This is a genomic window from Xanthomonas sp. SI, from assembly GCF_014236855.1.
Classification (GTDB): domain Bacteria; phylum Pseudomonadota; class Gammaproteobacteria; order Xanthomonadales; family Xanthomonadaceae; genus Xanthomonas_A.
Genome location: NZ_CP051261.1, coordinates 111,979 through 341,011, shown reverse-complemented (window position 1 = coordinate 341,011; position 229,033 = coordinate 111,979). Strand labels below are relative to the sequence as shown.

Below are 229,033 nucleotides of genomic sequence, written 5' to 3'. Positions count from 1 at the left end.
AGCGCTGCTGCAGTTCCAGCACCAGGTGATCGTGCAGCTTGAACAGTTCGGCGGCCTTGGCGTCGCCCAGCCGCTCCACCAGCGCCATCGAATCGCACAGGTCGGTCAGCAGCAGCGTTCGCAGTTGCGGGGCGTCGGGCTGCGGCTGGTGGGCGTCGTTCATGGGCAGCTCGAGGGTTGTTGATGGGCTCAGCGCGAGCCGGAGGCGAGGTCGTGCCAATACAAGCGGTTGCCGCCGAGGCGCTTGGCCTCGTACAGCGCGGCGTCGGCGTTGGCGTACCAGTCGTTCCAATCGGATTGCGGATCGACCCGGCTGATGCCGATGCTGACCGGGCAGATGTGCGGCAGCGGGTGCGGCACGCCGAGCAGGTTCTGCACGGTGGCGATCACGAACTCGCCGATGCGGCGCAGGTCGTCCGCGTTGCCGGTGGACACCAGCAGGCAGAATTCGTCGCCGCCGAGGCGGCAGGCGATGTCGTCCTGGCCGGCGACGGAGCGCAGGATGTTGGCGACGTTCTGCAGCACGCGGTCGCCGACCAGATGGCCGTGCTCGTCGTTGATGCGCTTGAAGCGGTCGCAGTCGATCAGCAGCAGGCCGGGGCCGGGCGAGCGGCCGTCGCGGCGGCATTCCTGCAGGCGCAGGATCAGGCCGCGGCGGTTGTGCAGGCCGGTCAGTTCGTCGGTGCGCACCAGCTCTTCGGTCTGGGTGAGCTGGTGGGTGGTGGCGTACAGATTGTCCAGCGCCGCTTCCAGGTCGTGGTTGCGGCGGCGCAGCTGGCGGATCAAGGTCTGCTCGTTCATCACCACGCGCATGATGGTGCGGCGCAGGAAGTAGGCGACCAGGCCCGGATCGCGCTCCACCAGGCGCTGGAAGTCGTCGTGGTCCAGTTCCACCAGCACGCCGTCGCTGGCGGCGATGGCGTCGGCGCTGCGCATGTGGCTGCCGATCAACAGGCCGAGCTCGCCGAAGAATTCGCCGTGTCCGAGATGCTTGACGACCAGGTCCTCGCCGAAATCCAGGTCGATCACGCCGCTGTTGATCACGAACATGGCGCTGCCGCCGTCGCCGCGCCGGAACAGCACGTCGCCGGCGCGCACCGTGCGCGAACGGCCGAACTCGGAGAACAGGCGCAGCTCCGCGGCAGTCAGCACCGTCAGCTCATTGGGCTTGGGAGCGACCACAGCAACCGTCGGAATTGTCTCGCGTGCATTGGACGCGGCGCTGTCGCAGCTCATCCAGCCCCCCTACTGCTCTTGGCGTCGCCCGCCATCTTGCGCAAAGCATAGCACCTGAACGAATCTCCGCTGATGCGATCACATTCAATCTCGCAAGGGCGGAGACCGAGAAAGGGCCAGGAATCAGGCCTTGTCGGTCCAGCGGTACGGCGTCGCCGCACCCAGTCCTGTCGCAACTCGTAGACACCGCACCGTCGCCTGCTCAGACACCACAGCGCACGCAAAAAAAAGCCCGGGCGAACCCGGGCTCTCCCCTCCCATGGGGATCGGCAAGCAATGGACGCCTGGCTGCAGGTCAGGCGGCCTTTTCGCCGTGGAACTGCTCTTCTTCCGTCGAGCCCTTCAGTGCGGTGGTGGAAGACTGGCCCTGCTGGATCGCCTGGGTCACCGCGTCGAAGTAGCCGGTACCGACCTCGCGCTGGTGCTTGACCGCGGTGAAGCCGCGATCGGCGGCGGCGAACTCGGCTTCCTGCAACTCGACGAAGGCGCTCATCTGTCGGCGCGCATAGCCGTGCGCCAGATTGAACATCGAGTAGTTCAGCGCATGGAAGCCGGCCAGGGTGATGAACTGGAACTTGTAGCCATAGCGGGCGATCTCTTTTTGGAACGTGGCGATGGTCGCGTCGTCCAGGTTCTTCTTCCAGTTGAAGCTCGGCGAGCAGTTGTAGGCCAGCAGCTTGCCCGGGAACTTCGCGTGGATCGCCTCGGCGAACCGGCGCGCGAATTCCAGGTCCGGCTTGCCGGTCTCGCACCAGATCAGGTCGGCGTAGGGCGCGTAGGCCAGACCGCGGCTGATCGCCTGGTCCAGGCCCTTGTTGGTCTTGAAGAAGCCTTCGACGGTGCGCTCGCCGGTGGTGAACGGGCGGTCGTTGGGGTCGATGTCGCTGGTCACCAGGTCGGCGGCCTCGGCGTCGGTGCGCGCGACCAGCAGCGTCGGCACGCCCAGCACATCGGCGGCCAGGCGCGCGGCATTGAGCTTCTCGATCGCCTCGCGGGTCGGCACCAGCACCTTGCCGCCCATGTGCCCGCACTTCTTCACCGAAGCCAGCTGGTCCTCGAAGTGCACGCCGGCCGCGCCGGCCTCGATCATCGCCTTCATCAGTTCGAAGGCATTGAGCACGCCGCCGAAACCGGCCTCGGCATCGGCCACGATCGGCTGCAGGAAGTCGATCTCGTCCTTGCCCTCGGCATGGTGCAGCTGGTCGGCGCGCAGCAGCGTGTTGTTGATGCGCTTGACCACCGCCGGCACCGAATCGGCCGGGTACAGCGACTGGTCCGGGTACATCTGCCCGGCCAGGTTGGCGTCGGCGGCGACCTGCCAGCCGGACAGGTAGATCGCGTTGAGCCCGGCCTTGACCTGCTGCATCGCCTGGTTGCCGGTCAGCGCGCCCAGCGCGTTGACGAAGTCCTTTTCGTGCAGGTATTTCCACAGCTTCTCGGCACCGAGCCGGGCCAGCGAATGCTCCACGTGCACGGTGCCGCGCAGGCGCACCACGTCGGCGGCGGTGTAGTTGCGGGCGATCCCGGCCCAGCGCGGATCGGTGTCCCAGGCGTGCTGGATCTGTTCGGCGGTCTGCAACGTGGTGCTCATCTTGCGTTCTCCTCGGAATGGATACGGCGATGAAACGGTGGAGCGGTGTTTCGGACGAAAAGCATGGAAGGCACGGAAGAGGTCAGGCGCAGGAATGTCGCTTTCACGATTCCCCATTCCCGATTCCCCACTCCCAGCTCCAATCACTCGATCATCTGGTAAGCCGGCAAGGTCAGGAACTCGGCCAAGTCCTCGCTGCGGGTCAGCGTGTCCAACAGCGCGATGGCGTCGTCCAGGCGGTTGCCGCCGGGCAGCAGCGCGCGTTCGCCCAGGCGCGCCGGCAGCTGGCGCATGCAGCCGTCGAACAGCGCGAAGTCGATCGCGGTGCCGTCGTCCAGGTGCAGGCCGCCCACGTGCAGCCACTGCCATAGCTGGCTGCGGCTGATCTCGGCAGTGGCCGCGTCTTCCATCAGGTGGTGGATCGGCACGCAGCCGTTGCCGTCCAGCCATGCGGCCAGGTAGCGCACGCACACTTCGATGTTGCCCTCGAAGCCGGCGCGGGTGATGGTGCCGGTGGATGGCGCGATCAGCGTGTCGCGGTCGGCCTGCACGTCCTCGCGGCGCACGTCGTGCTGGTTCGGCGCGCGCATGTGCTCGTCGAAGATGGCGCGGGCGATCGGGATCAGCGCCGGATGCGCGACCCAGGTGCCGTCGTGGCCGGCGGTGACTTCGCGCAGCTTGTCCGCGCGCACCCGCGCCATCGCCTGCTCGTTGGCCGCCTCGTCGTGGCCGATCGGGATCTGCGCGGCCATGCCGCCCATCGCATGCGCGCCGCGGCGATGGCAGGTGCGGATCAGCAGTTCCGAATACGCCTTCAGGAACGGCTGGGTCATGGTCACCTGGCCGCGCTCGGGCAGCACCCGGTCGGGGTGGCGGCGGAAGGTCTTCAGGTAGGAAAAGATGTAGTCCCAGCGGCCGCAGTTCAGGCCGACGATGCGCTCGCGCAGCGCATGCAGGATCTCGTCCATCTCGAACACCGCCGGCAGCGTCTCGATCAGCACGGTGACCTTGATCTGGCCCTGCGGCAGGCCCAGCATCGCCTCGATGTGCGACAGCGCGGCTTCCCACAGCGCGGCCTCTTCCATCGATTGCAGCTTGGGCAGGTACAGGTACGGGCCGCGGTCCTTGGCCAGCAGCGCGCGGCCGTTGTGGAAGGCGAACAGCGCCGCGTCGAACAGGCCGCCGGCCAGTGGCTGGCCGTCGACCAGCACATGCTTTTCGTCCAGGTGCCAGCCGCGCGGGCGCACGATCAGCACCGCCTGCTCCTCAAAGGGCTTGAGCGCGTAGCGCTTGCCCGCGCTGCCGTCGCGCGCCTGCGGCGCGCTGAAGGTCAGCGTGCCGGCCACCGCCTCGACCAGCGCGCGCTGCCCGGCGACCAGGTTGCGCCAGGTCGGCGCGGTCGAGTCCTCGAAGTCGGCCATGTACACCTTGGCGCCGGAGTTCAGCGCGTTGATGACCATCTTCGGATCGGTCGGACCGGTGATCTCGACGCGGCGGTCCTGCAGGGCGGCCGGCAGCGGCGCCACGCGCCAGTCGCCGGCGCGGATCGCCTGGGTGTCGGCACGGAAGTCCGGCAGGCCGCCACCATCGAAATAGGCCTGGCGCTCGCGGCGCGCCGCCAACCGCGCCTGGCGCTCGGGTTCGATCGCCCGGTGCAGCGACACCAGCAAGGCCAGCGCCGCCGGCGGCAACAGGGCGTCCTGGCCGGCCAGCGAGGCGGTCAGGGTGATGCCGGGGGTGGAGCGGTCGGCGGACGGGGATGTAGCGGCGAAGGCGGCGGCGGACATGGTGGGGTTCCTCGATGTTTCCGGGATGTCACCGTGCTTCCGCAGCAAGTATTTGACAATACAGTTTTATCAATGCATTAAATAAGCACACCTTATAGTTGTCACATCATGGCCACGCGCGGCACCGCAACCCCGCGTTTTCCTTACAAATCCGACCGGCTGAAGCCGCTGCGCGCGTTCTGCCAGACGGTGCGCCTGGGCTCGGTCTCACGGGCGGCCGAGGCGCTGTTCGTCAGCCAGCCGGCGGTGACCCTGCAATTGCAGGCGCTGGAGCGCGAACTGGGCGTGGTGCTGCTGGAGCGCAGCGGACGACGCCTGATCCCCAGCCGCGAGGGCCAGTTGCTGTACGAAATGGCGCAGCCGCTGGTGGAAAGCCTGGACCGGCTGGAGGCCGATTTCCGCGAGAAGGCGCGCGGGCTGGATGCCGGCGAACTGAACATCGCCGCCAACAGCTCCACCATCCTGTACCTGCTGCCGAAGATCGTGGAGAACTTCCGCGCGCGCCACCCGGACGTGCGCCTGACCCTGCACAACGCGATCAGCGCCGACGGCACCGAGTTGCTGCGCGAGGACGCAGTGGACCTGGCGGTCGGCTCGATGCTCGACGTGCCGGCCGACCTCAGCTATGCGCCGGTGTACCGTTTCGAACAACTGCTGATCGCCCCGCGCGACCACCCGCTGGCGAACACGCCCAAGCTGACCCTGCACGACCTGTCGCCGTATCCGCTGATCCTGCCGCCCAAGCGCCAGGTGACCTACCGCCTGGTCGACCTGGTGTTCCAGCAGGCGCGGGTGCCGTACACCGTGGCGCTGGAAGTGGGCGGCTGGGAGGTGATCAAGCAGTACGTGGCGATGGGCATGGGCATCTCCATCGTCAGCTCGATCTGCGTCACCGAGGCCGACCGTGGAAAGCTGGCCACGCGCTCGCTGAGCGACTATTTCCCGTCGCGCAGCTACGGCGTGGTGGTGCGCAAGGGCAAGTTCCTGTCGCCGCAGACACGCGCCTTCATCGAACTGATCCAGCCGGACCTGTTCACCCCGCGCGGCTACGACGAGAGCGGGCCGTCGGAGCGCTGAGGCGCCGTGGCCCGGCGAACCGGCCGCTTCGCGCGCCGCGCCGGGTGGCCGCAGGCCGTCCGGTTGCGCTGGCAGGCTCGCGGCGGCGCCGGACCCAGGACATGCCGGCTGCCTGCTAAGGTGAAGCCGCACATCGCCCACCCACCGCCACAGCCTTGAATCCCTCCTCCCGCTACGCCGAAATCGCCCCGCCGCCAGCCTTGCGCGATCGCCTGCGCTGCAGCTGGCGCTTTCGCCAGGGCGATGCCGATCCGCTGCCGACGCAGGTCCTGCCGGATGGCTGCGTGGACCTGATCTGGGACGGACGCGCTCTGTTCGTGGCCGGACCGGACCACGAAGCCAACGTCGCGACGCTGGCGCCGGGCAGCTTACTGAGCGGGGTGCGCCTGGCGGCAGGCGCGGGCGCGAGCCTGCTCGGCGTGCCGCTGCATGCCATCGCCGACCAACGCGTCGCGCTGGAGGCGTTGTGGGACGGCCGCGGTCGCGACTGGCAAACACGGCTCGAAGACAGCACCGAACCGCTGACGTTGCTGCATGCGCTATGCGCCAGCCGTCCACTCGTGGCGGACCGGCCGATGGCCTGGGTGTTCGCGCAATTGGCCGGCGACGATGCGCCGCGCATGGCCGAACTCACGCGCAGCCTCGGCATCAGCGAACGCACGCTGCGGCGCCGCTGCCAGGATGCATTCGGCTACGGCGCCAAGACCCTGGAACGCATCCTGCGCCTGCAGCGCTTCCTGCGTATCGCCTCCGGTCACGCCACGCTGACCGCGGCCGCGCTGCAAGCCGGTTACGGCGATGCCCCGCACCTGGTCCGCGACAGCCGCCAGCTGACCGGCCTCAGCCCGCGCGACCTGGTGCAACGACACGCGCGCTGAGCTGGCCGTTTTCGCCAAGCCGGCAGCGGCGCGGCGATGGATACTGGCCGCCCTTTCCACGGAGCCCGCCATGAGCCGCGCCGACCAGCAGCACCGCATCGACTACCTGGAACTCGCCGTCGCCTCGATCGCCGCGGCCAAGGCCTTCTACGGCCAGGCTTTCGACTGGACCTTCCAGGACTACGGCCCGGACTACTGCGAATTCCGCGACGGCCGCCTCAGCGGCGGCTTCTTCCACGGCACCGCGCAGCCCGGCGGCGCGCTGGTGGTGCTGTACTCCAACGACCTGGCCGACACCCAGGCGCGCATCGAAGCCGCCAGCGGCCGCATCGTCCGCCCGGTCTTCGAATTCCCCGGCGGCCGCCGCTTCCATTTCGCCGATCGCGACGGCTATGAGTTGGCGGTGTGGTCGGAGGGGTGAGGGCTGGGGACGACTGCGGCGCAGAGGCCGCTGTACGTCTGCGGCACTGCCGCCTATAGGCAACCGCGTACTGGCGCAATGGCGCGCCGCACGCACTCAGCCGCGCGCGTAATGCCGCAAGAACATATCCGCCGCCGACTCCGCCACCTGCGCCTGCTGCGCGGCGTTCAACGCGGGCTGGCCCATGGCGATCTGCGGCCAGAACGCGAAGCCCTTGACCAGGCCTTGCAGCTGCTGCGAGGCGAACTCCGGATCCAGCGGCTGCAGGCGGCCGTCGGCCAGGGCCGCGCGGATCCAGACCGTGGTGCCCTCTTCCTTGCTGCCCAGTTGCGCGATCAGTTCGCGGGCGCGCTCGGGCGAGTGCACGCCCTGGGCGATGGCCACGCGCGACAGGTCGATGAAGGCCGGGTCGTCGAGCAGCCGCAGCTTCTGCTGCAGCAGTTGCAGCAGTTGCTCGCGCAACGGCCGGTCGGCGCGATACGGCACGTCGAGCGTGTCCGCGCTGCGCTGCCACAGCCGGCGCAGGATCTCGGCGAACAGCGCGTCCTTGCTCGGGAAGTGGTTGTAGACGGTGCGCTTGGATACGCCGGCGCTGGCGGCGACGCGGTCCATGCTGGTGGCGTCGAAACCCTGGCTGCGGAACTCGGCGATTGCCGCCTCCAGGATGGCCTGGCGCTTGCGCTCGGTCAGGCGCACCGGGGCCGGTGCGGGGTCGGATGAACTGGACATGTGGACATTTTACACCGGGCGGTTTACTTTCCTCTCAAGGAAACTACACTGTGTAGTGTAATTTTCATGCCACACCCCCTCCCTCCACATCCTTCTGGAATACCGCCGTGCTCGCCTCCGCCCGCCAGATGCCCCGCTGTTCGCCGTCCCCGCATGCGGCCTCGCCGCAGTTCCGCGATGGTCGTTTCCGCAATGCGGCGCCCACCGCGACCAGTGCGCTGGGCTTTTTCCCGACCCTGCGCCTGATGTGGGACTTCCTGTTCAACAAGCCGGCGCACACGGTGCCGTCGCTGCCGCTGCCGGTGCTGCCGCTGACCCGCGCGCAGCTGCTGGCCGCGCCGGACCACAGCCTGTTCCGGCTCGGCCACTCCACGGTGCTGATGAAGCTGCACGGCGGTTTCTGGCTGACCGATCCGGTGTTCTCCGAGCGCGCCTCGCCGTTCGCGTTCGCCGGCCCCAAGCGCTTCCATGCGCCGCCGATCGCGCTGGACGACCTGCCGCCGATCGCCGGGGTGATCCTGTCGCACAACCACTACGACCATCTGGACCGCGCCACCATCCGCCGCCTGGCCGACCGGGTCGGCGTGTTCGTGACGCCGCTGGGCGTGGGCGACCTGCTGCTGCGCTGGGGCGTGGACCCGGCCAAGGTGCGGCAGCTGGACTGGTGGCAATCGACCACGGTGGACGGAGTGACGCTGACCGCGACGCCGTCGCAGCATTTCTCCGGCCGCGGGCTGTTCGATAGCGGCCGCGCGCTGTGGTGCTCGTGGGCGATCCAGGACCACGCGCTGAAGATCTTCTTCAGCGGCGACAGCGGCTACTTCGACGGCTTCAAGGCGATCGGCCAGCGGCTGGGTCCGTTCGACCTGACCTTGATGGAAACCGGTGCCTACGACGCGCAATGGCCGCACGTGCACATGCAGCCCGAGCAGAGCCTGCAGGCGCACCTGGACGTGCGCGGACGCACCATGCTGCCGATCCATAACGGCACCTTCGATCTGGCCCTGCATGCCTGGCACGAACCGTTCGAGCGCATCGTCGCGTTGGCGGTCGCGGCCGGCGTGACGCTGGCGACGCCGCGCATGGGCGAGCGCGTGGACCTGACCGCGCCGGTTGCCGGCGACCGCTGGTGGCGCACGTTGGGCGCGGTTCCTGCGGCCGCGCGTTGAAGCGCTGAAGCAGCAACGTTGCCAATGCCGGCGCGGTCCGCGACCTGCGCCGGCACATCCTTCGGAGACTGCACGCGCTGGCCGCATGACGCGACCGACACGCGCATGGCATTACAGGCGCAGCCACTCCAGGCCTTCGCCACGGCGGTAGTACACCGCCAGCGCCTTGCCGTAGACGCTGTCGGCATCGACGAAACCGAAGTAACGGCCGTCCAGGCTGTTGCCGCGATGGTCGCCGACCGCCAGCAGCTTGCCCGGCGGCACGCGCACGTCGTACAGGTCAGGGCCGCCGCCGGCGTCCAGATCCAGGTGCGCGATGCGTTCGCCGAACCGTTCCTCGTCGCCGGCGCTGCCGATCCGCAGCGGCTGGCCGTTGATCGACAGGTGGCCGTCGCGCAGGTCGACGCGGTCGCCGGCCACCGCTACCACGCGCTTGATCAGGCGGGTGCCGTCGCGCGGCGAATCGAACACCGCCACGTCGCCGCGCTGCGGATGGCCGCGTTCGAGCAGGCGCCATTCGGTGAACGGCGCACGCAGCCCGTAGGCGCTCATGTCCACGGCAACGCGGTCTCCGGGTTGCAGGGTCGGCTGCATCGAGCCGCTCGGGACCACGTAGTGGTTGGCGAACGAGGAACGCGCGGCAGTCAGCAACAGCAGCATCACCGCGATCGGCAGCAGTTCCTTGCGCGTCCAGCGCGCGGCGCGGTGCAGGCGGGAGTCTTGCGGGTCGGTCGAGGTCATGGAACACCTGTGGGATTCGGGTGGGAGGACATCGCGGGGTTGCCATTGCGACAGTGCGCGCGTCGCCGCACGGGTACCAGTGACGGAAGACATGGGGCGGCGCTTGTGCCGTCGGGAGGCCGGCTCGGATGGGTTCACGGATACGGAGGCGGTCGGGGCTGAAGCCCCTCCTGCAGTGCACCCAAGCAGGCAGTGCATGCTCTTCATGTGGGAGCGGCGTTAGGTCGCGTCGGCTAGCGGTGCGGCACGGAACACGGTCGGCAGTCGGCTTCGGAAGCCATGGCGCTCGAAACGAGTGTGCGCACGGTTTAGGAGACTGTCGGGGCTGAAGCCCCTCCTACAGGGTTACCGCGGCCATTTCGCGGCTTCCACAACGAAGAACGGGATGGCCGTTGGGCCATCCCGTTCTCGATCACCGCTGGCGGCGAGGTGCGACTCAGTTCTTCAGACCGCGGTTTTCCAGCAGCGGTTCGACGCTGGGATCCTTGCCGCGGAAATCGCGGTACAGGGTGGCCAGGTCGACGGTGTTGCCGCGCGAGAGGATCTTGGCGCGGAAGACGTCGCCGTTCTTGCGCGACAGGCCGCCGTTCTCCTTGAACCATTCGAACGCGTCGTCGTCGAGCACTTCCGACCAGAAGTAGGCGTAGTAGCCGGCCGAGTAGCCGCCGCCCCAGATGTGGTCGAAATAGGTGGTGCGGTAACGCGGCGGCACTTCGGCCACGTCCACCTTGAACTTCTTCAGCGCGTCGGCCTCGAACTTGTCCACGTCCTGCAGCGGGGCGTCGGCCGGCTGGGTGTGCCAGGCCAGGTCGAGCAGCGCCGCCGACAGGTATTCGGTGGTCGCGTAGCCCTGGTTGAAGGTGCGCGCCTTCTTGATCTTCTCCACCAGCTCGGCCGGCATCGCCGCGCCGGTCTGGTAGTGCTTGGCGTAGTGCGCGAACACCTTCGGATCCGAGGCCCAATGCTCGTTGAACTGCGACGGGAACTCGACGAAGTCGCGCGAGGTCGCGGTGCCGGCGATCGACGGGTACTTCACCTTGGAGAACATGCCGTGCAGCGCGTGGCCGAACTCGTGGAACATGGTGGTGACGTCGTCGAAGCTGAGCAGCGCCGGCTGGCCGGGCGCGGGCTTGGTGAAGTTGCAGACGTTGTACACCACCGGCTTGGCGCCGGTGAGGCCGTCCTGCTCGACGAACACGTCCATCCACGCGCCGCCGGACTTGCTGTCGCGCTTGTAGTAGTCGGTGTAGAACAGCGCCATCGAGGTGCCGTCCTGGTCGAACACTTCGTACACCTTCATGTCCGGGTTGTAGGTCGGAATGTCGGTGCGTTCCTTGAAGGTGATGCCGTACAGCTCGGTGGCGGCGTAGAACACGCCGTTCTTGAGCACGTTGTCCAGCTCGAAATACGGCTTGATCTGCGACTCGTCCAGGTCGTACTTGGCCTTGCGCACCTGCTCGGCGTAGAAGTCCCAATCGGACGCGGCGAGCTTGAAGCCGCCCTTCTGCGCATCGATCACCTTCTGCATCTCGGCGACTTCGCTGCGTGCCTTGGCGGTGGCCGCCGGCACGGTGTCGGTGAGCAGCTTCAGCGCCGCGGCCGGGGTCTTGGCCATCTGGTCGCCCAGGCTGTAGGCCGCGTAGCTCTCGAAGCCGAGCAGCTTGGCCTTCTGCGCGCGCAGCTGGGCCAGGCGCTGGATGGTCTGGCGGGTGTCGTTGGCGTCGCCCTTCTCGGCGCGCGACTGCGAGGCGGCCATCACCTGGGTACGCAGCTCACGGTCCTTCAGCGAGGCCAGCACCGGCTGCTGGGTGGTGTTCTGCAGGGCCAGCAGGTACTTGCCGTCGAGCTTGCGCGCGGTGGCGTCCTGCGCGGCCGAGGCGATGTCGCCCTCGGACAGGCCGTCGAGCTTGGCCTTGTCGTCCACTACCACCGCACCGGCGGCGGTGGCCGCGACCAGCTTGGTGTGGAACTGCGTGGCCAGCGTGGTTTCCTCGACGTTGAGCTTGCGCAGCGTCGCCTTGTCGGCATCGGACAGCTGCGCGCCGGAGCGCACGAATTCCTCGTAGTCGCGCTCGACCAGGCGCTTCTGCTCCGGCTCCAGGTTCAGCGTGTCGCGCTGGTCGTAGATCGCCTTGATCCGCGCGAACAGCTTCGGGTCCAGGCTGATCTCGTCCTGGTGCTCGGCCATCTTCGGCGCCACCGCTTCCTGGATCTTCTGGCGTTCGTCGTTGGTGTCGGCCTGGACCAGGCCGAAGAAGATCCGCTGGACCCGGTTCAGGGTCTCGCCGCTGCGTTCCATCGCCTCGATGGTGTTGGCGAAGGTGGCCGGCTCGGCGTTGTCGGCGATCTTGCGGATCTCGGCCAGGTGCTGCTTCATGCCCTCTTCGAACGCGGGCTGGTAGTCGGCGTCCTTGATCTTGTCGAACGGCGGCGCCTGGAACGGCAGCGTGCTGGCGCTCAACAGCGGATTGGCGGCGGCGGGCGCGGGGGACTGCGAAGCGGCGGGGGCGGCGGGCACGGGGGTGGACTCCTTACCGGAACAGGCGGCCAGCGCCAAGCTGATGGCGGCGGCCAGAACGACAGTACGCGACATGGGGTGGAACTCCTGACAGGGACATGGTGGCGGGGCAGCCGCGCACGCTACGCGGTTTGCGCTGGGGCGGCATGTGCCATTGGATCTGGGGATGGCGGGCGCGGCGTGGGCATGGCGCCGAACGCCTTGGCGCAGCGGCCTGGGCAGGCGCTTTGCGGACAGATTCTGTCGCGGCTGAAGCCGCTCCTACCGTGCGCAGCCGGCCTTGTAGGAGCGGCTTCAGCCGCGACAGGAACTTGCTCAAGCCGGTTACGGCGCCCCAGGCAGCGGCAGCGCCTCGTCCTTGAAGATGGCCACGTGCGGCACGCCGTCGGCGCCGATCCAGCCGCGGTACATGCCTTCGGTGTTGAACGGGAAGGCGACGCTGCCGTCGGCGCCCAGCGCGATCGCGCCGCCGTCGCCGCCGGCCTTGGGGATCTGCTGGTCGATCACCGCCTCGGCCGCCTGCGCCAGGCTCTGCCCGGCGTATTTGACCCGCGCGCAGATGTCGTAGGCCGCCACCGCGCGGATGTAGAACTCGCCCCAGCCGGTGCCGGACACCGCGCAGCGGCTGTCGGCATAGGTGCCGGCGCCGATGATCGGCGAGTCGCCGATGCGGCCGTAGCGCTTGTTGGTCATGCCGCCGGTGGAGGTGCCCGCGGCCAGCCGGCCCTGCGTGTCCAGCGCCAGCGCACCGACCGTGCCGAAGTGCTTGGCGGTCTCCAGGTCGGCGTGCGCCTGCTTGTTCGCCTCTTCCTTCAGCGCCTGCTGCAGTTGCTTCCAGCGCTTGTCGGTGCGGAAGTAGGACGGATCGACCAGGGTCACGCCGTGCTGGCGCGCGAACACCTCGGCGCCGTCGCCGACCAGCATCACGTGCTCGGACTGGTCCATCACCGCGCGTGCCAGCTGGATCGGGTTCCTCACCCGGTGCACCCCGGCCACCGCGCCGGCCTTGCCGCTGGCGCCGTCCATGATCGCCGCGTCCAGTTCGTTGCGGCCGTCGTGGGTGAACACCGCGCCCTTGCCGGCGTTGAACTGCGGCGAGTCCTCCAGCACCGCGATCGCCGCGGCGACCGCGTCTACTGCCGGCTTGCCCTGCGCCAGCAGCGCCTGCCCGGTGCGCAGGGCGGTTTCCATCGCCGCGCGCGCCTGCGCCAGGTCGGCGGCACTGCTGCTGGCGCGCTCGACCCCGGCGCCGCCGTGGATCACCAGGGTGGTGGCGGGAATCTCGCGCATCTGCCCATCGCGCACCGCGTAGTAGCGGTGGAACACCGGCGCATCGACCCGGCCTTCGGGCAGATGCAGGGTGGAACCGGGGCCGACGCCGACGGTCTCGATGCGCGCTGCCTGCAGCGGCTTCCCGGCCGGCGTGGGCGGCTGCAACGGGCCGGCGACCACGGTGGCACCGGCCTGCGGATCGGTGGCATAGACCCGCGCGCTGCCGTCGCCCTCCACCGCCAGCGCCGCGCGCTCGTCCACGCCCAGGCCGATCAGCGGCTGCCCGGCCGGGGCCAGCGTCGCCGCCTTGGCGCGGAACGCGAACAGCCGGCCGAGCCGGTCGCGTTCCTTGAAGTGGGTGTCGGTGATGACCCGCTTGAGCAGGTCCAGGTGCAGGAAGCCGGTCTCGATGGTGGTGGCCGGCCCCAGCGGATCGGCCAGCGCCGGCGCGCTGGTCAGGCTGCCGCCGTCCATCGCCCCGTACAGGTACTCGCCGAGCATGGCCAGGCCGGCGCTGGTGCCGCCGAGTGGCTTGCCGGCGCGCACGTGCGCGTCCAGCGCGGCCGCCACCGGCGTGCCCTTCCAGTAGCGCACGTAGCGCGACTGGTCGCCGCCGGCGATGAAGATGCCGTCGGCGCGGGCCAGGCTGCGCAGCAGCGCCGGATCGCTGGAGGCGCCGCGGCCGCTGAACACGAACGTCTCCACCGAGGCCACGCCGCCGACGTCGCGGTAGAACTCCTCGGCCACTTCGTTGCCCTGCGAGGCGCGCAGCACCACCACGTGGCCGTGCCCGGCCTTGGCCATGAACCAGCGCAGCGCGTCGTAGTTGCGGTCGCCGCCGCCCATCAGCAGCAGCCCCGGCGCGACCGGGCCGGGCGTGGGCAGGGCCGGGTCGCCGACCAGGTACTGGCGGTAATCGCGCGCGGCGGCGGGCGCGGCCAGGCACAGGCCCAGCAACGCCACCATCCAGGGCCGGAACGTGCCGACGAAACGGGTCATGCGGATCTCCTCGAGGGGCGGACGGGAACCGCACGGGCGGTTCGTTGCAGACAGGGGACGAACGGCGGCGCGGTTTCCCCCCTCGCCGTTGTACCGGTTCGCGGCGCCGTGCGGGCGCTGCCACGCGGACGGACGATCGGCTAATGTGGGATGCATGCCCGCCTCCCTCGACGATTGGTTCGTCCACGAGATCCTCGTCCACGAGCAGGCGCTGAGCGGCTACCTGCGGCGCTGCTGGCCGCAGCCCGACGAATGGCACGACCTGCGCCAGGAAATCTACGTGCGCGTCTACGAGGCCGCCGGCAAGGCGCGGCCGAGCCTGCCCAAGTCGTTCCTGTTCGCCACCGCGCGGCACCTGATGAGCGACCGGCGGCGGCGCAGCCGAGTGGTGTCGATCGAGGCAGTGGGTGATTTGGAGTCGCTGCACGTCCTGGTAGACGAGCTGTCGCCGGAACGCTGGTGCGGCGGGCGGCAGGTACTGGGACGGCTGGCGGCCGCCTTCGACCGCCTGCCCGACCGCTGCCGCAGCGTGATCTGGCTGCGGCGGGTCGAGGAACTGTCGCAAAGGGAGGTGGCCGTGCGTCTGGGCATCAGCGAGAAGACCGTGGAAAAGCACGTGGCCAAGGGCATGCGCCTGCTGGCCGATCATTTTCATGGCGACGACGGCGCGCGAGCGCCCGCGGCGCCGCGGCGGGCACGGGCGCAGGATGGACAGCAGGCGGATTGAGCTGCGCGCGGCGGCGTGGCTGGCGCGCTGCGACCGCGGCGACTGGACGCCGCAGCAGCAGGCGCGACTGGAGGCGTGGTTGGCGGCGGCCACGGCGCACCGGGTGGCGTTCCTGCGCCTGCGCGCGGCGTGGCAGGAGAGCGGGCGGCTGCAGGCGCTGGGCGCCGGCCAGCGCGACGGCGGCATTCCGCCGCGCGGCAGCTGGCGCGGGCTGGCGGCTGGCGACGGCGCGGCGGCCGCCACCGCGTCCGGCGCACCGACCGACCTGGGCCAGTTGCGCTTCGCACCGCGCCCGCCGCCACGCACGCGCCGGCGCTGGCCGCTGGCGCTGGCCGCGACGCTACTGCTCGGCGCGGTGCTGGGCCTGGCCTGGCGCCAGTCCGCGACGCCGCCGGCGGTCGCCTACGCCAGCGCCACCGGCAGCCTGCGCCCGCTGGCCTTGGCCGACGGCTCGCACGCCACGTTGAGCAGCGACAGCCGCATCGACGTGGCCCTGTCGCGCGCGCAGCGGCATATCGACCTGCAGCGCGGCGAGGCGTTCTTCGAAGTGAGCAAGGATCCGGCGCGGCCGTTCGTGGTCGCCAGCGGCGCGCGCCGGGTGATCGCGGTGGGCACCCGCTTCGCGGTGCGCCGCGACGCCGACGCGCTGCGCGTGGTGGTCACCGAAGGCACGGTGCGACTGGAATCGGCGGCGACCCCGCAGGCGCCGCCGACCCTGCTGCCGGCCGGTAGCATCGCCCTGGCCGGTCCGCACGGGGTGCTGGTGCGGCGGGTCGCGCTGGCCGAGGCCGAACGCGCGCTGGACTGGCGCAACGGCTACCTGACCTTCGACGACACCCCGCTGCAGGCGGCGGTGGCCGAGTTCAACCGCTACAACACGGTCAAGCTGCAGGTGGCCGACGCCGCTGCCGGCGCGCTGCGCGTCGGCGGCAATTTCCGCTGGTCCAACACCGAGGCGTTCGTGCGCCTGCTCGAGCAGGGTTTCCCGATCCGCGCCGAGCGCCACGGCGACCAGGTGCTGTTGCACAGCCGCTGAGCGCGAACGCGGTCGGTATGGGGGGATTTGCGCAGCTCGTTCGTCCTGTCTAGCGGGGGCGTGGCCTTGCGCCTGGTTTAGGGGAGAAGACTCGATGCGATATCCGATGCGTGTCCTGCTGCTGAGCATGGCCTGCGCGACCGCCTGCGCGGCGCAGGCGCAATCCGCTGCCGACGGCCAAGCCGCCGGCACCCAGCTGAACATTCCCGCCGGCCCGCTGCGCGCGGCGCTGGAGGCGCTGGCGCGGCAATCCGGCGCGCAGCTGATCTACCGCGCCGACCAGCTCGACGGCGCGCGCAGCGCCGGCGCGCACGGCCAGTTGGACACCGCGCAGGCGCTGCAACGCGTGCTGCACGGCAGCGGCTTCGTCGCCCAGCGCGATGCCTCCGGCGCCTGGCTGGTGCGGCGCCAGGAGCCGGCCCCGGCGCCGCGCGCGCAACCGGTGCGCGCCGCGCTGCCAGCCGCCGCGCCCGCCGAACCGGTGGCCGAGCTGCAGACGCTACAGGTCACCGGCTCGCGCATTCCGCGCGCGCAGTTGGAAGGGCCGGCGCCGATCAGCGTGATCAGTGCCGAACAGATCAAGGCCAACGGCTTCACCTCGGTGCCGGACGTGCTGCGCGCGATGACCCAGAACGGCGGCGAGACGCAGAGCCCGCAGTCGGCCAGCGGCGCCGACTTCTCGCCCGGCGCGCAGCAGGTGGACCTGCGCGGGCTCGGCCCCAACCACACCCTGGTGCTGGTCAACGGCCGCCGCATCGCCGACTTCCCGATGCCGTTCAAGGGCCGCAGCAACTTCACCGACATCTCCAACATCCCGCTGGGCATGATCGACCGCATCGAGATCCTGACCGGCAGCGCCTCGGCGATCTACGGCTCGGACGCGATCTCCGGCGTGGTCAACTTCATCCTCAAGAAGCATGCCGACGGCACCACCCTGGACTACCGCTTCGGCGACACCAGCGGCGGCGGCGGCGACAGCTTCAACCTGAGCGTCAGCAGCGGTTTCTCGCGCGGCGCATTCGATGCGGTGTTCGGCGCCGAAGCGGTGACCCAGAATCCGCTGTGGGCCTACCAGCGCAGCCGCCAGGACAGCACCCTGGACGGCCCGACCGAGCGTTCGCAGGTGCCGCGCCGCACCTTCCTGCGCACCGACTACGACGACAACTACCTGGATCCGGGCGCGGCCACCTGCGAGGCGCTGTCCGGCCTCAACCGCGGCAGCACCGGCTACGCCTCGCGCCCGGGCTACGGCGAGTTCTGCGGCAGCAGCGCGGCGATCGGCTACGGCACCATCGGCAACAAGCGCCGCGGCATCAACGCCTACGCCTCGCTGAGCTATGCCTTCGATGGCGGCACCGAGTGGTTCGCCGACCTGCAGCTCGGCTACCACGAGCTGTCGCTGTTCCGCGACGTGACCCAGTGGGGCTACATGGCCCCGGACGGCAACGAGGAAGGCTATTTCTACAACCAGGCCAGCGACCAGATCGAGGCCTGGGGCCGCCAGTTCAGTCCCGAGGAAATGGGCGGACTCAACGCCGGCACCATCCGCACCCGGCAGAAGACCTTCAGCCTGACCACCGGCTTCAAGGGCAAGCTGGCCAGCGACTGGGACTACGAGGCCAGCCTCAGCCATTCGCAGTACCAGGCCACGATCAGCTGGCCGCAGATCGTCGCCGAGCGCGCCAACGCGCTGTTCCTCGGCCCGCAGCTGGGCGTGGACGAAGATTCCGGCCTGCCGATCTTCAATGCCGACCCGCAGCGCCTGTACACGCCGCTGACCCGCGACGAATACGACAGCATCGCCCAGCGCAGCGTCTACCAGCCGCGCTCGCGCACCGACACCGCCGCCTTCACCGTGACCAATCCCAGCCTGTTCGCGCTGCCCGGCGGCGACGCCGGGCTGTCGGCCACCGCCGAGTTCGGCAACCAGGGCTACGACCTGCGCCCGGATCCGCTGGCCACCCAGTACTACTACTACAGCTGGAAGGACTCCGACGGCCACGGCAGCCGCAACCGCTGGGCACTGGCCAGCGAGCTGCGCCTGCCGGTGCTGTCGACGCTGGCGCTGAGCCTGGCCGGACGCTACGACCAGTACCGCTTCTCCGGCCGTACCCTGGGCAAGTTCACCTACAGCGGCGGGCTGGAATGGCGGCCGCTGGACACGCTGCTGCTGCGCAGCTCCTACGGCACCGCGTTCCGCGCGCCGGACCTGCACTACATCTACGCCGGCGCCGGCAACGACGAGACCTCCGGAGTGGACTACTACCGCTGCGCCAGCGAAGAACCCGGGGTGGCGATCGAGGACTGCAGTTACAACGACGAGGCGATCATCCGCGGCCGCAGCGGCAACCGCAAACTGGATCCGGAGACCAGCACCTCGTGGACCGCCGGCGTCGTCTGGTCGCCGCGTCCGGAGCTGGACGTGTCGGTGGACTACTTCGACATCGACATGCGCAACCAGGTGCAGGACCTGCGCGTGGACCAGGTGCTGCGCGACGAATCCGAATGCCGGCTCGGCAACCTGGATGCGGCCTCGACCACCTGCCAGCAGGCGCTGGCGCGGGTCACCCGCAGCGCCGACGGCGACCTGTACGGGGTCTACGTCAACCCGATCAACATCGCCCGCGAAAGCACCAGCGGCATCGACCTGAGCACCCATTACCGGCTGGACAGCGGGATCGGCACCTTCCGCTTCAGCGGCAGCTACACCTGGGTGCGCCGCCACGACATCCAGGTCTACGCCGGCGAAGCGATGGTGGACGAATTCGCGGTCAACAGCGGCTACGACATCCCGCGCAGCAAGGCCAGCGCCAGCGTGTCGTGGGAACGCAAGGCGTGGTCGGCGACGCTGCACGGCGAGCGCCTGGGGCGCCTGCCCAGTTCCGATTCCTACGATCAGGTCTACGACCCGGACAGCGGCGACAGCCCATGGATCGGCGCCACCTACCGCTACAACGCCTCGGTGCAGTACCGCATCGGCGACCATGCGCAGCTGTCGCTGGCGGTGACCAACCTGTTCGACAAGATGCCGCCGCGCGACCGCACCTACACGGCGTATCCGTACTACGACGTGTCCTGGTTCGACACCGTGGGCCGCAGCCTGTACCTGCAGTACACGCACAAGTTCGGCGGCAGCGCGTTGTAAGGCCACCGCTACTGGCGCGTTCTTCGACTGTTCGCAGGTCGGCGCGATCCTGTAGGAGCGGCTTCAGCCGCGACAGGATGCTACCGGTAACGCCCGGTCGCGGCTGAAGCCGCTCCTACAGGAATCGCATTCGCATCGAGGTGCCGGCCAGCCTCACAACGTATCGCGATGCTTCCCGCGCCACGGCCGGTACCAGGTGCGGATCGCGGCAATGTCGGCCTGCATGTCGGCGCTGGTGTGGAACAGCGGGCCGAGGCCGACGGTGCGGCTGGGGTAGTCGAAGTACACCGGGAAGATCGGGATCTCGGCGCCATGCGCGATCTTCCAGAAACCGACCTTCCACTTCTCCACCCGCTTGCGCGTGCCTTCCGGGGTAATCACGTACCACATGCGCGGCGCCTGCCGGATCAGCGCCACCGCCTGCTCGACCACGCCGCGCGGCGACTTGCGGTCCAGCGGGATGCCGCCGAGCTTGCGCAGCAATGGCCCCAGCGGCCACCAGAACAGCTGGCTCTTGCCCATCACCCGCACCTCGAAGCCGACCGCGAACTTGACCGCGAAGCCGAGGAAACCGTCCCAGTTGGACGAATGCGGGGCGACGATCATCACCAGCTTCGGCACGTCCGGGAACTCACCCACCACCCGCCAACCGGTCAGGCGCAGCGCGGTGCGGCCGAGCCAGCGGCCGAAGCGGCTGGGCTTGACCATCGGCATGTTGGGGGTGGCGGGGGGCAACGAAAAATCGCGTTCGCTCAAAAGTCACTCCCAGCGGCCGGGCGAACGGCCACGTTTGATCTGGCTGCGCTCGCGCTTGTCATCCAGGCGCCGCAGCTTTGCGCCCTTCGAAGGTTTGGTGGCGATGCGCCGCTTCGGCACCGACAGCCCGGCGGCGATGAACTCGGCCAGGCGCTGCCGCGCATCGTCGCGGTTGCGGTCCTGGGTGCGAAAGCGTTGCGCATCGATCACCAGCACGCCCTCGGCGGTGATGCGCCGGTCGCGACGCGCCAGCAGCCGCGCACGCAGCGGCTCCGGCAGCGACGGCGAGCCGGCCAGATCGAAACGCAGCTCCACCGCGGTGGAGACCTTGTTGACGTTCTGCCCGCCGGCGCCGCTGGCGCGCACGAAGCGCTCGACGATTTCGCTTTCCGGAATCGCCAGGCTGTTCGAGATGTGGATGGCCCCATTACCCATCCGCGAATTGTAGGGCATCCGCCAGACGGCTTGATTTTCCAAGGCCCGCGGCCGCGACGTGAAGACCCGGGCAGCGCCGGCGACTGCGGCGCGACGCCGGACCTGGGCCGGCCACGCGGGCCGGCGCAGACGGCGAGGCCGCGGCGATTCCCGTATCCTGGCCGCCGGTCATAGCCTTGCAGGACGCTCGATGAACCCGACCCCGCTCCTTTCCCGTCGCTGGCCGCAGCGCCTGCTGCTGGCCGCGCTGCTGGCCCTGGCCGCGGGCCCCGCGCTGGCCGAGCCGCCCAGCGACGGCGACGTCAACCGCCTGCTGTCGGCCTCGCGCGCGCAGAACATGCTCGACAGCATGCTGCCGCAGATCGAGGCGATGCAGCGCCAGCAATTCGCGCAACTGACCGCGCAGCGCCCGCTCGACGCGGCACAGCAGCAGAAGGTGCAGCAGATCCAGGAGCGCACCCAGGCCACCGTGCGCAAGGCGCTATCGTGGCAGGAAATGCGCCCGCTCTACGTGAACCTGTACAAGCAGTCGTTCTCCAAGCAGGACGTGCTGGCGATGGCCGAGTTCTACGAGAGCCCGGCCGGCCAGAGCATGCTCGACAAGACCCCGCAGCTGATGCAAAACCTGATGGGTGCGATCCAGCAGAAGATCACCCCGCTGTTCACCGACCTGCAGAAGGACCTGGAGCAGACCGTCAACACGCCGCCTCCGGCGCCGGCGAAGAAGTAGTCCTGGCGCGGCCAACGCGCCGCGCCCCTGGGTGCGACGCGCTGCACTGCGCTTCCTGTAGCAGCGGTTTCAACCGCGACGAGCGAAGCGGCTGGCGTTGCGCTTGCGGCAGAGGTCTGGATCGACATGTCCCGGCCGCAGCTGGAAGCTCAGGCCGCGCAGAAGGCATCGTCGGAACGACTTTGGGTGGCGTTATTAGGTCATGCGTCGTCGCGATCGGGCATTACCGGTAGCTCCGGTCGCGGCTGAAGCCGCTCCTACACAAAGCGCTCACCACGAACCATCTGGAAAAGCGCTAGCCAGCGACCTCGTCTGGCGCATCTGCCAATCGTTCCGCCTCGCTCCGCATCCACGGCGTAGGCGACCAGCCGAACAACCCGAACGCGCGCACGAACTCCGCATCCAGCGGTGCGTTCACCTCGATCCGGCGCCCGTCCGGATGCGGGAACGCCAGGCGCTCGGCGTGCAGCAGCATGCGGTGCACGCCCTGCATGCGGAAGATGCGGTTGTGGCGGCCATCACCGTGGCTGGTATCGCCGATCAGGTGATGCGACAGATGCTTGAGGTGGCGACGGATCTGGCGGAAACGCCCGGTCACCGGGCTGCAGCGCAACAGCGCGTAGCGCGAGGTGCCGAACTCGCCCGACGGCACCTGCAACTCGCCGCAGGCCAGGCGCTGGAAACGGGTCTGCGCCGGTTTCTTCAACGGCTTGCCGGGGCCGCCGTCGAGGTCGTGGTCGACGTCGAAGCGCTCCTCGGCCGGCCAGCCGCGACAGATCGCCAGGTAATCCTTGTCCACCTCCCCCGCCATCAGCGCCTTGCCCAGCGCGCCGGCGGTGTCGCGGTCGAAGGCCAGCAGCAGGCAACCGCTGGTGGCGCGGTCGAGCCGGTGCACCAGGAAGATCGGACGTCCCAGTTGCGCGCGTAGGCGATCGGCGAGGAAGTCGTCCTCGCCGCGGGCCAGCTTGCTGTCGTGGACCATCAGCCCGGCCGGCTTGTCGACCACGGCCAGGAACGGGTCCAGATAGAGGATCTGCAGGGAATCGGAAGAAATGCTCACCGCCGGATTATCCGCGCCCGGCGCCCCCGGCCACAATGCGCGCGTCACGCAGCGTCCGGTTCCAGGCCGCCGACGTCGCCGCGCGATGGTTCGACGATGGCCTCCCCACAGCTGCGGAGTCCCGATGAAATGCTGGAACTGCCCAACGCTCGGCCCGTGGCGACCGGCAGCCGTATCGGTGCCATGGCGTGTCGCTTCCGCGTAAGTCGCGCCGCGTTTGCGCGCGCACGCTGCCATGGCATCGCGTGGGCTCACGTCTTTCCGTTTCCTGCCCAGGCACGCGCAAGCATGGCGCGATCTGCTCAGGGGTGGATGACACGCCCTACAGCAACTGGATCCCGAAGCGGCGCACGCCCAGCGCCAACGCGCCGAAGCAGGCGATGGTCAGCAGCTCGCACGCGGCCAGCGTCCACCAGAAGCCCAGCCGCGGCAACAGCAGCGGAAACGCCAGGAACATCGGCAGCGTCGGCAGCACGTACCAGAACGTATACCAGGCATGGTTGGCGATCTTGGCCTGCGGCTGCCGCTCCAGTTGCAGCCAGATCAGCGTCAGCACCGTCACCAGCGGCAAGGCGGCGATCAGCCCACCGAGCCGGTCGCTGCGCCGCGCCACTTCGGAAATCGCCACCACCAGCGCGGCGGTGATCAGATACTTGCCGACGATCCAGGGCATACGCAGCTCCCGACAGGTGAAAAACGCAGGACGCGGACAGCGCGGGCGTTCGATCGCGGCGGCGAAGCGCCTAGCGCCGCCACCACGCCGAGAGCAGGCTGACCGCGCCGATGCCGCCGGCGCCCCATGCCCAGATCGACACGCCGCCGAGCTGCGGCCCGCCGGCGTCGAGCGCGTACAGCAGTGCCGCGACGGTGAGCAGGCCCACGCCGGTGATCGCGGTGACCACGCGGCGCTGCATGCGCAGCAGGATCACGTTGAGGTCGGACAGATCGCGCGAGCGCATCGACAGCTCGTGGCCGCCTTCCACCTGCTGGCGCAGCCAGCTGTGCACCAGGCGCGGCATGTCCGGCGCATGGGTCATGATTTCCGGCAGCCGCTTGCGCAACTCCTGCAGCGCGCGCTGCGGGCTGTAGCGCTCGACCAGGATGCGCTCGAGCACCGGCCGCGCCACCGCCCAGATGTCCAGCTCCGGGTCCAGCTGGCGGCCCACGCCTTCGATGTTGAGCAGGGTCTTCTGCAGCAGGATCAGCTGCGGCTGCAGGGTCAGCTCATAGCGCTGGGCGACGCGGAACAGCTTGATCAGCACCTCGGCCAGCGAGATCTGCGACAGCGGCCGTGTGAAGTACGGTTCGCACACCGAGCGCGCCGCCGCTTCCAGTTCGTCGATGCGCACGTTGGCCGGCATCCAGCCCGCCTCCACGTGCAGCTCGGCCATGCGCCGGTAGTCCTTGTTGAAGATGGCCATGAAATTCTCGGCCAGGTAGTACTGATCTTCCTGCGACAGCTGGCCCATGATGCCGAAGTCCAGCGCGATGAAGCGCGGGTTGATCCGCCGCGCCGGATCGCTGTCGACCCAGATGTTGCCGGCGTGCGCATCGGCATGGAAGAAGTTGTCGCGGAACACCTGCGTGTAGAACACGCGCACGCCCTTGGCGGCCAGCGCCTTGCGGTCGATGCCGGCGGCGTCGAGCGAGGCGATGTCGTCGGAAGGGATGCCGCGCACCCGTTCCAGGGTCAGCGCGCGCTCGGCAGTGTGGCTCCAGATCACCTCCGGCACGTACATGTCGTCCGAATGCAGCCAGAAGCGGCGCAGCACGCTGGCATTGGCGCCTTCGCGCTGCAGGTCCAGCTCCGCGGCCAGGGTGGTCTCGATCTCGGCCACCACTTCGCGCGGGCGGATCTTGTCGGCGCGCGGGTGCGCGCGATCGACCAGCGCGGCGGCGGACTTCAACAGCGCGATGTCGGCGTCGATCTGCCGCTCGATGTCCGGGCGCAGCACCTTGACCACCACTTCGCGGCCGTCGTGCAGCGTCGCCGCATGCACTTGCGCGATCGAGGCGGAGGCCAGCGGCGTGGTGTCGAAACTGGCGAAGGCCACGCCGATCGGCTGCCCCAGCGCCTGCTCGACGATACGCCGCGCGGCCTCGCCATCGAACGGGCGCACCCGGTCCTGCAGCAGGGTCAGTTCCTCGGCCACGTCCGGCGGCATCAGGTCGCGGCGGGTGGACAGGATCTGCCCGAACTTGACGAAGATCGGGCCCAGGTCCTGCAGCGCCAAACGCAACCGCGCGCCGCGCGACTGCGCGGCGATGTCCGGGCTGGCGCGCGGCACGAACGGCTTGGCCAGGCGCAGCCAGCGCTCGGCCGGGGTGCCGTCGAGCAGATCGTCCAGGCGGTAGCGCAGGATAACCCGGCCGATGCGGCTGGCGCGGAACATCGCCTTCATGCGCCGTGTCCCGGCTGCAACCTGGCCACGCGCGCGGCCAGACGTTCGACATCGTCGCGCACCGCATCCACATCGTCGTAGAACGCGTCCAGCTCGGCGCGCGGGACCACGTCGCGCGACTCCTCGGTGACGAATTCGGCCGCGCTCTGCGCCAGGTCCTGCGCGCTGCGCTGGGCCTGATGCAGCGCCGCGCGCGCGGCATTGGCGAACTGCACGCCGAGCACGTCGCCGAACACCTGGGTGAACGGGCGCTGCCAGTCGGGATCGAAGCGCCCCGCCAACTGCTGCAGGCGCCGCGCCAGTTCGGCATCGCCGGACACCCGCACCCGTCCGCCGGGACTGGCGCCGCGTCGCGCCTGGGCCAGGAACGGCAGTTGCGCGAACAGCCCGCCGAGGGTGCTGCGCACCGCCAGATCCGGTTCCTGCGCCGCGTCCACCGGACCGACCTGCAGGCGCGTGCCGTCCACCCGGATCTGCAGCGCCAGCGCCGGCGCCTCCAGGGTCAGCGCCACGCGCTGGCCGTCGAGGCCGCGCAGCGCCTCGCGGGTATCCGGGTCCAGCGCCAGCGCGCGGTTGAGCGCCGCTTCCAGCGCGCGGCCGGCCAGGGGCTTGAGGGCATCGAAGGGAGATCCAGGCATGCCGCGCATTCTAGCGGCAGACACGTCGCCGCACCGTGCGCGCGGCAGACTGTGAAGCGCACCGCGCTACTGCGCCTGCGCGCCCCCCAGGTGTTTGCTCAGGAACGCCAGCAACTGTGTGTAATAGGCGCGCCGGTGCGGCTCGGTGTAGAAGCCATGGCCCTCGTTGGGGAAATACAGCGACTCCACCGGCGCACCGGCTTTCTTCAGCGCCTTTTCCATGCGTTCGGTGTGCTGGATCGGCGCACGCTCGTCCTTGCCGCCCGCGGCTAGGAACACCGGGATGCGGATGCGATCGGCCAGATTGACCGGCGAGCGCGCGGCCAGGGTGCTGCGTTCGCCGAGCCAGTCGCCGGCCCAGTTCTTGGCCCAGCGCGCACGCCTGGCCTGGTCGCGGTACATCGTCTCCAGGTCGTAGACGCCGACATAGCCGGCGGCGCAGCGGTACAAGGCCGGTTCCCTGGCCGCGCCCATCAACGCCGCGTAGGCGCCGTAGCTGGCGCCGTAGAGGCAGATGCGCGAGGCATCGGCGATACCCTGCGCAGCCGCCCAGCGCGTGGCATCGGTCAGGTCGTCCTGCATGTGGCCGCCCCACTCCTTCGCCCCGGCCTGGGTGAAGGCACGGCCATAGTTGCCCGAACCGCGGTAATTGACCCGCAGCACCGCGTAGCCCGCCGCGGCCAGCAGCTGCGCGTCGTCGTCGAAATCCCACGCATCGAACACGCCGAACGGCCCGCCGTGCGGCAACAGCACCATCGGCAAGGGCTTGCCTGCCTCGGCATGCAGCGGCAGAGTGAGATAGCCGTGCAGCGGCAGGCCATCCCTGGCCTTGAAGCTGATCTCGCGGCTGGGCGGCACCTGGTCGGGCCGGAACCATTCGCGCCGGCTGAACACGCGCTTGGCCTGCTTGTCCACGGTGTCGTACAGGAAATAATCGCCGTTGTTGCGATCGCTCCAGACGTATAGCAACACCAGCCGGCGATCGGCCGTTGCCGAGGTGATGAACACCGCATCGCCGTTGAACGCCTTTTCCAGCGATCGATACAGGCGCGAGGTCGGCGCGTTGTCGTCGAAGAAGCGGTTGCGCACCCCGTCGCTCATGAATGACACGCCGATCGGCGTCTTGCCGTCCAGGTCGCGCAATACCCGGTACGGGTCGACCTGCTCATCGCGCAGCAAGGGCGAGTAGCGGTCGGTCGCCGGATCCCAGGCCACTACCGCATCCGGGCCGCTGGCCTGTTCCACCTGCAGGTAGGCGAGCTTGTCGTCGCTGGAGAACCCCAGCGGATAGGCGCGATGGAAGCTGGCGGCTTCGTCGTTGATCAGCCGCCACGGCGTGTCGTTGTCGTCGCGGTAGTAGAGCTTGCTGGAATTGCCGCTATCGGCGCCGTTGGCGAAACGCACGCGCCCGCTATGGTCGGCGACGAAATCCGCCCGCGACACCGGCGCGGTCGCCACTGGCGTACGCCGGTGATTGTAGATATCGAGCTTGTCGATGCGGATCGTGGGATCGCTGCTGGGCGCCACTACCGACACCAGCACGTTGCGCGGATCCTGCGCCAGGGTATCGAGCATGTACACCGACGGATCCAGGCCCGCCTTGAGCGTGGTGGCATTGACCGCATCGTTCATTCCATACGGGCTGGCGAGCAGGCGCGGATTCTTGCCGTCGGCATCGATGGCGTGCAGTTGGCCGATCGCCACCGGTTCGTCGCGCGTGCCGAAGCGCTCGGCCATCGATACCACGATGCGCTCGTCGTTGGCCCACCAGAAATCGTCGATCACCGAGTCGGCACCGCCGATGATCCTGGCCGAAAGCTGCTTGTCGCTGCGGCGAACGACCACCAGCCCGGTGCGGTCCTCCATCGGCTGGGTAACGGCATAGTAGGCGCCGGTCGGCGAGATCTTGACCCGCTCGAACTGGTCGCGCTTCAGATACGGGGTCAGATCCAGCGGCGGCGGCTCGGCCTGCGCGCATGCCATGCAAGAAGCCAGCGCAAGGCCGGCCACGAACGTCCAACGTCGCATCGATTCCCCAACCACATCCCCTGATAGGCCTATGGTGGCAAGCCCCGAGCTTGGCGTCCATCCCTTGCAGGCATTGCCGCATAGCTTACCCAGCGCACCTCGATGAGCCCATGCTATCGCCCCTGTATGGGCATGGCGGAAGCAACGACACGGCAAGACATAGCGCTGCTTAGCGCGGTGGCGTTGCTGGAATCCGGCGAATAGCGCAGCGCCAAGCACTGGCGCGCATCAGGCGCCAGCGGCGCGCGCAAAAAACGAACGGCCCGCCGCGCCGGACGTTCTCCGGTGCGACGGGCCGTTCGGGATGCTACGCGGGCGACTACACCTTGCCGCGACGGAACATCGAGATCACGGCCAGGATCAGGAACACCACGAACAGGATCCAGGCGATGTTGGTCGCGGCGCCGGCGATGCCGCTGAAACCCAGCACGGCCGCGATGATGGCGATGACGAAAAAGATGATGGCGTAATGCAGCATGGCAAGGTCCAGAAGTTGTCGTGCCGAATCGGCGCGCAGTTATCTTCGGAAACCGCCGGTCGTCAGGAAGTGACGGAAGTGTCGCGGCGCCATGATGACGCCAGGCGCTGCAGGCCCTGCTCGATCGAAACCTGCGGTACATAGCCGAAATCGCGTCGCGCCGGTTCCATGCTGTACCAATGCGGCGTGCACAGCTGCTCGGCCAGGAAGCGGGTCAGCGGCGGCTCGCCGCGCAGGCGCAGCAGCGGCCACAGCGTTTCGCAGGCCGCGCCGATGCGATAGGCCGCCTTGAACGACAGGGTCTTGGTCACCGGCGGCGCGCCGACCGCGGCCAGCAGCTTGTTCAGCAACTCGCGCATCGGCAGCGGCTCGCCATTGGAAATGAAGTACGCCTTGCCGGCGCAGGCCGCGCCGACGCGCAGATGCTCGAACGCGTCGAAATGCGCCTGCGCGGCATTGTCGATGAAGGTTGAATCGACCCGGTTGTCGCCGCCGCCGACCAGGCGCACGCGCCCGGCCTGCGCGCGCGCGACCAGCTTGGGCAGGATCTGGTTGTCGCCCGGCCCCCAGATCAGCCGCGGCCGTAGCGCCACCACCGCCAGTTGCGCGTCGTTGGCAGCGAGCACCGCGCGCTCGGCGATCGCCTTGGTCGCCGCGTACGGCGCCTGAAAGTTCTCGCCATACGGCACCTGGTCCGCGCCCAAGCCCTCCACCGGATGCGTGGCGCGATGGGTCACGCTTGGCGTGGAGGTGTAGATCAGGCGGCCCACGCCGTGCGCGCGGCAGGCGGCCAGCACGTTCTCGGTGCCGACCACGTTGGGCTGGTAGTAGCTGTCGTAGCTGCCCCAGGCACCGGCCTTGGCCGCGTTGTGGAACACCGCCTCGGCGCCGGCGACCGCGTGGTGCAGCGCCTGCGCATCCGCCAGGTCGCCGCGCACCTGGGCCACGCCCAGCGCCTGCAGTTCCGGATAGTGGCCGCGGTTGTAGCTGATCACCTCGTGCCCGCGCGCGACCAGGCCGCGGCACAGCGCCTGGCCCAGGAATCCACCACCGCCCGTCACCACTATCTTCATTGCGCCGCACCGATCGCATCAGGGCGCACACGATAGCCGGGGACGCCGGGGAAGGCGATCCGCGCGGCTGCAGGCGACGCCACGGAACATCCCAAGTCGTTGATCCTGTGGAACTTCATAATTCTTCACCGTGGCATCAGGCACTTCATCCACGGTGCTGGCGCAGTGCGCGGACTGCATCCTTCCGGAGTTTCACCATGTCGCGCCTTCCGTTCCTGCTGTGCACCGTGTTCGTTCTCGCCGCGCCTGTCGTTCATGCCGCGCCCACCACCACCAGCAGCACCACCGCCACCGCGCCGCCGGCGCTCGAAGACGGCTGGAAGGTCGCCGACGCCCGGGCCACGGGCTGGAACATGGCCACGCTCGCGGCACTGGAGCAGGCCATCGCCGACGGCAAGGCGCCGAACACCAGCAGCGTGCTGATCGTGCGCGACGGCGCGCTGGTCTACGAACGCTACTTCGGCGATGCCGATCGGCAGACCCTGCAAGACACCCGCTCGGCGACCAAGAGCATCACCGCGATGCTGGTCGGCGCGGCGATCGAGCGCGGCCGCCTAGCCGGCGCGCAGGCCAAGGTCTACGACTACTTCGGTGACCGTCATTGGCAGCAGCCGGATCCGCGCAAGCGCGCGCTCACCGTCGAGGACCTGCTGACGATGAGTTCGCAACTGGAATGCGACGACGAGAACGCGTTCTCCAGCGGCAACGAGGAACGCATGTACGTCAGCGCCGACTGGACCCAGTTCGCGCTGGACCTGCCGATCAAGGGCTACGCACCATGGATGAGCCGCCCCGAGAACAGCCCGCACGGCCGCGCCTTCGCCTACTGCACCGCCGGCAGCTTCCTGCTCGGCGCGCTGGTGGAGAAAGCCACCGGCCAGCACCTGGAAAACTTCGCCGCGCAGGCGCTGGAACGGCCACTGGGCATCACCGACGTCCACTGGGGCCGCTCCGCCGAAGGCGTGGGCATGGGCGGCGGCGGCACGCGCTACCGCAGCCGCGACCTGGCCAAGTTCGGCCAGTTGCTGCTCGACCAGGGCCGCTGGCACGGCCAGCAGGTGCTGCCTGCGGACTGGGTGCGGGCGATGACCACGGTGCACGCGCAGGCGCGCGAGGACGCCGACTACGGCTATCTGCTGTGGCGTTTCCGCTTCCCGGTGCGCGGGGTGGAACGCGGGGTGTGGGCGATGTCCGGCAACGGCGGCAACTACGTGTTCGTGCTGCCCGAAGAACGCCTGGTGGTGGTGATCACCCGCAGCGCCTACAACACGCCGAAGATGCATCCGCAATCGCAGGCGCTGCTCGCCGACTACGTGCTCAAGGCGTTGCCGTAGCCGCGCCGGTTTCCTGCGGGAGCAGGCCGGCTTGGCGCACCTGTGCGCGCTGGGCGGCGATGTCGGCCTGGTTGCGCGCCAGCAACGCGGCGAAGCCGGCCTGTGCGCGCAGCGGCGCCAGCAACGGCGACACCCGCAGGTAGGCCGCATCGCGATAGCCGGCGGCCTGCGCGCGGCGCAGCGCATCCAGCGCCGCGTCCGGGTCGCCGGCCAGTTGCAGCAGCAGCGCCGCATCCAGCCCATTCAGTGGGTCGGCACCACGCGCAAGGCTGTGCAACAGGTCTTGCGCCCGCGCGCGCAGCGCCGGCGCGGCAGGCCGTGGCTGCGCGTCCAGCATCCATGACACGGTCTGCCCCAGGCTACCCTGGGGACGTAACCGCAGCGCATGCAGGCTGGCCTGGCGCGCACGCGCCGCATCGCCCTGCGCCAATGCCAGCTCCGCCTGCAGCAGGTACAGCCCGGCGTAGTCGGTGCCGCGCCCCAGCGCTTCGTCCAATGCCGCCTGCGCTTCGGCGGTGCGGCCATGCGCGAACAGGAAGCTCGGCCAGGCCACGTTGGAAAACGCGCTGTCCGGATACAACTGGAAGCTGTCGCGATAGCGCGCTTCGGCGGCGCTGACATAGCCGAGCAGGTTGAGATTGCTGGCGATCTGGATCGGCAGGAAGCGCACCCGCGCCGGATCGCGCACCTGCAGGTTGGCGGCCAATGCCTGCGCCAACTGGCCCTTGCGTTCGTACAGATACGCAGCCGAGCCGCGTACCGCATCGGCGCCCGGATCCAGCTGCAGCGCGCGCTCGTAGGCGGCCAGCGCCGCCGCGTACTCGCCGCTGCAATCGTGCGCATAGCCGAGCGCGGCATGCGCGGCGGCCAGCTGCGGCTGCGCCGCGATCACCTGCGCCGCCAGGCGCCGTGCGAGTGCAACGTACTGCGCATCGCCGCCGTACTGGCACACGCGTGCGCTGTAGGCGCGACTGAGCCCGAGCAACGCACGCGGCTCGTCGGGCACTTGCTGCAGGCGCTGCCGGTACAGCGCGATCGCGCGTTCGTTGTCGTCGCGCTGGCCGATGCCGGCGTAATACTCGGCGCGTTGCAGCAGCGGTGCCGCCGCCGCTTCCTGCGGCGGCGCGGACCACGACCACGCCAGCGCCGCCAGCGTTCCGACACCGAGCACCACGACTGCCGCGATCGCGATGCCACGCCAACGCGGGCGTCGCGGTGCCGGTGCGTCTTCCCTGTCGCCGTCGTCTTCGTCGCTGCGCACCGGCGCACACAGCTGGTAGCCCTGGCCGCGCACCGAGCGCAGGTAGCGCGGCTGCCGCGAGGCGTCGCCCAACGCCTGCCGCAACAGGCGCACGCGCTGGGTCACGGTCTCCTCGTTGACCAGCGCCGGCGCCCACACCTGCGCGATCAGTTCGTCGAAGCCGACCACGCGCTGGCCCTGCTGCAGCAGGTAATGCAGCAGGCGGAAACTCAGCCCGCCCAGTTCCAGCGCCACGCCGTCGCGCTCGACCCGTTGCCGCGCCACGTCGATGCGTAGGTCGTCCAGCCGGTAGCGCTCGCCCATCGCCGCGGCCTCAGCGCACGCGGTCCTTGGCCCACAGCGCCAGCTTCTCGCGGCCGATCTTGGCGTTGTGGCGGATATCCACCGGGAAGCCTGGATGGCGCAGGAAGTCGGCGATGCCGGCGGTGTGCGCATGCGTCTGCGCCAGCGCGCGCAGCACGGCTTCCGGCTGCGTCGGCGGCGCCACGCCCGCCTGCAGTTCGTAGCACAGCACCGGCCGCTGCGCGCCCGCCGCGCCGATCCCGACCAGCGCGCTGCGGCGCAGCCACGGCAAGGTGTTGAAGATCGGCTCGACCTGCTCGGTGTACAGCGGCCCCTGCGCGGTCTCCACGCGCTGGGTCTTGCGCCCGCAGAACCACAGCCGGCCCTGCGCGTCGAAGTAGCCGATGTCGCCCATGCGGTGCACGATGCGCTCGCTGCCGTCGTCCAGGCGCTCGCGGATCTTGGCGATGCGCGTGGCCGCATCGCGGTTGAAATAGGTATCGGTGGTGGTCGGCCCGGCCACGGTGATTTCGCCGACCGTGCCCGCCGGCAGCTCGCGCACGCCGGGCCATTCGGGGATCGCCGCATCGTCGATGGCGATGATGCGCACCACGTTCGGCGCCACCACCGCGCCGACGCAGGTGCCGGCGCCGGTTTCGGTGGCCGCGCGCGTGTCCTGCAGTTCGCGGCCTTCGATCGCCGCCACCGGCAGGCACTCGGTGGCGCCGTACGGCGTCCACAGCTTGCCGTCCTCCGGCAGCAGGCTGCAGATCTTGGCCACGATTTCCGGCGGCACCGGCGCGCCGGCCGAGGTCGCACAGCGCACGTTCGGCAACGGCCGGCCGTAGTCGGCCAGCACCCGCATCAGCGCCGGCGAACCGAACAGCTGGGTCACCCCGAAGCGGTCGATCGCATCGTGCAGCTTGCGCGGATCGGCGCTGGCCGGACGCGTCGGGTCCATGTCCGGGATCACCGAGGTCAGCCCCAGCGCCGGATCGAACAGGGCGAACGGCGGGAAGGTCGGCAGGTCGATGCCGCCGGGCTGCATGCCGAACGCGTTGCGCATCAGCTCGATCTGGCCGACGAAATGGCGATGCCGGTAGACCACGCCCTTGGGCACGCCGGTGGAGCCGCTGGTGAACAGGATCGCGGCCACGTCGTCGGCCGCGGTGTCGGCCAGTTGGCTACCGGCGCCACTGCCGGCACGCTCGATCTGCGCCAGCGTGGTGCCGCCCCAGGCCCAGCGCCGGCCCACGGTGACGATGCGCCGCGCCGAGCGCGCCCAGCCCAGCAAGCGCCGCGCCAGCTGCGCCAGCGGGATGCCGATGAACGCCTCCGGCTGCGCCTCGTCCAGGCACTGCTTGAGCGCGCGCTTGTCGATGCCCGGATCCACCAGCACCGGCACCGCACCGGCCTTGAACAGCGCGAACATCAGCAGGAAGAATTCCGGCGACGGTCGCACCATCACCACCGTGCGGGTGCCGCGGCCGATGCCGTAGCCGCCCAGCCCGGCGGCGATCGCGTCGCTGCGCGCATCCAGCTGCGCATAGCTCAGGGTCACGTCGTAGGCGGCCAGGCCGTCGGCGCCGCGGCGGCCGGGGCAGCGGATGGCGATCTGGTCGGGGCGCTCGCGCGCCAACGGCGGCAGCGTCGCGGCGATGTTGCAGATGGGGGTCGTAGTCATCGGTCGATTATCGCCGATGGCGCCGGCCATGCCTTTACCGGCATGCGTTTGTCCAACGTGCCGCGACCCGAGGAGTGGGTTCGGCAGCTGGCACCCCGGTTCGCCAGCGGCGCGGCGGCGCCATGCACCTGAACGCCGCAGCGCTTGCAGCGCGCGTCGGTTCGGTCAGAATGCCGCGCCCCCCAACGTTGTTTGCCGCGCAAGGCCCGGCTGCCATGGCACATCCCTGCCTCACCTGCGGCGCCTGCTGCGCCTACTTCCGCGTCAGCTTCCACTGGAGCGAAGCCGATCCCGAGCTGGGCGGCAGGGTCCCGTTCGCGCTCACCGAGCCGTTGCGCACCCACGAACGGGTGATGCGCGGCACCTCGCAGGCGCAGCCGCGCTGCGTGGCGCTGGATGCCGAGATCGGCCGCTACAGCCGCTGCACGATCCACGACCGGCGTCCCTCGGTGTGCGCCGCGGTACCCGCCTCGCTGGAGTTCGGCGAGCGCAGCGCGCAGTGCGACAAGTCGCGGCTGGCGCATGGTTTGCCATTGTTGACCGCGGACGACTGGGATGGCGTGACCGAGCGCAATCTTCCGGACGCCTGATTGCGCGGTGCCGCCGCGCTCGGCGCAACGCCGTCCGCGCGCATTACATCCCGTCGTCCGATGACCACCCTCTCATCGGTGCCGGGCGCCCATAACGCTGGCGACGTCCGCCTGCCAACGCCACGGCCGAGCACGAACCCGCTTCAGCGATCCTTCCACTTGGTCGACACCGGATTGGTCACGGTGTTCTTTTCCATGGTGTAGGTGCCGTTCTGCTGGGCGATGGCTTCGCCGGTGTCGACGATCGCGTTCTGGATGAAGATGTTCTTGTCCTCGCCGCGGACGAAGGTCAACTGGTGGAAGGCGGTCTTGTTGCCCCAATCCTCGGAAGGCAGGGAAATGAAGCGGATGGTATAGCTCTCGTCGTCGAAACTGCCTTGCAGCACATACACGCCGTAGTGGTTCTCGCCTTGCGAGATGAGCTTGTACATGCCGTTGCTGTAGTAATAGAGCTCGGCATCCGGAAACGGCTTCTTGTCGTACATCTTCCGGTAGTGCAGCACCTGCTTGTAGGTGGGCTGGCCGAAACCGACCGCCAGGCGCTTGCCGTCGGGGGAGGTCGTCAGGTCTTCCGCGTGCGCGCCAGTGGCGCTCATCGACATCAACAACATCGACATTGCGATCGCTCTCACTTCGTCTGTCTCCGGTGCGGTTGCGTGAATCGCCCGCACTGTACAGGGACCGGTTTATTACAGAGCGGCAATCGTTTGCAGTTTCCGCGAACATGCCGGCGACGGCTCCCGCTGCGACGCGCGCCACGGCCAACGGCGCGCCTCAGCGCGATGCGCGCCGCTGCCGGGCCGATGCGCACAGACAATCGCCCGTCAGCCCAGCGGATGCGTGTCCAGAAAGGTGCGGATCGCCGGCACCAACACCTCGTGCTTGTCTTCGAGCACGTAGTGGTTGGCGTCCTCGAACGTCATCACCTCAGCCTGCGGCAGCGCCTGGCGGAAACCGGCCAGGAAGTGATGGTCGAAGCAGATGTCGCGCAGGCCCCAGGCGATGAACGCCGGGCGGTCGGCGAACGACGGCAACGCCTGCGCCGAACGTTCCAGCAGCGACCAGGCCTTGTCGGCCGGCGACAGCGGGATGTCCTGCATGAAGCGGATCGTGGAAATGCGGTTGGCCCAACTGTCGTACGGCGCCACGTAGGCGCGGCGCACGTCGGCCGGCATGCGCCGCGACACGCCCAGCCACGATGCGCCGGAGGAGAACGCGTTGAAGGTGCGGATGAACCACTCGCCCGGACGCCAGTGCCGGCCCATCGCGATCTGCCACGGCATCGGCTTGGCCGCCGGCAACGGGAACGCAGCGGTGTTGGTGATCACCAGCCGCTTGACCTGCGCGTGGTGCGACAGCGCCCAGCCGAAGCCGATCATGCCGCCCCAGTCGTGCACCGCCAGCGTCACCGGCCCGTCGATGCCCAGGTGCCGCAGCAGCGCGTCGAGATCGTCCACGCGCGACTGCAAGGTGTAGTCGTAGCCCGGCTGCGCGCCCGGCGCATCGTCCGGCTTGTCCGACAGGCCCATGCCGATATGGTCGGGCACGATGCAGCGGTAGCGGTCCGACAGTCCGCTCACCAGATGCCGCCATAGATAGCTCCACGACGGATTGCCGTGCAGCATCACGATCACCTCGCCGTCGCGCGGGCCTTCGTCGAGGTAGGACATCGCCAGCCCCGGACGGACCTGGAAACGCTGCGGGGTGAAGGGGTAGCCGGGGTAGTTCATATGGGTCGACCAATTGAAAGTGGGAAATGAAGCGAAGCATGTGCATCTGCATCGCGGGCAAGGCATGCAGATGGCATGTCTGCACAGGTGGGCGCGGGCACATTCATAGCGGCTGCGCGCCTTCGCTGAGGATGTCCAGGTACGCCTGATAGGCGAAGACGCGATGCCGCTGCTGGCCGGTGAGTTCGTTGACGATCGCCAGTTCCTGCAGGGTACGGATGGCCGCGCGGATCGTCGGTGCGCTCAGCGCCAGATGCGGCTGCACCTGCGGCACGCCCAGCAGCACCCTGCGCGCGAACTGCTCGAACACCAGTCCGACATTGCCGGCACGCGTGCCCAGGCCGGCAATCCGCGCACGATCTTGCGCCAACAGCGCCAGCAAACGCTGCGCCGTGCTGACCGCTTGCTGCGCCGTATCCGCGACGCCGTCGAGGAAGAATCCCAGCCATCCTTCCCAGTCACCCTCGGTGCGCACGCCGTTGAGGCGCTCGTAGTACTGCGCGCGATGCCGCTTGAAGAACAGGCTCAGATACAGACTTGGTTCGCGCAAGACGCCTTCATTGCACAGGATCAACGCGATCAGCAGCCGCCCCAGCCGGCCGTTGCCGTCGCTGAAAGGATGGATCGTCTCGAACTGCACATGCGCCAACGCGGCCTTGACCAGCGGCGACACGTCGCTGGCCGGCGCATGCAGGAAGCGTTCGAATGCGCCCAGCACCGTCTCCAGGGCTTCGGGCGGCGGCGGCACGAAGTGCGCCAACGCCGGCGAGGCGCCGCCGATCCATACCTGTCCCGCGCGGAATTCGCCGGGCCGCTTGCCGGCACCGCGCCCACCCCGCAACAGCAAGGCGTGCATTTCCCGGATCAAGCGCAAGGACAGCGGGAAGTCGTCCTGGCGCAAACGCTTGAGCCCGTGGTTCAGCGCGGCGACGTAGTTGGACACCTCCTCCACGTCGTCCAGCGGCACGCCCGGCGCCTCGTCCAACTCGAACAGCAACAAGTCCGACAACGACGACTGCGTCCCCTCGATCTGCGAGGACAGCAGCGCTTCCTTGCGCACGTATTGATAGAGGAACAGTTCCGGATCCGGCAGCATCAAGGTGATGCCATCCAGGCGTCCCAGGGCCTGGTCCGCCCGCTCCTTGCGAGCGATCAATTCCGGCGCGGCCAGATCCAGCGGCGGCACAGGCGGCAGCGGATCAGGGACGAACGCCTGGTAACGACTCCCGGCCAGCGAACCGGAAACATAATGGCCGGTGGAACGGCGGGGAGGCATCGGGCTTTCCTTACAGCCACCGAATGCGGCCATTAAGAAAGAAAACTACCAATAATTTTCCCAAAGCGCCAGATTGGGCCGGACAAGGAAAATTATTGGCCTATTCGGCGCAATGGAGCCCCACAACAAACGCCTTCCGCCTACCAGACCACCTCGGCCATCGAACAGTTCAGGCCCGAGCCGATGCCCATCAGCGCGATCCGGTCGCCCTTCTTCAGCCGCCCCAGTTCGCGCAGCTTGCTCAGCACGATCGGCACGCTGGCCGGGCCGATGTTGCCGTGCTCGCCGAAGATGGTCATCACCTTCTTCGGGTCGATGCCGAAGTTCTTGATGAAGGCCTGGGTGTGCGGCAGGCTGACCTGGTGGATCACGAACTGGTCCAGCTCGTCCACCGCCCAGCCCAGCGCCTGCATGGCGGCGATGAAGGTCTTCTGCGCCAGCTTGAGGCCTTCGATCAGCAGCATGCGGGTATCGGTGACCATGCGGTCCAGGTTGCCCCGGCACAGGGTGTTCCACTCGGTGGCCGAACGGGTCACGCCGCCGCGGTAGCGCGGGGCGTCGGGAACCAGCTCGGCGCGCGCCATCACCATCGCCGCGGCGCCGCAGCCCAGGGTCAGCGCGGCCAGCTCGTCGCGGAATTCCTGTGCGGTCACGTCCGGGGAGGTCATCCGCTCCAGGGTCTTCTCGTACACCAGGTTGGCGGTCTCGCCATCCACCACCAGCGCATAGTCGACTTCGCCGCGCTCGATCATCCGCGCCGCGATGTCCATGCCGTTGATGAAGGCCAGGCAGGCATTGGCGACGTCGAAGGTCACGCATTCCTCGCCCACGCCCAGGTTGCCGGAGACGATGCTGGCGGTGGACGGTTCCAGGTAGTCGCGGCTGACCGAGGTATTGACCAACAGCCCGACCTGGCCGGCGGTGATGCCGGCGTCGGTCATCGCCTTGCGGGCCGCCAGGGTGGCCGCATCGGATGCCTGCATGTCCGCATCCCACATGCGCCGCGCGTGGATGCCGGCGACGTCGCCGAGCACGTCGGTGCGGATGCCGAGGCGATCGTAGGTCGGCTGCAGGCGTTCGTTGATCTGCTTGGAAGTCAGCGTGTGCGGCGCATCGATATGCGCCAGTCCCGCGATGGAGACATTGTTGAAGAGCATCGAGATGTACGCCGGGATAAGGCGAAGGGGCGCCAATTCTAGCGGCTGCCCGGTTTTACCGCATCTTTAACAAACTGGAACAGAGCGTATGGCTTAACCTGTTCAGCGAACGCTGCACTGATAGGCGGCGTAGCGTTGGTCGCCGTCGACCGGTTCGCCCATCGCCTGCACGGTATTCGCGCCGACGCCGGGGGCCTCGTTGCGCGCCAGGGTCTCCAGTTCCTCGCGCACCCGCAGCGGGTTGCGCTGGTAGAAGCCCACGTTGCTCTTCACCGACACCACCACCTCGCCCCGCTTCTCGCAGCCGGCCGGCGCCTGCCCTGGCGGCAGCACGCGCACGGTCTTGCCTTCCGGCGCCATCGGCACCCAGGTGCAGGCAGCGAGACTGGCGAGCAGGAGCAACGCGATCAGTAGGCGCATGGAGAGGGACCGCAGGTTGAGAGAACCCGGATTGTGCCGCAGATTGCTGAATTGGCAATGACGCTGGAGGATTTGGTGGCTGGCAGGCATGGAAGCCGATTCGTGCGGGGCTTCGCCCGGACCCTCATCCGCCCCTTCGGGGCACCTTCTCCCGATGGGAGAAGGGAACAGCCTAAGCCCCTCTCCCATCGGGAGAGGGGTTGGGGTGAGGGTACGGCGCGAAGCGTCGCGCTGAATTGGGCGCACAGGCGCCGCCCATATCCTCATCCGCCCCCCGCGCCGCAGGCCGCCTCAGCGCTTGGGCGCGACCGGCGCGGCCGCGCCCTGCGGCTTGCCGTCGGCGTCGATCACCGTCACTTCGCCCAGCTTCAGCGCGCGTACCGGGCGCTCGATCTGCTTCAGGTCGCCCACCACCACCCAGGTCAGCGCGTTCGCGTCCAGAGTCGCGGCGGCCTGCGCCACCTGCGCCGGGGTCATCGCCTCGATCTCGGCCTTGCGCTTGAACACGTAGTCGTCGGGGCGCCCGTAGCGGACGATGCCGCCGATCGCACCGAGCACCGAACTGGCGGTCTCGTAGGCGCCAGGCAGGCTCAGGGTCTGGATGTTGCGGATCCGCGCCACTTCCTCCGCCGTCGGCGGCAGCTTGCCGCTGGCGAAGACGCTGATCTCCTTCTGCATCTCCTGCAGCGCCGGCGCGGTCTTGTCGATCTGCACCGGCGCGGCGGCCGACCACGGGCGCTGGCCAAGGGTGTTGGAGGCCGAACTGCGCGCGCCGTACGACCAGTGCTTGTTCTCGCGCAGGTTCATGTTCAGCCGCGAGGTGAAGTCGCCGCCGAGCACGCCGTTGGCGGTGTCGAACCGGATCGAGGACGCATCGGTGGTCGGCGGCACCAGTTCGGCGGCGAACAGGTTGGCCTGCACCGCGCCGGGCTGGTCGATCAGGTACACCCGCGACTTGCTCGGACGCGGCACCGCCGCCGGCGCCTGCAGCGACGGCGCCGCGCCCTCGCCCTTCCAGTCGCCGAACTGCGCGTCCAGCAGCGGCACCACCTCGGCCAGGGTGGTGTCGCCGACCACGATCAGGGTGGCTTGTTCGGGACGGATCCAGTCGCGCTGGAAGTCCACCAGGTCGGTGCGCTCCAGCGCCTCGATCGCCGGCTCGGTGCCGCTGCCGCTGAACGGGATCGCATACGGATGGCCGGCGCCGTACAGCAGCGGCGGCAGCACCCGCATCGCCACCGCGTTGGGCTGCGCCTTCTCCTGGCGGATGCCGGCGATCCAGCTCGCCTTGATCCGCTCGATCTCCTTCTGCTCGAAGCGCGGGCGCCGCAGCATGTCGGCGTACAGCGCCAGCGACGGCGCCAGGTTCTCTTTCAATGCGGACAAGTAGGCGCTGCTGCCGTCCAGCGAGGCGCCGGCGCTGAGCGTGGCGCCCAGGGTGTCGGCGGCATCGGCGAAGCCCAGCGAGTCGTAGGTGCCGGCGCCTTCGTCGAGCATGCCCATGGTGAAGTTGGCGGTGCCCGACTTGCGCCCCTGGTCGGCACTGAAGCCGCCCGGGAATTCGTAGCTGAACTGCACCACCGGCACGTCGTGGCGCTCGGCCAGGATCAACCGGGTGCCGTTCTTCAGCGTGGCGCGCTGCAGCGCCGGGAACTTCAGCTGCGGGAACTGGGTGGTCTTGGGCGGGCCGGCGCTGCGATCGACGACGCTGGGCAGCGCGCGGTACTTCGGATCGACCGGCGGCGGATTCAGCGGCGCCGGCTGCACGGCCGGCTCTTCGGCCAGCGCCACGCGCTCGCCCGGCTCCACCACCAGGGTGTGGTCGCCCTTGCCCAGCCACTTGCGGCCCACCGCCTTCAGATCGCGCGCGCGGGTGGACTCGATCGTGGCCAACGAGGTGCGGAAGCAGCCCGGATCGCCGGTGAACACCGTGCACTCGGCCAGCGCATCGGCCTTGCCGCCGAACCCGCCGATGCGCTCGATGCCGCGCACGAAGCCGGCGCGGAACGCGGTCTTGGCGCGCAGCAGCTCGTCCTTGTCCGGCCCCTTGTCGAGCAGCTTGCGCAGTTCCTCGTCGATCACCGCCTCGACCTTGGCCGGATCCACGCCCTGCTTCACCGTGGCGATGATGCCGAAGCTGGAGCCCAGCTGCGACGGCCAGGCGCCGGCGCTGATCTGGTCGACCAGCTTGTCCTCGTGCACCAGGCGCCGGTCCAGCCGCGACGACTTGGCGCCGCCCAGCACCTGCGCCAGCAGCTGCAGGCGGTCGATGTCCTCGGTGCCGGTCTGGGCCACGTTCCAGACGCGGTAGATGCGCGCCTGCGGCACCTTGTCGGTCATCGTCTCGCGGGTGGACTGGGTGTGCTGGGCCACGTCGACCTGCGGCTGCGCCATGCTCGGCCCGGCCGGAATATCGCCGAAGTAACGGGCGACCTTCTCTTTGGCGGTGGCCACGTCGATGTCGCCGGCCAGCACCAGTACCGCGTTGTTCGGCCCGTACCAGGTGCGGAACCACTGCTTCACGTCGGCCAGCGAGGCGGCGTTGAGGTCGTTCATCGAGCCGATCACGCTGTGGTGGTACGGGTGGCCCTTCGGGTACAGCGCGCGGCTCAGCTTGTCCCAGGCCTGGCCGTAGGGCTGGTTCTCGCCCTGCCGCTTCTCGTTCTGGACCACGCCGCGCTGCTCGTCGAGCGCGGCCTGATCGATGGCGCCGACGAGGTGGCCCATGCGGTCGGACTCCATCCACAGCGCCATGTCCAGCGCGGTGGTCGGCACGTTCTCGAAATAGTTGGTGCGGTCGCTGTTGGTGGTGCCGTTCTGGTCGGTGGCGCCGACCTGCTTGAACGGTTCAAAGAATTCGCCGCTGTGGTTCTCGCTGCCCTGGAACATCAGGTGTTCGAACAGGTGCGCGAAACCGGTGCGCCCGGCCGGCTCGTCCTTGGCGCCGACGTGGTACCAGAGATTGACCGCCACGATCGGCGCCTTGCGATCGGTATGCACCACCACGCGCAGGCCATTGGGCAGGGTGAACTGCTCGAACGCGATGTCCACTTTCGCCGCAGCCGGCTGCCTGGCCGCACTGGACGGAGGCGCGTAGCTCAGCGCGCCGAGCGCGGTGGACAGGGCGATGGCCAGCAGCGCCCCACGGGGGCGGATCGACACGGTCATGCAAGTTCCTTTTGAGTAATGAATGGAAGGACAGCCAGGCCTCGATCGTAACGGGCCGATGCCGCGCCCGCGTATGCCTTTCGGCCCGTTCCTGAGCATCGCTGGCGCCTTCGATCCTGAACGCGATGGGCGGACGACGCTGCCGGAGGGGTGACCGGCAGGCCGAAGACGGACGTACGCAAGCGACCGTGTGTCCGCCTGCGGACACACGGCTCCGCAAAAAAACCTTGAATAACAATGCTTTGAAGTTGGCACAGGATCTGCTTTGTATCTGGGGCGCAACAAACACCGTCAAATCAAATAATGAATGAAAGCTTAATAAGTAGAAAAAACAGAAGAAAGTTCTTGCACACCCTGATTAGGTGTTCTACCTTACTACCACACCACTGCTCAACAACACCAACGAGGCCCGCCATGAAAACCGCTTCCTTCGCCCTGACCTTCGCCATCGCCGCCCTGCTCGCCGCGCCGGCCATCGCCGCACCGACCGCCACCCTGGACAGCGTGCAGGTCCGCCCCTCCGCCGAGCAGATCGCCCAGCGCACCTTCGAGCGCAACAGCGGCATCGCCACCCTGACCGCGGTGCAGGTGCGTCCCTCCGCCGAGCAGCTGGCGCAGCGCGACGCCGAGCTGTCCAGCCGCATCGCCACGCTGGCGTCGGTGCAGGTGCGTCCGTCCGCCGAGCAGATCGCCCAGCGCGCTACCGAGCAGGCCACGAGCCCGCGCGTTGTTACCCTGACCGCAGTGCAGGTGCGTCCGAGCGCCGACACCCAGAGCGTCTTCGCGATCGGCAGCGTGGTCAGCGGCGCCCTGGACAGCGCGATGCTGCAGCTGCAGCCGAGCCTGCAGAACCTGGGCCAGGACCTGACCACCAGCCTGGCGCGCTGAGCCGGCGACGCTTCGCCGGCGCAGGCCGGAGCCGGCGCGTAAACTGCGCCAATGACCGCCACGCCCACGCTGCATGTCCTGCTGTTCCAACCCGAAATACCGCCCAACACGGGCAACGCCATCCGCCTTTGCGCGAATACCGGCGCGCAGCTGCACCTGATCGAGCCGCTCGGCTTCGACCTCGAGGACAAGCAGCTCAAACGCGCCGGCCTGGATTACCACGAGTACGCACGCCTGCAGGTCCACGCTTCGCTGGACGCCGCGTTGCAAAGCATCGCCCCGCGCCGCCTGTTCGCCCTGAGTACCCGCAGCGACACCCGCTACGATGCGCCCGCCTTCGCCGACGGCGATGCGTTCCTGTTCGGCCCGGAGACCCGCGGCCTGCCGGCCGAGGTGCTGGAACAGGTTCCGCCCGCGCAACGCCTGCGCCTGCCGATGCGCCCGCACAACCGCAGCCTCAACCTGTCCAACGCGGTGGCGGTGGTAGTGTTCGAAGCATGGCGGCAACTGGGCTTCCCCGGCGCGGATTGAACGCGCGGCAGGACACTGGTTGATGGCGACACGTCCTTTGGGCCGAACGGCGCAACAACATAGACCACGACTGCCGCGCGATTCGACACACGGCGGCGGCGGCGCAGGCATGACGCCTTCTCCACGACAACGCCACGAAAGCTGCACGCCGAGGTTTCCGCCGGAACACCGCTACCTCTCGCGAACGTGCATTACGGGCGTCCCTGCTTGCAGTTGAAGTCGGCAACGCTTCGTTCTTACACTCGGCCGTCAGGAACATCGCCTGAGTCGATCCGAGCGAGCTGCCCGCCGCGCTCTTGCAGGGTAGCGCCATGACATCCAGCTCCCGAAAAACGATCACCACCGACGATTGGGTCAGGATTCGCCGCGACCGGGAAACCGGGATCGAGAGCGTGCACGCGCATTTCCGCGGACACGCCTACGATCCCCACGATCATGACGAAGTGCTGGTCGGCGTCACCTTGCAGGGAGTGCAGCGGTTCCACTGCCATCGATCGCTGCATACCAGTACGCCCGGGCGCGCCATCCTCATCGAGCCCGGGGCGGTCCACGACGGGCATGCGCCCGAGGAGGACGGCTTCACCTACGCGATGCTCTACCTCCCCCAGTCCTGGGTGGCGGAGATGCTGCAACGGCTCGGCCAGTGGGACATCTCCGCGATTCAACCGGCTTTTCGGAGCACCTTGACCGGCGACGCCGTGCTGAGTGCGGCAATACGCCAGGCCTTCCTCGCCGTGCATCACGGCGAAGGCCGCCTGGCGCGGGATCAGAGCCTGGATCGCATGATGCGGCTGCTGTCCTCGCATCTGTCTGCGGATGCGCAGCCCGCGCGCGATTCGGCGGCAAGGATGGTGCGGGCCAGGGATTTCCTGCACGCGCAGATGGAACGCGACGTCGGCCTGGATGAACTTGCCGGCTACGCCGACATGGACCGGTTCCGTCTCACCCGGCAATTCCAGCGCACGTTCGGCCTGTCGCCGCACGCTTACCTGATCCGCTTGCGGTTGCGCGTCGCGCGCGCCCTGCTGGCCACGGGCCAGGAACCGGCGGACGTGGCGCTCAAGGTCGGCTTTGCCGATCAAAGCCATCTGGGCCGCTGGTTCAAGCGCGCCTACCGGCTCACCCCGGCCGCGTACCAGCGGCAGTGCACAGGCGTTCTAGATTGAATCCTGGGCGGCTCCGATCATGGCCACAGTCCAGCGAGAACGGAGTTCCCCCATGTTCGACACCAAAGTGGCTCTCATCGTCCGCAACGACCTGGCGACCTGGCAGCGGTTGAATGTCGTTGCCTTCCTCGCGACCGGCATCGCAGCGGCCGCCCCCGACGCCATGGGCGAACCCTACGTCGATGCGAACGGCCACCGCTACGGCAACATGCTCGGCCAGCCGATGCTGGTGTTCGAGGCCGACCTCGCCGGACTCCAGGCCGCGCACCGGGTGGGACTGGAACGCGAGATCACCGTGCTGCCCTATGTGTTCGCCATGTTCGCGACCGGGCACGACGACGCCAATCGCCAGGCCTTCGCCGCGGAAGACCCGGGCGATCTGAACCTCGTGGGGATCGGGTTGCGCGGGCCGAAGAAGGCCGTGGAAAAAGCCACCAAGCGCCTGTCGCTGCATCCGTGAAGCGGTACGCAGCGATGCGGCCATGCCGAGTCCCCCGAGCTATCTCGCAAGCCGCATCGTCTCCTCGCACGGTCGGTCGGTAGCGGACGCTCCAGACGATGCGTGGCGCTGCCTGGCAGCCAGGGGCAGGTGCGCAATCCGCGCATCCGTATGGCGTGCGCCGACTGGCTCAGGTCAGGCGTCGACGACAAACACGCCACTCGGGTAGCAGCCGCAGATGAACTCGACGAAGGCCCGGACCTTAGGGCTCTGCAGGCGCCGCGAGGTGTGCAGCACCCACAGTTCGACCTCGTCGCCGGCCGCGCCCCACGCGACCAGTTCGCCCTTGTCGAGAAGATGCCCGATCAGCGATTGCGGCAGCATGGCCGCGCCCGCGCCGGCGGTGACCGCGTCGCGGACCGTCAGCAGCGAGGACAGCCGCAGCACGGGCTGTGGTTCGACGACGAGCTGGCCGCCCTGCACGGACCACAGCTCGCCGTCGCGATAGGACGGCGTCACCACGGCCGGGACCCGCGGCGTCTCGCCTTTCCGCCCTTTTGGCCTCTCGATGGCAGGAGCCGCCGCAAGCAGCAACCGGTCCTTGGCGAAACACCTGCCGACCAGCACGCTGTCCTTGCGCGGATTGATGCGGATGGCGACGTCGAACTGCTCCTCGACGAGGTTGGCGACACGGTCCTCGGAGACGGCCTCTATCTGCACTTGCGGATAGAGCGCCTGGAACGCGGCGGCAAGCCGTCCCAGCGCCACTTGCGAGAACAGCAGCGGCGCGGCGACACGCAGCCGGCCTCGCGGGGCCGCCAGCCCGTCCCGCGCCGCCGCGATCGCGTCGGCCACCTCGCGCATCGGCCCCTCAAGTCTGGCCAGCAGGATCTGGCCAGCTTCGGTCAGGCCCAGGCTGCGCTCGCCTCGTTCGATGAGCCGTATGCCCAACGAGTCTTCGAGATCGGCGACCCGGCGCGACAAGGTCGCCTTGGACCGGCCACTGGCGCGGCTGGCTCTGCCGAAGCCGCCATGCGCGGCCACTAGTTGGAAATCCTCTAGGGCATTCAGGTCCATTGCGTCTCAGATTTGATACGAGGCGTCCACATTTTAGAGTCTGTGTTTTGAATATGGAACCTCCTATTGTTTGCCCACACCCAGACCAAACCCCAACCAAGGAAATCACCATGACCATTCTCGTAACCGGTGCCACCGGCAATGTCGGCCGTCAGGTCGTCGAACAACTCGTCAAGCGCGGCGCCGATGTCCGCGCGCTGGTCCGCGACCCGGCCAAGGCCAATCTGCCGGCAGGCGTCGAGGTCGTCCAGGGCGATCTGCTCGATGTCGACTCGCTGCGCGGCGCCTTCTCCGGGGTCTCCACGCTGTTTCTGCTCAACGCCGTGGTCGCCGACGAGTACACGCAGGCCCTGATCGCACTGAACGTCGCCCGCCAGGCCGGGATCGAGCGCTTCGTCTATCTGTCGGTGATCCACAGCGACCTGTACGTCAACGTGCCGCACTTCGCCGGCAAGTACGGCGTGGAACGCATGATCGAGCAGATGGGCCTGAACGCCACCATCCTGCGTCCGGCCTACTTCATCGACAACGACCTCACGATCAAGGACGTGGTGAGCGGCTACGGCGTCTATCCGATGCCGATCGGCAGCAAGGGCCTGGCGATGGTCGATACCCGCGACATCGGCGAGGTCGCGGCTATCGAACTGCTGCGCCGCGAGCAGTCGGCAGTGCCGCTGGCGCTGGAGCGCATCAACCTGGTCGGCCCCGAGACGCTGACCGGCGCCTCTATCGCCGCGATCTGGAGCGAGGCGCTGGGCCGCCAGATCTCCTATGCGGGCGAGGACACCGCCGCATTCGAGCAGAACCTGCGCCAGTTCATGCCGAGTTGGATGGCCTACGACATGCGCCTGATGAGCGAGCGTTTCATCAGCGACGGCATGATCCCCGCCGCCGGCGACGTCGAACGCCTGACCATGCTGCTGGGTCGTCCGCTCCACTCCTATCGCGAGTTCGCCACCCGGGTCGCGACCTCCTCCTGACACGCAGCGCTTGCGCACCTACACCACCAGGACGCCACCATGATCTATTCGACCGCCACCGTCGCCGTGAACCCTCCCGGCGAACTCCCGCTGACCCGCGCGCAGGCCTGGCAGGGCCTGCTGCTCAAGGCCCGCGACGCCCGCCTGTTCCTGCCCGAAGGCCTGTGCACCCGCTGCGATGTCGTGGAGGAAAGCGCGACGCACTTCGTGCGCGAAGCTACGATCGCCGGCACCGACCTGCGCGAGATCATCGCCCTCGAACCGGAAAGCAAGATCACCTTCTTCCAGGCCACCGGTCCGCGCGAAGGCGCGATCGTCAACGTGCTGTTCGAAGACGCGGCCGGAGCGCTGCAACTGCGCTTCTACTGCTATCTGGGCCTGCGCGGCAAGGCGCCGGGCGGCCCCGAGGAGCAGGCCGAGCAGGCGCAGTTCGACAGCGACAAGGGCTATAAGGCCGCGCTGCACTCGACGCTGAAACGCACCCGCGAACTGCTCGCGGACGGCCGGCTCTGAACAAGCATCCGCCTCCATTCCCTGTCCGCGCGGAGCTGTTTCATGCGGGCAGCGGTATGGAACGCCACGCCGACGCCCCCCAACGCTCGGCCCCGTTTGACGAACTGGCAACGGTTCGGCCAGCAGCGATACCTGGCCGAAAAGTCACCTCCATCCTGGACGACCTACAGCAGGCGTCCCTATCTTCGAGGAAACCGACATGCAACAGCACGACAGCGGCAATATCGCGCCTGACCGACCGAAGATTCTGGTCCTGGGCGCGACCGGCGGCACCGGCCGGCTCATCGTCGGCCAGGCAGTGGCCAGAGGGTACGACGTCGCGGCGCTGGTACGTTCGCCCGACCGTGCGCGTCATCTCGGCGGGGCCGAACTCATCGTAGGAGACGCCCGCGACGAGACGATCCTGCGCCAGGCGCTGCGCGGCCGCGACGCGGTCATCAGCGCACTGGGCACACCGGCCAGCCCGCGCCGCGAGGTCACACTGCTCTCCACCGCGACGCGGGCGCTGGTGAGTGCGATGCAGGCGGAGCAGGTCGCACGCCTGGTCGGCATTACCGGCATGGGGGCCGGCGACAGCGCGGGACACGGCGGCTTTCTCTTCGACAAGCTGATCTTTCCACTACTCCTGCGCAAGGTGTATGCGGACAAGAATCGGCAGGAAGCGCTGATCCGCGACAGCGGACTCGACTGGGTGCTGGTCCGCCCCTCCGTCCTCAACGACAAGCCTGCCCGCGGCGATGTCCGCGCGCTCACCGATCTCACCGGTTTCCACGGCGGCACCATCGCGCGTTCGGATGTCGCGGCGTTCGTCTTGGACCAGGTGACCTCCAGCGACTGGATACATCGTTCGCCGCTGATCACTTGGTAAGCGCACCGCGCGCGCCGCTGTTGGGAGCGCGCTGAACGAGCAGACGGGGACGCGGCCGCAGCGGTAAGTACGAAGAAGAGCCCGCCACCAATCCCATCGGCAACGAGTCGATTGCGGTTGGCATGCCGGAAATGCCGCGACGTGTGATCCGGTAGCAACGCGGACCGTGCTGCCCATTCGCCCTCGAAACCATGCCTTCGAAAGTTCCTGAACAGGGCGTCTGATTTATATACCGGTCAGTTTGAAATTCAGGGGAAGTTCGGGTGGCTAACGGATAATTTACATATCGGCAGCGAACGGCCCACGCCTCAGCGCCGACTAAACCAATAACAAGGGTATCCCGATCATGAAGACTTCTCTGCTCGCTCTCGGCCTCCTGGCCACTCTGCCGTTCGCTGCCTCTGCGGCTGAAGGCCTGTCCTACAACTACGTCGAAGGCGGTTACATCAAGACCGACGCCGACGGCGGCGACGCGGATGGTTGGGCCGTCAAGGGCTCCTACGCGATCAACCCGAACTTCAGCGTGTTCGGCGACTTCAACCGCCAGAAGACCGATTTCGGCGACGTCGACGTCGACCAGTGGCGCATCGGCGCCGGCTACAACCACGAGATCTCGACCAGCACCGACCTCGTGACCCGTGTGGCCTACAACCGCTTCGACCCGGAATACGGCACCAAGTTCAACGGCTACAGCGCCGAAGTGGGCATCCGTACCGCGTTCAACCCGTACCTCGAGGTGTATGCGCTGGGCGGTTACGAGGACTACACCAAGAAGGACGGCATCAACCCGGACGGCGAGTTCTATGGCCGCCTCGGCGCCCAGGCCAAGCTCAACCAGAACTGGGGCCTGAGCGCGGACCTGAAGATGAACCGCGATGGCGACAAGGAATGGTTCGTCGGCCCGCGTTTCAGCTGGTAAGCGACACCGCGTAGCACTGCGCGCCGCGTCTCTCTCTCCCGCTGCGCGCGGTTCGAAGCCCGGTCCCAGGACCGGGCTTCTTTTTTGCGTGTCGTTCGTGCCGAGTGACCACAGATACGAAAAAGCCCGGCTTCGGCCGGGCTTTTTCGTATCTGTAACGGTAAGCGATCCGATCAGCTGAACAGCGTGGTCGGATACTCGGGTTTCTGCTCGCGGGCCAGCAACTGCTGCAGGCCCACCGCCGGGGTCAGTTCGCCGTGCAGCACCGCGCGCACCGCGTTGGAGATCGGCAGGTCGATGCCATGGCGTTCGGCCTGGCGCATCACCTCGTCGGCGGTCTGCACCGACTCGACCACCTGGCCGATCGCGCGAACCGCATCGTGCAGGGTCTGCCCGCGGCCCAGGGCCAGGCCCAGGCGCCGGTTGCGCGACAGGTCGCCGGTGCAGGTCAGCACCAGATCGCCGAGTCCGGCCAGGCCCATCAGGGTTTCCGGCTTGCCGCCGATCGCCGCGGCCAGCCGCAGCATTTCGTTGAGGCCGCGGGTGATCAGGCCGGCGCGGGCGTTCAGGCCCAGCTCCATGCCGTCGGCCACGCCGGTGGCCACCGCCAGCACGTTCTTCATCGCCCCGCCCAGCTCGGCACCGACCATGTCGTCGCCGGTGTAGGCGCGGAAGGTGGGGCCGTGCATCGCGTCGGCGACCTGCTGCGCGAACGCGGCATCGCCGTGCACGGTCACCGCGGTCGGCAGGTCCAGCGCCACTTCCTTGGCGAACGACGGACCGGTCACCACCGCCAGCGGCACGTCCTCGCCCAGGATCTGCTGCGCTACCTCGTGCAGGAAGCGCCCCGATCCGGGCTCGAAGCCCTTGGTCGCCCAGGCCACGCCGGCCTGCGGCGGGCGCAGCGGCGCCAGCTGGTGCAGGGTTTCGGTGAACGCGTGCGACGGCACCACCACCAGGATCCAGTCGGCGCCGTGCACGGCCGCCGCCAGGTCGGTGGTGGCCTGCAGGGTCGCCGGCAGCGGAATCTGCGGCAGGTAGCGCGGGTTCTCGTGGCGCTGCTGGATCGCCTCGGCGACGACGGCGTCGCGCCCCCACAGCACGGTCGGGAAACCGTGCCGGGCGACGAGCGCGGCCAGGGCGGTGCCCCAGGAGCCGGCGCCGAGAACGGCGATCTTCTTCGCGGGGTTATCGCGCATGTGGAACGGCGGACGCGCTCAGGCGTTGCCGGCCGGCTCCGAGTCGGCGAGCGACTGGGTCTCGCCCTGCTGCGCGCGCTGGCGCAGGGTTTCGGCGTACAGCGCTTCGAAGTTGATCGGCTGCAGGAAGAACGGCGGGAAGCCGCCGGCCTGGATCAGGTCGCTGACCAGCGAACGCACGTACGGAAACAGGATGTTCGGGCACTGCGTGCCGAGCAGCACGTCCACCGCCTGCGGGTCCAGGCCGACCAGGCCGAACACGCCGGCCTGCTGCACTTCGGCCACGTACGCGGTCTTGCCGGCGGCGGTGCAGGTCAGGGTCACCGCGAGCACCACTTCGAAGGCCTGCTCGTTCAGACGCTGCACGCGCTGGTTGAGGTTGAGCTGCAACTCCGGCTGCACGTTGTCGTTGAACACCGCCGGCGCGTTGGGCGACTCGAAGGACACGTCCTTGACGTAGATCTTCTCGATGGTGAAAGCGGGGCCGGTTGCGGCTTCGGCCGGCGCCGTGGCGCCGTTGTTGGTGACGTCGGACATTTCTTGACTCCGGTGGATTCAGGTAACAGAAAGATTCGGGATTATCACATGCCGGCTGCGGCGCTCGGCGCCCGGCCGGGAGGCGCGATCAGCGGCCCTTGACCAGCGGCAGATCGGCCTGCTGCCAGGCGGCGATGCCGCCGTCGAGCACGTAGACCTGCTCGAAGCCGGCCTTCTTCAGCTGCTTGGCGGCGGCATCGGCGGTATTGCCGGTGCGGCACACCAGCACCACCGGCGAGGACTTGGCGTTGGCCACCAGCTTGTGCTCGGGACCGAACTGGCTCGGCGTGGCGTTGCGGCTACCGGCGATATGGCCCTTCTCGAAATCGGCCGCGGCCGACAGGTCGACCAGGACCGCGTTGCCGGCATTGATCAGCAGGGTCAGTTCGGCCGGGCGCAGGGTCTTGAAGCCGCGGAACAGGCGCGCGATTTCAGTGACGATCAGGGCGATGGTCAGGCCGACCAGGGCCAGGGCCAGCATCGGGTTGCGGCCGGCGAAGGCCAGCAGTTCTTCGAAGTTCACAGGAATAGGGGGCTGGAAGCGGGCGCCGATTGTCGCACAGCTGGCCGGCGGCGCTACTGGCCGTTCCACAAGTCCGGCAGCCCGTCCAGCAGCCACCAGGTCTTGGCCTGCGCGTCCCAGCGCCAGCGCTCGCGGTAGCGCACGATGCGCTCGGCCTGGGTATTGCGGTTGATCACGCCCAGTTCGATATCGCGTACCGCGTCGCCGTCCAGCGCGCCGACCCGCCCGACCTTGTAGGAGGACACCTGCACCTGGCGGTAGCGCTCCAGTTGCAGATCGGTCAGCGGGTGCGCCTGCCGGTAGGCCGGGTCCACCGCTTCCCAGGCCGACTCGAACTCGCTCCAGCGGATCGCGGTGCCGTAGGCGGTCTGCAGGTCGTCGAGCTTGTTCTGCTGGCTGCGGCTGCCGGCCAGCGCGGTGCCGGCGAAACCCAGCACCAGCAGCAGCGCCAGGGCGCGGAACGTCGAGTGCATGGCGGGTTTCCGATGGGCGCGAGCGGTGCGCGCATCCTACCCTTTCGCGATGGCGACGAAACGCCCGCTCAGCGTGGCCGCCGCGGCGGCATCGGCCGGCCCGACCTGGGCCTGGATGCCGATCCGGGCACGGCCGCGCTGGCGGAAGGTCTGCACGAAGATGTCCCAGTCGGCCTGCGCATCGGCGCCGGCCTGCGCGTGCAGGTCGGCATACAGCGGCGCCAGGTAGCGCACCTGGGTATCGGCGACGTAGACGTCGGCCTGCAGGCCGGCGCGGTGCAGTTCGCAAGTGACCAGCGCCCAGCCGGCCAGGGTCATCACCGAGCCCAGGCTGCCGCCGAAGGCGTTGCCCTTGTCGTTGAGGTTGGCCGCCAGCGGCGCGATCACCTGCAAGCGCCGTTCGGCATAGCCCTGCAGCGCGACCTGCAGCGCCGCCACCGGCGGCATCGCGTCGAACTGCCGCTGCAGCTGCTGCAGGAACGCATCGAAAGGAAGATCCGCTGCCATGGTGCGATTGTGCTGCCGGTGGGGGCTCGCATAATGCCTGGCATGAGCGCACATGCAACCGCTGCCGCCGCGGCCTGGACCCTGATCTCGCTGCGCCCGCAGGGCGAGCACGCGCCGCTGCGGCGGGCCGCGGCGCGGGTCGGCGCGCGGCTGCTGGCGGTCTCGCCATGGCGCCTGCAGGCCTGCCACGACGCTGCCACGCGCAGCGCGCTGGCCCTGGCGCTGGCCGCGCCGCGGGTGATCTTCAGCAGCCCGGCGGCGGTGCGCGCGGCCGCGGCGCTGCAGCCGCTGGCGGCGGCGCCCGGGCAATGCTGGCTGGCGGTGGGCGCCGGCACCGCGCGCTCGCTGCGGCGCCATGGCATCGCCGAGGTCGCGGTACCGGAACGGATGGACAGCGACGGCCTGCTGGCGCTGCCGCAGCTGGCGGCCAGCGATGGCGCCGTCGGCCTGGTCACCGCGCCCGGCGGACGCGGCCTGATCGCCGCGCACCTGCAGGCGCGCGGCACGCCGCTGCAGCGCGCCGATGTCTACCGCCGGGTGCCGTTGCCGCTGTCCGCGGCGTGCATCGCCCGGCTGCGCGCCGCGGCGCCGGGCGTGCTGGCGCTGAGCAGCGGCGAGGCGCTGCGGCTGGTGCTGGAGCACCTGCCCGACGACCTGGCCGCAGCCTGGCGCGCGCAGCCGCTGGTCGCCGCCAGCGCGCGGCTGGCCGCGCTGGCCGCCGAACTCGGCTTCGCCGACATCGCGCGCGCCGCCGGTCCGCTGCCGCAGCAACTGGCCACAGCCGCCGCCGCGGTCGTAACGCGTTCGCCACCTCGCTGAACGCGCGCCGTCCCCCGGCTTGCGGGCGCGGTGCCGCTCACGCCATGCTCCCGCGTGCCGTGGGTCCGGCCGTCGCCATCGTCGCGACGGGACGCAGGCTAAAAGGATGCCCCCGCCGATGACCGAAATCTCGTCCCCGCCTCGCCGCTCCACGCGCTGGATCTGGCTGCTTCTGGTACTGGCCATGCTGGTTGCGCTCGCGCTGGCCGGTTGGCGCGGCTGGGAGTGGTGGCAGGCGCGCAATGCGCGCGCGCTGGCCGAGCAATCCGAGACCCAACTGCAGGTGCAGGCCCTGCAACAGAATCTGGAAACGCTGCGCCGCGACCAGCGCGCCACCGTGCAGCGGGTCCAGGACGCGGCCAGTACCAACCGCGTGCTGCGCGACGAGATGCTCGGCCTGAGCCAGCGCAGCGCGCTGCTCGAAGACAACGTCGCCAAGCTCGCCGACTCCAATCGCCACGGCGCGCAGGCGCTGCGCCTGGACGAGGTGGAACTGCTGCTGAGCCAGGGCCAGCAGCGCCTGGACGTGGCTGGCGACACCCAGGGCGCCCGCCGCGCCTATGCGGTGGCCAGCGGCGTGCTGGAAGGCGTGGACGATCCGCGCTATCTCAACCTGCGCCAGGTGTTGCTGCAGGAACGCACCGCGCTGGACGCGCTCGGCGAGGGCCCGCAGGCGCGGCTGTCGGCGCAGCTGGACGCCTTCGCCGCCAGCCTGGAGGCCTTGCCCACGCAACTGCCCGAGCGCATGCAAGCGCCGCTGTGGCAACGGCTGCTGTCGCCGCTGGTCAAGATCCGCCCCGCCCAGGGCGGCGTGCTGGTCGCGCGTTCGGAGCGGGTCGCCGCGCGCGACGCGCTGCAGCTGGACCTGAGCCTGGCGCGCGCCGCGCTGGAGCGTGGCGACGCGCGCGGCTACCGCGGCGCGCTGACCCGCGCCGGCACCTGGCTGCAACGCCTGTGGCCCGATTCGGCGCCACTGCGCGAACGCCGTGCCACATTGCAGACCCTGCGCAACGCCGCCCTGCGTCCGGCCGTCCCCGAGCTGGGCACCACCCTGCAGCAGTTGCGCAGCATGCGCGACGCAAGGAGCCAACCATGAAATCCCTCCGTTCCCTGATCGTGTTGCTGGTGGTGATCGCCCTGGGCGTGATCGGCGCGCAGTGGCTGGCGCAGGACAAGCTGGGCGACCTCGGCGAAGTGATCGTGCGCGCCGGTGGCAACGACTACATCTCGCCGCTGCCGCAGGCGGCGCTGCTGCTGGTGATCGCCTTCCTTGTGCTGTTGCTGCTGTGGAACCTGCTCAGCTTCCCGTTCCGCGCCTGGGGCCGGCATCGCCGCAAGCAATCGCGCGCGCGCCTGATCGAAGGCCTGACCGCGCTGCACAACGGTCAGTGGACGCGCGCCGAGAAACAGCTCAATGCCGCTGCGGAAGATCCCGACGTCAGCGCCATCGCCCTGGTCGCGGCGGTCCGCGTGGCCGATGCGCGCGCCGACGCGGAGGCGACCAGCCGCTACCTGCAGCGCCTGAGCGAACGCGACGCCGGCGCGCACGCGCTGCTGCAGGGCGAACGTCTTCTCGCCCAGCAACGGCCGGTCGATGCGATCAATGCGCTGGACGTGGCCGCGGCGCAGCCGTTGCCGCCGCGCGGCTTGCTGCTGCGCACCGAGGCGCTGACCAGCATTGGCCGTGCCGGCGAGGCCTATGGCCAGCTTGGTGCGATCCGCCAGCAGCAGGCCTTGCCGCTGGAAGCGATCGGTCCGTTGGAATCGCGTCTGGCCGCCGCCTCGCTGCAGCAGGCGGACGATGCCAACGCGCTGGCCGAACGCTGGGAAAGCCTGCCCAAGTCGCAGCGCAGCGAACCGGCGGTGGTCGAGGCCTATGCCACCCGCGCCGCCGCACTGCACTGGGACGACGCGGCGCTGCGCGCGGTGGAACAGGCACTGGAAACGCGCTGGGACGAAGGCCTGGCGGCGCTGTACGGACGCCTGCCAGTGGAAAAATACGATTCGCGCCGCGCCAGCGCGCAGCGCTGGCTGCAGAGCCATCCGGACAGCCCGGGGCTGCTGCTGACCCTGGCGCGGCTGGCGCGTCAGCAGCAGCAATGGCCGCAATCGGAGGAGTTCCTGCACCGCGCACTGGCGCTGGGCGCCGGCGCCGAAGCCTGGGAGGCGTTCGGCGATGGCTATGCCGAGGCCGGCGACCCGGTCCTGGCGCAGCACTGCTACGCCAACGCGCTGCGCCTGCAACGCGGCGAACTCGCCCAGCCGCTGCCCGCGGCCAGCGCGCCGGTGGTGATTCCGATCGATCCGGATCCGGACAGCGCCGAGCGCCGCGACGAACACGGTTTCCCGCGCCTGCAGGAATGAACGCGGTAGCAGGGATGACGCACCGTTGACCGGGGCCGGCGTCGGCTGCAGCCGGCGCCGGCTTTCTCGTTCAACGATTGCGAATCCAGCGCTCGGCCGGCCGAACCGATCGGCTCAGCGCCGCAACGCGGCCGGCAGCGCCGGCAGGCGCGCCAGGAATGCGGGCGCCACGCCCTTGTAGCGCGCATAGCGTTCGTCCATGCGCCGCGGCACCAGGATGCGCGCGCCGAGCAGGCCGGCGACCAGCATGGCCAGGAACAGTCCCAGGCCCAGCCAAATCCCGGCCTCATTGCCGACGGCGAACCCCAGCAGCGGCCCGGCCACGAACGCCGCCGCCGTGAGCAGCACGAAGCGGTTGCGTCGGCGCCGATGCTCGGCGCACATGCCGAGCACATGGATGCTGCGCTTGCGCGCGATCATCGCCGCGATCGCGTAGATCACCACGCTCACCAGGATCAGCACGTACCAGCCCGGCGCATGCCAGTAGAACGTGCGCTTCTTCAGTTCGTCGTTGCGCAACGCCACTCCGCACTTGACGCAATGCGCCGGGAACGGCGTATCGCGCAGGCACAGCAAGTCGTCGCCATCGCGCCACAGCGTCTCGCCCGGCAGCGGCGGCATGGTGGTGGCCTGGATGGCGGCGTCGGGCGCCTGATACGGATTGAAGCTGTCCTGCTGGTTCATGGCATGCGCCCCCTGCGCGCCGTTCGGCCTGCGTGGTGCAGGCGGATCGGCGCGCATGGTAGCGCAGCGGCAAGCGCTGCTGGCGGGCGATGGCAGGAAGACGCGTACGACGATGGTGTCGGCGTGGCCGCGTCGAGCCACGCTCCGCCTCTCTGGCGGCGTGCCCGGCGCCATCCCCTGCACGCCTTCGCGGTCCGACGCACACAGGCGCGCGGACCGCACGACGCGGCTCAGCGCTCGACGATCGCCACCACGCCCATGCCGCCGGCGGTGCAGATCGAGATCAGCGCACGCCCGCCGCCGCGTTCGACCAGCTGCTTGGCTACCGTGGCGACGATGCGCGCGCCGGTCGCGGCGAACGGGTGGCCGGTGGCCAGCGAGGACCCCAGCGGATTGATCTTGGCCGGATCGATCTGCCCCAGCGGCGCATCCAGGCCGAGCCGGGTGCGGCAGTAGTCCTCGCTCTCCCAGGCGCGCAGCGTGCACAGCACCTGCGCGGCGAAGGCCTCGTGGATTTCGTAGATATCGAAGTCCTGCAGGCTCAGGTTATGCCGCTTGAGCATGTCCGGCACGGCGATGGTCGGCGCCATCAGCAGGCCTTCGCCGTGCACGAAATCCACCGCCGCGACCTGCGCATCGCGCAGATACGCTATCGGCACATGGCCGTGCGCCTGCGCCCATTCCTCCGAGGCCAGCAGCACCGCGGCGGCGCCGTCGGTCAGCGGGGTGGAGTTGGCCGCGGTCAGAGTGCCGCGACCACTGGTCTTGTCGAACGCCGGCTTCAGCGTGGCGAGCTTCTCCAGCGAGGTGTCGGCGCGCAGGATGTTGTCGCGCTCCACGCCGCGGAACGGTGCGATCAGGTCGGCGAAGAAGCCGCGCTCGTAGGCTGCGGCCAGCTTGTGGTGCGAGGACACTGCCCAGGCGTCCTGCGAGTCTCGCGCGATGTTCCACTGCTTGGCCATGTCCTCGCAGTGGTCGCCCATGCTCTTGCCGGTGCGCGGCTCGGCCACGCCGGGAAACTCCGGCTTGAGTTCGGCGAACTTGAAGCTGCGGGTCAGCGCGCGGATCTTGTCGCCGGTGGTCTTGGCGCGGTTGGCGGCCAGCAGCCGCGCGCGCAGCTTCTTGCCGTACACGATCGGCACTTCCGAGGTGGTGTCCGAACCGCCGCCGATGCCCGACTCGATCTGCCCCAGCGCGATCTTGTTGGCCACGGTGATGATGCTGTCCAGGCTGGTGCCGCAGGCGCGCTGCAGGGTGATGCCCGGCGTCAGCGGCGACAGGCCGGACGACAGCGCGGCCTCGCGGCCCAGGTTCCAGTCGCTGGAGTGCTTGATCACCGCCCCCATCGCCACCTCGCCCAGCTGCTGGCCGTGCAGGCCATAGCGCTCGACCAGGGCGCCCAGCGTCCGCACCGACATGCCGAGGTTCCCGACATCCGCATACGCCGTGTTCTGCCGGCAAAACGGAATACGGACGCCGCCGAGAATGGCGACGGGACGGGCTACTGGCATGGGATTACCTCGCGCGAGGGGTCGGGGACATGACCTGCACGTTAGCGCAGGCATAATGAAGCGAGTGTAGCTTTGCGCCCGCGACGGGCCAACCGCCAAGCCATGAGCCAAGCCATTGCCAGCATGAATGCCCGCGGCGTGATCGCCCTGGAACTGTCCGCCGGACTCGCCCCGGCCCACGCGGCGCTGCCGCACGCCTTGGCCGCGGAGCTGGCCGAGAAGGTCGGCCGCGACCTGGCGCAACTGGTGCCGGCGGTGCGCGAACTGGAATTGAGCCTGGCCGGCGCGCATTTCGACCCCGCCGAGGTGCTGCGCCCGGGCTGGCCGATGCACCGGCGCCTGGACGAGCTGCGCGCACGCGCGCCGGGCCGCGACGCCGGCCCGCGCCTGCTGGCGTTCGGCGCCGATGCCGACGGCGCGGTGCCGCTGCCGTTCCAGGCCGACACCGCGCTGCTCGGCGGCGCGCTGCGGGTGGTGCCGTTCCTGCTCAGCGGTCCGGCCGAGACGCTGCAACCGGTCGCCGAGGCGCTGGAAGACGTGTTGCTGGCGCAGGGCATGGCGCAGCCGGACACCGCGCTGCTGGCGCAGCAGGCGTTCGGCGCGCAGATCGAACACGCGCGCTATCTGACGGTCAACGACCTGGCCGCGATGATGTCGATGCAGTACGACAACCAGGGCCTGGCGCCGCTGTGGCCGCTGATCGAGACCGCGCTACTGGCGCCGGACCAGGAGGAATGGCTGGCCAGCCCGCCCGAACCGCTGCTGCGCTACCGCGGCGGCGAAGTGCGCATGGCCTTGTTCGACCCGGCCAGCTGGTGCGCGCACTACGCCCACGACCGCCAGGACTGCGAGCGCCTGCAGCGGGTCTACGAACACTACCTGGCCCGGCAGCGGCAACTGGCCGCGGTACTGGAAGCGCATGGCATGCCGGTGCTGTACGTGCATTGCGAGGCCGGCGAGGACGCGAGGCAGGCGTTGCTGGCGGCGTGAAGCGCGTTTGATCAGGGGTGTTAGCGGTGACGACGGGGCGCGCAAGCAAACTTGCGGTGATCTGGCCGAATGGTCCTGCGATTAGCGCGTCGTTGCCGAGGCTGTGCAACACCGCCTGTGTCCATTGCTTCGTGCGTCGCGACTGAAGTCGCTCCCACAGGAGTTGCGGCTGAGTGTTGAGCGCTCTGGAGATGGGTTTCAAACCGAACTGTGCCGAAGCCGGCAGCCTCCCGGCAGATTCCGCCTCGCGCCATCGACACAGATAGGCACCTAAGCCGGCCGACTTCCCGGCTTCGCTCATCGCGACTGAAGTCGCTCCCACACAGGAGTTCGTCGCGGCTGGGTGCACTGTGGGAGGGACTTCAGTCCCGACTGCCGCCGAAGCCGGCCAACTTTCCGACTTCGCTCGTCGCGGCTGAAGCCGCTCCTACACAACAAGCGGATGCATCTCCTGCACAGGCAAGAGTCTGGCGGCTTGCAACGGCGCTGCAGGCGCGGTTTCAACCCGACCGGCGCTCCGAAGCCATCGGATTTGCCGACTTCGGTACCCGTCGCCGCCGGTGGCCCGAAGCCACCGGCGGCGCGCTTGCATCGGCCTACGGCGACCTGCCGCTTACTGCGCGGAAGGCGCCGCCGCTGCGCCCGCCGGGGCGGCGGCGGTCGCGTTGCCCTTGATCACGCCGCAGGCCAGGCGGCCGCCGGCATTGCCGGTGGGCTGGGTCTTGTAGTCGTCCGCGTCGGCGTGGACGATCACCGCGTGGTTGAGGATGTCGAAGCCGTCACCCTTGCCGATGTTGACGTTGTTGGACACCGACGCATCGATCATGGCCTTGCCGTCGGCGTCGGCCTTCAGGTTCGGCATGTCGCCGCCGTGGTGCGGGTCGGCGCTGACCTGGCCGTGCTCGGACTTGGCCGGGTTGAAGTGGCCGCCGGCGCTGCTGCCGTCGGGCGCGCTGCAATCGCCGAACTCGTGGATGTGGAAGCCGTGCTCGCTGTTGGGCTTGAGCCCGGTGATGGTGCCGGTGACGTGCACGACGCCATCGACCGTATCGAACTTGACCTCGCCGGCGACCTGGTTGCCCTGGGTCGGGCTCAGCGCGGCGCTGGCGGCGGCCTGGGCGGGCGTGGCGGCGGGCGCCGGTTCTGCGGCCGGTGCCGGGGTGGCGGGCGTCGCGGCCGCAGCGGGAGCGTCGGCAGCGGCCGGCTCTTCGCGCTTGCAGGCGCCGAGCGCGAGGGTCGTGGCCAGGAACAGGACGGTGGGAAGCGTACGCATGGTGGTTCTCCTTGAGGGGCCGCGGAATGCGGACGTTCGCCGCGGAGCAAGCCCCGGGCGGATGATCGGTCAGCGCAGCACGCGGATCACGCCGCAGGCCACGCGCGCGCCGGCATTGCCGGCCGGCTGGCTGCGGTAGTCGTCGGCGTCGGCATGCGCGACCAGCGCGCGGCCGGCGATGTCGTTGGCCGCGCCGCCGCCGAGCACCACGCCGTGCAGCAGCACGTCGACCTGGGCGACGCCGTCGGCGTTGGCGCTGAGGTTGTCCATGTCGCCGGCGTGATGCGGACCGCTGCCGGCGCGGCCGTGCGGACCGCCGAGCGGATTGAAGTGGCCGCCGGCGCTGCTGGCGTCGGCCGCGCTGCAATCGCCGCGCTCGTGCACATGGAACGCGAACGCGCGGCTGGGCTGCAGGCCGCCGAGGGTACCGGTGATGCGCACGCCGCCGGGCGCGGCGACCAACGACAGCTTGCCGCTGACCAGGCTGCCGGAGGCCGGGGCGAGCACCGCCTGCGCCTGCTGCGCGGTGCCGCTGGTGGGCATCGGCGGCGCTTTCGGCGGCGGCGGCGGTGGCGCTACCGGCGGCGCACTGCTGCAGCCGGCCAGTATCAGCAACGCGCTTCCCACGACGGCATACAGGCTGTAACGCATCGGCATTGACTCCTTGTGCAGCGAAAACTAGAGGGATGGCCGTTCACAGCTCATGAAGGCGGCGTCGGCGCGCAAGTCTAAACCGGCGCTGCGCGCCGGTTCGGGATTCGGGATTCGGGATTCGGGATTCGGGATTCGGGAATCGGGAATCGGGAATCGGGAATCGGGAATCGGCAGAGCTTTGCAGGGTTTGCCCTACGAAGTCTGCGGAGCGGTCAGACAAGGCATCGTGCTTTTCCGGGTTCCCAGTCCCGCGTCCCGCGTCCCGGCGCCACTCAAAGGCGGCGCCGGCCCGGGCCGAGCTTGCGGGTGACCGTGTTGCGGCCCACGCCCAGGCGCGCGGCGGCTTCGGCACGGCGGCCCTGGGTGAAGCGCAGCGCCACTTCCAGCAGCGCCTTGTCGAAACGGTCGCGCGCTTCCGCGTGCAGGCCCTCGGCGCCGTCGGTCAGGCGCTGCTGCGCCCAGGCCGACAGCTGCGCATCCCATTCGCCGCCCTCGCCGCTGCGCTCGCGGCGGCTGCCGCGCAGCAGTGCGCCGTCCACGTCGTGCGCGTCGATGACCTCGGCCGGCGCCAGCGCGGCCAGCCGCCAGCACACGTTCTCCAGTTCGCGCACGTTGCCCGGCCAGGCGTAGCCGCGCAACGCGTCCAGCGCCGCCGGCGACAGCCGCTTGGGCGGGGTGTCGAGCTTGCGCGCGGCCATCGCCAGGAAGTTCTCGGCCAACTGCGGCACGTCGGCGCGGCGTTCGCGCAGCGGCGGCAGCTGCAGCCGCACCACGTCCAGCCGGTGCAGCAGGTCGGCGCGGAAGCGGCCCTGTTCGACCAGCGCTTCCAGGTCCTGGTGGGTGGCGGCGATCACCCGCACGTCGACGCGGATCAGTTCGCGGCCGCCGACGCGGAAGAATTCGTTTTCGGCCAGCACGCGCAGCAGCCGCGTCTGCAACGGCAGCGGCATGTCGCCGATCTCGTCCAGGAACAGGGTGCCGCCGTCGGCCTGTTCGAAGCGGCCGATGTGGCGCCGCTGCGCGCCGGTGAAGGCGCCGGCCTCGTGGCCGAACAGTTCGCTTTCCAGCAGTTCGGCCGGGATCGCCGCGGTGTTGAGCGCGACGAACGGCTTGCGCGCGCGCGGCGACTCGGTGTGCAGCGCGTGCGCGACCAGTTCCTTGCCGGTGCCGGTTTCGCCGTTGATCAGCACCGACAGCGGCGCCTGCGCCAGGCGGCCGATGGCGCGGAACAGCGCGCGCATCGCCGGGGTGTCGCCGATCAGTTCGGCGCTGCCCTGGCTGGACACCGGCAGCGCGACCTCGGCGACACCGCCGGCCTCCGGCAGCGCGCGCGCGGCCAGCGCCACCGCGTCGTCCAGGTCGAACGGCTTGGACAGGAATTCGTGCGCGCCGCCGCGGAACGCGCCGGCGGTGCTGGCCACGTCGGTATAGGCGGACATCACGATCACCGGCAGTTGCGGATGCGCGGCCTTGAGCTTGTCCAGCAGCACCAGGCCGTCGTCGCCGGGCATGCGCACGTCGGTGAACAGCAGGTCCGGCAGCGGACGCTGCGCCAGCGCCTGCAGCGCCGAGGCGGCGCTGTCGAAACCGTCCACGCTGTAGCCGGCATCGCGCAAGGCGGTGGACAGCACGAAGCGGACCGAGCGGTCGTCGTCGACCACCCAGATGCGTTGCGATCCTTCCAGGGATTCGGTCATCGGAATGCTCCTATTCGGGGTCCGCTGCGGCCTGCGGCAGCAGCAGGGTGAACACGGTATGCCCAGGGCGGGAGCGGAAGGTCAGCGAACCGGCGTGCTCGCGCGCCACCTGCTGCGCCAGCGCCAGGCCCAGGCCGCTGCCTTCGGCGCGGCCGCTGACCAGCGGCAGGAACAGGTGCTCGGCCAGTTCCTCCGGCACGCCACGGCCGTCGTCGACGATCTCCAGGCGCACGCCGCGCGCGTGCACGCGGTCGCGGATGCGCTGGGCGTGCTCGACGCGGGTGCGCAGGGTCACCTGCGCGGCGCCGGCCTGGATCGCGTTGCGGACCAGGTTCCACACCGCCTGGGTCAGGCGGTCGGCATCGCCGAGGAATTCGGGAATGCTGGGGTCGTAGTCGCGCTGCAGGCGCACCGACCAGCCGCCCTCGTTCTCGGCCAGGCGCAGCACCCGTTCCAGCACCGCGTGGATGTTGAGCATGGCGTGCGGCCGCGCCGGCGCCGGCGACAGCAACTGGTCGAGCAGGCTGTTGAGGCGCTCGATCTCCGCGCCGATCAGCTCGATCAGCTCGCGCTCGTCCTCGTCGCGGTGCTGCGCGCGCCGCGCCAGCAGCTGCGCGGCGCCCTTGAGCCCGGCCAGCGGATTGCGCAGTTCGTGGGCCAGCCCCTTCAGCGCCGCGCCCAGCGCGTTGGGCAGCGCCTGCGCCGGATCCGGGGTAGGGAATTCGTCGACCGGGTGCGCTTCCAGCAGCCAGCCGCCATTGTCCATCCGCGACAGCCAGCCCTCGGCGAAACGCGGGGCCTCGCCGGGAATGGCCAGCGCCATGCGGTGCAGGCGCAGTACGTCGCGCTCGTCGTTGAGCAGGAACCGCGCCAGCGCGTCGCCCTGCACTTCCAGCGAGGCCAGCGGCTGGTCGAGCAGGCGCCGCACGCTCACGCCCAGCCAGCGCGCGAAGGCCGGATTGGCGCCGAGCAGGCGGCCGTCGGCATCGGCCCAGACCACCGGAGTGCCGAGCGCGTCGAGCGGGGGTGGAGGCGAGGTCATCTGCATTGCACCAATGTAGTGCAAAGGCTACCGGAAGGCGCTGAACGCCTGCCCGGGCGGGCCATGTGCCGGAATGGGCCGGCAACGTCGGCTGGCGCCGAGGCGCGGCCTGTCGCAGCCACCGCCACCAGCGGGCACGAGGCGCCGCGGGCAACGGAAAAGAAAAGAATTGGGGGTCGGGCGAGGCTAGCGGCCACGCGGGAATACCTCAGATCGCTAAGAAAACTGCCGTCGTTCCGCCCCATGGAGCGCCGGCGATGGCCACTGACCGCCAGGACCGGTGCATACCGGCCGCAGGCGGGATTGCCGCAGCGGCCCGCGACGCCAGGTCGCGGGCCGCTCTTGCTCAGGACTCGTAGGCGGCTTCGCCGTGCGAGGTGATGTCCAGACCCTCACGCTCGGCTTCTTCCGACACTCGCAGGCCGAACACCAGCTTGGCGACCAGGAAGCCGACCACCGAGACCACGCCGATCCAGACCACGGTCACGCCGACGCCGGTGGCCTGCACCAGCAGCTGGTGGCCCATGGTCACGCCTTCGGCATAGCCGGAACCGCCCAGCGCCTTGTCGGTGAACACGCCGGTCAGGATCGCGCCGACGATGCCGCCGACGCCGTGCACGCCGAACACGTCCAGGGTGTCGTCGGCGTTGAGCAGCTTCTTCAGCCCGGTCACGCCCCACACGCAGATCGCGCCGGCGGCCACGCCGATGACGATCGCGCCGAACGGGCCGACGGTACCGGCGGCCGGGGTGATGCCGACCAGGCCGGCGACCATGCCCGAGGCCACGCCCAGCGCCGAGGACTTGCCCTTGACCAGCTTCTCGACCAGCGACCAGGCCAGCACCGCGGCGGCGGTGGCCAGCAGCGTGTTGAGGAAGGCCAGCGCCGCAGTGGCGTTGGCTTCCAGCGCCGAACCGGCGTTGAAGCCGAACCAACCCACCCACAGCAGCGAGGCGCCGACGAAGGTCAGGGTCACGTTGTGCGGCTTGAGCGCGGTCTGGCCGAAGCCCAGGCGCTTGCCGACGAAGTAGGAACCGACCAGGCCGGCGACACCGGCGTTGATGTGCACCACGGTGCCGCCGGCGAAGTCCAGCGCGCCCTTGGTGAACAGGAAGCCCGGGGCCGCCCACACCATGTGCGCCAGCGGCAGGTAGCCGAAGGTGAACCAGATGACGATGAACAGCAGCACCGCGGCGAACTTCACGCGCTCGGCGAAGGCGCCGACGATCAGCGCGCCGGTGATGCCGGCGAAGGTCAGCTGGAAGGCGACGAACACGTACTCCGGCAGCTTGAAGCCCTTGGAGAAGGTATCGGCCAGCGTGGTGGTATCCACGCCGTGCAGCAGCGCCTTGTTGAGCGTGCCGACGAACGGGCCGCCATCGGCGAAGGCCAGGCTGTAGCCGTACAGCACCCACAGGATCGCGATCAGCGAGAACACCACGCCGACCTGGATCAGCACCGACAGCACGTTCTTGGAGCGCACCATGCCGCCGTAGAACAGCGCCAGGCCCGGCACCACCATCAGCAGCACCAGCAGCGTGGAGGTCAGCATCCAGGCGACGTCGCCCTTGTCCACCACCGGTGCGGCGGCTTCGGGCGCGGCGGCCGCGGCCGGCGGCGCCGGCGGCGTCAGTTGTTCGGTAACCACGTCCGGGGTCGGCGCCGGGGTCACTTCGGCCTGGGCGAAGGCCGTGCCCGGCACGCCCACCGCCATCGCGCTGACCAGCATCAGCATGCATACCGCGTAGAACCGGGCCTTCCACCCGGAGAAAAGACCTGTCTTCATGAGGGGCTCCAGGGTGGGGTTAGAGCGCATCTGCGCCGATCTCGCCGGTGCGGATCCGGATGACCTGTTCGATCGCGGTGACGAAGATCTTGCCGTCGCCGATCTTGCCGGTCCCGGCCGCGGTCTGGATCGCCTCGACCACGGCTTCCAGACGCTCGTCGGTCACCACGGTCTCGATCTTGATCTTGGGCAGGAAGTCGACCACGTACTCGGCGCCGCGATACAGCTCGGTGTGGCCTTTCTGCCGGCCGAAGCCCTTGACCTCGGTGACGGTGATGCCGGACACGCCTGCCTGCGACAAGGCCTCGCGGACCTCGTCGAGCTTGAATGGCCGGATGATGGCGGTGATCAGTTTCATGCGCATACCCCGTTGGTGGAAGGAGCCGGCCGGCGAACGCCGGCCGGCGGTTTGCATGTCATCGGCGCCGCGAACGGCGCCGTCCTGCTGCGCGGTGCGTCCCGCGGATCACGCCGTGGCGCGGCGCACGCGAGTGCGACGGCAACGGCGACGTGGGAGGGAGCGTGGCCCACGGCACGCAAGCGCTGTCTTTCGTGGTGCATCCCCTGGAAAACCGGCTGTTGCGACTGATTCGGGCGCGGACCACCGGCACGGCTCCCCAGCCGAGTAGGTGGCGGCGATGACGAAGGAGGGAGGGGTAACCTTCGCCATCGCCGCGCGTGGAACTCAGTTGGCGTAGTACAGCTGGTACTCCAGCGGGTGCGTTGCGGCGCGGAACTTGGTCACTTCCTGCATCTTCAGCGCGATGTAGCCGTCGATGAAGTCGTCGCTGAACACGCCGCCGGCCTTGAGGAACTCGCGGTCGGCGTCGAGCGCTTCCAGCGCCTGGTCGAGGCTGGAGCACACCTGCGGGATCTTCTTCTCTTCTTCCGGCGGCAGGTCGTACAGATCCTTGTCGCTGGGCGCGCCCGGGTCGATCTGGTTCTTGATGCCGTCCAGGCCGGCCATCATCAGCGCGGCGAAGGTCAGGTAGCCGGACTGCAGCGGATCCGGGAAACGGATCTCGATGCGCCGCGCCTTCGGGTTGGACACCCACGGAATGCGGCACGAGGCCGAGCGGTTGCGCGCCGAGTAGGCCAGCATCACCGGAGCCTCGAAGCCCGGGACCAGGCGCTTGTAGCTGTTGGTGCCGGAGTTGGTGAAGGCGTTGATCGCCTTGGCGTGCTTGAAGATGCCGCCGATGTACCACAGCGCCATCTGCGACAGGCCGCCGTAGCCGTCGCCGGAGAACAGGTTGGTGCCGCCCTTGGCCAGCGACTGGTGCACGTGCATGCCCGAGCCGTTGTCGCCGACGATCGGCTTGGGCATGAAGGTCGCGGTCTTGCCGTTGCGGTAGGCGACGTTCTTGATGATGTACTTCATCATCATCAGCTCGTCGGCCTTCTTCACCAGCGAGTTGAACTTGGTGCCGATCTCGCACTGGCCGGCGGTAGCCACTTCGTGGTGGTGCACCTCGACTTCGATGCCGACCTGCTCAAGGGTCTTGCACATTTCAGCGCGCAGGTCCTGCAGCGAGTCGGTCGGCGGCACCGGGAAGTAGCCGCCCTTGACCGCCGGACGGTAGCCGCTGTTGCCGCCTTCGATCTTGCTGCCGCTGCTCCAGGCCGCTTCTTCCGAATCGATCTTGAAGAAGGTGTGGCCCATCTCGTTGCCGAAGCGCACGCCGTCGAAGATGAAGAATTCCGGCTCCGGGCCGAAGAACGCCTGGTCGGCGATGCCGCTGGACTTCAGGTAGGCCTCGGCGCGCTTGGCCACGCCACGCGGGTCGCGGTCGTAGCTCTGCATGGTGGCCGGATCGAGGATGTCGCAGGTCAGGACCAGGGTCGGATCGGCCATGAACGGGTCGATGAACGCGGTGTCGGCGTCGGGCAGCAGGACCATGTCCGACTCGTTGATGCCCTTCCAACCCGAGATCGAGCTGCCGTCGAACATCTTGCCTTCTTCGAACAGCGCCGGCTCGATGATGCTCACGGGGAAGGTCACGTGCTGCTGCACGCCGCGCATATCGACGAACCGCAGGTCGACGAACTCGACCTTGTTGTCCTTGACCAGCTTCTCAATATTTTCCGCAGACATCGATGAAACCTCGGGTTGGTGAATGGCTTGCCCCGTAACAGCAATCGCCGTGCCAACTGTGACCGGTTCACAAGTCCTTGATTTTGGTGAAGGGAGCACGCCAACGGGGCGAAAGCGGCGCACCAAAATGGTTCGATGGTGGTTGCGAGCACCAGAATGGTGCTCGAGGCAATGTTTTATCCTTGCCCGGCTTTTCCTCCCCCACGAGCCGAACCTCCCCCATGAGCGACATGTTCTCTGCCCTGCTACTGGGCATCCTCGAAGGCCTGACCGAATTCCTGCCGGTCTCCAGCACCGGCCACCTGTTGATCGCCGAGCAATGGCTCGGCCGCCGTTCGGACTTCTTCAACATCGTGATCCAGGCCGGCGCGATCCTGGCCACCACCCTGGTGTTCCGGCAGAAGCTATGGACGCTGGCCACCGGCCTGGGCGACCGCGCCAACCGCGACTACGTGCTCAAGCTGGGCACCGCGTTTCTGGTCACCGCGGTGGTCGGCCTGGCGGTGCGCAAGGCCGGCTGGCAGCTGCCGGAATCGGTGCAGCCGGTGGCCTGGGCGCTGGTGATCGGCGGCGTGTGGATGCTGGTGGCCGAGCATTTCGCCGCGCGCATGCCCGAGCGCGAACTGGTGACCTGGAAGGTGGCCATCGCGGTGGGCCTGGCGCAGGTGGTGGCCGGCGTGTTCCCCGGCACCTCGCGCTCGGCCGCGACGATCTTCCTGGCGATGCTGCTGGGCCTGAGCAAACGCTCGGCCGCGGCCGATTTCGCGTTCCTGGTCGGCATCCCGACCATGTTCGCGGCCAGCGGCTATTCGTTCCTGGAGCTGTACAAGAACGGCGCGGTGGGCAGCGAGGACTGGGGCGACGTGGCCATCGCCTTCGCCGCCGCGGTGGTGACCGGCTTCATCGTGGTGAAGTGGCTGCTGGGCTACATCAAGTCGCACCGCTTCACCGCGTTCGCGGTGTATCGCATCGTGCTGGGTGCGGCGCTGTTGCTGTGGTTGCCGGGGGCTTGAGGGCTGGTTGGCTGGCGGCCGTACCCTCACCCCAACCCCTCTCCCGGTGGGAGAGGGGCTAAGCGGCTGTTCCTTCTCCCCTCGGGAGAAGGTGGCCCGAAGGGCCGGATGAGGGTACGGGCGGAGCCTCGCGCACCCCAACTCCGCGAGTCGCTTTCGCGCCGGACCCTCACCCCAACCCCTCTCCCGATGGGAGAGGAGCTAAGCGGCTGTTCCTTCTCCCATCGGGAGAAGGTGCCCCGCAGGGGCGGATGAGGGTACGGGCGCAGCCTCGTGCACCCAAACTCCGCGAGTCGCTTCGCGCCGGACCCTCACCCCAACCCCTCTCCCGACGGGAGAGGGGCTAGTCGGCTCTTCCCTTCTCCCCTCGGGAGAAGGTGCCCCGCAGGGGCGGATGAGGGTACGGGCGCAGCCTCGTGCACCCAAACTCCGCGAGTCGCTTCGCGCCGTACCCTCACCCCAACCCCTCTCCCGACGGGAGAGGGGCTTTAGGCGAGCTTGGGATTCAGGCTGTACGTGGCGTACAGGCTGGCCTCGGCCAGCACATGACCTTGCATCGCGCGCAGCGCGGCGGCGGCGGTGAAGCGTGCCGGCAGGTCCAGCGTGGCCACGTCCAGCGCGAACAGGCGGAAGAAGTAGCGGTGCACGCGCAGGTCGTTGGCCGGCGGATACGGGCCGTCGTAGCCGTAGTAGTCGCCGCCCATCTGCGCATCGCCGGCGAACCAGTCGGTATAGCTGTTCAGGCCCTGCCGCGCGCCAGGCAAACCGGGCGGTTGCCGCTTGCCCTTGGCCACGACCCCGTCGCTGGCGCTGCCCTCGGCGATCTCGCGCAGGTCGGCCGGAATCTCAACGGCAGCCCAATGCACGAAATTGGTGCGTGGCTGCTCGACCGGGATCTGCACGTCGTCGCGGCCGACCATCTCGGCCACGGTCGGCACGTCCGGATCGAGGCACAGCAGCGCGAACGCCGCAGTGCCGGCCGGCACGTCGTCCCAGGCCAGGTGCGGATTGCGGTTGGCGGCGAAGCCGTCGGCCTGGCCCATCGCGTAGGTCGCGGCGATCGGCTGGCCGGGCTGGATGCTGTCACTGCGAAGGCGCATGCGAAAACTCCTGTGGAGGATCAGGTTTCAGCGTAGCCAAGGCGCACGGCCACCGGCGTGAGCAGCGCGAACGCGGCCGCCAGCGGCGTGGCATAGGCGCGCCAGTGGCCGGACGGCAGGCGCGGCGGGCCGATCGTGGGCACGCTCGGGAACGGAATACCGAAGGCCTGTTCCAGCGCTGCGGCGACGCCGGCCGGATCGGCCTCGATGCCGTCCAGGCGCAGCAGGCGGTGCGGATACAGGTCCTGCTCGTGCAAGTCGGCGACCTGGGCCAGCACCGCCGCCAGCCAGCGCGCGCCGGTCTCCGGGGTGGCCAGGCCGAGCGGTGCCGGGGCGCCGTTGGCCAGCCAGTCCAGCAGCATGTCGCGCGGGTCGCGCAGCGCGATCAGCAGCCGTCCTTCCGGCAGCTGCGGACGCAGCGCGCGCAGCAGCGCGTTGTCCCACCACAGCAGCCAGTCGACGATGTTGCCGTCGTCGATGCCGCGTGCCGGCAGCTGCGCGCGCCACTCGGCGATCAGCGCCGCGCCATCGAGTTCGCCGCTGTCGAGTTCGGGGACGGTGCGGTAGCGCTGGAAGCCGTCGGTCGGCGGCTGCACGCCGAAGCGGTCGCTGCGCAGCACCTGGCTGGTCGCGTCCATCACCGCGATCACCCGCTCCACGCCGCTGCCCGGCGCGCCCCATACGAACAGCGGCCGCGCAGGCTGTTGCGGATCGATCTCGGCCAGCGCCGGCCACGTCGCGGTGGCCTGGCCCAGCGGCGGCAGCGGCAGGCGGTGCGGCAGCTGTTCCTGCTGGAACGCCAGCCACGTCGCCAGCGCCTCGGTCGAATGGCCGGCGCGGTCCTGCACCGCCGCCAGCCACGGCCGCAGCGTGGTCTGCTCGTTCTCGGGCATGCGCTGCATCAGGCCACGCACGTGGGCGATGGCCTCGTCGTGCTCGCCGCGCTCCAGCAGCGCCTCGACCAGGCGCTCCTCGCCGCTGATGCGGCCCGGCTCAAGCGCCACGATGCGCTGCGCCACGGCCTCGCCCTGGTCGCGTTCGCCGGCCATGTCGTGCACCCGCAGCTGCGCTTCCAGCGCCGGCAAATGGCCTGGCATCGCCGCCTGCCAGCGCGCGATCAGCGCGCGCGCCTCGGCGCCGCCGACCGGCTCCAGCGCCAGCCGCGCCAGCCACAGGTCGTGCGCGTCGGTGGTGGTGGCCAGCGCCGCTTCCAGGGTGGCGCGAGCATCCTCGACCGCGCCCAGCCGCTGCCAGGCGATCAGCGCCGCATGCAGGGTGCGGCGGTCGGCCGGGGCAGCGCCCAGCGCGCGCCGCAGGTGCTCCAGCGCATCGGCCGGGCGCCCGGCCTGCAGGGCGTATTCGCCCGCCAGCCGGCGCATGCCGGCGGTATCGCTGACCGGATCGGCCAGCACCGCGTCCAGCGCGGCGATGGCGTCGTCGAGGCGGCCCTGGCGGTGCGCCAGCTGCGCGACCAGCGCCATCAGCGCGCTGGTGCCGCGGGTCAGCGTGGCGACACGGCGGAACGCGGTCTCGGCGAATGCCAGGTGCTGCTTGTCCAGGTAGGCGAACCCGAGCGCGTACAGCAAGCGCGGATCGTCGGGCAGCGCCTTGCTGGCGCGCGACAGCAGCGCCAGCGCGCGATCGGCATCGCCGCGGCGCAGCGCCAGCATGCCGTCCAGGCCCAGCAGTTGCGGATGGTCCGGATCCAGCCGCGCGGCGGTGCGGCTGAGCCGCTCCACTTCGTCCAGATCGCCGCGGCCCAGCGCCAGATGGGCGCGCATCACGTAGGCCAGGAACTGGTTGGGATCCAGCGCGGCGGTGCGTGCCAGCGCGTCCTCGGCCTGGGCCAGGTCGTTGGCGCTGAGCAGCATGCCGGCGCGCAGCATGTGCAGGCCGGCGTCTTCCGGCGCCAGCGCGATGGCCTGGTCGATGCTGACCAGCGCGGCGGCGGTGTCGCCGTTCTGCTGTTGCGCCAGCGCCAGCCAACGGTGCGCCTGCGCGTCGGCGGCGGCGTCGGCCACCCAGGCCTGGGCGATGCGCAGCGCGTCGGCGTTGGCCTGGCGGCGCAGGGCGTCGAGAATTTGCTCTTGCATGAGGGTCCGGCTCTGGGCAAACCGGCATTGTAACGGGAGCGCCCGGCCGGCCTGCGCCTTGGCGCGCCAGGTGTGTCATCAATTCGCGGGCAGGCCGCGTCGGGCTGGCGAGCCGTCGATTGGTGCTGCGTCGCGCGACGGCGGTCGGGTCAAGCTATGCGGTGCGGCCTGGCGGTCTGTCAGGCCCGCGCAGGGCCACGCCCGGCACGGCCTGCACTGGACAGGCGCCATGCCCTGGCTCAGGCGGGCAGGCCGTCGGTCAGGCGTTCGGCCACCCAGCGCTCGGCGAAACCGTCGCCGCGCGCATTCTCGATGAAGCCGCAGTGCCCGCCCCAGCGCGCGATTTCCAGCCGCGCCAGCGCCGGCAGGCGCAGGTTGCGGAAATCGTCCAGCGGGATCACCGGGTCGTCCTCGGCCATCAGGATGTCGGCCGGCACGCTCAGGTTGCGCAGGCGCTCGCCGGCGATCGAATAGCTTTCGAAATAAGCGTCCAGGCTGGCGAAGCCGGCGTGGCGCTGCGCCAGCCAGCCCATCAGCTCGCGCATGTCCAGCGCCAGGGTGGCGTCGTCGTAGCCGTGCCGCTCGGGGAACAGTTCGCGCTTGCGCAGCAGCGACTCGCGCCACTTGCGGCGGAAATACCAGTCGTAGAACTGCGGGCCGTGCTCGATCCGTTGCATGGTCGTGGCCGGATCCAGCAGCGGACACACCGCGGCCACGTGCTGCAGCGGCAGGCCGGCGGCCGGTGCGCGCAGCGCCAGGCGCAACGCGAAGTTGCCGCCCAGCGAATAGCCGGCGGCCAGCAGGGTCGGTGACGGAAAGCGCCGCCACAGGTCGCCGGCGGCGTTGACCACTTCGTCCAGGCGATCGGAGTGGAACAGGTCCACGTTGAGGTGGTGGGTACCGCCGTGGTCGCGGAAGTTGAGCCGGAACACCTGGTAGCCGCGCGCCAGCAGTTGCGCGGCGGTCAGGCGCATGTAGCTGGAGTCGGCGCTGCCTTCCCAGCCGTGCAGCAGCAGCACGGTGCCGCGCGGCGCGGCGCTGCCGGCCGGCACGCTGAGCCAGCCCTGCAGGCGCACGCCGTCGCCGCCGTCGAGGATGTGCGAGGTGGTGGTCGCGCCGCTGGCGGCCAGCAGCTGTTCGCCGCGGCGCACGCGCAGCGCGCTGGAACCCAGCACCGATTGCAGGTGCGGGTTGCGCAGCCAACGCGGGGGGAGGTAGTCGGCGGCATTCATCATCGGCAGCGAGCTTGCGCCGGGCGATTGGAGCAATAGGTCAAATCGTCCGGACCGCAGTGTTCCATGATTCAGCGTTGCGCCATCGCGGCGACGATGCGTGCGCGCGCGATCTCGGCGATGCCCCGGCGCCCTTCCACGTCCTGCAGCCGGATCGGCTCCAGGAAGTGCACCTCGGCCACCCGGCCCGGCTCGCCGAGCAGGCGCAGGAAATTGGCGAAGAAGCTCTCGTGCGGGCCGAACGCGATCACCGTCTGCGCCGAGCCGCCGGCGCCGTAACGCACCGCCACCGGCTGCACCGCCACTTCGGCCTCCACCGCGGCCTGGAAGATGCGCGCGTGGAACGGGCCGACATCGTGGCCGCCGCGGGTGCGCCCTTCCGGGAACACGCCGACCGAGCGCCCCGAGCGCAGCCGTTCCAGCATCGCTTGCAGCACCCCGCCCAGCGATTCGGTGTTGCCGCGCTGGTGGAAGATGGTCTGCCCGCGCGTGGCCAGCCAGCCGACCAGCGGCCAGCCGGCGATCTCGCGCTTGGCGACGAAGCCCATCATGCGCTGGCTGTGCAGCATCACGATGTCGATCCAGCTGACGTGGTTGGCCACGAACAGCACCGGATTGGGCAGCGGCGTGCCGACCCGGCGCACGCGCAGGCCGAAGATGCGCAGCAGCCAGGTCGACCACCAGCACACCACGCGGTCGCCGAACGATTCGACCCCGGCCCGGCCCGGCGACAGCGCCATGCACGCCAGCAGGAACGGCAACGACAGCAACACGTGCAGCGCCAGCAGCGGAATGCGGTAACCGTAACGGACCCAGCGCAGCGCCTCGCCGTGTTGGCGCGTGGCGGGTGAGGAGAACTCGCTCATTCTGGTCAGGGTACCGGAAGCCGGGAGGGAAGCACCCTATTGTGTCAGCATGAAGACGGTTACGGCTGAGTGCACGCTAATCGCGTGCGATCACCGCCAGGGTCAGCCGCGACACGCACACCGGCTTGCCGGCCGTGTCCTCGATGCGGATCTCCCAGACCTGGGTGGCGCGGCCCACGTGCAGCGGCCGCGCGGTGCCGGTGACCAAGCCGGCGCGGGCCGCGCGCAGGTGGTTGGCGTTGATCTCCAGGCCCACGCAGATCCGGTCCGGCCCCACGCACAGATTCCCGGCGCTGCTGCCCAGGGTTTCGGCCAGCACCACCGAGGCGCCGCCGTGCAGCAGCCCGTACGGCTGCAGCGTGCGCGCATCGACCGGCATCGTCGCGCGCAGCCAGTCCGGCCCGGCCTCGGTGAAGACGATGCCCAGATGCGCGATCAGGGTGTCGCGGGCGGCGGCGTTGAGGGCATCGAGATCGACGGGGTCGCGGAAGGCCATTGAGTGTCCGGGATTGGAGATTCGGGATTGGGGATTCGCCAGCGGCGTCTCCCTCAAACAGTACTACCGCTTTTGCCAATCCCGAATCCCCAATCCCGGCACTCAAAGAATCGGCACCAGCCCCGAGCCGAATGCCGTCAGCATCCGCACTAGCAGCCACTTCGGGCCGACGTTGACCTCGGGGAAGTCGCCGACCGCGGTGTAGCAGCGGTGGAAGCCGGGGTCGCGCCGGGTCAGCGGTGCCGGGCATTCGGGGCCGGGCTGGAATTCGTAGTTGGTGGCGTAGCGCCATGGCCAGAAATCCAGCACCGGCAGCGCCTCCGATGCCTTGCCGAGGCTGTAGTTCAGCCCCGACAGCACCGGTGGCTTGGCGCGCGATGCGACCGTCCACGAGTTCGATGGCTCGATGTCGCGCAGGATGCTGGTGGCCAGTGCCTGGGCGAAGGCCGGGTCGTCGATGATCACCGCGCCCTCGGTGTTGTAGTTCTCGCTGCGCGGATCGAAGTTGTGGGTGCCGATCACCGCGATGTGCCGGTCCACCACCAGCGACTTGGCATGCAGGCCCATGCGCGCGCCCTCGCGGGTCACCGGCAGCGGGCGGTTGGCCGCCCGACGGCTGAGGAACGACGGGCGCGTCTCGGTGCGCAGCACGCGGCGGTCGACCTGGCTGCCGTCGGCGCGTCGTCCGCTGCCGCCCGGGCTACCGCTGCCGCCGCCGCTGCCGAGCGCGCTGGAACGGCCGGCGGCGCTGCCGCCGATCAGCGGATTGCGGCCACCACCGTCGGCCACGTCGGCATCGGGCAGCAACGGCGACGGCAGCAGGTTGGCGTAGTTCACCGGCGCGTCCAGCGGGAACGGCTTGTATTCGTAGATGTCGAAGCCGAGTTCGCGCAGGTTGCGCCGCTTGTACTTGTACGACAGCGCGTACACCACCGGGTTGTCGGTGGAGGCCAGGCTGTTGGTGGCGACGATGATCTTGGGCGGCGTGGGCCGCTTGCGCAGGTTGCGGAAGATCTCCTGCGCCGGGTCGGACAGCACCAGGTAGGGCGTCTGCAGGATGATCTCGCGCTGCGCGCCGGTGATCAGGCTGACCCGCTTGGGCACGGCCACCGCCAGCGCCCGCTTGGATGCGGCATCGCGCCGGTGCTTCTGCGGCGGATCGGCGACGTAGCTGACGTTGCTCACCGGCAGCGCCGGCAGCACGAAGGCATCCTCGACGAAGGCCGGATCGGCCGCCTCCTCGCTCACCCGCTGCACCCGCTCCGGACGCAGGAACTGCGCCGGCGGCATCGTCGGCACGCCGTCGCGCAGCAGCAGCTTGCCGACGTCGTTGAGCCGCGCCACCGGCACGCTGCGCCGCGCCGCCCAGTACGCATCGAAGCTGGCCGCCATCTCGCGCGCCACCGGGCCGGCCACCAGCACGTCGCGGTCGCGGAAGTTGTACTCGGCGTCCCAGTCGTAATAGTCGTCCTGGTAGTTGCGCCCGCCGACCACGCCGACCGCGTCGTCCACCACCAGCATCTTGTTGTGCATGCGCTGGTTGAAGCGGCGGAAGCAGCACACCACGCTGGCGGCGTAGTGGAAGTAGTTGGGCTTGGCCAGGCCGAAGGTGGGGTTGTAGATGCGCAACGAGAAATTCTGGTGGGCGCCGGCCAGCGCGCCGAGGATCTGCAGGTCGGAGATCGCCGACAGCTGGTCGATCAGCACCCGCACCTGCACGCCGCGCCGCGCCGCGGCCAGCAGCTCGTCCATCACCAGCCGCGCGCTGTCGTCCTTGTCGAAGATGTAGGTCTGCAGGTCGATGCTGCGGCTGGCGCTGCGGATCAGGTTGACCCGCGCCACCAGCGCTTCCTCGCCGTGGTCCAGGATGGTGGCGTAGTGATGCGGCGCGGCGTCGCCGGATGCGGCGAAGGCCTTGCCGGCCAGCGCGCGCAGCGGCGAGGCCAGCGCGCAGTGGTCGCTTTGCGTGCAGTCGACGCGGCCATCGCGCGCCGCCTCGGCGATTGCCACCGCGCGGCCGTGCTGGGCCTGCGACAGGCTCGCGCAACCGCTGCCGAGCAGCATCGCCGCCAGCACCAGGACCCTCAACCACGCTGTCACCGGGCGTCCGCTCCGGTCAGCCGTGCACGCAGCACGAAGGTGACCCGATCGCTCAAGGCCAGATCCCACTTGTCCATTCCATAACGTCCACGCAGAACCGTACCGCGACTGATCACATCGCAATCATAGCCTGGACGGCTGCAGGCCGACGGCATCATGGTCAGGGTCTCGGTATGGCCGACCCCGCGGATGCTCAGCGTGCCGACCAGCGCGCCGCCGGTGGTCAGCAGCTGCGGGGAAAACGGTTGCGAATCGAAGGACACGGTCGGAAAGCGTTCCGCGTCGAAGAAATCCTCGCCGCGCATCCAGCCTGTGTAGCGCGGCTTGCCGGGAATCTGCACGTAGGCGGTGAACAGGCGCAGGCGGACCTGGTGGCGGCCGTCGGGCAGCATCTCCACGGTGCCTTCGAAGCGCGGGAAGAAGCCCTCGATGCGCTGCCCGAAGCGGGTGCGGATCTCGAAACCGAAGCGCGACTGGGCCGGGTCGAAGGCATGCTCCCCCGGCGACAGCGGCGGCGCCTGCGCGCGGCCCCAGCCCGGCACCAGGCACAGCGACAGCAGCGCGGTGCACAGCGCCGGGCTTAGGCGCCGGCGCGGTGCGTTCAGGGCCACCAGAACGCGGTCAGTCGGGCGACACCCGGCTCGATCGCCGCGTCCTGCGGCACCGTCAGCACCACCACGCTGGCGGTGGGCATGCCGCGGTAGTCGCCGGACTGGCCGCTGTGCATCAGCGCCGCCAGCTGCTCCAGGCCCGGGTTGTGACCGACCAGCAGCAGCCGTTCGACGTCGCGATGCTCGTCCATCAGCGCGGCCAGGGTGCCGGAGGTGGCCTCGTAGATCCGCGGCTCCAGGCGCTGCTCGGCATAGCCGGTCACTTCCAGCACCGCTTCCAGGGTCTCGCGCGCGCGCCGCGCGGGCGAGCACAGCACGCAGTCGGGCACCAGCCGCTGCTCCAGCAGCCAGCGCCCGGCGGCCTCGGCCTCGGCGATGCCGTGCGGCGACAGCGGACGGTCGAAATCGGCCTGGCCGGTGTCGGCCGGTTCGGCATGGGCATGGCGCAGCAGGATCACTTCACGCAGGACGATGGTCATCGGTCAGGCCTTCTTGAGCCACTTGAGCAAGGGTTCCCAGTCCTGCTGGTGATCGCGCACCTGAGCGGAACGGTAGTCGAACAGGCTGCGGCCGAGGCCGACCAGCACCACATAGGCCTGGCTGTCGCGCAGCTGCGCCAGCACCGGATACGGCCAGCCGCCGAGCATCTCCAGCGCCTGTTGCGCGGCGTGGGTCCACGGCTTGCTGCGGTTGATCACCAACCCCACCGGCAGCTTGCGCTGGTGCACCCGCGGCACCTTGGCCAGGGTGTTGAGGAAGCCGACGGTGGCCTCGATGTCCAGCGCCGACGGCATCACCGGCACCACCACCGCGTCGGCCTCGTCCAGGAACTGGGCCAGATCCTCGGCCATGGCGCCGGCCGCGCCGTCGACGATCACCCGCTGGGTGTCGTCCGGCAGCGCCGCGCGCCAGTTGCGTTTGCGGCTGGCGTCGATCGGCAGCACCGCGCTGTCCAGGCCGGCGCGGCGCTCGGCCCAGCGGGTCGAGGAGCCCTGCGGGTCGGCATCGGCCAGCACCGTGCGCTTGCCGGCCAGCGCGTAGTACGCGGCCAGGTGCGTGGCAATCGTGGTCTTGCCCACGCCGCCCTTGGAGCCGGCCACCAGGATCGTCTTCATGCGCGCCTCGCTTCCGGAAGAAGAGGCCGCAGCGTACACCGGCCCCATGTTGGCCGGTAGTCAACGCGTAGCGGGCGGGGCGGCGCGTTGCTATCGTGGCGGCCCCACGGCAACGGATCGCCCATGAGCGAGCTGCAGGACCTGACCGCGCTGATCCGCGCCAACACCCCCCTGATCGTCATCGAGACCCAGGAGGAGGCGCGCATCGTGGCGCTGTTCCGGCAGGCGCTGATGCAGGTCTGGCGCGCGCTGTACCGCTGGTCGATCACCGAAGGCCTCCGCCGCATCGACCTGGACCGTGAGGACGAGCCGAGCGGCCCGCCCGACGCCAGCGCGGTGCTGCAGGCGATCAAGCAGGCCGACCAGCGCGGCATCTACCTGTTGCTGGACGTGGTGCCGTACCTGGGCTACGCCAGCCACCAGCGCCTGCTGCGCGACATCGTCGAGCGCCGCCACTGCCAGCCGCACGTGCTGGTGCTGATCGGCGCCAAGATCGAGCTGCCGGCCGAGCTGGAAGCGCTGGCCACGCGCTTCAACCCGCGCCTGCCCGACGCCAACGCGCTGTTGAAGATGGTGCAGGAAGAGGCCGCCGGCTACGCGCGCGAATTCGGCGGGCGCCGGGTCGAGGTGGACGGCGAGGCGGTCAAGCAGGTCGTGCGCAACCTGCAGGGGCTGAGCCTGATCGACGCGCGCCGCATCGCCCGCCAGCTGATCTACGCCGACGGCGCACTCAACGCCGCCGACCTGCCGCAGTTGGCCAAGCTCAAGTTCGAGCTGCTCAACCGCAGCGGCCACCTGCACTACGAATACGACGCCACCCGCTTCGCCGACGTGGCCGGCGCGCGCCGGCTCAAGCGCTGGATCGAGCAACGCCGCGCGGTATTCGCCGGCGCCGCCCCGCCCGGGCTGGACCCGCCCAAGGGCGTGCTGCTGCTAGGCGTGCAGGGCTGCGGCAAGTCGATGCTGGCCAAGGCCACCGCCGCCGGCTTCGGCGTGCCGCTGCTGCGCCTGGACTTCGGCTCGCTGTACGACAAGTACCACGGCGAGACCGAGAAGAACCTGCGCGGCGCGCTGGCCGCGGCCGAGCAACTGGCGCCGTGCGTGCTGTGGATCGACGAGATCGAGAAGGGCCTGGCCAGCGGCGGCGAGGACGGCGGCGTGTCGCGGCGCGTGCTCGGCTACCTGCTGACCTGGATGGCCGAGCGCGGCGGCACCGCCGCTGACGGCGGCGTGTTCATCGTCGCCACCGCCAACCAGGTGCACGAACTGCCGGCCGAACTGCTGCGCAAGGGCCGCTTCGACGAGATCTTCTTCGTCGACCTGCCCGATGCCGACACGCGGGTGGAATTGCTGCGCCTGCACCTGGCGCGGCGCAAACTGCGCGAGGACGACTTCGCCCTGCCGGCGCTGGCCGCCGCGGCGAACGGCTTTTCCGGCGCCGAGATCGAGCAGGCCATCGTCTCCGGCCTGTACGCGGCGCATGCCGAGAGCCGGCCGCTGGACACCGAGCTGCTGATGCAGGAACTCCGCGGCACGCGGCCGCTGTCGGTGATGATGGCCGAGCAGGTGCAGGCGCTGCGCGAGTGGGCGCGCGAGCGCACGGTGCCGGCGGATTGAGTGGCCGGCTAGGTTCCGTCTCCCTGCGAGGGGTGCTTCACCCTCGAGCCGGGTTTTGCCTGTAGTGCCCTCCTAGCGCCGCCTACGGCGCCCCATGCGCGATCGCGCGAAACGGAAAGCGTCAGCCCAGCGCCCCCAGCAGCCATGCCCATGCCGGCAGCGTGGCCAGCGACAGCAGGATGCCGTAACCGACCAAGGCCGCCGCCAGCCGCGGCGCCAGCCGGTGCGAAATCGCCAGCGCCGCAGCGGTGATCATCGTCGGCATCGCCGATTCGAGCACGTTGGCCTGCAATGCCTGTCCGCGCAGGCCCAGCGCCCACGACAGCGGCCAGGCCAGGGCGGGCAACAGCAGCAACTTCAGCAGCAGGCCGGCGGCGAGCGGCTTGAGCTCCTCGCGCGGCAGCCGCAACTGGATCGAGAAACCCACCGCCAGCATCACCAGCGGCAGCATCGCATCGGCCAGATGCTGAAGGCCCGAGGCGATCCAGGCCGGCGGCTGCGCCGGCATCAGGGTCAGCGCGAACGCCAGCGCCCACAGCGGCGGGAAGCGGGCCATGCGCAGCAGCGTCTGCCGCAGCGACGGCGGGGTCTCGCCGCCGTAGCGGGCCAGCACGTACAGGCCGAAGCTGGACAGCAGCACGAAGGTGCCGAACTGGTCGTAGACCACCGCATACGGCAGCGCCGTCTCGCCAAGCAGCGCGCGCACCATCGGATAGCCGATGAAGCTGGAATTGCTCAGGCCCACGCACAGCAGCAACGCGGCGTGCTCCTCGCGGCGCAGGCGCAGCGGCCGGCGCAGCGCCAGCACCGCCAGCACGGTGACGCCGGCCAGCAGCCATGGGGTCAGCATCAGTCCGAGCAGGGACAGGTTCAACTGCAGGCGCGGCACGTAGATCAGCACCGAGGCAGGCAGGCACAGGTACAGCACCACGCCGTTGAGCACTTCGGTGGTGTTGGCCGGCAACACGCGCAGGCGCGCGAACAGCATGCCGAGCGCCAACATGGCCAGGATCAGGGCGAACGCGTCGAAAGCCATCGGTACAACGGGAATGTGGCGGGTCCGCCGGCATCATCGCATGCGCATGCAGGCAAGCCGGTCGATCACATGCAGCGCAGCGCGCGGCGTGGCGGCGCTGGTGCACGCACGGTTCCCGCGTCGGGGCTGAAGCCCCTCCCACAGTGTGCACCCGGCCGGCTTGACGCAAGCCCCTGTAGGAGCGGCTTCAGCCGCGACAACGGAGCGATGCCCCCTTCGGTTTCGGATATGCACCATGCGGCGGAACGCTGCGCGGTGGCGCGGGTGCTTGCAGCGTTCATACGTCGGGGCTGAAGCCCCTCCCACAGTGCACCCGACCGGCTTGACGCAAGCCCCTGTAGGAGCGGCTTCAGCCGCGACGAACGGAGCGATGCACCTGACGACCGCGTACAGCGTCTGGGCCGAAACCCCTCCTGAAGGGCCCAGCCGCGCCATCGCTAGCTGTTGCGGCGGCGGCGACTCAGGCCACAGCGCGAAGACAAGCGCAGCTCAGGGCCAGGTGGGCGGCTTGGCCTGCCAGGAGGCCTGCACGTCGGCCAGGGTGGCGCGTTCGTCGTCGCGCCAGGCCGGCAGCAGCTTGGCGAAATCGGCGCCGGCGCCCCACTGGTCCGGCCAGGTACGCACCGCAGCGGCGTACCACTTCACCGCCTCGTCCTTGCGGTCCAGCCGCCACAGCACCAGCGCCAGCGTCGGCGGCACCCAGTCCGGCGCCGCCGGACGGCCGTTGACCAGGCCGCTCCACTGCGCCAGTGCGCGCGCCGGGTCGCCGGCGCGCAACAGGTCCCAGCCGTAGTTCCACTCGATCTGGCGGCGCTGCGCACCGGCGCTCAGCGCACGCAGCGCTGTCTGGTACAGCTCTTCGCCCAGTTCGCGGCGCCCGCCGGCCATGGCGATCGCCGCCAGCTGCGCGCGCGCCTCGACCGCGTTCGGATCGCGCTGCACGGTGCTGGCGAGACGATCGACCAGCGCCTCGCCGCTGCCGGCGATCGCCGCCACCGGCCGCGTGGTGCTGCGGTCCTGGTCGAAATAGAACTCCTTCGGCGCCGGCAAGGCCTGCGCGTGCGCATCGACCGCGGCCATGCCCACCCAGGCCAGCATCGCGGCCAGTGCGTATTTATGTGCATTCACTGCTGACAACCCCTTGGAGGTGGTCCCCTCCCCCATCCGCATCCTAACCGCGTCCGCCGCCGGGGGCGAGGGGCGGGCGCACAAAATGCCGCTGATACAATCGGGGGATCGTGCCCGGCCTGCGCCGCGCGCGCGCCAGCCTTCCATCTCCAGGCAAGCCATGAACCGCATCGCCGATCCGCGTCCGCCGTCCTCCCTCGCCGTGCCGGCCGCCGCCGGCGTCGACGCCGGCTACACCCTGGAGCACAAGTACACCCGCACCGACGGCCGCATCTATCTGTCCGGCGTGCAGGCGCTGGTGCGCCTGCCGTTGATGCAGCAGTTGCGCGACCGCGCCGCCGGACTGAACACCGGCGGCTTCGTCAGTGGCTACCGTGGCAGCCCGCTGGGCGGCTTCGACCTGGAGCTGTGGCGCGCGCGCAAGCACCTGGACGCGGCCAACGTGAAATTCCAGCCCGGCCTCAACGAGGACCTGGGCGCGACCATGGTGTGGGGCACGCAGCAGACCAACCTGTTCCCCGGCGCGCGCGTGGATGGCGTGTACGCGATGTGGTACGGCAAAGGCCCGGGCGTGGACCGCTGCGGCGACGTGTTCAAGCATGCCAACGCCGCCGGCACCTCGCGCCACGGGGGCGTGCTGGCGCTGGCCGCCGACGACCACGCCTGCCGCAGTTCGACCCTGCCGCACGGCTCGGAAGAGGAATTCGTCAGCGCGATGATGCCGGTGCTCAATCCGGCCGGGGTGCAGGACATCCTCGACATGGGCCTGCTCGGCTGGGCGATGAGCCGCTACACCGGGCGCTGGATCGGCTTCAAGACCATCGCCGAGACGGTGGAATCCTCGGCCTCGGTGGAGGTGGATCCGTTCGCGCGGCAGATCGTGCTGCCGGAGGATTTCGCATTGCCGCCGGGCGGGCTCAACATCCGCTGGCCGGATCCGCCGCTGGACCAGGAGATGCGCCTGCACCGCTACGCGGTGCGCGCCGCGCAGGCCTTCGCCCGCGCCAACGGCGTGGACCGCACGGTGATGGATTCGCCGCACGCGCGGCTGGGCATCGTCACCACCGGCAAGAGCTACCTGGACGTGCTGCAGGCGCTGGAATACCTGGGCCTGGACGAACGCGCCTGCCGCGACATCGGCATCCGCGTATACAAGGTCGGCATGACCTGGCCGCTGGAGCCGATCGGCATCGCCGCGTTCGCGCAGGGCCTGGACGACATCGTGGTGGTGGAGGAGAAGAAGGCCTTCATCGAGCGGCAGATGAAGGAGCAGTTCTACAACTGGCCGGCCAGCGCAGGGCCGCGCCCGAGCATCGTCGGCAAGTACGACGAGGCCGGCGAGTGGATCCTGCCGTCCACCGGCGAGCTGACCCCGGCGACGATCGCCGCGGTGATCGGCAAGCGCATCCAGCGGTTCTTCAACACCGAGTCGATCGAGCAGCGGCTGCGCTGGATGGAGGCCAAGGAAGCGGAGATGGCCCTACCGCGCGCCAATTTCCCGCGCGTGCCGCACTACTGCTCCGGCTGCCCGCACAACACCTCCACCGTGGTGCCGGAGGGTTCGCGCGCGCTCGGCGGGATCGGCTGCCACTACATGGTGACGTGGATGGACCGCTCCACCGACACCTTCACCCACATGGGCGGCGAAGGCGTCACCTGGGCCGGGCAGGCGCCGTTCACCGACACCCCGCACGTGTTCCAGAACCTGGGCGACGGCACCTATTTCCACAGCGGCTCGCTGGCGATCCGCCAATCGATCGCCGCCGGCGTCAACATCACCTACAAGATCCTCTACAACGACGCGGTGGCGATGACCGGCGGGCAGCCGGTGGACGGCACCTTGAGCGTGCCCGACATCGCCCGGCAGATGCGTTCCGAAGGCGTGCACACCATCGCCCTGGTCAGCGACGACATCGGCAAGTGGACGCGGCGCCGCGAGCAGTTCCCCAGCGACGTCGAGTTCCACGACCGCGGCGAGCTGGACGCGGTGCAAAAGCGCCTGCGCGAGGTCAAGGGCACCAGCATCCTGATCTACGACCAGACCTGCGCCACCGAGAAGCGGCGCCGGCGCAAGCGCAGCAAGCTGCCCGATCCGGCCAAGCGCGTGCTGGTCAATTCGCTGGTCTGCGAAGGCTGCGGCGATTGCGGCGAGAAGAGCTTCTGCGTGTCGGTGCTGCCGAAGGAAACTGAATTCGGGCGCAAGCGCCAGATCGACCAGTCCGGCTGCAACAAGGACTACTCCTGCGTCTCCGGCTTCTGCCCCAGCTTCGTCACCGTGCATGGCGGCGCGCTGCGCAAGGGCCGCAAGGCCGACGCGGCCACGCTGCTGCAGGACCTGCCGCCGCCGGTGTTCCGCAGCGACCTGGCGCAGCCCTGGAACATCCTGATCACCGGCGTCGGCGGCACCGGCGTGGTCACCATCGGCGCGCTGCTGGGCATGGCCGGACACCTGGAAGGCAAGGGCGCCAGCGTGCTCGACCAGACCGGACTGGCGCAGAAGGGCGGCGCGGTCACCACCCATATCCGCCTGGCGCGCCAGCCCGAGGACCTGCACGCGGTGCGCATCGCCGCCGGCGAGGCGGACCTGGTGCTGGGCTGCGACATGGTCGTGGTCAACGACTACTGGGCGCTGTCCAAGGTGCGCGGCGACCGCTCGCAGGTGGTGCTCAACACCTACGAAGCGATGCCCGGCACCTTCACCACGCACCCGGACATGCAGTTCCCCGCCGCCGACATCGTCGCCGGCGTGCGCCTGGCCTTGGGCGGGCGCGAACCCCTGCTGCTCGACGCCACGCAACTGGCCACCGCGCTGCTCGGCGACGCCATCGCCAGCAACCTGTTCATGCTCGGCTACGCGTGGCAACAAGGACTGGTGCCGTTGTCGCACGACGCGCTGATGCGCGCGATCGAACTCAACGGTGCCGCCGTGGCGATGAACCAGCAGGCCTTCGCCTGGGGCCGCCTGGCGGCGCTGGACCTGGCCGCGGTGCAGCAGGCCGCGGGCATGCCCGGCAGCGTCGCCGCCGGGGCCGAACCCGCCGCGCAACGGCTGCAGCAGCTGCCGCCCGGCGAGTGGGAAGGCCACGAGGGCGGCGCCAGCGCCGCGCCGCGCAATCCGCACAACGCACGCCAGGCACGGGAACTGCCCGCCGCCGGCGATGCCGCCGACACCGGTCACGCGCCGCTGGACGACACGCGCCTGTCGCGCTCGCTGCATGAACTGGTCGCGCGCCGTCGCGCGTTCCTGGTCGATTACCAGGACACCGCCTACGCCGCACGCTACGCCGCGCTGGTGGAACGCGTGCGCGAGGCCGAGCAGCGCATCGCCGCCGGTTCCACCGCCTTGACCGAGGCGGTGGCGCGCTACGCGTTCAAGCTGATGGCCTACAAGGACGAATACGAAGTGGCGCGGCTGTACACCAGCGGCGATTTCCAGCGCCAGCTGCAGCAGCAATTCGACGGTGCCTATTCGCTGCGCTTCCACCTGGCGCCGCCGCTGTGGGCCAAGAAGGACGCGCAAGGCCGCGCGCTGAAGCGCGAGTTCGGGCCGTGGATGTTCACCGCGTTCAAGTGGCTGGCCAGGCTGCGCGTGCTGCGCGGCGGCGCGTTCGACGTGTTCGGCTACAGCGCCGAACGCCGCGGCGAACGGCAGCTGATCGCCGACTACGAACGCACCGTGGGCGAGCTGCTGGAACGGCTGGCGGCGGACAATCTGTCGCTGGCGGTGGAGATCGCCAGCGTGCCGGAACACATCCGCGGCTACGGCCACGTCAAGGAAGCGCACCTGCACGAAGCCAAGCAGCGCGAGGCGCGGCTGCTGGCGACCTGGCGCAATCCGAAGGCGCTGCATATCGTGCAGGCGGCTTGAATTCTGGCCTCGCGCGCGATGCAGCAGCGGCGGCCGGGGCCGAAGCTCTTCCTGCACTGTGCCGCACGCTCTTGTAGGAGCGGTTTCAACTGCGACCTTTGATGTGTCGGCTAGTCAACAACGTCGCCGATCGGACAAACGCGGTCGCGGCTGAAGCCGCTCCTACAGTGCAGCAGCCAACCATCCGGTTTGCCATAAAAAACGCTGCCGGCATCATGCCGGCAGCGTTCTAGAGGACAGAGCGAAGCGCGTTGATCGCAGCGGGTGCGATTGCGACTACGCCCGCGCGATTGCAATGCTCACCTCACTGCGCTATCAAACCCGCGGGTCAGTGGGCGTGCCGCGGCCCGAACCGTAGCGATCCGAATGGAAGGCCTCGCGCACCGCCGCCTTGGCCTGCGCCCAGGTCAGCCGCGAACGGTCCTTGGCGCGTTCCCAGCCGCTTTCCAGATCCGATTCCAGGCGGTCGTCCCAGTCGCGGTCCTGGTAGCGGCTGCGCGCCTGGATGCCGTAGCGGTAGGCCGGGCGGTAGTCGTCATAGCCGGCATCGGGATCGCGGTAGTCCACCCTGTCGAAGCGCTCGGCGTAGTAGCGGTCGCTGTCTTCGTAGGTGCGATAGGTGGTGTCGGCGCGCTGCCAGGAATCGCGTGCCGCCAGGCGCGCGTCCTCCCACTCCAGGCGCGATTCACCGCGGCGCGTGCCCCAGTCGCGCGACAACTCGGTTTCGTTCTCTTCCCAGCTGCGGGTCGGATACTGCTCGCGCGCCTGCAGGCCAAGGCCGTAGGCGGCCGCATAATCGCGCTCGTAGTCGTAGTCGGACTTCACGTAGTCGCGGTTGCGGTATTCCTCGCGCCAGTATTCGGCTTCGCCGGTCGGGTCGATGCGCTCGGCCACACCCTTGCCCGCGGCGGCGCCGGCGACCACGCCGACCGCGGCGCCGATCAGCGTGCCGAGCGGTCCGAACACCGTACCGGCCAGCGCACCGGCGGCAACGCCACCCGCGGTGCCACCGATGCCGACGCCGACCGGATGCGAGCCCGGCGTGCCGGAGATGGGATCGCGATTCAGATCGCGTGCTTCGTTGTTGCTGCTCATTGGGAACGCTCCGCAGTTGATGGAATCACCGGCCATCTGCATCGGCCCGTGGTGGTCGCACAGTGGCGAACGTCCGGTTAATCCCCCGTGCCACCGGGGTGAGCGCGCGATGAGGCTGCACGCCCCCTGTCCTCACGTGCCCGCAACGTCGCCTCGGCAGAGCGACGGCGCGGTAACGCCATGCTGCGGTGCATCCATTGCCCGCTGCCGCCCGGCAGGCGCAACCATCGCCGTACCGATGCGCCGAGAAATCAATCCCAGATGCGCCACGTCGCGACGTGTCTATCTGCTGCGTTTCATGGACGGTGATGGACATCGCGTCTTCGCCCAGGCGATCTGGCAGCATCGCGGACGCAGGGGAACATCAGCCAGGACATACATATGAACAAGGCCGTTTCGACACTCGCCGCGTTGCTGTTCGTCGCTGCCGCATCTCTGGGCATCGCGCCATCGGCACGCGCCCAGAGCGTCACCCTCGACTGCACCGGCAGCGATCTCTGCTATGCCGACGTGACGCCAGCCGGCGCCTACGGCTATGCCTGGTCGTTCAACTCCAACGGGCTGAACGTGATCTATCCGGCGAGCTGCGCCAACCAGGCCTATTGCAGCTTCTACTGTCCCAGGACCAGCGGCTACATTACCGCCAATGTGCTGGTTACCGATGTAAACCGACAGACCGTGGGTTCGGCCAGCATGCGTGCGTTGTGCACGGCGCAACCGCTGTAGGCGGCGCTTGCGGCGAGCGCATCGGCACGCTGCACCGTATGCAACGCGTCGTATGCGCGCGCCACACGCTGCGCGTCGCACAAATCATGCCGCTGGGCCGCGGCTGACTTCGCGCAGCACCGCGCCGTAGCCGCGATACAGATTGGCTGCAGGCAACTGCCCGTGCGCGCGCATCCAGCGATGCACGTCCGGCAGTCGGTAGAACGGCACGCGCACGTGCTGGTGGTGTTCGATGTGATAGTGAATGGCGTGCGGCCCGCAGAAGAACGTCTGCCAGCTGCGGCGGACGATGCTGCGGGCGTTGCGGCGCTGATCGGCGCACGCGGGATAGCCGGCATGTTCGGCGATGGCGCGAATGCGCGCGAACAGTTGCAGGAAGGTCAGCGCCGGCAGTAGCCACAGGCCCAAGTACAGCCCTGCGTGGCCGAGCGCGGCGAGCGTCCCCAGCAGCGCGCCGTTGCTGACCAGGATCGAACCCAGCACAAACGGCAGATGGCCGGCCGGCGCCGGCGCGCCGGACTCGGCGGCACGCGCGCGACGCCGCCGCAGCGCATCGCGCACGGCGAGCACGTAGCCGATGCCGGTGACATCGCGCAGCAAGCGCGCCGCCAACTGGCGCCGCGAGACCGGGTAATCGGCGATACCGAACACGATCGCCACCGGATCGTCGTCGGCCATCGGCGCGCGATGGTGTTGCAGATGGCCCTGGCGATAGGCGAACAGCGACAGGAACAACGGCCCGGCCGCGCACAGTTGCGCCAGCAGGTCGTTGTGCGTCTGCCGCCGCGCCAGCAGGCCGTGCGCGCCCTCATGCATCATCACCGCCAGCGCCAACTGGGTGCGCGCCACCAGCAGCGCCGCCAGCAGATACACCAGCGGGTGCGGATAGCGGATCGCCGCGGCGAAGCACAGCGCGATCATTGCCCAGTCCAAAGCCAAGGCCAGCGCGCTGCGCCACGGACTCAGCCGGCGCAATGCCGGAGGCAAGGCTGCGATCATGTGCCCTGCTCCTGCCGCACCGGTACGGGAGCGGGTGCGGGTGCGGGAACGGCAGCATCGGCGCTCGACACGCATTGCCCACGCGCCAGCGCCAGGATCAGTTGCACCCATAGCTGCAGCCGCGCGGGCGCATCGAGCGGAGCCGGTTCCGGCGCGGGCGGCGGCGGATCTGCCTGCAGCGCACGGCAGGCCGCTGCCACAGCCTGCGCGAACGCTTCGCCATCGCCGCGCCACACCACGGTCCGGTGCGGCAGCCCGCAGGCCGCAGCGCGGCGCGCATTGCGCCGCTGTTCGGGCTGCTCGGTGAGCAGCAGCAGGATCGGCCGCCGATACACCTGCGCTACCGACAGCGCAGCCATGCCCGGCGCCGAGACCAGCAGCATGCTGTCGGCGGCGCAGGCGATCCACTGCGGATCCTCGCCCACCCAGCCAGCGCGATCGGCATAGCCTTCGCCAACCCGGTGGCTGTGCAAGCCGGCGCGCTGCAGGCCCTGCTCCAGCGCCTGCGCCAAGGCCGGATCGCGGAAGTGCGGATTCAGATAAACCGCGGCAGTCGGCGTCTGCGGTGCCGCGCCTGGCACCGCGGGCGTGGCCAGCGCGACCGGGGTAGGCAGACGGAACCGGCGGCCGCACGCCTGCAGCCGCGGTTGCGCGAAATCGTGCTCCAGTTGCCCCACCGCCGCGTCGATCTGCCAACCGATCAGCCGCGCGAACAGCGTCGCCACCGGCCGCGGCAGGCGCCCGTCGAAATTCCCCTGCAGCGCCGCGCGCAGGCTGGCGCCATAGACATGCACGATCTTGCGCCGCCAGCCCGGCAACATCCCCATCACCAGCAAGGCCGGATGGAACGAATCGTTGAGGATCAGGTCGACGCCGCGCAGGCGACGTCGCAGCCGCAGGATGTCGCGCAGCATCCGTGCCGGGTGCAGCAGGTAGGCGGCGACATTGGCATCGGTCGCGGCCGCGCGCATGTTCTGCCGCGCATCGAACTGCACGGCATAGCGCGGCGACAGCAACGTGGCCTCGATGCCGAAGCGGCGCAGGAACTGCACGCCCGCTTCGGAGGTGGTCAGCACATCGACATGCGCCCCCTGCGCGCGCAGCGCGTGGGTCAGCAATTGCGCACGCATCAGGTGCCCGCGTGCATCGGCGGTGGCCAGGTACAACAGCCGCGGCGCGCTCAGCGCCACACTGTGCCGCGCACGCGCAACACCAGCCCGGCCAGGTACATGCCCAGGGCGCCGCTGACGCCGAAGGCACGGTCGATCCGCCGCACCTGCGCCAGCAACGCACTCAATGCCGGCTGCTCCTGCGCGCTCACCAACCGCTGCAGGATCTGCCGGCACTGCCGCACGTGCCGCTGTTCGTCGCCCAGCACCCGACTCAGCAAGGGTTGCAGCGGATGCTCGGCGGGCAAGGTCGCGCAATGCCGTTGCAGCACCCGCGACGCCATCTGCTCGGCGCACAGCCCGATCGCGAACGCCGGCACCAGCAGCCCCTGCGCGAAGGCGCCGGCATGGCGTTCGGCCAGGCGATGCCACTGCGCGATCTTGCGCCGGCTCAGGCGATCGGGCCGGCGCGTGGGCTGCAGATCGCCGCGCGCGGCCAGCGCGGCGGCGAACGCCTGCGCATGCCACTGCTCCTCCTGCAGGTGCCGGTCCATCAGCGGCACCAGCCAGGCCGGCCGCTGCACCGGCACTTCGCGCTGCAACGCCAGTTCGGTGGCTTCCTCGCCGATCAGGTACATGCGCAGCAGCAGGCGTTCGCCGGCGACGCTGGCATGCAGTTGCCGCAACGCGGCACGCTTGATCCGATCGACCAGCCAAGCCTGCCAGCGCAGCGGGCCGTGCAGCGGCGGCGGCTCCAGGTCGCGCAGGGTGGCGATGGTGGCTCCCTCGCCCTCGGGCAGCGCCGTCACCGGCTGCCGCTCACGCGCGGTGATAGGACAGTGCCTGCGCGTCGGCCTGGCCGCCACGGCGCCAGCCCAGCCCGCGCGCCAGCGCGCCGGCCATGTCCACCGCGGAGAAGCCGGCGATCAGCAGCAGCGCAGCGCACCAACGCAGGCCGCGCAGCGGCGGCAGGCCCTGCCGGTTCAACGCGGCCACGCTGAACCACAGGCGCGAGGCGAGCACGCACAGCGGGCCGAGCGGGCCACTGCGGCCGAGCCACTGCAGCGCACCGGGCAGGTAGGCGCGCACCAGGTGCGGCGTCAGGCCCAAGGTGTCCTGGCCGCGCCACCAGCGCAGCTGCAGCGCCTCGCGACGGGTATCGGGCAACCGGTGCACGGTGTGCGCCTGCGCCGCGTAGTGCACCGCCACCCCGGCCGCCTGCAGGCGCAGCCCCAGCACCTGGCAGTGCGCGCGGTACACGCCGTCCAGCGGCTGGTAGCCGTGCTGGGCGAATACCTCGCGCCGGAACGCCACGTTGTTGGCATAGAAGTTCCGCGTCGCCTGCGCCTGCAACGGACTGGGGAAGTACATGAAGTCCAGCGTGGTCAGCGCGGTGCCGAGCACGTCGGCACGGTAGCTGGTGCGCCCGGCCACCGCCGCCGGCGCGGGTGCTTGCGCGAACGGCTGCAGCAGTGCGGCCAGCCATTCGCGATCCGGCAAGCAGTCGGCGTCGGCGAACACCACATAATCGCAGCGCTGCGGATCGGTGGCGGCGAAGCCGGCGTTCTTGGCGTCGTAGTAACCGATCGCCGCGTCGATGCGAACGAACCCGATCGGGCGCCCGGCGATCGCCACCAGCGCCGCGCAGGCCGCTTCGCTCAAGCCATCGTGGGTCACGATCAGTTGCGCCAGCGCATGCAGCGGCACGCTCTGCGCGGCCAGCGCGCGCATGACCCGCTGCAGGCTAGCCTCGGCGCGCACCGCCGCCGCGTCCCCGCCACGCAGGTTGTTGGTCTCCAGTACCAGGGCGCTGCGCGCGGCAATGAGCATCGACATCGAACAAGTCCCGGTAGGCGTCCATGGCCCGCGCCGCGCACGACGACCTGGCCTGCGCGCTCGAACGGGAGGGGACGGCAGCGTCCCTGAAATCGCAGCGCGACTATACCGGGGAACCGCCGTGCCCGCTGCGCAGGCGCCGCGCCGCGGCAGGACCCGACGCGCCGCTACGAGATAATGCGGACTCAGCCGCACCGCCACACCAGGCAGCGATTGTTCGCCGGCATCGCCGCATCCTCCTGCAGCACCAGGCCCTGCGCCTGCGCCAGCGCGGCGACCGCCTCGAAGTCGCGGATCCCGCTGGCGGCGTCGCGCGCCTTCAGCCAGGCGTCGAACTCGCGGTTGCTGTCGCTGCTGAAGGTGCCGCCGTAATTGAACGGCCCGTACACCGCCAGCGTGCCGTCATCGCGGTCGGCCAACAGCGTGCCGACGCCGGCGAAGAACGCCTGCACCGCGGGCCAGCCCATGATGTGCAGCGTGTTGGCGGTGAATACCGCGTCGTAGCCGGCGCTCGGCCATGGCCCCTGCTGCACGTCCAGGGCCAAGGCCGGCGGCGTGTTCGGCAATGCCGCCGCATCCAGCCATTGCGCGATGCCGGGCAAGTGCTCGGCGCGCTCGCTGCATTGCCAGGTCAGCTGCGGCAAGGCGGCGGCGAAATGCACCGCATGCTGGCCGGTGCCGCTGCCGATCTCCAGCACATGGCGGCGATCGGCGAAATGCCGCTGCAGCACCTGCAGGATCGGGTCGCCATTGCGGTCGCAGGAGGGGGCGTAGGGTCTATCGTTCATCGCTCATCGCCTGGGTGTGGCCTGCGCGCGTGCCACGGCCGCGCGCAGGCGGGTCGCGGTCAACTGCGCGAACGCACGAAGATGCGCTTGCTGCCGCCTTCGTTGCCGCGCTCCTCGAGTTCGAACTGCGCCGACAGCCTGCGCAGCAGGTCGCTGAGTTTCTTGTGCCCGTACAGGCGCGGATCGAAATCCGGGCGCACCTTGTTGAGATAGCTGCCGACGCTGCCGAGTCCGGCCCAGCCCTGGTCGTCGGAGGCTTCCTCGATCGCCTGGCGCAGCAGTTTCAGCGGTGCCGACAGCGGCGCGGCCTTCGCATCGGCCGGCGCAGCGGGCGCCGCCGTGGTTGCGGCCACGGCCGTCGCCTCGGGCTTGGCCGTCTGCGCAGCCTGCGCACCTTGTGGCGTCTTGCGGCCCTTGCGCGCCGGTTTGGCGACCGCCGCTGCCGGCTTGGACGGTTCGGGGCTGGCCGCCTCGCTGCGCAGCACTTCGGTGTAGATGAACTTGTCGCAGGCCTGCACGAACGCGTCCGGGGTCTTGCGCTCGCCGAAGCCGTACACGGTCGGCCCCTCCTCGCGCAGGCGCTGCGCCAGGCGGGTGAAATCGCTGTCGCTGGAGACCAGGCAGAAGCCGTCGAAACGGCCGGTGTACAGCAGGTCCATCGCGTCGATGATCAGCGAGCTGTCGGTGGCGTTCTTGCCGCTGGTGTAGGCGAACTGCTGCACCGGGCTGATCGAGTGCTTCAGCAGCGCCTGCTTCCACTGGGTCATGCGCGTGCTGGTGAAGTCGCCGTAGATGCGCTTGACGCTGGCCACGCCGTACTTGGCCACTTCGGCCAGCAAGCCTTCGATCACCGACGGTTGCGCGTTGTCGGCATCGATCAGCACCGCCAGGCGCGGCTGGTCGTCGTCGGTCTCGGATCTGGAACGGGTTTTCATGGCAAGGACCTGCGTGGAAACGAAAGCGGCGGCGCCGAGCGCAGCGTGGTGACGCCGGCGTGCTCGGCGCCAGGCGCCACTGTGCCACTCCGGCACAGCGGCGGCCAGTCTCCATGAATGGCGGCGGTCGCCGCGTCGCCAGACGCAATCCCGCTGTCAGGGCGTTGCTGCAGGCGCGGGCGGCAATGCCAGATGCTTGCGGAAGAAGCGAGCGATCACCCGCAGGGCCTGCTGGCTCTCGGGCAGCGCATCATTGAGATGGAACGCATGGCCCATGCCGTCCCAGACGTGCAGATCCGCTTCGCGGCCCAGATCGACCAGCCGCGAATGGGTGTAGGCGACATTGCTCAGCTCGGCCGCACGCGTGCCGGTGATGAACAGCAGCGGCGGAAACTGCGCCAGCACCGCATCGGAAAACACCGGCGACACCAGCGGATCGTGGAAATCCACGTCAGGGCCGTAGTACAGGTCCTCCATGATCGGCAGCGCGCCCTGCGCATCGGGCAGCGGCGCATCGTTCACTGCCGCCACCACATAGCGCGAATCGCCGCGGTAACGCGCATCGCCGCCGGCGCAGAACATGCCCGCCGCGGCCGGCATCGGCAGCTTCTCCTTGGCGAACCAGGCCAGCGACTCGCCGGTCAGCACGCCGCCGGCCGAGCAACCGAACAGGCCGATGTGCTGCGGTGCGTAGCGTTTGAGCGCTTCGCGGTACACCGTGGCCACATCCTCGCTGGCCGCGGGGAACCTGTGTTCCGGCCCCATCCGGTAGTCGACGCTGACCACGGTGACGCCGGTCATCGCCGCCACCGGAATCGCCTCCATCATGCCGAACGAGGCGGCGCTGCCCATCACGAAGGAACCGCCGTGCAGTTCGATCAGCAGCCGCTGGCGCTGCGCCGGCGACGCAGCGCGCGGCTGCACCAGCGTCACCGGCACGCCGTTCCAGGTCGCCGTGGTGATTTTCACGCCATAGCGCTCGCGCAGCGGCTCCACCACGCCTTTCGCCCAGGCCTCGGTCTCGGCGCGGATGCGCGGCAGTTCGCGCGCCAGCGTGGCGTTGTCCATCTTCGCCAACGGATCGCCATGGGCCATGCCGTCGCGCGCCGCCGCCTGCGCTTGCGGGCTGAGGAACGGCGACAGCGGAAGGTCGAATGCGGGCATGTGGCGGATGCCGTCGTGCGCCGCAACCTCGGCGGCGATCGCTACCGGAGCCGCCAGGCTCGCGAGCAGCACAAACAGCGCCGGTGTCGTCTTCCGCAGGTATCGCGTCACGTGCTTGCCCTCCCAGGCGGCGATCGAGCGCAAAGGATACCGGCGGCGAACGCGCGTGGCTTTGCGCGATCCCGCCGAACGCAGGCGACGCTGCGCGCAATGCCAACGCGCGCCCGCCGTCTTCAGGCAGGAAAACGTACAACGCTCAGGTCGTCGTCAATCCATACCAGGAAGCACGTCGCCCTGGCTTATGCCGACGCCGGCAACGCCTCGTAGGCCTGCCGCACCGCGGCCTCGCCGTAGCGCCGCTCCAGCCGACGCACGATGAAGTGGCCACGCGCCATGGCCTGGAAGTGGGCCATGAACACCGTGTTGAGCAGCGCGCCGCTGGCCGCGCCGACCAGCGGCACCGCCTGCGCGGCCAGCTTCTCGCTGACCGTGATCGAGAACTTCGCCGCGATCCGCGACATCAGCGACACCAGCGCCGGCGCGCCCTTGCTGCCGATGCCGTGCGCGGCGATGTACTGCGCGGCGGCGCTGAGTTGCTGCGCCATCGCCGTGCGCACCGCGAAGTAGCCCGATTCGCTGCCGTCGTCGCGCGCGCTGCGGCCGCCGTGCGCCAGCACTTCCAGGCAGGCCAGGGTGGTCGCCGGATCGTCCAACCGCTCGCCCTCGGCGCGGGCGATGTCGGCGATCGAACGCAGCATCAGCGTGGTGGTCAGCGGCAATTCCACCAGCAACCCGGGCAGGCCGAAGAAACCGCCGGCGGCACCGGTGGCGGCCACCGCCACACCATGCAGGCGCGGCCGCGCCGCACCCGGTGCCTGGGTACGCAGGGTCAGCAGCGCCGAGCGCAAGGCGATGCGCAGCGCGCGATGGCTGATCGCGTCGATCCGCGAGGACAGCGCCTTCGGCAGGCGCTTGCTGAGCAGATCCTCGATCGGCGCGCCGACCGTATTGGCGATCTTCGCCGCCAGGCCGGGATGTTCGAGCAGCGCGTGCGCCTGGGCCAGATCGCGGTGGTCGGCGGCATCCATGGCGGGAACGGGGAGATTGGAGGTCATGGCCAGGAGTCGTGGCGTGGGAACGCACAGCATGCACCGGCCGCCGCCGCGATGCTGTCGAGAGCAGATGACGAGACCGGGAACACGGCGCCCTAGGGCGCGTCATCAATCCCCGAGCAGATCGCGCCACTCTTGTGCGTGGTTCCACCCAGGCGATGACGTGCGCCGAGGGCGCACAAGAGCGGCCCTGCGGGTTGGGCCTGTCAGGCCGCCAGCCGGCGCCGCGCGGCTTGACCTGACCGCCAGTCAGGCGCTGCGCCACGCAGCACCGGCTGGCGACCTGACAGACCCAACGCGACCTACTCCGGAATCGGTGACACGCCCTAGCCTGCGATCTGCTCCAGCGTGCGGTTGCGGGTGCGCGGGCCGAAGAAGCCGATGATCCCGGCCACCGCCAGCAGGCTGGCGACGATGAAGGCCAGCACGCCGCGGTTGCCGGCGCGCTCCAGCAACAGCCCGATCAGCAGGCTGCTGCCGGCGGTGGACAGGCGGCTGAAGGAATAGCAGAAGCCCACCGCGCGGGCGCGCAATGCGGTCGGGAACAGTTCGGCCTGGTAACCGTGGTAGGCGAAGCTCATCCAGGCGTTGCAGAACGTGATCGCCGCGCCGCAGGCGATGATCGCCAGCGGTTGGGTCTGCCAGGCGAACAGCGCGCCGAACAGCACCGCGCCGAGCGCCGACCACACCACCTGCCACTTGTTCTCCCAGCGCTGGGCGAAACGCAGCAACAGCAGCGGCGCCAGCGGATAGGCCAGCGAGATCGCGAACGCATAGCCCAGCCCGTGCACGCTGTCCGCGCCTTGCGCCGACAACAGCGCCGGCAACCAGTTGCCGAAGCCGAAGAAGCCGATCGCCTGGAACACATGGAACGCCACCAGCATCGCCACGCGGCGCCGGTAAGGCACTTTCCACAGTGCGGCGAAACGCCCCTGCGTCGCCGCGGTGGTGGCGAGCTGCGGTTCGGGCTGTGGCGCGTCCAGTGCGCGGCCCAGGTCCGCCGTGCAACCTGCCTCGAGCTGGCGCAGCACGGCGTCGGCTTCGGCATGCCGGCCCTGCGCGGCCAGCCAGCGCGCCGATTCGGGCAGGCTCCGGCGCAGCCACCAGATCGCCACCGCGAACGTGCCGCTGAGCAGCACCACCCAGCGCCAGCCGCTGACCCCGAACGGCGCATGCGGCACCAGCGCCCACGCACTCACCGCCACCGCCGGCACCGCCAGGAACTGCACGAAGAACGCGAACGCGAAGGCCGCCCCGCGCATGTGCCTGGGCATCAGCTCGGACAGATAGGTATCGATGGTGACCAGCTCGATGCCCAGGCCGATGCCGACCACGAAGCGCCACCCGATCACCCCCAACGCCGTGCTCTGCAGGCCCATAGCCACGGTCGCGGCGGTGTACCAGAGCAGCGCGAAGGTGAACACCGGACGCCGCCCGAAACGGTCGGCGAACGGACTGAGCAGGCTGGCGCCGAGGAACAGGCCCAGGAAGGTGGCCGACGCGAACGCCGCCTGGTCGGCGATTCCGAACGCGCCGGCCGCGCCGGTGGCGAAGATGCCGTCGCGCAGCAGGCCCGGGCTGATGTAGGCGGTCTGGAACAGGTCGTACAGTTCGAAGAAGCCGCCCAGCGCCAGCAGCGCGACCAGGCGCCACAGCGTCGCCGTGGCCGGCAGGCGATCGATGCGCGCGGCCACCAGCGCGACGGAATCGGAACGAGCAGCGACAGGATCGAGCATGGGCATGCACCGGCGAAAAGGGTCGCCGACGGCCTCGACCGTCGGCGCTGGCGCATGCTGCCCGATTGCCCTGCGTATCCGCTACCGCAAGCGGCGATGGTTGCCGGCGCAGTCCGGCTCGCGTTCAGCGGGACGTCGGCTTCGGCCCGCGCGCAGCGTCAGCCAACTAGTGCAGGAACAGCACGTTCAGATCCTGCTTCGGCACGAACTCCTTCTGCTCGAATTCGAAGGTCAGCGGATCGGTGCGCTTCAGCGCGCCGTCGAAGCACAGGCTGAGCATGTCGCTCGGCGCGCGCTTCTTCAGGGTCAGGTGGAAGTCCTGGATCGGCCCCTTCCAGTTGTTGCCGGTCAACAGGATGTAGCGCAGGTTGCTCCATTGCAGGCCTTGCTCGCCCTCGCGGCGGCGCGCGCTCTGCTGCGCGCCGGCATCCATGCAGGTGTCCTTGGCGTAGTCGCGGATCAACTCGCTGGCCGGCTGCGGTACGCCGCTCGCCAGGCTCGGCGCATAGCTGTGGCGGATCGACACCGCCTTGCCCGCGGCAAAGGGCTGCTCCCAGGTGAAATACTCGCTGAGCGTGAAAAGCGGCTGCCCATCCGGGTCGAACCAGCTCTTGGGCAGCGGCTTGCGGCCCTTCGGCGTCTCGCCGGATTCGGTGTAGCTGGCCAGGTCGTCGCTGCTCCAGCCGCTGGCCGCCCACTGCCGCGACACATCGGTCCCATTCTCCAGCTGCGCCACCAGCTTGCGCTCGGTACGCACCGGCTTGCCGTCCACCCACAGCTTGAACTCGGTCAGTTTGCTGTGGTCGGCCATGCCGAAGTACATCGGCGGCATCGGAAACGCGATCGGCACCACCAGGTCGCGCGCACTGGTGTTGGTGAACACGTAGTCCACCCGCACCAGGTCCTCGCTGATGAACAAGGCCTCCTTGCTCATGCGGATATCCGGCTGCTGGATCAGCTGGATGGTGCCGTTGGCATCGCCGAAGCTGCTGTCGTTGGCATGGGCGGTGACCGCGAACAGCAGCGCGAGGGCGAACAGGGTGCGGACCAGCAGGCGTGTCGGGGTCATGGCGAGGCAAGTGAGAAGAGGGGGCGCGCATCGGCTTGAACGCTAACGAGCGCGCTATCTTAGGTGTTCGCGCGCGGCCAGCACCGAATATTCTGTGGCCGATCAGCTCGGGCGTTACCTTCGCCTGATCGACTGGACCGGGCAAACCCCGTGCGGCGGGCAAGCTGGCGGTCTGCACATCCCTGCGCAGGCAACGCCGGCACCGGTCACATCGGCATGCCGCGCGCTTGATTTTGCGCCGGCTCCTGTGCCTGCAAGCGCTGCACGTCGGCGTTCAACGTTTCCAGCTGGCGCGAACTCTGCTCGACCGACTGGCTCACGGCCTGCGCCTGATCGACATAGACACGGCGATGCGCAGGATCGTGCAATCCGCCTTCCACGGCGATGAAACCACCGTTGTTGCTCGCCACCACGTGGTCCACCTTGTGCAAGCCGCTGACCTTGGCCTCGACCACGATCTGGCCGGCAGCGCGCTCCAGCGCTTCGCGCCCCTGAAACGCGGCACGATCACCGAGCGCCTCCAACTTGCCGACCACGTCGGCGTACATCGGGTGATCCGGATGCCCGGGATCGGCCATGCTGACCGGCGCCACCGCGGTCGCGTCGGTACCGGGCAGTGGCGCCGACGGTTGCGGCGCGGCCACGACTGGTGCGGACGGCGTCGCCGTGGCGGAGGGCGACTGCGGAATCTGCTGCAACAAGGCACCCAGCTCCAGCGCTTGCAGGGTCTCCCGGTCGGCCACACCGGTCGGCGCCAAGCCCGCGCCTTCCTGGTAATGCTTGAGCGCGCGTTGCGTGCCGGATCCGAAATCGCCATCGACTCCGACCTGCTCGCCGTTGTCGCGCAGCGCCTGCTGCAAGGCGCGCACCGCATCGCCTTTCTCGCCGTGCTCCAGCCGGCCGTCGCGCAATGCGCCATCGGGCATCTGCCGGATATGCTGGCCCACGCCGAGCGCCGCCAGCATCGCGGCATCGGCCGTCGCGGTAACCGGCATGCCGTGAGCCTGTTGATACTCGCGCACGCAGCGCTCGGTGTTCGGACCGAACTTGCCGTCCGGCGTCCCCACCGCATAGCCCTGTGCCGCCAGTGCTTCCTGCAGCTGGCGCACGCCCTCGCCCTTTTCGCCGGGCGCCAGTTGCCCATCCTGCAATGCGCCGCGGATCAGCACACTGCGCTCGCGCGCCGGGTCCAGTCCCATGCCGGCATCCAGGCGATCCTGGTTGATGGCGATATCGTTGTAGTAGTCGGCGTTGCTGGTGCCGTTGGAGTCGGCGACCGAACTGCCCTGCACCACCTGCGCCGCGCCGCCGGCGCCGGAGATATGCCGCGCCTTCAAGATGCCGGCGATATGTTCGGGCGTATCGCCCTCGTGCAGCACGCCGGTGCGCATGGCCTGCTGGTAGGCCGCATCGCTGATGGTCTTGAAGGCGCCGTCCTGCACATCGGCCGAGGCCTTGTACTGCTCGAGGCTCAGGCCGTTGTTCCAGTTTTCCGGGTTGTTCAGAAACCGGGTCATGCCGCCGGACACGGCCCAGTCCCACTCGCGCGTATAGCCGGAATCCTTCAGCGCCTGCCGATAGCGGTCCTGATCGACCAGGCCGGCATCGGCCAGCCACCCGGCACCGGCCTGATAGCGGCCCACGTAGCCCTGGTCATTGGTGATCGCCAGATCGCCGCCGTTGCTCTCGGTGTAGACGGTCGATGCCACCAACCGCCGGGTCATGCTGTCGTCGAGGCCGGCGATGTTGCCTTGCGTCCACGCACGTGCGGTCGCGACCGAATTTTCGCTGCGCTTGTCGTCCATCTCGCTGCTCCTTGCAAAGACCGGCCCCAGGCCGCCGTTGGATGAATCCCACAATCCGGGATCAACTGACGCAGAGCGAGCACTTCAGCGATCGCACTGCGCCAGCGTGACATTGGCGCCGCCGCGCCTGAATTCGAAATCGGTATAGCCCGGCCCGTTCTTGCCGCCGTCCACCGTCGAAGCGGTGACCGCCAGCGGCCGCTCGGCATCCTTCAGCGCGACCCAATACTCCATGGCGGCCGGCGCAGGCGAAGGGATGCTGTCGTCGCAGACACCATCGCGGCGCACCACCCGGTCGCCGGCGCGCAATTGCGCGCGCAAGACCTTGGCGTAGTCCGTGCTCGGATAGAACTTGCGCACCACCAATAGCAGCGCCGTCGCCGCATCGCCAGCGAAGGTCACGCTGGCCTCGCCTTCGTTGCCCGTGCGCGTTCCGGCATCCGCTCCCACCTTGCCGTCCGGCAGCGGCGCTTCGCCGAATCCGGCCAGGGTGGTCTTGCCGCGAACAGCCACCGGGTAGATTCGCACCCCATCTGCCGGCACCAGTGCGCCCAGGCCAGAAATCGCCTTCACCTGCGCCCAGGACGGCGGCTGAGTGGCCGCAAGGACCGTCAGCGCCGCGCGCAGCGAGGATGCCCGGTCAGGCGTGGCATCGTCCGACACCGGCGCCACCGCTGCACTTGCCGGCGTTGCGGGCATCGGGTCGGCGATGGCGGGCGCTGCCGCCGCAGATGGCGCCGCGGAGCCTTGTTCGGGCTGGCAAGCGGCCAGCAGCGCGGTGGCCAGCACGAGTGGCAAGAGCTTGGAAGTCATAGCACTCCAGGGACGCGTCCAGTGAGAGCGCGCGAACCGATCCGTGGTCCTAAGCAGATCGAGGTCGCGAGACGAAGAAGCGGCGCGAGTATAGCCCCGGCATGCGGTGCGATCCGTGCTCCCCATCTCTTGGGGGGCCATACCATTTCAGGGTTCCGGGCATCGTATTGTGGGTCGGCATCGCCAGGATCGCTGTACGCACCGTATTCTTTGCGAAACATTAACCGCAGACTTGCAAAGCTGTCCTCGCACATGGAAACGATACAAGGGGAAGGACGCATGGAAACCAGGGAACACAAGCGCCGCTGGCTGTTGTGGGTCGTACTGCTGACCGCGGTCGCCAGCGTCGACGCCGCAGCGCAGGACCAGCAACAGCAACAGCAGCAGGTGCAAATGCAGCAGCAGCAGCAACAGCTGATGCAGCAGCAACTGCAACAGATTCAGCAGCTGCAACAGCAGCAGCAGCCGCAAAACTCGGGTGCACCCAAGGGCTTGTCGGCCACCTACCTGAGTTGCCGCAAGCAAGCGCGTGGCGGGGTCGATCAGGAGCGCTGCATCGAGCGCGAGCAGACCTTGCAGGATGACCGCCTGGCCCGGGTCTATGACCGGCTGCGCTACGAACTCGATGGCAGCGCACGCGCACGGCTGATGGAGGCGCAATACGCCTGGGAGCAATCCAATGCCCAGGCCCGCGATCTGGACAATTCGCTTTACGGCGGCAGCCAGGCCGAGAGCCTGCAGCGCGCCGAAGCGGCGCTGTGGCGGATCTGCGCGCGCGCCGACGAACTGGAGAAATATCTCGGCGCAGCCCGCTGAACTGGCCCACGCGTGGCAAGTGGACCGTCGCGGCGAAGTGACGCCTACAAGGCTCGCGATTTGCCCAATCCTGGAGGGGCTTAAGCCCCGACGGGAATCCGATGCCCGGTGACGTCACCGCGCTTTCTTGTCGCGGCTGAAGCCGCTCCTGCAAGTGCCCTGTCATCCTCCACGCGACGGCGGCGAATCTCATCGCTCCGCGAACCGAAGACGACATATGCACGCGTACGACATCGCCCTGGGCGACTGGCACGACGGCCCACCATCACGCCATAGCGACGGCTGGTGCTTCGGCCTGCCGCCCGGGATTCGCCCGGCGCAGTGGCCGCTGGATCCGCACAGCGGCTATCCGATGCTGCACGGCTTCACTCTGCGGCTGCCGGAGGACTATCGCGTGCATGGTCCCGACGTGGTGGCGCTGTCGTTCTTCGCCACGTCGCTGGATCACAACGACGGCGGCCCGATCGGCGGACCGGATGGCATGGGGGACGTGATCGATGCGCCAAGCCCGCTGCCGCCGGACGACGCGGCACTGCGGCCCTTCTGGGAACGCGCGCGGCAGGCGCATCCGAGGCTGTGGCGGATGCGCGACATCCTGGGTTGCGCCTACGCGGTGATCCTGTTGAGCCAGGACGAAGCCGATGGCCCGCCGTGCCCACCGCCGGCGCTGGTGGATAGTCCGCTGCAGCACGTGTTGGCCGTGCCGCAGTGGCTAGGCGCCGGGGCGGCAGCTGGCTTCGCTGCGTGGGAGCGGCGGGAGATACCGCTGCCGGAAGCGCGCGACCCGCACATCGTCCATCGCCCGTTCGAGCTAAGCGCGCGCGCCAACGATCCCAACGCCGGCAGGCCGCCGCGGGAATACTTCGGCGATACGCCCGGCAATGGCGACTATCAACCCTTCCACTACTGGCTGGACGGCGAGATCGCGACCGAGAACTACCGCGAACACGACTGGTCCGTCGGCCACGCCGCCAACCACCTCGGCGGCACCATGCGCCCGGTGCAGAACGTGCCGGAATTCAGCCCTTACTACATCGGGTTCGAAGAGGACTTCGGCGGCTACAACTTCGGCGGCGGCAACGCGCAACTGGACTTCAAGGACATGCAGTTCGACTGGGCCTGCGGCTGAGGTCGGCAACGCGGGTAAACATCACCCGCGGTCGGCTCAACCGGCGAAATAGCCGGCGCTGTCCATGTCTTGCAGCAGGCCCGGACAGGTAGGCTCGCGTCCATGCGCTGGAGGTGGGGACGTCCTGGCTGGCGAAGCGCGACATCCAGCCGAACTGCGCCGGCGCTGCCTCGGCCGGCACCGAGCCCACCGGCAACTGCAGGTGCCGCCCAATGGCCGCAGCGATGTCGCCGAACGCCACACCGCGAGCTGAACTGCTTGCTGGATTTCGTGTTGACAACAACAGACAGTCGCCAAATAATAGAACCGTACAGTTTGGTTTTTATACAAGCTATTTGGAATAGCCTTCCGAGCAGGCAACGACGGCAGCGCTGACCCGTCGCTACCGCGTAGCAACAATGCTGCATCGTGTCGGCCATTCGTTCCCCCCAGTGCTTTTTGCCACCTCCCGCCAGGCCTCCCCCATGAAGCCGCACCATCCCACTCCTTCCGCTTCTTCGCCCGCATTGCGTCCGGGCGAGCAGGCGCTGTTCGACCTTCCGGAGATCCCTTCGGCGCGTGCGCGCCCGGCAACCGGCTGGATGAGCCGGCGCCTGCACACGATCGCCGCGATGCTGTCGCGCAGTCGCTCGGTCCGCTGCGGTCGGCGCGATTGAACGTGCCGGCGTTGGTAGCGGGCGCATGCGTCCGCGCACGCGAGCGACGCCACCGCAGCATCGGCAGCGCGGGCCAGCGCCGGCAGTGCGGCGCGCACCGGTTCGCTGCAGCACGCAGCGCCATTCGACGCGATGATATGGTCGCTGCGGCCATCCGCTGCGGCGATGTCGGAACGTCCGGCGCCGAGCGCCGGCAACACGCTGCACCCACCCTGGAGCGATATCCATGAACAAGATCACCTTGGCCGGCGCTTTGCTGGCGAGCCTGTCCCTGCCGATGCTGGCCCAGGCCTCCAGCTTCGCCGGCAGCTCTGCCGGCGCGTCCTCGGCCGGCAGCAGCAGTTCCGGCGACGACAAAGTGGTGTTGCAGGCGCGCGACGATGCCGCGAGCTTCGTCGCCAGCGACGGCCGCATCCGCGGCGCGCAACTGGAATCGGCGCTGCGCGCGCTGCGCGAACGCGACCCGGGCGCGCGCCAGGCCAGCGACCTGCAACTGGCCCAGGCCATCCTCGCCCGCTGACACCTGGCCGGCGACTGCCTTTCGGCGGCAACTCCATCCGGCATCCCGGCCGCCATTCGACCCTGGCTACCCGCCAACCACGCTCCATTCGCTGGTCGCCCGGGTTCGCCAGGCGGCCGGCCGCCTGCACGGACGGACGGCATCACGGCGTCACCGTACCGGTGCGCGTAGCGTCAGCGCCGGATCGCACGCAGTGCGTTACCCGCCCATGGAGAATCGAATGAACAAGATGCTTGGAGTTGTGATCGCTTGCGCCCTGGCCGCCGGCCTTCCTGCCGTTGCAGGCGCGGACCAGGTCCCGCCCCAGGACCGTCACGACGACGGCAGGCGCCACGACGACCCGCCGCGGCCGGGCCAACTGGGCACGGATCGCCGCGACGAAGCGCGGCACGACAACCGCCATGACGATCGGCCCGGCGACCACCGCGACGACCACCGCAGGGACGACCGCCCGGACGACAAGCGCTATGGCCGCTGGGATCCCAAGTGGGGCCCGCGTCCAGGCAACCCGCCCGCGCACCGCGCGCGGCACGACGATTGGTATCGCCACGTGCGCACCTGCCAGCAGCGCTACCGCAGCTACGACGCGCGCACCGACACCTTCGTCCATCGCGGCCGCCGCCTGCGCTGCTCGCTGTAAGCGGCAAGCGCCTGCCCGCGTTTTGCGCAAGCGGCGCAGAACGCGGGGCAGGCTTCTCGATGCCAGGTGAGCGCAACGCGCGCGGGCCTGGTCGAATACCGAAGTGCAGCAGCGCATCTTCTACGGGATGAGCGACCCCACCCGGCGAGCGGCTGGGACAGCTGGCTGCATCAGTTGGGACACGCTCACTGCTGCCCAGCGCAGTCCGCGTTCTGCGCGTCGCAGAGCTCCGCGGCGCGGCGGATCTGCGCATCGCTCAACGGCGGCGGGCGGGCGACCGCCGCCTGGACCTGGTCCGGCGCGCCAGTGAGCGTATGCAGTCCCTTGGCGACCTTGCCGGCAACGTAATAGACGCCGAGCGCGATGTAGCCGCCGCCCTGGCTGACCTGCTCCACCGAGGGCGGTGGCCGCCAATCCTTGTCGAAGCGGTTGGGTTGGGCACTGACCGGATTCTTGAAGCGATACAGGTCCAGCGGCTGCTCCACGTCCGGCGGCAGCGCGCGCACTTCGTCGAGGGTCTGGATGTCCTGCTGCGGCGGGCTGGCCGCGGAGGGCGCGGGGTCGACCTGTTGGGCATGCGCCTGCGCGACCGCGCCAAGCAGCGCGGCGGCAACGACGAAACGCGCGGCATTGCACATCGAGATCGATCCTTTTCCATGCATCGCCATGGCAACTGCCGAGCTTACGGTCGGCGGCTGAACGTCGCCATTGCCGCGGCGATGGAAGGACGCATGCCGCAGGCGGCGCACGCCTATGCCCGTCGGCTCAGGCCGTCTGCAACGGCTGCAGGCACAACCAGATGGCGCACCAGTGCGACAGCGCGCCGCCCAGCACGTGCGCGTGCCAGATGGCGCGGTTGTAGACCATCGACTTGCGCACGTAGAAGCCCACGCCCACCGTGTAGAACATGCCGCCGGCGGCGATGAACCACAGCACGGCGCTGTCCAGGCTGGCCATGAGCGGCTTGATCGCGACGATGCCGGCCCAGCCCAGCAGCAGATAGATCGCCACCCAGAAGCCCTTGCTGATGCCGGGCAGGAACAGTTTGGCGAACACGCCGAACAGCGCCACGCCCCACACCGCAAGGGTCATCGACCAGACCCAGGCGCCGGACAGCGCCAGCACGAACAGCGGCGTGTAGGAGCCGGCGATCATCACGAAGATGCCGGCGTGGTCGAGCTTGCGCAGGATCGGCTGGCGCTGCGGCGTGGCGAAGTTGTAGGCCGCCGAGCAAGCGAACATCACCAGCATCCCCAGTGCGTAGACGCAGGTGGCCAGGAGCAGCGCGTGGTTGGCGTGGGGGCGCCAGATCAGCATGGCGCCGCCGACGATGGACAGCAGCAGGCCGGCGGCGTGCACGATCAGGTCGGCGCGGCGGGCACCGGCGGTTTTGTAATGGGCGGCAGGAGCGGGGGCAGGCACGGACAAGGCGAGTCTTCGGCACGTCGGGGGACGGCGCCGCTGCGCGAGGGGGGAGCACAGGATACGCGCTGGCCGCGACGATCAGTCGGCTTTCTCGGCCGGCGGCCGCTACCGCCGTGCGGCGCGGCGGCAACGGCCGCGCGCATGGCTGCGGTTACGCGGCGATGCGCTCGATCTTGCGCGCTTGCGCACCCAGCGCGCGCCGCGCCTGTTCCAGGTCGTAGTCGGCCTGCAGGCCAAGCCAGAAGCGCTCGCTGGTCCCGAGCGCGGCCGCCAACCGGATCGCACTGTCGGCACTGACGCTGCGCTTGCCCAGCACGATCTCGTTGATGCGGCGCGGCGGCACGCCGGCGGCGCGCGCCAGCGCGTTCTGGCTGATGCCCAGCGGAGTCAGGAATTCCTCCAGCAGGACTTCGCCGGGGTGGATGTTGGGCAGGGTCTTCATGGCGGCTCGATGGGTCAGTGGTAGTCGACGATTTCCACGTCCAGCGCATCGCCGTCCTTCCATTGGAAGCACACGCGCCATTGATCGTTGATCCGGATGCTGCACTGACCCTTACGGTTTCCCTTCAACGCCTCCAGACGGTTGGCCGGCGGAACACGCAGATCGTCCAGCGTGGCCGCGCTGTTGAGCATGCGCAGCTTGCGCCGCGCCACGGCCTGGATGTCGGCCGGCAATCGCCGGGAAGGCGTGCCCTGCCAGATCTTTTCGGCTTCCTTGTCGACAAAGTTCCGGATCACGCAGCAACCATAACGCAGCTCGTCATATGACGCAACCCGTCATGGAGATCCTGCGCGTCTTTCGCTGCGCTGGCTGAATCTGCTCAGCCAGCGGCCCTCGCCCGGTTGGCTGCTGTCTCATACCCTGAGACGCCATTCCGCTTCCCTGTCCCGCTTTGAGAGCCGTCCCGATGCCCGCCCATGCCCTAGCCCGCCGCACCGAGGACGCCGAGCGCGCCCTGTCCACCACCGGCGGCGAGCCTTCGCGCGACGGCGCGCTGCTGACCGAGCGGCTGGAGCGGCGCTACCACGACCGCATCACCGGCAGCTTCATGATCCCCGGGCGCGAAGGCCGCTACGCGCCGATCCCGGACGACGTGCCGGCGGCGCTGGTCGCGGCGCTGAAGGCGCGCGGCATCGAGCAGCTGTACAGCCACCAGGCCGAGGCCTGGGACGCGGCGCAGCGCGGCGAACACGTGGCCATCGTCACTCCCACCGCCTCGGGCAAGTCGCTGTGCTACACGCTGCCGGTGGTGGCCGCGGCGATGACCGCGCAGGCCAAGGCGCTGTACCTGTTCCCGACCAAGGCGCTGGCGCAGGACCAGGTGGCCGAGTTGCTGGAACTCAACCGCGCCGGCGAGCTGGGAGTAAAGGCCTTCACCTTCGACGGCGACACCCCGGGCGATGCGCGCCAGGCGATCCGCCTGCACGGCGACATCGTGGTCAGCAATCCGGACATGCTGCACCAGGCGATCCTGCCGCATCACACCAAGTGGGCGCAGTTCTTCGAGAACCTGCGCTACGTGGTGATCGACGAGATCCATACTTACCGCGGCGTGTTCGGCAGCCATGTCACCAACGTGCTGCGCCGGCTCAAGCGCATCTGCGCGTTCTACGGGGTGAACCCGCAGTTCATCCTGTGCTCGGCCACCATCGGCAATCCGCGCGCGCACGCCGAAGCGCTGATCGAGCAGCGCGTGCATGCCATCACCGAGTCCGGCGCGCCATCCGGCGACAAGCACGTGCTGCTGTGGAACCCGCCGGTGGTCAACGCCGACCTGGGCCTGCGCGCGTCGGCGCGCTCGCAGAGCAACCGCATTGCGCGCATCGCGATCAAGAGCGGGCTGAAGACCCTGGTGTTCGCACAGACCCGGCTGATGGTGGAAGTGCTGACCAAGTACCTGAAGGACATCTTCGACCACGACCCGCGCAAGCCGCCGCGCATCCGCGCCTACCGCGGCGGCTACCTGCCCACCGAACGCCGCGAGGCCGAACGCGCGATGCGCGCCGGCAGCATCGACGGCATCGTCTCCACCTCGGCGCTGGAACTGGGCGTGGACATCGGCTCGCTGGACGTGGTGGTGCTCAACGGCTACCCCGGCAGCATGGCCGCGACCTGGCAGCGTTTCGGCCGTGCCGGGCGCCGCCAGCAGCCGTCGCTGGGCGTGCTGGTGGCCAGTTCGCAGCCGCTGGACCAATACGTGGTGCGGCATCCGGACTTCTTCGCCGACGCCTCGCCCGAACATGCGCGCATCGCCCCGGACCAGCCGCTGATCCTGTTCGACCACATCCGCTGCGCCGCGTTCGAGCTGACCTTCGTCGCCGGCGAAGCGTTCGGCCCGGTCGATCCGGCGGTGTTTCTGGAAGCGCTGGCCGAGAGCGAGGTGGTGCACCAGGAAGGCGACCGCTGGGAATGGATCGCCGACAGCTATCCGGCCAACGCGGTGAGCCTGCGTTCGGTGGCCGACGGCAATTTCGTGGTGGTGGACAAGACCGACGGCAAGCAGCAGATCATCGCCGAGGTGGATTATTCCGCCGCCGCGCTCACGCTGTACGAAGGCGCGATCCATATGGTGCAGAGCACCCCGTACCAGGTGGAGAAACTGGACTGGGAAGGGCGCAAGGCCTATGTCACGCGTACCCACGTGGACTACTACACCGACAGCATCGACTTCACCAAGCTCAAGGTGCTGGACCGCTTCGACGGCGGCGCGGCCGGGCGCGGCGACAGCCACCACGGCGAGGTGCACGTGGTGCGGCGCGTGGCCGGCTACAAGAAGATCCGCTACTACACCCACGAGAACATCGGCTACGGCCCGGTCACCCTGCCCGACCAGGAACTGCATACCACCGCGGTGTGGTGGCAGTTGCCGCAGGCCACGCTGCTGAAGGCGTTCGCCGCCAAACAGGACGCGCTGGACGGGTTCCTCGGCGCGGCCTACGCGCTGCACGTGGTGGCCACGGTGGCGGTGATGGCCGACGCGCGCGACCTGCAGAAAGCGGTGGGCGACGGCGACGGCGCCTGGTTCGCGATGGCCGACGCCAAGGGCCGCGGCCAGCTGCGCGGCGGCGACAACGGCGAACCGGTCGGCGTGGAGCTGCAGCAGTTCGTGCCCTCCGTATACCTGTACGACAACTTCCCCGGCGGCGTGGGCCTGAGCGAACCGCTGTGGCAGCGCCAGGCCGAACTGGTGCAGCGCGCGCGCGAACTGGTGCAGCGCTGCGACTGCGTGGCCGGCTGCCCGGCCTGTGTCGGCCCGGTGCTGGCCGCGCAAGAGGACAGCGCGACCACGCCGAAGGCGCTTGCCCTGCACGTGCTGCACCTGTTGTTGGACGGCGCGGCACTGGATGACGAAACCACCACGATCGACAGCGAACTTGATGCACTGCCGGAGTGGAGCGCATGAGCGTCGGCCCAGAGCGTCCGTGGGCGTTGCGCCTGTTGCCGCAAGACGTGGTGCTGGATGGCGCGTCGAGCGCAGCCGACGTCGATCTCCACACGCCGACGGAGCGGAGCGCATGAGCGTCGGCTTCGGACATCCGTGCAGGTTGCGCTTGCTGGCGGAACGATCGGCGCGCGACAACATCGAACCGATCCACCGATGCCATCGCGTTCCCGGGGTCGCGCGTATGAGCGGCAGCCTGGAACGTCGGCGCGGATCGCGTTTTCTGCTGGAACGGGGAGTACTGGACGACGCATCGATCGCGGTCCATGCCGGTCCCGCAGCGTTGCCGGCGTCGCGCGCATGAGCATCAGCCTCGAACGCCTGCGCGCACTGCGCAAGCAGGCCGGCGATGCGAGCGTGGACGCGCCGCGTCCGTCGACGCCGGGCGTGCGGCCAAACAGCCCTGCCGGCGCCGCAGGTACCAAAGCGTCGGCACCCGTGCCTGCAAGGGCAGCCGCGCCCGCCAGCGGATCCACGCTGCTGCGCAAGCCACCGCGCGACACCGATGCGGCGCACGTCCCGCCTGCACCGCGCACGCCGTTGCCTGCGCGCAGCGGCGACACCGCCGTCGCCGTGGCGCCGCCGATCGCGATCGAACCGTTCGACCGGCGTGGCGCCGACGTCGCCTCGCTGCGGCGCCTGCTCGGCATGCGCGAGCGCGCGGTGGCGCCGGCCGCCGCGGCGCGCAAGCCGCAGGCGGCCGACCGCCACCTGCCCGGGGTGGAAATCGCGCCCGGCCTGCACCTGATCGAAGCATTCCTGCCGCAGCCGATCCCCGCCGCCGCGCTGTCGCTGGCCTTCGCCCGCCGCGAGGACGCGGTGCAGCCGTCGGACCTGCTGTTCTTCGACACCGAGACCACCGGCCTGGCCGGCGGCACCGGCACCCGCGCCTTCATGATCGGTGCGGCCGACTGGTACCTGCATCCCGTCGAAGGTCCCGGCCTGCGCATCCGCCAGCTGATGATGGCCACGATGGGCGCGGAAAAGGCCATGCTCGAAGCGTTCCGCGCATGGCTGGCGCCGACCACGGTGCTGTCCAGCTACAACGGCCGCTGCTACGACGCGCCGCTGCTGAAAACCCGCTACCGGCTGGCGCGCTGCGCCGATCCGCTGTCGGCGCTGGACCATGTGGACCTGCTGCATCCCACCCGCCGCCGTTACCGCGGCACCTGGGAGAACTGCAAGCTGTCCACGATCGAACGCCAGCTGCTGCGCATCGTGCGCGAGGACGACCTGCCCGGCTCCGAAGCGCCGGCCGCATGGCTGAGCTATTTGCGTGGCGGCAGCGCGCGCAACCTGCGCCGCGTCGCCGCGCACAACCACCAGGACGTGGTGACGCTGGCGCTGCTGCTGCAGCGCCTGGTCGACGCCGAAGCCGAAGAGCGCGAGGTCGTGCCCTTCGTGGAAGCGCCGTAGCGCAGCGCGTTAGCCCCTCTCCCCCCGGGAGAGGGGTTGGGGTGAGGGTACGGCGCCAGGCGCAGTGCTCGATTGGGAGCACGAGGCTGCGCCCGTACCCTCATCCGGCGCTTCGCGCCACCTTCCCACGAAAAGGGGGCCATGGTCCCGGTGGGAGAAGGGAATAGCCGCAATGTGTTGTGGCCCTACCTCTCAACGCTGATGGATTCCAGACAACAACCCTAACTCTCCCGCACCTCCGTCTCGATCCGCCAGGCCGCGAACTCGCCTTCGAACTCGGCCAGGTTCAGCAGGCCCACGCACGCATGCGCGCCTACCGGCAACGGCGCGCCGCTGGCCAGCTTGCATACCAGCAGGATGGCGGCCAGGCAGGGAATTTCCGGGCCGTGCAGGGTCGGCGCGGTCAGTTCCCAGCACAGCGCGTGCGGGCGGCCATCGCGCAGTCCGCGCAACTGCACCGACATGCCGCCCAGGTCGCTACCGAAGCGATCGAACCAGCGCCCGGCGCGCGCGAACACCGCCGCCAGCGAGCGCATCGGCAGCGGCACGCCGAGTCCGCGCAGGCGCGCGAGCGCGGCCAGGCAGCGCTGCAGGAACGGCAGTTCCAGCGCCGCGCGGAAGCGCACGTTGCGCACGCCGGGATAGCGCGCTACCAGCAGGTCGTGATCGGGCACGTCGCAGGGCGCGGCCAGACGCGGCGCGAGCCGCGCGAACGTCACCGGCTGCGGTGCGGCCCAGCCCAGCGTGCGCTGCCAGCGTCCATCGCACCACCAGTCGAAGGGCAGGCCGCAATACGACAGCACCGCGCGCACCGTGGCCATGCCCAACGGCGTGGCCTGCGCCGGCGCGATGACCAGGTCGATGTCGTGCAACTGCGAGAAGCGCGGGCGCAACGCATCGACCACCGCGCTGGACAGCGCCGGCAAGGTGCTGGCGCCGCTGATCGCGGTGCGCCCGGCCTGCCGCGCCAGCGCATCCAACGCGGCGGGAAAGTCGCGCATGAACGCGCGGCCGTCGGCCAGGTCGATGTAGTGCATGCCCGCCTGCAGGCAGGCATGCGCGACTGCGTAGTCCTGGCCCTGGAACGGCCCAGCGGTGTGCACCACGATGTCCGCGCCGGTAGCGGCCAGCTGCGCCGGAAAATCCGCCGCCGCAGTGTCCAGGCGGCACACCGCGACGCCGCCCAGGTCGGCGCCGGCGAGATTGGTGGCGGCAGCGCCAGGATGGCGTCCGGCCGCGATCACCTGCAGCGTCGGCGTTGCCGCCAGCGCGCGCACGATGCGCGCGCCGAAATGGCCGTAGCCTCCCAGCACCACCACCTTGCAAACGGCCATCGTCCTTGCCCCCTCCTGTTGGCGTCCGCGGCGATTATCCGCGCGGGCGCCGCCTGCGGGGAATCGCTCAGCCGTCGATCGGCGTGACCAGCCCTTGCGCGATGGCCTCGCGGATCAGCTGCTCGGCCTGCTGCCGCGCGCGTGCGCTGGCATCGGCCTGCTGCTTGCCCAGCCGGGACTGTTGCAGGCCGAGTTGCGCCTGTTGCCTGGCCAACTCCTGGATCTTCTTGCCCAGGTCCTGCCGGCGCAGTTGCTCGGTCGCCCGCTGCGCCGCCATGCGCTCGATCTGCGCCTGGCTGGCGGCGCCATGGCTGGCGGCGACCGCCGCCTCGGCTTGGCGCGCGGCGCTCTCTGCCATCTGCGCGCTCAGTTCCGCCATGCGTTCGCCCAGGTCGCCCTGGCGCTCGCCGAGATCGCCTTGCTGGTCGCCCAGTTCGGCCTGCGCATCGGCAAGCTCCAGGGTCTGCGCGTGCAGTTCCTGGAAGCGCGCCAGCGCCGCCGGATCGCGGACCACGTAACGATGGCCGGCATGGCGCAACCACAGGATCTCGCCATCGTTGCCGGCCAGGCGACGCGCTTCGCGCAGGTCGTCCAGCGAGGCGTCCATCAGGTTGTGCCCGTCCTGCACCAGCACGTAGGCGTCCTGCTCGTTGTGCGGAGAGAGCGAAATGCGACCCTGGGTGAGCAGCGGCGCATCGGCTTCCGGCGGCGCGGCGGGTGGGGTCGGTGGCACCGGCGCCGTCGGCGGTTCCGGGGGGCTTGCCGGCGATGCGGGCGCGGGCCGTGCCAGCACGCTGGCCACGATCGAGGTCGCCTGCGCCGCAGGCGCGGCAGCGGCGGGTGTGGCCGGTGCGACCGGCGCGGTGGCCGGCGCAGCCACCGCTGCCGCGTTCGCCGGCGCCGGCTTGGCCACAAGGCGCAACGGCATCACTCCGGCCAGCGCGATCGCGGCGGTGATCAACCCGGCGCCCAGGCGCGAAAAGGAGGCGGTGCTCTGCAGCATCAGCAACCGCCGCTTCAGGCTGACGAAGCTGGGCGAGGCGCTGGCCACGCCGGCGGCCGGCCGCGGCGCCACGCCCAACTGCACCAGCAGCCGCGCGTAGTTGTGCCGGCAGTGCCGGTGCCCGGCGACCACCGCCGCATCGCAGGCCGCTTCGCGGGCCAGTGCGTATTCGCGCACCGCCAGGTGCACCAGCGGGTGGAAGAAGAACAGGTTCTGCGCCAGCGCCGGCAACAGGCCCCACCACAGGTCGCGGCGCTGCAGATGCACCAGTTCGTGGGTCAATGCCATATCCAGATCGTCGGCGTGCATCGCCGGCAGGCGCCGCGCCGGCAGCAGCAGCACCGGCCGCCACGGGCCGATCAGCTGCGGCGAATCGATCTGCGCGGACAGCCGCAGCTGCGGCGGCTGGCGCAGGCCATGCGCTTCGGCGGCCAGGCGCAAGGCGCCGAGCAAGGCGGCATCGGTGCACGGCGTGCTGGCGCGCACCAGGCGCCGGCTGGTGCGGTAGGCATGGCCGCTGCGCAGCGCGCCGAGCAGCACGCCTGCCACCCACAGCGCGACCAGCGCCTGCGCCCAGGACAGCGGCGCGGCAGCAGCGGCCTGCGGCGTGGCAGCACGCGGCGATGCGGCAGTCGCAGCGCCCGCATCCTGCAGCGATGCGGCAGGCAATGCGGTCGCGGCAACGGCGGTCTGTGCCGGCGCAGCGGGCAACACCGGCAGGTGCAGCGCACCGGCCCACAGCAGGCCGAGCACGGTCTGCGCGCCGACCAGCCACCACAGCCGGCAGCGCGTGGCCGCCGGCAATGCCGGCAGCCAGCGGCACAGCGCCCAGATCGCCGCGACCAGGATCGCCGCCTGCACGCTGGTCGCCAGCAGCCGCGACAGCAGGGTCTCGAACAACGTCGTGCCGAAGATCGTGTGCATGCCTCAGTCCTCCCGCCGCTGCGATTGCAGTTTGGCGACCAATGCCTCGAGTTCGGCCAGTTCGTCGTCGCTGACCTCGGCGCGCTGCGACATCCACGCCACGAACGGCGACACCGAGCCTTGCAGTGTCTTCTCGACGAAGCTGCCGACCGCGCTGCGCACCACGTCGTCCTGGCCGCTGGTGGCGGCGTAGCGGTACACGCCCTGCACTTGGCGCCGGCGCAGATAGGCCTTGGCGCGCAGCCGCTCCATCATCGTCAGCACGGTGGAGCGGGCCAGCCCGCGGGTCTCGCCGAAACCGGCGGCGACCTCGCCGACGCTGGCCTCGCCCTGTTCGCCAATGTATTGCAGCAGGGCCAGCTCCTGGTCCCCGATCGATTTGCGTCGCATCCGCCCGCCCTATTGACTACACGTGTCGCCAACGTACCGGTGGCGACACGTGTAGTCAATAGGCCGTCGGTCATTGGCTACGCTGTAAGAGAAGTGCGGCGCCCGCGGCGGAAGCCGTGGCTCCACAGGTGCGCCGCTTACTCAAGATCGAGGCAGAGCCTGCCGTTGCAGTTGGGGCGATGAAGCGGTCAGCGCACCATATCCGGCATGCGGCGCCCAGTCGCGAATCTCCATTGCGACAAGCGTGGCTTCGCCAGCGCCACCGTTCGGAGCGTTTCGCTATCGGCACAGCCGGAACCTACTGCCCCCCCCACTTTCTGTGCAGACCGCGCCTCAGCCCTGCGGCCCGCCCATCACCGGCAGGATCGCGCCGCTGATGTAGCTGGCGGTGATCGGCGAGGCCAGGAACACGTAGGCCGGCGACAGTTCCTCCGGCTGCGCCGGGCGGCCCATCGCGCTGCTCTTGCCGAACTCGGCGACGTCCTCGGCGGATTTGTCGGCCGGGTTCAGTGGGGTCCACACCGGCCCCGGTGCGACCGCGTTGACGCGAATCCCGCGCGGCTGCAGCTGGCTGGCAAGGGCCATGGTGAAGGCGTGGATCGCGCCCTTGGTGGCCGAGTAGTCGAGCAGCGACTTGCTGCCGAACAGGCCGGTCTCCGAGCCGCTGTTGATGATCGCCGCACCGCGCTTGAGATGCGGCAAGGCCGCGCGCGCCATGTGGAAGTAGCCGCCGATGTTGGTCTGCAGGGTTTCCTGCAGGTGTTCCTCGCTGAGGTCTTCCAGGGCATGGCAATGCAACTGGAAGGCGGCGTTGTTGACCAGCACGTCGAGCCCGCCGAAGGCACGCACGGTCTGCGCCACCGCGTCTTCGCAGAACTGGGGATCCTTCACGTCGCCTGCGATGGTCAGGCAGCGCCGGCCTTCCTTCTCCACGTGCGCGCGGGTCAGCTGCGCGTCCTCGTGCTCGTCCAGGTACAGCACCGCCACGTCGGCGCCTTCGCGCGCGAACAGCACCGCCACCGCGCGGCCGATGCCCGAGTCGGCGCCGGTGACGATCGCGCTCATGCCGCGCAGCTTGCCGCTGCCGACGTACTCGGGCGCCTCGAAGCGCGGTTGCAATGCCAGGTCCTGCTCCTTGCCGGGCTTGCGCAAATGCTGCCTGGGCATCTTCTCCGGCTGCTTGCCCACCCCGGCCTGGGTCGGTGCGGCCTTCTTGGCCTTGGCTTTCGACTGCGCCTCGTCGGTATCGGTGGCGCGCTGCAGGACGCGCTGTTGGCGTGCGGTCTTGGCGGCTGCCGCGCCGGATCGGGACGACGCCGGCTTGGAGGAAGCGGTCTTGGTGGACGCGGCAGGACGCTTGTTGCTGGAAGCCATCGGCATTGCTCCGGAATACGGGACGCGGCGCTGCAGGGCGCCACATCGGGTGAATGGACAGACGTGGGCGATCGGGCGCGAGCGCGCTAGGCGCGGTCGGCGACGCCTTCGACGCCGGCATGCTGGGCGCAATGCGCGCAGCAGAAGATGCGGCCGCCGGCTTCCACGCCGTGGCCGACGATGCGGCAGTCGCAGTGGCTGCAGTGCGGGGCGAAGGCGTGGATCGCGCATTCGAACGAATCGAAGGTGCCGCTGCGGGCGCCCTGGGTCAGGGTAAAGGCTTTGTCGTAGTCGTTGCCGCAGACATCGCAGGTGGCCATGGTCAGGCTCCGGTTGGCTGGGAAGCCACAGTCTGGCCAAGCCCGCGGCCACGTCGGGTGAAGCCGGCCGCCGATCTCTTCATGCAGCGCAAACATCCGCCGCGACACGCTCGCGCTATCCGCACAAGGAACCCGTCCATGATCCGCCACCCGCTCGCCCTCGCCGTTCCCCTCGCCGCCAGCCTGCTGCTCGGCGCCTGCAGCACCACCCAGGTCGCCGAGGTGCAGCCGATCGACGGCGTCATCTCCGGCCAGTGCCACATCGACAAGGTCCGCGGCGCGGCGGGCCTGGCCGCCGCGCAGACCACCGTCGAACGCGCCCGCGTCGACAGCGACAGCCTGAAGGTGCAGGTGGTGAACAGCAGCGTCGGCCACAGCGGCGCCACCTCCAGCGGCGTGGACAGCGCGTCGCGCGGTGCCGGCGAAAGCGGAGGCGATCGCCTGACCATCGAGGTCGGCCCGTACAACAACATCACCACGCTGTATTGCGGTTGATGGTGCGCGCCGCAGCTTGAGCGAAGGACGCGACGCGGTCTTGTCGCGACCGCGTCGCGACCTGCGCTGACGGCGCAGCCGCGCCAACGCTGCGATCAGGCGCGGCCGCGTGAACGCGCAGCGTTCCCGGCCGCAACACTGCCGCCGGCGCGACGCGGCACCGTGGACTTCGCCGGCTTGGCACCGGCCGCCTTGGAGCCCGTCTTCTTGGCCCCAGAGGCTTTGGCCGCCTTGCGGGTCGCCGCGCGCGCCCGCGCCAGGTACTTCAGCGTGGCCAGGTCCCACTGCCGCTCGCCGCGCACGCGCTCGCACAGGCCGTGCAATTCGCCGCCGCGCCAACCGTCGAACACGCAAGGGTCGATATAGGCCTTGCGGCATACCGCCGGGGTATTGCCCAGCGCGTCGGCCACCTCGCGGATCACCGCGTTCTGCGCCAGCTTCAGCGCACGCTCGCTGCTGGGGTCGGGCAAGGGCAGCTGCGCCAGCCGCTGCAGCGCGGCGCGGGTGCCGCCCCAGGTGCGGAAATCCTTGGCGGTGAAGCTCTCGCCCATCGCCTCGCGCAGGTAGTCGTTGACCTCGCCCGAATCCACCGGCTGCAGTTGGCCGTCGTCGTCGCGGTACTGGAACAGCGCCTGCCCGGGCAATTGCTGGCAACCGCGGATCAGCTTGACCAGGCGCGCGTCGTCGATCTCGATGTCGTGCTCCTGCCCGCCCTTGCCGCGGAACTTCAGCCGCGCGCGGCCGCCCTTGACGAATTCCAAGTGCCGGTTGCGCAGCGTGGTCAGGCCGTAGGAACGGTTGCTGCGCGCGTATTCGGCGTTGCCGACGCGGACCAGGGTCTCGGACATCAGCGCCACCACCATCGCCAGCACCTTGTCGCGCGGGTAGCCGGGCAGCGCCAGGTCGCGGCGCAGGCGCCGGCGCAGCCGCGGCAGGGCTTGGCCGAAGGCCATGATCCGTTCGAACTTGCCGTCGCCGCGCACCTGCGCCCAGTCCGCGTGGTAGCGGTACTGCTTGCGCCGCCGCGCATCGCGGCCGGTGGCCTGCACATGGCCGTTGGGCTTGGTGCAGATCCACACCTCGGTATAGGCCGGCGGGATCGCCAGTTGGCGGATGCGCTGCAGGGTCTGCGCATCGCGCACCGGGCGGCCGTCCGGCAGCCGATAGCTGAAACCCGTGCCGGCGCGGCGGCGGACGATGCCGGGCTCTTCGTCGCTGACATAGACCAGGCCGGCGCTGCTGGCGGCCTGCCTGGCCTGCAGCGCGCGGGCCGCCTCGGTGGCGGCGGTGGTGCGGGACGCGTTGGACATCGGGACGCCAGCGGTTGGGGAGCCCGGATTGTCGGCAGCGCGGCGCCTAGGCCGCGTCAACGGCGACCGGTTAACGTGCGGCGAACGCGACTTGTCCGATTCTTCTGCACGTATGCTGGACCCGTCTTCCCTCCACCCACCAGGAGCCTCGATGAGCACTTTCCTTTCTTCTCGTGCGTCCGCGCGTGCCGGCCTGCTCGGCACGGCGTGCCTGGCGCTGGCATTGGCCGCATGTAGCGCGCCGCCGCCGGACGAGCAGGAACAGGTGGGGGCCAAGGCCCAGGCCGCCGCGCAGCAGGCCGCCACGCCGGATCCGGCCAGCGCCCCGCAGCCGCCGCCGGTGGGCACCTGCGACGCCTCGCAGGCGCAGGGCCTGGTTGGCCAGGCTGCCGAGCAGGCCTTGCTGGACCAGGCGCGCAGCGACACCGGCGCCAAGAGCGTGCGCGTGCTCAAGCCGAACCAGGCGGTGACCATGGAGTTCGACGGCGAACGGCTCAACATCGAGGTCGATGCCAAGAACCAGATCACCGGCGTGCGCTGCGGCTGAGGCCCGTACGGCGGCGCGCGCAGGCACCGCGCATGGTTGCGACGGCAAGGCGGTTGCCGCCACTACGGTTGCAGCTGCAACCGTGTATTGCGGCACCGCACCAACATGTGCTTTAGTCGATGTTCCGGTGACCTCAAGATGCGCTCCAGGATAGAGCGGGGGCGAGTGTCGCCGCGTTCCTTCGGATCGCTTTTCAGAGGCAGACATGGCCCCCCGCAACCGCCACGGGCTCTACGACCCCCAAGATGAGCGCGATGCCTGTGGTTTCGGCATGGTCGCGCAACTCGATGACCAACCCTCGCGGGCCTTGGTCGATACCGCCATTGCCGCGCTGTCGCGGATGACCCACCGTGGCGGCGTCGCCGCCGATGGCCTCACCGGCGACGGCTGCGGCCTGCTGATCCGCAAACCCGATGCGTTCCTGCGCGCGCTGGCGCGCGACGCCGGCATCGCGGTGGGCGCGCGCTTCGCCGCCGGCCAGGTGTTCATGCCGCGCGACGACGTGGACGGCGCCGCGCGCTGCCGCCAGGTGCTGGAAGAAGAACTGGTCCGCGCCGGCACCCAGCCGCGCGGCTGGCGGGTCACCCCCACCGACGATTCGGTATGCGGGCAGTTGGCCAAGGACACCTTGCCGCACATCGAGCAGGTGTTCGTCGATGCCGGCGCCGAGCACAGCGAGGACGGCTTCGCCCTGGCCCTGTTCCTGGCGCGCCGCCGCGCCGAACAGCGCCTGCGCGACGTCGCCGACTTCTACGTCACCACGCTCTCGCCCAACGGCATCAGCTACAAGGGCATGGTGCTGCCGGACAAGCTCAGCACCTTCTATCCGGATTTGCAGCGCAGCGACCTGGCCTCCAGCGCCATCGTCTTCCACCAGCGCTTCTCGACCAACACGCTGCCGCGCTGGCCGCTGGCGCACCCGTTCCGGCTGCTCGCGCACAACGGCGAGATCAACACCATCGAGGGCAACCGGCACTGGGCGCAGGCGCGCAGCAAGGTGTGGAAGACCCCGCGCTTCGACATCGCCGAGTTCGACCCGGTGATCTCGATGCACGGCTCCGATTCGCAGAGCCTGGACAACATGCTGGAGCTGCTGGTCGCCGGCGGCATGGACCTGCTGCAGGCGCTGCGCATCCTGGTGCCGCCGGCGACCCAGTCGCTGGAGTTCAAGGACGCCGACCTGGCGGCGTTCTACGAGTTCTACGGGCTCAACACCGAGCCGTGGGACGGCCCGGCCGGCATCGTCGCCTGCGACGGCCGCTATGCCGCGTGCATGCTCGACCGCAATGGGCTGCGCCCGGCGCGCTGGATGCTGACCTCCGACCGCCATTTCCTGGTCGCCTCCGAAGCCGGCGTGTGGGAACTGCCGGCCGAGCGCGTGACCCGCAAGGGCAAGCTCGGCCCGGGCGAGATGATGGCCATCGACCTCAAGCGCGGCGACCTGCTCGACTCGGACGCGATCGACCGCATCAACCGCGGCCGCGCCCCGTACAAGCAGTGGCTGCAGCAGGGCGTGACCTACCTGCAGACCGAGCTGATCGACCCCTCGCTGGTCGAGGAGCCGTTCGACGAGAGCACCCTGCGCAGCTACCACAAGCTGTTCCAGCTCAGCACCGAGGAAGTGGAGCAGGTGCTGCGGCCGCTGGCCGAGACCGAGCAGGAAGCCACCGGCTCGATGGGCGACGACACCCCGATGGCGGTGCTCAGCCGCCACACCCGGCCGCTGTACGACTACTTCCGCCAGGCGTTCGCGCAGGTCACCAACCCGCCGATCGACCCGTTGCGGGAAGACTGCGTGATGTCGCTGACCACCCAGCTCGGCAAGGAGACCAACATCTTCCATGCCGGCCCGGAGACGGTGAACCACGTCATCCTCAATTCGCCGGTGCTCAGCCAGCGCAAGCTGCGCCAGCTGCTGAAGATGGAGCAGTACCAGACCCGCAACGCGCAGATCGACCTGTCCTACAGCGTCGAGGAAGGCCTCAAGGCCGGCCTGGAACGGATCTGCGCGCAGGCCGAGCAGGCGGTGCGCGACGGCAAGGTCATGCTGCTGCTGACCGACCGCTACCCGGTGCCGGAACGGCCGATGGCGCATGCGCTGCTGGCCACCGGCGCGGTGCACCACCATCTGTCGCGCGCCGGCCTGCGCTGCGACGCCAACCTGATCATCGAGACCGGCACCGCGCGCGATCCGCACCACATGGCCTGCCTGCTCGGTTTCGGCGCCACCGCGGTGTATCCGTACTTGGCCTACCAGACCCTGTTCGACCTGGGCCGGCGCGGCATCCTGCTGCTGAAGAAGGGCGGCGAACAGGCGCAGATCGGCCGCAAGTACCGCAAGGGCATCTACAAGGGCCTGTCCAAGATCATTTCCAAGATGGGCATCTGCACCATCGCCAGCTACCGCGGCGCGCAGCTGTTCGAGATCGTCGGGCTGGATCCGGACGTGGTGCAGCTGTGCTTCCCCGACACCGCCTCGCGCATCGGCGGGGTGAACCTGGCGCGGCTGGATACCGAGGCGCGGCAGCTGACCGCGCGCGCCTGGAACGACCTGCTCAAGCCGGAAGTGGGCGGGCTGCTGAAGTACGTGCACGGCGGCGAGTACCACATGTACAACCCGGACGTGGTCATGACCCTGCAGCGCGCCACGCGCAGCGGCGAGCAGGCCGACTGGGCCGCATACGCAGACGCGGTGCATTCGCGTCCGCCGTCGGCGCTGCGCGACCTGCTGCAGCTCAAGCGCGCCGAGGTGCCGACCCCGCTGGACGAAGTCGCCCCGGCCGCCGACCTGCTGCGCCGCTTCGACACCGCTGCGATCAGCCTGGGCGCGCTGTCGCCCGAGGCGCACGAGGCGCTGGCGATCGCGATGAACCGCCTCGGCGGACGCAGCAACTCCGGCGAAGGCGGCGAAGACCCGGCGCGCTACGGCACCGAGAAGCGCTCCAAGATCAAGCAGGTGGCCTCCGGCCGCTTCGGCGTCACCCCCGAGTACCTGGTCAACGCCGAAGTGCTGCAGATCAAGGTCGCGCAGGGCGCCAAGCCCGGCGAAGGCGGCCAGCTGCCCGGGCACAAGGTCAACGAACTGATCGCGCGGCTGCGCTACGCCAAGCCGGGCATCGGCCTGATCTCGCCGCCGCCGCACCACGACATCTATTCGATCGAGGACCTGGCGCAGCTGATCTACGACCTCAAGCAGGTCAATCCGACCGCATTGGTGTCGGTGAAACTGGTCAGCCATGCCGGCGTGGGCACCATCGCCGCCGGCGTGGTCAAGGCCGGCGCCGACCTGATCACCGTGTCCGGCCACGACGGCGGCACCGGCGCCAGCCCGGTCAGCTCGATCCGCTATGCCGGCGTGCCGTGGGAACTGGGCCTGGCCGAGTCGCACCAGGCGCTGGTCGCCAACAACCTGCGCGACCGCACCATCCTGCAGACCGACGGCGGGCTGAAGACCGGCCTGGACGTGATCAAGGCCGCGATCCTGGGCGCCGACAGCTTCGGCTTCGGCACCGGCCCGATGATCGTGCTCGGCTGCAAGTACCTGCGCATCTGCCACCTCAACAACTGCGCCACCGGTGTGGCCACCCAGGACGAGCGCCTGCGCGCCAACTACTTCACCGGCCTGCCCGAGCGCGTGGAGAACTTCTTCAAGCTGCTGTCCGAAGAAGTGCGGCAATGGCTGTCGTACCTGGGCGCGCGCTCGCTGGACGAGATCATCGGCCGCACCGAGCTGCTGCAGCAGCTGGACGTGTCGCCACGCGAAGGCGTGCGCGTGGACCTGTCGCGGCTGCTCAAGGACGTGCGCTACGACGGCGGCCACTGTGCGGCGCAGCGCCTGTACGAATCGCCGGACAGCCTGGCCACGCAGATGGACGGCCTGCTCGCCGATGCGATCGCCAACAAGACCGGCGGCGACCATCGCTTCCTGATCCACAACACCGACCGCTCGATCGGCGCGCGCCTGTCCGGCGCCATCGCCCGCGTGCATGGCAACCACGGCATGGACGACGCGCCGCTGACCCTGCGCTTCCGCGGCTCGGCCGGGCAGAGCTTCGGCGCGTTCAACGCCGGCGGCCTGCAGCTGGAACTGGAAGGCGAGGCCAACGACTACGTCGGCAAGGGCATGGCCGGCGGCCGCCTGGTGGTGCGTCCGCCGCGCGGCGCGCGCTTCGAGGCGCGCAGCACCGCGATCATCGGCAACACCTGCCTGTACGGCGCCACCGGCGGCGAGCTGTACGCCGCCGGCCGCGCCGGCGAGCGCTTCGGCGTGCGCAACTCCGGCGCGCTGGCGGTGATCGAAGGTGCCGGCGACCACTGCTGCGAATACATGACCGACGGCATCGTGCTGGTGCTGGGCAAGGTCGGGCTGAACTTCGGCGCCGGCTTCACCGGCGGCCTGGCCTACGTGCTCGACGTGGACCGCGATTTCGTCGACCGCTACAACCACGAGCTGATCGACATCCATCGCATCTCCGCCGAAGGCTTCGAAAGCCACCGCCAGCACCTGCATAAGCTGATCAGCCGCCATCGCGAACTGACCGGCAGCATCTGGGCGCAGCAGATCCTCGACGAGTTCCGCGACTACGTCGGCAAGTTCTGGCTGGTCAAGCCGAAGGCGGCGAGCATCGAGTCGCTGACAGAATCGCTGCGCCGAGCCGCCTGATGGCGGCCCGTCGCAGCGAAGGGATTGGGGATTCGAGATTCGGGATTGGGAACAGCAAGCCCGCATCGGATCCGACGCCAGTCCCTCGCTTTCTCGAATCCCAAATCCCCAATCCCGAATCCCTGCCCCTATGAGCCGCAAACAAGCCTTCCAGTTCCTCGACCTGCCCCGGCAGATGCCGCAGCGCATCCCGGTGGAGCTGCGCACGTCCGGCGACTGGAACGAGCTGTACGGCAAGTTCGACAAGGCCGACGCGCAGTACCAGGCCGGGCGTTGCCTGGATTGCGGCAATCCGTACTGCAGCTGGAAATGCCCGGTGCACAACGCGATCCCGCAGTGGCTGCAGCTGGTGCAGGAGAACCGCATCGAGGAAGCCGCGGCGCTGTGCCACAGCACCAATCCGCTGCCGGAAGTGTGCGGCCGGGTGTGCCCGCAGGACCGCCTGTGCGAAGGCAGCTGCACGCTGGAGGAATTCGGCGCGGTCACCATCGGCGCGGTGGAGAAGTACATCGTCGATACCGCGCTCAGCAACGGCTGGCGCCCGGACCTGAGCCAGGTCCAGGCCACCGGCAAGCGCGTGGCGGTGATCGGCGCCGGCCCGGCCGGGCTCAGCTGCGCCGATCGCCTGGTCCGCGCCGGCATCCATGCCGTGGTCTACGACCGCTACGAACAGATCGGCGGGCTGCTGCAGTTCGGCATCCCCAGCTTCAAGCTCGACAAGAGCGTGATCGGCAAGCGCCGCGAGGTGCTCGAAGGCATGGGCGTGGAGTTCCGCCTGGGCGTGGAGATCGGCCGCGACGTCAGCCTGGAGCAGTTGCTCGGCGAATACGATGCGGTGTTCCTCGGCACCGGTGCCTACCGCTACACCGACGGCGGCCTGACCGGCCAGGACCTGCCCGGCGTGCTGCCGGCGCTGCCGTTCCTGGTGCAGAACAGCCGCATCGTCAGCGGCAACGATCCCTGGGGCCGGCCGATCGCCGGCTGGGAAGACAAGATCGCGCTGCCGGACCTGAGCGGCAAGCGCGTGGTGGTGCTCGGCGGCGGCGACACCGGCATGGACTGCGTGCGCAGCGCGATCCGCCTGGGCGCGGCCAAGGTCACCTGCGCCTATCGCCGCGACGAGGCCAACATGCCCGGCTCGGCACGCGAAGTGGCCAATGCGCGCGAGGAAGGCGTGCGCTTCCTGTTCAACCGCCAGCCGCTGGCGGTGGAAGCCGATGCCAGCGGCAAGCTGGCCGGCGTGCGCGTGGTGCAGACCCGCCTGGGCGAACCCGATGCGCGCGGCCGCCAGGCCGCGGTGCCGGTCGAGGGCAGCGAATCGCTGCTGGACGCGGACGTGGTGATCATCGCCTTCGGCTTCTCGCCGAGCGTACCGGAATGGCTGGCCGCGCAGGGCGTGGAAGGCACCGCAAATGGCCGCATCCTGGCCGGCGGCAGCGACCCCGATGGCAGCGGCCGCCTGCCGTACCAGACCACCAACCCCAAGCTGTTCGCCGGCGGCGACGCGGTGCGCGGCGCGGATCTGGTGGTGACCGCGGTAGCCGAAGGCCGCGACGCGGCCGCCAGCATCGCCGAATGGATCGGCAACCGCCTGCCGGTGACCACCCAGGCCGCGGCCTGAGCGAGCTCTACCGCATCTAAGCAATAGCGTTGCATGCCCGGCGGTGAGCGGCCGGGCAGCGGGTTGCGGGTTGCGGGTTGACCGCAATACAGCGGCATTCGCCCATGGGAACAGCATCCGTCGAACTCAGTCGGGTCGGGGCTGAAGCCCCTCCCACAAGTGCCCCATCAGGCCCCACAGCTCCCTGTAGGAGCGGCTTCAGCCGCGACGAGCGAAGTCGGAAGACCATGCCGCTCGGCAATTGTCAGGGCTGAAATCCCCTTCCACACACAAGCGCACTCACCGGGCGCAGAAGATCCCCTGTGGGAGCGACTTCAGTCGCGACGAGCGGAGTCGGAACCCGTGTGGTTTCGGCTACCTGTCGGGGCTGAAGTCCCTTCTACAAGTGCACTCACCGGGCCCAGAAGATCCCTGTGGGTGTGACTTCAGTCGCGACGAGCAGCGTCGGAACCCGCTTGGTTTCGGCCACCTGTCGGGGCTGAAGCCCCTCCTACAAAAGCGCCAGTGAGTGGGGCTGCGACCGCTCACGCAGGCAACCCGGACCACACCAACCACCCATGCGCCACAGAACGGCGATCGCCCCTGCATCGCCACACGCGCAACGCCGTTTTTCGCGCGAGTGAATGAGGCGCTAACGCACGAGCGCCTAGGCTGGCCGCGCGGGTGCGATCCGCGCACCCTTGCACCGCCGGCTGCTTCCCCCGATGGCAAAACGGCATCCTCCCCTCCCCCAAGGACGCTCCCCCATGTCGCTTTCCTCTCTCTGGTCGTCGCGGTTGCGCCCCGTCGCGCCCGCCGTGTTCCTGCTCGTCGCCGCCTTCAGCGTGTCCGCCCAGGACGGCAAGAGCGTGCTCAAGTACGCCGGCGTCAACCTGTCCGGCGCCGAATTCAATTCCGGCAAGAAGCCGGGCACGCTGTACAAGGACTACACCTATCCGGGTCCGGCGGACTACAGCTACTTCGCCGGCAAGGGTATGAACATCGTGCGCCTGCCGTTCCTGTGGGAACGCCTGCAGCCCACCTCCAAGGGCGAGTTCGATCCGGCGCAGCTGGCGCAGATCAAGAAGGCGGTGGCGCAGGCCAAGGCCAGCCACCTGCATCTGATCCTGGACCCGCACAACTACGCCAAGTACAACGGCGCGCTGATCGGCAGCGACGGTGCGCCGGCCGAGGTGTTCGCCGACCTGTGGCGGCGCCTGGCGACCGAATTCAAGGACGACGACACGGTGATCTTCGGCCTGATGAACGAGCCCAACGCGGTGTCCTCCACCGATTGGGCCGCGGCCGCGCAAGCGGCGATCAACGCCATCCGCAAGGCCGGCGCCAAGAACCTGATACTGGTCCCCGGCACCGCCTACACCGGCGCGCACAGCTGGCGCAGCACCTACTACGGCACCTCCAATGCGGTGGCGCTGCAGCCGCTGACCGATCCGGGCAACCGCATGGCCTTCGAAGCGCACCAGTACTTCGACAAGGACAACAGCGGCACCAAGGGCGAATGCGTCAGCGCCACCGCCGGTGCCGAGAAACTGTCCGGCTTCGTCAGCTGGCTGCGCGAGAATAAAAAGGTCGGTTTCATCGGCGAGTTCGCCACCGCCGATACCCCCGTCTGCAACCAGGCCCTGGAAGGCCTGCTCAGCTACATCGAGCAGAACAACGACGTGATCGTCGGCTGGACCTGGTGGGCGGCCGGCGCGTGGTGGAAGAACGACTACCCGTTCAACGTGCAACCGAACAAGGACGGCAGCGACAAGCCGCAGATGTCGATCCTGTCCAAGCACGCGCACAAAGTGACCGGAAAGTAGGCGCGCAGGCGCCGCCGGGCGATCGTCCGGCGCGCCGTTGCGAAACAAGCGCAGAAGCTACCGGACAGCATCGCGTACGTACGCCGCCGCATGCATTGCGGCGGCGATGGCCGACAGAGAACCAGTGCGTGTTGGCCATGCCAAGCCCTGCACAGATCCGCGCATGCACGCATGCCGGTCGTAGTGGCGGAAGCGGGAATGCATTACGGTGCGAGCAAGCACACCGTTTGTCATCAGCTCGGCCAGCCCGCGATCCGCCCTGGCCGAGTCTCCCCCCGCTGATGCAGAAGGAGGCTCCCCATGGTCCATTCGTCGCCGTGCCTGCGCGCACTGCGCCTGGCGCTGTTGTTGTCCCTGCTCGTCGTGCTGCCGCCATTGCACGCGCAAGGCGTGCTGAAATTCGCCGGCGTCAATCTGTCCGGTGCGGAGATCAGCTCCAGCAAGAAGCCCGGCGTGGTCAACGTCGACTACTTCTATCCGCGCGATGCCGATTACGCCTATTTCGCCGGCAAGGGCATGAACATCGTGCGCCTGCCGGTGTTGTGGGAACGCCTGCAGCCCACGCCGCAGGGCCGGCTGGACCCCGCGCAGCTGGCGTTGATCAAGGCCGCGGCGAAGCAGGCCAAGGCGCAGCGCATGCATCTGATCGTGGACATCCACAACTACGCCAGCTACTACGGCAACAAGATCGGCAGCGCGAACGTGCCGATCAAGACCTTCAGCGATCTGTGGCAACGCCTGGCGCTGGAGTTCAAGGACGACAACGCCGTGGTCTTCGGCCTGATGAACGAGCCGAACAACATCGCGCCCGGGCTGTGGGCGTCTGCCGCGCAGGCGGCGGTCGATGCGATCCGCGTCACCGGTGCGCGCAATCTGATCCTGGTGCCGGGCGCGCTGTGGAGCGGCGCGCACAGCTGGTATTCGACCGTCGGCGGCGAATCCAATGCCACCGCGCTGGCGTCGCTGTACGACCCGCTGCGGCGCACCGCCATCGAGGTGCACCAGTATCTGGACATCGATTCCAGCGGCACCAGCGCCACCTGCGTGAGCGGCAGCATCGGTGCCGAACGCCTGATCGGCTTCACCGACTGGCTGCGCAAGACCGGACACATCGGTTTCCTGGGCGAGTTCGGCGCCGCCGACAATGCCGCTTGCCGGCAGGCGCTGGACGGCATGCTCGGCTACATCGAACAACACCGTGCGGTGTGGCTGGGCTGGAACTATTGGGCCGGGGGCGCATGGTGGAACGCGGACTATCCATTCAACGTGCAACCCGGCGCGGATGGCCGCGACAAACCGCAGATGTCGATCCTGTCGCCCAGGGCGAAGCGCATCGCGCGCTGACACCGCGTTTCCTGCAAGAGAGAACTCCGCAGCGCGGGCCGAGCGAGGCCTGAGCGTCGGCGACGGCATGCCGTCTTGCCGACACGCCGGCGCCACGCACGCGCACCGCTGGCATGCCGATTGCAACGGATGGGGACAGCCCGCGCCACACACCTGGTACGCGGCGGCGCCCATTCGCTCTTCCCCCACGAAGAAGGCAATCCCATGCAACGCCATCCCAACCTCCCCACTCCCTCACGCTGGCTGCTGCGCGCAGCGCTGTGCCTGCTGCTGGCCACCGGTACGTCCACCGCGCTCGCCCAGAACGGCGCGCACTACGCCGGCCTCAACCTGGCCGGCGCAGAATTCAATTCGGCCAAGAAACCAGGCGTAGTCTTCAAGGACTACCTGTATCCGCGCGACAGCGACTACGCCTACGTCGCCGCGCAAGGCATGAACATCGTGCGCCTGCCGTTTCTGTGGGAACGCCTGCAGCCCACCGCCAACGGCGAGCTGGACGCCGCCCAGCTCGGCTATCTGCAGACCGCGGTGAGCCGCGCCAAAAGCCACAACCTGCGCGTGATCCTGGACCTGCACAACTACGCCAAGTACAACGGCGCGCGGATCGGCAGCGACGGCACGCCCGCCAGCGTGCTGGCCGACCTGTGGCGGCGCCTGGCGATCGTGTTCGGCAACGACGACGCGGTGATCTTCGGGCTGATGAACGAGCCCAACGGCATTTCCTCCGGCGACTGGACCGCCGCCGCGCAACTGGCGATCGATGCGATCCGCGGCGCCGGCGCCTATAACCTGATCATGGTGCCGGGCACCGCGTACACCGGGGCGCACAGCTGGAACAGCACCTGGTACGGCGTATCCAACGCGACATCGCTGGTGTCGATCGAGGACCCCGTCGAAAACCTGGTGTTCGAGGTCCACCAGTACCTGGACCAGGACTACAGCGGCACCAGCGCCGACTGCGTCAGCGCCACGATCGGCTCGGAAAAACTGCAGGGCTTTACCCAGTGGCTGCGCGCCAACGGCTACAAGGGCTTCCTCGGCGAATTCGGCGCCAGCGGCAACGCCACCTGCATGGCCGCGCTCGACGACATGCTCGGCTACGTGCACGACAACGCCGACGTGTGGCTGGGCTGGACCGCCTGGGCCGCCGGCGCGTGGTGGAAGACCGATTACGCGTTCAACCTGCAGCCGAACCAGGACGGCAGCGACAAGCCGCAGATGAGCGTGCTGTCGGCGCGGGCGCGGGAGATCGTGCAGTAGCCGGGATTGGGGATTCGGGATGACGGGATTGGTGGAGCGCGGGGCGGCTGGGTTCAGCGGCGTGAACCTTAGGTCTGTGGCGATAGCGGGCGATTGAGTCCGTACCGCGATCCGGCGCAGACTGTCGTTCCTCTTCAGCACGGATCGACGTATGCGCCTGGGCCTGGCCGCCAACCGACTGCACCACCAGGGCAAGGACGCCGCCCTGTTCCGCTGGCTGCGCGCCTGCGAGGCTGGCATCCGCGAACTGCAGCTCGGCCTGCACGCGGTCGGCCGCACCCACGAGGCGATCGCGCGCGCCGGCTGGCTGTCCGGCTACGCGGAACTCAAGCGCTATCCGTTCGGCCGCGAAGGCGGGCTGATGAAGCTGGTCGCCGAAGTGGTAGGCCTGGAAGGCGCCGAACGCACCCTCGACGGTGCGATCTATTTCATCGACCCGGTCGATCCCTCGTCGATCTTTCCCGAAGCCATCGCGCTCAAGCGCCAATGCGTGATCCACGGCAAGCCCTTCATCTCCACCGTGGCCAGCGCCCGCGACTGGATCGAGATGGAGCGCGTGCACGCCGGACTGGCGGCCGACGCCGGTGCCGACGACCTACACGCGCTGGAGCGGCACACCCTGGCGCTGATCGCGCACGATGCGATGAAGCCGCAGATGCTGGCCTTCGCCAGCGAGCATTTCGACCTGCTGTCGCGCTTCGCCGAGCGCGTGGCCACCGGCACCACCGGTCAGCGCCTCAACGAACTGGCCTGGAGCCGCGGCTGGCCGCAGGGCCAGGACTGGGTACATCGCTACCAGAGCGGACCGATGGGCGGCGATGCGCAGATCGCCGACCGCGTGCTGGAACGGCGCTGCCAACGCGCGATCTTCTTCGAGGATCCGCACGTGGCGCGCCAGCACGAGGCCGACATCCAGCTGCTGGAGCGCGCGGTGACCACGGTGACCGACAGCGCGGTCTGCATCACCTCGCCCCTGGTCGCCGCTCGCTGGGCGCAGGCAGCGGCGAAGCGGGCGCTGCCGTCGGCCTGAGCGCTGGTGCAAGCGTTTCTCCAGGCCATTCGCTTCCTGTAGGAGCGACTTCAGTCGCGACGCGCATTACCGAGAAACATGCCCATCGCGATTTTGGCGCGAAGCCATCTGGAGTCGCTCCCAACTAGTGTCGTCTCCAAGGCGAAATGCTCCCAGCGGTATCCGGACGTCGCCAAGCCTGGGCCGGGTGCACGGTTCCAGGAGGGACCAGCTGTGCCGCGCTGGGTTCTGCCATTCGAAGTGACCTTATCCAAGCGCCTTTTCATCGCACTGGCCTGGCAGCCTCTTCGTGCCCCCTCGCTTCGCTCTCGAGCACACGCGATAGCAGCAGGCCTGCGCAGGCTGGATGACACGTCTGCATGCTCCGTTCCTCCGCTAGGCCGCCGCAGCCGGCAACGTCAGCCTTAGCCGCGAAAAGATACGCACTCGCGATCGCCACACTTCATGTGCCCCGCACACATCGCGTGACCGCGCTCACAGTCACTGCCATGTCACGCCTGTCGCCAACACTGCCGCCTGTCCAGATCCTGGGGGGATCCGATGTCGCGTTTCATCTTGCACCTGCTGTTGCTGGGTGCCGCAGTGCTGTGCTCCATTCCGTCCGCCGCCGCGCAGCAGGCCGAACGCCTGCGCGTGCATGGCTCCAACAGTGTCGGCGCGCAGCTGATGCCGGCACTCGTCGAATCCTGGTTGCACAGCATCGGCTATCGGCAGATCCAGCGCCGCCGTGTCGATGCGGCAACGCTGGAAATCTCCGCACTGCGCGACGAGGCACCGCTGGTGGTGGAGATCGGCAGCGCCGGTTCGGCCGCCGGCTTCGCCGATCTGGTTCGCGGCGACGCCGAGCTGGCGATGCTGGCGCGGGTTCCCGATGCGCGCGAACGCGATGCCGCCTGGCAGCTTGGCGACCTGGCCTCGCCGGACCAGAACTTCATCCTCGCCCTGGACGGCGCGCGCGTGCTGGTCGCCGCCGACAATCCGCTGGCCTCGCTCAGCGTCGCGCAATTGCGCGACATCCTCAGCGGGCGGCTGACGCGCTGGTCGCAACTCGGTGGCGCCGATCTGCCGATCGAAGTGCAGCGCAACACGGAGCACAGCGGATTGGGCGATTTCCTGCGCGAACGCCTGCCGCTGCCGGCGGCGGCGCGGGCCGCCTCGCAACACATCCATCCCAATCTGGTCGAAGCGGCACAGGCCGTGGCCGGACAACCTGCAGCGCTGGCGATCGTCGCGCTGACCACGCCGCTACCGGCCGGCACGCGTGCGCTCGCCATCGCCGACGGCGGCATCGCCGTACTGCCCACGCCGGCCAGCATCCGTGGCGAAGACTATCCGTTGGTACAGCGCTACAGCCTGTACGGCGGGCAGATGATGTCGGCCCTCGGCCGCAGCCTGGCGCTGTATTCGGTCGGCGCGCAGGCGCAGCAAGTCGTGCGCCGGATCGGGCCGATCCCGATGGCCATCGCGCCCGATCCAACCCAAACGGCCCAGGCAGGCCCCGACACGCGCCAGACCGATGCTTACCTGCAGGCCGGCGCCGGCGGGCAGCGCCTGACCACGACCCTGCGTTTCAGCCTGCAGTCGTTGAACTCGATGTTCGAGGCGCGCAGCGCGCAGGACCTGGACCGCTTGATCGCCTACATGCAGCAGCCGGCCATGCGCGGCCGCGCCTTGGGCATCATCGGCTTCGCCACGCCGGACACGGCCAATCGCCTGTATCCGACCATCGCCAGCAACGACCGCGCCGACGTGGTCGCGGCCTATCTGTCCCAGCGCGGCATCGTGGTCAAACGCGCACGCGGACTGGGCGCGGCACGCCCCTTGGTCGGCGGCGAGGATGCGGCGGCCAAGGCGCGCAACGAGCGGGTCGAGATCTGGCTGCTGGATGCCGGGCGCTGACCGCTACGACGCAAGCTGAACGCAGCGCCCGCATATTCACTCGCTGCAGAACTCCCGGTTGGGAGCATGACGATTCTGGTCAAACGGAGAACGTCATGAACGACACCAACAAGATCCTGTCGCGGCCGCTGCTGGCGATGTCGCTTTCCTTCGCGCTGGCCGTCGGCAGTGCCCATGCGCAAGCACCGGCGCCGGCCGGCCCCGCACTGACCCAGGCGCAGGTAAAGGCCCTGCTGAGCGAGCAGGGTTACACCAAGCTGGACAAGCTGAAATTCGAAGACGGCCTCTGGAAGACCGAAGCCACCAGCGGCGACGGCAAGCGCGGCGATGTGCGGGTCGGTGCACGCGGCGGTCGCATTTACGCGGAAGGCGTGCCGTCGAAGCTGAGCGAAGCGGAGGTGCGTGCGGCATTGACGACGGCGGGGTACACGCAGGTACACGACGTGAAGTACGACGACGGTTTGTGGCAAGCGCAGGCGCACAGTACGACGGGCCAGCGGGTAGAGGTGTACGCGGACCCGGAGGACGGGCGCGTGGTGAGCGCAGAGCGGGACTGACGTTTTGCTTTTTTGCGCCCAATAAAAAATCCCCGTCCTTGTGAGGACGGGGATTTGGGGTAAAGCCCCTGGCGATGACCTACTCTCGCATGGCTTGAGCCACACTACCATCGGCGCAGCTGCGTTTCACTTCCGAGTTCGGGATGGGATCGGGTGGTTCCACAGCGCTAATTTCACCAGGGAGACGGTTGGAGTGTCGCCGCGATGCGTCGTTCGAACAAGGCACGGATGTGTGCTTAGGTCGAAGGACGGCATTGGGCGCCAGCCTCTCATAGGGTGTGACGTAGCGAGCGATTGGATAGCTATCGACGTGTTGTCGCGCTAAGGGTTACTTCTTGAGGAAGCAACTTGAGGTTATATGGTCAAGCCGCACGGATCATTAGTATCAGTTAGCTCAATGCATTGCTGCACTTACACACCTGACCTATCAACCACGTAGTCTACATGGTTCCTTAAGGGGGCTTGTGCCCCGGGAAGTCTCATCTTGAGGCGCGCTTCCCGCTTAGATGCTTTCAGCGGTTATCGCTTCCGAACATAGCTACCCGGCAATGCCACTGGCGTGACAACCGGAACACCAGAGGTTCGTCCACTCCGGTCCTCTCGTACTAGGAGCAGCCCCTCTCAAACTTCCAACGCCCATGGCAGATAGGGACCGAACTGTCTCACGACGTTCTGAACCCAGCTCGCGTACCACTTTAAATGGCGAACAGCCATACCCTTGGGACCGACTACAGCCCCAGGATGTGATGAGCCGACATCGAGGTGCCAAACACCGCCGTCGATATGAACTCTTGGGCGGTATCAGCCTGTTATCCCCGGAGTACCTTTTATCCGTTGAGCGATGGCCCTTCCATACAGAACCACCGGATCACTAAGACCTACTTTCGTACCTGCTTGATCCGTCGATCTTGCAGTCAAGCACGCTTATGCCTTTGCACACAGTGCGCGATGTCCGACCGCGCTGAGCGTACCTTCGTGCTCCTCCGTTACTCTTTAGGAGGAGACCGCCCCAGTCAAACTACCCACCATACACGGTCCCCGATCCGGATTACGGACCTAGGTTAGAACGTCAAGCACGACAGGGTGGTATTTCAAGGATGGCTCCACTGCAGCTAGCGCCACAGTTTCATAGCCTCCCACCTATCCTACACAGACGAACTCAACGTTCAGTGTAAAGCTATAGTAAAGGTTCACGGGGTCTTTCCGTCTTGCCACGGGAACGCTGCATCTTCACAGCGATTTCAATTTCACTGAGTCTCGGGTGGAGACAGCGCCGCTGTCGTTACGCCATTCGTGCAGGTCGGAACTTACCCGACAAGGAATTTCGCTACCTTAGGACCGTTATAGTTACGGCCGCCGTTTACTGGGGCTTCGATCAAGAGCTTCGCCTTGCGGCTGACCCCATCAATTAACCTTCCAGCACCGGGCAGGCGTCACACCCTATACGTCCACTTTCGTGTTTGCAGAGTGCTGTGTTTTTGATAAACAGTCGCAGCGGCCTGGTTTCTGCGACCCTCTTCAGCTATAGCTCGCATGAGCCACCAAAAAGGGTGCACCTTCTCCCGAAGTTACGGTGCCATGTTGCCTAGTTCCTTCACCCGAGTTCTCTCAAGCGCCTGAGAATTCTCATCCTACCCACCTGTGTCGGTTTACGGTACGGTCTGCGTAAGCTGAAGCTTAGGAGCTTTTCCTGGAAGCGTGGTATCAGTGACTTCGTCTAAAAGACTCGTCTCGGTGCTCGGTCTTAAAGGATCCCGGATTTGCCAAAGATCCAAACCTACCGCCTTTCCCCGGGACAACCAACGCCCGGTACACCTAACCTTCTCCGTCCCTCCATCGCACTTACGCGAGGTGCAGGAATATTAACCTGCTTCCCATCGACTACGGCTTTCGCCCTCGCCTTAGGGGCCGACTCACCCTGCGCCGATTAACGTTGCGCAAGGAAACCTTGGGCTTTCGGCGTGCGGGTTTTTCACCCGCATTATCGTTACTCATGTCAGCATTCGCACTTCCGATACCTCCAGCAGACTTCTCAATCCACCTTCAACGGCTTACGGAACGCTCCTCTACCGCGCATCGCTTATCGCGATGCACCCCAAGCTTCGGTTCACTGCTTAGCCCCGTTAAATCTTCCGCGCAGACCGACTCGACCAGTGAGCTATTACGCTTTCTTTAAAGGGTGGCTGCTTCTAAGCCAACCTCCTGGCTGTCTGTGCCTTTCCACATCGTTTTCCACTTAGCAGTGAATTTGGGACCTTAGCTGTGGGTCTGGGTTGTTTCCCTTTTCACGACGGACGTTAGCACCCGCCGTGTGTCTCCCGGATAGTACGTACTGGTATTCGGAGTTTGCAATGGTTTGGTAAGTCGCGATGACCCCCTAGCCATAACAGTGCTCTACCCCCAGCAGTATTCGTCCGAGGCGCTACCTAAATAGCTTTCGAGGAGAACCAGCTATCTCCGGGTTCGATTAGCTTTTCACTCCTAATCACACCTCATCCCCTACCTTTGCAACGGGAGTGGGTTCGGGCCTCCAGTCAGTGTTACCTGACCTTCACCCTGGGCATGACTAGATCACCCGGTTTCGGGTCTACTGCCCGCGACTATGCGCCCTTATCAGACTCGGTTTCCCTTCGCCTCCCCTATACGGTTAAGCTTGCCACGAACAGTAAGTCGCTGACCCATTATACAAAAGGTACGCAGTCACTCTTGCGAGCTCCTACTGCTTGTACGCACACGGTTTCAGGATCTATTTCACTCCCCTCTCCGGGGTTCTTTTCGCCTTTCCCTCACGGTACTGGTTCACTATCGGTCGGTCAGGAGTATTTAGCCTTGGAGGATGGTCCCCCCATATTCAGACAGGGTTTCACGTGCCCCGCCCTACTCGTCTTCACTGGAATGGCCCTTTTAAATACAGGGCTATCACCTTCTATGGCCAACCTTTCCAGGTTGTTTTTCTAGAACCATACCAGCTTAAGGGCTAGTCCCCGTTCGCTCGTCACTACTTAGGGAATCTCGGTTGATTTCTTTTCCTCCGGTTACTTAGATATTTCAGTTCACCGGGTTCGCTTCCAGCAGCTATGTATTCACTGCAGGATACTGCCGAAGCAGTGGGTTTCCCCATTCGGACATTGCCGGATCAAAGCTTGTTGCCAGCTCCCCGACACTTTTCGCAGGCTGCCACGTCCTTCATCGCCTCTGACCGCCAAGGCATCCACCGTGTGCGCTTATTCGCTTGACCATATAACCTGAAGTTGCCTCCAAGCTATGCTGAGTCCGGGGGTACAAAGCCCGGACGCGAACTATAACGACTCAATTTCTAGGGACTCGAGGTCCCCGCCTTAGCCACAACGACACGTCAAGATAGTTTGATCTCAAACGCTCGCTACGTCACAAATTTTAAAAGAACATACCCCAGCCTCAATGCTGGCGCATCTTAAATTCTTAGTGTGCTTATACATTCAGAGTGGTGGGTCTGGGAGGACTCGAACCACCGACCTCACCCTTATCAGGGGTGCGCTCTAACCACCTGAGCTACAGACCCAAAGTCTTGCGCTCTTGCAGTTCCCTTAGACAGTCCGCACATGGATGTGCGGGCGTTTGCAGAGGGATCTGCAAATCTGGTGGAGCCAGTCGGGATCGAACCGACGACCCCCTGCTTGCAAAGCAGGTGCTCTCCCAGCTGAGCTATGGCCCCGAAATCGGGGTGCCCCGCCCTGTGGCGGAACTCTCTGAATGCAGGTTACTTGTGAGGACGCCTGTAGGCGTAGTTGTCTTGCTCAAAAGGAGGTGATCCAGCCGCACCTTCCGATACGGCTACCTTGTTACGACTTCACCCCAGTCATCGGCCACACCGTGGCAAGCGCCCTCCCGAAGGTTAAGCTACCTGCTTCTGGTGCAACAAACTCCCATGGTGTGACGGGCGGTGTGTACAAGGCCCGGGAACGTATTCACCGCAGCAATGCTGATCTGCGATTACTAGCGATTCCGACTTCATGGAGTCGAGTTGCAGACTCCAATCCGGACTGAGATTAGGTTTCTGGGATTGGCTTACTCTCGCGAGTTTGCAGCCCTCTGTCCTAACCATTGTAGTACGTGTGTAGCCCTGGTCGTAAGGGCCATGATGACTTGACGTCATCCCCACCTTCCTCCGGTTTGTCACCGGCGGTCTCCTTAGAGTTCCCACCATTACGTGCTGGCAACTAAGGACAAGGGTTGCGCTCGTTGCGGGACTTAACCCAACATCTCACGACACGAGCTGACGACAGCCATGCAGCACCTGTCTCACGGTTCCCGAAGGCACCAATCCATCTCTGGAAAGTTCCGTGGATGTCAAGACCAGGTAAGGTTCTTCGCGTTGCATCGAATTAAACCACATACTCCACCGCTTGTGCGGGCCCCCGTCAATTCCTTTGAGTTTCAGTCTTGCGACCGTACTCCCCAGGCGGCGAACTTAACGCGTTAGCTTCGATACTGCGTGCCAAGTTGCACCCAACATCCAGTTCGCATCGTTTAGGGCGTGGACTACCAGGGTATCTAATCCTGTTTGCTCCCCACGCTTTCGTGCCTCAGTGTCAGTGTTGGTCCAGATGGCCGCCTTCGCCACAGATGTTCCTCCCGATCTCTACGCATTTCACTGCTACACCGGGAATTCCGCCATCCTCTACCACACTCTAGTTGCCCAGTATCCACTGCAATTCCCAGGTTGAGCCCAGGGCTTTCACAACGGACTTAAACAACCACCTACGCACGCTTTACGCCCAGTAATTCCGAGTAACGCTTGCACCCTTCGTATTACCGCGGCTGCTGGCACGAAGTTAGCCGGTGCTTATTCTTTGGGTACCGTCAGAACAATCGGGTATTAACCGACTGCTTTTCTTTCCCAACAAAAGGGCTTTACAACCCGAAGGCCTTCTTCACCCACGCGGCATGGCTGGATCAGGCTTGCGCCCATTGTCCAATATTCCCCACTGCTGCCTCCCGTAGGAGTCTGGACCGTGTCTCAGTTCCAGTGTGGCTGATCATCCTCTCAGACCAGCTACGGATCGTCGCCTTGGTGGGCCTTTACCCCGCCAACTAGCTAATCCGACATCGGCTCATCTATCCGCGCGAAGCCCGAAGGTCCTCCGCTTTCACCCTAAGGTCGTATGCGGTATTAGCGTAAGTTTCCCTACGTTATCCCCCACGAAAAGGTAGATTCCGATGTATTCCTCACCCGTCCGCCACTCGCCACCCATGGTATTGCTACCACTGTGCTGCCGTTCGACTTGCATGTGTTAGGCCTGCCGCCAGCGTTCACTCTGAGCCAGGATCAAACTCTTCACTTAAAATTACAGACCCGAAGGTCAATACTTTGAATATGCAGAGTTCAAACCAAGCTTACGTATCGCTTGCTTAGCAATTGATTTGTTGCTCTTGATTCGAACGTCTGCAAGATGGACATACTTCCACCTGCAGGCGCCCTCACAAGTTACCTGCGCACACTGTCAAAGAACTTTGGGGCCGGCCTCAGCGCCTTTCCCGTTTCGCTTGCGACGTTTCCGTCGTAGCGAGCCGCCCATTATAGCGGACTTTTTCTTTCCGTCAACACCTCGTTTCGGAGGTTTCGACGCCGGCTTCGCTTCAAACCCGTAGGCTTTCCGCTGAACCGAGCCGCCCATCATAGCGGCTTTTTTGTTGCCGTCAATACCCTGATTTATCAGGAGGTTGACGCCGCTTCTTGATGAGGACCCGGAGGTCTTTTCGTTGAAGCGAGCCGGCCATATTAGCCGTTTTTTTCACGCCGTCAACACCCGATGTTCGCTAAGTGTTTCCGGCCCCGCGTCGCTTCTGTCGAGCCGAAGATCGGCAGCTGCGTAGCGGGCCGCGCATTCTACCGGGCCAGGAAAAAACGTCAACCGCTTTCTTGCGCTCGGTGTGTCTGCGGCCATCGCAGGCGCTTCCCGGCAGCGATCCCATTAGTAGAACGCGCGCGCGCCGCGTCCGCGCGGCGGCGGCCGCCTCACGCCACTGCTGCCGTTGGCGGCGCGCTTGGCCGAGAATGCGGGTTCACCCCCGCAGGATCTCGCAATGCCCTCCACTGCCGGACGCTCCCTATGGCGCGACGCCTCGCTGCCGGCGCTGGTCGCCGGCTTCGTCACTGTCCTGGTCGGCTTCGCCAGTTCGGCGGTGATCGTGTTCCAGGCGGCGCGCACGCTGGGCGCCTCGCAAGCGGAGATCGCATCGTGGATGTGGGCGCTGGGGCTTGGCATGGGCGTCACCTGCATCGGCCTGTCGCTGCGCTACCGGATGCCGGTGGTGACGGCCTGGTCCACGCCCGGCGCGGCGATGCTGATCAGCAGCGGGGGCGGCTTGCCGCTGTCCGATGCGATCGGCGCGTTCGTGGTGGCGGCGCTGCTCGGCACGGCGGCGGGATTCTCCGGCGTCTTCGAGCGGATGATCCGGCGCATCCCGGTGTCACTGGCCTCGGCGATGCTGGCCGGGGTGCTGCTGCGCTTCGGCCTGGACGTGTTCGTGGCGATGCAGAGCCGGCTGGGCATGGCACTGGCGATGTTCGCGGTCTATCTGCTGGGGCGCCGCGCGTTCCCGCGCTACGCGGTGATCGCGACGCTGGCGGTGGGCATCGCGATCGCCGCCGGCAGCGGCACGCTGCACCTGGAGACCGCGCAGCTGAGCCTGGCGCGGCCGGTGTTCGTGTGGCCGACGCTGTCGTGGCAGGCGCTGTTCGGCATCGCCTTGCCGTTGTTCGTGGTGACGATGGCCTCGCAGAACCTGCCTGGGGTAGCGGTGATCCGCGCCTCCGGCTATGCGGTGCCGATCTCGCCGACGATCGGCTGGATCGGCGTGGTCAATACGCTGCTGGCGCCGTTCGGGGCCTACGGACTGAACCTGGCGGCGATCACCGCGGCGATCTGCATGGGCCCCGAGGCGCAGGAAGATCCGCAGCGGCGCTACATGGCCGCGGTGTTCGCCGGCCTGTTCTACCTGCTGATCGGCCTGTTCGGCGCGACCGTGGCCGCGCTGTTCGCCGCGTTCCCGAAGGAGCTGGTGATGGCGATCGCCGGTATCGCGCTGTTCGGCACCATCGGCAACAGCCTGGCGATGGCGCTGAAGGACGAGGGCGAACGCGAACCGGCGCTGATCACCTTCCTGGTCACCGCATCGGGGCTGTCGCTGTTCGGCATCGGTGCCGCGTTCTGGGGCCTGCTGGCCGGTGCGGCGACGTCGCTGCTGTGGCGGCGCACGCGCTGAGCGTGCGCCGCCACGGATTCGCTCAGCGCGGATCGCGCAACTGCAGCAGCCAGTGCGTGGAGACGCCGGACGGGCTGGGCAAGGGTTCGAAATCGAATTGGCGATGTACTGGCGCGGCGGCTTCGATGCGCAGCGGCAAGGTCACGTAGGCGGCGCGTCCCTGACGCAGCAGGGTGGCGATGCGCTGGGTTTCCATCGGCGCGGCGTCGGTGGCGTACAGCTGGTCCAGCTCGCAGCCGATCAGTTCGGCGACCTCGCGTTGGTACAGCACGGCGAAGGCGTCGTTGACGAACGCCAGCCGGCTGGGCCGGCCGTCGCTGCCGCGCTCGATGATCGCCACCGGTTCGCGCAGCCGCGACAGCGAGGCTTCCAGCAGCGCGAAATCCTGCTGGAAGCGCTTGCGCTCCATCAGCTCGATCAGCACCCGCAGGCTGCGCGCCGACTCCAGGCTCAGCGGCGACCATGGCCGCGCGCGGCCGCGCACGGTTTCCTGCCACAGGTCGAAGCTCTTGCGCGGCGAAAGACGCGAGTTGGGAATGTCCTGCAGCTTGGACAGCTGCGGGTTGCCGGCCCAGTTGACCGTGCGCACCTGCTCGCGCCGCGTCCACAGCAGCGCGCTGCGCGCCTGCGGCATCAGCGGTACGAAGATGAAGCCGGCGGCCAGCGGCGCCAGGTCGGCCAGCTCCGGGAAGGTCGCGCCGATCTGCTCGGTATGCAGCGCGCCGACCGCGTCGTGGCGCAGCGCCTCGTGGTGGCTGGCTTCGATCTGCTCGCGGATCCGCGCAAGCTCGGCGGCGCTCGGCACCATGCCGTGGCGGGTGACGTGGTCGCCGTGGAACACCGCCACGCCGTCGGCATCGACCACGTCGAGCAGGTCCGAGGCCATGTCGTCGAGCATGTCCCCGGTCAGCGTCTCGGCTTCGTTGAAGTTGGTGATCAGCTTCTCGCGCACGGTCAGCAGCACCGTTTCCACGCGCGCGCGCGACACCGCGGTCAGCGCGCCGATGCGCCCGGCCAGGGCGCGGCTGACCGCGTCGGTGACGTCGCGCATCTCGTGGTTGCAGAAGTACGGGCGGTAGTGGTGGCAGGCGATCAGCCCCCACAGCGCATCGTTGACCACGATCGAGGCCACCAGGGTGGCGGTGACGCCCATGTTGGCCAGGTATTCCAGGTGCACCGGGGAGACGCTGCGCAGGCTGACGTCGCTCAGGTCCACCGGCGCGTGCAGCCGCGGATGCAGGGTCGGCTGGATCGGCGAGGGGATGTAGCCGACATTGGCGATCTGGCGCACGCGGTTGCGCAGGTACAAGGTGCGCGCCTGCGCCGGGATGTCGCTGGCCGGATAGTGCAGGCCGAGATAGGACTCCAGCTCGGGCGTGCGCGCTTCGGCCACGACGTCGCCGTTCCACTCGTCGTCGAAGCGGTAGATCATCACCCGGTCGTAGCCGATCAGCGTGCGCAGGCTCTTGGCCGCACGCTGGCAGGCTTCGTCGATGCTGCTGTCGGTCTCGAGCCGGCGCAGCAACGGCAAGGCCTCGCGCAAGGTGGCGTCGGCGAGCGGCGCATCGCGCGGCTCCAGTTCCAGCAGCCATTGCTCCGGGTACAGATGCCAGGCGCCGACCCAGCGCTGGCGCGGCGCGGTGGCGCGGCGCGGGAAAGCGACGTCGACGTAGGCGAGCTGGGTGCGCTCGGAGGCGTCCGCCGACACGCGCGGTTCCTGCAGCGTCAGCAACGCGTCGTAGCGCTGTCCGAGCAGTTCCGCCAACGGCACGCCGAGCAGGTCGGCGGCGCTGGTGCTGGCCTGCACGATGCGGCCGTCGCCGGGTTCGATCACCAGCAGCGCGCCATGCGGCTGGATCGATCCGGGAATATGGATCGGCTCGCGCGCGCAGGCGTCCATGTCCAAGGGCGCGGCGGTCTCGCTCATGCGACGGTCTCCAGGGCGAAGTGGGTGTGGAAGTGCGCAAACATCGCGCGTGCGCCATCAACCGCAGCCTGCCGCGATTGCGGCGTCGGCAGGGCCTGCTCCAGGCGTTGCTGGAAACGCCGCCAGCAGGCCGGATCGGCATGGCCGAGTTCGAAATAGCTCAGCGCCGGGGCGGCGTCGGGCAGGCTCTGCCGCAGCTGCCGGGCGATCAGGCGCCCGCCCAGGCGCGAGCCTTCGACCACGTACAGCATGCCCCAGCGGCTGCCGGCGTCGGGCGCTGGCGGCGCGGGCGCCGGCAGCGGCGGGGTCGCCTGCAGCGCGGCCAGATCCTGTTCCAGCAGCGGACTGCGCGGCTGGTAGCGCCAGGCGGCATCGCCGCTGGCGTGCAGCCAAGCCGACTCGCGCTGCTCCCAGCCGGCCAGCGCGGCGTGATGGCGGCGCAGCACCTGGACATAGTCGGACACGGAAAGGGAGTCGCGCATCAGCGCGCGCATCGCCGGCAATTGTTCGACCGCCAGATGCTGTTGCGCGGTGGCTTCGCGCAACAGGCGCGAGGCGGTAAGGGGCACGGCGGAACCGTCGGGGGGCGACATCATGGGGGGCGTGCGATCTACAGCAGCCGAACCGGCCGCGACGGCGGAGAGGCCGCACAGCGTAGCATCGTGGATGCAGCGCACCCGGCGCTGCGGCGGCCGCGCAGCACGCCGCGACGGCTGAAAGCTGAGCAGTTCATCCGCTTCCAGCGGCACCACGCCGGCCATGCGCGCAACGGTCCACCGCAGCGCGGTTCGGCGTGCTAAGCGGTGGCGGTGGCGCTGGCGGGCACGCGCGCACGGCGCCAGGCCACGACCCAGCCGGCGGCCAGCAACAGCGCGGCCAGCAGCCACGGCGCGCCGGGCAGATGTGCCGGTGCGTGCTTGCCGATGAACAACGCGAACACCCAGGTGTACAGCAGCGGCCCGACGATCCCGGCCAGGCTCACCAGGCTCATCAGCGCGCCCTGCACGCGGCCTTGCGCATCGGCGCCGACGTGGCGGGTGACGATGGCCTGCGCGGACGGCGACGCCACCGCCCACAGCGCGCTGACCGGCACCCCGAGCAGGAACATCGCGCCGCTGCCGGCGACGCTGTAGATGGCGAAGCCGGCCACGCCGCAGCCCAGCCCGAACAGCAGCGCGCCGCGCTCGCCGAGCCGGCGCACCACGCGCGCGACCAGCAAGGCATTGACCACGATGCTGCACACCCCGACCAGCGCCAGCACCCAGCTGACCTGCTTCGGTCCCCACTGGTACTGGTACTCGGCGAACAGCACGAAGATGCTCGGATACACGTAGTGCGCCAGGTTGGCCAGGAAGATCACCGCGGCCAGCGCGAACACCTGCGGATAGCTGCGCAGCAGCCGCAGCGCGCCGAACGGATTGGCGTGCTTCCAGTCCAGGCGCGGGGTGCGCCGCTCCGGCGCCAGCGATTCGGGCAGCACCCACAGGCCGTACAGGAAATTGAGCAGCGCCAGCGCCGCGGCGAACCAGAACGGCGCGCGCAGGTGGTAGCTGCCGAGCCAGCCGCCGAGCAGCGGCCCGATCACGAAGCCGAGTCCGAACGCGGCGCCGATCATGCCGTAGGCCTGGGCGCGCTTGTCCGGCGTGGTGATGTCGGCGATGTAGGCGTTGGCGGTGGTGAAGCTGGCCGAGAACACGCCCGACACCACCCGCGCCAGCAGCAGCAGCGGCAGGCTCTGCGCCAGCGCCATCACCACGAAATCCACGCCCAGTCCCAGGCACGAGGCCAGGATCACCGGGCGCCGGCCGTAGCGGTCGGACAGCGCGCCCTGCAGCGGCGAGCTGACGAACTGCAGCGTGGCGAACAGGAAGCCGAACCAGCCGACCCACTTCGCCGCGGCAGCGAAATCGCCGCCGGTGAAGCCGCGCACCAGCCCCGGCAGCACCGGAATGATGACGCCGAAGGCCAGCACGTCGATCAGCAGGGTGATGAAGATGAAGACCAGGGCAGCGCGGCGCGTGCGCGCGGCAGGGGGCGAGGAATGCACGGCATGGTCTCCCGATGGAGGCGGCAGTGTAAGCGGCAGGCGTGGGGTTTCGGGGTAGGGCTGGATTTGTGGCTGCGCGAATGGCGGCGGTGGCGACTGGGAGATGGACGAGAATGCAATTGCTGCGGGAGGGTTCGCTCCCGACGCCTTGTCCAGTGCCTTGTCGGTCGACCGCGTCGGGACTGAAGTCCCTCCCACAGGTGGGCCGAGGCGGCTTGATGCCTGGTCGATAGAGCGCTTGGAGCCGATGGGCTGAAGCCGCCGAAGCCCCTGCCTAGACGTGCCGCCCGCAGGAGCATCTTTGCGAAGAGTAAGAGCGCGGCGGCGAAGGTGGGTCCCGAAGCGTTGTCGGTACACCGCGTCGGGACTGCAGTCCCTCCCACAGGTGGGTCGGGGAGGCCTGATGCATGGCCGATAAAGCGGCTGGAGTCGATGGCCGAAACCGTCGAGGCCCCTGCCTAGGCGCGCCGCCCGCGGAGCATCTTTGCGAAGGGTGCGAGCGCAGCGGCGTAGGGGTTCCCAAAGCACTGTCGGTACAGCGCGTCGGGACTGAAGTCCCTCCCACAGGGAAGCCGGTCGGCCTCGGGGCCGGCCGATTCCCGTTGGTGCCGGTCCATGATGGGGTGGCGGCTGATGGCCCGAGGCCACCGCCGCCACCGCCTATCCGGCGCGAACGCTCACGGCAGCGCGCGCGGTCACAGCGGGGCGACTGCGATGGTCTGCTGCAGCACGTGCTGCGCGCCCGCGGCCAGTTCGATCACCTCGGGGCCGGCGTTGGCCGCTTCCAGGCACACGAACTGGCGCCAGTGGGCGCCGACGTCGGCCATCTTCTGTGCGCCGGCTTCGCCCGGATTCCAGGCCACCAGGGTGCGGCTGCCGGCGGTGGCGATCTGGATGCGGCGCTGCAGGCCCGGGTCGAGCAGCGTGTAGCGGCCGCCGGCGCCGGTGTAGATGCGGTCGCTGCGGCCCGGATCGCGCGGGTCCTGCAGGCTCCAGTCGCCTTGCTGGCGGTGCGGCGTGGCGTAGTTTTCGAACTTGTCCAGGTAGTCGAGTCCGTCCAGGCCCTGCACCCGCACCTGGGTGGCGTCGGCGACATGGAAGTAGTTGTGCAGCGCCTGGGTGAAGCGTGCCGGTTCGCGGCCGACGTTGTCGGTGATCAGGCGCTGCTCCAGGGTCGCGCCGATGCGCAGCTGCATGCGCAGGCGCAGCGGCAGGTCGTCGAAGTCCGGCGGCGCCAGGGTCAGCAGCATGCTGCCGTCGGCCTCGCGGCGCGCGTCCTGCAGTTGCCATGGCACGGTGCGTACGAAGCCGTGCGCCGGCACGTCGACGCTCTGGTCCTGGCGGCCGAAGTACGGCCAGCACACCGGGGTGCCGCCGCGGATCGGGGTAGGCGTGGGCTGTGCGCTCGGCGACAGCCACATCACTTCGGTGCCGCCCTTGGGTACGAACGACAGCAGCTGGCCGCCGAACAGGCTGATCGCGGCGGTGGAGTGCGGGGTCTCCACCAGCAGCGAGGGGTAGCCGTGGAAATCGCCTGTGCTCAGGCCGGGGATCTCGGACATGGGGGTGATGCTCCGTGGCGCGGGGGATTGGACGAAGGCCGGGTAGCGCGCCGGCACGCGGAAGGCGGTGGCGGGCTTGCCGCCGAACGGCCTGGATGGCGCGGGTGCTGGCGTTGGCGTGGTCGGTGCGGCAGGCGCAGTGGCGGGTGCGCCGTGCGCCTCACGACGCAGCGCGTCGAGGATGCGTTGTCCGGCGCGGCCGTCGGCCGGCTGCAGGCCCAGGCGCAGCTGCTCGGCCTGGATCGCGCGGCGGCTGGCGCTGCCGATCATGCCGTCGGCCTGGCCGATGTCGTGGCCGCGCGCCAGCAGCAAGGTCTGCAGTTCGCGCCGCTCCGGACGGCCCAGGCCGGGATCGTCGGTGGGCCAGGCGGTGGCCAGGCCGGGCTTGCCGCGCAACTGGTCGGACAGCAGCGCGATCGCCAGCGCATAGCTTTCGGCGGCGTTGTAGGCGTAGATCGCGTCGTAGTTGCGGAACACCAGGAACGCCGGGCCCTTCGTGCCGGCCGGAATCAGCACCGCAGCCGGCGTCTGCGGCGCCAGCGTGGGCAACTCGAGCGCGCTGCCGTCGATGGCGGTCACGCCGCGCATGCGCCAGTCGGACAGCGGCCGGCGCTGGGTGCGCCCGGCCAGGGCCGGGTCGAACCCGGCCGGCAATTTGACCTCCATGCCCCACGGCTGTCCGCTCTGCCAGCCGGCCAGCTTCAGGTAGTTGGCGGTGGAGGCCAGCGCATCGGGAATGCTGGCGACCAGGTCGCGGCGGCCGTCGCCATCGCCGTCCACGGCGACGCGGGCATAGGTGCTGGGCATGAACTGGGTGTGCCCGAACGCGCCGGCCCAGGAGCCGCTCAGGCCATCGGGCTGCAGGTCGCCGGCCTGCAGCAGTTTCAGCAGCGCGAACAGTTCGCCGCGGAAGAACGGCTGGCGGCGGCCGTTGCACGACAGGGTCAGCAGCGACACCAGCAGCGGCCGCTTGCCGGAGACGCGGCCGTAGTCGCTCTCCACGCCCCACACCGCGACCACGGTGGCCGCGTCCACGCCGTACTGCTGCGCTACCCGCGCGATCAGGTCGCGGTGGGTGGTCAGCATCGCGCGGCCGTCGGCGACGCGCTGGGTGTCCACCAGCCCGGCCAGGTAATCCCAGATCGGCGTGGTGAATTCGGGCTGCGCGTCGAGCAAGGGCAGCACGCTCATGTCCGGCTGCACGCCGGCGGTGAAGCGGTCGAACGCGGTGGCGGCCACGCCGGTCTTGGCGGCGGCAGTGCGCAGCGTGGACAGGCAACCGACGAAGGCGGGGTCCGGCGCCACGGGCGGCACGGGCAGGGTCTGCGCGGCGGCGCAGGGCGCGGCCAGCAGCAGGGCCCAGGCGAAACGCATCATCGGAATTCCTCGCCACCAGCAGGCCGGACATCATAAACAACCGTGGGGAATGGCTGCTCACGTGCGGTGGAGGGGTCACGGGAATCCGGCGTTTTTGTAGGAGCGGCTTCAGCCCCGATGGGCTTCACCGATAGATCCTGTCGCGGCTGAAGCCGCTCCTACAGGGGGACCGCGCTGGCTCAGTGCACCGCGACCACGCGGTTGCGGCCACCGCTCTTGGCCGCGTACAGCGCCTCGTCGGCGCGCTGCACCAGGCCGTTGGCGTCGTCGCCAGGGCGCAGCTGGACCACGCCGATGCTCACCGTCGGCTGCAGCTCGGGAAAGGCCAGCGCGGCTTGCGCGCAGAAGCGTTCGCGGATGCGTTCGGCGATCGGCGTGGCCTGCGCCGCGTCGATGCCGGGCAGCGCGATCACGAATTCCTCGCCGCCGTAGCGGCCGATCAGGTCGTCGCCGCGCAGTTCCTCGCGCAGCGCCTGGGCCAGCGCGCGCAGGCCATCGTCGCCGGCGCGGTGGCCGTAGCGGTCGTTGAGCCGCTTGAAGTGGTCCACGTCCAGGAACATCAGCGCCAACGGTCGCCGCCGGCGCCGGGCGACCTGCTTCAGCGCGGTCAGGCGCTCGTGCCAGGCGCGGCGGTTGAGCAGCCCGGTCAGCGGATCCAGGTCGGCCAGCTGGCGCGCCTGGTCGCGGTCGCGGCGCAGCGAGGTGCTGCGCTCGGCCAGGCCCAGCGACAGCACCAGCGCCTCGAACGCGCCGGCGGCCAGTGCCGCCTCTTCGCTCCACGTCCAGTGCGCCGCCATGCCGAAGCCCTGCAGGCTGCTGAGCGCGGTGACCAGCAGCAGCGGCGTCCAGCCGAGCAGGAACAGCCCGGCATAGCGCGAGCCGCGCCACGCCGCCGCCACGGCAATGCCGATCAGCAGCGGCCCGCCGAGGATCAGCAGCGGGTTGACCAGCGCCCGGCCAAGCGCGTCCAGCCACGGCAGCGGCAGCAGCGCCGGCAATCCGATCAACGCCACCAGCAGCGCATAGCCGCGCAGCCAGCGCCGCGCGCGCGGCAGGTACTGCGCCAGGTCGGCGAAGCGTTCCAGGAACAGCACCGCGGCGACGATCGACGTGGTGACGCCCAGGCGCCCCCAGAACCGTGCGGCCTGGCCGATCGCCTCCAGCCCCAGCGGATGCACCACGTAGCCGGTTTCCAGCGCCATCACCAGGCCATAGCTCAGCACGTAGACGGCGTAATACAGGAACGTCGCCTCGCGCAGGCGCCAGGCGAACACCAGCGCCATCGCCGCCATGCTCAGCATGATCGCGAAGCTCAGGCTGGCGACCACCAGCCAGCGGCTGTCCTGGCGCAGGTAGTCGGACTCGCTGCGCAAATGGAAGCGCAGCGAAGCGGCCATGACCCCGCGCTGGTCCACCCACAGCCGCAGCGGTTGTCCGGCGGCCGGCGCGGCGTCGATGCGGAAGCCGAGCCGGCCATTGCCGGGCAGCGCCTGCGGGTCGTCGCGCATCAACCCGCGCTGCTGCGGCGCCGCGCCGGCGACCGGTGCAAACAGGGTGACCCGCTGCAACGCAGGACTGGGCACTTCCAGCACCCACGGCGCCGGCGGCCACGGCCCCTGCGCCGGCCACAGCAGCACCCAGGCGCCGGCATCGCCGCCGTGCAGTTGGGTCATCCGGTTCGGATCGAAACGCTGCAGGGCGGAATCGGCGCGCGAGGGCGGCACTCCGCGGTCGGCAGCGGCGACCGGGCGCCAGGCGCCTTCCAGCGCCGGCATGGGCGCGGGCGCCGCCACGGCACCGTGGCAGGCGAGCAACAGGCAGCAGCACAGCAACGCGCGGCCATGGCTGCGCCAGCGGCGCAACCGGGCGAAGAGCGCGGTACACAGGAAAGACATCACGGCTGCAGGAACGGCGGACACTGCAACATCATCGGCCAGCCACGCGCAAACCTGATGCCGCGCCCAGCCATGGGTCAGTCCAGCGCGTCCAGGTAGTACCAACGGCCGTCCTCGCGCACGAAACGGCTGTGCTCGGTCATGCGCACGGCGCTGCCGCCGCCGATGCGGTAACGCGCCAGGAACGCGACTTCGGCGCGGTCGGCGCCGCTGGCGACGACCCGCTGCACGGTCAGGCCGAGCCAGATGGTGTGCGTATCCAGCTCCAGTTCCGCCGGGCGCGTGGACGGGTGCCAGCTGGCGCGCAGATAGTCGGCGTCGCGGCGCACGTAGGCGCTGTAGCGCGAACGCATCAGCGTTTCGGCGTCGGGCGCGGCGGCGCCGGCGTGGTAGAGCCCGCAGCACTGCGCGTACTCGCGCGGGCGGCCGCAGGGACAGGGATCGGCAAGGCGCGGGGCGGACGGAGACATGCGCCGATTGTGCCGGCTGCGGCGCCGCGGCGCACGCCTGCGCTGCCGTGCGCGGCGGCCCCCGGCTATGCTTGCGCCCCCCATCGCACGGAGCGCCGCCTTGCTGGAACTGATCCCGACCGAGCTGCCGTGGCTGCTGTGCATCGCCTTCGTCGCCGGGCTGGTGGATGCGGCAGTGGGCGGCGGCGGCCTGATCCAGTTGCCGGGGCTGTTCGCGACCCTGCCGCAGCAGGCGCCGGCGGTGCTGCTGGGCACCAACAAGTTCAGCGCGATGGCCGGCACCGGCGCATCGGCCTGGCGCTATGCGCGCAACGTGCGCTTCCCGTGGCGGCCGGTGCTGTACGCCACCGCGGCCGCGTTCGCGTTCTCCTTCCTCGGCGCCACCGCGGTCAGCCTGCTGCCGAAACAGGCGGTGCGGCCGCTGATCCTGGCGCTGCTGATCGCGATGCTGATCTATACGCTGATCAAGAAGGACTTCGGCGCCTTGCACCGGCCGCGCCACATCGGCCGCCGCGAGCTGGCCATCGCGCTGGCGATGGGCGCGGCGATCGGTTTCTACGACGGCTTCTTCGGGCCGGGGACCGGCAGCTTCCTGATCTTCCTGTTCATCCGCTTCTTCGGCCTGGACTTCCTGCGCGCTTCGGCCGCCTCCAAGGTGGTGAACCTGGCCACCAACCTGGCCGCGCTGTGCTTCTTCGTACCCAGCGGGCAGGTGCTGCTGGCGGTGGCGGTGCCGATGGCCGTGGCCAACATCGCCGGCGCGGTGGCCGGCACGCGGCTGGCGCTGCGCGGCGGCACGCCGCTGATCCGGCAACTGTTCCTGGTGCTGGTGGTGGTGCTGATCGGCAAGATGGGCTGGGATCTGCTGCGCTGAGGCGCGTCGCGGCCGTATCGGCTCGATCGCAGATGGGTCGTCGCGCTAGCCTGCCATTGCGGCGCGCAGGCGCGGCCATGCGTAGTTCCAGGCGATGCGCTCCTGCTCCAGGCGCGGGGCAGGGCCGAACTCGCCGCCGCGCAGGCGTGCGTAGAAGCCGCGCTCGGCATCCGTCAGCGCAGCGAGCTCCCCAGCCTCGGCGGGATGCGGTGCGGGCTCGTGGCCCCAGAGCTCGCGCGGCGTCGCATGCAGGGTCGGCTCGTCCATCAGCACCGAGACGACATGCCGCGCATGTCGACGTAGCCGGTCCAGGATGGCCAGGCCATGGGTATCGATATCGCCCCAGTAGTACAGGGGGCACTGCTGCAGCCACGGCATCTGCTCGACATAGGACACCGCGTAACCGCGCGCCATCAGCAGCAGCGTGCCGGGCAGGTCCTCGCAGGCCAGGCCGGTTTCGCGGTTCTCCACGATCAGCACCTGCCGCACCGGCAGCTGCAGCGCGGCGACCTGCGCGATCGGCGCCTGGATGTCGTCCAGCCCGCCGAGCCGCGCGCGCAGGTCCGGATCGAGCAGGCGCAGGCGTACCCGGTCGGGCGCGTGGCGCAGTCCGGACAGGCTGTCGAAGCCGCGCGGTTCGGCGATGCCGCGCAGCCCGGCCAGCCAGTCGGCGATGATTCCGCGGCGCGGCTCGATCCATTTGCTGTCGATGCCGGCGATCGGCAACTGGCGCAGGAACAGGCCGCTGTCGCGATGCGCGTGCAGCCACTCGACGACCGCGAGCAGGCGCACGAAGTCCGCTTCCGGCGCATCGGCGAGCAGGTCGAACTGCCGGCGCAGACGCGCGGCAAACCCCAGTGCCTGCGGCCAGCGCGCGACCAGCGCCGCGCAGCGCTGGCGTGCGCGCTGCCAGCGCGCGTGTTCGCCAAGCGCCAGCGCGGCCTCGTCGGCGTTCGGCTGCCAGGCCTGCGGCAGACATTGCGGGCCGAGCCGCGGCCATTTCACATCGCGCCATTCCACGTGCCCCGGCAACGGCGTGGTGCGCCAGGCGCGCAGCCAGGCACCGAACGCCTCGAATCCGGCGCTGGCCTGGGCCTGGGTCGGCATGCGCAGCGCGACCGGTTGCGGTGCGGCCTCGCCCAGCAACCAGGCGCCGCGATGCAGCCGCCATTGCCCGCGCAGCGCGGCCAGCGCGGCGTCGGGCAACAGCATCGCGTTAGCGCGCGCCATCCACGTCAGGCCTTCGGCTTGGATTTGGGTTTGGGTTTGGGTTTGGGTTTGGTCTTGGACGTCGGCTTGGACTTGGGCGGCGTGCGCTGCGACGTGGCTGCCGTGGCAGCGGCAGCATCGGCAAGCGCAGGATCAGCCGCAGTGCCACGCACGACCGCCACGGCGCCCGCACGCAGGCGCTGCGGCGCCGGCTTCGCCTGCTCCGCCTCCGGCGCTTCCTGCTCGTCCGCGGCCGCGGTGGCATCCACCGCGTTCGCACCGCGCGTGCGCTCGGGCAGCTTGAGCCGGCGCGCCTGCTCGTCGTATTCGATCAGCAGTACGCCCGAGTCGTGGCGGCCGCTGATCTCGACGAAACAGGCGCCGCCGATGAACGGCTCCAGGGTCATCACCGATTTCAGCGGCGTGGCCACCACCATCTGGAAACCGAAGTTCTCGAAGATGTTCATCGCCAGCGCGGTGAACTCGTTGTCGGCCTTGTCGAAGGCTTCGTCCAGCACCACCGCGCAGTAACGCGGCAGTTCGCCGTCCTCGCCGCCGAGCTGGTAGCGCAGCGCCGCCGCCAGGCAGGTGGTGGCCAGCTTCTGCCGCTGGCCGCCGGACTTGCCGGCGCCGCTGCGGTAGATCTCCACCTGCTGGCGGGTGGCGGCATCCAGCTCGACGCCGACGAACTCCACATGCAGGCGCACGTCCAGCACCAGCTCGCGCCAGCGCTTGTCCTCGCCGTCCTGCGAGCCGAGCCGGCGCACCAGTTCGCGCAGCACCGCAAACTGTTGTTCGGCCAGTTCGCGCTGCTCGGTCTGGTGGTGGCCGAGCACGTCGCGCAGGCGCTGGTGGAACTCGATCACCTCCGGCAGGCGGCGGTCGCCCAACTCGATGGTCAGCAAGGTGCCGCGGTTGAACGGCACCTGCTCCAGGCTGGCGTTGACCTCGTCCAGCCGCTGGGCGATCGACTTGCGCGCCTCGGCGGTATGCCGCTGCAAGGCCAGCAGGTTGTTCTTGCTCTGGCTCTGCAGCAGGTCGAAGAAGCGCGCCTCGTGCTGCGGCAGGCCGTCGCGTTCCAGGCGCTGCAGGCGCGCAAGGAAATCCTCGGCGCTGCCCAGCCCGACGGTGAAATCGCCGCTGTCTTCGGGCCACTGCTGGCAGTAACGGCGGAAGCAGCCGAGCAGCAGTTGCTCCAGGCGGTTGTGTTCCTTGTCGCTGGCGCTGGTCTGCTCGACGAGGGCATTGCCGATCTGGCGAAAATGCGCCTCGAGATTGTCCAGGCTCAGCACGCCCAGGCCAGCGAGGCGTTCGTCCAGCCCCTGCCGCTGCAACGGCGTGACCACGCGCGCATCCGCGTCAGCGCAGTTCAGCCGCTGCTTTTCCAGCCGCGACCGTTCGACGCCGAGCGCGATCCGCTCCGTCCGCACGCCCTCGAAGGTGCGCTCGGCCTGCTTGATGTCCGCGCGCGCATGGTCGATCGCCTCGCCCAGCGCGCGCAGGTTGGCGTCGCCCTCGCGCAACTGGCGCAGCGCCGTGGCGATGTCGTCCAGGCGCTGCAGCGGCGTGGCCACGTCGATCTCGTCCCAGGCCAGGTTGGCCAGGGTGTGCTGGGCCAGGCGCCGCGCGCCGTCGCGTTCGCGGCGCGCGCGCAGCGCGGCCACGTCGGCGTCGCAGGCGGCGATGCGCTGCGCCAGCGCAAGGCCCTCTTCTTCGAACAAGGCCAGCTTGTCGCGGTTGTCGAAGCCCAGCAGCCAGCGCCGGCGATCGTTCACCGCGTGGCGGTCGTCCTTCTCGTAGCGCTCGCCGGGATGCTTGACCTGGCCCTCGCGGGTGATCGCGCGCTCGGCATGGCGCAACGCCTTGGCGCTGTCCACGCAGTCGTAGTCGAAGCGCTTGCCCAGTTCGCGGCGCAGCCAGCCAGCGAAGGCGTGCTCGCGCAGTTCCAGCTTGTGCAGCAGCGAGCCGGCGGTCGGCGCGCGCCCGGGCAGGGCGTGTTCGTTGTCGCGCACACGGTAATAGACCAGGCGGATGCCCAGATGGGTGCGGTTGACCCAGTCGGCCACGTCCGCGTAATGGCGTTCGTCCACCAGCAGCGATTGCGCGAAACCGTGCAGCACGCGTTCGATGGCGCCGCGCCAGTCGGCGTCCTCGCTGCGCACCTGCAGCAGTTCGCCGACGAACGGCAAGGCCGCCTCGGGCACGCCGGTGTCGGCGCTCAGGCGCGCGCGCAGCGCCTGCATCGGCGCCGGGATATTGGACGGGTTGCGCTTGAGTGCGTCGATCTCGGCGCGCACCTCGGCGAAGCGCCTGGCATCCTCGGCCTTGCCGGCGATGCGCTGGCCGATCGCCTCGTCGAGTTCGGCGGCCGCGCGCGTGCCGTCCTCCAGCGCCGCGCGCGCCTGTGCGGCCTGTTCGGCGAAGCCATGCGCGCTGCCGGCCAGCACCTGCTCCAACTGGCGGCAGGCCTGCTCGGCCTGGCTGCGCTTGGCAGCGCGGCGGTCGCGCTCGGTTTCCTGCTGGCCGCGCTCGCGTTCCAGCGCATCGATGCGCTCGCCGCCCTGCGCGCGGCGCTGCGCTTCCAGGTCGTCCAGGCGCCGCTGGTGATTCTCCAGCGCGGCGCGGCGTTGCCCTTCCTCGCCGGCCAGGCCGCGGTCCTGGGTGTCCAGTTCCTGCAGGCGCGCATCCAGCAACGCCAGGCGGCGCTGCTCGCGGTAGCTGTCGATGCCGAGCTTGAGTTCGTCCAATTCGCTGCGCTGGCGGCGCACCGCCATCAGCTCGGCGTGGTGCCCGCGCGCTGGCAGCAGGGTCTCGACCTGGCGGCGCGCGGTCACCACCGCCTGATGCGCGCCGTCGAGCTCGGCGAAGTCGCCGACCAGGCGCTCGGCGGCGTCGAAGGTCTTCGGCTCCTCGAGCATGAAGCCGCGCAGGAAGGCGTTGAGGTCGCCGAGGTTCTTCGCCGACTGGGTCTTGTGCAGCAGCCGCAGCGCCATCTCGTTGCCGATGCCGAGCTGGTGACGGAAGCGTTCGGCATAGCCGGCGAAGCTGTCGAAATGGTGCACGTCGTGCAGGCGCTGCTTGAGCTTGCGCAGGTCCAGGTCGAAACCGTCCAGGTCGCTGGCGATGTCGAACGCGCGCTCGGCCACCATGTAGTGCTTGCGCACATCGGCGGCGGCGGTGCCATTGCCGGCGATCCAGAACAGCCGCACCAGGCTGACCACGCGGTCCTCGCCGTTGCGATATTCCAGCACCAGCGCGGTCCAGGTCGCACCCTTGCGCAGGTACTGGGTGGCGATCTCGCCCGATTCGCTGTCCTGCTGGTCGGCCCAGGCGCCGCGCACGTAGGACACCAGGTTGCGGTCGCGGCCGCTGCGCTCGGCCTCGCGCGCGGCGGCGTTGAAATCGACGATGCTCGGCGGCGTCAGCAACGCCGACATCGCATCGAGCAGGGTGGACTTGCCCGAGCCGGAGCGGCCGACGAACAGGAAGCCGCGCGCGGCGATCGGGATCTCAGTCAGGCCGGAAAACGTGCCCCAGTTGTGCACCTGCAGGCGGCGCATGCGGAACTGCTGGAGGCGCGGATCGGGCAGATCGCCGGCGAACAGGCCAGGCGTGGAAGCGGAGGATTTCATCCGCACAGTCTAGGGACGGGGACGCGCGGAACCAAGCCGGCGCGGGCGCTTTCGCGGCAGTCCGCGCCGGCGAAAGCGCGCCCTAGGCGTCCTGCGCAGCTTCGGCGTCGTCCTCGCTGCTGCCCGGGCCTTCGCGCAGCTGGCGGTACACCTGCGCCAGCGCGGCGACGTCCTCGGCCGAGAACAGCAGCTTCAGCGCCGGCGAGACTTCGTAACGTTCGTCCTCGCCGCGCAGGCGGGTCAGGATGTGGTTGTCCTTCATCTTCTGCACGGCGTTGCCGACCCGGCGCAGGAAGCCGGCGCGGTCGGTGGACAGGTTCTTCTCGTACACCGCCAGCGCTTCGCCCAGCTGCGCGTCCTCCACCACCGCGCGCAGTCCGCGCGCATCGGCTTCGGCCAGTTGCTGGCGCAGGTACAGCAGCAGCACCGAATCGATGAAGGTCAGCGGCGAGGAGCGCAGCAGCACCGGCGCTTCCAGTTCGCCGGTGTCGGCCTGGCGGGTGAAGGCGATACCGGCCTCGCGGTCCAGCACCAGTTCCAGGAACAGCTCGGCCAGGGCGCTGCGGATCGCCGCCTCGCTGCGCAGCAGCGCCGGCCACAGCTTGCTGTGGCGCTGCGCGTCCACGCTGGGGCCGCTGAGCAGCTGGCACAGCGCGCGCCGCGCCTCCACCGGCAGGCGCCCGCTGTCGCCGGGGAACAGGCCGGTGCCGGCGTCGGGCGCCGCGCTGTCGGCCGCGTCCGGCAGGCGTTCCTGCTCGGCATCCACTTCGTGCTCATGCCAGTTCATGGCGTTTCTCCTGGGTGAACCACACCAACGGAATGCGCGCACGGCGCCACTGGCCGTCGCCGCCGCGCCATTGCGCGATCTCGTGCTGCCCGGCGGCGACCACGCCATGGCGGGTACCCAGCGACAGATAGCCGATCACGCTGCCCAGGCCCTGGCTGGCCTCACGCTGCGTCAGCACCTGGGCGATGGACAGTTGCGGCTGCTCGGCGAGCAGGTCGAACAGGTCGCGGCGCAGGCTGCGGAAGTCGATTTCCGACTGCGCCACCAGGTCGCCGACGCTGTCCAGCGAAATCGCCGCCGCCTCGTTGCGCTGGATGCCGCCCTCGACCTGCTGCTGGCGCGGGTCGTGCAGACGCCATTGCGCCAGCGAACGCATGCGGCTGGTGGTCAGGTTCAGATCGCGGCCGATGCCGCGCTGTGCGGGAATGTGGTCGCGCAAGGCCAGCGCCTCGGCCTGCGCCTGTTTGAGCAGCTGGTTGAGCCGGCGCTGCTCCAGATAGCCGCGGCTCTGCACGAAACCGCGCAGACTGCGCGCGAAATGCTGCATCACGTCGTGCACCTGGCCGCCGCGCTCGAGCATGGTGCCGGTCAGCCCGCGCAGGAAGCCGCGTTCGCGCCGGTCGAGCTTGCGCGCGAAGCCGCGCGCCAGCACCGTCTCCAGCGCCGCATCCAGCTGCGCGCTCTGCTCGGCATCGTTGAGCAAGGCCCAGAACGCCTGGAAACTGCGCCCGGCATCGCTGTCGCCGATCACGTCCACGCCTTCGAACAGCTTGCCCAGGATCTCGCCGCGCTCGCCCTCGTCGTCGATGATGCGCTCGCGGAAATCGCGGTTGAGCTGCTCGAAATCGTCGCGGACGCGGCGGAAATCCTCGGTCAGTTCGTCGGCCAGCGCGATCACCTGGCGCGCGCGTTCCAGCGCGCGCTTGCCGTCCAGCGCCGCCACCTTGCCCTTGGACACCCGCGCGATCTCCGCGTCGATGCGGTCGCGCTCGTCGCGCAAGGCCGACAGCCGCGCATCCGGATTGGTCTCGGTCAGCGCCGCCAACTGCGCCAGCTGCTGCATCACCAAAGCCAGGCGGCTCTCGGTGGCCGCGCCGCGCGCATGCTCCAGACCGTCGGCGAAACGGATCGCCTGCGTGGCCTGGGTGGAGAGTTCGTATTCCTCCTGCTGCGCGCCTTCCGGCAGCCGCCGCTCCAGCCAGCCCTGCGCCAGCCAGTGCGCGACATAGGCTTGCGCGGTGCGCGGCAACTCGCGCGACAGCTGGTCGGCATTGAGTTCGTCGAGCATGCGCTGCAGGCGTTCGTGCAGCACCGCCGCCGGCAGCCGGCGTTCGCTGTCCAGCAACAGCGACTGCAGCAGGCCGATCACTTCCGGCGCCTGGTCGGCGGCGAGCAGCTTCCACAGCGGCTGCTCGCGCATGGCGCGGTAGCGGGCGATGCGGGCGCGGTGCTTCATGCCGATGCTGCCGGGCGCAACGGGTGTGACGAACAGGCGGAAAGGCTAGCGCGGCACCGCATGCGGCACGCTCAGCGCACGCCGCCGTCGATGAAGCGCAGGAACTCGGCGCGGGTGCGCGCGTCCTCGCGGAAGGTGCCGAGCATCTTCGAGGTGACCATGCTGACGCCGCGCTTGTGGATGCCGCGGGTGGTCATGCACTCGTGCGCGCCTTCCACCACCACGCCCACGCCCAGCGGCTGCAGCACGTCCTGGATGCACTGCGCGATCTGCGCGGTCATCTTCTCCTGCACCTGGAAGCGCCGCGCATAGGCCTCGACCACGCGCGCCAGCTTGCTGATGCCCACCACCTTGCCGCGCGGCAGGTAGCCGACATGGACCTTGCCGATGATCGGCGCCATGTGGTGTTCGCAATGGCTTTCGTATTCGATGTCGCGCAGCACGATCAGTTCGTCGTAGCCGGCCACTTCCTCGAAGGTACGCAGCATGTACTCGCGCGGGTCGGCCTTGTAGCCGCTGAACCAGTCGCCATAGGCCTCGGCCACGCGCCGCGGCGTGTCCAGCAGGCCCTCGCGGTCCGGGTCCTCGCCGGCCCAGCGCAACAAGGTGCGCACGGCGGCTTCGGCCTGGTCCTGGGTCACAGGGGTGTCGGGGGTCTTCTTGGAATCGGCCATGAGCGAAAACGCCCGTGAGGGGGGCTGCATGGTACCCGAGTCGCACGCGTGCCGCCGAAACCGGAGGCCAATGGGCCGCCGGGATCGCGGCGCTCGCCGCGGCACGGGCGCGGTGGGCGCGCCCGTGCCGCCGCCGGCCTCAGCCGCGTACGGCCGCCGCCTTCGCCGCCTTGCGCTCGCGCATCGCGCGCTCGTCGTCCAGCCAGTTCGCGCCCTTGTTGGTCAGGAAGAACATGTACACCACCAGCGACACCGCGATCACCGCCGTGGCGTACCAGACGAAGGTGGTCACGTGGCCGGTCTTCAGCGAGGCCTGGTACAGCAGCGGCGCGGTGCCGCCGAAGGCCGAGTTCGCCAGCGCGTAGCCCAGACCCACGCCCAGTGCGCGGATGTGGGTGGGGAACAGCTCGGCCTTGACCACCGCGTTGATCGAGGTATAGCCGGTCAGGATCACGAAGCCGCCGGTCAGGATCGCGAACGCGGTCAGCCAGTCGCTCTGCTTGGGCAGTTCCAGCACCAGGAACCAGGTGTAGAGCACGCCGCCGATGCCGAAGAACACCAGCAGGGTCTTGCGCCCGATGATGTCCGACAGCCAACCGCCGACCGGCTGCATCAGCATCAGCACGGTCAGCGCGACCAGGTTGATGATGGTGCCGGCCATCACGTCGTCGCCGGCGAACGCGGTCTGGATCATCTTCGGCCCAGTGACCGAATAGGTGTAGAAGGCGATGGTGCCGCCCGCAGTGACCAGGAAGCACAGCAGCAGCGGCCGCCACTGGTGCACGAACAGCTCATGCAGCGAACCGGCCGAGCGCGCCCCGCCCTTCTTGGCCTCGGCGATGGAGTCCGAACCCAACGACTCGTCCATCGTGCGGCGCAGCCAGAACACCACCAGCGCACCGATGCCGCCCAGGCCGAACGCCAGGCGCCAGCCCCATTCGGACACCCAGCCCTTGTCGGCGAAATGCAGCATCAGCAGCAGCGTGGTCTGCGCCAGCACATGCCCGCCGACCAGGGTCACGTAGTGGAACGAGGACAGGAAGCCGCGCCGGCCCGGGATCGCCGCCTCGGACATGTAGGTGGCGCTGGTGCCGTACTCGCCGCCGGTGGCGAAGCCCTGCAGCAGCCGCGCCAGCAGCAGCACGATCGGCGCGGCGATGCCGATCGTGGCCACCGTCGGCGTGACCGCGATCGCGAACGAACACAGCGCCATCAGCGACACCGAAATGGTCAGCGCCAGGCGGCGGCCGTAGCGGTCGGCGAAGCGGCCGAAGTACCACGCGCCGATCGGGCGCATCAGGAAGGTCATCGCGAAGATCGCCCACACGAACATCGTGGCGTTCTTGTCTTCCTTGGAGAAGAACTGCGATTCGAAGTAGGTGGCGAACACCGAGTAGACGTAGACGTCGTACCACTCGACCAGGTTGCCGGCCGAGCCCTTGAGCGTGTTGGACACCGAGCGGCGAAGGCTGCCGGGCGCGGCGCCGGACGCGGCGGCGGTCGAAGATGCGGGTGTGCTCATGCGATGAGACCCTTCAGCTGGACATCGCCGGAGTATAGGTGGCGATTTGCGAGGACGCTGTCGCGAACTGCGTCAGCCGGCCCGAGCGGCGCGCGCGGCGCGTTGCCGCCGCGCATCATCCCACCGCCTGCGGCGCACCGAGCGACTTGCTGTACATGCCCGAGCGGTCGAAGCAGCAGGCGCGGCGCTTGCCCGAGGCGAGCATGTCGCAGGCGCTGGCGATGCGCTTGACCCGCGTCTCGGCCTTCTTGCCCGAGACGATCCAGAAGATCCAGTCGCGCCGCGCCAGCGCGGTGAGGTCGTTCCAAGTCGCCCGCGCGGCCGGATCCGCGGCGAGCGCGGCGGCCAGGTCCGGCGGCACCGCCGGTTCCGGCTCCACCGTCACCGGCGCGATCTCCAGCGCCACCGTCTCGCCCACGGCGACGCCGGCCGCTGCCCGCAGCGCCGCTTCGACTTTCAACCAATGGCTGCCCTGCCCGTCCGGCTCCAGCGTGGCCTGGAACGGCTGGCCGGCGAGCGTGCCGTCCACGCTGACCATGCTGCGCGTCGGCAGCCTGGCGCTGGCTTCAGCAGGTAGGACCAGGAAGGTCCAGGCCGCATCCTTCGGCGTGGCCGGCCGCAGCAGCGTCGTCTTGAAGCGAATGGTGGCGTCGCCCTTGGACATGGCGCGGAAGATAGCACTGCGTGCCGTTGGGTGATCCGGGCAGCGGCCGGGCCCCGCATCGCCACGCTGGAGCGCCGCATGGCGCCGGGCGCGGACCTCCGTGCGGTGTGCAGACGCAGCGCGCGCCGACCGCGCACAGGCGCGGCTTGGCCGGAGCGCCCTGTCCCGCCAACAGCAACAGACCCTAAGCGTGCTGCGGCCCGACAAATGAACGGAGCCTCGCACGCGTTACGATGGCGCCCCCACGGCCGCACCCTGCAGACCCCCCATGAAGGCCCGCACTCCCGACGCAGCCGCGGCGGCATGAGCAACGCGTCGCATCGCGCGGACCCCCGGGCCAAATCCTGGGTCGAACGCCTTGACCCCTGGATTGCCGCGATCGTCAGCGTCCTGCTGCACCTGCTGATGTTGCTGCTGTTGCTGCTGGCCGACCCGCCCACCATGAGCACGCCGCAAGGCGCGGCCAGCGGTGGCCGGACCAAGGTGGACTTCATCGGCGCCACGCGCCAGCCGGTGCATCCGGCCAAGACGCCGCCCTCGCCCACCCCCGCGCAGAAGCCGGTCGCGGCCAAGAAACGGCGCGCCACCTCGCCGGTGCAATCCACGCTGGTCGCGCAGTCCGACCACCCGGTGCCGCCGCCCGATCCGGCAGCCACCGCCAGCACGCCTGCACCGCCCGCGCCCACGCCCGCGGAGCAACCGGCGCCGCCGCAGCCGGACCCTGCCGCGCAGCAGCAGGCCCAGGCCGCCGCCAGTGAACCCGAACCGACCCAGCGCCGCGAGACCTGGACCGGGCGGCCGCCGGGCGCCATCGACCAGGACCTGGGCCCCAACGAAGCGGGCCTGGTGCGCGACGGCGGCGGCCGCGGCGGGCGCCGTGGCGATCCCAGCGACGCCGGCCCCAGCATGGAACTGGGCGGCTACCTGGTCTATTACGACCTGCGCAGCGAAACCCTGCTGCGCGCCTGGATGGATCAGGGCATGAAGGAATTCTTCATCCTGCTGCCCGGCACCCAGTACCGCATGGCCTGCCCGCTGGAGATCGCGATGAAGCGCGGCTCCGGCAAATGCCGCGCACTGCCGCCGGACTCCACGGAACTGAAGGCCATCGGCGACGCCCGCGAGGTCATCACCATGCTGCAGGTCTACAAGCAGGGCGAACTGGTCTGGCGCGGGCCGGGGCCGTACAAGTAGCCCATCTCCCCTGGGACGGGTGGGGATAAGAGTCCGCACGATCGGCCAAAAGCCCCTCTCCCTCCGGGAGAGGGGTTGGGGTGAGGGTAAGGCGCGAAAGCGTCTCGCGGAGTTGGTGCACGAGGCTGCGCCCGTACCCTCATCCGCCCCTGCGGGGCACCTTCTCCCGACGGCAGAAGGAACAGCCGTTAGCCCCTCTCCCCTCGGGAGAGGGGTTGGGGTGAGGGTGCGGCGCAAAGCGTCTCGCGGAGTTGGGCGCACGAGGCTTCGCCCGGACCCTCATCCGCCCCTGCGGGGCACCTTCTCCCGACGGGAGAAGGAACAGCCGACTAGCCCCTCTCCCCTCGGGAGAGGGGTTGGGGTGAGGGTACGGCGCGAAGCGGCTCGCGGAGTTGGGCGCACGAGGCTTCGCCCGGACCCTCATCCGCCCCTGCGGGCCACCTTCTCCCGATGGGAGAAGGGAACAGCCAAAGCCCCTCTCCCCCCGGGAGAGGGGTTGGGGTGAGGGTACGGAGCGAAGCGTCTCGCGGAATTGAGTGCGCAAGGCTCCGCCCCTCCCTGCATCCGGCGTTGCTGCACAGACAGCGCTTCCACCCACGATGCATGCGGCGGCGTCTCGAAATGTTCGCTCACCTTCCGCAGCGATGCCCACACGTGAGCGCGCGCCATGCAATGTGCAAGAACAAGCCGCGCTCCCCGCGCGCCTACCGCAACTGCGCAAACACCTCACCACCACCACCATCAACCAACACACCCAACGTGAATAGAAGCGTGAGCAACCTCACGCGCCATCACACTTCATTTGCAATTGCCCATTGGCCTTGTTGATAAAGTCGCCGCGCGTCCCAAGCGGCAGCCCACCTGTGCAACGTGGCCGACCGCGACGCTTGGAGCAATTCATTCAATAGGAGGTGTCACGTGCACTGGAAGTCCACTGTCGCAATGCTCGCCCTGTCCGCCGCCGCCCTGCCGGCCTTCGCCCAGCCCGACCGGCAAGTGGTCGAGGACATGCTGCTCCGCTCGGCCAATGTCTGCCCCGGCCACAGCACCGACCGCACCGCGCCCACCGTGAAAGCCGTGCCCGTCGGCGCGTTGCGCGTGATGCTCGACCGCGGCTTGGTCATGTGCCCCGACCGCCGCCTCGACGCCGAAGCGCCGGCCGTGTTCTACGGCAGGCTCGGCGTGTTCGCCTGGAACCCCGAAGTGAAGGCCGGCTCCACGGTGATCGTCAAGCAGATCGGCGCCATGACCCGCAACGAGGAATACCCCGCCGAGACCCTGGTGTGGGACGCCAACGGCAAGGCGCTCAAGCAGCAGACCGTGCCCATGTTCGAACCGAAGCCCGGTGCTGCGGTGCTGTACAAGGTGCGCTAATCCGCTTCGTCCGGCCTGCGCAGCCGCGCAGGCAGCTACACCCGGCCGGCATGCCCTGATGGGGCAGCCGGCTTTTTTGTCTTCTACGCCGCGCGCACTGCTGGACGCATCCGGGAGCGCGGCATGCGCCATGACCTACGGCGAAGCCAGGCGGCCACCCGACGCCGCTGCCTCGCCGCGTCGCGCCACCCAATCGATGCGATCGCCCATACCCGGCATGCACTGCATGCCGGATTATCTTTCAATGCGCGGCGATCACCTTTATCGCGAGATTATCGAATACTGAAGGATCCATTTTCGAATGAAGCGCGGCGCCATCTGATTTTTTCGCCATTGGCGAAACAGGCAGAAATCCAGCGAAAGCATGCGGATTTCAGGCGAATTTCTGCACCGGCGTGCCACTCCGCACGCTGCCACACAGACGCGCTACAAGATTTAGTTTCGCTGTGTGTCTCGCTATTCGCCCGATTGCCGCGCGAATCCATACTGCAGATAAACATTGCCGCGCATTGTCAGAAGAACAGTCGAAGCGCCGTAGTAGGGTTGCCCCCCACCCCACCGTCCCGTGCCACCGGGATTCACTTGCGAGGACGTTCTTCATGGCCACACTGCGGAATCGGCTGGCGCTGCGCGTCCTGTCCACCATCGGCGTTGCAGGCGCGCTGCTGCCCCTGGCCGCATCGGCCGCACCGGCGCGCGGCACGCTGCTCAAGAGCAATGTGCTGACCAGCTACACCCACCAGGCGATCGGAACCCTGCTGGCTAACGCCCAGTCCACCGACCAGGCCAAGTGCGACGTGCGCGTCGCCGAGTTCACTTACGCCACCATCGGCGTCGACGGCGAGCCCGCCACCGCCTCCGCAGCGCTGCTGGTGCCGGGCGGCAGCCAATGCACCGGGCCGTTCCCGCTGCTGAGCTACAGCCAGGGCACCGAGTCGCTGCGCCGCGCCGAACAGGCCAAGGAAATCCGCGACGCCAAGGGCGACGACACCATGGTCACCCACCTCGCCACCCAGGGCTACGTGGTGGTCAGCAGCGACTACCTCGGCATCGGCCAGTCCAACTATCCGTTCCATCCCTACCTGCACGCCGCGTCCGAGGCCAGCGCCAGCATCGACGCCCTGCGCGCCGCGCGCCAGGTGCTGCAGCGGCTCAACACCCCCCTGTCGGGCAAGGTCATGCTGACCGGCTACTCGCAGGGCGGGCATGCCGCCATGGCCACCCAGCGCGAGATCGAAGCGCACCTGTCCAACGAATTCCACCTGGTCGCCAGCGCGCCGATCTCCGGCCCGTACGCGCTCAGCCAGACCTTCCGCGACGGCTGGAGCGGCCACAGCGCCGTGGGCGAGAACACCTTCGGCATCGTGCTGGCCAGCTACGCCATCGTCGGCATGCAACACACCTACCACAACCTCTACCTCGACCCGGCGCAGGTGTTCCAGGATCCGTGGGCCAAACAGGTCGAAGCGCTGTTCCCCGGCACGCACAGCCTGACCGACCTGGTGCTCGGCGACACCCTGCCCGGCGTCGACAAGATCCGCCAGTACTTCCAGCCCGGCTTCTACAAGGACTTCGCCAGCAACGCCAACGACCCGTTCCTGCGCGACCTGGAGCGCAACGACCTGCTCGACTGGGCGCCGCGCACCCCGACCCTGCTGTGCGGCTCGGACAACGACGCCACCGTGCCGCTGAAGAACGCCACCACCGCCGTCGCCGCGTTCAAGGCCCGCGGCAGCAACCAGGCGTCCGTGCTCGACCTGGGCAGCGGCAAGCCCAGCGACAACAGCGCCTTCGAGCACCTGCTGACCAAGGAAGCCTGCACCGTCGCCGTGCGCCAGCAGCTGTTCGACAAGCGCCGCTGAGTTTCGCCGCAGAGGATCGCAGGGGCAGCCCCCTCCCCCATGCCCTTGCGATCGCCAGCGAGCGAACGCTGCCGCGCCTGACCATCGGCGCGGCAGCGTCCGGGGCAATGGCCGCGCGGAATGCGGCGATCGCGCATCGCGGCTAGCGGGTGTGGCCGAATCAGCGTGTCGCGAAAGCGGACCAACAAGGCGCGGACCTTCCGCGCAAGCGCGACGCAGCACCGCACTCCCAGCACGCGCTCCTCGATCAACCAGCATCGCCCCCGATGCGGGCAGTTCCTGCAACCGGCGCGGCCTGCATGCCACCGCGCAGCGCATGCACCACCGCACGACCAGCCGCATACAACAGCAACGGCACCATCCAACTGGCCCACAGCAACAGCGCGATCAGGCCGGGCGATGGCGCCATGCCCAAGCCGATCGCCGTGGGAAGCGCCAGCCGGAACAGCACAGGGGCCAGCGTCGCCAGATAGGCGCGCACCATCCAGCGCTGGTGGCGCAGCACCTGGCCGCGCAAGATCGCCAGCAACCCCATCGACGCGGTGACCAGCCACACCAGCGCCGTCACGGAAAACGCCAGCCGGATCGACAGCGGCGCCGGCGACGTGGCGATCAAGCCGGCCGCCCCGACCATCGCCACCACCATACCGGCGAAGTAGACCCGCCCCACCCAGCGGTGCAGCCGCGGCCACCGCCGCCAACGCTGCGTCGCGAACTGCAGCGCGCCGAGCAACAGGCCGACCGCGCCACCACCCAGATGGCACCACAGCCAGCCGCGGCGGGTCAGGAACATCGCATAGGCCGGCGACTGCAGCGACGCGTACTTCTCGTACACCGAGTGCACGAACTCCCCGGCGAACACCGCCAAGGCCAGCCACAACAGCCACCAGGCCAGGCGCACGCCTGGCTTGGTGCGCGGCGCCACCACGCGGCGCTCCACCGGCACTGACTCAATGCGCATGCCTGCCCCTTCGCACTGCCGGACCCTCGGCAGCGGCACGCTAGCACGGCGGCGCCCACCCGGCAGCCGCAGCGCCAGGCCCTCATCGGACCGACCCGACGCACAGCGGAGCACACCGCAGCGGCCGGCCGGGTCGGTGTTCAACCGTCCATGCGCACGCCCGCGCGTGGCCGCACCCGCGTCACTCTTCCCCAGCCATGCGCACCACCAACGCGCCATCGCGCACTTCGATCCGCAAGGTGCTGCCGATGGCAAAGCCCAACTGTTCCAGCCAGCGCCCACGTAGGCGCAGCGACGGCACCACTTGGTTGCTGGCCGGGTAGTAGCCGTAGCCCATCTTGCAGCGCTGCGGCGGGCGCCGGCGGCGCGGTGCGCGCGGCGCGCGGGCCTCCTCGGCGGCAAGTTCGGCGGCGATCTGCTCGGGCGTCAGCATCGGCGTGAGCGTCGGCTCCACGATGGTCCAGTCGCGGCATTGCGCTGTCTGGCGCGGCGCACGCTTGCGCGAGGTGGCGGCGGGACGCGAGGGCGGCTTACGCATGGCGCGGCTCCCCGTGCGACCCCGGTGTCGGGCCATCGCCGCCCAGCCGCTGTTCGTGGATCTCGTCCACGATCCCGCGCACCGCGCGGGCGGCAGTGAAAATGCTCTCGCCCAGGATCGACATGCTCTTGTCGTCCAGCGGCGCGCCGCTGCACACCGCCACCATGTCGCTCTGCGCGGTAATGGTGCGCAACAGCGCGTGGAACTGGTCCATCTGCTCTAGGGTGACGCCGAAGGTGAAGCGCTCTTCCTGCGTATCCAAAGTACCCGCGGGCGCGACGCGCGGCCGGGCGAAGGTTGCGTTGGCTTGCGAAGTCGTCATGGCATCCGTCCTCGACGTGGGCGGACGGGTTGTCCGCCGCTCTAAAATATCCCATTTTCGGATATTTGAAAAGGGGATATAGCTTTGCTGCGGGCTTCAGAGCTTGCAGACATGCCGACCAAGTCGATCCACAAGAAGGACTATGCGATTCTGCTGCGACAACTGCGTGAGCTTCGTCTCGCTGCCGGGCTGACCCAGGTCGGCTTGAGCGCCGCATTGGGCCGCCCACAGTCCTATGTGAGTGATGTCGAGCGAGGTGAGCGCCGGATGGATCTCCTCCAGCTGCGGGACTTCTGCAATGCCTGCGGGTCAACGCTCACGATGTTCGTCGCTGAGTTTGAACGGAAACTGCATTAACAGCTGTGCCTCGCGCAGATCGCAGCGATTTCGCTGTTTGTGCATGTGTGCTAGCACATGTCCGCCTATGGCCGACAGCTGACATCTCTAAATGCCCGCCTGGTGGTCAGGAATTTTCATTGTCGTCCGCTTTCCTTGGTGGGGGCCATCGCTCGCCCCTTGCTTTGTGGAACTGTTTCTGCTCATTCCACTCGGCATGCAGGTGTTCCTCAAGGGCCGCGGAAACCGCAATGAGTGCAGAGCGTTGACGATCAAGTTCTGTGGTCAAAAATTCTTCAGCACGCCGAACAGAGTATGCCTTCCCTAGTCGCTCAAAACGCCAAAGCACGACGCCGTGCCAAGATCGGGTGTCCGCCGAATTCCGCTGCTCGAAGGTATAGCCAGTGTAAACTACGGACCGGTGCTTCGAACGGTTAACTATTGCTTCCAAATATTCGAACTCAGAGTTCTCAACCAGACTTCGCAGCGCTTGAGAAACCGTGTCGTCCGTGATCCGCGCGAGTACGGTACGCATGCTAATAAGGCGCTCCTTGATTGGCTTTGGCTCAAGGTTTAAACCGAGACCGAAGTATGCGACGTGCGCGCATATGTCTGCGCAGGCATGGAGACTTTGCAGGCAGCCTAATACATGAGCGGCAGTTTGCGTAATGGCCGTCTTGAAGGGCAGATGGTCATCGCCAGGCTGAGGGCCGTCGCCTAAGGTATAAGGCGACATCAACCTCATCACCTCATCGAGGTGGTACTGAGCGTAGTCAACCCGATCGCACAGGGAGCTTAGGCTGAATCGGAACAGATCTACTTGGTCATCTCCGAGGATATCGCGGAGGTAGCGTTTGAGATGCTGCGGGCGGAGATCCATCTACTTATAGTGCCGGTGACGTGGCCGTCTGTCGATTCACTCCGTAAACATGAGTGACGGCTCTCGATCCGAAAGTCGACCTTGCTCCCGCACCAGCATGCCCCTCGACATTGCCGTATCCCCTTTGGGTCCGTTCTTCGACCTGTTGTTAGCTTGGCTTAGCGGGTCTAAGATCGAGCGGCATGAAGAGGCCAAGCCACCATGCACTGGGCAATGGACCATTAGTACATCAGGCCAATCGGCTGACTGGCGAGGCTTCTTTGATGTAGCTAGTTCGCGAAGCACAGGGAACGCGATAACTACTCGCGTCAGTTACTGGTTGATTTGCACAGTTGCACGCAATTCGGATGACGCGACAGCAAAAGATAGGTGAAGAGATGGCAGTGAAGATCACAGCGGAAGAGTTGGAGCAGTTCGCGAACACACATCTAGCAAGGGACTTGCTTCCAGAGTTGTTGCGGAGGCTGATTCGTGCAACAAGCCCTGAGGTGACCGACGTCTACTTCCCAAGCGGAGAGTCAACTTTCCGCCCGGGCGTCGATGGGATCGTGCAAGCTGCTCCCATGCCACCTTACATTCCTGCCGGTCTCTCACTGTGGGAGGTGGGCACTAACGACCAAGCCGCGCAGAAGATCCGATCAGATTTCGACAAGCGCAGTAGGCCAAGCGATCGCGACGACTATGCAGGCCGGGTGCGCTCTGAGATCGCCTATGTTGCGGTGAGCCTTCGCCGGGTCAACGCAACTAAAGCTGGGAACATCGCCCAGTTGGAATCCTCTTTACGGGATGAGAGGGTGTGGAGGGATGTCAAGATTCTCGATGCCGACTCTCTTGAGGACTGGCTGGATAGCCAGCCGTCTGTTCGAAGTTGGCTAGCTTTAAAGATGCATAAGGCCTCGGTGGACATGAGAGATGTCGAGGGGGCGCTAGCCAGCTTTCTGAACAGCGCATTTCCCGTCATTCCCGTTGATCTACTGCTAGCCAATCGTGACGCTGCGGCCGAGAAGGTTCGGAAGGCCGCGTTGAGCGCTGAGTTGACGCGAGTCAAAGCTGATAGCCCAAGGGAGGCTGTTTCGTTCGTGGCGGCTGCGTTGCTCGGTATGAGTAAGGACGACCCAATGAGAGGTGCGTTGCTTGCAAAGGCTGTCGTGATCTCGGATCCAAACTCAAAGTCGCAGCTCCTAGTAAAAGGGCTCAAGCTTCTTGTTGTGACCGTAAATGCTGCGAATGATGTCGCGCAGGAGCTTTCTAATTATGGCCACGCTGTAATTACCTGCTATGGGACATCGCATGCGAGGTCGGGTAATAGCCAGTTGATCGCGCTTCCGCGCGCATCGAGGCAAAGTTTTGTCGATGTCCTCGTCGCAAATGACATGGATGAGGTTCGTGCCAAGAAGCTGGCAGCTGCGTGCCACTCCAGTGTCTCGATTTTTCGTCGGCAAAATGATGGAGCGCATTCGGAACAGCCTGTTTGGGCAACTCGAACGACGCTGAAGAACCTCTCAGGAATCATTCTTGCGGGAGCATATGCGCACGACAACGCTCATGATCAGAGTGCTTTGAAGGACTTGGCGGGCGCTGCCGACTATGCGAATTTCGATGATGCGATCTTGGACGTGCTTAGGGTCGATGATGCACCTGTTTTAAGAGAAGGTTCGGTGACGGCGCTCAGTGCGCCGGCTGACATCTGGCAGTTGAGCATCGAACATCGAGCCATCGGTATAATTGAGCTGAACCGCCTTAGCGATGTCGCCGTCAGAGTTCTCTCGGAGCTAGATCCCGCGCTTGACATGCCTTTGGATCAGCGGGCTTACGCGAACATTTATGGAAAGTCGCGAGCTTGGTCGCAAAATCTTCGCTCAGGGCTGTCAGAGATACTGCGCCTGATCGCGATTAATGAAGATAACCTGGATTACATTGCTGGCTTCTCGGCGCAGAGATTTGTAAATGATGTCTTGAGTAGAATTCCCGGCCTTGCAGACGATTACAAAATGCTTGCGAGTTTGGACCCGCTTCTGCCCGCTATCGCAGAAGCTGCGCCAGATCCTTTTCTGTCGGCTCTCGAAGGCTTGCTAGCGACTGATCCATCGCTGCTGCTGCCCATCTTCGAGGGCGGAGACGATGATATGTTTGGGCACGTCTATTACTTGGGCACGCTGCGAGCGCTCGAAGTTCTCGCTTGGGATCCAGAGAGGTTGCCGCGTGTGGCTTTGCTGCTGGCACGATTGTCGGCGATCGATCCAGGTGGCAGGCTAGCGAATCGACCCATTGGGTCGCTCGTTCAGATATTCTTGCCTTGGAATTTACACACAAACGCGGCAGCCGCCATTCGTCATCGAGTGCTAGATAGAGTTTGCAAGACGGTTCCAGATGTCGCATGGGCTCTTGTCAGCAAACTCCTACCCGGAGAGGAGGACATTTCGTTTGGCACGTCTGAGCCCGAGTGGAGGGACTTCGGTGCATCGGAACGCGCTGTCACGACTTACGGCTCGATTCGGCGGGACCATGAGTTCATCGTGGATCTGGCATCGCAAGAGGCTGGTGTAGATCCTTCAAAGTGGGTGGCTGTAATTGAAGCGGCCGCGAAGTCCATGCCCCCAGAGGCCGCCAGCAAGTACATCAATCTTGTTGAATCGCGTCGAGAAGCGCTTGTTGAGGTAGGTGCTGACCACAAGCTTTGGCAAGGGCTACGCGGCCTTGTGGACAAGCACAGGTCATATGCGGACGCAGAATGGGCGATACCAAGTGAAGCTCTTGATCCTATAGATCGAGTCGCTGATCTGTTTGCGCCTTCAGATCCGTTAGTTCTACATCAAGCGCTTTTCGAACAGCACATGCCGGAGAGACTACGGCCGGATGAAACATTTGATTCACTTCAAGAGCGTGTACTGGCCGAGCGTGACGCTGCTATTCGTGATGTCGCGGCCTTGGGTGTAGATGAGCTGCTTGAATTCGCTACACAAGTGAAGTTTCCGCAGACCATGCTCCCTTCAATTATGCGAGTGTGCGATGCAGATCAATGGCGTCAGATTGCCTTGAGATCGCTTGATAGAAGTAGTGCTGTTGCTTGGCTGGGTGCTTGTGTTCTAGCAGCTGGGGTTCGCAGCCTGGGTACGCCTTGGGGGCTTGAGGTCCTTCAGATTGCCAAGGATCGTGGATCAAGTTCGGCTCAGGTCGCCTCGTTGATGGTGCCTTGGGAAGACACTCGGGAGCTTTTTGAACTAGTAAACGATATGCCGGAAGGTACCAAAGCCGAATATTGGCGCCATAGAGACGTATATGTACGCACACCTGACGATGATCTAGTGCGCGATTTTGTGTGCGGACTTATGCAGAACGATAGAAGCGTTCCGCTGATCGAATTCGTCGGCAGCCGTCGAAGTAAGTTCGACACTACCGTGCTACTTGATCTACTTGCAGGCGCCCTAGAAAGCATTGCCACGAAACCCGAGAATGCAAGACTGCTAAGCGGCTATTGGCTGCGGGAGGTTTTTAGCGAACTCCGCGATCGCGAAGATGCCGACCGGGATCGCCTCCTGCAACTGGAGTATAGCTGGCTCCCAGCCTTGCATAACCACGGATCGACACAGGAGCTTGCGCTTCATCAATACATGGCACAGTCGCCCACCTTCTTTGTTGAAGTCTTGAGCGACCTGTATCGTTCCGAAGCAGAAAGTGAAGTGGACGATCCCGAGGGTGTTCAGCACGCTAAGAGCCGTGAGGAGCTTGAAGTCGCGCGCGCTAAGGCATCTAGCGCGTATAAGCTGTTGGATTCGTGGCGCTCGCTTCCTTGGAAGGGCAGCGATGGAGAGCTAGATGCGGAAGCCATTCTGAACTGGATCGGCACTGTATTGGAGGCTGCCCAAGTAGTGAACAGAGGCAAGGTTGCGGCCAGCGAGATAGGTAAGCTCTTGGCATATGCGCCTGACGATAGTAATGATGGTATCTGGCCATGTCGACAGGTGCGCTCGGTCATTGAGGCGCTGGAGAACGAAGAAATGGAGGCGGGCATCGTTCTCGAGCTGTTCAATAAGCGGGGCGCGCATTGGCGCCCCTCGGATGGAAGTGGAAGCCCAGAGCGAGAGTTAGCAGCGGCGTCTAACGAGACTGCGAGGCAACTAGCTTCAATCTGGCCTCGCACAGCCGGCTTACTTCGAGCTAATGCGAAGCAGTGGACTCGCCACGCGGAGTGGTACGACCAGCGAGCTGCGGAAGACCGAATTTCTTTGTAGCGAGGGCGAAAATTGGGTGAGGAAAACTGGGGGCACAGTGCACTTATCCCCCGGCATCATCGCCTGGCGGCGTGGATTTCACCTCCAGTCCGCCAGCCGAGTTGTCCGATTGACGGGTAGCCGGGGGGCGCCACAGAATCCGTTCCCGCCCCACAGTGGGTTCTCTTCGCCGTTGCGCCTCATGCAGCACGCTCCCCCCGGATACGACTGTCCGTTCTGCGGGATTGCGGCCACGCTGCCCTCGCCTGCGCCGGAATCGGCCATTGTCCTGGTGGATACCAACGTGTACGCGTTGGTACCGACGCACCACTACGCCGGCATCCAAGGCAACTGCCTGGTGATCCCGCGTGGCCACTACGAGAACGTGTTGGACATGCCGGACGACCTGGGCCGCGAGGTCTTCCGCGCCACGCGGCGCCTGGCGCACGCGATGCTGGCGGCCTTCGGCTGCGAGGGCATCTCCACGCGCCAACACAACGGGCTGGCCGGCAATCAGGATGTGTGGCACTACCATCTGCACGTGTTCCCGCGCTACGCGAACGACGGGCTGTATGGGGGGCAGAAGGTGCGCTACGCCACCGAGGAGCGCATTGCGCTGGCCGCGCGTCTCCGGGCTGCGTTGCCGTAAGCGTGCCCTCTTGGACTGCCTGCATCCCCTGCCTGGCTGTGGCCCCGTGAATGGCTCTGAGACGCAAGCACCGGGCAAGGCCCGGTGAGTCCTTGCCCCGCTTGCCCTTTCGGCAAGATGGGCGCCTGATGCCTTGCCCCCTGCACTCTTGACTTTCCATACAGCCGCAACGCCTCATCCTTGCCGCGACTTCAACACCGGAGCGCTGAAAATGACGAAGTGGATGGGTGCCGCGCTGGCTGCGGCGATGCTGATGGCCGGCTGCGCCAAGGTGGAGGGCGAGAAGTTCGTCGGCCACTGGGTCAACGTGCAATCGCAGGACGACACGATGGACATCGAACGCAATGGCGAGTCCTTCATGGTGCGCAACACCACGCCGCGGTTCTTCAGCCGCAAGCCCAAGACCGAGAGCTACCCGGCCATCTACAAGGACGACGTGCTGCAGGTCTCCAACGACGGCGAAACGGTGAACTTCGCCATCGACCAGGCCAATGGGCACCTGCGCACCGGCAGCGACGAGTACCAGCGCGTTCCGGCCAAGTGAGCGCGTCGCCCGGGCGCTAGGCCTGGAAGGAACGCCGCGCCGCTGCCTCTCGGGCCGGCGCGGCGTCTCCACGCGTGGCGATGGAGCGCCGTGCAACGGGCCTGCCTCGGGTAACGCAGCTAGCTGCGCCGGGGCTCCATTTCTACCCTCCCCGTTCTTCGCTAAAGTAGGCCTGTCCCTGTAACGGAGCACACCCATGCCCAACAGCATGAAAACCGAAGCCGAACAGCTAGTGCGTAGCCTGCCGGAACAGGCCAGTTGGGACGACCTGATGTACGAAATCTACGTTCGCCAGAAGATCGAACAAGGCTTGCGTGCAGCCGAAGAAGGTCGTGTGGTACCGCATGATGAAGTCAGAAGGCGCTTCGCTCTCGACCGATGAACATCGTCTGGACCGAACCTGCCGTCGATTCCCTGCAAGCCATTCGCGACTATGTCGCCCACGACAGCGTTTTCTACGCCGACCTCTTCGTCAATCGCCTCATCGACGCAGCGGAGTCGCTGCAGGCGTTCCCCGAGCGCGGCCGAGAAGTGCCTGAGGCCGGCAATCCTGCAGTGCGCGAGTTGCTTTTCCAGAATTACCGCATCATCTATCGCTCGCACGCGGCCGTTGTCGAAATTCTCGCCATCGTGCATGGCGCGCGCGACCTGTCGCTGATGCCCCGCCCGCCGTGGGAAGCGGGCTGATCTGCGCCATAAGAGTGGCCCAGGACTCTTGCGGCACGCGGATCAGATCGACGTTGCGGCTCGCCCGAATAGGTTAGAACAATGTGCCTGGGCGGGGAACGGCTGGCCTTCTGTTTGGAATGTTGACGACGGCGGTGCAGAAACCTGTTCCACCACGCCCAAGCCACGCCAATCCCGAGATCCGCAACGACGGCGAAACGGTGAACTTCGCCATCGACCAGGCCAATGGGCACCTGCGCACCGGCAGCGACGAGTACCAGCGCGTTCCGGCCAGGTGAGCGCGAGCGAACAGGGACGCAGGCAATTACTCCGCCTGCGATCCCCACGGGACCGAGGATGAACGAAAACGGGCGTTAGGCTGCCCGTGCCTGCCAGCCGCCATCATCCTCCGGGCCACAGCCTTGCGAAGTCGAACGACAGCTGCCGGTGGTGCCGGATGGAGAGCAAATACACCGTGGCGTTCGTAGAGGCGGACGCCTCCACCACCGTGTAGAGCATCAGGTAGTCGCCATGCAGATAGTTGCGTAATGCATCCGGCGCGCCCACCGGCAACGCGGCCAACTGCGCCAATGCCTCGGCCGACTGCGGCGGGTTGTCCAGGTAACGCCGGCCTATGCGTGGGAAACGCCGCAGGTTCGGGATGACTGTGGCGCGTAACTCGGCGAGCAGGTCATCGAAGGCGGCGCCGGCATCGGCTTCAAGCAAGAACGCCTCGATGGCGTCCAGGCACGCGAGGAAGCTCGCGGTCAGTTCGACCCGGTACAACGGTCAGCTGCGCTTTTTGGCCGCGCGCTTGCCAGCGCTTGCCGCACTGGGTGCCGCACGTCGCTGCTGCAGCTGGCCGATGGCCGCGTCCGCTTCGACTGTCCGGCCGGCGGCAATGTCGGCCAGTCCGCGTTTGGCATCGTCGATCAGTAGCAGATGGATGCGCTCGCGCTCCAGCCGGTGGTAATAGTCCAGCCGGTCGGCGTCGATCAGTGCCACATAGCTCTCGCCGTTCTTGGTGATGATCTTCTCGGAGCCGGCCTTCGCCTGGTCGGCCAACTCGGAGAGGTTGGCGCGTGCAAGGGTGAAAGGCACTACATCGCTGGCGGAAAAGCCCATGGCCGACTCCTGAAACCCGGATGACAGAATTCTGTACAGTCCATCTTGCCATCGCCCCCGCAGGCCAGCAAGGCGAATTTTTTGCCATCGATGCCTCGCGTGCCGGTGATATCGCGCAATCTGGCTTTGCTCGTCCACGATTCTCTCCCGTCCCTTCGGGAGATCGCGATAGGCAAACGTGCCATCCTGCCGTAGGTGATCACGCCATCGCTCCGGTGCGCCTTCATCAGAACAACGCACCCTGCACGGGCTCGATCGTGGGTGTTTCCACCGCTTGCGCGGCGGGTGCCGCCTCTTGCTCCCCACCCAAGCGCCACGCCAATCCAGAGATCCGCGCCGCATGCCGTGCCAGCGCGCCACGCAACACGGTCTCGCTGGCGGCCAGGTGCAGGCTCTGGCGCGCGCGGGTGATGCCGGTGTAGACCAGCTCGCGGCTGAGCACGCGAGCGTCGCGGGTGGGCAGTTGCAGCCAGACTTCGTCGAACTCGCTGCCTTGCGCCTTGTGCACGGTCATGGCGAAGGCACTTTCGTGCGCGGGCAACGCGGCGGGGTGGAAGCCGCGGACCTGGCCGTCGCCCTCGCCTTCGCCTTCGAACCAGGCCACCAGGGCACCTTGCGCATCCCGCAAGCAGATGCCGACGTCGCCGTTGAACAGGCCGTGGCGGTAGCTGTTTTCGGTGATCAGCAGCAGGCGGCCGTGGAACCAGGGCGAGGCGGCGCCCAGGCGGCGCGCGCCGGCGCCGCTGTCGGCCAGCAGTTGTTCGATGCGGGCGTTGAGGCCGCGTGCGCCTTGCGCGCCGGCGCGTACGGCGGTGAGCAGGCGCAGGCGGGCGGCGTCGCGCAGGGCGGCCGCGGGATCTTCGGCGTCGGCCAGGGCGCGCCAGTGCGCGAGCAGGGCGTCGCGGCGGGCGGCGAGCGGGTCCTCGCTGTCTTCGTGGAAGTGCACGCCGGCCAGCTCGCCGCTGCGCAGCAGGGCCAGGGCGGTGTCGGCGTCGCCGGCGCGTACTGCGTCGGCCAGCGGCGCCAGTGCGAAGCCCTGCGCCTGGCGGTAGCCGCGCAGCAGGTGCACGCGGTGGCCAGCGAGGCCGCCGCTGTGCGTGTCGCTGGGGGTATGGCCGAGCAGCGGCTGCAGCGCTTGCGCGTCGTCCGGCTGCAGGGCGTCGCCGGGGCCGGCGGCCTGCAGGATCGCGGCGAGCACGTCGCCGGCTTCGACCGAGGGCAGCTGGTCGGCGTCGCCGAGCAGGATCAGTTGGGTGCCGTCGGCGACGGCTTCGACCAGTTTGCACATCAGCGGCAGGTCGACCATCGAAGCTTCGTCGACCACGATCAGGTCGAACGGCAGCGGGTTGTCGGCGTCATGGCGGAAGCGCGGCAGGTCGGGGATGACGCCGAGCAGGCGGTGCAGGGTGCTGGCGCCGGCAGGTAGCGCGGCGGCCAGGACCGGGTCGATGCCGTGGTCGAGCGCGCGTGTCACCGCCGCGCGCAGGCTCTCGGCCATGCGTTCGGCGGCGCGACCGGTGGGGGCGGCCAGGGCGATGCGTGGGGCGGCGGCGCCCGTGGTCTGCGTCTGGGCGATGCGCAGCAGCAGCAGGCGGGCGATGGTGGTGGTCTTGCCGGTGCCGGGGCCGCCGGTGACCAGCAGCAGGGCGCGGCGCAGGGCGAGGGCGGCGGCTTGGGCTTGGTGGTCGGTGGGGTGGTCGGCAGCGGACGTACCCTCGCCCGCCCTACGGGCACCCTCTCTCCCACGGGGACTTCCTTCGGTCGCCGGGGGGAGAGGGAACAACTCCGCGAACAGCGGTGCCAGGGTAGCGACGTCGAAGGGCGGCAGCGGTTGCGCGGCGAGGCGGCGCAGGCCTTGCGCGAGGCGGCGCTCGTATTCGCGGTAGCGACGCAGGTAGAGCAGGCCGTGTTCCAGCACCAGCGGGCAGTCGGCGGCCGCCGGTTCTTCGGGCGCGGGCTGGGCGATCCAGCGCGAGGCGGCCAGGGCGCGTTGCCAGTCGGTGGGGTCCGGGAGTTGTGGCGGTGGGCCGTCGCGTGGGTCGAGCAGGACGTTGGCGTGGGCTGGGTCGAGGCCGGCATGGCCGCTGGCGACTGCCAGGGAAGCAAGGGCGGCGCCGGCTAGCACCAGGTCGGGCGTGTCCGGGTCCAGGCGGCTCAGGGTTTGGGCGAAGGCGTGGTCGAGCGTGCGCAGGGTGCCGCTGCGGTGGAGGGCGGCTAGGAGGTTGGGTTGATTCACGGGGTGGGGGCTCCGTGAGCGGACGTACCCTCACCCCAACCCCTCTCCCGGGGGGAGAGGGACTCAGGCGCAGCGCCGGCGAAGAGTGCGTCCACGGCTTCGACCAATGCTGGGTCGAAGCGCCAGGCGTGGACGCCGGGCGAGGGGTCACGGGTGGCGTCGAGGCCGCGGCAGAACAGGTAGCGCACGCCGCCGAAGTCGCGGGCGTAGTCGTAGTTTTCGCCCAGGCGGAAACGCAGCCAGCGGTGCAACGCGACGGTGTAGATCAGAGCCTGCAGTTCGTATTCGCTGTGCGCCATCGCCCGCACCAACGCGTCGGCGTCGTAGCTGGGCAGGCGGTTGGATTTGTAGTCGAGCACGTACCAGCGCCCGTCGTGCTGGTAGGTGAGATCGATCAGGCCGGTCATCAGCCCTTCCAGGCGCTGGCGCGCGCCGAAGGCCTGGCGTTCGCCGACCACGCCGAAACGGTGCAGCAGGGCCAGCAGCGCATCGACGCGGGTGGGCCGCATGGCGAAGTGGAATTCCATTTCGTTGCGGCGCTGCGGTTCGGGTACCGCGGCCAGGCGGGTGCCTTCGGGCAGGGCGACGGTGAGGGTGTGGCCGACCAGGGCGGTGAGCATGGCGGCGCCGTCCTCCAGTTCGTCCTGGGCGTAGCCGCCGCGTTGCAGCGCTTCGAGCAATGCCGCGGTCTGCCCGTCCGGTGCCGGCTGGCCGGGATGCCAGTCGCGCCAGGCGGCGAAGTCGCAACGTTCGAACACGTCGTGCATGGCCACGCCGAAGCGGTTGCCGGTGAAGCGGCGATCGAACGCTTCCACGTCCAGCGTCGTCGCCACGGCCTCGCTGGTGGACGGTTCGTCGCTGCCGCCGCTGCCGACCACGGTGGCGCTGGCCATGGGGTCGGCGGCCGCGCCGGCATCGGCATTGGCCAGCTGGGTGAAGCTGTACACCCACCACTCCGGCACGACATGCCGCTGCGGTACGCGCGCCGGCGGCACCTGGATCTCGTCGGCCAGCGGCAGGCGCGGCAGGGTGGCCGGCGGCGGCGTGGTGTCGATGGCGATCGCGCCCTCGCCGGCGGCGGCCTGCAGCGCGTCCAGGTCGCCGACCATCGCCGCCAGTGCGGTGCGCTCGTACTGATGGAACGGACCGGTGGCGATCCACAGTGCGTGCTCGGCGCGGGTCAGGCCGACGTAGAGCAGGCGGGCGTCCTCGGCGCGCTGTTCCTGTTTCCACGCGGCCTCGGCGGCGCTCCAGGCCGGGTCGTCCTTGCCGGTGTTCCAGTGCAGCTGGCGGCCGAGCGGCGGCGCGTGCACGACGCAGTGGCGGCCGGCGCCGCGGTCGCTGCGGCCGATGCCGACGTAGGGCAGGAACACCAGCGGATACTCCAGGCCCTTGCTCTTGTGCAGGGTCACGATCTGCACCCGGCGCGCGTCCGATTCCAGGCGCAGCTGCTGGGTCTCGTCGTTGTCGTCGGCATTGGCGATGCGCCGCGACAGCCAATCGACCAGGCCGTGCGGGCCGAGCGCGCGGGAGTCGGCTTCCTGCAGGGTTTCGGCCAGCTGCAGGTAGTTGGTCAGGCGGCGCTCGCCATCGACCAGCGCCAGCAGGCGTTGCGCGTGCGCGGCGCCGAGGTCGCCGATCAGCGCCAGCGGCCCGCCGCGCTGCCAGCGTTCGCGCCAGTCCAGCGCCTGTTGCTGCCAGCTGCGGTGGCGGTCGCCGTTGTGTTCGAGTGCGGCGATCGCGGCGGCATCTTCGCCGATCAGCACCGTCGCCAGCGCGGCGCGCAGGCGGCTGTCGTCGCCCGGGTCGAGCAGCGCCTGCAGCAGGGTCAGCAGTTCCAGCGCTTCGTCGGTGGCGAACAGGCTCTGCCTGCCGGCGGCCACCGCGGGAATGCCGACCGCGCCCAGCGCCTGCTGGATGCGGGTGGCCTCGCCATGGCTGCGCACCAGCACCGCGATGTCGCCGGCCTGCACCGCGCGGTCGCCAAGCATGGCGGTGCCGGCGCGGCCGCCGGCCAGCCAGTCGCGGATCGCGGCGACGCAGGCGGCGGTGCAAAGCGCGCGGGCGCGGCCGGCGCTCCACGGTTTGGGCTTGCCTTTGTCCGGCAGCGGCGGTTGCGGCGCGCGCCACAGCGTGAGCGCCGGGGCGGTGGCGCCGTCGCGCTGCAGCTCGGCATCGTGGCGCTTGCTGCCGGGCTGCACCGGATGGAAGGCGATGCCGTCGGTCAGAAACGCCTGCGCATAGCCGGCCTGCGCGTACAGCGCGTCGAGCGCCGCCAGCAGCGCGGGGCGCGAGCGGAAATTGTGGCCGAGCGGCGGCGCCGGTTCGGCGTCGGCGGCCGCGGCCAAGTAGGTCTGCACGTCGCCGCCGCGGAAGCCGTAGATGGCCTGCTTGGGATCGCCGATCACGAACAGCGCCGGTTCCAGCCTCGCCTCGCGCGCCAGCGCGCCTTCGCCGAACACGTTGGAGAAGATCGCCCACTGGCGATCGTCGGTGTCCTGGAATTCGTCCACCAGGGCGATGGCGTATTGCGCGCGCAGCCGCCGCGCCAGCGCTTCGGCTTGCGCACTGTCGGGCCGCAACGCGTGTGCGACGCCATCGACCAGGTCGTCGTAGGTCTGCACGCGGCGCTGGCGCTTGAGCAAGGCCAGCCGCTTCACTGCATCGCCGCGCAGCGCGTGCAGCAGGCGGATGCGGCGCCTGGCACGCGCTTCCTCCAACCGCGCCAGTGCGGCCAGATAGCCGTCGATCTCGTGACTCATCGGCGAGACCGGCGTGCGCCCGACGAATTTCTTGTTGGTGCCGGACGCCAGTTCCGCTGCCGTAAGCTTGATCAGCTTGGCGTGCGGCCCGAGGCCCGCCGCAGGCGCGGCGGCGAAGCCGTCGCACCAATGCCAGAGCGATGCCAGCCATTCCGGCTTGTAGCTGACCTTGCTCAGCACGCCGTCTTCGATGGCGGCGGCGATCGCGTCGAAGAATGCGGTGCCGTGCGCGTGGAACGCGGCGGCGAGCGCGGCGGCCGCGTCCTGCACCTGCTGCGTGGCTGCGGCGACATCGTCGGCCAGCACCGGTGCCGCCGGCAGCAGCTGCGGATGCCGCACCAACTCGCGCAGGTCGCTGGCCAGCGCTTCGGGTCCACCCGGCCACAGCGCGACCAGGTCGTCGGCCATCGCCGCGTCGGCGGCGCGCTGGCGCCACAGGTCGGCGGCGACTTCGCCGAGCAGGTCGCGGTCGTTGGCCAGCAGTTCCGGCGCGGCGAAGGTCTGGCCGCTCTCCAGCGCATGCTCGCGCAGCACCCGCGCGCAGAAGCCGTGGATGGTGAAGATGGCGGCGAGGTCGATTTCCTCCACCGCCTGCTGCAGGCGGCGACGCAGGGCGGCGGGGGTTTCGTCGCTGGCGGCCAGGTGCGCGTCGAGGATCGCGCGGGTGAGCGCGGCGTCCGGCGCGTCCTGTAGGAGCGGCTTTAGCCGCGACGGGTCGTCGGCGATCTCGGTCGGCGACAGGGCGTCCGCGATTTCTGTCGCGGCTGAAGCCGCTCCTACAGGAGCAGCCGTGGGTACCAGCGTCGCTGCGAGCGCCAGGCGCTCGCGGATGCGCCGGCGCAGTTCCTGGGTGGCGGCCTCGGTGAAGGTGACTGCCAGGATCTGGCCGATGCGAAGGCCGCGCTCGACCACCAGCCGGGTGAATAGCGTGGCCAGGGTGAAGGTCTTGCCGGTGCCGGCGCTGGCCTCGATCAGGCGCACACCGTGCAGCGGCAGGGTCAGGTACGGGTCGGCGGCGGATGGGACGCTCATTCGGCATCCTCCTGCGCGCCGCGCCACTGCCGCCAGCTTTCGGCCAGCCGCGCCGGATCGAGCGCACTGTCGGCGCTGCCGCGTTCGAGCAGGGAATACAGCGTGTGGCTGGTAGCGGCGAATTCGGCGAAGCGCTGCGCATCGGCGAACGGGTCGCGGCCGCGGTGCACCAAGCGCAGTTCCGGCGTGTCCGCTTCGCTCCAGCCGAAGCTGGCCTGCCATTGCGCGGCGGCGTCCTTGATCGCCTTGTCGAGGTCGTGGTTGCGCGCGGCCTGGTGGTATTTCCAGCCGCTGTACGGGGCGAACGCCAGCGGCGCCTGCAGGCCCTGCCGATACAGCCGCAGCAGCTCGGCCAGCGCTGCCTGCGCCTGCGCCTGCGACAGCGGTTCGGCGGCTTCCCCCTGCATGGGATGCGGGCCGAGGCCGTCGTCGTCTTCGAAGAAGCGCACGAACGGCACGCGTTCGCCGGCGGCGCGCAGCAGCAGCCATTCCAGGCCGTGGCGGATCGTCGCGCGGCCGCTGAGCGCGCCGACCTGCACCCGCCCCACGCCGCTCGCGTACCAGTCGGGCAGGCGGCCGTGCAGCTCGATGCCGTCGATCTGCACCTGCAACCGTTGCGACTGCGCCGGCGCGCTGCCGCGCCACTGCGCGAACGCCTGTGCGTACGGGCGCAGCTGACGCAGGCGCTCGTCGAGCAGGCGCCGGCCCAACGGCCCGGACGGCAGCAGCGCGCGCGCGCGCAATCGCGCGTACAGCCCCTCCGTGTTGTCGCTCAGTGCGGCCTCCAGCACCTGTTGCTGCAAGCCGTACTGGTCCAGGCCGCTGCCCGGCGCCAGCAACGGCTCCAGGTCGCTGTCCTCGCCGGCCGGATCGGGCAGGCGCATGCCCAGGCGATGGCGCAGGAACTGCCCGGCCGGATCGGCGAACAGGCGGCGCAGGTCGTCGATCGCCACGCTGCTCGGCACGGCCATGGCGTCCGCGGGCAATGCCGCGGCGACCCATGGCAGCAGCGGCTGGCGCTGTCCGGCCAGGCTGTCCACCGCCGGCCGCCACTGCCGGCGATAGCTGAAGCGGCGCGGATCGGCGCCGTCTTCGCCGAGCGCACCGAACGCGGCGGCGGCGAAGGGTTGCAGCGGGTGGCGCACCACGAGGTGTTCGCTGGCCTTCGGTTCGGCGTGATACTGCGCGGCGCTGGCCAGCAATTCGCTGACCAGCACCGACGGCTCGCGCACGCTGCCGTCGCGCGCATCGGCACCGAGGTAGCTGAGGTAGAACACGTCCTGCGCCGAGGCGAACAGCTGCAGGAACAGGAAGCGGTCGTCCTCGCGGGTGGAGCGGTCGCCGTGGCGGCGGCGCTCGCTGCCCAGCTCGGCGGTGAGGCGGTTGAGCCCGGCTGCCGGGTCGCGGCGCGGGAAGTCGCCGTCGTTCATGCCGAGCAGGCAGATGACGCGGAACGGCAGCAGACGCATCGGCACCATGCGGCCGAAGCTGATGCCGCCGGTGAGCAGCGGCGCGCGCGTGTCCGATTCGCCCAGCACCGCGGCGAAATGCGCGCGCACCACCTCGGCCGGCACCTTGCCGGCGTACTCGGCGCGTGCGGCATCGCGGGCGAACTGGTCGATCACGCTGCGCAGCCGTTCCAGCGCGCGTTGCGCACGCGGCGCCGACGGTGCCTGCGGGATCAGCGCATCGAGCAGGCCGAGCAGGCATTCGCGCCAGTCGGCCGGCGTCATCGGCTCGGCGAGCATGGCCTGGTGGCGATCGAGCACGCGCAGCAGCCGCAGCAGCGTGTCCAGCGCCACCAGTGCGCTGCCTTCCAGCTGCGGCCATGGGGCGACGCCGGCGATATCGTCCTCGGCCCCGCTGGCGTGGCCGAGCAGCAGCCGGTCCAGCGCGAAGCGCCAGGTATAGGCATCGTCGGTCGGCGCCTGGTGGCGGTGCCGGTGCGCCGCATCCAGGCCCCAGCGCACGCCGGCAGCATGCAGCCAGCCGCGCAGGCGCTCCAGCCCGGTCTCGTCCAGCCCGGCGGCCTCGGCGATCGGCGCGCTGGCCAGCAGGTCGAGGATTTCGTGCAGGCCGAAGCGCGACAGCGGCAGGCCGAGCAGGGTCAGGAACACTTCGGCCAGCGGCTCGCTGGCCAGCGGGCTGGCGTCGGCCAGCGCGTAGGGCAGCGCGTCGTCGCGGCCGTGGCCGCCGAACACCGCGTCCAGATACGGCACGTAGGGATCGATGTCCGGCGACAGCACCGCGATCTCGCGCGGCTGCAGCGGTGGGTCGAAGCGTAGGTCGTCGAGCAGCGCGCGCAGTTGATCGTGCAGCACCTGCAGTTCGCGCAGGCGGGTGTGGCAGGCATGCACCTGCAGGCTGGGATCGGCCAGGTCTACCTGCGGCAACGGCGCGGGCACGGCCGGCGCGCGGCGGTGGAACAGGTCGCTCTGCATGCGCCGCAGCAGGCTGTCGCCGAGGCCGCCGTCGGCGAGCGGGCGATGGCCGGATGCCAAAGGATCGGCGTAGACCGCGATCTCGGCCAGCGGGTGCACCACTTCGTAGTCGCCGACCAGCGCCATGAAGTCGCGCCCGGCCGCGCCCCAGGCCTGCAGCAGCGGGTTTTCCTGCACCTGCGCGGCGAACAGGTCGACCGCGCCGTCCTCGCGGCGGCGCTGCCACAGCGTCTGCAGATCGCCCCAGTAGCCCTGGGTCGGCGTGGGCAGGTAGAAGTGCAGCGTGCCCACGCGCGCCTGCGTGGCCAGCACGCGCAGCACGTCGGGCGAGATGTTGAGGATGGCGAAGGCGAACAGCCGCTTCGGCAGGCCTTGCGGCAGCGGGCCGTCGGGCCGCGCGTAGCGGTCCAGGTACTGGCCGATGCGGCGCGCGCGGTACTGGCGGCCGCTGGCGATCCGGCGCCAGAGGCGCGCCTGTGGGTCGTCGGCGTCGGCGCCGCTTTCCCAGCGCAGCAGCCAGTCGCGGCGCCAGGCCTGGTATTTCTCGAATACGTTGCCCAGCTCGCCGGCCAGCGCCCAGGGCTTGAGCGCATCGCCGTCGGCCAGATAGCCGGCCAGCGGTGCGAGGGCCGCATCGCTGCCGAGATCGGCCTGCAACGCCGCGTACAGCCGCCACTGGGTGGTGGCCATGTCCAGATCGTCGGCGGCCGGGCCGAGGTTGGCGTCCAGCGCGCGCGCGACGAATTCGCCGGGCGTGAGAAATTCCAGATTCGCGGCGACGCCGTGCGCGGCGGCCAGCGTGGACTGCAGCCAGCGCCGCATCGCCACCTGCGGGATCAGCACTACCTCCGGCGCCAGCAACGGCTGCTCCGGCACCGGCCGGCGCAGTTCCTCGGCGAGCAGGGCGGCCAGGGTATCCAGCGCATTGGACGGGTACAGGCGGAAATCGGGCGCGGAAGGGGCGTGCATGCGTGCGGCATTGTGCCGGATGCGCGGGTGCGGTGGCGTTGCGCGGTGGTGGTGGCCGGCGGCTGTTCCTTCTCCCACCGGGAGAAGGTGGCCCGAAGGGCCGGATGAGGGTACGGGCGCAGCCTCGTGCATCCAAACTCAGCGAGACGCTGCGCGTCGTACCCTCACCCCAACCCCTCTCCCGAGGGGAGAGGGGCTAGTCGGCTGCTCCCTTCTCCCATCGGGAGAAGGTGCCCCGCAGGGGCGGATGAGGGTACGGGCGGAGCCTCGTGCACCCCAAACTCCGCGAGTCGCTTTCGCGCCGGACCCTCACCCCAACCCCTCTCCCGAGGGGAGAGGGGCTACGGCTGCTCCCCTTCTCCCACCGGGAGAAGGTGGCCTGCAGGGCCGGATGAGGGTACGAGCGCAACTTCGTGCACCCAAACTCCGCGAGACGCTTTCGCGCCGGACCCTCACCCAACCCCTCTCCCGGTGGGAGAGGGGCTTATCGCGTCAGTACTTCTTTTCGACGTTGAACATCCAGGTCTGGTCGTTGCCGCTGTCGCCGTCGGTCACGCCGCGGTATTCGACGCGGGTGGACAGGCCCTGCTCGGTGGTGAACACCGCGCCCAGCCCCAGCATCAGCCGGTTGCGATCGAACACGCTCAGCCCGGTGCGGTACAGCGGGCCGCCGTCGGTCAGGTCGGCATAGCTCAGCGTGGCGTCGCCGCGGCCCTGGAAGTCGCGCTGGTACTCCACGCGCAGCTGCGGGGTGAACTGGCCCCAGCTCATCTCGCGGCGCCACTCCAGGCGCAGGCCGAGGTTGCCGGTGGTGGTGGACACGTCCATGTCCGCGTAGTGCAGCGCGTACGGCACCATCGCCTCTTCGCTGTAAGCATCCAACGTGGCGCGGGCCATGTCCACGCGAGCGTACGGCGTGATCTGCCAGTCGCCGTGCTGCAGGTCGGCACCGGTGGACAGCGAGGCGATCCACTGGCTGCCGTCGCGGCGGCCTTCGGCCAGTTCGCCGTTGCCGGTCACGTAGCGGCGCAGGTCGTAGGACAGCAACTGGTAGCCGACCAGGGTGTCGAAGAAGAAATGCCGGCCCGGATGGAAGCTGGCATACACCGCCAGCGTGTAGGCAGTCGCCTTACTGCGGCTGCCGTTGTTGCCGACGTCGCTGTCGTCGCGGCCCCAGCCCACACCGGCACCCAGCGCCAGCGCGTCCGCGGCACGGTAGTCGGCGCCCATGCTCAGGCCGTCGGACTGGAAGTCCACGCCGGCGCGCTGGGCCTGCTTGTCCAGGCTGCCGGAGCGGATCGCACCGCCCACCCACAGACCGAGTTCGCCGTTGACCGCAGTCCTGGCGGTCGGTGTCGCCGCCGCGTCGTCGGCATCCATATCCGCATCCTTGTCCCAGGTGGCCTGGCTGCACGGCTGCGCAGGCATGCCACGCTCGGCCTGACGGCAGTGCGAGGTGGACTGGAAGCTCAGGCTGTTGTCGAAGCTGCGATCGCCGCGGTGGGTCGCCTCCAGCCGGCGCTGGAAGTTGTCGATCTGCGCCTTGGCGAAGCGCCGGGTCGATTCGGCCTGCGCATCGATCAGGCCGCGCACTTCCGCATCCAGGGTCGGATCCGGACGCGGCGCGACCACGAACACGATGGCCGCTTCGGCCGACGTCGCATAGGCGTTGGACAGGGTGAAGCGCACCGTGGCCTGGCCGGAGAACGCCGGGTTCGGGGTGAAGGTCATCATGAAGCTGGGGCCATCGGCCGCGGCTGCGGTCGGAACACCAGCCGCCGCCGCGCCACCGCTGCGAGTGATGGTTGCGGTGCCGGCATTGGCCGGCATGATCGCCACCAGCGCGGCGGCCACGAACGGCCCGCCGGTCGCGTTGCGGGTCAGGTCCACCGTCTGCGCTTCGCCGGACACCGCCTGCATCGTCACCGACGCCGCGACCGGGCGCGCATTGACGGTGAGGGTGACCGTGGCCGGCGCCGAGGTGCCACCGGCGCCGGTGGCGGTATAGCTCAGGGTGTCGGCGCCGACATAGCCGGCGGCCGGCGTGTACACCAGCTGCACGCCAGTCACCACTGCGGTGCCGTGGGTCGGCGCCGTCGTCACCGCGATCGTGTCGATGCTGCCGGTGTCGTTGCCGGTCACCGCCAGGGTCAGCGCGGTCTCGACCAGCGTGGCGCCGGTATCGTCCACCGCCACCGGTGCCGGCACCGCCGCGACGATCGCCACGGTATAGGCCTGTGCCGCGGTGAAGCCGTGCGCGTCGGTGACGCTGACGGTGAAGGCGGAACTGCCGATGGCGGTCGGGGTTCCCGAGAGCGCGCCGCCCGCAGCCAGGGTCAGACCGGCCGGCAAGGTACCGGCGCTGACCGCATAGCTGTAAGGCGCGGTGCCGCCGCTGGCGCTCAGGGTCTGGCTGTAGGCGGTGCCGACCTTGCCTGACGGCAGCGTCGGCGGCGCGATGACCAGCGTCGGCGCGACGATCGACAGCGTGTAAGCCTGCGGCGCGGTGAAGCCGCCTGCATCGGTGACGGTCACGGTGAAGGCGAAACTACCGGCAACCGTCGGGGTGCCCGCCAGCGCGCCACCGGCCGCAAGGCTCAGCCCGGTCGGCAACGCGCCGGCGCTGACCGCGTAGCTGTACGGTGCGGTGCCGCCGCTTGCGGTCAGGGTCTGGCTGTAGGCGCTGCCGGCCGTACCGGCCGGCAAGGTCGGCGGCGCGATGGTCAGCGTCGGCGACACGATGTTCAGGCTGTAGCTCTGGCTCGCCTGCCCGGCGCTGCCGGTGGTGCTGTCGGTCGCGGTCAGGCTGAAGTTGAAATTGCCGGCCACGGTCGGCGTGCCGCTGAGTGCACCGGTCGCGCTGTTGACCGTGACGCCGGCCGGCAACGCGCCGGCGCTGAGCGCATAGGTGTACGGCGCGATGCCGCCGGTCGCCGGGTTGATGGCGGCCGTGTACGCCTGGCCTGCGGTACCGCCCGCCAGGGTGGTGGCCGGCAGGGTGAGCGTCGGGCTGGCCACGACCAGCGCGTAGGCGCGGTTGCCGCTGGTGGGACTGCCGCCGCTGTCGGTGGCGGTCGCCATGAAGTTGAAGCTGCCGCTTGCAGTGGGCGTGCCGGACAGCACGCCGGCGGCGCTCAAGGTCAAACCGGTCGGCAACGTACCGGCACTGACCGCGAAGGTGTACGGCGCGGTGCCGCCGCTGGCGGTCAGGGTCTGGTTGTAGGCGGTGCCCGCGGTCGCCGATGGCAGCGACGCCGGACCGACCGTCACCACCGCGTCGTCGTTGGTGATGGTGCCGGTGCCGGTGGCGCGGGCGATGCCCGCGTTGCTGGCGCCGGACAAATCGACGCTGAAGGTCTCGTTCGGCTCGACCGCGGTATCGCCGTTGACGGTGATCGCAACGCCTTGCGCGGTGGTCCCCGGCGCGAAGGTCAGCGTACCGACGCGCGCGACATAGTCGCTGCCGGCGGTGGCGGTGCCGTCGGCGGTGGCGTAGTCGACCGATACGGTCTGGCCGCTGGCCGCGCTCAGGCTCACCGTGAAGGTGGCCGTGGTGGTGCCGCTATTGCCTTCGTTGACGCTGACATCGTCGATCGACAGCGTCGGCTGCGCATCGTCGTTGACGATGGTGCCCTGGCCCTGGGGGTCGCTGACGCTGGCGCCGCTGACGTTGCTGACGTTGACGAAGAAGTTCTCGTTGGCCTCGTTGAGCGTGTCGCCGTTGACCAGCACGGTGAAGGTGGCGCTGCTGCTGCCGGCGGGGATGGTCTGCCCGGTCAGGCTCGAGGCGACGTAGTCCACGCCCGCAGTGGCGGAGCCATCGGCCGTGGCGATGTCGAAGCTGACGCCGCCGGCGCCGGCCGGCTGGCTCAGCGAGACGATAAAGGTCGCGTTGCTGGTGCCGGCATCGCCTTCGTTGAGGCTTACATTGTTGATGCTCAGCGAGGGCACATCGTCGTTGGCGATGGTGCCGGTGGCGCTATCGGGCGAACCCACGCTGTAGCCGCTGCCCGAGGCCAGGCTGATCACCACGGTTTCGTCGGGTTCGACGGTGCTGTCGGCGGTCGGGTTGATGGTGATGGTGCCGCTGGTCTGGCCGGCGCCGATCACCAGCGGCGAACTCACGGCCGCGTAGTCGTTGCCCGAGGTCGCGCTGCCGCCGACGTTGAAGGCGACCGATGTCGCATTCACCGGTGCCTGATCGAGCGTGACGGTGTAGACCAGATTGGTGGCGCCGTCTTCGGACACGCTGGCCGGGGACACCGCGATCGACGCGCTGGGCACGTCGTCGTCGAGGATGGTGGCGGTGGCGCTGGACGGGCTGCCGATGCCGTAGCCGCTGCCGCTGGCCACGCTCATGATCACCGTCTCGTTCGCTTCGACCGTGCCGTCGGCGACCGGCGTGATGGCGAACGTGGCGGTGGTGGTATTGGCCGGGACCACGACGCTGCCCACCGCGCCGGTGTAGTCCCCGCCGCTGGTGGCGGTGCCGCTGGACGCGATGTTCACCGTCGTCGCCGAATTGCTGGTCTGGCTCAACGTCACCGTGTAGGTGAAGGCCGCGCCGCTGTCTTCGTTGCGGCTGGCTGGCGAGACGGCAATGGTGGCCGACAGCGCAGGAACGACGGTGATGTTGACGGTGATGGTGTTGCTTTCTCCATCCTCCAGCGGAAAGCTGTCGCTGGCGGTGGCACTCCCGTCGTGGGTATAGGTGACGATCTGGGTGCCCTGCGGGCCGCTCGGATTCGGCACATCGAGCGTGCCGTGCGCCGGCTGCACGCCGTCCCAACCGACGCCGTTGTCGAAGATTCCCGTGCCATCGCAGGTGGTGACGTCGATCTGCACCGAGCCGCCCTGCACGACAGTTTTATCTATCGTCGGACAATACTGCGAGGGCGCCGCTGCAGCCACTCCGCAATACAGCGTGCTCAACAGCAGCAGCGCAAAAACCAGCGGCCAACGGAAAACGACGCGCATGCTCGCGGACGCACTGGTGCAATTCGTAGACATATTCCATTTCCCCGGAAAATCACGCCACCCCACTGGCGCCGGCAACGCTCCTGGTGCCTCAGGCAGCATGGTTATAGGCCTCAAAAGGCATATACCCCTCCACGCTGCACCGGCATTTGAACAGTAAATTCACATATCCGTAAAGCAACAAATGCTCTGAGACTGTCTGATTCAGCATTATCAAGACTTGCATCGCGCAAAGGACGTGATTAAGTAGGCCTGCGCCAGGCACGATGTCGGCGTCAAACAATTCGGGGGGAGATCCGCATGAGCGAGTTCTTCATCGGTCAGATCATGATGACCGGTTTCGTTTTCGCGCCTAAGTATTTTGCGCAGTGCAACGGTCAGGTGCTGCCGATCAACCAGAACCAGGCGCTCTTCAGCGTGCTTGGGACGCGGTTCGGCGGCAACGGCAACACCACCTTTGCATTGCCCGACATGCGCGGACGCACGCCGCTCGGCGCTACGCCATCGGCAGATCCGAGCTGGCAGCCGCCGGCGGCACCGGTCGGACAAGTGGCCGGTTCCGAGAACGTCTCGCTGCTGCCGGACAATCTGCCTGCGCACAACCATCTGCTGCAGGGCTCAAGCGCGGCGGGCAACAACCGCAACCCATCCGGGAACCTGTTCGGCAACAACGTCAGCACCACCGGGCCGGCGTCGGCGCTGTATGCGGCTGCGGGACCATTGGTGGCGCTGAATCAGGCGTCGATCGGCTCCGCGGGCGGCAGCCTGCCGCATCCGAACCTGCAGCCGTACACCACGATCAATTTCTGCATCGCGCTGAACGGCATCTTCCCTTCGCGCAGCTGAGCCGCCCTCCATTCGCGCGCCGATGGCGCGCAGCGCACCATCGACCAGGAAAGACACCATGGCCACTCCATTCATCGGCGAGATCCGCATGTTCGGCTTCGGCCGCACCCCGCAGAACTGGCAGGCGTGCGACGGCAGCCTGCTCTCGATCGCCGAGTACGAGACCCTGTTCATGCTGATCGGCACCACCTACGGCGGCGACGGGCAGAATACGTTCGCGGTACCGGACCTGCGCGGACGGTTGCCGCTCCACCAAGGCCAGGGAGTTGGCCTGAGCAACTACGTGCTCGGCCAGATCTCCGGAACCGAAACCGTCACCCTCCTAGGGCCACAGCTTCCTGTGCACACGCATGCGCTGGTGGCCACGACCGCCGCTGCCACCGCTACCGCGCCAGCCGGGTTGTTGCCCGCCGCGGTCGCCGGCGACGTGTTCTATGCCACCGACGTCAGCGGCGCCACGGCAGTGGGGATGTCCACGCAATCCACCACGCTCACCGGCGGCGGCCTGCCGCACGACAACCTCATGCCGACGCTGACGGTGCAGTATTGCATCTCCACCGGCGGCATCTTCCCGCAGCAGAGCTGATCCCTTTCGCCGCGCCCGCTTAGCGGCGGTGCCCGTCCGCTCCATCGGAGACTCCTTTCATGACCGAACCTTATCTCGGCGAAATCCAGTTGTTCGGCTTCGATTTCAATCCCGTAGGCTGGGCACTGTGCAATGGCGCCACATTGCCGGTGCAGCAGAACACCGCGCTGTACTCGCTGCTCGGGGCCGCCTACGGGGGCAACGGCAGCACGACGTTTCAGCTGCCGAACTTCTGCGGGCGCGCCAGCTGCGAACAAGGCCAAGGCCCGGGATTGACCAGCCGGCAGCGCGGCGACACGTTCGGCGCGACCGGAGTCAGCCTGCTGACCACGCAGATTCCGCCGCACCAGCACACCACCACGATGTTTGTGCAGCCGGACCGGACCAAGAAGAGCGGTACGCCCACCGCAGGCGCGGGGCTGTCGGCGCTTGGCAGCAGCACCGCGCGCGCCTTCGTCACGGCGGCACCGAACACGCAGTTCGCACCGCCGGCGGTGCAGCCCACCGGTGCCGGCGCGGCGCACGAGAACCAGCAGCCCTACCTGGCGGTGAACTTCTGCATCGCGCTGTCGGGAAACTACCCGCAGTTCGACTGAGGCCAGCGCCGTGCAGATGGCAGGCTTCCCGGATCGGCGCGCCAACGTCGCCGCACCGGCGGCCTTGCGCGCGCGCGGCATCGGCCTGCGCGCCGCACGCGATGCCGACCTGCCCTGGCTGCGCGACCTGTACGCCAGCACCCGCAGCGCGGAGCTGGCCGCGGTGCCATGGCCGGAGGCCGCCAAGCGCGCGTTCCTCGACCAGCAGTTCGCGCTGCAGCACGCGCATTATCTAAGTCACTTCGCCGGTGCCGACTTCCTGATCGTGGAAACCGCGCAGGCGCCGCTCGGCCGGCTCTACCTGGACCGCAGTGCGGCGCAGCATGTACTGGTGGATATCAGCCTGTTGCCGGAGCTGCGCGGCCAGGGCATCGGCACCGCGCTGATCGCGCACGCGCAGGCACTGGCGCAGGCCGCCGGCTGCGCGCTGTCGCTGCATGTGCTGCATGCCAATCCCGAAGCGCGGCGCCTGTACGCGCGCCTGGGCTTCGTCGCCGGCGATGCCAGCGCCACCCATCTGCAAATGCACTGGCGCGCCGCCTGCACGGCGCCGGCTGTCAGTTGAAGACGGCCTGGTACAGGAAGCCGTCGCGCTCGCGCGCCACCGGTACCAGGAAGATCCCCACCTCGCCCAGGCGCGCATGGCGCATCCGGTAGATCTGTTGCGGGAACAGGAACGAGGAGGTGTTGCGGAACAGCAGCGAGAACGGCGCGCGCGGCGCGGCGGTCTTGATCGGCAGAGGCCGGGCCTCGACCAACACGAAGGAGATCTCGCCCTCGTTCAACTCCGCCGCGAAGGTCTCGTTCACGCTTCCGGCGAAATGTTCCAACGTCAGCAATTCCATGCGCGACTCCCTGTCGCGGCGCCATCGCCGCCCTGCATCGTGGCGCGACCGGGCACTGCATACAAGACCGGCACCGCGACGGCACACGGATCCGGCGATTCGGCGATGGTGGCGGCCCAGTTTGAGCGGCACGGGATCGCGAGCAGCGACGGCAGCGGCGGCCATGCGGTCCTGCCGCGACGCAGAACTGCAAGGCCCGCGGACACCCGCCGGATCCGGCCCGCAGATGTGTCACCCGCACCAGCAAAACGGCCAGTCCCAGACCCAAGACACGCTGTTGCATGTACGGCGTCCCCGGACCACGCGCACGCAGGCTTCACGAATGCGACAATACTGCACGGCCCAGTTCGGTTAAGTTCAGCGGACTGGCTCAATCCTGTGTTGATTTTTCGTTAAAGGCCGCGATGGCGTCTTCCGAATCCAATGTGGTGCAGCTGTCGGGCGTGCGCATCGACCGTGGCGGCCGCGCGATCCTGCGCGATGTCTCGCTGGCGGTGCCGCGCGGCAGCATCACCGCCGTGCTCGGCCCGTCGGGCAGCGGCAAATCGACCCTGTTGGCGGCGCTGACCGGCGAGTTGGTGCCGGTCGCGGGCACAGTCGAGGTGTTCGGCCAGCCCTTGCCGCGCGGCAGCCGCGCGCTGCGCGAGACGCGCAAGAGCATCGGCGTGCTGCTGCAGGGCAATGGCCTGCTCACCGACCTGAGCGTGGCCGAGAACGTGGCGCTGCCGCTGCGCGCCCACACCCGCCTGCCCGAGCCGGTGCTGCAACGGCTGGTGGCGCTGAAACTGCATGCGGTGGGGCTGCTCGCCGTCGCCGACGCCTGGCCGCGCGAACTGTCCGGCGGCATGGCGCGGCGCGTGGCGCTGGCCCGCGCGCTGGCCCTGGACCCGCCGCTGATGATCTACGACGAACCGCTGACCGGGCTGGACCCGATCGCCTCCGGGGTGATCATGAGCCTGATCCAGCGCCTCAACGACACCCTCGGCCTGACCAGCATCATCGTCAGCCACCACGTCCACGAAACCCTGCCGATCTGCGACCAGGCGGTGGCCATCGCCAACGGCGGGGTGGTCTTCGCCGGCACGCCGGACGCGCTGCAGGCCAGCGCCGACCCGCTGTTGCAGCAGTTCCTGCACGGCCGCCCGGACGGCCCGATCCCGTTCGATGCGCCGCCGCGCGCGCGGAGTGCCGCCTGATGGGCGCCGTCGCCTCGATCCGCGCGCTGGGCCGCGCCGGGCTGTTCTCGATCACCGTGCTGCGCGGCTCGCTGCCGACCCGCGATTTCCTGGCCGAACTGGTCCGCGAGATCTACAAGATCGGCGCGCGCTCGCTGCCGATCATCGCCGTCGGCGGCGCCTTCGTCGGCCTGGTGCTGACCCTGCAGGGCTATCGCACACTGCAGACCTACGGCGCCTCCGATGCGCTGTCCACGCTGCTGGGGCTGTCGCTGTACCGCGAGCTGGCGCCAGTGCTGACCGCGCTGCTGTTCATCGGCCGCGCCGGCAGCTCGATCGCCGCCGAACTGGGGTTGATGCGCGCCACCGACCAGATCAAGGCGCTGGAGCTGATGGCGATCGACCCGGTGGCCAAGGCGGTGGCGCCGCGCTTCTGGGCGGCGGTGCTGACCGTGCCGCTGCTGACCGGCATCTTCTGCTCGCTGGCGATCAGCGCCAGCTACTTCGAAGCGGTGCACGTGCTGGGTCTGGACAAGGGCACGTTCTGGTCGGCGCTGTCGAGCAGCGTGGATTTCTGGGACGACTTCGGCGTGGCGATGCTGAAGTCGGCGGTGTTCGGCGGCACCGCGGCGCTGGTGGCCTCGTATGTAGGCTTCCACGCCGAGCCGACCATCGAGGGCACCTCGGTGGCCACCACCCGCGCGGTGGTGAACGCCTCGCTGCTGGTGCTGATGTTCAATTTCGTCCTGTCGGCGCTGCTGTTCCAGTAAGGGACCGCGCGCCAAAGCCCGGCCTCGGCGGCGGGCGCTTTCGCAACACCGGCCGCGGCACTGTCGCCGCGGCCCAGATGAATCAACAAGGTAGACACGTTATGGCTATCCGTGGTCCCCGTCTCGAGTTCGCCGTCGGCGCCTTCCTGCTGCTGGGCCTGGCCTCGCTGCTGGTGCTGGCGCTCGCCTCCACCAACCGCCAGTGGGGCTTCGGCGGCGGCCGCTACGAGCTGACCGCGCGCTTCTCGCAGATCGGCCAGCTGCGCCAGCAGGCGCCGGTGAAGATCGGCGGGGTGATCATCGGCCAGGTGGCGAAGATCGAGCTGGATCCGGCCAAGTTCGACTCGGTGGTGACCCTGGCCATCGACGACCGCTACAAGGACCTGCCGGCGGACACCTCGGCCGGCATCCTGACCAGCGGCCTGCTCGGCGAGAGCTATGTCGGCCTGCAGCCCGGCGGCGACCCCGACACGCTCAAGCCCGGCCAGGAGATCGCCTTCACCCAGCCGGCGGTGGACCTGATCCAGCTGGTCGGCAAGTACATGTTCGGCGGCGGCAGCGGCAGCGGCGGTAACGCCGGCGCGACGCCCGCTGCCGCATCCTCCGCGAACACCGCCACTCCCTCTACGGAAACGGAACCCAAGCCATGACCCACAAACTGCTTTCCGCCGCGCTCGCCGCCGTCCTGGCCGCCGCCGCACCCGCCATCGCGCTGGCCCAGGCCGCGCCTGCCGCTGCCGCCACCCAGCAGGGTTCGGCCAGCAAGGTCGTGCTCGACAACAGCACCCGCATCCTGACCACGCTGGAACAGCGCCGCGCCGAGTTCAAGAACAACAACGCCGCGCTCAAGCAGTTCATCGACAGCGAGATGAACAAGTCCTTCGACCGCGACTACGCCGCGCGCCTGGTACTCGGCGTGCACGGCCGCGGCGCCTCCGATGCCGACGTCAAGCTGTTCGCCGACGCGATGGCCGACAACCTGATGCAGCGCTACGGCACCTCGCTGCTGACCTTCGAAGGCAAGCCGCAGGTGCGGGTGAAGTCGGAAACCCCGCTGCCGGGCGGCCGCGGCGCCAAGGTCTCCACCGAACTGCTGCGCAGCGGCGGCGACCCGATCCCGGTCGACTACCTGCTGCGCAACAACGGCGGCAGCTGGAAGATCTTCGACGTGATGGTGGAAGGCGTGTCGTACGTGCAGACCTTCCGCAACCAGTTCGACACGCCGCTGCGCACCAAGTCGATCCCGCAGGTCGCGGCCGATCTGCGCAACGGCGCGATGCAAGTGGCACCGGCGAGCAACAGTGGCAAGTGAGCCACGCCTGCGTCGCGACGGCGACACGCTCGCGCTGAGCGGCGTGCTCGACCGTGCCGCGGCCACCGCGCTGTGGCCGGCGGCGTTGCCGCTGCTGGCCGGCGCGCGGGCGCTGGATCTGCGCGAGGTGGCGCAGGTGGACAGCGCCGGCCTGGCGCTGCTCGCCGAACTGGCCGCACGCCTACGTGCGCAGGGCCAGGCCGAGGTCGCCATCCATGGCGCCCCGGCCGGCCTGACCGAATTGAGCGCCGCCTACCGGCTGGCGCCGACCCTGGATTTCCAATCTCCCCTGGCGGCGAGCTGACCCCATGAACGTGCTGCGTATCCTCACTTCCCTGGCCCTGGCCGCCGCCCTGGGCGCCTGTGCCGGCGCCCCCAAGCGCCCCCCGCCGCCGCCGGCCGCGACCACGGTGCAGGCGACGCCTGCTGACACCGCCGTTGCCGATAGCGGTGCCATGGACGCGGCACCAGCGGCCGATGCGCAGGCCGCCGTGCAGGCCCCCGTCGCCGGCGACGCGATGGCCGCACCGGCGAGCGTGCCGCCGACCGGTGGCGCGGCGACCGCCGCCGAAGACGACTACGCCGCGCTGTACGGCGGCGACCCGTACAACCCGGTCGCCGATCCGACCCTGCCGGCCGGCGTCGCCGTGCCGCAGAGTTACGATCCGTGGGAGAAGTTCAACCGCAAGGTGCACAAGTTCAACAACGTGGTCGACCGCACCGTGGCGCGGCCGCTGGCGCGCGCCTACGTCAACGTGGTGCCGCGGCCGGTGCGACTGGGCGTGACCAACTTCTTCGACAACCTCAGCTCGCCGCTGACCATGGTCAACCAGTTGCTGCAGGGCCGTCCGCTGCAGGCCGGGCAGACGTTGGGCCGGTTCGTGATGAACAGTACGCTGGGCATCGGCGGCATCTTCGACCCGGCCAGCGACGCCAAGCTGCCGCGGCGCAGCGAGGACTTCGGCCAGACCCTGGGCGCCTGGGGCTGGCGCCGTTCGCGCTACGTGGAGCTGCCGCTGTTCGGGCCGCGCACGGTACGCGACGTGTTCGGCCTGGCCGGCGACGCGCCGCTGTCGCCGCTACGGCAGATCGGAGAGGACACGGTGCGCATCGGCCTGCAGGGCCTGCAACTGGTGGATACGCGTGCGCAGTTGCTGTCGCTGGACAGCATGCGCGACAACGCGCCGGACGAGTACCAGCTGACCCGCGACGCGTGGATGCAGCGCCGCACTTACCAGATCGAAGGCGACCTGCACAGCCACAACAAGCGCCAGGACAACGATCTGCCCGACTATCTGCGCGAGGAAGAGACCAATCCGACCGTGCCGGTGGACGCGATGCCGATCCCGGAGTGGCGCGGCGGCAGCCGCTGAGCCGCGCGCGTTTCCGGCGGCACATGAAAACCCGGCTTCGGCCGGGTTTTTTTTATGGGTGAATCCTTTCTGCCATTCCCGCTGCGGGAGCAGCGTGATTCTGATCAGCTATCGCCGCGCGACTTACAGCGGCGTGTCCGGCAGGCAGTCCGGTAGACACATGCCAGCAGCATGCATTGCTCCTGCCATTGCTAGTGCCGTTGTTGTTGCTGTTGCTGTTGCTCGTGCTTTTGCTCGTGCTTTTGCTTCGTCTTTGATTTACCGGGCCCCCTCAGCGCGGCAGGCTCGGCAGGCGAATACCCGAAGGGCGGCGCGCAGGATGCGCGACGTTTTTCGTTGGCACATGGATGTGCCATCGAAAAATGCCCGTCGTGCCTGCGGACCCGGAGCGCGCAGCGCGGAGGGCGCGCTGCGGGGTGTGCTTTCTTTTGGTTACTTTTCTTTGCACAAGCAAAGAAAAGTGACCCGCGCCAGCGGAAGCTGTTGCTCTTGCTCCAAAGCTTCAAAGCTTCAAAATCTCAATGCCAGAATCAAGGCAAAGGCAAAGGCTTTCGCCTTGCGGCGAGTCACTTTTCTTTGCTCGCGCAAAGAAAAGTAACCAAAAGAAAGCGCGCCCTGCCGAGCGCCCTCCGCGCTGCGCGCTCCGGGTCCGCGGATGCACCGGGGATTCGCGGAAGGGGCATCCTGCCCCTGCCGCGAACGGCGCACATCCTTGTGCGCCGCCCTTCGGGTTTTTCCCCGGTCCATCCGCCGCTGCGGAAGGGAACCCGGTAAGTCAAAAGCGACAGCCAAAGCCAAAGCAACAGCAACAGCGACGCAGCGGACTCGCGCAATCGCGACTCAGCAAGCCAACCGCATAGCGACTGTAGGAGCGGCTCAGCCGCGACGAACGGAGCGGGGATTTCCAAAGCTTCCGGCGACCTGTCGGAGCTCATGGCTCGATGCCAGCGGAACCCCTCCTACACGCATCCGGACAACCCAGGCATCGCCTTGCGGCAGCGGACGCCTCAAACCGATTACGCCAGCGCCGCCTCGATCGCCGTGCGCAGGCGCGGGTCCTCGGCGGTCACGTCCGGGGCGAAGCGGCCCAGCACCTGGCCGTTGCGGCCAACCAGGAACTTCTCGAAGTTCCACAGCACGCCCGGTGCCGGATTGGGTTCGATGCCATAGCCGACCAGCTTCTCGCGCATCGGGCCTTCGCCCTCGGTGTGCGGCTGCGCCTCGATCAGCGCGCCGTACAGCGGATGCGTCGCCTCGCCGGTGACCGCGATCTTGGAGAACATCGGGAACGTCACGTCGTAGGTGAGCTGGCAGAACTGCTGGATCTCCGCCTCGCTGCCGGGCTCCTGGCCCTTGAAGTCGTTGGCCGGGAAACCAAGCACGTCCAGCCCGTCGGCCTGCTTTTCACGATACAGCGCTTCCAACCCTTCGTACTGCTTGGTCAGGCCGCACTTGGAGGCGACGTTGACGAGCAGCAGCACCTTGCCGCGATGCGCGGCCAGCGAAGCGGGCTGGCCGTCGATGGTGGTCAACGGGATGTCGTAGATCGATTGGCTCACGTGCAACTCCTGCAACAAGATGGAGCGCAAGCATAGGCGCATGGCCGCGCAGCGGCTATCGTGCGGCGACCTGGGCGTGTCCTTCATCCCGAGCAAGCCGCGCCGCTCCTGTCCGTGCACGGGGAAGGAAACGGACATGCGCCCATGCCCGAATCATGACGCCGTCCCGCACACGGCAGGAGCGGCGGCGGATTGGCGATGGCAGACCCAGTGCGCCCCGCTCGGAACGGGAGCACACGCACTCAGTCGATGCAGATCTGCGATCCGCCCATGCCGCCTTGCACGGTCTGCCGGCAGCCGTAGTTCTCGCTGATGTCGCGCTGACATACGCCTTGTGCGGCAGTGCCGGTGGGCACCGGCGCGACCGCAAGACAGTCGCCGTGGCACTGGCTTTTGTCGCTGCAGGCCTTGCCGGCATCGGCGAACGGGATCACGCACTTGAGCAAGCCGCGCCGGCCGAGCGGGCGCAGGCTGCCGCCTTGTGCCGTGCACGCCGCAGCGTCGGGCGCAGCGGCGCCATCGGTGCCCGCCTGGGGCGCGGATGGCGTGGGACCCGCCTGCGGGCGTGGACCGCTACTGCAGGCAGCCAGCAGCAGGCAGGACAACAGGGGTATGCACCATCGCATCGACATCGCTCTTTCCATTCGGCCGGTTCCGGCGCGCAGTATCGCAATGTGCCTGTCGCCAGGAGGTGCATGGGCGTGCGCGATGCCGCCTATTCCTGGTCCTCGCGCGTGATCGTCATGCCGGTCGGCAGCGCGATGGGCAACTCAAAGCGGCGAGCGCGGCGCACGCACCAGCCTCGACGTCCGCGCAGCGAGGCGCACGGTGCGCCGTGCCGCCTATTCCTGCTCGTCGCGTGCCGGATCTTCGTCCGCGTCGGCATCGGCGATGGGCAACTCGAGATCGAGCAGCGGGGTGAACTGCGCATCGGCCAGCGTCTCCACCCCGCGCAGGCGGCGCTCGATGGTGCGGGTCTTGCGGCTGGCATCGCCCAGGCTCTTGCCGACGGTGCCGATCTGCTTCTCGGCCCTTTCCAGAATGCCGGCGAACTTGCCGAACTCGCTCTTGACCGCGGCCAGCACGCCCCACACTTCGCTGGAGCGCTTTTCGATCGCCAGCGTGCGGAAGCCCATCTGCAGGCTGTTGAGCAGCGCGGTGACGGTAGTGGGGCCGGCGATGACGATGCGGTGCTCGCGCTGCAGCAGGTCGGCCAGGCCCGGCCGGCGCAGCGTCTCGGCGTACAGGCCTTCGGTGGGCAGGAACATCACCGCGAAATCGGTGGTGTGCGGTGGCGCGATGTACTTGTCGCTGATCGACTTGGCCTGCACCCGGATCGCGCGCTCCAGCTGCGCGCCCATCGCCAGCACCTGGTCCGCATCGCCCTGTTCCTGCGCATCGAGCAGCCGCTCGTAGTCCTCGCGTGGGAACTTGGCATCGATCGGCAACCACACCGGCGTGTCCTCGTGGCCGCGGCCGGGCAGGCGCACCGCGAAGTCGACCGCCTCGTTGCGCTCAGGGCGCACGCGCACGCTGCGCGCGTACTGCTCCTGGGTCAAGGTCTGCTCCAGGATGTTCTCCAGCTGCACTTCGCCCCAGCCGCCGCGGTTCTTGACGTTGCTCAGCACGCGCTTGAGATCGCCGACGCCGGTGGCCAGCTGCTGCATCTCGCCCAGCCCGCGCTGGACCTGCTCGAGCCGCTCGGAGACCAGCTTGAACGAGGCGTCCAGGCGCGTGTTGAGGGTGGTCTGCAACTTCTCGTCGACGGTGCCGCGCATCTGTTCGAGCTTGGCCGCGTTGTCGGCCTGCAGTTCCTTCAAGCGCTCTTCCAGGGTGGCGCGCATCTCGCCGATGCGCTGCTCGTTGCGCTGGATCAGTTCGTTGAGGCGCTGGCCGAGCGTGTCGGCGAAGCGTTGCTGCGACTCGGCGCCTTCCACGCGACTCTTGCGCGCGTCTTCGACCAGGGTCTCGCGCAGCCCGGTCAGGTGCGCGTCGATGCGCGCGATCAGCTCGCTCTGCTGCTGGCCGAACTGCAGCATGCGCGCATCCTGCTGCTGGCCGAACGCGTCGAGCTGGCTGCGCATTTCGACCAGGCGCTGGTTGAGCAGTTCGGCGACGCGTTGCTGCGCCTCGCCGGCCTCGACCCGGCCGCGCCTCGCGTCCTCGGTCAACGCTTCGCGCAGCAGGTCCAGGCGCTGGTCGGTGCGGGTGGACAGGTCGGAGAGATGGCGGGCGAAGCCTTCGCTGCGCGCGTCCTGCTGCCGCGCCAGGCTGTCGAGCTGCTCGCGCAGTTCGCCGCGGCCGCTGCGCTGTTCTTCGCGCAGGACCTGCTCCAGCGCCGTGTGGTCGGTCCGGCGCAGCAGCACCATCAGCAGCAGCACGATGACGGCGCACAGCAGGCCGGCCAGGATCAGGAAATGGGGATCGGTTTGCATGCCGCCAGTGTAGCCGGCCGCGTCTCAGCCGCTGCGCCACGCGAGCACCATCCGCAGCCGGGACCGGCACACAGCCGCCGACACGGCCGTCTTGCGCCGGCACTCGCGCCGGTGCACGCTGCTTCGCCCGCACCCGGCCCTGATTGCATGCTCACCCTCTACGGCAAATCCTCTTCGATCAACGTGCGCAAGGTGCTGTGGCTGTGCGCGGAACTGGACCTGGCGATCGAGCAGCTGCCCTACGGCGCCGGCTTCGCTGAGGTGGACACGCCGGAATTCCGCGCGTTGAACCCGAACGCGATGGTACCGGTGCTGCGCGATGGCGACTTCGTGCTGTGGGAATCCAACAGCATCTGCCGCTACCTGGCGGCGCGCCAGCAGCGCGCGGACCTGCTGCCGACCGCGCCGCAGGCGCGGGCAACGGTCGAGCAGTGGATGGACTGGCAGGCCGAACTCAACAACGCATGGCGCTACGCGTTCATGGCGCTGGTCCGCGACAGCCCCGCGCATCGCGATGCGCAGGCGCTGGCGCAGGGCGTGGCCGGTTGGCACCGGCACATGGGCATTCTCGACGCGCAGCTGCAGCGCACCGGCGCCTACGCGGCGGGCGCGGACTTCACCGTGGCCGACATCGTGCTCGGCCTGTCCACCCAGCGCTGGATGGCCACGCCGATGTCGCGGCCGCCGCTGCCGGCGGTGACCGCGTACTACGAACGCCTGTCGGCACGACCGGGCTTTCTGGCGCACGGACGCAACGGCATGCCGTAGCTGGTCCTCGCGCAGTGCGTGCCGCCGCGGCACTACCTTTGCCCGCGGCGATACGTTGGTATAGGCCGGCGATGCGCATGGCCATGAAAAAGCGCCGCATGCGCGGTGGCCGGCGCCCGGCCACGTATGCCAAGCTTTGCCGCGTCGCGAAGCTGCATCCCGGGCACCGCGGCAAGACCCCGTGCATCCCCACTGCCGCCCGCGTTGGCGACGTACGGATGCCGTGTCTTGCCGCAGCGCCGACGCCGCCGCTGCGTCCACGCCCGCGAGGCCTGCGTCCGTCGCCGACGCCGCAACCGCGCACGTTCCGCCCTCATCAGGAGACCGCCATGGACCCCGACCCGCATCCGCGCGGCGCCATCGCCACGCTCCCGCCTGCGCTGTCCTTTTCACGCTTGCCCGGTCCCGCCCCGGAGACGTCCGCCCATCCGCAAGGTTGAGGCGTTCCTTCCGGCAGCGCGCCGGAAGGAGGTTCTCATGCTGCTGTACACGTCCCGTTTCCAACGCGCCCTGCACCGCGCCCTGCGCGCGGCGGTGGCCATGCACCGCGCCGACATCCTGTCCCAGCTGCTCGCCGCCCATGGCGTGCGCGCGTTCGCCAGGGCCTTGTCCGGCTTCCCCGCGCGCGTTCTCGCCGATGCGCTGTCGCTGCTGCCGGGCGAGGACCGCATCCGCGTACTGGTGCGTCTATCGCGGTCGGCGCGGCGGCGCCTGCGCCAGCCCGGTCCCGCCATGGCGGCGCTGCCGGGCTGGCGGCAGCGGGCGCTGGGCTGGTGGTCGGATTCGGCGGCGGCGCTGCGACGCGCGATTGCCACGCATCTGCCGCATCATGCCCGGTCCCTGTCGCCCGACATATCCGCAGGCATTGCGATGACCCATCCGCTCCGCCACCGGTCGCCGCGCTGATGGAAGCGCTGCGCCTGTTCAATCTCGCCTCGCTGCTCGACACCCTGGTGAGCCTGTCCACCGCCTTCGCGCTGGGCGCGGTCATCGGCTTCGAGCGGCAGGTGCGGCAGCGCACCGCCGGCCTGCGCACCAACACCCTGGTCGCGGTCGGCGCGGCCATCTTCGTCTCGCTCGGCGACCGCCTGTTCGAGATCCATGGCGGCACCCAGGGCGCGGTGCAGGTGGTGGCCTACGTGGTCTCCGGCATCGGCTTCCTCGGTGCCGGCGCGATCATGAAGGAAGGCGCCAATGTCACCGGCCTGAACACCGCGGCCACGCTGTGGGGGTCGGGCGCGGTCGGCGCCTGCGCCGGCGCCGGGCTGGTCGCCGAGGCGGTACTGGCGGCGGTGTTCGTGCTGCTCAGCAACACCTTGCTGCGCCCGGTGGTGAACCGGATCAACCGCCGGCCGCTGGAGGAATCCTCGATCGAGGCGACCTACGTGTTCTACGTGATCTGCGCCCGCGGCGTGCACGGTGCGGTGCGCGAGCGGCTGATCGAGCTGCTGGAAGCCGCCCACTACCCGGCGCGCGAGGTGGACCAGCATCCGTTCGGCCAGCACGACGTGGAGATCGCCGCGACGCTGTACGCGACCGCGGTGCGCGCCGAAGAGCTGGATACGGTGATCCAGCACCTGGAAGGCGAACCCGGTGTACAACAGGCGTTCTGGAACGCCGGGGCCGAAGGCTGATCGCTCGGCCCCGCACCAGCATTCGCCCACCGCCATGACGCCGATGACCCGCTGCTTCACTTCGCTCTCGCCGCATCGCCGCCTGCTCGCGCTGGCGGCGCTGCTGCTGGCGCTGGGCGCGATCTTCGCTGCCGATACGCTGACCGATTACGGGGTGGCCGCCGCGTTGTTCTACACGGTGGTGATCCTGTTCGCGGTGCGGTTGCTCACCCGCGCGGGCATGCTGCTGCTCGCCGGCGCCTGCATCGTGCTGATCGTGCTCAGCTTCCAGCTCAGCTCCGCCGGCGCGTACCGGGTGGGCGTGATCAACTCGGCCATCAGCATCGCGGTGGTGGCGGTGACCACGTCCATCGCGGTGCAGATGGAACGCGCCAAGGCGGCCGCGCATGAAGCGCAGGCGCAACTGCTGCGTCTGGCGCGCGCGCGCAGCCTGGGCAGCCTGACCGCCTCCATCGCGCACGAGGTCAACCAGCCGCTGGCCGCGATCGTCACCAGCGGCAATGCTTGCCAGCGCTGGCTGGGCCAGCAGCCGCCGAACCTGGAGCGGGCGCAGGCGGCGTTGCAGCGGATCCTCGACGACGCCAACCGCGCCAGCGAGGTGATCGCGCGCATCCGCAGCCTCAGCAAGGGCGAGGCGCCGCGCAAGAGCGCGTTCGACCTCAACGCCGCGGTGCTGGACGTGCTGGCGCTGTCGCGCGGCGAGCTGGAGCGCAACGCCATCGCGGTGCGGATGGAACTGGCGCCGGCGCTGCCGCCGGTGCTGGCCGATCGGGTGCAGATCCAGCAGGTGGTGGTGAATCTGTTGTTGAACGCGATGGAAGCGATGGCGCACACGCCGGCCGATGCGCGGTCGATCTGGGTCGGCACCGCGCAGGAGGATGCGGGGTCGCTGCGGCTGACCGTGGCCGATGCCGGCGTCGGCCTGTCGACCGAGACGCAGGCGCGCCTGTTCGACGCGTTCTGGACCACCAAGCCCGACGGCATCGGGATCGGCCTGAGCATCAGCCGCAGCATCGTCGAAGCCAGCGGCGGGCGCATCTGGGCCGCGCCGCGCAGTCCGTGCGGCGCGGTGTTCGGCGTCTGCCTGCCGATCGCAAAACCAGGAGCACGCCCATGAACCTGCCGCTTCCCGAACAGCGCCCGGTGGTGTATCTGATCGACGACGACGCCTCGATCCGCGCCGCGCTGGAAGACCTGTTCGCCTCGGTGGACCTGCACGTGCACGCGTTCGGGTCCAGCCGCGAGTTCCTGCTGCACGACCTGGCCGACGTACCCAGCTGCATGGTGCTGGACATCCGCATGCCCGGGCAGAGCGGCATGGAATTCCACCGGCAGCTGTTGGAGGCCGGGCTGAACCTGCCGACCATCTTCATCACCGGCCACGGCGACATCGCGATGAGCGTGGAAGCGATGAAGAACGGCGCGATCGAATTCCTGACCAAGCCGTTCCGCGACCAGGACCTGCTCGACGCGATCCAGCACGGCATCGCCCGCGACCGCGAGCGCCGCCAGCGCGAGGCTGCGCTCGCCGAACTGCGCGACCGCTGGGCGACGCTGACCGCGGGCGAGCAGGAGGTGACCCGGCTGGTGGTGCAGGGGTTGTTGAACAAGCAGGTCGCCGCGCGGCTGCAGCTCAGCGAGATCACGGTCAAGGTGCGGCGCGGCCAGGCGATGCGCAAGATGAAAGCCGGGTCGCTCGCCGAACTGGTGCGGCTGGCCGAGCGGATCGGGTTGTAGCGAGCGCGACGGCGACGTTGCCGCGCGTCGCGATGGCGTCCTCCTTCGCCGCAGCCCCGCCGGCTGACAAGGGCGGCCGGGCATAGCATTGCTGCACCGCATTCGGCGACACTCGCGGGCTTGTCCTGTCGCTCCCCGAGGCCCGCATGTCGTTCCTGTTCCGGCGCAAGTCGCTCGATCTGGTCACCGTCCACGAAGCCGGGCGCCGGCTGGTGCCCACGCTGAGCTGGCCGCACCTGGTGGCGCTGGGCATCGGCGCGATCGTCGGCACCGGCATCTACACCCTGATCGGGGTCGGCGCCGACAAGGCCGGGCCCGCGGTGCTGGTGTCGTTCGCGGTGGCCGGGGCGATCTGCGCCTGCGCCGCGCTGGCCTACGCGGAGATGGCGACGATGATGCCGGCCGCCGGCAGCGCCTACACCTACAGCTACATCGCGCTCGGCGAGAGCATCGCCTGGGTGGTCGGCTGGAGCCTGATCCTGGAGTACTCGCTGGTGGTCAGCACGGTGGCGGTGGGATGGTCGGGCTACTTCGTCGGCTTCCTGCAATGGCTGGGCGTGCAGATGCCGCATGCGCTGGTCGCCGGACCGCATGCCGGCGGCATCGTGAACCTGCCAGCGGTGGTGATCACCTTCCTGGTCGCGGGCATGCTGATGGCCGGCACCAAGGAGAGCGCCACGCTCAACGCGGTGCTGGTGTTGCTCAAGATCGTGGCGCTGGGCGTGTTCGTCGCCATCGCGCTGCCGGCCTTCAACAGCGAGAACCTGCAGCCGTTCATGCCGTACGGATTCCCCAAGACGCTGGGCGGCGATGGCGTGGAGCGCGGGGTGATGGCGGCGGCGGCGATCATCTTCTTCGCCTTCTACGGCTTCGATGCGATTTCCACCGCGGCCGAGGAAACCAAGAATCCCGGGCGCGACCTGTCGATCGGCATCATCGGCTCGATGGTCGGCTGCACGCTGATCTACGTGCTGGTGGCGCTGGCCGCGGTGGGCGCGATGAGCTTCACCGTGTTCGGCAAGAGCTCCGAGCCGCTGGCGCTGATCCTGCGCGAACTGGGCCATGGCCAGGCAGCCGCGGCGATCGGAATCGTCGCGGTGATCGCACTGCCGACGGTGCTGCTGGCGTTCCTGTACGGGCAGAGCCGGATCTTCTTCGTGATGTCGCGCGACGGGCTGCTGCCGCGCGGCCTGTCCAAGGTCAGCGCGCGCACCGGCACGCCGGTGGCGACCACGCTGTTCACCGCGATCCTGGTGGCGGCGCTGGCCGGCGTGGCGCGGCTGGACGAGATCGCCGCGCTGGCCAACGCCGGCACCCTGGCCGCGTTCATCGCGGTCGCCGCGTGCCTGCTGGTGCTGCGCGTGCGCGAGCCCGGCCGCGAGCGCAAGTTCCGCACGCCGCTGGCGTGGGTGGTCGCACCGCTGGCGATCGGCGGCTGCCTGTACCTGTTCTGGAGCCTGCCGCACACTACGCAGAAATGGTTCGCGCTGTGGAACGCGATCGGCGTGGTCGTCTATCTGCTCTACGGGCGACGCCACAGCCTGCTGCGGCGCGGGGAAACGCAGCAATGACGCCGTCCTTCCAGACCCTGCTGGCGCGCCACATCGGCAGCGCCTTCGCCCGGCAGATGGCGCTGGCCGACCTGCTCGGCGAACGCGGCTGGCGCCTGGATCTGGCCGAAGGCGTTGCGCACTTCGGCGACGACCTGCACTTCCCGGTGCAATTGCTGGGCAGCGCCGCCGAGGACAGCGCCAGTTGGCTGTGGGCCTGGGCCAACACCGCCAGCAACCTGCCCGAGTACCTGCTGGTCGCGGCGAACGCGCTGCGCGAGCGTGGCGAGCGCGATGGTCCGGCCGAACTAGCCACGGCCTCGCTGCCGCTCGAAGACGACGGCCACACGCTGGCCCTGCTCGCCGCTGCGCTGAGCGCGCGCTGCTACTACCGCGGCCCGTACCGCGGCGGCGCGCTGTTCTTCCTGGTCGACGACGTTCCGGCAACGGTGTTCGCGCCTTGCGACGACCCGCGTGTGCTCAGCCTGCTCGGACAATTGATCGCGCAGTTCCCGCTCGACCACCGCGCGATGACCGAGGGCTTTCTCGACGACCAGGGCTATGCGCTGCAGCGCGAATCCGAGCAGACGGTGGCCACGCGCGGCGGCAGCCGGATCACGCTTGGCTTCGATGCGCTGGATCGCTTGACCCAATTGCAAGGCACCCTGGCGCCGCAGCAAACCCCCACGGCGGCGGCGAGCAAGCCGGCGCCGAAGTGGCAGTTCTGGAAAAAGTAACGACCGCCACGCATAGCCCCTCTCCCCTCGGGAGAGGGGTTGGGGTTGGGGTTGGGGTTGGGGTTGGGGTTGGGGTTGGGGTAAGGGTAAGGGTAAGGCGCGAAAGCGTCTCGCGGAGTTTGAGTGCACGGGGCTGTGCCCGTACCCTCATCCGGCCCTGCGGGCCACCTTCTCCCGATGGGAGAAGGGAACAGCCATAGCCCCTCTCCCCTCGGGAGAGGGGTTGGGGTGAGGGTACGGCGCGAAAGCGTCTCGCAGAGCTTGGGCGCACGAGGCTACGCCCGCCCGCCCCGATCCCTGCCTCAATCCCGCACGGGTGGCCACAGGCGCGCGGTGTGGATCAAGGCCAGTATCCACACCGTTTCGCCGTCTATTTCGTAGACCAGGCAATAGTGCTCATGCGGGATCAGTTCGCGGGTGCCGGCGATTCTTCCGGGTCGACCGAGCATGGCGTACCGCTCCAAGGTAAGGGCCGCCTCGCTGAATAATTCGTCCAAGCGAACGGCCGCCCCCTGGTTATCGGCCGCAACATACTTCCAGATATCGACACGATCCTGCTGTGCCTCTGGCGTCCAGACGACCTTCATCCGTTGCGCGTCACGCCCGCCCGTCGCGCGGCGAACTCAGCCTCGACCTCGTCGTTCGGTCGCCCCTGTCCCGCCTGCATCGATCTGCGACCGGCCTCCACCTTGCTGCGCAGGAACGCCTCGTGCTCGCGCGATTCGCGCTGGCGTTGCACGAACTCACGCATCAGTTCACGCAGCACCTGCGACGCCGGCCGATGCACCGCCTCGGCCTCGGCGACGAATTCGTCGCGCAATTCGGACTCAAGCTTCATGGTGAACACGGCTTGTTTCGACATGACGGGTCTCCGGCCTGAGGTACTGAAAAAGTATATACCCGGTCATTACCTGAACCATCAACATCCGAGCAAGCAGACGGCAGGTCAGCGGGCGCCATGGCTGTCAGCGCTCAACGCGCCGGCACCGCCGCCCGCCTGAATTCGCTGAAGTAGAACAGCAGCGCCGCCGCACCGAAGCCGGCACCCAGCAGCGACAGCCCCGGCCAGCCGGCATAGGCGAAGACCGCCGCGGCCAGCAACGAACCGGTGGCGCCGCACACGAACACCGAGGTCATGAACAGGCCGTTGAGGCGGCCACGCTGCTCCGGCGCCAGCATGTAGATGCTGCGCAGGCTCAGCACCTGGCACACCTGTACCGCCGCATCCAGCACCAGCGCGGCGACCACCAGCCACAGCAGCGCATGCGCGTGCGCGGCCCAGGCGCCGATGCCGAACGACAACGCCGCGGCGGCCAGCGCCCAGCCGGTGGCCGGGCGGGTCCAGCCGCGGTCGGCCATGCGCCCGGCCAGCGGCGCGACCAGGGCGCCGGCGGCGCCGGCCAGCGCGAACAGCGCGATGTGCCGCTGGTCCATGCCGAAGGACTGCGCCAGAAGCAGCGGCGAACCGGTCCAGAACACGTTGAACGCGGCGAACATCATGCCCTGGTAGAACGCGCGCCGGCGCAACAGCGGCGTGGCGGCATACAGCCGCGGCAGCGAGGCCAGCACCGCGGCGTAGGACGCGCGCTGCGCGGGCCGGCGCTGCGGCAGGCGCCAGCGCAACACCGCCATCAGCAGCAGCATCATGCCGGCGGACAGGAAGAACACCGCGCGCCAGCCCAGGCTGGCGGCGACGAAGCTGGAGAACGGACGCGCCAGCATGATCCCGGCCAGCAGCCCGCCCATCACCGTGCCGACCACGCGGCCGCGGCTGGCCTCCGGCGCCAGGTGCGAGGCGAACGGCACCAGGATCTGCGTGGCTACCGCACACACGCCGACCACGAACGAGCCGATCAGGAAGCCCGCCGCCGACTGCGACAGGCCGATGCCGACCAGGCCCAGCACCACTCCGCCCAGCAGCAGGATCGCCAGGCGCCGGTTCTCGGCCACATCGGCCAGCGGCACCAGCAACAGCAGGCCGGCACCGTAGCCGAGCTGGGTCAGCGCCACGATCAGCCCGGCCAGGCCCGCATGCAGGCGCAACTCCGGCGCGATGATGCCGATCAGCGGTTGCGAGAAATAGATGTTGGCCACCGCCAGGCCGCAAGCGGCGGCGAACAGCGCGATCAGGCCGGAGGACAGGCCGGCGGGTGCCGCATCGGCCTGGGAAGCGTGTGGGGACATGGGAACCTGAAGCCGGGACTCGGGACTCGGGACCCGGAAGAGCAAAAGCATAAGGCAAAGCGCCGCGGCGCCGCTTTCCGAGTCCCGAGTCCCGAGTCCCCGGTCCCGGCTACAGACCGCTTACCACCAGCGCATGCCTTCGAAGGGGTTCCAGCTGGTGCTGCCCTTCTTCACTTCCAGGTAGTAGGCGTAGTTGGCGATCATGCCGACCAGCACCGAATAGGCCACGCCCAGGCCGTTGACGACCATTCGCGGCAGGAAGAACGACAGCACGCCGATCAGCAGCGAGATGCCGATCAGCACGATCGCCTTGCGCCACAGGCCGAGGATGAAGAAGTAGATCCAGCCGAAGAAGAACGCGAAGAAGTTCATGTTGATCTTCAGGCGGTCGCCGAACGACGGCAGCGCCTTGAACGCCGGCTTGAAGCCGGGCGAGGCAGGCCCGCCGTGGCGGTCGAAGAAGTCGAAGCGGAACTGCCACTTCGGGCTGAGCGGCGCGCGCTCGGGGAGGTTCTGGGTACTCATGGAGACGCAATTCCTTTTATGTAATCGTTTTCATTGTAGCTGAATAGGCCTGCTCCGCACCATCCTCGGCGTGATTTGCACCATCCCGGTGCGCATGGTGAGTCGATGCAGCGGGCTGCACTGGAATCGGGAACCTGATCGACACCGGGTCGGTAAGCGTCAGGAACCCCCGCTTGCCGACGCGCAGATGCCACGAGCCCCGGTCAGCGCCCCAGGCCGCGCCCGATCCTGATCGCCTCGGCCACGTTCCTGGCCGCCAGGCGCAGGTTCGCCGCGGCCTCGGCCAGCGCCTGCTCCAGCGTGCAGGCGCGCTGCACTGCACCGAACATCGCGTCGATGCCGTGCGCATGCAGAAGCTCGGCGCCGGCCCCCAGCCCGCCGGCGATCGCGACCACCGGCTTGCCGTGGCGTCTGGCGATACGGGCCACACCGAGCGGGGTCTTGCCGTGGACGCTCTGGCGGTCGAGGCGGCCCTCGCCGGTGATCACCAGGTCGGCATCGGCCACCAGCGCGTCCAGCCCCAGCGCCTCGGCGACGATGTCCGCGCCCGGGCGCAGCTGCGCGCCGAGGAACGCGACCAGCGCAGCCCCCAGACCGCCGCCGGCCCCGCCACCGGGCAACCCGGCGAGCGCGATACCGAGGTCGGTTTCGATGACCCTGGCGTAGTGCTGCAGGTTGGCGTCGAGCTGGGCGACCAGCGCCGGGGTGGCGCCCTTCTGCGGCCCGAACACCGCCGAAGCGCCCGCCGGCCCGGTCAGCGGATTGTCGACATCGCAGGCGACCTCGATCGCGCACTGTCGCAAGCGCGGATCCAGGCCGCTGGCATCGATCCGCGCCAGCCTCGCCAGTGCGCCACCGCCCACGCCGGCGTCCAGCGCACGGCCGTGCGCGTCGAGCAGGCGCACGCCCAGCGCCTGCGTCATGCCGGCGCCACCGTCGTTGCTGGCGCTACCGCCGACACCGACGATGAGCTTGCGCGCGCCGGCATCCAGCGCTGCCAAGAGCAGTTCGCCGACGCCGTAGCTGGTGGCGGCGAGCGGGTCGCGGCGGCCCGCCGGCACCAGCGCCAGCCCGCTCGCCGCGGCCATTTCGACGATGCCGGTGCGGCCATCGCCGGTGATGCCGAAGAAGGCTTCGACCGGCGCGCCCAGCGGCCCGGTCACCGTGCGCCCGACGACGCGGCCGCCGGTGGCCGCGACCAGCGCCGCGACCGTGCCCTCGCCGCCGTCGGCGACCGGCACCTTGACGTAGCTCCACGCCGGGAACACTTCGCGAAACCCCGCCTCGATCTGCGTGGCCGCCTCCAGCGCCGACAGGCTTTCCTTGAACGAATCCGGGGCGATGACGATCTTCATGGTCGCCCCGATGCTAGCCGATGCGACGGCGCCTGTTCGGCGCGTGCGGCACTGCGTACGCCGATGCCGGGCCTGAGCCGGTCTTCGGCCATCGATGTGCGCCACCGCCAAGGCGTGAGCGCGCAAGCGCGCCGCGCCGGCGCAGATCTCAGGTAGACCCGGCGCGCCGCTGCGCCGCCGCCCAGTCCTGCGCCTGCTGCATCACCCGCAGCACGTTGCCGCCCCAGATGGCGGCGATCTGCTGCTCGCTGTAGCCCTTGCGCAGCAACCAGGCGGTGATCTTGGGCAGGTCGGTCACGTCCTCCATGCCGACCACGCCGCCACCGCCATCCCAGTCCATGCCGATGCCCACGTGCTCGGGGCCGATCAGCGCCAGCACGTGCTCCAGGTGCGCAAAGAAGTCGTCCAGCGTCGCCCGCCGCACCGGATACTTGGCGTCCAGCGCCTTCATCTCTTCGCCGAGCTTGAGCCCGTCGGCCAGCTGCAGATGCTCCCAGCCGCCGTATTTGGCGATCAATGCTTCCTCGGCGGCCTTGCGCTCGGGGCCGGCACCGTTGTCGATCAGGTATCCGCCGTAGGAATTCATCTGGATCACCCCGCCGTGCGCCGCCAGCACCTTCAATCGCGCATCGTCGATGTTGCGCGGATGCGCGTGCACCGCGCGCGCGCCGCTGTGCGAGAGCAGGATCGGCACCGGCGACAGCGCGATCAGCTGATCGAACACCGCATCGGAGGCATGCGACTGGTCGATGACGATGCCCAGCTTCTGCGCCTGCTGCACCAGATCCCGCCCGGCAGGACTCAAGCCCTGCCATTCCGGCCCCTTGGGATCGGTGGCCGAATCGGCGAACTCGTTGTTGAGGAAATGCGCCGTGCTCATCAACCGCAGGCCTTGCGCGTAGTAGAAGCGCAGCAGCGTGGGATCGGCGACCAGCGGGCTGGCGTTCTCCATGCTCAGGTACACCACGCGCTTGCCGGCGGCCTTGATCCGCGCCGCATCGGCCGGCGTGGTGGCCAAGCCGAACTGCTTTGGATAGGCCGCGAGCAGCGCGTGGATCGCCATCAGGCGCTGCAACCCGGCGTCGCGATCGTCCAGGTGCGCTTGCTTACTGCGGTCGCCCTGGCCGGTGTAGATCGCCCAGAAGCCGCCGTCCAGGGCGCCGTCCAGCATGCGCGGATAGTCCACCTGCGCCAGGCGATTGCCGGCATGCGCGGCCATCATGTCGAAATCGCCGCGCTCGAAATTGGCCGGCGTATCCAGATGCGAATCCAGCGTCAGCAGGCGCTGCTGCAGCGCGGTAGCGCGTGCCAGTTCCGCTTTGGTGAAGTCGACGGCATGCGCCGGCAGCGCCGCGGCCAGCGCCAACGATACGGAAAGACCCAGGGCGTGCAGTTTCATGCGCAGGAACTCTCGAACAGGGCGACGCTTCGATGATAGCCATGCCGCGCCTGCCGCGACCCGCCACGGCGGGTAGGTGCGCGCATCGGGGTGGTGGCGCCCGCCGCTCGGCCAGATCGGTCCGGGCTGCTGCGAGCGATGCCGGTCAGCCGGATGCATGCGGCGTGCATGCTTCGCCATGCAGTGCCCCCGCCGCCAGCAGCGCATCGACCACCTCGCCCAGGGTCTGCGTCGCCGTCCCCTCCCAGAGACAGGCAGGCATCGCGATCCCGAGCTGCTCCTCTATTTCGCCGATCGCGTCCTCGACGTCGTAGTCGATGTCGAGCGTACCGAAGCGCGGTCCGCCGCAGACGACGGCGAACGCGTCGTCGGGCAGGAAACAGGGACCGGGCCAGCGCAGGCGCCGCGCCAGGATCGCGCCGATCACGTGCGCCGCCCGCTGCCGCGCGCCGCCGCCCCACAGATCCAGCAACGCGGCACTGCGTGCCTTCTGCTGGGCGCGGAGTCGTCCGAAGAACGACAGGTCCGGGCCGAGCCACCTGACGCCGATGAAGAATCGCTCGCGCGCGCCGGTCGGCGGATAGCCGGACGGGTAGCGCAGCGGCGCTGCCGGATCCGGGCAAGCGGTTGTCGTTGGCGTGTGCACGGCAGCCTCCCAGGGATCGCCGCAGCGGGGAACAATGCGTGGACAGGGACTCCGAACCCTGCCCTGCCGCGCGCCGCGAAAGCGTAGCGCCCGCGGGTCGGACACACCAGTCTGCGGCAGAGCGCGAGTGCATTGCGTGGAAAGGCCGCGCAACGCTTACGGCGCTACCGATCGATGCCGCGCTTGCGTGACGCGACCTGCGCGACCTGCGCGCCGGTAAGCACTCCACTCCGCGTCATGCCGACGCCGATGCCGCAACGGGGGGCCGCCCCGCCCATACCTCCGGCCCGGCTTGGCAATAGCGCGCGATGAAGTCCTGCTGCGACGGCATCTGCGCCACCGCGCGGTCGATGGGCTGGCGGATCGTGTCGAGGAACTGCTGCAGCTGCTGGTCCGGCAGCGCGCGCGCCAGCAGGTGGTGCTGCGCCGGCACGATGCCCTGGCCGAGCAGCACGTGGATCCACGAATCCACCCGGAACAGTTCGTCGCTGCCCTGCCAGGCATGCGCGCGCTCGCGCCAGGCGCGCAGCCGCTGCTGCAGCGAATCGGGCAGCGTCATCTCGCGGCAGGCCCGCCACATCGGTTCGTCGCGCTGGTTGGCGTGGTAGTGCAGGATGATGAAATCGCGCACGTGCTCCATCTCGGCGCGGCTGACGTCGTTGTAGAGGTCGGCCATGGACGGCGCGATGCCGTCGGTGGGGAACAGCGTGATCAGCCGCATCACCGCGGCGATGGTCAGGTGGATGCTGGTCGATTCCAGCGGTTCGATGAAGCCGCTGGCCAGGCCCAAAGAAACCACGTTCTTGTTCCAGGCCTTGAGCCGGCGGCCGGTGCGGAACGGCACCAGCCATGGGTCCTTGATCGGCGGCGCGGCGGCGTCGTGCAGCAGCTTGGCGCGCGCTTCGTCATCGGACATGTGCGCGCTGGAAAACACCAGCCCGCAGCCGACGCGGTGCTGCAGCGGGATATGCCAGCGCCAGCCGGCGGCGTGGGCGATGGCGCGGGTGTACGGCACCGGTGCCGCCACCGCTTCGGTCTGCACCGCCACCGCGCGATCGCACGGCAGCCATTGCTTCCAGTCTTCGTAGCCGGTGTGCAGGGTCTGCTCGATCAACAGGCCGCGGAACCCGGTGCAGTCGATGAACAGGTCGCCTTCGATCAGCGTGCCGTCTTCCAGCAGCAGCGCCTCGACGAAGCCGCTCTCGGCGTGCTGCCGCACCTGCTGGATCTTGCCTTCCACGCGCTTGAGGCCGTGGCGCTCGGCGTGACGGCGCAGCAGCCGCGCGTACAACCCGGCATCCAGGTGATAGGCGTAGTTGACCGGCGGCGACTGCTGCAGCGCGAACCGGTCCACGCGCGAGGCCACGGTTTCCAGGCAGTAGTCGCCCAGTTCGGAGACTATCCCGCGCCGCTGCGCCTCCAGCCAGAAATGGTGGAACGCGCAAACCAAAGTGCTTTGTCCGGTGAGGCCGAACGGGTGGATGTAGCGCGCGCCGTGCCGTGGCCAGTTCTCGAAGGAAATGGAGAGCTTGAAGGTGCCCGCGACGCTGCGCAGGAACTCCTGTTCGTCGATCTGCAGGAACCGATGGAAGCTGCGGATCGGCGGCACCGTGGATTCGCCGACGCCGACCGTGCCGATCTGCTCGGATTCGATCAGGGTGATGTCCAGCAGGTCGCGGAACTGGTGCGCCAGCGCGCAGGCGGCGATCCAGCCCGCCGTGCCGCCGCCCGCGATCACCACCTTGCGTATCTGGGCCATTGCGTCGTCTCTCCTGCAGTGATGGATGGTGGCGCGCGCGGCGGCGCGCGGCCTTGGATGGGGCCGCGGTCAGCGGTTGAGCTTGGCCAGCAGCATCGCGCGCAGCTGCCGCGCCTGCATGTCGTCGATCGGCCCGAGCAGTTGCCGCGCCGGCGCCGGCAGGTGCGCGCCGGCGCGCTCGGCCGGGCCGAACACGTAGTAGTCGAAGATGGCGCGCCACGCCTCCTTTTCCGCCTCGGGCCGGTCGCGGATCGCCCACAGCGCGTGATACAGCGCCTGCATCGGCGCCGGCAGATGGCCCGGCGCGCTGCTCCACCAGTAGTTGACCAGCACGTTGAACGGCTCCAGCCCTTCCACGTGATGCCACCACAGGCTGGGCAGGAACAGCGCATCGCCCGGTTCCAGCACCGCGCTGCGGCCGTGCGCCAGCGCATCGGCAAAGCGTGGGTAGCGCGCGACGTCGGGCGCGGCGAAATCCACCACGCTGATCGCCTGCCCGCCCGGGGTCGGCTCCAGCGGACCGGGATAGAGATTGCCGATCTGCTCCGGCGGGAACACGGTGAAGCGGCGCCGGCCGACCGCGCAGCAGGCCAGGTTGTTCGGCGCGTCGTAGTGGCAGGACGCGGTGATGCGGTTGCCGATCCAGATGCTCGGCCGCACCTGCAGGCCATGGGCGGCGAAGTCCACATCGTTGCCGTCGCGGAATCCCGGCAGGTTGTCGTCCACCGGCAGCGAGGCCAGGTAGTAGGCCGGCGGCCGCGGATCGTCCAGGTGCGCGGCGATCGCCTGCAGCAGGCCGTGCAGGTCGCTGCGCCGCACCTCGAAGTTCAACGCGGTGAAGTCGTCGTTGTAGAACGGCCGGCCGCCGATCTCAGGCGCGCCGTAGGAATATTGCAGCGCGCGGCCGTTGCTGTGCCCGCGCAGCAGGTCCATCGCCTCGCGCGTGCCGCGCAGGCCGGCCTGGACCAGCGCCCAGTCGCGCGCCACGCCACGCAGCACCACCGGCTCGCCGGCGGCGAGCAGGTCGGCCAGCGGCAATGCGCCGGCCCGGCAATCGTTGCGTTCGGCAATCGCCGCCAACGCGTCCACGTCGCTCAGGCGGCCTGCCCGGAGGCGACCGCGTCCACGCCGACATGCTGCAGGCGGCGCTGCTTCTCGGCCATCAGGCGGCGCATGTTGTGCAGCGACGCCAGCAGCAGATAGACCCCTTCCAGATAACCGGCGCGGTGCAGCCCATGCAGCGACGGTGCATCCAGCGCCGCCAGCCGTTCGCGGTCGATGCCGTACAGCCCGGCCAGATGCACGTTGTGCGCCTGCCCGAGCTGCACGTCGATGCGCAGCGGCTGGATCAGGCCCAGCGCATCGAAGGCGGCGAACATCGCGTCGCCGCCTTCCACGCCATCGCGGATGCCACGCAGCACGGTGATGATGTGCTCCAGATACGGGCTGTTCCCGCCCTGCGGCAGGAACACCCGTTCGCCTTCGTCGAAACTCACCCGCGGGTGGTCCAGATCGACGTGGATCACCGGTTCGCGGCGCAGCACGCCGTCCTCCTGCTGCTCCTGGAACCCGATCAGGAACGGCCCCTTGGCGACGATGCCCGGCAGGTATGCCGCATTCCAGCGCGCGTCCTGCAGGAACAGGTTTTCCTGCTGCTCGAAGCCCAGCAGCGCCACCGATTGGAAACCGCCGCCGTCCGGGTCCTTGCGCAGCAGGATCGGATATTCGCGCTGCAACTCGGCGTATTCGGTCGGGAACGCCTGCACCACGCCGGTGGCGTCGCCGAACTCCGGGCCGAAGCGCAGGATCACCCGCAGGTCCTGGTGGGCCACGTTGTTGAGCAATTCGTATCGGGCCATCTGGACTCCAGCGGATCGGTGGCGGAACTGGGTGGGGCGCCACGCGACCATTGCAGCAAAGCGCCGCGCCCGCAAGACGCGCTGCGGCGTGGGCGCCGTTGCCGCACGCGGCCATCGCCGCGCGCGGCCTGCCGGGCTCAGAAGTTGTAGCGCACGCCCAGGGTGTAGCGCGGACTCTGGTCGATCACCTTGATCACCTGCTTCTCCGAGCGCCCGTGCCAGCGCACGTCCTCGCTGGTGAGGTTGATCGCTTCGAAGCCGATCGACAGGTTGTCGGTGATGGCGTAGCTCACGCTCAGGTCCAGCTGCTGGTACGGCTCGACGTAGTACGGATTGCGGCTGGCCCCGTTCTGGTTGGCCGCGATCAGGTATTCGTCGCGCCAGTTCCAGGCCAGGCGCGCGCTCCAGCCGTACTTCTCGTACATCAGCATGACGTTGGCGGTGTCGCTGAGGCCGAGCAGCGCGAACTGGTCGCGGTCCAGCACCGTGTTGTCGAAGCCGACGTCGCCCTTGACGATGGTGTAGTTGGCGTAGACGCCGAGGCCGGTATCGCCCAGGAAGTACTGACCACCGAGTTCCCAGCCGTGGATCTTGGCCTTGTTCTGGTTGATCGGGCGCGACACGTCGAACTCGTACAGCGGATCGTCCGCCTCCCCGACCAGGTCGTAGGCGTTTTCCAGCGCCAGGGTCTGCGCCGAGCTGCCGTTGTAGGCGCCCAGCCCACCGGTGGCCGCGGCGTTGCGCAGCATCGCCACCGCCGAGAACAGCGAGGTGTCGTTGGCCGAACAGGCCCCCGCCACGTCGTTGCCGGCGGCACCGACCTGCGCCGCGCAGGCCGCACTCTGCAAGAACGCCAGCGCCGCTTGCGCGTCCGGTCCGGAGGTGGGATCGCGCAAGCCGTAAAGGTTTTCGCGGGTGACGCTGGTGCCGATGAAGTTGGACACGCGCTTGTCCCAGAACGTCAGCGACACGTAGCTGGCGTCGGCGAAGTACCACTCCAGCGCCAGGTCCAGGTTGTTCGATTCCAGCGGATCCAGGCTCGGGTTCTCCGAAGAGCCGTCCGCGCGCGTGGAGGGGTTGACCAGGATCGAGCCGGACGGCGTGCCCGGGGTCGGCCCGGCGATCAGGTTGGTGTACGGCGCGCGCGCGATGCTCTGCCCGAACGACGCCCTGGCTTTCAGCGCATCGGTGAGGTTGATGCTGAAATCCAGGTTCGGCAGGACGTGGCTGTAGCTGTGCTTTTCGCTGAATGGTTGCAGTTCGGCGGAGCGCAGCAGCCGGAAATCGTTGTTGGCCTGCCATTCCAGCGCGGTCGGCAGCGCCACCTGCGAGGTGGAGACCACGTCGGTCTTCTCGTAGCGCACGCCGATGCGGGTATTGGTGGTCATGCCGCCGAGCTCGCCGTCGAACTCCAGCTGCATGTAGGCGGCGCGGGTCTTCTCCTCGACCTGGTTGTCGGAACTGAACTGCGGGTTGTAGCGCGTGGTCGCGCCGTACGCGCTGCTCGCCCATTGCGCCAACTGGTCGGCGTTGCCGCGCCAGGCATTCGGCGCGGCGCCGGAGGCGTTGAAGTCGTTGAACATACCGGTGATGCTGACCGGCTGCAGCAGATCGATCATGCCCGGCTCGTTGCCGGCATTGGCCACGCTCCAGTCGCCCAGCGTCGAGTTGGTGTCGCTGATGCGCCGGTGCATCGTGGTCTTGGCGCTGTCCACGCCGAACTGGAAGCGGCCGTTGTCGAAGTCGAACTGGCCGTCGACGCGCCCTTCCTTCACCTCCGTCACCTGGCTCTGGTAATAGATGCGCAGCACCTGCGAGCCGATTTCGGCCGGGGAGAAGTCCTGGTTGACCAGGCCGTTGGTCCCGGCGACCGAATCGGCCGCAGTCGGGTACCAGGTGCGCGCACCGATCGGCAGGCCGTTGTTGAAGAACAGTTCCTGCGCCCACTGGCCGCCGCATTGCGTGCCAGTGGTGCAGTTGTTGGTGCCGGCATAGCTGAAATAGGTGGCGCTGCCGCCGGTGACCGGATCGTTGGGCAGGCTCTGGGTCTTGGAGTTGTGCGCATCGAAGGTCAGGCGCAGGCGGTCGGTGGCCTGCCAGTCGGCATTGAAGCCCAGCGAGCCGAGCTTGTACTTCTGCATGTTGCGCTGCTGCTCCATGCCGAAGTCCTTGGCGCCGTTGGGCACGTCGCGCAGGTACACCGGCGTGGCCACCGCCTGCCCGGTGTCGAACACCAGGTCGGTGAAGCTGTTGGCGCGCTGCAGCCAGATGCCCTGCTCGCCGCGGTCCTCGCGGATCTCGTTGCTCGAGTAGGTGTAGTCCAGGGTCAGGGTCAGGCTGTCGGTCGGCGCGAACTGCACCACCGCCTGGCCGTTGAGCCGCTCGCGTTCGAAATCGGCGAAGGCGTAGCGCAGGTCGTTGGGCATGCCGTAGAGCTGGCCGATCGCCGGCGCGTTCTGCACGTTGGCGTCCGGGCGCAGCGCCGGATCGGTCCCGGTCCAGCGCTGGATGTTCCAGCCGTTCTCGGTCGCCTGCACCGAACCGCCGCGGCGCTTCTGGTAGCTGCCGCTCAGGCCGATGCCCCAGGTCTTGTCCGGGTTGGTGTAGCTGAAGATGCCGGACACTTCCGGCGTGACCTTGTTGTCGAACGGCTGCGAGTCGTCGTACGCGGCCTTGGCGCCGGCGCTGGCGACCAGGCCGGTGTGGTTGAATGGACGGTCGGTGACGATGTTGATGGTGGCGCCGATGCCGCCGCTGGGCGCATTGGCGCGGCTGGTCTTGTACACCTCCAGGCCGGTGATCGCCTCGGAGGCGAGCTGGGCGAAGTTGAACGCGCGGGTGCCGCCGTCCACGCCGCCGATCGGGACCGCGCCCGGCGCGCCGAACGCGTCGGCGCCGGGAATCACCCGGCCGTTGAGGGTGACCGCATTGAACTGCGGGCCGAAGCCGCGCGCGGTGACCTGCGCGCCTTCGCCGTCGCGGCGCTCGATCGAGATGCCGGTGATGCGCTGCAGCGACTCGGCCAGGTTGGTGTCGGGAAACTTGCCGATGTCCTCGGCGCTGATCGCATCGACCACGCCGGCGTTGTCGCGCTTGATCCCCATCGACTGGTTGAGGCTGTTGCGGATGCCGGTGACGCTGACCGTGTCCAGCGTGGTCGCGTCGGCAGAGGACTGCTGCTGGCTGGTCTGGGTCTGCGCCTGGGTCTGCGGCGCCTGCTGGGCGAACGCCGGATTGATCACCAGCACCCCGCCGACGAAGGTGAACATGGCCTTGGAGCGGAACTTCTTCAACTGCTGACGCATCAGAATGTCCTCGGTGCTGGAGTCGGACGGGCAACGCCGTCTGCGGCGTACGACGCGGCGAATGCCGACGTCGAAGCGGTCCCTGGTACGTGACACGCATCGCTGCATGCCTGCATGTGATCCCCTACTTCTCGATCGATGGATGGATCGCGCCTTCCCCCGAAGGGCGCCGGGTGCCATCGCACACCCGTTTCCAACCCAGACGCTGACCAAGCCGCCCGCTACAGCGAATGCCGATACGCGAACCCGAATCGAAAGCCGTGCGGCGCTGGCGCCGCGGCGGGTGACGCGACAACCGCATTTCCCGGCACCTGGCCGAGAGTGATAGCGCTATCACCCGACGGCGCAAACCTAATCCCGTGTGCCGGCGTTTGTCACCGTGCGGCGCAACAAAGCTACGTTATGCGTACATCCGCTGGGATGCAGACCACGATGTAAGCGTTATCAGTGTCGACGTTGCGCAATTCGCGCGGTGTGCGATGGACGAACGCCGTTGCCGTTGCGCATGTTGATGCGCGCCGCAGGCGTGTGCTTGCAGCGCGTCGCCGAAGCGGGATGACGTGATGGATGCGATGCACTGCGGTAAGCGCAGTGGCATGAATACGTGGCCGACCCGGCGCACGCGACTGTGCGGGCGCTGGTCAGCCCGCAGCAGCGCCAGCGCGGCGTCGGCAGCCCGCCCGGCGTGTCCGTGGTAACGCGATCTCGCGGCGCGCGGCCAGCGCCGGCGCGCCGCGGCGGCTCAGTTCAGCACGCGGCAGAACACCGCTTTCAGATAACGCGATTCCTGCACGTGGGCCATGAACGGGTGATCGGCGCCGGCGCCGGCCACCTTCAGGATCTGGATCGTGCGGCCGGAGAAATACGCGGCGCGGCGCAGCATATCCAGGAACTCCTGCTCGGCGACCAGGCCGGTGCAGGAGAACGTGGCGAACAGGCCGCCGGGCGCGACCACGCCCAACGCCAACTTGTTCATGTCCAGGTATTTCTTCAGCGCCGGGATCACCTGGTCGCGGTCGCGGGTCATCTTGGCCGGGTCCAGGATCACCACGTCGTAGCGGTCGCCGCGCACCGCGGCATCGCGCAGGTACGGGAAGATGTCGGCCTGCACGAACTTGAGCCGCACGTCGTTGAGCTTGGCATTGCCCTTGGCGATCTCGATCACATCCTCGTCGATGTCCACGCCGACCACCTCCTCGGCGCCGCGCACCTTGGCGTAGACGGCGAAGCCGCCGGTGTTGCAGCACAGGTCGAGCACGCGCTTGCCGGCCACCTGCTGGCTCAGCCACTGCCGGTTCTCGCGCTGATCGGCGAAGAAGCCGGTCTTGTGCGCGCCGGCCGGATCGGCGCGGAAACGCACGCCGTATTCGCTGATGATCGCCGGCTCCGGGCGCTCGCCGCTGCTGGACACCGGGCGATAGTCGAAGCTCTCCTGCTTCTGCACGTGCTCTTCGGCGAAGCTGTAGAAGCGCGCGCCGGGGAACTGGGTACGCAGCGCGGCGTAGATCCAGTCGCGGTAGCGGAACATGCCGGCGCTGAAGAACTCCACCACCAGCAGATCGCCATAGCGGTCCACCACCAGCCCGGACAGGCCGTCGCCTTCGGCATGCACCACGCGCCAGGCGTCGGACACCGCGTCCAGCTTGAGCACGTCGCGGCGCAGCGACACCGCCTCGGCGATCTTGCCGGCGAACCAGGCTTCGTCGACCGGCACCTCGCGATCGATCTCGAGGATGCGCACGGCGATGCGCGAATGGCCGTTGTAGAAACCGCGCCCGATCCACTCCCCGTCCACCCCGACCACATCGACGAGGCTGCCCGGCTTGGGCTTGGCGGCGGGTTTTTCGACCAGTTTCTGGAAGATCCACGGATGGCTGGAGCGCCAGGCGTTCTTGAGGCGGACTACGGGCAGGGGAGTATTCATGAACGCCATTGTATCCGCCCCGATTGACGCCACCGCCGCCAGCCGCAAGAATGGGCGCAGAAGGGGAGTAGCTCCCAACGTTGTCGCCGTCAATTCGAGCCAGCAGGCTCCGGTGCAACGGCAGCCAGACCATCGGCTGCGAGCGAGACCTTCGCCGCAGTGGCGAAGGCATTCCCTGGAACGAACCCCATCGTTTCCGTCCAGGACGCCTCGCCGCCGCGGCCCGAGGTTCAACCTTCACTGACGGGAATTCCCCATGCAAACGATAGGCAACGTGTGGTTGTGGAGCGGTTTCGCGATCGTGGTGATCGCCGCGCTGCTGGCGGATCTGGTGCTGATGCGCCACGGCGGTCCGCACAAGGTCACCTTCAAGGAAGCGCTGTGGTGGAGCCTGGGCTGGATCGGGCTGGCGCTGGCGTTCAATGCCGGCCTGTGGTGGTACCTGCGCGAGACCATCGACGTGGCCACCGGCAACCAGTACGGACTGGAGTTCCTGACCGGCTACCTGGTGGAGAAGTCGCTGGCGGTCGACAACATCTTCGTGTTCCTGATGATCATGAGCTACTTCGCGGTGCCGGAGGAGCAGCGCCAGCGCGTGCTGGTGATCGGCGTGCTCGGCGCGATCGTGCTGCGCGCGATCATGATCTTCGCCGGCTCGGTGCTGCTGACCAAGTTCCACTGGCTGCTGTACGTGTTCGGCGCGTTCCTGCTGCTGACCGGCATCAAGATGTGGTTCTCGGCGGGCAAGGAGCCGGACCTGGAAGCCAACCCGGTGCTGCGCTTCATGCGCAAGCACCTGCGCCTGACCCCGCAGTACCACGGCAACGCGCTGAGCGTGACCCAGGAAGGCAAGCGCTGGTACACGCCGCTGTTCGCGGTGCTGATGCTGATCGCCATCACCGACGTGATCTTCGCGGTGGACAGCATCCCGGCGATCTTCGCGATCACCACCGATCCGTTCCTGGTGCTGACCTCCAACGTGTTCGCGGTGCTGGGCCTGCGCGCGATGTTCTTCCTGCTGGCGGGCATGGCCGACCGCTTCCACCTGCTGCCGTACGGGCTGGCGATCGTGCTGGTGTTCATCGGCACCAAGATGCTGATCATCGACCTATACAAGATCCCGGTACTGGTCTCGCTGCTGGCGGTGGCGCTGATCATCGGCGCGACGGTGGCGCTGAGCCTGCTGCGCCCGGCCAAGCCGGCGCACTGAGGCGCGCCGCGGCCGCGGGATTGTCCCGCGGCCGCGGCCAGTCCCTCCCACCGGCGGCGCCTTGCCTTGGGCGATGGGCGCCGCCATCCAGGGATCATGGACACTTCTCCGCTCTCCCCGTCCCCGCCTGCCGACGATGCGCAGGCGCAGGACCGCTTCGACCGGGCCCGGATCCTGCGCGCCTTCAACGCCAGCCTGGCGCTGATCGCGGTGCTGGTGGCGATGTTCGCCAGCCAGGGCCTGTTCGACTGGCGGCCGTGGTCGGTGGGGCCGCAGCAGGCCAGCGGCCTGCTCGGGCTGCTGACCGCGCCCTTGCTGCACGGGTCGCTGGAACACCTGGCCGCCAATGCCGGCGCGCTGCTGATCCTGGGCACGCTGGCCGGCAGCGTGTACCCGCGCGCCACCCTGGCCGCGCTCCCGCTGCTGTGGCTGGGCTCGGGCCTGGGCGCGTGGCTGCTGGGCGAACCCGGCAGCCACCATCTGGGCGCCAGCGGCGTCACCCACGGCCTGCTGTTCCTGGTGTTCGTGCTCGGCCTGCTGCGCCGCGACCGCGCCGCGATCGCCGCCAGCATGATCGCGTTCCTGTTCTACGGCGGCATGCTGGTGACGGTGCTGCCGCACGAGGCCGGGGTGTCCTGGCAGTCGCACCTGGGCGGCGCACTGGGCGGCGCGGTCGCGGCCCTGCTGCTGCGCCACCGCGACCCGCTGCCGCCGCGCAAGCGCTACAGCTGGGAAGACGAGGACGAGGAAACCCTGGTGCCCTTGCACGACGAGTTGGAGCCGCCTCCGCCGGCGCAGGTGCCGGTGCTGTGGCAACCGCCCTCGGTGCCGCGCGGGGTGGTGTTGCGCTTCCCGCCGCGGCAGGAGCGCGACGAGGGCTGAGGCCTCCGCCGCGGACGTGGCGACCCCGCTGCGCAGTACGACAGCCGCTGCCTGCCTGCTGCGCTTCGCCGTGGGAGGCAAGCGCTGGAGCATGCGCCCAGGTGTTTGCGGTTGGCGCGGGCTTTTTGTGGGAGCAACTTCAGTCGCGACGCATTACCGATAAGGCCCGTCGCGACTGAAGGGCACCTCTAATGACCCCAAAGAGCTCGGCCTAAGCGTTCGCAAGTGATTGATGTGCCTAGCGTGCAATTCTCGGAATCGAGGTTATTAGAGGTGCCCTGAAGTCGCTTCACAAGTTCGCCGCCCGCTCGGCATGATTGCTGCCGTCCCCGGTCCAACACCGCCTCACGCGCACGCTGTACGCATCGGCCTGACTGCTGCAGGCAGTACCGCTCCACCCTCCGACCCGCGCCATCGCAGCCTGCCGCGCCACGGCACCGGCCGTACACTGGCCGATCCCTCGCCGCCCGCCCCAGATCGCATGCCCGCGTCCCCTGCCTTCCGTTCCCGTTCTGCCGCCCTGCTGGCGCTCGCGCTCGCCGGCTGCAGCACGTCGCCCGCGCGTGCGCCGGCGGCACCGGACCAGGCGATGGCCGCGGCCGAGCCGGGCAAGGCGGTCGGCTACCTCGCTCCCGCCGCGATTCCGGCCAGCCTGCAGCTGGTGCCGGCACCGCCGGCCGAGGGCTCGCCCGGGCAGGCGCTGGACCAGGCGGTGAACCGCGAGGCGCTGGCGCTGCGCGGCAGTGCGCGCTGGCAACAGGCCGCGCGCGACGCCGATCTGAGCTTCCCGGCCGGCGCCGACCAGTTCGCCTGCGCGCTGGGCGTGTCCATCGATGCGCAGCGCACCCCGCACCTGTACACCTTGCTGGAACGCAGCCGCATCGACGCCAGCGCCGCCACCAAGGCGGCCAAGAACCACTACCGGCGGCCGCGGCCGTTCATGCTCAACCAGCAGCCGGTCTGCACCCCGGACGACGAGGACGGGCTGCGCCACAGTGGCGCCTATCCCTCCGGGCACAGCGCCATCGGCTGGGCCTGGGCGCTGATCCTCGGCGAGCTCGCGCCCGATCGCGCCGACACCTTGATCGCCCGCGGCCGCAACTACGGCGAAAGCCGGCTGGTGTGCAACGTGCACTGGCAGAGCGACGTGCTAGCCGGTCGTTTCATGGGCGCGGCGACGGTGGCCCGCCTGCATGCCGACCCGGCGTTCCGCGCCGATCTGGAGGGCGCGCGCAAGGAGATCGCCACCGCGCGCGCGCAGGGCCTGACGCCGGCCCAGGACTGCGCCGCGGAAGCCGCGACCCTGCAGGTGCGGCCGGAGAGTGCGCTGTAGGGCGCTGCGGTGATTGATCGAGCGGTCGCGGCTGAAGCCCAGCATGCGTGCCGCTTGCGCCGATCCAGGCGCGCTCTCTTTTGTAGGAGCGGCTTCAGCCGCGACGCTTTTCGATCCGGGATAGCGCCGCTTCGTTTCGTCGTGATTGACGTTGCTCCATTCGGCGAACATCCCACCCATGCCTTTGGGCAGATGCGAACCGACCGGGACGGCGGGCTAGACTCGCCGCAGATTTCCGCCAAGGACCTGCAGCCATGACCCAGTGGTATTTCCTGACCGGCAGCGAGCAGACCCGCTCCGGTCCGTTCGACGACGCCGACGCCATCGCCTTCGCCCGCACCAACCCCACCGCCATGGCCTGGCGCCAGGGCCAGAGCGGCTGGAAGCCGGCCGACCAGGTCGACGACCTGCGCGGCGCGAGCGCGGCCAGCCTGCCACCGGATCTGCCACCCCCGCCCGGCGGCAGCGGTCGCGCCGACGACATCGACTTCCGCATCGTCGGCCACGAGATGCAGTTCGTGGAGATCGAGCTGGATCCGGGCGAGAGCGCCGTCGCCGAGGCCGGCGCGCTGATGTTCAAGGACGCCGTGGTGCAGATGGACACCGTGTTCGGCGATGGCTCCAACAGCCAGGGCGGCGGGCTGATGGGCAAGCTGTTCTCGGCCGGCAAGCGCCTGGTCACCGGCGAGAGCCTGTTCACCACCGTGTTCACCCACCAGGGCCAGGGCAAGGCCAAGGTCGCCTTCGCCGCGCCGTATCCCGGCACGGTGCTGGCGATGAAGCTGGACCAGCACGGCGGCCGCCTGATCTGCCAGAAGGACAGCTTCCTGGCCGGCGCGCGCGGCGTGTCGCTGGGCATCCACTTCCAGCGCAAGATCATGACCGGCCTGTTCGGCGGCGAGGGCTTCATCATGCAGAAGCTGGAAGGCGACGGCTGGGTGTTCGTGCATGCCGGCGGCTGCGTGGTCGAGCGCGAACTGGCCGCTGGCGAGCGCCTGGACGTGGACACCGGCTGCGTGGTCGCGTTCCATTCCACGGTGGACATGGACGTGCGCCCGGTCAGCGGCATCAAGAGCATGTTCTTCGGCGGCGAAGGCATGTTCCTGGCCACGCTGACCGGCCCGGGCAAGGTGTGGCTGCAGTCGCTGCCGTTCTCGCGCCTGGCCGGACGCATGTTCGCCGCCGCGCCGCAGGGCGGCGGGCAGAACCGCGGCGAAGGCTCGGTGCTCGGCGGCCTGGGCCGGATGCTGGACGGCGACAACAACTTCTGAGTTGCGGGGTGAGCGGCGCCTGCGTGCACCGCTCACCCTGGCGCGACCGCCTCCAGCACTTCGTCGCGCAACCACTGTTCCAGCACCCGCCCGACCAGCGCCGGATCGTCGTCAGGCGCATGTCGGCACAACGCACCGAAGCGCAACCCGGCCAGGCCATCGCGCAGCATGCGCGCCTCCAGCGGCGACATGCTCTGGAAATAGGGCGACAAGCCCTTGCGCCAGACCCGGATCGTCACCGCCTCGGGCAGGCGTACCGCCGCGGGCGGCGCACGCCTCTCCGACAGTGCCAGCCAGATCGCAGCGGCGTTGCTGCGCATGCGGCGGCGGCGCAGGGTCGGCACGAAGCGCAGGCGCGCCTGCTCCCAGTCAACGCCGGCCAGTGCCGCCAGCGTCACCGGCGCCGCATCCGTCCCATCGAAGGCGCGGCGCAGGGCCAGGTCGAGCCAGGCCAGGTCGGCGAGCTCCGGACGCTCGGGATGGCATACGCGCAGGTAGGCACCGAAGCGGTCGCCGTAGGCGCCAAGGTTCCAGGCAGAAGGAGGATGCCGCGCCACGTAGCCGGCCGCGGCCGCGTCGAACGCGGCATCGCCCAGCCAGGCCAGGGTGGTGGCGTAGGTATCGCGCAACGCGTCGCCGAGCTGCGCGCGGTAGGCATGCCGATACACGCGCAGGCCCGGGCGCTGATGCGCATCCAGGCAGGCATCCGCATCGGCCGCGGGGTCGCGCAGCCAACCCGAGAAGCGGCGCTGCAGGTCGAGCAGGCTCATGCGGCCGCGCGTGCCGCACGTGCCGCGTTGGCGGCGATGCGCCGGGCGATCTGCAGCTCGTCCAGCAACTCGGACAGCGGCGGGATCCGGTCGTCGCGCTCGATCATGGTCGCCATCGCGCCGATACGCCGGCACACCGTCGCGTACAGCGCCCACACCGGATCGCAGACGGGTTGGTCGTGGGTATCGATCAACAGTTCGCGGCCCTGGCTATGCCCGGCCAGGTGCACCTGGCGTATCCGGTCCCACGGCAGCGCGTCCAGATAGGCCTGCGGATCGGCACCATGGTTGACGGCGCTGACGTAGACGTTGTTGACGTCGAGCAGCAGATAGCAGCCGGTGCGTGCGCACACCTCGCGCAGGAACGCCGCTTCGCTCATGGCGCCTGCGAAGGCCAGATAGGTGGACGGATTCTCGAGCAGCAATGGCCGCTCCAGCACGTCCTGGGCGTGGGCGATGTTGGCGCAAACGACGTCCAGCGCTTCGCCGTCGTAGGGCAGCGGCAGCAGATCGTGCGAATTGAATCCTGCGACCGCGCTCCAGCTCAGATGGTCGGAAACCCACAGCGGGCGCACGCGCCGCGTGAGATGTTTGAGCCGCAGCAGATAGTCGCGATCGAGCCCATCGGCCGAGCCCAGCGACATCGACACGCCGTGCAGCGCCACCGGGTAGCGCTCGCGCACCCGGTCCAGCACATGCAGCGGCCGGCCGCCGGCAACCATGAAGTTTTCCGAGATCGCCTCGACGAAATCCAGCGCGGGCGGCTCCTCGAGGTACAGCGGATAGTGCGGCGGGCGCAGGCCCAATCCGAAGCCGTGGAAAGGCGCGATCGTGTCCATCTGGCAAGGTCTCGTTGGTCGTCCCGGCCGGGGCGCACGGCGCCGGCCGGAACAGAGGTGTCGCCTCAGGCGGCGGGCGCGGTCAGCGAGCCGCCGGCCGACTTGCACTGCTTCACCGTCACATCCTTGAAGCCCTGGCCCTTGCACGCGTTCTGGCCCTTGCACTCGTGGCTGCCGGATTTGCAATCGGACTGGCCCTTGCAGCTGTTGATGCCATAGCAGGCGACAAGCTTGGCATCGCCCTTGGCGGCGGCGCTGGCGGTAGCCGGAACGCTGGCCGCGGCGACGGCAAGCAGGGCGGCGGTGGCGGCGAAACCGGTGACGGTACGGGTAGCGATCATGGACGTTCCTCGGTGATGGACGGATGCCGAATTGGCAGCAGGTACTTCGGCGCAAGCGTCGCCGCGGTTACAGCGCGATGCGACGATCATGCGATGCGCAGCAGCCGGTCCAGCGATACGCGGCCGGCACCGCGGACGATCAGGTACGCCAGCAGCGCGGCCCAGCTCAGGTGCGTGGGCCAGGCATCGGGATAGACGAAGATCTCGATCACCGCGGTCATGCCCAGCAACGCCAGCGCCGACAGCCGCGTGCACAGGCCCAACACCAGCAGCAACGGGAACAGGTGCTCCGCATAGGCGGCCAGGTGCGCGGCCAGTTCCGGCGCAAGCAGCGGCACG

The 229,033-nt window shown here is 68.8% G+C and carries 194 protein-coding genes, 2 tRNA genes, 3 rRNA genes and 2 pseudogenes (2 of these 201 running past the window's edge); 77 read left to right on the top strand and 124 right to left on the bottom strand.

Translation table 11 applies throughout. The annotated features are described in order from the left end of the window. The 4 genes from HEP75_RS01540 to aceB form a co-directional block, all read right to left on the bottom strand. Positions 1-163 carry the beginning of a putative peptide modification system cyclase gene (locus tag HEP75_RS01540; RefSeq protein ID WP_185825187.1) on the bottom strand. It extends 2,474 nt beyond the left edge of the window, so 163 of the gene's 2,637 nt are visible here — the first part of the coding sequence; its start codon is at positions 161-163; the stop codon falls past the left edge of the window. Between the two features lie 26 nt (positions 164-189). Continuing rightward, on the bottom strand, positions 190-1,236 hold the full coding sequence (locus HEP75_RS01535; protein ID WP_185825186.1) for a GGDEF domain-containing protein: 1,047 nt from the start codon (positions 1,234-1,236) through the stop codon (positions 190-192). A 295-nt stretch (positions 1,237-1,531) separates the two neighbouring features. Further along, a complete protein-coding gene (gene aceA / locus HEP75_RS01530) occupies positions 1,532-2,827 on the bottom strand; it encodes an isocitrate lyase (RefSeq protein WP_185825185.1) in 1,296 nt (431 codons plus the stop codon). A 143-nt stretch (positions 2,828-2,970) separates the two neighbouring features. Beyond that, a complete protein-coding gene (aceB, locus tag HEP75_RS01525; protein ID WP_185825184.1) occupies positions 2,971-4,614 on the bottom strand; it encodes a malate synthase A in 1,644 nt (547 codons plus the stop codon). Between the two features lie 108 nt (positions 4,615-4,722). On the opposite strand from aceB, the gene HEP75_RS01520 reads away from it, so the two are divergent. The 3 genes from HEP75_RS01520 (at position 4,723) to HEP75_RS01510 (ending at position 6,990) form a co-directional block, all read left to right on the top strand. After that, on the top strand, positions 4,723-5,691 hold the full coding sequence (locus HEP75_RS01520; RefSeq protein ID WP_185825183.1) for a LysR family transcriptional regulator: 969 nt from the start codon (positions 4,723-4,725) through the stop codon (positions 5,689-5,691). 155 nt (positions 5,692-5,846) lie between these two features. Next, positions 5,847-6,569 carry an AraC family transcriptional regulator gene (locus HEP75_RS01515; RefSeq protein ID WP_185814882.1) on the top strand — a complete coding sequence of 241 codons (723 nt, stop codon included), beginning with the start codon at positions 5,847-5,849 and terminating at the stop codon, positions 6,567-6,569. Positions 6,570-6,639: 70 nt separating this feature from the next. Beyond that, positions 6,640-6,990 (top strand): VOC family protein, encoded by a 351-nt coding sequence (locus tag HEP75_RS01510; RefSeq protein WP_185825182.1) that lies wholly within the window; start codon positions 6,640-6,642, stop codon positions 6,988-6,990. 96 nt (positions 6,991-7,086) lie between these two features. On the opposite strand, the gene HEP75_RS01505 is transcribed toward HEP75_RS01510, so the two are convergent. Further along, positions 7,087-7,719, bottom strand: coding sequence for a TetR/AcrR family transcriptional regulator (locus HEP75_RS01505; protein WP_185814880.1), 633 nt, complete (start codon positions 7,717-7,719; stop codon positions 7,087-7,089). Positions 7,720-7,847: 128 nt separating this feature from the next. Here HEP75_RS01505 and HEP75_RS01500 point away from each other — a divergent pair, with 128 nt between their 5' ends. Further along, positions 7,848-8,888 carry an MBL fold metallo-hydrolase gene (locus HEP75_RS01500; RefSeq protein ID WP_185826459.1) on the top strand — a complete coding sequence of 347 codons (1,041 nt, stop codon included), beginning with the start codon at positions 7,848-7,850 and terminating at the stop codon, positions 8,886-8,888. A gap of 111 nt (positions 8,889-8,999) precedes the next feature. Here the strand turns inward: HEP75_RS01500 and lepB are convergent, their stop codons facing one another. The 4 genes and pseudogenes from lepB to HEP75_RS22200 form a co-directional block, all read right to left on the bottom strand. After that, the gene (gene lepB, locus HEP75_RS01495; RefSeq protein ID WP_185814879.1) at positions 9,000-9,629 is read right to left on the bottom strand and encodes a signal peptidase I; all 630 of its coding nucleotides are present in this window, start codon (positions 9,627-9,629) and stop codon (positions 9,000-9,002) included. 436 nt (positions 9,630-10,065) lie between these two features. Further along, a complete protein-coding gene (gene dcp, locus HEP75_RS01490) occupies positions 10,066-12,222 on the bottom strand; it encodes a peptidyl-dipeptidase Dcp (RefSeq protein ID WP_185825181.1) in 2,157 nt (718 codons plus the stop codon). Between the two features lie 249 nt (positions 12,223-12,471). Then, on the bottom strand, positions 12,472-13,437 hold the full coding sequence (locus HEP75_RS22205) for an isoaspartyl peptidase/L-asparaginase (protein ID WP_255424062.1): 966 nt from the start codon (positions 13,435-13,437) through the stop codon (positions 12,472-12,474). Between the two features lie 264 nt (positions 13,438-13,701). After that, positions 13,702-14,223 (bottom strand): annotated as a pseudogene (locus tag HEP75_RS22200) (cyanophycinase); the annotation flags it as partial. Positions 14,224-14,572: 349 nt separating this feature from the next. Between HEP75_RS22200 and HEP75_RS01480 the strand changes: the two are divergent. The 3 genes from HEP75_RS01480 to HEP75_RS01470 all read left to right on the top strand — a co-directional run bounded on the left by HEP75_RS01480 (position 14,573) and on the right by HEP75_RS01470 (position 19,326). Continuing rightward, entirely contained in the window at positions 14,573-15,145 is a 573-nt protein-coding gene (locus tag HEP75_RS01480) for a sigma-70 family RNA polymerase sigma factor (protein WP_185825179.1), read from the top strand. Continuing rightward, positions 15,126-16,181 carry a FecR domain-containing protein gene (locus HEP75_RS01475; protein WP_185826458.1) on the top strand — a complete coding sequence of 352 codons (1,056 nt, stop codon included), beginning with the start codon at positions 15,126-15,128 and terminating at the stop codon, positions 16,179-16,181. The genes HEP75_RS01480 and HEP75_RS01475 overlap by 20 nt, the downstream gene beginning before the upstream one ends. 106 nt (positions 16,182-16,287) lie before the next feature. Continuing rightward, positions 16,288-19,326, top strand: coding sequence for a TonB-dependent receptor (locus HEP75_RS01470; protein WP_255423959.1), 3,039 nt, complete (start codon positions 16,288-16,290; stop codon positions 19,324-19,326). 153 nt (positions 19,327-19,479) lie between these two features. On the opposite strand, the gene HEP75_RS01465 is transcribed toward HEP75_RS01470, so the two are convergent. Both HEP75_RS01465 and arfB read right to left on the bottom strand, forming a co-directional pair. Further along, positions 19,480-20,082, bottom strand: coding sequence for a lysophospholipid acyltransferase family protein (locus HEP75_RS01465; protein ID WP_185814874.1), 603 nt, complete (start codon positions 20,080-20,082; stop codon positions 19,480-19,482). 3 nt (positions 20,083-20,085) lie between these two features. Further along, complete coding sequence (gene arfB / locus HEP75_RS01460; protein ID WP_185814873.1) at positions 20,086-20,517, bottom strand: alternative ribosome rescue aminoacyl-tRNA hydrolase ArfB; 432 nt, start codon at positions 20,515-20,517, stop codon at positions 20,086-20,088. 190 nt (positions 20,518-20,707) lie between these two features. Here arfB and HEP75_RS01455 point away from each other — a divergent pair, with 190 nt between their 5' ends. Beyond that, on the top strand, positions 20,708-21,247 hold the full coding sequence (locus HEP75_RS01455; RefSeq protein ID WP_185825177.1) for a DUF2059 domain-containing protein: 540 nt from the start codon (positions 20,708-20,710) through the stop codon (positions 21,245-21,247). 295 nt (positions 21,248-21,542) lie between these two features. Here the strand turns inward: HEP75_RS01455 and HEP75_RS01450 are convergent, their stop codons facing one another. From HEP75_RS01450 to oleD, 7 genes are all read right to left on the bottom strand, one after another. Further along, entirely contained in the window at positions 21,543-22,343 is an 801-nt protein-coding gene (locus tag HEP75_RS01450) for a pseudouridine synthase (protein ID WP_255424061.1), read from the bottom strand. A gap of 286 nt (positions 22,344-22,629) precedes the next feature. Beyond that, the gene (locus tag HEP75_RS01445; RefSeq protein ID WP_185825175.1) at positions 22,630-22,980 is read right to left on the bottom strand and encodes a DUF3147 family protein; all 351 of its coding nucleotides are present in this window, start codon (positions 22,978-22,980) and stop codon (positions 22,630-22,632) included. A 70-nt stretch (positions 22,981-23,050) separates the two neighbouring features. After that, the gene (ubiB, locus tag HEP75_RS01440) at positions 23,051-24,709 is read right to left on the bottom strand and encodes a ubiquinone biosynthesis regulatory protein kinase UbiB (RefSeq protein ID WP_185825174.1); all 1,659 of its coding nucleotides are present in this window, start codon (positions 24,707-24,709) and stop codon (positions 23,051-23,053) included. Continuing rightward, positions 24,706-25,347: an SCP2 sterol-binding domain-containing protein gene (locus HEP75_RS01435; protein WP_185825173.1), complete on the bottom strand. Its 642-nt coding sequence runs from the start codon at positions 25,345-25,347 to the stop codon at positions 24,706-24,708. Before HEP75_RS01435 ends, ubiB begins: the two co-directional genes overlap by 4 nt. A gap of 66 nt (positions 25,348-25,413) precedes the next feature. Then, the gene (locus HEP75_RS01430; protein WP_255423958.1) at positions 25,414-27,330 is read right to left on the bottom strand and encodes a S9 family peptidase; all 1,917 of its coding nucleotides are present in this window, start codon (positions 27,328-27,330) and stop codon (positions 25,414-25,416) included. A 364-nt stretch (positions 27,331-27,694) separates the two neighbouring features. Further along, on the bottom strand, positions 27,695-27,853 hold the full coding sequence (locus tag HEP75_RS01425) for a DUF1328 domain-containing protein (RefSeq protein WP_003468167.1): 159 nt from the start codon (positions 27,851-27,853) through the stop codon (positions 27,695-27,697). Positions 27,854-27,915: 62 nt separating this feature from the next. Further along, positions 27,916-28,926, bottom strand: a complete 1,011-nt coding sequence (oleD, locus tag HEP75_RS01420) for a 2-alkyl-3-oxoalkanoate reductase (RefSeq protein WP_185825171.1) — start codon at positions 28,924-28,926, stop codon at positions 27,916-27,918. Between the two features lie 197 nt (positions 28,927-29,123). On the opposite strand from oleD, the gene HEP75_RS01415 reads away from it, so the two are divergent. Further along, positions 29,124-30,260, top strand: coding sequence for a serine hydrolase (locus tag HEP75_RS01415; RefSeq protein ID WP_185825170.1), 1,137 nt, complete (start codon positions 29,124-29,126; stop codon positions 30,258-30,260). Here HEP75_RS01415 and HEP75_RS01410 read toward each other — a convergent pair. Both HEP75_RS01410 and oleC read right to left on the bottom strand, forming a co-directional pair. Continuing rightward, entirely contained in the window at positions 30,244-31,824 is a 1,581-nt protein-coding gene (locus tag HEP75_RS01410; RefSeq protein WP_185825169.1) for a winged helix-turn-helix domain-containing protein, read from the bottom strand. The two genes, HEP75_RS01415 and HEP75_RS01410, sit on opposite strands and share 17 nt — an antisense overlap. Before the next feature lie 10 nt (positions 31,825-31,834). Then, positions 31,835-33,487: an olefin beta-lactone synthetase gene (gene oleC, locus HEP75_RS01405; RefSeq protein WP_185825168.1), complete on the bottom strand. Its 1,653-nt coding sequence runs from the start codon at positions 33,485-33,487 to the stop codon at positions 31,835-31,837. A 215-nt stretch (positions 33,488-33,702) separates the two neighbouring features. On the opposite strand from oleC, the gene HEP75_RS01400 reads away from it, so the two are divergent. Then, positions 33,703-34,077, top strand: a complete 375-nt coding sequence (locus HEP75_RS01400; RefSeq protein WP_185821831.1) for a YkgJ family cysteine cluster protein — start codon at positions 33,703-33,705, stop codon at positions 34,075-34,077. A 143-nt stretch (positions 34,078-34,220) separates the two neighbouring features. Here HEP75_RS01400 and HEP75_RS01395 read toward each other — a convergent pair whose 3' ends face one another. The 6 genes from HEP75_RS01395 to HEP75_RS01370 form a co-directional block, all read right to left on the bottom strand. Further along, positions 34,221-34,709 (bottom strand): hypothetical protein, encoded by a 489-nt coding sequence (locus HEP75_RS01395; protein ID WP_221899294.1) that lies wholly within the window; start codon positions 34,707-34,709, stop codon positions 34,221-34,223. Positions 34,710-34,901: 192 nt separating this feature from the next. Next, a complete protein-coding gene (locus HEP75_RS01390) occupies positions 34,902-35,807 on the bottom strand; it encodes an alpha/beta fold hydrolase (RefSeq protein ID WP_185821830.1) in 906 nt (301 codons plus the stop codon). 103 nt (positions 35,808-35,910) lie between these two features. Further along, the gene (locus HEP75_RS01385; protein WP_185814859.1) at positions 35,911-37,083 is read right to left on the bottom strand and encodes a Fic family protein; all 1,173 of its coding nucleotides are present in this window, start codon (positions 37,081-37,083) and stop codon (positions 35,911-35,913) included. 140 nt (positions 37,084-37,223) lie between these two features. Next, entirely contained in the window at positions 37,224-38,240 is a 1,017-nt protein-coding gene (locus HEP75_RS01380) for a 3-oxoacyl-ACP synthase III (protein ID WP_185825167.1), read from the bottom strand. Between the two features lie 102 nt (positions 38,241-38,342). Continuing rightward, the gene (locus HEP75_RS01375; RefSeq protein ID WP_185825166.1) at positions 38,343-38,660 is read right to left on the bottom strand and encodes a DUF4156 domain-containing protein; all 318 of its coding nucleotides are present in this window, start codon (positions 38,658-38,660) and stop codon (positions 38,343-38,345) included. Between the two features lie 291 nt (positions 38,661-38,951). Further along, positions 38,952-41,828: a pitrilysin family protein gene (locus tag HEP75_RS01370; protein WP_185825165.1), complete on the bottom strand. Its 2,877-nt coding sequence runs from the start codon at positions 41,826-41,828 to the stop codon at positions 38,952-38,954. A gap of 414 nt (positions 41,829-42,242) precedes the next feature. Between HEP75_RS01370 and HEP75_RS01365 the strand changes: the two genes are divergently transcribed. The 4 genes from HEP75_RS01365 (at position 42,243) to HEP75_RS01350 (ending at position 44,873) form a co-directional block, all read left to right on the top strand. Next, positions 42,243-42,716, top strand: coding sequence for a hypothetical protein (locus HEP75_RS01365; protein WP_185814856.1), 474 nt, complete (start codon positions 42,243-42,245; stop codon positions 42,714-42,716). Positions 42,717-42,767: 51 nt separating this feature from the next. Continuing rightward, entirely contained in the window at positions 42,768-43,247 is a 480-nt protein-coding gene (locus tag HEP75_RS01360; RefSeq protein ID WP_179571124.1) for a tRNA (cytidine(34)-2'-O)-methyltransferase, read from the top strand. 311 nt (positions 43,248-43,558) lie between these two features. After that, positions 43,559-44,413 (top strand): AraC family transcriptional regulator, encoded by an 855-nt coding sequence (locus HEP75_RS01355; protein WP_185825164.1) that lies wholly within the window; start codon positions 43,559-43,561, stop codon positions 44,411-44,413. A gap of 52 nt (positions 44,414-44,465) precedes the next feature. After that, complete coding sequence (locus tag HEP75_RS01350; RefSeq protein ID WP_053835028.1) at positions 44,466-44,873, top strand: DUF2000 domain-containing protein; 408 nt, start codon at positions 44,466-44,468, stop codon at positions 44,871-44,873. 174 nt (positions 44,874-45,047) lie between these two features. Here HEP75_RS01350 and HEP75_RS01345 read toward each other — a convergent pair whose 3' ends face one another. Then, positions 45,048-45,929 carry a LysR family transcriptional regulator gene (locus tag HEP75_RS01345; RefSeq protein ID WP_185825163.1) on the bottom strand — a complete coding sequence of 294 codons (882 nt, stop codon included), beginning with the start codon at positions 45,927-45,929 and terminating at the stop codon, positions 45,048-45,050. A gap of 110 nt (positions 45,930-46,039) precedes the next feature. Between HEP75_RS01345 and HEP75_RS01340 the strand changes: the two genes are divergently transcribed. The 4 genes from HEP75_RS01340 to HEP75_RS01325 all read left to right on the top strand — a co-directional run bounded on the left by HEP75_RS01340 (position 46,040) and on the right by HEP75_RS01325 (position 49,209). After that, complete coding sequence (locus HEP75_RS01340) at positions 46,040-46,909, top strand: NmrA/HSCARG family protein (protein WP_185825162.1); 870 nt, start codon at positions 46,040-46,042, stop codon at positions 46,907-46,909. Between the two features lie 39 nt (positions 46,910-46,948). After that, positions 46,949-47,422 (top strand): AtaL-like protein, encoded by a 474-nt coding sequence (locus HEP75_RS01335; RefSeq protein WP_185825161.1) that lies wholly within the window; start codon positions 46,949-46,951, stop codon positions 47,420-47,422. 199 nt (positions 47,423-47,621) lie between these two features. After that, positions 47,622-48,290 (top strand): SDR family oxidoreductase, encoded by a 669-nt coding sequence (locus tag HEP75_RS01330; protein WP_185825160.1) that lies wholly within the window; start codon positions 47,622-47,624, stop codon positions 48,288-48,290. 346 nt (positions 48,291-48,636) lie between these two features. Further along, positions 48,637-49,209, top strand: coding sequence for an Ax21 family protein (locus tag HEP75_RS01325; protein WP_185814848.1), 573 nt, complete (start codon positions 48,637-48,639; stop codon positions 49,207-49,209). A gap of 173 nt (positions 49,210-49,382) precedes the next feature. On the opposite strand, the gene HEP75_RS01320 is transcribed toward HEP75_RS01325, so the two are convergent. From HEP75_RS01320 to HEP75_RS01300, 5 genes are all read right to left on the bottom strand, one after another. Beyond that, on the bottom strand, positions 49,383-50,408 hold the full coding sequence (locus HEP75_RS01320) for an NAD(P)H-dependent glycerol-3-phosphate dehydrogenase (RefSeq protein WP_185814847.1): 1,026 nt from the start codon (positions 50,406-50,408) through the stop codon (positions 49,383-49,385). An 18-nt stretch (positions 50,409-50,426) separates the two neighbouring features. Then, positions 50,427-50,945 (bottom strand): protein-export chaperone SecB, encoded by a 519-nt coding sequence (secB, locus tag HEP75_RS01315; protein WP_185814846.1) that lies wholly within the window; start codon positions 50,943-50,945, stop codon positions 50,427-50,429. Between the two features lie 88 nt (positions 50,946-51,033). Further along, the gene (locus HEP75_RS01310; protein ID WP_179571134.1) at positions 51,034-51,468 is read right to left on the bottom strand and encodes a rhodanese-like domain-containing protein; all 435 of its coding nucleotides are present in this window, start codon (positions 51,466-51,468) and stop codon (positions 51,034-51,036) included. A 53-nt stretch (positions 51,469-51,521) separates the two neighbouring features. After that, complete coding sequence (locus HEP75_RS01305) at positions 51,522-51,941, bottom strand: hypothetical protein (RefSeq protein WP_185825159.1); 420 nt, start codon at positions 51,939-51,941, stop codon at positions 51,522-51,524. 36 nt (positions 51,942-51,977) lie between these two features. Further along, positions 51,978-52,448, bottom strand: coding sequence for a YiiD C-terminal domain-containing protein (locus HEP75_RS01300; RefSeq protein ID WP_185825158.1), 471 nt, complete (start codon positions 52,446-52,448; stop codon positions 51,978-51,980). Positions 52,449-52,481: 33 nt separating this feature from the next. On the opposite strand from HEP75_RS01300, the gene HEP75_RS01295 reads away from it, so the two are divergent. The 3 genes from HEP75_RS01295 to HEP75_RS01285 all read left to right on the top strand — a co-directional run bounded on the left by HEP75_RS01295 (position 52,482) and on the right by HEP75_RS01285 (position 55,631). After that, complete coding sequence (locus tag HEP75_RS01295) at positions 52,482-53,267, top strand: uroporphyrinogen-III synthase (RefSeq protein ID WP_185825157.1); 786 nt, start codon at positions 52,482-52,484, stop codon at positions 53,265-53,267. 118 nt (positions 53,268-53,385) lie between these two features. Further along, positions 53,386-54,363, top strand: coding sequence for a uroporphyrinogen-III C-methyltransferase (locus HEP75_RS01290; protein WP_185825156.1), 978 nt, complete (start codon positions 53,386-53,388; stop codon positions 54,361-54,363). Next, positions 54,360-55,631, top strand: coding sequence for a heme biosynthesis HemY N-terminal domain-containing protein (locus HEP75_RS01285; protein WP_185825155.1), 1,272 nt, complete (start codon positions 54,360-54,362; stop codon positions 55,629-55,631). Before HEP75_RS01290 ends, HEP75_RS01285 begins: the two co-directional genes overlap by 4 nt. 114 nt (positions 55,632-55,745) lie before the next feature. Here the strand turns inward: HEP75_RS01285 and HEP75_RS01280 are convergent, their stop codons facing one another. Continuing rightward, positions 55,746-56,315 (bottom strand): hypothetical protein, encoded by a 570-nt coding sequence (locus tag HEP75_RS01280; RefSeq protein ID WP_185825154.1) that lies wholly within the window; start codon positions 56,313-56,315, stop codon positions 55,746-55,748. Between the two features lie 230 nt (positions 56,316-56,545). Beyond that, positions 56,546-57,826 carry an acetyl-CoA C-acetyltransferase gene (locus HEP75_RS01275; RefSeq protein ID WP_185825153.1) on the bottom strand — a complete coding sequence of 427 codons (1,281 nt, stop codon included), beginning with the start codon at positions 57,824-57,826 and terminating at the stop codon, positions 56,546-56,548. 102 nt (positions 57,827-57,928) lie between these two features. Here HEP75_RS01275 and HEP75_RS01270 point away from each other — a divergent pair, with 102 nt between their 5' ends. After that, positions 57,929-58,816 (top strand): hypothetical protein, encoded by an 888-nt coding sequence (locus tag HEP75_RS01270; protein WP_185825152.1) that lies wholly within the window; start codon positions 57,929-57,931, stop codon positions 58,814-58,816. Between the two features lie 613 nt (positions 58,817-59,429). Here HEP75_RS01270 and HEP75_RS01265 read toward each other — a convergent pair. From HEP75_RS01265 to glnA, 7 genes are all read right to left on the bottom strand, one after another. After that, positions 59,430-60,089, bottom strand: a complete 660-nt coding sequence (locus HEP75_RS01265) for a superoxide dismutase family protein (RefSeq protein ID WP_185825151.1) — start codon at positions 60,087-60,089, stop codon at positions 59,430-59,432. A gap of 69 nt (positions 60,090-60,158) precedes the next feature. Further along, positions 60,159-60,740, bottom strand: a complete 582-nt coding sequence (locus tag HEP75_RS01260; protein ID WP_185814834.1) for a superoxide dismutase family protein — start codon at positions 60,738-60,740, stop codon at positions 60,159-60,161. Positions 60,741-61,015: 275 nt separating this feature from the next. Next, positions 61,016-62,440 (bottom strand): nitrogen regulation protein NR(I), encoded by a 1,425-nt coding sequence (gene ntrC / locus HEP75_RS01255; protein WP_185825150.1) that lies wholly within the window; start codon positions 62,438-62,440, stop codon positions 61,016-61,018. Positions 62,441-62,450: 10 nt separating this feature from the next. Next, complete coding sequence (locus tag HEP75_RS01250) at positions 62,451-63,488, bottom strand: ATP-binding protein (RefSeq protein WP_185825149.1); 1,038 nt, start codon at positions 63,486-63,488, stop codon at positions 62,451-62,453. 340 nt (positions 63,489-63,828) lie between these two features. Next, positions 63,829-65,268, bottom strand: coding sequence for an ammonium transporter (gene amt / locus HEP75_RS01245; RefSeq protein ID WP_185825148.1), 1,440 nt, complete (start codon positions 65,266-65,268; stop codon positions 63,829-63,831). A 19-nt stretch (positions 65,269-65,287) separates the two neighbouring features. Beyond that, positions 65,288-65,626: a P-II family nitrogen regulator gene (locus tag HEP75_RS01240; RefSeq protein ID WP_039009092.1), complete on the bottom strand. Its 339-nt coding sequence runs from the start codon at positions 65,624-65,626 to the stop codon at positions 65,288-65,290. A gap of 327 nt (positions 65,627-65,953) precedes the next feature. Then, complete coding sequence (gene glnA / locus HEP75_RS01235) at positions 65,954-67,363, bottom strand: type I glutamate--ammonia ligase (RefSeq protein WP_003480122.1); 1,410 nt, start codon at positions 67,361-67,363, stop codon at positions 65,954-65,956. A 221-nt stretch (positions 67,364-67,584) separates the two neighbouring features. On the opposite strand from glnA, the gene HEP75_RS01230 reads away from it, so the two are divergent. Beyond that, positions 67,585-68,376, top strand: a complete 792-nt coding sequence (locus HEP75_RS01230; protein WP_185825147.1) for an undecaprenyl-diphosphate phosphatase — start codon at positions 67,585-67,587, stop codon at positions 68,374-68,376. Positions 68,377-68,864: 488 nt separating this feature from the next. On the opposite strand, the gene HEP75_RS01225 is transcribed toward HEP75_RS01230, so the two are convergent. The 9 genes from HEP75_RS01225 to HEP75_RS01185 form a co-directional block, all read right to left on the bottom strand. Then, complete coding sequence (locus tag HEP75_RS01225; protein WP_185825146.1) at positions 68,865-69,476, bottom strand: YbhB/YbcL family Raf kinase inhibitor-like protein; 612 nt, start codon at positions 69,474-69,476, stop codon at positions 68,865-68,867. 20 nt (positions 69,477-69,496) lie between these two features. Further along, the gene (locus HEP75_RS01220) at positions 69,497-71,569 is read right to left on the bottom strand and encodes a tetratricopeptide repeat protein (RefSeq protein ID WP_185825145.1); all 2,073 of its coding nucleotides are present in this window, start codon (positions 71,567-71,569) and stop codon (positions 69,497-69,499) included. 239 nt (positions 71,570-71,808) lie between these two features. Then, a complete protein-coding gene (locus HEP75_RS01215) occupies positions 71,809-72,801 on the bottom strand; it encodes an alpha/beta fold hydrolase (RefSeq protein WP_185826456.1) in 993 nt (330 codons plus the stop codon). A 71-nt stretch (positions 72,802-72,872) separates the two neighbouring features. Beyond that, complete coding sequence (locus HEP75_RS01210; protein WP_185821809.1) at positions 72,873-73,667, bottom strand: lysophospholipid acyltransferase family protein; 795 nt, start codon at positions 73,665-73,667, stop codon at positions 72,873-72,875. A 76-nt stretch (positions 73,668-73,743) separates the two neighbouring features. Then, the gene (locus tag HEP75_RS01205; RefSeq protein ID WP_185825144.1) at positions 73,744-74,163 is read right to left on the bottom strand and encodes a hotdog fold thioesterase; all 420 of its coding nucleotides are present in this window, start codon (positions 74,161-74,163) and stop codon (positions 73,744-73,746) included. A 102-nt stretch (positions 74,164-74,265) separates the two neighbouring features. Further along, entirely contained in the window at positions 74,266-76,263 is a 1,998-nt protein-coding gene (locus HEP75_RS01200; RefSeq protein WP_185825143.1) for a phospholipase D family protein, read from the bottom strand. Next, positions 76,260-76,874: a YceI family protein gene (locus tag HEP75_RS01195; protein WP_185825142.1), complete on the bottom strand. Its 615-nt coding sequence runs from the start codon at positions 76,872-76,874 to the stop codon at positions 76,260-76,262. Before HEP75_RS01195 ends, HEP75_RS01200 begins: the two co-directional genes overlap by 4 nt. After that, a complete protein-coding gene (locus tag HEP75_RS01190; protein WP_185816444.1) occupies positions 76,865-77,341 on the bottom strand; it encodes a histidine phosphatase family protein in 477 nt (158 codons plus the stop codon). Before HEP75_RS01190 ends, HEP75_RS01195 begins: the two co-directional genes overlap by 10 nt. Positions 77,342-77,356: 15 nt before the next feature. After that, positions 77,357-77,989, bottom strand: coding sequence for a ParA family protein (locus HEP75_RS01185; RefSeq protein WP_185825141.1), 633 nt, complete (start codon positions 77,987-77,989; stop codon positions 77,357-77,359). Between the two features lie 123 nt (positions 77,990-78,112). On the opposite strand from HEP75_RS01185, the gene HEP75_RS01180 reads away from it, so the two are divergent. Continuing rightward, on the top strand, positions 78,113-79,606 hold the full coding sequence (locus HEP75_RS01180; protein WP_185825140.1) for an AAA family ATPase: 1,494 nt from the start codon (positions 78,113-78,115) through the stop codon (positions 79,604-79,606). Between the two features lie 121 nt (positions 79,607-79,727). Here the strand turns inward: HEP75_RS01180 and HEP75_RS01175 are convergent, their stop codons facing one another. Both HEP75_RS01175 and HEP75_RS01170 read right to left on the bottom strand, forming a co-directional pair. Beyond that, on the bottom strand, positions 79,728-80,642 hold the full coding sequence (locus tag HEP75_RS01175) for an AEC family transporter (protein WP_185825139.1): 915 nt from the start codon (positions 80,640-80,642) through the stop codon (positions 79,728-79,730). A gap of 489 nt (positions 80,643-81,131) precedes the next feature. Beyond that, the gene (locus tag HEP75_RS01170) at positions 81,132-81,740 is read right to left on the bottom strand and encodes a tetratricopeptide repeat protein (RefSeq protein ID WP_185826455.1); all 609 of its coding nucleotides are present in this window, start codon (positions 81,738-81,740) and stop codon (positions 81,132-81,134) included. A gap of 190 nt (positions 81,741-81,930) precedes the next feature. Between HEP75_RS01170 and HEP75_RS01165 the strand changes: the two genes are divergently transcribed. After that, a complete protein-coding gene (locus HEP75_RS01165; RefSeq protein ID WP_185825138.1) occupies positions 81,931-85,638 on the top strand; it encodes an indolepyruvate ferredoxin oxidoreductase family protein in 3,708 nt (1,235 codons plus the stop codon). Between the two features lie 315 nt (positions 85,639-85,953). On the opposite strand, the gene HEP75_RS01160 is transcribed toward HEP75_RS01165, so the two are convergent. Beyond that, positions 85,954-86,733, bottom strand: coding sequence for a hypothetical protein (locus HEP75_RS01160; protein WP_185825137.1), 780 nt, complete (start codon positions 86,731-86,733; stop codon positions 85,954-85,956). A gap of 381 nt (positions 86,734-87,114) precedes the next feature. Here HEP75_RS01160 and HEP75_RS01155 point away from each other — a divergent pair, with 381 nt between their 5' ends. Then, entirely contained in the window at positions 87,115-87,459 is a 345-nt protein-coding gene (locus HEP75_RS01155; RefSeq protein ID WP_185825136.1) for a hypothetical protein, read from the top strand. Between the two features lie 84 nt (positions 87,460-87,543). On the opposite strand, the gene HEP75_RS01150 is transcribed toward HEP75_RS01155, so the two are convergent. The 12 genes from HEP75_RS01150 to HEP75_RS01095 all read right to left on the bottom strand — a co-directional run bounded on the left by HEP75_RS01150 (position 87,544) and on the right by HEP75_RS01095 (position 100,825). Next, complete coding sequence (locus HEP75_RS01150) at positions 87,544-88,458, bottom strand: fatty acid desaturase family protein (protein ID WP_185825135.1); 915 nt, start codon at positions 88,456-88,458, stop codon at positions 87,544-87,546. After that, positions 88,455-89,648 carry a hypothetical protein gene (locus tag HEP75_RS01145; RefSeq protein WP_255423957.1) on the bottom strand — a complete coding sequence of 398 codons (1,194 nt, stop codon included), beginning with the start codon at positions 89,646-89,648 and terminating at the stop codon, positions 88,455-88,457. Before HEP75_RS01145 ends, HEP75_RS01150 begins: the two co-directional genes overlap by 4 nt. Beyond that, on the bottom strand, positions 89,639-90,376 hold the full coding sequence (locus HEP75_RS01140; protein WP_185825134.1) for a hypothetical protein: 738 nt from the start codon (positions 90,374-90,376) through the stop codon (positions 89,639-89,641). The genes HEP75_RS01145 and HEP75_RS01140 overlap by 10 nt, the downstream gene beginning before the upstream one ends. Before the next feature lie 10 nt (positions 90,377-90,386). Further along, complete coding sequence (locus HEP75_RS01135) at positions 90,387-91,403, bottom strand: glycosyltransferase family A protein (RefSeq protein ID WP_185825133.1); 1,017 nt, start codon at positions 91,401-91,403, stop codon at positions 90,387-90,389. Positions 91,404-91,588: 185 nt separating this feature from the next. Beyond that, the gene (locus tag HEP75_RS01130) at positions 91,589-92,191 is read right to left on the bottom strand and encodes a DUF938 domain-containing protein (protein WP_185825132.1); all 603 of its coding nucleotides are present in this window, start codon (positions 92,189-92,191) and stop codon (positions 91,589-91,591) included. A 59-nt stretch (positions 92,192-92,250) separates the two neighbouring features. Next, positions 92,251-93,126, bottom strand: a complete 876-nt coding sequence (locus HEP75_RS01125; RefSeq protein WP_185814815.1) for an NYN domain-containing protein — start codon at positions 93,124-93,126, stop codon at positions 92,251-92,253. 156 nt (positions 93,127-93,282) lie between these two features. Beyond that, positions 93,283-94,362 carry an alpha/beta hydrolase gene (locus tag HEP75_RS01120; RefSeq protein ID WP_255424060.1) on the bottom strand — a complete coding sequence of 360 codons (1,080 nt, stop codon included), beginning with the start codon at positions 94,360-94,362 and terminating at the stop codon, positions 93,283-93,285. 227 nt (positions 94,363-94,589) lie between these two features. Next, complete coding sequence (locus tag HEP75_RS01115; RefSeq protein WP_255423624.1) at positions 94,590-95,405, bottom strand: EcsC family protein; 816 nt, start codon at positions 95,403-95,405, stop codon at positions 94,590-94,592. Positions 95,406-95,728: 323 nt separating this feature from the next. Then, on the bottom strand, positions 95,729-97,138 hold the full coding sequence (locus HEP75_RS01110) for an MFS transporter (protein WP_185821798.1): 1,410 nt from the start codon (positions 97,136-97,138) through the stop codon (positions 95,729-95,731). Between the two features lie 166 nt (positions 97,139-97,304). Next, entirely contained in the window at positions 97,305-98,207 is a 903-nt protein-coding gene (locus HEP75_RS01105; RefSeq protein WP_185825130.1) for a DUF4424 family protein, read from the bottom strand. 206 nt (positions 98,208-98,413) lie between these two features. Beyond that, complete coding sequence (locus HEP75_RS01100; RefSeq protein ID WP_185825129.1) at positions 98,414-100,012, bottom strand: peptidoglycan-binding protein; 1,599 nt, start codon at positions 100,010-100,012, stop codon at positions 98,414-98,416. An 84-nt stretch (positions 100,013-100,096) separates the two neighbouring features. Then, positions 100,097-100,825: a hypothetical protein gene (locus HEP75_RS01095; protein ID WP_185825128.1), complete on the bottom strand. Its 729-nt coding sequence runs from the start codon at positions 100,823-100,825 to the stop codon at positions 100,097-100,099. 393 nt (positions 100,826-101,218) lie between these two features. Here HEP75_RS01095 and HEP75_RS22195 point away from each other — a divergent pair, with 393 nt between their 5' ends. Next, positions 101,219-101,641, top strand: coding sequence for a lysozyme inhibitor LprI family protein (locus tag HEP75_RS22195; RefSeq protein WP_255423956.1), 423 nt, complete (start codon positions 101,219-101,221; stop codon positions 101,639-101,641). Between the two features lie 217 nt (positions 101,642-101,858). Beyond that, positions 101,859-102,770, top strand: coding sequence for a hypothetical protein (locus HEP75_RS01085; protein WP_185825127.1), 912 nt, complete (start codon positions 101,859-101,861; stop codon positions 102,768-102,770). A 382-nt stretch (positions 102,771-103,152) separates the two neighbouring features. Here HEP75_RS01085 and HEP75_RS01080 read toward each other — a convergent pair whose 3' ends face one another. Beyond that, complete coding sequence (locus tag HEP75_RS01080) at positions 103,153-103,626, bottom strand: hypothetical protein (RefSeq protein ID WP_185825126.1); 474 nt, start codon at positions 103,624-103,626, stop codon at positions 103,153-103,155. Positions 103,627-103,652: 26 nt separating this feature from the next. Here HEP75_RS01080 and HEP75_RS01075 point away from each other — a divergent pair, with 26 nt between their 5' ends. Together HEP75_RS01075 and HEP75_RS01070 are read left to right on the top strand one after the other, a co-directional pair. Continuing rightward, a complete protein-coding gene (locus tag HEP75_RS01075) occupies positions 103,653-103,946 on the top strand; it encodes a DUF2388 domain-containing protein (protein ID WP_185821794.1) in 294 nt (97 codons plus the stop codon). Positions 103,947-104,166: 220 nt separating this feature from the next. Then, positions 104,167-104,586 (top strand): BA14K family protein, encoded by a 420-nt coding sequence (locus HEP75_RS01070; protein WP_185825125.1) that lies wholly within the window; start codon positions 104,167-104,169, stop codon positions 104,584-104,586. 185 nt (positions 104,587-104,771) lie between these two features. Here HEP75_RS01070 and HEP75_RS01065 read toward each other — a convergent pair whose 3' ends face one another. The 4 genes from HEP75_RS01065 to HEP75_RS01050 form a co-directional block, all read right to left on the bottom strand. Further along, complete coding sequence (locus HEP75_RS01065; RefSeq protein ID WP_185825124.1) at positions 104,772-105,224, bottom strand: hypothetical protein; 453 nt, start codon at positions 105,222-105,224, stop codon at positions 104,772-104,774. A gap of 127 nt (positions 105,225-105,351) precedes the next feature. After that, positions 105,352-106,014, bottom strand: coding sequence for a hemolysin III family protein (locus tag HEP75_RS01060; RefSeq protein ID WP_185821791.1), 663 nt, complete (start codon positions 106,012-106,014; stop codon positions 105,352-105,354). 148 nt (positions 106,015-106,162) lie between these two features. Further along, a complete protein-coding gene (locus tag HEP75_RS01055) occupies positions 106,163-106,453 on the bottom strand; it encodes a HigA family addiction module antitoxin (protein WP_185814804.1) in 291 nt (96 codons plus the stop codon). A 14-nt stretch (positions 106,454-106,467) separates the two neighbouring features. Then, positions 106,468-106,749: a type II toxin-antitoxin system RelE/ParE family toxin gene (locus tag HEP75_RS01050; RefSeq protein ID WP_185821790.1), complete on the bottom strand. Its 282-nt coding sequence runs from the start codon at positions 106,747-106,749 to the stop codon at positions 106,468-106,470. Positions 106,750-106,919: 170 nt separating this feature from the next. On the opposite strand from HEP75_RS01050, the gene HEP75_RS01045 reads away from it, so the two are divergent. Further along, positions 106,920-109,415 (top strand): DEAD/DEAH box helicase, encoded by a 2,496-nt coding sequence (locus HEP75_RS01045; RefSeq protein ID WP_185825123.1) that lies wholly within the window; start codon positions 106,920-106,922, stop codon positions 109,413-109,415. Positions 109,416-109,610: 195 nt separating this feature from the next. Then, complete coding sequence (locus tag HEP75_RS22190) at positions 109,611-110,870, top strand: ribonuclease H-like domain-containing protein (protein WP_345776772.1); 1,260 nt, start codon at positions 109,611-109,613, stop codon at positions 110,868-110,870. 221 nt (positions 110,871-111,091) lie between these two features. Here HEP75_RS22190 and HEP75_RS01030 read toward each other — a convergent pair whose 3' ends face one another. The 5 genes from HEP75_RS01030 to HEP75_RS01010 form a co-directional block, all read right to left on the bottom strand. Then, complete coding sequence (locus HEP75_RS01030) at positions 111,092-112,204, bottom strand: saccharopine dehydrogenase NADP-binding domain-containing protein (RefSeq protein ID WP_185825121.1); 1,113 nt, start codon at positions 112,202-112,204, stop codon at positions 111,092-111,094. Positions 112,205-112,271: 67 nt separating this feature from the next. Then, on the bottom strand, positions 112,272-114,131 hold the full coding sequence (locus tag HEP75_RS01025) for a M56 family metallopeptidase (protein WP_185825120.1): 1,860 nt from the start codon (positions 114,129-114,131) through the stop codon (positions 112,272-112,274). A 3-nt stretch (positions 114,132-114,134) separates the two neighbouring features. Further along, a complete protein-coding gene (locus tag HEP75_RS01020) occupies positions 114,135-114,521 on the bottom strand; it encodes a BlaI/MecI/CopY family transcriptional regulator (protein ID WP_053836589.1) in 387 nt (128 codons plus the stop codon). A 333-nt stretch (positions 114,522-114,854) separates the two neighbouring features. Further along, the gene (locus HEP75_RS01015) at positions 114,855-115,895 is read right to left on the bottom strand and encodes an SDR family oxidoreductase (RefSeq protein WP_255423954.1); all 1,041 of its coding nucleotides are present in this window, start codon (positions 115,893-115,895) and stop codon (positions 114,855-114,857) included. Between the two features lie 86 nt (positions 115,896-115,981). Beyond that, the gene (locus HEP75_RS01010) at positions 115,982-116,215 is read right to left on the bottom strand and encodes a hypothetical protein (RefSeq protein ID WP_185821785.1); all 234 of its coding nucleotides are present in this window, start codon (positions 116,213-116,215) and stop codon (positions 115,982-115,984) included. Between the two features lie 138 nt (positions 116,216-116,353). Between HEP75_RS01010 and HEP75_RS01005 the strand changes: the two genes are divergently transcribed. Further along, complete coding sequence (locus HEP75_RS01005; RefSeq protein ID WP_185821784.1) at positions 116,354-116,710, top strand: hypothetical protein; 357 nt, start codon at positions 116,354-116,356, stop codon at positions 116,708-116,710. A gap of 95 nt (positions 116,711-116,805) precedes the next feature. On the opposite strand, the gene HEP75_RS01000 is transcribed toward HEP75_RS01005, so the two are convergent. After that, complete coding sequence (locus HEP75_RS01000; RefSeq protein WP_185825118.1) at positions 116,806-118,020, bottom strand: DNA topoisomerase IB; 1,215 nt, start codon at positions 118,018-118,020, stop codon at positions 116,806-116,808. 151 nt (positions 118,021-118,171) lie between these two features. Here HEP75_RS01000 and HEP75_RS00995 point away from each other — a divergent pair, with 151 nt between their 5' ends. From HEP75_RS00995 to HEP75_RS00955, 9 genes are all read left to right on the top strand, one after another. Continuing rightward, positions 118,172-118,567 carry an I78 family peptidase inhibitor gene (locus tag HEP75_RS00995; RefSeq protein WP_255423953.1) on the top strand — a complete coding sequence of 132 codons (396 nt, stop codon included), beginning with the start codon at positions 118,172-118,174 and terminating at the stop codon, positions 118,565-118,567. Positions 118,568-118,772: 205 nt separating this feature from the next. Then, positions 118,773-123,230 carry a glutamate synthase large subunit gene (gene gltB / locus HEP75_RS00990; protein ID WP_185825117.1) on the top strand — a complete coding sequence of 1,486 codons (4,458 nt, stop codon included), beginning with the start codon at positions 118,773-118,775 and terminating at the stop codon, positions 123,228-123,230. Positions 123,231-123,360: 130 nt separating this feature from the next. After that, the gene (locus HEP75_RS00985; protein WP_185814794.1) at positions 123,361-124,851 is read left to right on the top strand and encodes an FAD-dependent oxidoreductase; all 1,491 of its coding nucleotides are present in this window, start codon (positions 123,361-123,363) and stop codon (positions 124,849-124,851) included. A gap of 746 nt (positions 124,852-125,597) precedes the next feature. After that, entirely contained in the window at positions 125,598-126,656 is a 1,059-nt protein-coding gene (locus HEP75_RS00980; RefSeq protein WP_185825116.1) for a glycoside hydrolase family 5 protein, read from the top strand. Between the two features lie 300 nt (positions 126,657-126,956). After that, entirely contained in the window at positions 126,957-128,000 is a 1,044-nt protein-coding gene (locus HEP75_RS00975; protein WP_185825115.1) for a glycoside hydrolase family 5 protein, read from the top strand. A gap of 204 nt (positions 128,001-128,204) precedes the next feature. Then, complete coding sequence (locus tag HEP75_RS00970; RefSeq protein ID WP_185825114.1) at positions 128,205-129,260, top strand: glycoside hydrolase family 5 protein; 1,056 nt, start codon at positions 128,205-128,207, stop codon at positions 129,258-129,260. A 151-nt stretch (positions 129,261-129,411) separates the two neighbouring features. Continuing rightward, on the top strand, positions 129,412-130,290 hold the full coding sequence (locus tag HEP75_RS00965) for a methylglyoxal synthase (RefSeq protein WP_179571195.1): 879 nt from the start codon (positions 129,412-129,414) through the stop codon (positions 130,288-130,290). Between the two features lie 540 nt (positions 130,291-130,830). Then, positions 130,831-132,189 (top strand): substrate-binding domain-containing protein, encoded by a 1,359-nt coding sequence (locus HEP75_RS00960; protein WP_185825113.1) that lies wholly within the window; start codon positions 130,831-130,833, stop codon positions 132,187-132,189. A 95-nt stretch (positions 132,190-132,284) separates the two neighbouring features. Beyond that, the gene (locus HEP75_RS00955; protein WP_255423952.1) at positions 132,285-132,746 is read left to right on the top strand and encodes a PepSY domain-containing protein; all 462 of its coding nucleotides are present in this window, start codon (positions 132,285-132,287) and stop codon (positions 132,744-132,746) included. A 66-nt stretch (positions 132,747-132,812) separates the two neighbouring features. Here HEP75_RS00955 and rrf read toward each other — a convergent pair. The 5 genes from rrf to HEP75_RS00930 form a co-directional block, all read right to left on the bottom strand. Beyond that, a 5S ribosomal RNA gene (gene rrf / locus HEP75_RS00950) occupies positions 132,813-132,927 on the bottom strand. A 177-nt stretch (positions 132,928-133,104) separates the two neighbouring features. After that, positions 133,105-135,984: ribosomal RNA gene (locus HEP75_RS00945) — 23S ribosomal RNA — on the bottom strand. A 226-nt stretch (positions 135,985-136,210) separates the two neighbouring features. Then, a tRNA-Ile gene (locus tag HEP75_RS00940) sits at positions 136,211-136,287 on the bottom strand. A gap of 77 nt (positions 136,288-136,364) precedes the next feature. Next, positions 136,365-136,440 (bottom strand) — tRNA-Ala (locus tag HEP75_RS00935). A gap of 85 nt (positions 136,441-136,525) precedes the next feature. Continuing rightward, a 16S ribosomal RNA gene (locus HEP75_RS00930) occupies positions 136,526-138,070 on the bottom strand. Together the 16S, 23S and 5S rRNA genes with 2 tRNA genes alongside form the textbook arrangement of a ribosomal RNA operon. Before the next feature lie 742 nt (positions 138,071-138,812). Between HEP75_RS00930 and HEP75_RS00925 the strand changes: the two genes are divergently transcribed. Beyond that, positions 138,813-139,994 carry a benzoate/H(+) symporter BenE family transporter gene (locus tag HEP75_RS00925; protein WP_185825112.1) on the top strand — a complete coding sequence of 394 codons (1,182 nt, stop codon included), beginning with the start codon at positions 138,813-138,815 and terminating at the stop codon, positions 139,992-139,994. Between the two features lie 22 nt (positions 139,995-140,016). On the opposite strand, the gene bphP is transcribed toward HEP75_RS00925, so the two are convergent. The 6 genes from bphP to HEP75_RS00895 form a co-directional block, all read right to left on the bottom strand. Further along, on the bottom strand, positions 140,017-141,921 hold the full coding sequence (bphP, locus tag HEP75_RS00920; RefSeq protein WP_185825111.1) for a bacteriophytochrome BphP: 1,905 nt from the start codon (positions 141,919-141,921) through the stop codon (positions 140,017-140,019). Further along, positions 141,918-142,517: a biliverdin-producing heme oxygenase gene (locus tag HEP75_RS00915; RefSeq protein WP_185825110.1), complete on the bottom strand. Its 600-nt coding sequence runs from the start codon at positions 142,515-142,517 to the stop codon at positions 141,918-141,920. The genes bphP and HEP75_RS00915 overlap by 4 nt, the downstream gene beginning before the upstream one ends. A gap of 200 nt (positions 142,518-142,717) precedes the next feature. Beyond that, positions 142,718-143,968 carry a TCR/Tet family MFS transporter gene (locus HEP75_RS00910; RefSeq protein WP_255423951.1) on the bottom strand — a complete coding sequence of 417 codons (1,251 nt, stop codon included), beginning with the start codon at positions 143,966-143,968 and terminating at the stop codon, positions 142,718-142,720. A gap of 695 nt (positions 143,969-144,663) precedes the next feature. Continuing rightward, positions 144,664-146,904, bottom strand: a complete 2,241-nt coding sequence (locus HEP75_RS00905) for a lytic murein transglycosylase (protein ID WP_185826451.1) — start codon at positions 146,902-146,904, stop codon at positions 144,664-144,666. A gap of 182 nt (positions 146,905-147,086) precedes the next feature. Then, entirely contained in the window at positions 147,087-148,802 is a 1,716-nt protein-coding gene (locus tag HEP75_RS00900) for a diguanylate cyclase (protein ID WP_185825109.1), read from the bottom strand. A 77-nt stretch (positions 148,803-148,879) separates the two neighbouring features. After that, positions 148,880-149,272, bottom strand: coding sequence for a YchJ family metal-binding protein (locus HEP75_RS00895; protein WP_185825108.1), 393 nt, complete (start codon positions 149,270-149,272; stop codon positions 148,880-148,882). 100 nt (positions 149,273-149,372) lie between these two features. Here HEP75_RS00895 and HEP75_RS00890 point away from each other — a divergent pair, with 100 nt between their 5' ends. Continuing rightward, a complete protein-coding gene (locus HEP75_RS00890; protein WP_185825107.1) occupies positions 149,373-150,146 on the top strand; it encodes a TSUP family transporter in 774 nt (257 codons plus the stop codon). Between the two features lie 45 nt (positions 150,147-150,191). On the opposite strand, the gene HEP75_RS00885 is transcribed toward HEP75_RS00890, so the two are convergent. From HEP75_RS00885 to HEP75_RS00855, 7 genes and pseudogenes are all read right to left on the bottom strand, one after another. After that, positions 150,192-151,376, bottom strand: a complete 1,185-nt coding sequence (locus HEP75_RS00885; protein WP_255423950.1) for a DUF3322 and DUF2220 domain-containing protein — start codon at positions 151,374-151,376, stop codon at positions 150,192-150,194. Next, a pseudogene (locus HEP75_RS00880) lies at positions 151,363-154,987 on the bottom strand (SbcC/MukB-like Walker B domain-containing protein). Before HEP75_RS00880 ends, HEP75_RS00885 begins: the two are co-directional and overlap by 14 nt. Before the next feature lie 82 nt (positions 154,988-155,069). Next, positions 155,070-155,774 carry a DUF4194 domain-containing protein gene (locus HEP75_RS00875; protein WP_185825105.1) on the bottom strand — a complete coding sequence of 235 codons (705 nt, stop codon included), beginning with the start codon at positions 155,772-155,774 and terminating at the stop codon, positions 155,070-155,072. Next, on the bottom strand, positions 155,761-157,230 hold the full coding sequence (locus HEP75_RS00870) for a DUF3375 domain-containing protein (RefSeq protein ID WP_185825104.1): 1,470 nt from the start codon (positions 157,228-157,230) through the stop codon (positions 155,761-155,763). The genes HEP75_RS00875 and HEP75_RS00870 overlap by 14 nt, the downstream gene beginning before the upstream one ends. A gap of 71 nt (positions 157,231-157,301) precedes the next feature. Beyond that, positions 157,302-157,904, bottom strand: coding sequence for a GTP cyclohydrolase I FolE (folE, locus tag HEP75_RS00865; RefSeq protein ID WP_185825103.1), 603 nt, complete (start codon positions 157,902-157,904; stop codon positions 157,302-157,304). A gap of 139 nt (positions 157,905-158,043) precedes the next feature. Next, a complete protein-coding gene (locus tag HEP75_RS00860) occupies positions 158,044-159,426 on the bottom strand; it encodes an MFS transporter (protein ID WP_185825102.1) in 1,383 nt (460 codons plus the stop codon). 115 nt (positions 159,427-159,541) lie between these two features. Then, positions 159,542-160,090, bottom strand: coding sequence for a YdeI/OmpD-associated family protein (locus tag HEP75_RS00855; RefSeq protein ID WP_185825101.1), 549 nt, complete (start codon positions 160,088-160,090; stop codon positions 159,542-159,544). A gap of 303 nt (positions 160,091-160,393) precedes the next feature. On the opposite strand from HEP75_RS00855, the gene HEP75_RS00850 reads away from it, so the two are divergent. The 4 genes from HEP75_RS00850 to HEP75_RS00835 all read left to right on the top strand — a co-directional run bounded on the left by HEP75_RS00850 (position 160,394) and on the right by HEP75_RS00835 (position 164,520). Then, positions 160,394-161,284, top strand: coding sequence for a type II toxin-antitoxin system RelE/ParE family toxin (locus tag HEP75_RS00850; protein ID WP_185825100.1), 891 nt, complete (start codon positions 160,394-160,396; stop codon positions 161,282-161,284). Positions 161,285-162,226: 942 nt separating this feature from the next. Beyond that, positions 162,227-162,658, top strand: coding sequence for a hypothetical protein (locus HEP75_RS00845; RefSeq protein ID WP_185823237.1), 432 nt, complete (start codon positions 162,227-162,229; stop codon positions 162,656-162,658). Positions 162,659-162,788: 130 nt separating this feature from the next. Next, positions 162,789-162,944 (top strand): hypothetical protein, encoded by a 156-nt coding sequence (locus tag HEP75_RS00840; RefSeq protein WP_185825099.1) that lies wholly within the window; start codon positions 162,789-162,791, stop codon positions 162,942-162,944. Between the two features lie 313 nt (positions 162,945-163,257). Continuing rightward, positions 163,258-164,520: a lipase family protein gene (locus HEP75_RS00835; RefSeq protein WP_185825098.1), complete on the top strand. Its 1,263-nt coding sequence runs from the start codon at positions 163,258-163,260 to the stop codon at positions 164,518-164,520. Positions 164,521-164,767: 247 nt separating this feature from the next. Here the strand turns inward: HEP75_RS00835 and HEP75_RS00830 are convergent, their stop codons facing one another. The 3 genes from HEP75_RS00830 to HEP75_RS00820 all read right to left on the bottom strand — a co-directional run bounded on the left by HEP75_RS00830 (position 164,768) and on the right by HEP75_RS00820 (position 166,341). After that, entirely contained in the window at positions 164,768-165,481 is a 714-nt protein-coding gene (locus HEP75_RS00830; RefSeq protein ID WP_185825097.1) for a DUF2306 domain-containing protein, read from the bottom strand. 181 nt (positions 165,482-165,662) lie between these two features. Then, positions 165,663-166,019 carry a SymE family type I addiction module toxin gene (locus HEP75_RS00825; protein WP_185825096.1) on the bottom strand — a complete coding sequence of 119 codons (357 nt, stop codon included), beginning with the start codon at positions 166,017-166,019 and terminating at the stop codon, positions 165,663-165,665. Further along, on the bottom strand, positions 166,012-166,341 hold the full coding sequence (locus HEP75_RS00820) for a hypothetical protein (RefSeq protein ID WP_185825095.1): 330 nt from the start codon (positions 166,339-166,341) through the stop codon (positions 166,012-166,014). The genes HEP75_RS00825 and HEP75_RS00820 overlap by 8 nt, the downstream gene beginning before the upstream one ends. 111 nt (positions 166,342-166,452) lie before the next feature. Between HEP75_RS00820 and HEP75_RS00815 the strand changes: the two genes are divergently transcribed. Next, positions 166,453-166,698, top strand: a complete 246-nt coding sequence (locus HEP75_RS00815; protein WP_185825094.1) for a helix-turn-helix transcriptional regulator — start codon at positions 166,453-166,455, stop codon at positions 166,696-166,698. A 106-nt stretch (positions 166,699-166,804) separates the two neighbouring features. Here HEP75_RS00815 and HEP75_RS00810 read toward each other — a convergent pair whose 3' ends face one another. Then, positions 166,805-167,557, bottom strand: a complete 753-nt coding sequence (locus HEP75_RS00810; RefSeq protein WP_185825093.1) for a hypothetical protein — start codon at positions 167,555-167,557, stop codon at positions 166,805-166,807. A 377-nt stretch (positions 167,558-167,934) separates the two neighbouring features. On the opposite strand from HEP75_RS00810, the gene HEP75_RS00805 reads away from it, so the two are divergent. The 6 genes from HEP75_RS00805 (at position 167,935) to HEP75_RS00780 (ending at position 173,926) form a co-directional block, all read left to right on the top strand. Beyond that, positions 167,935-171,789, top strand: coding sequence for a hypothetical protein (locus HEP75_RS00805; protein ID WP_185825092.1), 3,855 nt, complete (start codon positions 167,935-167,937; stop codon positions 171,787-171,789). Positions 171,790-171,970: 181 nt separating this feature from the next. Continuing rightward, positions 171,971-172,417 (top strand): HIT family protein, encoded by a 447-nt coding sequence (locus HEP75_RS00800; RefSeq protein ID WP_255423949.1) that lies wholly within the window; start codon positions 171,971-171,973, stop codon positions 172,415-172,417. Between the two features lie 211 nt (positions 172,418-172,628). After that, on the top strand, positions 172,629-172,961 hold the full coding sequence (locus tag HEP75_RS00795) for a hypothetical protein (RefSeq protein WP_185821753.1): 333 nt from the start codon (positions 172,629-172,631) through the stop codon (positions 172,959-172,961). Between the two features lie 196 nt (positions 172,962-173,157). Beyond that, positions 173,158-173,343, top strand: coding sequence for a hypothetical protein (locus tag HEP75_RS00790; protein WP_080627620.1), 186 nt, complete (start codon positions 173,158-173,160; stop codon positions 173,341-173,343). Further along, positions 173,340-173,648: a type II toxin-antitoxin system RelE/ParE family toxin gene (locus HEP75_RS00785; protein WP_185825090.1), complete on the top strand. Its 309-nt coding sequence runs from the start codon at positions 173,340-173,342 to the stop codon at positions 173,646-173,648. Before HEP75_RS00790 ends, HEP75_RS00785 begins: the two co-directional genes overlap by 4 nt. 134 nt (positions 173,649-173,782) lie before the next feature. Continuing rightward, complete coding sequence (locus HEP75_RS00780) at positions 173,783-173,926, top strand: hypothetical protein (RefSeq protein ID WP_221899337.1); 144 nt, start codon at positions 173,783-173,785, stop codon at positions 173,924-173,926. Between the two features lie 103 nt (positions 173,927-174,029). Here the strand turns inward: HEP75_RS00780 and HEP75_RS00775 are convergent, their stop codons facing one another. The 6 genes from HEP75_RS00775 to HEP75_RS00750 form a co-directional block, all read right to left on the bottom strand. Next, positions 174,030-174,413 carry a type II toxin-antitoxin system RelE/ParE family toxin gene (locus HEP75_RS00775; RefSeq protein WP_185821752.1) on the bottom strand — a complete coding sequence of 128 codons (384 nt, stop codon included), beginning with the start codon at positions 174,411-174,413 and terminating at the stop codon, positions 174,030-174,032. Positions 174,414-174,416: 3 nt separating this feature from the next. Further along, a complete protein-coding gene (locus HEP75_RS00770) occupies positions 174,417-174,752 on the bottom strand; it encodes a type II toxin-antitoxin system Phd/YefM family antitoxin (protein WP_185825089.1) in 336 nt (111 codons plus the stop codon). A gap of 226 nt (positions 174,753-174,978) precedes the next feature. Beyond that, positions 174,979-176,988: an exodeoxyribonuclease V subunit alpha gene (gene recD, locus HEP75_RS00765; protein WP_185825088.1), complete on the bottom strand. Its 2,010-nt coding sequence runs from the start codon at positions 176,986-176,988 to the stop codon at positions 174,979-174,981. Beyond that, complete coding sequence (recB, locus tag HEP75_RS00760) at positions 176,985-180,782, bottom strand: exodeoxyribonuclease V subunit beta (protein ID WP_185825087.1); 3,798 nt, start codon at positions 180,780-180,782, stop codon at positions 176,985-176,987. The genes recD and recB overlap by 4 nt, the downstream gene beginning before the upstream one ends. Next, the gene (gene recC, locus HEP75_RS00755; protein ID WP_185825086.1) at positions 180,779-184,192 is read right to left on the bottom strand and encodes an exodeoxyribonuclease V subunit gamma; all 3,414 of its coding nucleotides are present in this window, start codon (positions 184,190-184,192) and stop codon (positions 180,779-180,781) included. The genes recB and recC overlap by 4 nt, the downstream gene beginning before the upstream one ends. Before the next feature lie 492 nt (positions 184,193-184,684). After that, positions 184,685-189,202, bottom strand: coding sequence for a putative Ig domain-containing protein (locus tag HEP75_RS00750; RefSeq protein WP_185825085.1), 4,518 nt, complete (start codon positions 189,200-189,202; stop codon positions 184,685-184,687). A gap of 267 nt (positions 189,203-189,469) precedes the next feature. On the opposite strand from HEP75_RS00750, the gene HEP75_RS00745 reads away from it, so the two are divergent. The 4 genes from HEP75_RS00745 to HEP75_RS00730 are packed head-to-tail and all read left to right on the top strand — an operon-like array spanning position 189,470 to position 191,762. Next, the gene (locus HEP75_RS00745) at positions 189,470-190,015 is read left to right on the top strand and encodes a tail fiber protein (protein ID WP_185825084.1); all 546 of its coding nucleotides are present in this window, start codon (positions 189,470-189,472) and stop codon (positions 190,013-190,015) included. Positions 190,016-190,073: 58 nt separating this feature from the next. Continuing rightward, the gene (locus HEP75_RS00740; RefSeq protein WP_185825083.1) at positions 190,074-190,601 is read left to right on the top strand and encodes a tail fiber protein; all 528 of its coding nucleotides are present in this window, start codon (positions 190,074-190,076) and stop codon (positions 190,599-190,601) included. Positions 190,602-190,660: 59 nt separating this feature from the next. Next, positions 190,661-191,197 carry a tail fiber protein gene (locus tag HEP75_RS00735; RefSeq protein WP_185825082.1) on the top strand — a complete coding sequence of 179 codons (537 nt, stop codon included), beginning with the start codon at positions 190,661-190,663 and terminating at the stop codon, positions 191,195-191,197. Positions 191,198-191,213: 16 nt separating this feature from the next. Then, positions 191,214-191,762 (top strand): GNAT family N-acetyltransferase, encoded by a 549-nt coding sequence (locus HEP75_RS00730; protein ID WP_185825081.1) that lies wholly within the window; start codon positions 191,214-191,216, stop codon positions 191,760-191,762. On the opposite strand, the gene HEP75_RS00725 is transcribed toward HEP75_RS00730, so the two are convergent. Beyond that, entirely contained in the window at positions 191,755-192,042 is a 288-nt protein-coding gene (locus HEP75_RS00725) for a hypothetical protein (protein WP_185814755.1), read from the bottom strand. The genes HEP75_RS00730 and HEP75_RS00725 overlap by 8 nt on opposite strands. 404 nt (positions 192,043-192,446) lie before the next feature. Here HEP75_RS00725 and HEP75_RS00720 point away from each other — a divergent pair, with 404 nt between their 5' ends. The 7 genes from HEP75_RS00720 (at position 192,447) to HEP75_RS00690 (ending at position 197,270) form a co-directional block, all read left to right on the top strand. Continuing rightward, positions 192,447-193,238, top strand: coding sequence for an ATP-binding cassette domain-containing protein (locus HEP75_RS00720; RefSeq protein ID WP_185825080.1), 792 nt, complete (start codon positions 192,447-192,449; stop codon positions 193,236-193,238). Next, entirely contained in the window at positions 193,238-193,987 is a 750-nt protein-coding gene (locus tag HEP75_RS00715) for an MlaE family lipid ABC transporter permease subunit (RefSeq protein WP_185825079.1), read from the top strand. Before HEP75_RS00720 ends, HEP75_RS00715 begins: the two co-directional genes overlap by 1 nt. 101 nt (positions 193,988-194,088) lie before the next feature. After that, on the top strand, positions 194,089-194,637 hold the full coding sequence (mlaD, locus tag HEP75_RS00710) for an outer membrane lipid asymmetry maintenance protein MlaD (RefSeq protein WP_004425475.1): 549 nt from the start codon (positions 194,089-194,091) through the stop codon (positions 194,635-194,637). After that, entirely contained in the window at positions 194,634-195,299 is a 666-nt protein-coding gene (locus HEP75_RS00705) for an ABC transporter substrate-binding protein (RefSeq protein ID WP_185825078.1), read from the top strand. The genes mlaD and HEP75_RS00705 overlap by 4 nt, the downstream gene beginning before the upstream one ends. Beyond that, entirely contained in the window at positions 195,289-195,603 is a 315-nt protein-coding gene (locus HEP75_RS00700; RefSeq protein ID WP_179570474.1) for an STAS domain-containing protein, read from the top strand. Before HEP75_RS00705 ends, HEP75_RS00700 begins: the two co-directional genes overlap by 11 nt. Before the next feature lie 4 nt (positions 195,604-195,607). After that, positions 195,608-196,672: a VacJ family lipoprotein gene (locus HEP75_RS00695; RefSeq protein ID WP_185825077.1), complete on the top strand. Its 1,065-nt coding sequence runs from the start codon at positions 195,608-195,610 to the stop codon at positions 196,670-196,672. A 94-nt stretch (positions 196,673-196,766) separates the two neighbouring features. After that, positions 196,767-197,270 carry a hypothetical protein gene (locus tag HEP75_RS00690; RefSeq protein WP_185825076.1) on the top strand — a complete coding sequence of 168 codons (504 nt, stop codon included), beginning with the start codon at positions 196,767-196,769 and terminating at the stop codon, positions 197,268-197,270. Between the two features lie 418 nt (positions 197,271-197,688). Here the strand turns inward: HEP75_RS00690 and HEP75_RS00685 are convergent, their stop codons facing one another. The 3 genes from HEP75_RS00685 to rmuC all read right to left on the bottom strand — a co-directional run bounded on the left by HEP75_RS00685 (position 197,689) and on the right by rmuC (position 200,666). Further along, positions 197,689-198,231 (bottom strand): redoxin domain-containing protein, encoded by a 543-nt coding sequence (locus HEP75_RS00685; protein ID WP_185825075.1) that lies wholly within the window; start codon positions 198,229-198,231, stop codon positions 197,689-197,691. A gap of 242 nt (positions 198,232-198,473) precedes the next feature. Further along, positions 198,474-198,863 (bottom strand): hypothetical protein, encoded by a 390-nt coding sequence (locus HEP75_RS00680; RefSeq protein ID WP_185825074.1) that lies wholly within the window; start codon positions 198,861-198,863, stop codon positions 198,474-198,476. A 210-nt stretch (positions 198,864-199,073) separates the two neighbouring features. After that, positions 199,074-200,666 (bottom strand): DNA recombination protein RmuC, encoded by a 1,593-nt coding sequence (gene rmuC / locus HEP75_RS00675; protein WP_185825073.1) that lies wholly within the window; start codon positions 200,664-200,666, stop codon positions 199,074-199,076. A 147-nt stretch (positions 200,667-200,813) separates the two neighbouring features. On the opposite strand from rmuC, the gene HEP75_RS00670 reads away from it, so the two are divergent. The 7 genes from HEP75_RS00670 (at position 200,814) to HEP75_RS00640 (ending at position 207,092) form a co-directional block, all read left to right on the top strand. Next, complete coding sequence (locus HEP75_RS00670) at positions 200,814-201,434, top strand: glutathione S-transferase (protein WP_185825072.1); 621 nt, start codon at positions 200,814-200,816, stop codon at positions 201,432-201,434. A 477-nt stretch (positions 201,435-201,911) separates the two neighbouring features. Next, on the top strand, positions 201,912-202,340 hold the full coding sequence (locus tag HEP75_RS00665) for a hypothetical protein (protein ID WP_185825071.1): 429 nt from the start codon (positions 201,912-201,914) through the stop codon (positions 202,338-202,340). Then, on the top strand, positions 202,340-203,068 hold the full coding sequence (locus tag HEP75_RS00660; RefSeq protein WP_185825070.1) for an MgtC/SapB family protein: 729 nt from the start codon (positions 202,340-202,342) through the stop codon (positions 203,066-203,068). The genes HEP75_RS00665 and HEP75_RS00660 overlap by 1 nt, the downstream gene beginning before the upstream one ends. A gap of 34 nt (positions 203,069-203,102) precedes the next feature. Beyond that, complete coding sequence (locus HEP75_RS00655) at positions 203,103-204,185, top strand: ATP-binding protein (protein WP_185821739.1); 1,083 nt, start codon at positions 203,103-203,105, stop codon at positions 204,183-204,185. Next, positions 204,182-204,805 (top strand): response regulator, encoded by a 624-nt coding sequence (locus HEP75_RS00650; protein ID WP_185821738.1) that lies wholly within the window; start codon positions 204,182-204,184, stop codon positions 204,803-204,805. The genes HEP75_RS00655 and HEP75_RS00650 overlap by 4 nt, the downstream gene beginning before the upstream one ends. A gap of 146 nt (positions 204,806-204,951) precedes the next feature. Further along, positions 204,952-206,376, top strand: a complete 1,425-nt coding sequence (locus HEP75_RS00645) for an amino acid permease (RefSeq protein ID WP_185825069.1) — start codon at positions 204,952-204,954, stop codon at positions 206,374-206,376. Continuing rightward, positions 206,373-207,092, top strand: coding sequence for a DUF6882 domain-containing protein (locus HEP75_RS00640; protein WP_185825068.1), 720 nt, complete (start codon positions 206,373-206,375; stop codon positions 207,090-207,092). Before HEP75_RS00645 ends, HEP75_RS00640 begins: the two co-directional genes overlap by 4 nt. Before the next feature lie 302 nt (positions 207,093-207,394). On the opposite strand, the gene HEP75_RS00635 is transcribed toward HEP75_RS00640, so the two are convergent. From HEP75_RS00635 to HEP75_RS00580, 12 genes are all read right to left on the bottom strand, one after another. Then, positions 207,395-207,679: a type II toxin-antitoxin system RelE/ParE family toxin gene (locus HEP75_RS00635; RefSeq protein WP_185825067.1), complete on the bottom strand. Its 285-nt coding sequence runs from the start codon at positions 207,677-207,679 to the stop codon at positions 207,395-207,397. Beyond that, the gene (locus HEP75_RS00630; protein WP_221899321.1) at positions 207,676-207,930 is read right to left on the bottom strand and encodes an antitoxin of toxin-antitoxin stability system; all 255 of its coding nucleotides are present in this window, start codon (positions 207,928-207,930) and stop codon (positions 207,676-207,678) included. The genes HEP75_RS00635 and HEP75_RS00630 overlap by 4 nt, the downstream gene beginning before the upstream one ends. Positions 207,931-208,064: 134 nt before the next feature. Next, on the bottom strand, positions 208,065-209,276 hold the full coding sequence (locus HEP75_RS00625; protein ID WP_185825066.1) for an MFS transporter: 1,212 nt from the start codon (positions 209,274-209,276) through the stop codon (positions 208,065-208,067). 120 nt (positions 209,277-209,396) lie between these two features. Next, complete coding sequence (locus HEP75_RS00620; RefSeq protein ID WP_185814739.1) at positions 209,397-209,801, bottom strand: DUF2628 domain-containing protein; 405 nt, start codon at positions 209,799-209,801, stop codon at positions 209,397-209,399. Positions 209,802-210,004: 203 nt separating this feature from the next. Further along, positions 210,005-211,156, bottom strand: a complete 1,152-nt coding sequence (locus tag HEP75_RS00615) for a glycerate kinase (RefSeq protein ID WP_185825065.1) — start codon at positions 211,154-211,156, stop codon at positions 210,005-210,007. A gap of 148 nt (positions 211,157-211,304) precedes the next feature. Next, entirely contained in the window at positions 211,305-212,555 is a 1,251-nt protein-coding gene (locus HEP75_RS00610) for a dipeptidase (RefSeq protein WP_185825064.1), read from the bottom strand. A gap of 145 nt (positions 212,556-212,700) precedes the next feature. Next, entirely contained in the window at positions 212,701-213,201 is a 501-nt protein-coding gene (locus HEP75_RS00605) for a hypothetical protein (protein WP_185825063.1), read from the bottom strand. Between the two features lie 235 nt (positions 213,202-213,436). Next, positions 213,437-214,960, bottom strand: a complete 1,524-nt coding sequence (locus HEP75_RS00600; protein ID WP_185825062.1) for a tryptophan halogenase family protein — start codon at positions 214,958-214,960, stop codon at positions 213,437-213,439. 69 nt (positions 214,961-215,029) lie between these two features. Then, positions 215,030-216,049: a cupin-like domain-containing protein gene (locus HEP75_RS00595; protein WP_185825061.1), complete on the bottom strand. Its 1,020-nt coding sequence runs from the start codon at positions 216,047-216,049 to the stop codon at positions 215,030-215,032. 5 nt (positions 216,050-216,054) lie between these two features. Continuing rightward, positions 216,055-216,819, bottom strand: coding sequence for a SapC family protein (locus HEP75_RS00590; RefSeq protein WP_185825060.1), 765 nt, complete (start codon positions 216,817-216,819; stop codon positions 216,055-216,057). A 137-nt stretch (positions 216,820-216,956) separates the two neighbouring features. Further along, positions 216,957-220,124 carry a TonB-dependent receptor gene (locus HEP75_RS00585; protein ID WP_185825059.1) on the bottom strand — a complete coding sequence of 1,056 codons (3,168 nt, stop codon included), beginning with the start codon at positions 220,122-220,124 and terminating at the stop codon, positions 216,957-216,959. A 742-nt stretch (positions 220,125-220,866) separates the two neighbouring features. Further along, on the bottom strand, positions 220,867-222,048 hold the full coding sequence (locus tag HEP75_RS00580; protein ID WP_185821726.1) for a class I SAM-dependent rRNA methyltransferase: 1,182 nt from the start codon (positions 222,046-222,048) through the stop codon (positions 220,867-220,869). Between the two features lie 256 nt (positions 222,049-222,304). Here HEP75_RS00580 and HEP75_RS00575 point away from each other — a divergent pair, with 256 nt between their 5' ends. The 4 genes from HEP75_RS00575 (at position 222,305) to HEP75_RS00560 (ending at position 226,744) form a co-directional block, all read left to right on the top strand. Then, positions 222,305-223,258, top strand: coding sequence for a TerC family protein (locus HEP75_RS00575; RefSeq protein ID WP_179570442.1), 954 nt, complete (start codon positions 222,305-222,307; stop codon positions 223,256-223,258). A 96-nt stretch (positions 223,259-223,354) separates the two neighbouring features. Continuing rightward, entirely contained in the window at positions 223,355-224,140 is a 786-nt protein-coding gene (locus HEP75_RS00570) for a rhomboid family intramembrane serine protease (RefSeq protein WP_185825058.1), read from the top strand. A 481-nt stretch (positions 224,141-224,621) separates the two neighbouring features. Beyond that, positions 224,622-225,473 carry a phosphatase PAP2 family protein gene (locus HEP75_RS00565; protein WP_185825057.1) on the top strand — a complete coding sequence of 284 codons (852 nt, stop codon included), beginning with the start codon at positions 224,622-224,624 and terminating at the stop codon, positions 225,471-225,473. 254 nt (positions 225,474-225,727) lie between these two features. Next, on the top strand, positions 225,728-226,744 hold the full coding sequence (locus HEP75_RS00560) for a TIGR00266 family protein (protein ID WP_185825056.1): 1,017 nt from the start codon (positions 225,728-225,730) through the stop codon (positions 226,742-226,744). A 32-nt stretch (positions 226,745-226,776) separates the two neighbouring features. Here the strand turns inward: HEP75_RS00560 and HEP75_RS00555 are convergent, their stop codons facing one another. From HEP75_RS00555 to HEP75_RS00540, 4 genes are all read right to left on the bottom strand, one after another. After that, positions 226,777-227,514, bottom strand: coding sequence for a putative DNA-binding domain-containing protein (locus tag HEP75_RS00555; RefSeq protein WP_185825055.1), 738 nt, complete (start codon positions 227,512-227,514; stop codon positions 226,777-226,779). Then, positions 227,511-228,353, bottom strand: a complete 843-nt coding sequence (locus HEP75_RS00550) for a DUF692 domain-containing protein (protein ID WP_185825054.1) — start codon at positions 228,351-228,353, stop codon at positions 227,511-227,513. Before HEP75_RS00550 ends, HEP75_RS00555 begins: the two co-directional genes overlap by 4 nt. Positions 228,354-228,418: 65 nt before the next feature. Continuing rightward, a complete protein-coding gene (locus HEP75_RS00545; protein WP_185814725.1) occupies positions 228,419-228,694 on the bottom strand; it encodes a hypothetical protein in 276 nt (91 codons plus the stop codon). An 86-nt stretch (positions 228,695-228,780) separates the two neighbouring features. After that, positions 228,781-229,033, bottom strand: partial view of a DoxX family protein gene (locus HEP75_RS00540; RefSeq protein WP_185825053.1) — the 3' portion only. The gene runs 206 nt beyond the window's last position; 253 of the gene's 459 nt are visible here — the last part of the coding sequence; its start codon lies beyond the right edge, outside the window; the stop codon is at positions 228,781-228,783.

Excerpts from the sequence above, each read along its gene's own strand:
- HEP75_RS01115 (WP_255423624.1), bottom strand. The coding sequence starts at position 95,405 with ATGACCTCCAATCTCCCCGTTCCCGCCATGGATGCCGCCGACCACCGC.
- HEP75_RS00555 (WP_185825055.1), bottom strand. The coding sequence starts at position 227,514 with ATGAGCCTGCTCGACCTGCAGCGCCGCTTCTCGGGTTGGCTGCGCGAC.
- HEP75_RS00815 (WP_185825094.1), top strand. The coding sequence starts at position 166,453 with ATGCCGACCAAGTCGATCCACAAGAAGGACTATGCGATTCTGCTGCGA.
- ntrC (WP_185825150.1), bottom strand. The coding sequence starts at position 62,440 with ATGACCGAATCCCTGGAAGGATCGCAACGCATCTGGGTGGTCGACGAC.
- HEP75_RS01185 (WP_185825141.1), bottom strand. The coding sequence starts at position 77,989 with ATGAAGACGATCCTGGTGGCCGGCTCCAAGGGCGGCGTGGGCAAGACC.
- HEP75_RS00630 (WP_221899321.1), bottom strand. The coding sequence starts at position 207,930 with ATGAAGCTTGAGTCCGAATTGCGCGACGAATTCGTCGCCGAGGCCGAG.
- HEP75_RS00695 (WP_185825077.1), top strand. The coding sequence starts at position 195,608 with ATGAACGTGCTGCGTATCCTCACTTCCCTGGCCCTGGCCGCCGCCCTG.
- HEP75_RS01295 (WP_185825157.1), top strand. The coding sequence starts at position 52,482 with ATGCCTGGCATGAGCGCACATGCAACCGCTGCCGCCGCGGCCTGGACC.
- HEP75_RS01240 (WP_039009092.1), bottom strand. The coding sequence starts at position 65,626 with ATGAAACTGATCACCGCCATCATCCGGCCATTCAAGCTCGACGAGGTC.
- HEP75_RS00980 (WP_185825116.1), top strand. The coding sequence starts at position 125,598 with ATGTCGCTTTCCTCTCTCTGGTCGTCGCGGTTGCGCCCCGTCGCGCCC.
- HEP75_RS01180 (WP_185825140.1), top strand. The coding sequence starts at position 78,113 with ATGAGCGAGCTGCAGGACCTGACCGCGCTGATCCGCGCCAACACCCCC.
- HEP75_RS00900 (WP_185825109.1), bottom strand. The coding sequence starts at position 148,802 with ATGTCTTTCCTGTGTACCGCGCTCTTCGCCCGGTTGCGCCGCTGGCGC.
- HEP75_RS00825 (WP_185825096.1), bottom strand. The coding sequence starts at position 166,019 with ATGCGTAAGCCGCCCTCGCGTCCCGCCGCCACCTCGCGCAAGCGTGCG.
- HEP75_RS01155 (WP_185825136.1), top strand. The coding sequence starts at position 87,115 with ATGAACAAGGCCGTTTCGACACTCGCCGCGTTGCTGTTCGTCGCTGCC.
- HEP75_RS01220 (WP_185825145.1), bottom strand. The coding sequence starts at position 71,569 with ATGCAAGAGCAAATTCTCGACGCCCTGCGCCGCCAGGCCAACGCCGAC.
- HEP75_RS00960 (WP_185825113.1), top strand. The coding sequence starts at position 130,831 with ATGTCGCGTTTCATCTTGCACCTGCTGTTGCTGGGTGCCGCAGTGCTG.
- HEP75_RS01170 (WP_185826455.1), bottom strand. The coding sequence starts at position 81,740 with ATGCTGGCCTGGGTGGGCATGGCCGCGGTCGATGCGCACGCGCAGGCC.
- HEP75_RS00715 (WP_185825079.1), top strand. The coding sequence starts at position 193,238 with ATGGGCGCCGTCGCCTCGATCCGCGCGCTGGGCCGCGCCGGGCTGTTC.
- lepB (WP_185814879.1), bottom strand. The coding sequence starts at position 9,629 with ATGACCTCGACCGACCCGCAAGACTCCCGCCTGCACCGCGCCGCGCGC.
- HEP75_RS00875 (WP_185825105.1), bottom strand. The coding sequence starts at position 155,774 with ATGAACTGGCATGAGCACGAAGTGGATGCCGAGCAGGAACGCCTGCCG.
- HEP75_RS00970 (WP_185825114.1), top strand. The coding sequence starts at position 128,205 with ATGCAACGCCATCCCAACCTCCCCACTCCCTCACGCTGGCTGCTGCGC.
- HEP75_RS01320 (WP_185814847.1), bottom strand. The coding sequence starts at position 50,408 with ATGCGCGATAACCCCGCGAAGAAGATCGCCGTTCTCGGCGCCGGCTCC.
- HEP75_RS01015 (WP_255423954.1), bottom strand. The coding sequence starts at position 115,895 with ATGGCTTCCAGCAACAAGCGTCCTGCCGCGTCCACCAAGACCGCTTCC.
- HEP75_RS01095 (WP_185825128.1), bottom strand. The coding sequence starts at position 100,825 with ATGACTTCCAAGCTCTTGCCACTCGTGCTGGCCACCGCGCTGCTGGCC.
- HEP75_RS01430 (WP_255423958.1), bottom strand. The coding sequence starts at position 27,330 with ATGGCATGCGCGCAGGCCGAGCCGCCGCCGCTGGATCTGACCCCGTAT.
- HEP75_RS01250 (WP_185825149.1), bottom strand. The coding sequence starts at position 63,488 with ATGCAGATGACCTCGCCTCCACCCCCGCTCGACGCGCTCGGCACTCCG.
- HEP75_RS00730 (WP_185825081.1), top strand. The coding sequence starts at position 191,214 with ATGGCAGGCTTCCCGGATCGGCGCGCCAACGTCGCCGCACCGGCGGCC.
- HEP75_RS00635 (WP_185825067.1), bottom strand. The coding sequence starts at position 207,679 with ATGAAGGTCGTCTGGACGCCAGAGGCACAGCAGGATCGTGTCGATATC.
- HEP75_RS00870 (WP_185825104.1), bottom strand. The coding sequence starts at position 157,230 with ATGAAGCACCGCGCCCGCATCGCCCGCTACCGCGCCATGCGCGAGCAG.
- HEP75_RS00575 (WP_179570442.1), top strand. The coding sequence starts at position 222,305 with ATGCAAACGATAGGCAACGTGTGGTTGTGGAGCGGTTTCGCGATCGTG.
- HEP75_RS01505 (WP_185814880.1), bottom strand. The coding sequence starts at position 7,719 with ATGTCCAGTTCATCCGACCCCGCACCGGCCCCGGTGCGCCTGACCGAG.
- amt (WP_185825148.1), bottom strand. The coding sequence starts at position 65,268 with ATGAAGACAGGTCTTTTCTCCGGGTGGAAGGCCCGGTTCTACGCGGTA.
- HEP75_RS01225 (WP_185825146.1), bottom strand. The coding sequence starts at position 69,476 with ATGCGCCTTCGCAGTGACAGCATCCAGCCCGGCCAGCCGATCGCCGCG.
- HEP75_RS00845 (WP_185823237.1), top strand. The coding sequence starts at position 162,227 with ATGCTCGCCCTGTCCGCCGCCGCCCTGCCGGCCTTCGCCCAGCCCGAC.
- HEP75_RS00545 (WP_185814725.1), bottom strand. The coding sequence starts at position 228,694 with ATGATCGCTACCCGTACCGTCACCGGTTTCGCCGCCACCGCCGCCCTG.
- bphP (WP_185825111.1), bottom strand. The coding sequence starts at position 141,921 with ATGAGCGAGACCGCCGCGCCCTTGGACATGGACGCCTGCGCGCGCGAG.
- HEP75_RS01290 (WP_185825156.1), top strand. The coding sequence starts at position 53,386 with ATGACCGAAATCTCGTCCCCGCCTCGCCGCTCCACGCGCTGGATCTGG.
- HEP75_RS00905 (WP_185826451.1), bottom strand. The coding sequence starts at position 146,904 with ATGCGTTTCGCCTGGGCCCTGCTGCTGGCCGCGCCCTGCGCCGCCGCG.
- HEP75_RS01400 (WP_185821831.1), top strand. The coding sequence starts at position 33,703 with ATGGCACATCCCTGCCTCACCTGCGGCGCCTGCTGCGCCTACTTCCGC.
- HEP75_RS22190 (WP_345776772.1), top strand. The coding sequence starts at position 109,611 with ATGCCATCGCGTTCCCGGGGTCGCGCGTATGAGCGGCAGCCTGGAACG.
- HEP75_RS00800 (WP_255423949.1), top strand. The coding sequence starts at position 171,971 with ATGCAGCACGCTCCCCCCGGATACGACTGTCCGTTCTGCGGGATTGCG.
- HEP75_RS01410 (WP_185825169.1), bottom strand. The coding sequence starts at position 31,824 with ATGGGCGAGCGCTACCGGCTGGACGACCTACGCATCGACGTGGCGCGG.
- HEP75_RS00745 (WP_185825084.1), top strand. The coding sequence starts at position 189,470 with ATGAGCGAGTTCTTCATCGGTCAGATCATGATGACCGGTTTCGTTTTC.
- HEP75_RS00735 (WP_185825082.1), top strand. The coding sequence starts at position 190,661 with ATGACCGAACCTTATCTCGGCGAAATCCAGTTGTTCGGCTTCGATTTC.
- HEP75_RS01135 (WP_185825133.1), bottom strand. The coding sequence starts at position 91,403 with ATGTCGATGCTCATTGCCGCGCGCAGCGCCCTGGTACTGGAGACCAAC.
- HEP75_RS01335 (WP_185825161.1), top strand. The coding sequence starts at position 46,949 with ATGATCTATTCGACCGCCACCGTCGCCGTGAACCCTCCCGGCGAACTC.
- HEP75_RS22195 (WP_255423956.1), top strand. The coding sequence starts at position 101,219 with ATGCAGCAGCAGCAGCAACAGCTGATGCAGCAGCAACTGCAACAGATT.
- HEP75_RS00975 (WP_185825115.1), top strand. The coding sequence starts at position 126,957 with ATGGTCCATTCGTCGCCGTGCCTGCGCGCACTGCGCCTGGCGCTGTTG.
- HEP75_RS01385 (WP_185814859.1), bottom strand. The coding sequence starts at position 37,083 with ATGCCTCCCCGCCGTTCCACCGGCCATTATGTTTCCGGTTCGCTGGCC.
- HEP75_RS01000 (WP_185825118.1), bottom strand. The coding sequence starts at position 118,020 with ATGTCCAACGCGTCCCGCACCACCGCCGCCACCGAGGCGGCCCGCGCG.
- HEP75_RS00640 (WP_185825068.1), top strand. The coding sequence starts at position 206,373 with ATGACGCCGTCCTTCCAGACCCTGCTGGCGCGCCACATCGGCAGCGCC.
- HEP75_RS01100 (WP_185825129.1), bottom strand. The coding sequence starts at position 100,012 with ATGGACGACAAGCGCAGCGAAAATTCGGTCGCGACCGCACGTGCGTGG.
- HEP75_RS00655 (WP_185821739.1), top strand. The coding sequence starts at position 203,103 with ATGACGCCGATGACCCGCTGCTTCACTTCGCTCTCGCCGCATCGCCGC.
- HEP75_RS00580 (WP_185821726.1), bottom strand. The coding sequence starts at position 222,048 with ATGAATACTCCCCTGCCCGTAGTCCGCCTCAAGAACGCCTGGCGCTCC.
- folE (WP_185825103.1), bottom strand. The coding sequence starts at position 157,904 with ATGGCCGATTCCAAGAAGACCCCCGACACCCCTGTGACCCAGGACCAG.
- HEP75_RS00785 (WP_185825090.1), top strand. The coding sequence starts at position 173,340 with ATGAACATCGTCTGGACCGAACCTGCCGTCGATTCCCTGCAAGCCATT.
- HEP75_RS00600 (WP_185825062.1), bottom strand. The coding sequence starts at position 214,960 with ATGGCCCAGATACGCAAGGTGGTGATCGCGGGCGGCGGCACGGCGGGC.
- HEP75_RS00560 (WP_185825056.1), top strand. The coding sequence starts at position 225,728 with ATGACCCAGTGGTATTTCCTGACCGGCAGCGAGCAGACCCGCTCCGGT.
- HEP75_RS01070 (WP_185825125.1), top strand. The coding sequence starts at position 104,167 with ATGAACAAGATGCTTGGAGTTGTGATCGCTTGCGCCCTGGCCGCCGGC.
- HEP75_RS00805 (WP_185825092.1), top strand. The coding sequence starts at position 167,935 with ATGGCAGTGAAGATCACAGCGGAAGAGTTGGAGCAGTTCGCGAACACA.
- HEP75_RS01300 (WP_185825158.1), bottom strand. The coding sequence starts at position 52,448 with ATGGCAGCGGATCTTCCTTTCGATGCGTTCCTGCAGCAGCTGCAGCGG.
- HEP75_RS00570 (WP_185825058.1), top strand. The coding sequence starts at position 223,355 with ATGGACACTTCTCCGCTCTCCCCGTCCCCGCCTGCCGACGATGCGCAG.
- HEP75_RS00830 (WP_185825097.1), bottom strand. The coding sequence starts at position 165,481 with ATGCGCATTGAGTCAGTGCCGGTGGAGCGCCGCGTGGTGGCGCCGCGC.
- HEP75_RS00565 (WP_185825057.1), top strand. The coding sequence starts at position 224,622 with ATGCCCGCGTCCCCTGCCTTCCGTTCCCGTTCTGCCGCCCTGCTGGCG.
- HEP75_RS00670 (WP_185825072.1), top strand. The coding sequence starts at position 200,814 with ATGCTCACCCTCTACGGCAAATCCTCTTCGATCAACGTGCGCAAGGTG.
- HEP75_RS01010 (WP_185821785.1), bottom strand. The coding sequence starts at position 116,215 with ATGGCCACCTGCGATGTCTGCGGCAACGACTACGACAAAGCCTTTACC.
- recB (WP_185825087.1), bottom strand. The coding sequence starts at position 180,782 with ATGAGCGTCCCATCCGCCGCCGACCCGTACCTGACCCTGCCGCTGCAC.
- HEP75_RS01520 (WP_185825183.1), top strand. The coding sequence starts at position 4,723 with ATGGCCACGCGCGGCACCGCAACCCCGCGTTTTCCTTACAAATCCGAC.
- HEP75_RS01455 (WP_185825177.1), top strand. The coding sequence starts at position 20,708 with ATGAACCCGACCCCGCTCCTTTCCCGTCGCTGGCCGCAGCGCCTGCTG.
- HEP75_RS00625 (WP_185825066.1), bottom strand. The coding sequence starts at position 209,276 with ATGTCCCCACACGCTTCCCAGGCCGATGCGGCACCCGCCGGCCTGTCC.
- HEP75_RS01305 (WP_185825159.1), bottom strand. The coding sequence starts at position 51,941 with ATGCACTCGACGTTCCGCGCCCTGGCGCTGCTGCTGGTGCTGGGTTTC.
- HEP75_RS00985 (WP_185814794.1), top strand. The coding sequence starts at position 123,361 with ATGAGCCGCAAACAAGCCTTCCAGTTCCTCGACCTGCCCCGGCAGATG.
- HEP75_RS01510 (WP_185825182.1), top strand. The coding sequence starts at position 6,640 with ATGAGCCGCGCCGACCAGCAGCACCGCATCGACTACCTGGAACTCGCC.
- HEP75_RS01340 (WP_185825162.1), top strand. The coding sequence starts at position 46,040 with ATGACCATTCTCGTAACCGGTGCCACCGGCAATGTCGGCCGTCAGGTC.
- HEP75_RS01350 (WP_053835028.1), top strand. The coding sequence starts at position 44,466 with ATGTTCGACACCAAAGTGGCTCTCATCGTCCGCAACGACCTGGCGACC.
- HEP75_RS01270 (WP_185825152.1), top strand. The coding sequence starts at position 57,929 with ATGAGCCAAGCCATTGCCAGCATGAATGCCCGCGGCGTGATCGCCCTG.
- HEP75_RS01365 (WP_185814856.1), top strand. The coding sequence starts at position 42,243 with ATGAAAACCGCTTCCTTCGCCCTGACCTTCGCCATCGCCGCCCTGCTC.
- HEP75_RS01230 (WP_185825147.1), top strand. The coding sequence starts at position 67,585 with ATGAGCGACATGTTCTCTGCCCTGCTACTGGGCATCCTCGAAGGCCTG.
- HEP75_RS00885 (WP_255423950.1), bottom strand. The coding sequence starts at position 151,376 with ATGGCGCGCGCTAACGCGATGCTGTTGCCCGACGCCGCGCTGGCCGCG.
- HEP75_RS01355 (WP_185825164.1), top strand. The coding sequence starts at position 43,559 with ATGACATCCAGCTCCCGAAAAACGATCACCACCGACGATTGGGTCAGG.
- HEP75_RS01020 (WP_053836589.1), bottom strand. The coding sequence starts at position 114,521 with ATGCGACGCAAATCGATCGGGGACCAGGAGCTGGCCCTGCTGCAATAC.
- HEP75_RS01075 (WP_185821794.1), top strand. The coding sequence starts at position 103,653 with ATGAACAAGATCACCTTGGCCGGCGCTTTGCTGGCGAGCCTGTCCCTG.
- HEP75_RS00860 (WP_185825102.1), bottom strand. The coding sequence starts at position 159,426 with ATGAGCACACCCGCATCTTCGACCGCCGCCGCGTCCGGCGCCGCGCCC.
- HEP75_RS00585 (WP_185825059.1), bottom strand. The coding sequence starts at position 220,124 with ATGCGTCAGCAGTTGAAGAAGTTCCGCTCCAAGGCCATGTTCACCTTC.
- HEP75_RS00650 (WP_185821738.1), top strand. The coding sequence starts at position 204,182 with ATGAACCTGCCGCTTCCCGAACAGCGCCCGGTGGTGTATCTGATCGAC.
- HEP75_RS01370 (WP_185825165.1), bottom strand. The coding sequence starts at position 41,828 with ATGACCGTGTCGATCCGCCCCCGTGGGGCGCTGCTGGCCATCGCCCTG.
- secB (WP_185814846.1), bottom strand. The coding sequence starts at position 50,945 with ATGTCCGACGTCACCAACAACGGCGCCACGGCGCCGGCCGAAGCCGCA.
- HEP75_RS00750 (WP_185825085.1), bottom strand. The coding sequence starts at position 189,202 with ATGTCTACGAATTGCACCAGTGCGTCCGCGAGCATGCGCGTCGTTTTC.
- HEP75_RS01210 (WP_185821809.1), bottom strand. The coding sequence starts at position 73,667 with ATGAGCGAGTTCTCCTCACCCGCCACGCGCCAACACGGCGAGGCGCTG.
- HEP75_RS00915 (WP_185825110.1), bottom strand. The coding sequence starts at position 142,517 with ATGATGTCGCCCCCCGACGGTTCCGCCGTGCCCCTTACCGCCTCGCGC.
- HEP75_RS00680 (WP_185825074.1), bottom strand. The coding sequence starts at position 198,863 with ATGTCGATGCGATGGTGCATACCCCTGTTGTCCTGCCTGCTGCTGGCT.
- HEP75_RS01325 (WP_185814848.1), top strand. The coding sequence starts at position 48,637 with ATGAAGACTTCTCTGCTCGCTCTCGGCCTCCTGGCCACTCTGCCGTTC.
- HEP75_RS01130 (WP_185825132.1), bottom strand. The coding sequence starts at position 92,191 with ATGAACGATAGACCCTACGCCCCCTCCTGCGACCGCAATGGCGACCCG.
- HEP75_RS01285 (WP_185825155.1), top strand. The coding sequence starts at position 54,360 with ATGAAATCCCTCCGTTCCCTGATCGTGTTGCTGGTGGTGATCGCCCTG.
- mlaD (WP_004425475.1), top strand. The coding sequence starts at position 194,089 with ATGGCTATCCGTGGTCCCCGTCTCGAGTTCGCCGTCGGCGCCTTCCTG.
- HEP75_RS01475 (WP_185826458.1), top strand. The coding sequence starts at position 15,126 with ATGGACAGCAGGCGGATTGAGCTGCGCGCGGCGGCGTGGCTGGCGCGC.
- HEP75_RS00840 (WP_185825099.1), top strand. The coding sequence starts at position 162,789 with ATGACCTACGGCGAAGCCAGGCGGCCACCCGACGCCGCTGCCTCGCCG.
- HEP75_RS00620 (WP_185814739.1), bottom strand. The coding sequence starts at position 209,801 with ATGAGTACCCAGAACCTCCCCGAGCGCGCGCCGCTCAGCCCGAAGTGG.
- HEP75_RS01280 (WP_185825154.1), bottom strand. The coding sequence starts at position 56,315 with ATGAACCAGCAGGACAGCTTCAATCCGTATCAGGCGCCCGACGCCGCC.
- ubiB (WP_185825174.1), bottom strand. The coding sequence starts at position 24,709 with ATGAAGGCGATGTTCCGCGCCAGCCGCATCGGCCGGGTTATCCTGCGC.
- HEP75_RS00995 (WP_255423953.1), top strand. The coding sequence starts at position 118,172 with ATGAGCACTTTCCTTTCTTCTCGTGCGTCCGCGCGTGCCGGCCTGCTC.
- HEP75_RS00665 (WP_185825071.1), top strand. The coding sequence starts at position 201,912 with ATGCTGCTGTACACGTCCCGTTTCCAACGCGCCCTGCACCGCGCCCTG.
- HEP75_RS00925 (WP_185825112.1), top strand. The coding sequence starts at position 138,813 with ATGCCCTCCACTGCCGGACGCTCCCTATGGCGCGACGCCTCGCTGCCG.
- HEP75_RS01055 (WP_185814804.1), bottom strand. The coding sequence starts at position 106,453 with ATGAAGACCCTGCCCAACATCCACCCCGGCGAAGTCCTGCTGGAGGAA.
- HEP75_RS01345 (WP_185825163.1), bottom strand. The coding sequence starts at position 45,929 with ATGGACCTGAATGCCCTAGAGGATTTCCAACTAGTGGCCGCGCATGGC.
- HEP75_RS00550 (WP_185825054.1), bottom strand. The coding sequence starts at position 228,353 with ATGGACACGATCGCGCCTTTCCACGGCTTCGGATTGGGCCTGCGCCCG.
- HEP75_RS01330 (WP_185825160.1), top strand. The coding sequence starts at position 47,622 with ATGCAACAGCACGACAGCGGCAATATCGCGCCTGACCGACCGAAGATT.
- HEP75_RS01125 (WP_185814815.1), bottom strand. The coding sequence starts at position 93,126 with ATGAAAACCCGTTCCAGATCCGAGACCGACGACGACCAGCCGCGCCTG.
- HEP75_RS01390 (WP_185821830.1), bottom strand. The coding sequence starts at position 35,807 with ATGAACTACCCCGGCTACCCCTTCACCCCGCAGCGTTTCCAGGTCCGT.
- HEP75_RS01005 (WP_185821784.1), top strand. The coding sequence starts at position 116,354 with ATGATCCGCCACCCGCTCGCCCTCGCCGTTCCCCTCGCCGCCAGCCTG.
- oleC (WP_185825168.1), bottom strand. The coding sequence starts at position 33,487 with ATGACTACGACCCCCATCTGCAACATCGCCGCGACGCTGCCGCCGTTG.
- HEP75_RS01375 (WP_185825166.1), bottom strand. The coding sequence starts at position 38,660 with ATGCGCCTACTGATCGCGTTGCTCCTGCTCGCCAGTCTCGCTGCCTGC.
- HEP75_RS00850 (WP_185825100.1), top strand. The coding sequence starts at position 160,394 with ATGAGCAACGCGTCGCATCGCGCGGACCCCCGGGCCAAATCCTGGGTC.
- HEP75_RS01470 (WP_255423959.1), top strand. The coding sequence starts at position 16,288 with ATGCGTGTCCTGCTGCTGAGCATGGCCTGCGCGACCGCCTGCGCGGCG.
- HEP75_RS01025 (WP_185825120.1), bottom strand. The coding sequence starts at position 114,131 with ATGCACACGATCTTCGGCACGACGTTGTTCGAGACCCTGCTGTCGCGG.
- HEP75_RS00790 (WP_080627620.1), top strand. The coding sequence starts at position 173,158 with ATGCCCAACAGCATGAAAACCGAAGCCGAACAGCTAGTGCGTAGCCTG.
- HEP75_RS01535 (WP_185825186.1), bottom strand. The coding sequence starts at position 1,236 with ATGAGCTGCGACAGCGCCGCGTCCAATGCACGCGAGACAATTCCGACG.
- HEP75_RS00610 (WP_185825064.1), bottom strand. The coding sequence starts at position 212,555 with ATGAAACTGCACGCCCTGGGTCTTTCCGTATCGTTGGCGCTGGCCGCG.
- aceB (WP_185825184.1), bottom strand. The coding sequence starts at position 4,614 with ATGTCCGCCGCCGCCTTCGCCGCTACATCCCCGTCCGCCGACCGCTCC.
- HEP75_RS01030 (WP_185825121.1), bottom strand. The coding sequence starts at position 112,204 with ATGGCCGTTTGCAAGGTGGTGGTGCTGGGAGGCTACGGCCATTTCGGC.
- HEP75_RS00645 (WP_185825069.1), top strand. The coding sequence starts at position 204,952 with ATGTCGTTCCTGTTCCGGCGCAAGTCGCTCGATCTGGTCACCGTCCAC.
- HEP75_RS01160 (WP_185825137.1), bottom strand. The coding sequence starts at position 86,733 with ATGAGCAGCAACAACGAAGCACGCGATCTGAATCGCGATCCCATCTCC.
- HEP75_RS00740 (WP_185825083.1), top strand. The coding sequence starts at position 190,074 with ATGGCCACTCCATTCATCGGCGAGATCCGCATGTTCGGCTTCGGCCGC.
- HEP75_RS00965 (WP_179571195.1), top strand. The coding sequence starts at position 129,412 with ATGCGCCTGGGCCTGGCCGCCAACCGACTGCACCACCAGGGCAAGGAC.
- HEP75_RS01445 (WP_185825175.1), bottom strand. The coding sequence starts at position 22,980 with ATGCCCTGGATCGTCGGCAAGTATCTGATCACCGCCGCGCTGGTGGTG.
- HEP75_RS00615 (WP_185825065.1), bottom strand. The coding sequence starts at position 211,156 with ATGAAGATCGTCATCGCCCCGGATTCGTTCAAGGAAAGCCTGTCGGCG.
- HEP75_RS00660 (WP_185825070.1), top strand. The coding sequence starts at position 202,340 with ATGGAAGCGCTGCGCCTGTTCAATCTCGCCTCGCTGCTCGACACCCTG.
- HEP75_RS00590 (WP_185825060.1), bottom strand. The coding sequence starts at position 216,819 with ATGGCCCGATACGAATTGCTCAACAACGTGGCCCACCAGGACCTGCGG.
- recC (WP_185825086.1), bottom strand. The coding sequence starts at position 184,192 with ATGCACGCCCCTTCCGCGCCCGATTTCCGCCTGTACCCGTCCAATGCG.
- HEP75_RS01380 (WP_185825167.1), bottom strand. The coding sequence starts at position 38,240 with ATGCTCTTCAACAATGTCTCCATCGCGGGACTGGCGCATATCGATGCG.
- HEP75_RS01215 (WP_185826456.1), bottom strand. The coding sequence starts at position 72,801 with ATGAATGCCGCCGACTACCTCCCCCCGCGTTGGCTGCGCAACCCGCAC.
- HEP75_RS00835 (WP_185825098.1), top strand. The coding sequence starts at position 163,258 with ATGGCCACACTGCGGAATCGGCTGGCGCTGCGCGTCCTGTCCACCATC.
- HEP75_RS00895 (WP_185825108.1), bottom strand. The coding sequence starts at position 149,272 with ATGTCTCCGTCCGCCCCGCGCCTTGCCGATCCCTGTCCCTGCGGCCGC.
- HEP75_RS01265 (WP_185825151.1), bottom strand. The coding sequence starts at position 60,089 with ATGCGTACGCTTCCCACCGTCCTGTTCCTGGCCACGACCCTCGCGCTC.
- HEP75_RS01415 (WP_185825170.1), top strand. The coding sequence starts at position 29,124 with ATGTCGCGCCTTCCGTTCCTGCTGTGCACCGTGTTCGTTCTCGCCGCG.
- aceA (WP_185825185.1), bottom strand. The coding sequence starts at position 2,827 with ATGAGCACCACGTTGCAGACCGCCGAACAGATCCAGCACGCCTGGGAC.
- HEP75_RS01105 (WP_185825130.1), bottom strand. The coding sequence starts at position 98,207 with ATGACCCCGACACGCCTGCTGGTCCGCACCCTGTTCGCCCTCGCGCTG.
- HEP75_RS01360 (WP_179571124.1), top strand. The coding sequence starts at position 42,768 with ATGACCGCCACGCCCACGCTGCATGTCCTGCTGTTCCAACCCGAAATA.
- HEP75_RS00795 (WP_185821753.1), top strand. The coding sequence starts at position 172,629 with ATGACGAAGTGGATGGGTGCCGCGCTGGCTGCGGCGATGCTGATGGCC.
- HEP75_RS00720 (WP_185825080.1), top strand. The coding sequence starts at position 192,447 with ATGGCGTCTTCCGAATCCAATGTGGTGCAGCTGTCGGGCGTGCGCATC.
- HEP75_RS22205 (WP_255424062.1), bottom strand. The coding sequence starts at position 13,437 with ATGCGCGAGATTCCCGCCACCACCCTGGTGATCCACGGCGGCGCCGGG.
- HEP75_RS01480 (WP_185825179.1), top strand. The coding sequence starts at position 14,573 with ATGCCCGCCTCCCTCGACGATTGGTTCGTCCACGAGATCCTCGTCCAC.
- HEP75_RS00725 (WP_185814755.1), bottom strand. The coding sequence starts at position 192,042 with ATGGAATTGCTGACGTTGGAACATTTCGCCGGAAGCGTGAACGAGACC.
- HEP75_RS01110 (WP_185821798.1), bottom strand. The coding sequence starts at position 97,138 with ATGCTCGATCCTGTCGCTGCTCGTTCCGATTCCGTCGCGCTGGTGGCC.
- gltB (WP_185825117.1), top strand. The coding sequence starts at position 118,773 with ATGGCCCCCCGCAACCGCCACGGGCTCTACGACCCCCAAGATGAGCGC.
- HEP75_RS01500 (WP_185826459.1), top strand. The coding sequence starts at position 7,848 with ATGCCCCGCTGTTCGCCGTCCCCGCATGCGGCCTCGCCGCAGTTCCGC.
- HEP75_RS01435 (WP_185825173.1), bottom strand. The coding sequence starts at position 25,347 with ATGCCTGGATCTCCCTTCGATGCCCTCAAGCCCCTGGCCGGCCGCGCG.
- HEP75_RS01150 (WP_185825135.1), bottom strand. The coding sequence starts at position 88,458 with ATGATCGCAGCCTTGCCTCCGGCATTGCGCCGGCTGAGTCCGTGGCGC.
- HEP75_RS01175 (WP_185825139.1), bottom strand. The coding sequence starts at position 80,642 with ATGGCTTTCGACGCGTTCGCCCTGATCCTGGCCATGTTGGCGCTCGGC.
- HEP75_RS01065 (WP_185825124.1), bottom strand. The coding sequence starts at position 105,224 with ATGTGCAATGCCGCGCGTTTCGTCGTTGCCGCCGCGCTGCTTGGCGCG.
- HEP75_RS01425 (WP_003468167.1), bottom strand. The coding sequence starts at position 27,853 with ATGCTGCATTACGCCATCATCTTTTTCGTCATCGCCATCATCGCGGCC.
- HEP75_RS01045 (WP_185825123.1), top strand. The coding sequence starts at position 106,920 with ATGCCCGCCCATGCCCTAGCCCGCCGCACCGAGGACGCCGAGCGCGCC.
- HEP75_RS00855 (WP_185825101.1), bottom strand. The coding sequence starts at position 160,090 with ATGTCCAAGGGCGACGCCACCATTCGCTTCAAGACGACGCTGCTGCGG.
- HEP75_RS01275 (WP_185825153.1), bottom strand. The coding sequence starts at position 57,826 with ATGCCAGTAGCCCGTCCCGTCGCCATTCTCGGCGGCGTCCGTATTCCG.
- HEP75_RS01165 (WP_185825138.1), top strand. The coding sequence starts at position 81,931 with ATGAACCGCATCGCCGATCCGCGTCCGCCGTCCTCCCTCGCCGTGCCG.
- HEP75_RS00705 (WP_185825078.1), top strand. The coding sequence starts at position 194,634 with ATGACCCACAAACTGCTTTCCGCCGCGCTCGCCGCCGTCCTGGCCGCC.
- HEP75_RS00770 (WP_185825089.1), bottom strand. The coding sequence starts at position 174,752 with ATGGGCTTTTCCGCCAGCGATGTAGTGCCTTTCACCCTTGCACGCGCC.
- glnA (WP_003480122.1), bottom strand. The coding sequence starts at position 67,363 with ATGTCTGCGGAAAATATTGAGAAGCTGGTCAAGGACAACAAGGTCGAG.
- oleD (WP_185825171.1), bottom strand. The coding sequence starts at position 28,926 with ATGAAGATAGTGGTGACGGGCGGTGGTGGATTCCTGGGCCAGGCGCTG.
- arfB (WP_185814873.1), bottom strand. The coding sequence starts at position 20,517 with ATGGGTAATGGGGCCATCCACATCTCGAACAGCCTGGCGATTCCGGAA.
- HEP75_RS00810 (WP_185825093.1), bottom strand. The coding sequence starts at position 167,557 with ATGGATCTCCGCCCGCAGCATCTCAAACGCTACCTCCGCGATATCCTC.
- HEP75_RS00955 (WP_255423952.1), top strand. The coding sequence starts at position 132,285 with ATGAACGACACCAACAAGATCCTGTCGCGGCCGCTGCTGGCGATGTCG.
- HEP75_RS00820 (WP_185825095.1), bottom strand. The coding sequence starts at position 166,341 with ATGACGACTTCGCAAGCCAACGCAACCTTCGCCCGGCCGCGCGTCGCG.
- HEP75_RS01260 (WP_185814834.1), bottom strand. The coding sequence starts at position 60,740 with ATGCGTTACAGCCTGTATGCCGTCGTGGGAAGCGCGTTGCTGATACTG.
- rmuC (WP_185825073.1), bottom strand. The coding sequence starts at position 200,666 with ATGCAAACCGATCCCCATTTCCTGATCCTGGCCGGCCTGCTGTGCGCC.
- HEP75_RS01205 (WP_185825144.1), bottom strand. The coding sequence starts at position 74,163 with ATGGCCTTCCGCGACCCCGTCGATCTCGATGCCCTCAACGCCGCCGCC.
- HEP75_RS01085 (WP_185825127.1), top strand. The coding sequence starts at position 101,859 with ATGCACGCGTACGACATCGCCCTGGGCGACTGGCACGACGGCCCACCA.
- dcp (WP_185825181.1), bottom strand. The coding sequence starts at position 12,222 with ATGTCGCGTACTGTCGTTCTGGCCGCCGCCATCAGCTTGGCGCTGGCC.